General features: G+C 67.6%; 199 protein-coding genes and 3 pseudogenes (2 of these 202 cut by a window edge). 97 read left to right on the top strand and 105 right to left on the bottom strand.

Going from position 1 to position 227,320, the window contains the following annotated elements; all coding sequences use genetic code 11:
* The 4 genes in view from aliA to badH are tightly spaced (at most 49 nt apart) and all read right to left on the bottom strand, a layout consistent with a single transcriptional unit that may run on beyond the window.
* A protein-coding gene (gene aliA / locus ACAD63_RS25535; RefSeq protein ID WP_133094413.1) for a cyclohexanecarboxylate-CoA ligase crosses the window boundary here: on the bottom strand, window positions 1-1,323 show its 5' portion. Its footprint begins 318 nt before the window's first position; only the first 1,323 of its 1,641 coding nucleotides appear in the window; the start codon lies at window positions 1,321-1,323; its stop codon lies beyond the left edge, outside the window.
* A gap of 49 nt (window positions 1,324-1,372) precedes the next feature.
* Window positions 1,373-2,524: a cyclohexanecarboxyl-CoA dehydrogenase gene (gene aliB, locus ACAD63_RS25530; protein ID WP_135702903.1), complete on the bottom strand. Its 1,152-nt coding sequence runs from the start codon at window positions 2,522-2,524 to the stop codon at window positions 1,373-1,375.
* A gap of 21 nt (window positions 2,525-2,545) precedes the next feature.
* A complete protein-coding gene (gene badI, locus ACAD63_RS25525; protein WP_133094411.1) occupies window positions 2,546-3,328 on the bottom strand; it encodes a 2-ketocyclohexanecarboxyl-CoA hydrolase in 783 nt (260 codons plus the stop codon).
* A 35-nt stretch (window positions 3,329-3,363) separates the two neighbouring features.
* Window positions 3,364-4,131, bottom strand: a complete 768-nt coding sequence (gene badH / locus ACAD63_RS25520; RefSeq protein WP_133094410.1) for a 2-hydroxycyclohexanecarboxyl-CoA dehydrogenase — start codon at window positions 4,129-4,131, stop codon at window positions 3,364-3,366.
* A 138-nt stretch (window positions 4,132-4,269) separates the two neighbouring features.
* Between badH and ACAD63_RS25515 the strand changes: the two genes are divergently transcribed.
* The 5 genes from ACAD63_RS25515 to ACAD63_RS25495 all read left to right on the top strand — a co-directional run bounded on the left by ACAD63_RS25515 (window position 4,270) and on the right by ACAD63_RS25495 (window position 9,183).
* A complete protein-coding gene (locus ACAD63_RS25515; protein ID WP_434034541.1) occupies window positions 4,270-4,791 on the top strand; it encodes a MarR family winged helix-turn-helix transcriptional regulator in 522 nt (173 codons plus the stop codon).
* A 239-nt stretch (window positions 4,792-5,030) separates the two neighbouring features.
* The gene (locus tag ACAD63_RS25510) at window positions 5,031-5,324 is read left to right on the top strand and encodes a GYD domain-containing protein (protein ID WP_133094408.1); all 294 of its coding nucleotides are present in this window, start codon (window positions 5,031-5,033) and stop codon (window positions 5,322-5,324) included.
* Window positions 5,325-5,499: 175 nt separating this feature from the next.
* Window positions 5,500-5,724: a DUF2188 domain-containing protein gene (locus tag ACAD63_RS25505; protein ID WP_133094407.1), complete on the top strand. Its 225-nt coding sequence runs from the start codon at window positions 5,500-5,502 to the stop codon at window positions 5,722-5,724.
* A 177-nt stretch (window positions 5,725-5,901) separates the two neighbouring features.
* Window positions 5,902-6,960, top strand: coding sequence for an AI-2E family transporter (locus ACAD63_RS25500; RefSeq protein WP_165971462.1), 1,059 nt, complete (start codon window positions 5,902-5,904; stop codon window positions 6,958-6,960).
* A 123-nt stretch (window positions 6,961-7,083) separates the two neighbouring features.
* On the top strand, window positions 7,084-9,183 hold the full coding sequence (locus tag ACAD63_RS25495; protein ID WP_434034540.1) for a TonB-dependent siderophore receptor: 2,100 nt from the start codon (window positions 7,084-7,086) through the stop codon (window positions 9,181-9,183).
* A gap of 55 nt (window positions 9,184-9,238) precedes the next feature.
* On the opposite strand, the gene fdhF is transcribed toward ACAD63_RS25495, so the two are convergent.
* From fdhF to ACAD63_RS25465, 6 genes are all read right to left on the bottom strand, one after another.
* Window positions 9,239-12,061, bottom strand: coding sequence for a formate dehydrogenase subunit alpha (gene fdhF, locus ACAD63_RS25490; protein ID WP_434034539.1), 2,823 nt, complete (start codon window positions 12,059-12,061; stop codon window positions 9,239-9,241).
* A gap of 9 nt (window positions 12,062-12,070) precedes the next feature.
* Window positions 12,071-13,780 (bottom strand): NADH-ubiquinone oxidoreductase-F iron-sulfur binding region domain-containing protein, encoded by a 1,710-nt coding sequence (locus ACAD63_RS25485; protein WP_135702907.1) that lies wholly within the window; start codon window positions 13,778-13,780, stop codon window positions 12,071-12,073.
* A 175-nt stretch (window positions 13,781-13,955) separates the two neighbouring features.
* On the bottom strand, window positions 13,956-15,275 hold the full coding sequence (gene oxlT / locus ACAD63_RS25480; protein WP_133094403.1) for an oxalate/formate MFS antiporter: 1,320 nt from the start codon (window positions 15,273-15,275) through the stop codon (window positions 13,956-13,958).
* A 697-nt stretch (window positions 15,276-15,972) separates the two neighbouring features.
* On the bottom strand, window positions 15,973-16,191 hold the full coding sequence (locus ACAD63_RS25475) for a hypothetical protein (RefSeq protein ID WP_133094402.1): 219 nt from the start codon (window positions 16,189-16,191) through the stop codon (window positions 15,973-15,975).
* Window positions 16,192-16,329: 138 nt separating this feature from the next.
* Window positions 16,330-17,262 carry a LysR family transcriptional regulator gene (locus ACAD63_RS25470; protein WP_195427867.1) on the bottom strand — a complete coding sequence of 311 codons (933 nt, stop codon included), beginning with the start codon at window positions 17,260-17,262 and terminating at the stop codon, window positions 16,330-16,332.
* Window positions 17,259-17,957, bottom strand: a complete 699-nt coding sequence (locus tag ACAD63_RS25465) for a hypothetical protein (protein ID WP_434034538.1) — start codon at window positions 17,955-17,957, stop codon at window positions 17,259-17,261. Before ACAD63_RS25465 ends, ACAD63_RS25470 begins: the two co-directional genes overlap by 4 nt.
* 212 nt (window positions 17,958-18,169) lie before the next feature.
* On the opposite strand from ACAD63_RS25465, the gene ACAD63_RS25460 reads away from it, so the two are divergent.
* Window positions 18,170-19,111 carry a LysR family transcriptional regulator gene (locus ACAD63_RS25460; RefSeq protein WP_135702910.1) on the top strand — a complete coding sequence of 314 codons (942 nt, stop codon included), beginning with the start codon at window positions 18,170-18,172 and terminating at the stop codon, window positions 19,109-19,111.
* A gap of 119 nt (window positions 19,112-19,230) precedes the next feature.
* Complete coding sequence (locus ACAD63_RS25455) at window positions 19,231-19,536, top strand: LysR family transcriptional regulator (protein WP_133094398.1); 306 nt, start codon at window positions 19,231-19,233, stop codon at window positions 19,534-19,536.
* A gap of 112 nt (window positions 19,537-19,648) precedes the next feature.
* Here the strand turns inward: ACAD63_RS25455 and ACAD63_RS25450 are convergent, their stop codons facing one another.
* The 3 genes from ACAD63_RS25450 to ACAD63_RS25440 form a co-directional block, all read right to left on the bottom strand.
* Window positions 19,649-19,825, bottom strand: coding sequence for a helix-turn-helix transcriptional regulator (locus tag ACAD63_RS25450; RefSeq protein WP_434034537.1), 177 nt, complete (start codon window positions 19,823-19,825; stop codon window positions 19,649-19,651).
* Window positions 19,826-19,836: 11 nt separating this feature from the next.
* Window positions 19,837-20,013 carry a type II toxin-antitoxin system RelE/ParE family toxin gene (locus ACAD63_RS25445; protein ID WP_434034536.1) on the bottom strand — a complete coding sequence of 59 codons (177 nt, stop codon included), beginning with the start codon at window positions 20,011-20,013 and terminating at the stop codon, window positions 19,837-19,839.
* A gap of 90 nt (window positions 20,014-20,103) precedes the next feature.
* Window positions 20,104-20,250: a hypothetical protein gene (locus tag ACAD63_RS25440; RefSeq protein WP_165971461.1), complete on the bottom strand. Its 147-nt coding sequence runs from the start codon at window positions 20,248-20,250 to the stop codon at window positions 20,104-20,106.
* Window positions 20,251-20,320: 70 nt separating this feature from the next.
* On the opposite strand from ACAD63_RS25440, the gene ACAD63_RS25435 reads away from it, so the two are divergent.
* Window positions 20,321-20,872, top strand: coding sequence for a hypothetical protein (locus ACAD63_RS25435; RefSeq protein ID WP_240745820.1), 552 nt, complete (start codon window positions 20,321-20,323; stop codon window positions 20,870-20,872).
* 171 nt (window positions 20,873-21,043) lie between these two features.
* Here ACAD63_RS25435 and ACAD63_RS25430 read toward each other — a convergent pair whose 3' ends face one another.
* The 9 genes from ACAD63_RS25430 to ACAD63_RS25390 form a co-directional block, all read right to left on the bottom strand.
* The gene (locus ACAD63_RS25430) at window positions 21,044-21,481 is read right to left on the bottom strand and encodes a PAS domain-containing protein (RefSeq protein WP_133094396.1); all 438 of its coding nucleotides are present in this window, start codon (window positions 21,479-21,481) and stop codon (window positions 21,044-21,046) included.
* Window positions 21,482-21,631: 150 nt separating this feature from the next.
* Window positions 21,632-22,882, bottom strand: a complete 1,251-nt coding sequence (frc, locus tag ACAD63_RS25425; protein WP_133094395.1) for a formyl-CoA transferase — start codon at window positions 22,880-22,882, stop codon at window positions 21,632-21,634.
* A 40-nt stretch (window positions 22,883-22,922) separates the two neighbouring features.
* On the bottom strand, window positions 22,923-24,662 hold the full coding sequence (gene oxc / locus ACAD63_RS25420) for an oxalyl-CoA decarboxylase (RefSeq protein ID WP_434034535.1): 1,740 nt from the start codon (window positions 24,660-24,662) through the stop codon (window positions 22,923-22,925).
* 686 nt (window positions 24,663-25,348) lie between these two features.
* The gene (locus tag ACAD63_RS25415; RefSeq protein WP_195427868.1) at window positions 25,349-26,746 is read right to left on the bottom strand and encodes an NAD(P)(+) transhydrogenase (Re/Si-specific) subunit beta; all 1,398 of its coding nucleotides are present in this window, start codon (window positions 26,744-26,746) and stop codon (window positions 25,349-25,351) included.
* A 25-nt stretch (window positions 26,747-26,771) separates the two neighbouring features.
* Window positions 26,772-28,334: a Re/Si-specific NAD(P)(+) transhydrogenase subunit alpha gene (locus ACAD63_RS25410; protein ID WP_434034534.1), complete on the bottom strand. Its 1,563-nt coding sequence runs from the start codon at window positions 28,332-28,334 to the stop codon at window positions 26,772-26,774.
* Window positions 28,335-28,370: 36 nt separating this feature from the next.
* Window positions 28,371-29,153, bottom strand: a complete 783-nt coding sequence (locus ACAD63_RS25405) for a fumarylacetoacetate hydrolase family protein (protein WP_135702914.1) — start codon at window positions 29,151-29,153, stop codon at window positions 28,371-28,373.
* A 231-nt stretch (window positions 29,154-29,384) separates the two neighbouring features.
* On the bottom strand, window positions 29,385-30,617 hold the full coding sequence (frc, locus tag ACAD63_RS25400) for a formyl-CoA transferase (RefSeq protein WP_135702915.1): 1,233 nt from the start codon (window positions 30,615-30,617) through the stop codon (window positions 29,385-29,387).
* Between the two features lie 281 nt (window positions 30,618-30,898).
* Window positions 30,899-31,618, bottom strand: coding sequence for a GntR family transcriptional regulator (locus ACAD63_RS25395; RefSeq protein WP_029047003.1), 720 nt, complete (start codon window positions 31,616-31,618; stop codon window positions 30,899-30,901).
* A 281-nt stretch (window positions 31,619-31,899) separates the two neighbouring features.
* Window positions 31,900-32,877: a 2-dehydropantoate 2-reductase gene (locus ACAD63_RS25390; protein WP_133094389.1), complete on the bottom strand. Its 978-nt coding sequence runs from the start codon at window positions 32,875-32,877 to the stop codon at window positions 31,900-31,902.
* 183 nt (window positions 32,878-33,060) lie between these two features.
* On the opposite strand from ACAD63_RS25390, the gene ACAD63_RS25385 reads away from it, so the two are divergent.
* From ACAD63_RS25385 to ACAD63_RS25375, 3 genes are all read left to right on the top strand, one after another.
* On the top strand, window positions 33,061-33,816 hold the full coding sequence (locus ACAD63_RS25385; RefSeq protein ID WP_133094388.1) for a TerC family protein: 756 nt from the start codon (window positions 33,061-33,063) through the stop codon (window positions 33,814-33,816).
* Between the two features lie 130 nt (window positions 33,817-33,946).
* Window positions 33,947-35,548 (top strand): glucan biosynthesis protein, encoded by a 1,602-nt coding sequence (locus tag ACAD63_RS25380; RefSeq protein ID WP_434034533.1) that lies wholly within the window; start codon window positions 33,947-33,949, stop codon window positions 35,546-35,548.
* A 151-nt stretch (window positions 35,549-35,699) separates the two neighbouring features.
* Entirely contained in the window at window positions 35,700-36,392 is a 693-nt protein-coding gene (locus tag ACAD63_RS25375; RefSeq protein ID WP_133094386.1) for a GntR family transcriptional regulator, read from the top strand.
* A 19-nt stretch (window positions 36,393-36,411) separates the two neighbouring features.
* On the opposite strand, the gene ACAD63_RS25370 is transcribed toward ACAD63_RS25375, so the two are convergent.
* Together ACAD63_RS25370 and ACAD63_RS25365 are read right to left on the bottom strand one after the other, a co-directional pair.
* On the bottom strand, window positions 36,412-37,299 hold the full coding sequence (locus ACAD63_RS25370) for an EamA family transporter (RefSeq protein ID WP_133094385.1): 888 nt from the start codon (window positions 37,297-37,299) through the stop codon (window positions 36,412-36,414).
* A gap of 233 nt (window positions 37,300-37,532) precedes the next feature.
* Window positions 37,533-37,718, bottom strand: a complete 186-nt coding sequence (locus ACAD63_RS25365; RefSeq protein WP_135702917.1) for a hypothetical protein — start codon at window positions 37,716-37,718, stop codon at window positions 37,533-37,535.
* Window positions 37,719-38,062: 344 nt separating this feature from the next.
* Here ACAD63_RS25365 and ACAD63_RS25360 point away from each other — a divergent pair, with 344 nt between their 5' ends.
* The 5 genes and pseudogenes from ACAD63_RS25360 to ACAD63_RS25340 all read left to right on the top strand — a co-directional run bounded on the left by ACAD63_RS25360 (window position 38,063) and on the right by ACAD63_RS25340 (window position 41,358).
* The gene (locus ACAD63_RS25360; RefSeq protein ID WP_135702918.1) at window positions 38,063-38,953 is read left to right on the top strand and encodes a GNAT family N-acetyltransferase; all 891 of its coding nucleotides are present in this window, start codon (window positions 38,063-38,065) and stop codon (window positions 38,951-38,953) included.
* Window positions 38,950-39,846, top strand: coding sequence for a polysaccharide deacetylase family protein (locus ACAD63_RS25355; RefSeq protein ID WP_434034532.1), 897 nt, complete (start codon window positions 38,950-38,952; stop codon window positions 39,844-39,846). The genes ACAD63_RS25360 and ACAD63_RS25355 overlap by 4 nt, the downstream gene beginning before the upstream one ends.
* A gap of 420 nt (window positions 39,847-40,266) precedes the next feature.
* Window positions 40,267-40,572: pseudogene (locus tag ACAD63_RS25350) on the top strand (3-hydroxyacyl-CoA dehydrogenase NAD-binding domain-containing protein); the annotation flags it as partial.
* A pseudogene (locus ACAD63_RS25345) lies at window positions 40,572-40,982 on the top strand (acetyl-CoA C-acyltransferase); the annotation flags it as partial. The pseudogenes ACAD63_RS25350 and ACAD63_RS25345, both read left to right, overlap by 1 nt.
* Window positions 40,983-41,091: 109 nt before the next feature.
* Window positions 41,092-41,358: an enoyl-CoA hydratase-related protein gene (locus ACAD63_RS25340; protein WP_431189863.1), complete on the top strand. Its 267-nt coding sequence runs from the start codon at window positions 41,092-41,094 to the stop codon at window positions 41,356-41,358.
* Between the two features lie 171 nt (window positions 41,359-41,529).
* Here the strand turns inward: ACAD63_RS25340 and fdhE are convergent, their stop codons facing one another.
* The 9 genes from fdhE to ACAD63_RS25295 all read right to left on the bottom strand — a co-directional run bounded on the left by fdhE (window position 41,530) and on the right by ACAD63_RS25295 (window position 52,021).
* Window positions 41,530-42,393: a formate dehydrogenase accessory protein FdhE gene (fdhE, locus tag ACAD63_RS25335; RefSeq protein ID WP_434034531.1), complete on the bottom strand. Its 864-nt coding sequence runs from the start codon at window positions 42,391-42,393 to the stop codon at window positions 41,530-41,532.
* Window positions 42,390-43,064 (bottom strand): formate dehydrogenase subunit gamma, encoded by a 675-nt coding sequence (locus ACAD63_RS25330; RefSeq protein WP_434034530.1) that lies wholly within the window; start codon window positions 43,062-43,064, stop codon window positions 42,390-42,392. The genes fdhE and ACAD63_RS25330 overlap by 4 nt, the downstream gene beginning before the upstream one ends.
* A gap of 13 nt (window positions 43,065-43,077) precedes the next feature.
* Entirely contained in the window at window positions 43,078-43,968 is an 891-nt protein-coding gene (gene fdxH, locus ACAD63_RS25325) for a formate dehydrogenase subunit beta (protein WP_135702923.1), read from the bottom strand.
* Window positions 43,965-47,054: a formate dehydrogenase-N subunit alpha gene (fdnG, locus tag ACAD63_RS25320; protein WP_434034529.1), complete on the bottom strand. Its 3,090-nt coding sequence runs from the start codon at window positions 47,052-47,054 to the stop codon at window positions 43,965-43,967. Before fdnG ends, fdxH begins: the two co-directional genes overlap by 4 nt.
* A 329-nt stretch (window positions 47,055-47,383) precedes the next feature.
* The gene (locus ACAD63_RS25315; RefSeq protein WP_434034528.1) at window positions 47,384-48,304 is read right to left on the bottom strand and encodes an SMP-30/gluconolactonase/LRE family protein; all 921 of its coding nucleotides are present in this window, start codon (window positions 48,302-48,304) and stop codon (window positions 47,384-47,386) included.
* Window positions 48,305-48,346: 42 nt separating this feature from the next.
* Window positions 48,347-49,327, bottom strand: coding sequence for a Bug family tripartite tricarboxylate transporter substrate binding protein (locus tag ACAD63_RS25310; RefSeq protein WP_434034527.1), 981 nt, complete (start codon window positions 49,325-49,327; stop codon window positions 48,347-48,349).
* Window positions 49,328-49,370: 43 nt separating this feature from the next.
* Window positions 49,371-50,315, bottom strand: coding sequence for an NAD(P)-dependent oxidoreductase (locus ACAD63_RS25305; RefSeq protein WP_135702927.1), 945 nt, complete (start codon window positions 50,313-50,315; stop codon window positions 49,371-49,373).
* A complete protein-coding gene (locus tag ACAD63_RS25300; RefSeq protein WP_135702928.1) occupies window positions 50,315-50,998 on the bottom strand; it encodes an RraA family protein in 684 nt (227 codons plus the stop codon). Before ACAD63_RS25300 ends, ACAD63_RS25305 begins: the two co-directional genes overlap by 1 nt.
* Window positions 50,999-51,043: 45 nt before the next feature.
* Complete coding sequence (locus ACAD63_RS25295; RefSeq protein ID WP_135702929.1) at window positions 51,044-52,021, bottom strand: Bug family tripartite tricarboxylate transporter substrate binding protein; 978 nt, start codon at window positions 52,019-52,021, stop codon at window positions 51,044-51,046.
* 108 nt (window positions 52,022-52,129) lie between these two features.
* Between ACAD63_RS25295 and ACAD63_RS25290 the strand changes: the two genes are divergently transcribed.
* Window positions 52,130-52,900 carry an IclR family transcriptional regulator gene (locus ACAD63_RS25290; protein ID WP_133094370.1) on the top strand — a complete coding sequence of 257 codons (771 nt, stop codon included), beginning with the start codon at window positions 52,130-52,132 and terminating at the stop codon, window positions 52,898-52,900.
* Window positions 52,901-53,066: 166 nt separating this feature from the next.
* On the opposite strand, the gene yddG is transcribed toward ACAD63_RS25290, so the two are convergent.
* From yddG to ACAD63_RS25255, 7 genes are all read right to left on the bottom strand, one after another.
* A complete protein-coding gene (gene yddG / locus ACAD63_RS25285) occupies window positions 53,067-54,011 on the bottom strand; it encodes an aromatic amino acid DMT transporter YddG (protein WP_135703955.1) in 945 nt (314 codons plus the stop codon).
* A gap of 389 nt (window positions 54,012-54,400) precedes the next feature.
* Window positions 54,401-55,402: a tripartite tricarboxylate transporter substrate binding protein gene (locus ACAD63_RS25280; RefSeq protein ID WP_434034526.1), complete on the bottom strand. Its 1,002-nt coding sequence runs from the start codon at window positions 55,400-55,402 to the stop codon at window positions 54,401-54,403.
* A 2-nt stretch (window positions 55,403-55,404) separates the two neighbouring features.
* A complete protein-coding gene (locus ACAD63_RS25275; RefSeq protein WP_135702932.1) occupies window positions 55,405-56,763 on the bottom strand; it encodes a DUF1254 domain-containing protein in 1,359 nt (452 codons plus the stop codon).
* A gap of 13 nt (window positions 56,764-56,776) precedes the next feature.
* A complete protein-coding gene (locus tag ACAD63_RS25270; RefSeq protein WP_195427108.1) occupies window positions 56,777-58,108 on the bottom strand; it encodes a DUF1254 domain-containing protein in 1,332 nt (443 codons plus the stop codon).
* A 47-nt stretch (window positions 58,109-58,155) separates the two neighbouring features.
* The gene (locus ACAD63_RS25265; RefSeq protein ID WP_434034525.1) at window positions 58,156-59,211 is read right to left on the bottom strand and encodes a Bug family tripartite tricarboxylate transporter substrate binding protein; all 1,056 of its coding nucleotides are present in this window, start codon (window positions 59,209-59,211) and stop codon (window positions 58,156-58,158) included.
* A 92-nt stretch (window positions 59,212-59,303) separates the two neighbouring features.
* Complete coding sequence (locus tag ACAD63_RS25260) at window positions 59,304-61,469, bottom strand: acetate--CoA ligase family protein (RefSeq protein WP_434034524.1); 2,166 nt, start codon at window positions 61,467-61,469, stop codon at window positions 59,304-59,306.
* A gap of 52 nt (window positions 61,470-61,521) precedes the next feature.
* On the bottom strand, window positions 61,522-62,328 hold the full coding sequence (locus ACAD63_RS25255; protein WP_133094364.1) for an IclR family transcriptional regulator: 807 nt from the start codon (window positions 62,326-62,328) through the stop codon (window positions 61,522-61,524).
* A 162-nt stretch (window positions 62,329-62,490) separates the two neighbouring features.
* Between ACAD63_RS25255 and ACAD63_RS25250 the strand changes: the two genes are divergently transcribed.
* Window positions 62,491-63,489, top strand: coding sequence for a Bug family tripartite tricarboxylate transporter substrate binding protein (locus tag ACAD63_RS25250; RefSeq protein ID WP_434034523.1), 999 nt, complete (start codon window positions 62,491-62,493; stop codon window positions 63,487-63,489).
* 217 nt (window positions 63,490-63,706) lie between these two features.
* Window positions 63,707-65,239: a sensor domain-containing diguanylate cyclase gene (locus ACAD63_RS25245; RefSeq protein ID WP_434034522.1), complete on the top strand. Its 1,533-nt coding sequence runs from the start codon at window positions 63,707-63,709 to the stop codon at window positions 65,237-65,239.
* Between the two features lie 49 nt (window positions 65,240-65,288).
* On the opposite strand, the gene ACAD63_RS25240 is transcribed toward ACAD63_RS25245, so the two are convergent.
* From ACAD63_RS25240 to ACAD63_RS25200, 9 genes are all read right to left on the bottom strand, one after another.
* Complete coding sequence (locus tag ACAD63_RS25240) at window positions 65,289-66,557, bottom strand: YihY/virulence factor BrkB family protein (RefSeq protein ID WP_133094361.1); 1,269 nt, start codon at window positions 66,555-66,557, stop codon at window positions 65,289-65,291.
* Between the two features lie 253 nt (window positions 66,558-66,810).
* Window positions 66,811-67,848, bottom strand: coding sequence for a LacI family DNA-binding transcriptional regulator (locus ACAD63_RS25235; RefSeq protein ID WP_133094360.1), 1,038 nt, complete (start codon window positions 67,846-67,848; stop codon window positions 66,811-66,813).
* A 602-nt stretch (window positions 67,849-68,450) separates the two neighbouring features.
* Entirely contained in the window at window positions 68,451-69,434 is a 984-nt protein-coding gene (locus ACAD63_RS25230; RefSeq protein WP_135702937.1) for a tripartite tricarboxylate transporter substrate binding protein, read from the bottom strand.
* A gap of 42 nt (window positions 69,435-69,476) precedes the next feature.
* Window positions 69,477-70,580, bottom strand: a complete 1,104-nt coding sequence (locus ACAD63_RS25225; RefSeq protein ID WP_133094358.1) for a porin — start codon at window positions 70,578-70,580, stop codon at window positions 69,477-69,479.
* Window positions 70,581-70,681: 101 nt separating this feature from the next.
* Window positions 70,682-71,023 (bottom strand): cupin domain-containing protein, encoded by a 342-nt coding sequence (locus ACAD63_RS25220; RefSeq protein WP_133094357.1) that lies wholly within the window; start codon window positions 71,021-71,023, stop codon window positions 70,682-70,684.
* Window positions 71,020-71,997 carry a quinone oxidoreductase family protein gene (locus tag ACAD63_RS25215; protein ID WP_195427095.1) on the bottom strand — a complete coding sequence of 326 codons (978 nt, stop codon included), beginning with the start codon at window positions 71,995-71,997 and terminating at the stop codon, window positions 71,020-71,022. The genes ACAD63_RS25220 and ACAD63_RS25215 overlap by 4 nt, the downstream gene beginning before the upstream one ends.
* A gap of 42 nt (window positions 71,998-72,039) precedes the next feature.
* Window positions 72,040-72,924: a 3-keto-5-aminohexanoate cleavage protein gene (locus ACAD63_RS25210; RefSeq protein ID WP_135702938.1), complete on the bottom strand. Its 885-nt coding sequence runs from the start codon at window positions 72,922-72,924 to the stop codon at window positions 72,040-72,042.
* A 48-nt stretch (window positions 72,925-72,972) separates the two neighbouring features.
* Window positions 72,973-73,722: an SDR family NAD(P)-dependent oxidoreductase gene (locus tag ACAD63_RS25205; protein WP_434034521.1), complete on the bottom strand. Its 750-nt coding sequence runs from the start codon at window positions 73,720-73,722 to the stop codon at window positions 72,973-72,975.
* A gap of 40 nt (window positions 73,723-73,762) precedes the next feature.
* Window positions 73,763-74,698, bottom strand: coding sequence for a dioxygenase (locus ACAD63_RS25200; protein WP_133094353.1), 936 nt, complete (start codon window positions 74,696-74,698; stop codon window positions 73,763-73,765).
* Window positions 74,699-75,156: 458 nt separating this feature from the next.
* On the opposite strand from ACAD63_RS25200, the gene cqsA reads away from it, so the two are divergent.
* Together cqsA and ACAD63_RS25190 are read left to right on the top strand one after the other, a co-directional pair.
* A complete protein-coding gene (cqsA, locus tag ACAD63_RS25195) occupies window positions 75,157-76,461 on the top strand; it encodes an alpha-hydroxyketone-type quorum-sensing autoinducer synthase (RefSeq protein WP_133094352.1) in 1,305 nt (434 codons plus the stop codon).
* 9 nt (window positions 76,462-76,470) lie between these two features.
* Window positions 76,471-77,793, top strand: coding sequence for a sensor histidine kinase (locus ACAD63_RS25190; RefSeq protein WP_133094351.1), 1,323 nt, complete (start codon window positions 76,471-76,473; stop codon window positions 77,791-77,793).
* Between the two features lie 17 nt (window positions 77,794-77,810).
* Here the strand turns inward: ACAD63_RS25190 and ACAD63_RS25185 are convergent, their stop codons facing one another.
* The 4 genes from ACAD63_RS25185 to ACAD63_RS25170 all read right to left on the bottom strand — a co-directional run bounded on the left by ACAD63_RS25185 (window position 77,811) and on the right by ACAD63_RS25170 (window position 81,202).
* A complete protein-coding gene (locus ACAD63_RS25185; RefSeq protein ID WP_135702940.1) occupies window positions 77,811-78,404 on the bottom strand; it encodes a uracil-DNA glycosylase family protein in 594 nt (197 codons plus the stop codon).
* 2 nt (window positions 78,405-78,406) lie between these two features.
* Entirely contained in the window at window positions 78,407-79,546 is a 1,140-nt protein-coding gene (locus ACAD63_RS25180; RefSeq protein WP_434034520.1) for a DSD1 family PLP-dependent enzyme, read from the bottom strand.
* 93 nt (window positions 79,547-79,639) lie between these two features.
* Complete coding sequence (locus tag ACAD63_RS25175; protein WP_135702941.1) at window positions 79,640-80,404, bottom strand: BON domain-containing protein; 765 nt, start codon at window positions 80,402-80,404, stop codon at window positions 79,640-79,642.
* Window positions 80,405-80,530: 126 nt separating this feature from the next.
* Complete coding sequence (locus ACAD63_RS25170; RefSeq protein ID WP_434034519.1) at window positions 80,531-81,202, bottom strand: alpha/beta hydrolase; 672 nt, start codon at window positions 81,200-81,202, stop codon at window positions 80,531-80,533.
* Between the two features lie 495 nt (window positions 81,203-81,697).
* Here ACAD63_RS25170 and ACAD63_RS25165 point away from each other — a divergent pair, with 495 nt between their 5' ends.
* The 3 genes from ACAD63_RS25165 (at window position 81,698) to ACAD63_RS25155 (ending at window position 85,357) form a co-directional block, all read left to right on the top strand.
* The gene (locus tag ACAD63_RS25165) at window positions 81,698-84,157 is read left to right on the top strand and encodes a DUF3772 domain-containing protein (protein WP_434034518.1); all 2,460 of its coding nucleotides are present in this window, start codon (window positions 81,698-81,700) and stop codon (window positions 84,155-84,157) included.
* Between the two features lie 262 nt (window positions 84,158-84,419).
* Window positions 84,420-84,770 (top strand): mechanosensitive ion channel protein MscS, encoded by a 351-nt coding sequence (locus tag ACAD63_RS25160; protein ID WP_133094345.1) that lies wholly within the window; start codon window positions 84,420-84,422, stop codon window positions 84,768-84,770.
* A gap of 2 nt (window positions 84,771-84,772) precedes the next feature.
* Window positions 84,773-85,357: a class I SAM-dependent methyltransferase gene (locus tag ACAD63_RS25155; protein ID WP_434034517.1), complete on the top strand. Its 585-nt coding sequence runs from the start codon at window positions 84,773-84,775 to the stop codon at window positions 85,355-85,357.
* Between the two features lie 829 nt (window positions 85,358-86,186).
* Here ACAD63_RS25155 and ACAD63_RS25150 read toward each other — a convergent pair.
* The 7 genes from ACAD63_RS25150 to ACAD63_RS25120 all read right to left on the bottom strand — a co-directional run bounded on the left by ACAD63_RS25150 (window position 86,187) and on the right by ACAD63_RS25120 (window position 96,369).
* Window positions 86,187-89,303, bottom strand: coding sequence for an efflux RND transporter permease subunit (locus ACAD63_RS25150; RefSeq protein ID WP_135702943.1), 3,117 nt, complete (start codon window positions 89,301-89,303; stop codon window positions 86,187-86,189).
* Window positions 89,304-89,309: 6 nt separating this feature from the next.
* Entirely contained in the window at window positions 89,310-90,470 is a 1,161-nt protein-coding gene (locus tag ACAD63_RS25145) for an efflux RND transporter periplasmic adaptor subunit (RefSeq protein ID WP_133094342.1), read from the bottom strand.
* A 2-nt stretch (window positions 90,471-90,472) separates the two neighbouring features.
* Entirely contained in the window at window positions 90,473-91,948 is a 1,476-nt protein-coding gene (locus ACAD63_RS25140) for a TolC family protein (RefSeq protein WP_135702944.1), read from the bottom strand.
* A 225-nt stretch (window positions 91,949-92,173) separates the two neighbouring features.
* Window positions 92,174-92,575: a cobalt-zinc-cadmium resistance protein gene (locus tag ACAD63_RS25135; protein WP_133094340.1), complete on the bottom strand. Its 402-nt coding sequence runs from the start codon at window positions 92,573-92,575 to the stop codon at window positions 92,174-92,176.
* Window positions 92,576-92,811: 236 nt separating this feature from the next.
* Complete coding sequence (locus ACAD63_RS25130; RefSeq protein ID WP_434034516.1) at window positions 92,812-94,440, bottom strand: rhodanese-related sulfurtransferase; 1,629 nt, start codon at window positions 94,438-94,440, stop codon at window positions 92,812-92,814.
* Window positions 94,437-95,054 carry a cysteine dioxygenase gene (locus ACAD63_RS25125; protein ID WP_195427085.1) on the bottom strand — a complete coding sequence of 206 codons (618 nt, stop codon included), beginning with the start codon at window positions 95,052-95,054 and terminating at the stop codon, window positions 94,437-94,439. The genes ACAD63_RS25130 and ACAD63_RS25125 overlap by 4 nt, the downstream gene beginning before the upstream one ends.
* A 103-nt stretch (window positions 95,055-95,157) precedes the next feature.
* Window positions 95,158-96,369, bottom strand: a complete 1,212-nt coding sequence (locus tag ACAD63_RS25120; protein WP_133094337.1) for an acyl-CoA dehydrogenase family protein — start codon at window positions 96,367-96,369, stop codon at window positions 95,158-95,160.
* Window positions 96,370-96,605: 236 nt separating this feature from the next.
* On the opposite strand from ACAD63_RS25120, the gene ACAD63_RS25115 reads away from it, so the two are divergent.
* From ACAD63_RS25115 to ACAD63_RS25090, 6 genes are all read left to right on the top strand, one after another.
* On the top strand, window positions 96,606-97,703 hold the full coding sequence (locus ACAD63_RS25115) for an LLM class flavin-dependent oxidoreductase (RefSeq protein WP_135702947.1): 1,098 nt from the start codon (window positions 96,606-96,608) through the stop codon (window positions 97,701-97,703).
* 31 nt (window positions 97,704-97,734) lie between these two features.
* Window positions 97,735-98,748, top strand: coding sequence for an ABC transporter substrate-binding protein (locus tag ACAD63_RS25110; RefSeq protein ID WP_434034515.1), 1,014 nt, complete (start codon window positions 97,735-97,737; stop codon window positions 98,746-98,748).
* A gap of 3 nt (window positions 98,749-98,751) precedes the next feature.
* Window positions 98,752-99,807: an ABC transporter permease gene (locus ACAD63_RS25105; RefSeq protein ID WP_434034514.1), complete on the top strand. Its 1,056-nt coding sequence runs from the start codon at window positions 98,752-98,754 to the stop codon at window positions 99,805-99,807.
* Window positions 99,801-100,679 (top strand): ABC transporter ATP-binding protein, encoded by an 879-nt coding sequence (locus ACAD63_RS25100; protein WP_205751617.1) that lies wholly within the window; start codon window positions 99,801-99,803, stop codon window positions 100,677-100,679. The genes ACAD63_RS25105 and ACAD63_RS25100 overlap by 7 nt, the downstream gene beginning before the upstream one ends.
* A 31-nt stretch (window positions 100,680-100,710) precedes the next feature.
* Window positions 100,711-101,886 (top strand): c-type cytochrome, encoded by a 1,176-nt coding sequence (locus ACAD63_RS25095; protein WP_434034513.1) that lies wholly within the window; start codon window positions 100,711-100,713, stop codon window positions 101,884-101,886.
* 131 nt (window positions 101,887-102,017) lie between these two features.
* The gene (locus tag ACAD63_RS25090; protein WP_135702951.1) at window positions 102,018-102,929 is read left to right on the top strand and encodes a DMT family transporter; all 912 of its coding nucleotides are present in this window, start codon (window positions 102,018-102,020) and stop codon (window positions 102,927-102,929) included.
* A gap of 84 nt (window positions 102,930-103,013) precedes the next feature.
* Here the strand turns inward: ACAD63_RS25090 and ACAD63_RS25085 are convergent.
* Window positions 103,014-103,859: pseudogene (locus ACAD63_RS25085) on the bottom strand (sugar phosphate isomerase/epimerase family protein); the annotation flags it as partial.
* A gap of 134 nt (window positions 103,860-103,993) precedes the next feature.
* On the opposite strand from ACAD63_RS25085, the gene ACAD63_RS25080 reads away from it, so the two are divergent.
* Entirely contained in the window at window positions 103,994-104,761 is a 768-nt protein-coding gene (locus tag ACAD63_RS25080) for an IclR family transcriptional regulator domain-containing protein (RefSeq protein ID WP_133094330.1), read from the top strand.
* Here the strand turns inward: ACAD63_RS25080 and ACAD63_RS25075 are convergent.
* A complete protein-coding gene (locus tag ACAD63_RS25075; RefSeq protein WP_133094329.1) occupies window positions 104,745-105,719 on the bottom strand; it encodes a LysR family transcriptional regulator in 975 nt (324 codons plus the stop codon). The genes ACAD63_RS25080 and ACAD63_RS25075 overlap by 17 nt on opposite strands.
* A 103-nt stretch (window positions 105,720-105,822) precedes the next feature.
* Here ACAD63_RS25075 and aroQ point away from each other — a divergent pair, with 103 nt between their 5' ends.
* Complete coding sequence (gene aroQ / locus ACAD63_RS25070; RefSeq protein ID WP_133094723.1) at window positions 105,823-106,296, top strand: type II 3-dehydroquinate dehydratase; 474 nt, start codon at window positions 105,823-105,825, stop codon at window positions 106,294-106,296.
* A 93-nt stretch (window positions 106,297-106,389) separates the two neighbouring features.
* Here the strand turns inward: aroQ and ACAD63_RS25065 are convergent, their stop codons facing one another.
* The 3 genes from ACAD63_RS25065 to ACAD63_RS25055 form a co-directional block, all read right to left on the bottom strand.
* On the bottom strand, window positions 106,390-107,454 hold the full coding sequence (locus ACAD63_RS25065; RefSeq protein WP_135702953.1) for a porin: 1,065 nt from the start codon (window positions 107,452-107,454) through the stop codon (window positions 106,390-106,392).
* 65 nt (window positions 107,455-107,519) lie between these two features.
* Entirely contained in the window at window positions 107,520-108,848 is a 1,329-nt protein-coding gene (locus ACAD63_RS25060; protein ID WP_135702954.1) for an MFS transporter, read from the bottom strand.
* Between the two features lie 108 nt (window positions 108,849-108,956).
* Window positions 108,957-109,790, bottom strand: a complete 834-nt coding sequence (locus ACAD63_RS25055; protein WP_135702955.1) for a shikimate dehydrogenase family protein — start codon at window positions 109,788-109,790, stop codon at window positions 108,957-108,959.
* 312 nt (window positions 109,791-110,102) lie between these two features.
* Between ACAD63_RS25055 and ACAD63_RS25050 the strand changes: the two genes are divergently transcribed.
* The 4 genes from ACAD63_RS25050 to ACAD63_RS25035 all read left to right on the top strand — a co-directional run bounded on the left by ACAD63_RS25050 (window position 110,103) and on the right by ACAD63_RS25035 (window position 115,248).
* Window positions 110,103-111,182: a 4-hydroxyphenylpyruvate dioxygenase family protein gene (locus ACAD63_RS25050; RefSeq protein ID WP_133094325.1), complete on the top strand. Its 1,080-nt coding sequence runs from the start codon at window positions 110,103-110,105 to the stop codon at window positions 111,180-111,182.
* 374 nt (window positions 111,183-111,556) lie between these two features.
* Entirely contained in the window at window positions 111,557-113,323 is a 1,767-nt protein-coding gene (gene xsc / locus ACAD63_RS25045) for a sulfoacetaldehyde acetyltransferase (RefSeq protein WP_133094722.1), read from the top strand.
* Between the two features lie 123 nt (window positions 113,324-113,446).
* Entirely contained in the window at window positions 113,447-114,481 is a 1,035-nt protein-coding gene (gene pta / locus ACAD63_RS25040) for a phosphate acetyltransferase (RefSeq protein WP_434034512.1), read from the top strand.
* Window positions 114,478-115,248: a sulfite exporter TauE/SafE family protein gene (locus ACAD63_RS25035; RefSeq protein WP_135702957.1), complete on the top strand. Its 771-nt coding sequence runs from the start codon at window positions 114,478-114,480 to the stop codon at window positions 115,246-115,248. Before pta ends, ACAD63_RS25035 begins: the two co-directional genes overlap by 4 nt.
* A 28-nt stretch (window positions 115,249-115,276) precedes the next feature.
* Here ACAD63_RS25035 and ACAD63_RS25030 read toward each other — a convergent pair whose 3' ends face one another.
* From ACAD63_RS25030 to ACAD63_RS24985, 10 genes are all read right to left on the bottom strand, one after another.
* Window positions 115,277-116,581 (bottom strand): MFS transporter, encoded by a 1,305-nt coding sequence (locus tag ACAD63_RS25030; protein ID WP_133094322.1) that lies wholly within the window; start codon window positions 116,579-116,581, stop codon window positions 115,277-115,279.
* A 56-nt stretch (window positions 116,582-116,637) separates the two neighbouring features.
* Window positions 116,638-118,131, bottom strand: a complete 1,494-nt coding sequence (locus tag ACAD63_RS25025) for an amidase (protein WP_195427065.1) — start codon at window positions 118,129-118,131, stop codon at window positions 116,638-116,640.
* Between the two features lie 248 nt (window positions 118,132-118,379).
* Complete coding sequence (locus tag ACAD63_RS25020; RefSeq protein ID WP_165971459.1) at window positions 118,380-118,556, bottom strand: hypothetical protein; 177 nt, start codon at window positions 118,554-118,556, stop codon at window positions 118,380-118,382.
* 172 nt (window positions 118,557-118,728) lie between these two features.
* Complete coding sequence (locus ACAD63_RS25015; RefSeq protein ID WP_135702959.1) at window positions 118,729-119,436, bottom strand: GntR family transcriptional regulator; 708 nt, start codon at window positions 119,434-119,436, stop codon at window positions 118,729-118,731.
* A gap of 70 nt (window positions 119,437-119,506) precedes the next feature.
* Window positions 119,507-120,508 (bottom strand): 2Fe-2S iron-sulfur cluster-binding protein, encoded by a 1,002-nt coding sequence (locus ACAD63_RS25010; RefSeq protein WP_133094319.1) that lies wholly within the window; start codon window positions 120,506-120,508, stop codon window positions 119,507-119,509.
* A 27-nt stretch (window positions 120,509-120,535) separates the two neighbouring features.
* A complete protein-coding gene (locus ACAD63_RS25005; protein ID WP_013953475.1) occupies window positions 120,536-121,015 on the bottom strand; it encodes a GlcG/HbpS family heme-binding protein in 480 nt (159 codons plus the stop codon).
* Window positions 121,016-121,042: 27 nt separating this feature from the next.
* Window positions 121,043-122,488: an aldehyde dehydrogenase family protein gene (locus tag ACAD63_RS25000; RefSeq protein ID WP_434034511.1), complete on the bottom strand. Its 1,446-nt coding sequence runs from the start codon at window positions 122,486-122,488 to the stop codon at window positions 121,043-121,045.
* Window positions 122,489-122,513: 25 nt separating this feature from the next.
* The gene (locus ACAD63_RS24995; RefSeq protein ID WP_133094317.1) at window positions 122,514-123,245 is read right to left on the bottom strand and encodes a TenA family transcriptional regulator; all 732 of its coding nucleotides are present in this window, start codon (window positions 123,243-123,245) and stop codon (window positions 122,514-122,516) included.
* A gap of 177 nt (window positions 123,246-123,422) precedes the next feature.
* Entirely contained in the window at window positions 123,423-124,355 is a 933-nt protein-coding gene (locus ACAD63_RS24990) for an ornithine cyclodeaminase family protein (RefSeq protein ID WP_133094316.1), read from the bottom strand.
* 60 nt (window positions 124,356-124,415) lie between these two features.
* Window positions 124,416-125,171, bottom strand: coding sequence for a sulfite exporter TauE/SafE family protein (locus ACAD63_RS24985; protein WP_371703797.1), 756 nt, complete (start codon window positions 125,169-125,171; stop codon window positions 124,416-124,418).
* A 372-nt stretch (window positions 125,172-125,543) separates the two neighbouring features.
* Here ACAD63_RS24985 and ACAD63_RS24980 point away from each other — a divergent pair, with 372 nt between their 5' ends.
* From ACAD63_RS24980 to ACAD63_RS24965, 4 genes are read left to right on the top strand one after another with little or no spacing between them, the layout of a single operon-like run.
* Window positions 125,544-127,082, top strand: coding sequence for a hypothetical protein (locus tag ACAD63_RS24980; protein ID WP_434034510.1), 1,539 nt, complete (start codon window positions 125,544-125,546; stop codon window positions 127,080-127,082).
* Window positions 127,083-127,135: 53 nt separating this feature from the next.
* Entirely contained in the window at window positions 127,136-127,471 is a 336-nt protein-coding gene (locus ACAD63_RS24975) for a 2Fe-2S iron-sulfur cluster-binding protein (protein ID WP_135702961.1), read from the top strand.
* Window position 127,472: 1 nt separating this feature from the next.
* Window positions 127,473-127,799 (top strand): ferredoxin, encoded by a 327-nt coding sequence (locus ACAD63_RS24970; RefSeq protein WP_195427061.1) that lies wholly within the window; start codon window positions 127,473-127,475, stop codon window positions 127,797-127,799.
* Window positions 127,800-127,832: 33 nt separating this feature from the next.
* Window positions 127,833-128,135: a 2Fe-2S iron-sulfur cluster-binding protein gene (locus tag ACAD63_RS24965; protein ID WP_133094312.1), complete on the top strand. Its 303-nt coding sequence runs from the start codon at window positions 127,833-127,835 to the stop codon at window positions 128,133-128,135.
* Between the two features lie 2 nt (window positions 128,136-128,137).
* Here the strand turns inward: ACAD63_RS24965 and ACAD63_RS24960 are convergent, their stop codons facing one another.
* From ACAD63_RS24960 to ACAD63_RS24950, 3 genes are read right to left on the bottom strand one after another with little or no spacing between them, the layout of a single operon-like run.
* Window positions 128,138-129,859 (bottom strand): cobaltochelatase CobT-related protein, encoded by a 1,722-nt coding sequence (locus ACAD63_RS24960; protein WP_434034509.1) that lies wholly within the window; start codon window positions 129,857-129,859, stop codon window positions 128,138-128,140.
* On the bottom strand, window positions 129,856-130,869 hold the full coding sequence (locus tag ACAD63_RS24955; RefSeq protein WP_434034508.1) for an AAA family ATPase: 1,014 nt from the start codon (window positions 130,867-130,869) through the stop codon (window positions 129,856-129,858). The genes ACAD63_RS24960 and ACAD63_RS24955 overlap by 4 nt, the downstream gene beginning before the upstream one ends.
* A 58-nt stretch (window positions 130,870-130,927) precedes the next feature.
* The gene (locus tag ACAD63_RS24950; protein WP_434034507.1) at window positions 130,928-131,776 is read right to left on the bottom strand and encodes an IclR family transcriptional regulator; all 849 of its coding nucleotides are present in this window, start codon (window positions 131,774-131,776) and stop codon (window positions 130,928-130,930) included.
* A gap of 334 nt (window positions 131,777-132,110) precedes the next feature.
* Between ACAD63_RS24950 and ACAD63_RS24945 the strand changes: the two genes are divergently transcribed.
* The 10 genes from ACAD63_RS24945 (at window position 132,111) to pdeM (ending at window position 145,905) form a co-directional block, all read left to right on the top strand.
* On the top strand, window positions 132,111-133,547 hold the full coding sequence (locus tag ACAD63_RS24945) for an amino acid permease (protein ID WP_135702966.1): 1,437 nt from the start codon (window positions 132,111-132,113) through the stop codon (window positions 133,545-133,547).
* 76 nt (window positions 133,548-133,623) lie between these two features.
* Window positions 133,624-135,195, top strand: coding sequence for a PLP-dependent aminotransferase family protein (locus tag ACAD63_RS24940; RefSeq protein WP_434034506.1), 1,572 nt, complete (start codon window positions 133,624-133,626; stop codon window positions 135,193-135,195).
* Between the two features lie 143 nt (window positions 135,196-135,338).
* Window positions 135,339-135,755, top strand: coding sequence for a nuclear transport factor 2 family protein (locus ACAD63_RS24935; protein WP_133094306.1), 417 nt, complete (start codon window positions 135,339-135,341; stop codon window positions 135,753-135,755).
* Between the two features lie 16 nt (window positions 135,756-135,771).
* Window positions 135,772-137,214, top strand: coding sequence for an NAD(P)/FAD-dependent oxidoreductase (locus tag ACAD63_RS24930; RefSeq protein WP_195427054.1), 1,443 nt, complete (start codon window positions 135,772-135,774; stop codon window positions 137,212-137,214).
* A gap of 600 nt (window positions 137,215-137,814) precedes the next feature.
* Window positions 137,815-138,378, top strand: coding sequence for a PAAR domain-containing protein (locus ACAD63_RS24925; protein ID WP_434034505.1), 564 nt, complete (start codon window positions 137,815-137,817; stop codon window positions 138,376-138,378).
* 3 nt (window positions 138,379-138,381) lie between these two features.
* Window positions 138,382-138,978 (top strand): hypothetical protein, encoded by a 597-nt coding sequence (locus ACAD63_RS24920; RefSeq protein ID WP_434034504.1) that lies wholly within the window; start codon window positions 138,382-138,384, stop codon window positions 138,976-138,978.
* 748 nt (window positions 138,979-139,726) lie between these two features.
* Window positions 139,727-140,869: a ligase-associated DNA damage response exonuclease gene (locus tag ACAD63_RS24915; protein WP_434034503.1), complete on the top strand. Its 1,143-nt coding sequence runs from the start codon at window positions 139,727-139,729 to the stop codon at window positions 140,867-140,869.
* Window positions 140,866-142,539, top strand: coding sequence for an ATP-dependent DNA ligase (locus ACAD63_RS24910; RefSeq protein ID WP_434034502.1), 1,674 nt, complete (start codon window positions 140,866-140,868; stop codon window positions 142,537-142,539). Before ACAD63_RS24915 ends, ACAD63_RS24910 begins: the two co-directional genes overlap by 4 nt.
* Window positions 142,529-145,213 (top strand): ligase-associated DNA damage response DEXH box helicase, encoded by a 2,685-nt coding sequence (locus ACAD63_RS24905; RefSeq protein WP_434034501.1) that lies wholly within the window; start codon window positions 142,529-142,531, stop codon window positions 145,211-145,213. Before ACAD63_RS24910 ends, ACAD63_RS24905 begins: the two co-directional genes overlap by 11 nt.
* Window positions 145,210-145,905, top strand: a complete 696-nt coding sequence (gene pdeM, locus ACAD63_RS24900) for a ligase-associated DNA damage response endonuclease PdeM (RefSeq protein WP_434034500.1) — start codon at window positions 145,210-145,212, stop codon at window positions 145,903-145,905. The genes ACAD63_RS24905 and pdeM overlap by 4 nt, the downstream gene beginning before the upstream one ends.
* Window positions 145,906-145,925: 20 nt before the next feature.
* Here the strand turns inward: pdeM and ACAD63_RS24895 are convergent, their stop codons facing one another.
* A complete protein-coding gene (locus ACAD63_RS24895; RefSeq protein ID WP_434034499.1) occupies window positions 145,926-146,696 on the bottom strand; it encodes an SDR family NAD(P)-dependent oxidoreductase in 771 nt (256 codons plus the stop codon).
* 299 nt (window positions 146,697-146,995) lie between these two features.
* Here ACAD63_RS24895 and tauA point away from each other — a divergent pair, with 299 nt between their 5' ends.
* The 12 genes from tauA to ACAD63_RS24835 all read left to right on the top strand — a co-directional run bounded on the left by tauA (window position 146,996) and on the right by ACAD63_RS24835 (window position 157,521).
* On the top strand, window positions 146,996-147,994 hold the full coding sequence (gene tauA / locus ACAD63_RS24890; protein ID WP_133094299.1) for a taurine ABC transporter substrate-binding protein: 999 nt from the start codon (window positions 146,996-146,998) through the stop codon (window positions 147,992-147,994).
* Window positions 147,995-148,035: 41 nt separating this feature from the next.
* Window positions 148,036-148,812, top strand: coding sequence for a taurine ABC transporter ATP-binding protein (locus ACAD63_RS24885; RefSeq protein WP_133094298.1), 777 nt, complete (start codon window positions 148,036-148,038; stop codon window positions 148,810-148,812).
* Between the two features lie 10 nt (window positions 148,813-148,822).
* Window positions 148,823-149,695, top strand: coding sequence for an ABC transporter permease subunit (locus ACAD63_RS24880; RefSeq protein WP_133094297.1), 873 nt, complete (start codon window positions 148,823-148,825; stop codon window positions 149,693-149,695).
* Between the two features lie 255 nt (window positions 149,696-149,950).
* Window positions 149,951-150,880, top strand: coding sequence for a LysR family transcriptional regulator (locus tag ACAD63_RS24875; RefSeq protein WP_135702975.1), 930 nt, complete (start codon window positions 149,951-149,953; stop codon window positions 150,878-150,880).
* A 174-nt stretch (window positions 150,881-151,054) separates the two neighbouring features.
* Window positions 151,055-151,408 (top strand): Zn-ribbon domain-containing OB-fold protein, encoded by a 354-nt coding sequence (locus tag ACAD63_RS24870; RefSeq protein WP_133094296.1) that lies wholly within the window; start codon window positions 151,055-151,057, stop codon window positions 151,406-151,408.
* A 36-nt stretch (window positions 151,409-151,444) separates the two neighbouring features.
* Window positions 151,445-152,590 (top strand): thiolase family protein, encoded by a 1,146-nt coding sequence (locus ACAD63_RS24865; RefSeq protein WP_195427036.1) that lies wholly within the window; start codon window positions 151,445-151,447, stop codon window positions 152,588-152,590.
* Window position 152,591: 1 nt separating this feature from the next.
* The gene (locus ACAD63_RS24860; protein WP_135702978.1) at window positions 152,592-153,356 is read left to right on the top strand and encodes an SDR family oxidoreductase; all 765 of its coding nucleotides are present in this window, start codon (window positions 152,592-152,594) and stop codon (window positions 153,354-153,356) included.
* Window positions 153,357-153,366: 10 nt separating this feature from the next.
* Entirely contained in the window at window positions 153,367-154,170 is an 804-nt protein-coding gene (locus tag ACAD63_RS24855; RefSeq protein WP_135702979.1) for an enoyl-CoA hydratase/isomerase family protein, read from the top strand.
* A gap of 34 nt (window positions 154,171-154,204) precedes the next feature.
* Window positions 154,205-155,188 (top strand): tripartite tricarboxylate transporter substrate binding protein, encoded by a 984-nt coding sequence (locus ACAD63_RS24850; protein WP_195427030.1) that lies wholly within the window; start codon window positions 154,205-154,207, stop codon window positions 155,186-155,188.
* 20 nt (window positions 155,189-155,208) lie between these two features.
* On the top strand, window positions 155,209-155,610 hold the full coding sequence (locus ACAD63_RS24845) for a PaaI family thioesterase (RefSeq protein WP_133094717.1): 402 nt from the start codon (window positions 155,209-155,211) through the stop codon (window positions 155,608-155,610).
* 1 nt (window position 155,611) lies between these two features.
* On the top strand, window positions 155,612-156,844 hold the full coding sequence (locus tag ACAD63_RS24840) for a CaiB/BaiF CoA transferase family protein (protein WP_434034498.1): 1,233 nt from the start codon (window positions 155,612-155,614) through the stop codon (window positions 156,842-156,844).
* Window positions 156,841-157,521 (top strand): nitroreductase, encoded by a 681-nt coding sequence (locus tag ACAD63_RS24835; RefSeq protein WP_133094290.1) that lies wholly within the window; start codon window positions 156,841-156,843, stop codon window positions 157,519-157,521. Before ACAD63_RS24840 ends, ACAD63_RS24835 begins: the two co-directional genes overlap by 4 nt.
* 15 nt (window positions 157,522-157,536) lie before the next feature.
* Here ACAD63_RS24835 and gcvA read toward each other — a convergent pair whose 3' ends face one another.
* On the bottom strand, window positions 157,537-158,433 hold the full coding sequence (gene gcvA, locus ACAD63_RS24830; RefSeq protein ID WP_135702982.1) for a transcriptional regulator GcvA: 897 nt from the start codon (window positions 158,431-158,433) through the stop codon (window positions 157,537-157,539).
* Between the two features lie 183 nt (window positions 158,434-158,616).
* On the opposite strand from gcvA, the gene ACAD63_RS24825 reads away from it, so the two are divergent.
* Both ACAD63_RS24825 and fusA read left to right on the top strand, forming a co-directional pair.
* Window positions 158,617-159,516 (top strand): oxidoreductase, encoded by a 900-nt coding sequence (locus ACAD63_RS24825; protein WP_135702983.1) that lies wholly within the window; start codon window positions 158,617-158,619, stop codon window positions 159,514-159,516.
* A gap of 213 nt (window positions 159,517-159,729) precedes the next feature.
* The gene (gene fusA / locus ACAD63_RS24820) at window positions 159,730-161,793 is read left to right on the top strand and encodes an elongation factor G (protein ID WP_133094287.1); all 2,064 of its coding nucleotides are present in this window, start codon (window positions 159,730-159,732) and stop codon (window positions 161,791-161,793) included.
* 23 nt (window positions 161,794-161,816) lie between these two features.
* On the opposite strand, the gene ACAD63_RS24815 is transcribed toward fusA, so the two are convergent.
* The 9 genes from ACAD63_RS24815 to paaA all read right to left on the bottom strand — a co-directional run bounded on the left by ACAD63_RS24815 (window position 161,817) and on the right by paaA (window position 170,817).
* Window positions 161,817-163,481 carry a cation acetate symporter gene (locus ACAD63_RS24815; RefSeq protein ID WP_434034497.1) on the bottom strand — a complete coding sequence of 555 codons (1,665 nt, stop codon included), beginning with the start codon at window positions 163,479-163,481 and terminating at the stop codon, window positions 161,817-161,819.
* A complete protein-coding gene (locus ACAD63_RS24810; protein ID WP_195427018.1) occupies window positions 163,478-163,786 on the bottom strand; it encodes a DUF485 domain-containing protein in 309 nt (102 codons plus the stop codon). The genes ACAD63_RS24815 and ACAD63_RS24810 overlap by 4 nt, the downstream gene beginning before the upstream one ends.
* 157 nt (window positions 163,787-163,943) lie before the next feature.
* Window positions 163,944-165,293, bottom strand: a complete 1,350-nt coding sequence (gene paaK / locus ACAD63_RS24805) for a phenylacetate--CoA ligase PaaK (RefSeq protein WP_195427016.1) — start codon at window positions 165,291-165,293, stop codon at window positions 163,944-163,946.
* A 73-nt stretch (window positions 165,294-165,366) separates the two neighbouring features.
* Window positions 165,367-167,031 (bottom strand): phenylacetic acid degradation protein PaaN, encoded by a 1,665-nt coding sequence (paaN, locus tag ACAD63_RS24800; RefSeq protein ID WP_434034496.1) that lies wholly within the window; start codon window positions 167,029-167,031, stop codon window positions 165,367-165,369.
* A gap of 55 nt (window positions 167,032-167,086) precedes the next feature.
* Window positions 167,087-168,163: a 1,2-phenylacetyl-CoA epoxidase subunit PaaE gene (gene paaE, locus ACAD63_RS24795; RefSeq protein ID WP_133094282.1), complete on the bottom strand. Its 1,077-nt coding sequence runs from the start codon at window positions 168,161-168,163 to the stop codon at window positions 167,087-167,089.
* Window positions 168,164-168,180: 17 nt separating this feature from the next.
* On the bottom strand, window positions 168,181-168,696 hold the full coding sequence (paaD, locus tag ACAD63_RS24790; RefSeq protein WP_133094281.1) for a 1,2-phenylacetyl-CoA epoxidase subunit PaaD: 516 nt from the start codon (window positions 168,694-168,696) through the stop codon (window positions 168,181-168,183).
* 5 nt (window positions 168,697-168,701) lie between these two features.
* On the bottom strand, window positions 168,702-169,454 hold the full coding sequence (gene paaC, locus ACAD63_RS24785) for a 1,2-phenylacetyl-CoA epoxidase subunit PaaC (protein WP_434034495.1): 753 nt from the start codon (window positions 169,452-169,454) through the stop codon (window positions 168,702-168,704).
* Between the two features lie 13 nt (window positions 169,455-169,467).
* Window positions 169,468-169,749 carry a 1,2-phenylacetyl-CoA epoxidase subunit PaaB gene (paaB, locus tag ACAD63_RS24780; RefSeq protein ID WP_434034494.1) on the bottom strand — a complete coding sequence of 94 codons (282 nt, stop codon included), beginning with the start codon at window positions 169,747-169,749 and terminating at the stop codon, window positions 169,468-169,470.
* A gap of 69 nt (window positions 169,750-169,818) precedes the next feature.
* Window positions 169,819-170,817 carry a 1,2-phenylacetyl-CoA epoxidase subunit PaaA gene (paaA, locus tag ACAD63_RS24775; RefSeq protein ID WP_135702990.1) on the bottom strand — a complete coding sequence of 333 codons (999 nt, stop codon included), beginning with the start codon at window positions 170,815-170,817 and terminating at the stop codon, window positions 169,819-169,821.
* 139 nt (window positions 170,818-170,956) lie between these two features.
* Between paaA and paaX the strand changes: the two genes are divergently transcribed.
* Window positions 170,957-171,880, top strand: coding sequence for a phenylacetic acid degradation operon negative regulatory protein PaaX (gene paaX, locus ACAD63_RS24770; RefSeq protein WP_434034493.1), 924 nt, complete (start codon window positions 170,957-170,959; stop codon window positions 171,878-171,880).
* Window positions 171,881-171,971: 91 nt separating this feature from the next.
* On the opposite strand, the gene boxA is transcribed toward paaX, so the two are convergent.
* The 4 genes from boxA to ACAD63_RS24750 form a co-directional block, all read right to left on the bottom strand.
* Window positions 171,972-173,252 carry a benzoyl-CoA 2,3-epoxidase subunit BoxA gene (gene boxA / locus ACAD63_RS24765; protein ID WP_434034492.1) on the bottom strand — a complete coding sequence of 427 codons (1,281 nt, stop codon included), beginning with the start codon at window positions 173,250-173,252 and terminating at the stop codon, window positions 171,972-171,974.
* Between the two features lie 128 nt (window positions 173,253-173,380).
* Window positions 173,381-174,808, bottom strand: coding sequence for a benzoyl-CoA 2,3-epoxidase subunit BoxB (gene boxB / locus ACAD63_RS24760; protein WP_195427006.1), 1,428 nt, complete (start codon window positions 174,806-174,808; stop codon window positions 173,381-173,383).
* 56 nt (window positions 174,809-174,864) lie between these two features.
* Window positions 174,865-176,523, bottom strand: coding sequence for a 2,3-epoxybenzoyl-CoA dihydrolase (boxC, locus tag ACAD63_RS24755; protein WP_135702993.1), 1,659 nt, complete (start codon window positions 176,521-176,523; stop codon window positions 174,865-174,867).
* A gap of 212 nt (window positions 176,524-176,735) precedes the next feature.
* Window positions 176,736-177,698, bottom strand: coding sequence for a helix-turn-helix transcriptional regulator (locus tag ACAD63_RS24750; protein WP_135702994.1), 963 nt, complete (start codon window positions 177,696-177,698; stop codon window positions 176,736-176,738).
* An 87-nt stretch (window positions 177,699-177,785) separates the two neighbouring features.
* On the opposite strand from ACAD63_RS24750, the gene ACAD63_RS24745 reads away from it, so the two are divergent.
* The 4 genes from ACAD63_RS24745 to ACAD63_RS24730 all read left to right on the top strand — a co-directional run bounded on the left by ACAD63_RS24745 (window position 177,786) and on the right by ACAD63_RS24730 (window position 182,921).
* Window positions 177,786-178,277, top strand: coding sequence for a DUF4863 family protein (locus ACAD63_RS24745; protein ID WP_135702995.1), 492 nt, complete (start codon window positions 177,786-177,788; stop codon window positions 178,275-178,277).
* Between the two features lie 8 nt (window positions 178,278-178,285).
* The gene (locus ACAD63_RS24740) at window positions 178,286-179,833 is read left to right on the top strand and encodes a 3,4-dehydroadipyl-CoA semialdehyde dehydrogenase (protein ID WP_195427000.1); all 1,548 of its coding nucleotides are present in this window, start codon (window positions 178,286-178,288) and stop codon (window positions 179,831-179,833) included.
* Between the two features lie 92 nt (window positions 179,834-179,925).
* Window positions 179,926-181,530 carry a benzoate-CoA ligase family protein gene (locus tag ACAD63_RS24735; RefSeq protein WP_135702997.1) on the top strand — a complete coding sequence of 535 codons (1,605 nt, stop codon included), beginning with the start codon at window positions 179,926-179,928 and terminating at the stop codon, window positions 181,528-181,530.
* Window positions 181,531-181,562: 32 nt separating this feature from the next.
* The gene (locus ACAD63_RS24730; RefSeq protein WP_135702998.1) at window positions 181,563-182,921 is read left to right on the top strand and encodes an MFS transporter; all 1,359 of its coding nucleotides are present in this window, start codon (window positions 181,563-181,565) and stop codon (window positions 182,919-182,921) included.
* Between the two features lie 126 nt (window positions 182,922-183,047).
* Here the strand turns inward: ACAD63_RS24730 and ycaC are convergent, their stop codons facing one another.
* Entirely contained in the window at window positions 183,048-183,674 is a 627-nt protein-coding gene (ycaC, locus tag ACAD63_RS24725) for an isochorismate family cysteine hydrolase YcaC (protein ID WP_135702999.1), read from the bottom strand.
* Window positions 183,675-183,759: 85 nt separating this feature from the next.
* On the bottom strand, window positions 183,760-184,437 hold the full coding sequence (locus ACAD63_RS24720) for an isochorismatase family protein (RefSeq protein ID WP_434034491.1): 678 nt from the start codon (window positions 184,435-184,437) through the stop codon (window positions 183,760-183,762).
* A 157-nt stretch (window positions 184,438-184,594) separates the two neighbouring features.
* Here ACAD63_RS24720 and ACAD63_RS24715 point away from each other — a divergent pair, with 157 nt between their 5' ends.
* The 4 genes from ACAD63_RS24715 to ACAD63_RS24700 all read left to right on the top strand — a co-directional run bounded on the left by ACAD63_RS24715 (window position 184,595) and on the right by ACAD63_RS24700 (window position 186,811).
* Window positions 184,595-185,503 (top strand): LysR family transcriptional regulator, encoded by a 909-nt coding sequence (locus tag ACAD63_RS24715; RefSeq protein WP_135703001.1) that lies wholly within the window; start codon window positions 184,595-184,597, stop codon window positions 185,501-185,503.
* Window positions 185,504-185,920: 417 nt separating this feature from the next.
* On the top strand, window positions 185,921-186,181 hold the full coding sequence (locus ACAD63_RS24710) for an isochorismatase (protein ID WP_135703002.1): 261 nt from the start codon (window positions 185,921-185,923) through the stop codon (window positions 186,179-186,181).
* A 73-nt stretch (window positions 186,182-186,254) separates the two neighbouring features.
* Window positions 186,255-186,476, top strand: coding sequence for a translation initiation factor IF-1 (infA, locus tag ACAD63_RS24705; protein WP_133094266.1), 222 nt, complete (start codon window positions 186,255-186,257; stop codon window positions 186,474-186,476).
* An 80-nt stretch (window positions 186,477-186,556) separates the two neighbouring features.
* Entirely contained in the window at window positions 186,557-186,811 is a 255-nt protein-coding gene (locus tag ACAD63_RS24700) for a translation initiation factor 1 (protein WP_135703003.1), read from the top strand.
* 62 nt (window positions 186,812-186,873) lie between these two features.
* On the opposite strand, the gene ACAD63_RS24695 is transcribed toward ACAD63_RS24700, so the two are convergent.
* The 3 genes from ACAD63_RS24695 to ACAD63_RS24685 all read right to left on the bottom strand — a co-directional run bounded on the left by ACAD63_RS24695 (window position 186,874) and on the right by ACAD63_RS24685 (window position 188,001).
* On the bottom strand, window positions 186,874-187,248 hold the full coding sequence (locus tag ACAD63_RS24695; protein WP_434034490.1) for a hypothetical protein: 375 nt from the start codon (window positions 187,246-187,248) through the stop codon (window positions 186,874-186,876).
* Window positions 187,249-187,332: 84 nt separating this feature from the next.
* Complete coding sequence (locus ACAD63_RS24690; protein ID WP_133094263.1) at window positions 187,333-187,620, bottom strand: hypothetical protein; 288 nt, start codon at window positions 187,618-187,620, stop codon at window positions 187,333-187,335.
* 177 nt (window positions 187,621-187,797) lie between these two features.
* Complete coding sequence (locus tag ACAD63_RS24685) at window positions 187,798-188,001, bottom strand: cold-shock protein (protein ID WP_135703005.1); 204 nt, start codon at window positions 187,999-188,001, stop codon at window positions 187,798-187,800.
* Window positions 188,002-188,282: 281 nt separating this feature from the next.
* On the opposite strand from ACAD63_RS24685, the gene ACAD63_RS24680 reads away from it, so the two are divergent.
* Window positions 188,283-188,501: a hypothetical protein gene (locus ACAD63_RS24680; RefSeq protein WP_133094262.1), complete on the top strand. Its 219-nt coding sequence runs from the start codon at window positions 188,283-188,285 to the stop codon at window positions 188,499-188,501.
* Window positions 188,502-188,585: 84 nt separating this feature from the next.
* Here ACAD63_RS24680 and ACAD63_RS24675 read toward each other — a convergent pair whose 3' ends face one another.
* A complete protein-coding gene (locus ACAD63_RS24675; protein ID WP_434034489.1) occupies window positions 188,586-190,823 on the bottom strand; it encodes an NADP-dependent isocitrate dehydrogenase in 2,238 nt (745 codons plus the stop codon).
* Window positions 190,824-191,170: 347 nt separating this feature from the next.
* Here ACAD63_RS24675 and ACAD63_RS24670 point away from each other — a divergent pair, with 347 nt between their 5' ends.
* Window positions 191,171-192,541 carry an esterase-like activity of phytase family protein gene (locus tag ACAD63_RS24670; protein ID WP_434034488.1) on the top strand — a complete coding sequence of 457 codons (1,371 nt, stop codon included), beginning with the start codon at window positions 191,171-191,173 and terminating at the stop codon, window positions 192,539-192,541.
* An 81-nt stretch (window positions 192,542-192,622) separates the two neighbouring features.
* Here ACAD63_RS24670 and ACAD63_RS24665 read toward each other — a convergent pair whose 3' ends face one another.
* Window positions 192,623-194,164, bottom strand: coding sequence for a methyl-accepting chemotaxis protein (locus ACAD63_RS24665; protein WP_133094259.1), 1,542 nt, complete (start codon window positions 194,162-194,164; stop codon window positions 192,623-192,625).
* A 277-nt stretch (window positions 194,165-194,441) separates the two neighbouring features.
* Between ACAD63_RS24665 and ACAD63_RS24660 the strand changes: the two genes are divergently transcribed.
* Window positions 194,442-194,873: a phasin family protein gene (locus ACAD63_RS24660; protein ID WP_133094258.1), complete on the top strand. Its 432-nt coding sequence runs from the start codon at window positions 194,442-194,444 to the stop codon at window positions 194,871-194,873.
* A 105-nt stretch (window positions 194,874-194,978) separates the two neighbouring features.
* Here ACAD63_RS24660 and gdhA read toward each other — a convergent pair whose 3' ends face one another.
* The 5 genes from gdhA to ACAD63_RS24635 all read right to left on the bottom strand — a co-directional run bounded on the left by gdhA (window position 194,979) and on the right by ACAD63_RS24635 (window position 201,102).
* Window positions 194,979-196,322, bottom strand: a complete 1,344-nt coding sequence (gene gdhA, locus ACAD63_RS24655) for an NADP-specific glutamate dehydrogenase (protein ID WP_135703009.1) — start codon at window positions 196,320-196,322, stop codon at window positions 194,979-194,981.
* Between the two features lie 289 nt (window positions 196,323-196,611).
* Entirely contained in the window at window positions 196,612-197,367 is a 756-nt protein-coding gene (locus ACAD63_RS24650) for a DeoR/GlpR family DNA-binding transcription regulator (protein WP_434034487.1), read from the bottom strand.
* Between the two features lie 145 nt (window positions 197,368-197,512).
* Window positions 197,513-198,976, bottom strand: coding sequence for a phosphonoacetaldehyde dehydrogenase (gene phnY / locus ACAD63_RS24645; RefSeq protein WP_135703010.1), 1,464 nt, complete (start codon window positions 198,974-198,976; stop codon window positions 197,513-197,515).
* 90 nt (window positions 198,977-199,066) lie between these two features.
* Window positions 199,067-200,335, bottom strand: coding sequence for a phosphonoacetate hydrolase (phnA, locus tag ACAD63_RS24640; protein WP_135703011.1), 1,269 nt, complete (start codon window positions 200,333-200,335; stop codon window positions 199,067-199,069).
* A gap of 47 nt (window positions 200,336-200,382) precedes the next feature.
* On the bottom strand, window positions 200,383-201,102 hold the full coding sequence (locus tag ACAD63_RS24635) for a phosphonate utilization associated transcriptional regulator (protein WP_135703012.1): 720 nt from the start codon (window positions 201,100-201,102) through the stop codon (window positions 200,383-200,385).
* Between the two features lie 268 nt (window positions 201,103-201,370).
* On the opposite strand from ACAD63_RS24635, the gene ACAD63_RS24630 reads away from it, so the two are divergent.
* From ACAD63_RS24630 to ACAD63_RS24530, 21 genes are all read left to right on the top strand, one after another.
* Window positions 201,371-202,402 (top strand): putative 2-aminoethylphosphonate ABC transporter substrate-binding protein, encoded by a 1,032-nt coding sequence (locus ACAD63_RS24630; RefSeq protein WP_135703013.1) that lies wholly within the window; start codon window positions 201,371-201,373, stop codon window positions 202,400-202,402.
* Between the two features lie 72 nt (window positions 202,403-202,474).
* Window positions 202,475-203,587 (top strand): putative 2-aminoethylphosphonate ABC transporter ATP-binding protein, encoded by a 1,113-nt coding sequence (locus tag ACAD63_RS24625; RefSeq protein ID WP_135703014.1) that lies wholly within the window; start codon window positions 202,475-202,477, stop codon window positions 203,585-203,587.
* Entirely contained in the window at window positions 203,578-205,386 is a 1,809-nt protein-coding gene (locus ACAD63_RS24620) for a putative 2-aminoethylphosphonate ABC transporter permease subunit (RefSeq protein WP_135703015.1), read from the top strand. Before ACAD63_RS24625 ends, ACAD63_RS24620 begins: the two co-directional genes overlap by 10 nt.
* A 57-nt stretch (window positions 205,387-205,443) precedes the next feature.
* Window positions 205,444-206,577, top strand: a complete 1,134-nt coding sequence (locus tag ACAD63_RS24615) for a 2-aminoethylphosphonate--pyruvate transaminase (RefSeq protein ID WP_434034486.1) — start codon at window positions 205,444-205,446, stop codon at window positions 206,575-206,577.
* 111 nt (window positions 206,578-206,688) lie between these two features.
* Window positions 206,689-207,540 carry an EamA family transporter gene (locus ACAD63_RS24610; protein ID WP_135703017.1) on the top strand — a complete coding sequence of 284 codons (852 nt, stop codon included), beginning with the start codon at window positions 206,689-206,691 and terminating at the stop codon, window positions 207,538-207,540.
* A 280-nt stretch (window positions 207,541-207,820) separates the two neighbouring features.
* On the top strand, window positions 207,821-208,066 hold the full coding sequence (locus tag ACAD63_RS24605) for a hypothetical protein (protein WP_135703018.1): 246 nt from the start codon (window positions 207,821-207,823) through the stop codon (window positions 208,064-208,066).
* Window positions 208,067-208,069: 3 nt separating this feature from the next.
* Window positions 208,070-208,708: a DUF4255 domain-containing protein gene (locus ACAD63_RS24600; RefSeq protein WP_133095679.1), complete on the top strand. Its 639-nt coding sequence runs from the start codon at window positions 208,070-208,072 to the stop codon at window positions 208,706-208,708.
* On the top strand, window positions 208,705-209,886 hold the full coding sequence (locus tag ACAD63_RS24595) for a hypothetical protein (RefSeq protein WP_135703019.1): 1,182 nt from the start codon (window positions 208,705-208,707) through the stop codon (window positions 209,884-209,886). The genes ACAD63_RS24600 and ACAD63_RS24595 overlap by 4 nt, the downstream gene beginning before the upstream one ends.
* 54 nt (window positions 209,887-209,940) lie before the next feature.
* Complete coding sequence (locus ACAD63_RS24590; RefSeq protein WP_434034485.1) at window positions 209,941-213,741, top strand: phage tail sheath C-terminal domain-containing protein; 3,801 nt, start codon at window positions 209,941-209,943, stop codon at window positions 213,739-213,741.
* A 33-nt stretch (window positions 213,742-213,774) separates the two neighbouring features.
* Window positions 213,775-214,233 carry a phage tail protein gene (locus ACAD63_RS24585; protein ID WP_133095682.1) on the top strand — a complete coding sequence of 153 codons (459 nt, stop codon included), beginning with the start codon at window positions 213,775-213,777 and terminating at the stop codon, window positions 214,231-214,233.
* A 32-nt stretch (window positions 214,234-214,265) separates the two neighbouring features.
* A complete protein-coding gene (locus ACAD63_RS24580; protein ID WP_434034484.1) occupies window positions 214,266-216,344 on the top strand; it encodes a phage tail sheath family protein in 2,079 nt (692 codons plus the stop codon).
* A complete protein-coding gene (locus ACAD63_RS24575; RefSeq protein ID WP_133095684.1) occupies window positions 216,341-216,895 on the top strand; it encodes a phage tail protein in 555 nt (184 codons plus the stop codon). Before ACAD63_RS24580 ends, ACAD63_RS24575 begins: the two co-directional genes overlap by 4 nt.
* Window positions 216,892-217,122 carry a hypothetical protein gene (locus tag ACAD63_RS24570; protein ID WP_133095685.1) on the top strand — a complete coding sequence of 77 codons (231 nt, stop codon included), beginning with the start codon at window positions 216,892-216,894 and terminating at the stop codon, window positions 217,120-217,122. The genes ACAD63_RS24575 and ACAD63_RS24570 overlap by 4 nt, the downstream gene beginning before the upstream one ends.
* The gene (locus ACAD63_RS24565; RefSeq protein ID WP_434034483.1) at window positions 217,119-217,823 is read left to right on the top strand and encodes a LysM peptidoglycan-binding domain-containing protein; all 705 of its coding nucleotides are present in this window, start codon (window positions 217,119-217,121) and stop codon (window positions 217,821-217,823) included. Before ACAD63_RS24570 ends, ACAD63_RS24565 begins: the two co-directional genes overlap by 4 nt.
* A gap of 10 nt (window positions 217,824-217,833) precedes the next feature.
* The gene (locus tag ACAD63_RS24560) at window positions 217,834-219,081 is read left to right on the top strand and encodes a phage late control D family protein (protein ID WP_135703023.1); all 1,248 of its coding nucleotides are present in this window, start codon (window positions 217,834-217,836) and stop codon (window positions 219,079-219,081) included.
* Complete coding sequence (locus ACAD63_RS24555; RefSeq protein ID WP_135703024.1) at window positions 219,078-219,590, top strand: phage baseplate assembly protein V; 513 nt, start codon at window positions 219,078-219,080, stop codon at window positions 219,588-219,590. The genes ACAD63_RS24560 and ACAD63_RS24555 overlap by 4 nt, the downstream gene beginning before the upstream one ends.
* Window positions 219,591-219,643: 53 nt before the next feature.
* Window positions 219,644-220,408 carry a hypothetical protein gene (locus tag ACAD63_RS24550; RefSeq protein WP_135703025.1) on the top strand — a complete coding sequence of 255 codons (765 nt, stop codon included), beginning with the start codon at window positions 219,644-219,646 and terminating at the stop codon, window positions 220,406-220,408.
* 1 nt (window position 220,409) lies between these two features.
* Entirely contained in the window at window positions 220,410-220,808 is a 399-nt protein-coding gene (locus tag ACAD63_RS24545; protein ID WP_434034482.1) for a GPW/gp25 family protein, read from the top strand.
* Between the two features lie 10 nt (window positions 220,809-220,818).
* Window positions 220,819-222,813: a putative baseplate assembly protein gene (locus ACAD63_RS24540; RefSeq protein ID WP_195426975.1), complete on the top strand. Its 1,995-nt coding sequence runs from the start codon at window positions 220,819-220,821 to the stop codon at window positions 222,811-222,813.
* Window positions 222,810-225,194, top strand: a complete 2,385-nt coding sequence (locus ACAD63_RS24535) for a hypothetical protein (RefSeq protein WP_434034481.1) — start codon at window positions 222,810-222,812, stop codon at window positions 225,192-225,194. The genes ACAD63_RS24540 and ACAD63_RS24535 overlap by 4 nt, the downstream gene beginning before the upstream one ends.
* 74 nt (window positions 225,195-225,268) lie before the next feature.
* Window positions 225,269-227,320: the 5' portion of a hypothetical protein gene (locus ACAD63_RS24530; protein WP_434034480.1), read on the top strand. The gene runs 435 nt beyond the window's last position; 2,052 of the gene's 2,487 nt are visible here — the first part of the coding sequence; the start codon lies at window positions 225,269-225,271; its stop codon lies beyond the right edge, outside the window.

Genomic DNA, 227,320 nt, shown 5'->3' with positions numbered 1-227,320 from the left:
GCTGCGGCCGGCGATGCGCAGGTACCCCTCGGCATCGAGCCGGGCCAGGTCGCCGGTGTCGAACCAGCCATCGCCATCGGTGCCGTTCAGCTGCGGGCGCTTCAGGTAGCCGCCGAAATTGGAGCAGGCGCGCACCAGCAGCCGGCCGGTCTCGCCGACAGGCACGTCCGTGTCGGTGCCATCGACCACCCGGATCGCCACGCCGGGCAGCGGGCGGCCGTCGGTGGTGGACGCGCGTTCGTCGCTGTCCTCCGGCAGCGTCGTGGTGACCGCGCCGTTCTCGGTCATGCCCCATGCCGATACGATCTTCGCGCCCAGCGCCTGCCGTGCCTGCTCGACCAGCGCACCCGGAATCGGCGCGCCCGCGCACAGGAAGATGCGCAGGCTCGGCACCGGCGCGCCGGACTCGGCCACCACGCGCGCCAGGTCCGTGAGGAAAGGCGTGGAGCCCATGGTGAAGGTCACGCCCTCGTCGCGGATCAGCGCGGCGGCGCGGGCCGGGTCCCAGATGTCCTGCAGCACCGCATGCGCGCCCAGCACCACCGGCATCATCAGGCCGTACATGAAGCCGGTCTGGTGTGCCATCGGCGACGCCATCAGCACCACGTCGTCGCCGGTGAGATGCAGCCGGCCGGCATAGGCGACGATGTTGGAGAACAGCGTGTTCGCGGTATGCATCACGCCCTTGGGCTCGCCGGTGGTGCCGGAGGTGTAGATCAGCTGCGTGACGTCGTCCGGGCCCGGGCGGCTGCACTGCAGGATGGTGGCGGCATCGGCTGCGTCTTCCCAGGACGGGCCGCTCAGCAGCGCCTCGAAGCTGTCGTCGCCGTCGCCATCCACTACGACGATATGGCGCAGCGCAGGCAACCCTTCACGCAAACCCCGCAGCATCTGCGCATGGTCGAAGCCGCGGAACAACTTCGGCACCACCACCACCTTGCTCCGGGCGTGCGCCAGCATGAACGACAGCTCGCGCTCGCGGAAGATCGGCATGACCGGGTTGAGCACCGCGCCCAGGCGCGCGCAGGCCAGGTACAGCACGCTCAGGTGCCAGCCGTTGGGCAGCTGGCATGAGACCACGTCGCCGGCCACGATGCCGAGGCGGGAAAGGCCCACCGCCACGCGGTCGGCCATGCGCTCCAGCTGCTGCCAGGTGAAGCGCGTCACGTGTTGACGATCGATGCTGAGCGCGGTCAACGCGGGGGCGTCGGGCCGCTCACGTACGCACTCGGCAAGATAGTCGTTGATGGTACGGTCCTGCCAGTGCCCGGCGGCAATGCTGGCGGCACGGCGCGGCGCGATCAGTACGGCGTCGAAATCCATGGCGGTCTCCTCGTTGTTGTGTGCTGCCAGTCGTTGCGTCGGGCGCGCGTCAGGCCGGTACCGCTTCGCGCCCCGCGCGTGTGCGCGCGATGATGGTCTTCATGATCTGCGCGGTGCCGTCGCCGATCTGGAAGCCGAGCACGTCGCGCAGGCGCTGCTCCATCACGCCGCGGTCATAGCCGCCGTGGCCGAACGACAGCAGGCACTGGTGCACCACGTCGTACGCCAGCTTGGGCGCCCACCACTTGCACATGGCGGCTTCGGCGGTATGCGGCAGGCCGCGGTCCTTCAGCCACAGCGTCTGCAAACACAGCAGGCGCGCGCCCTGCACCTGGGTCTCGAAGTCTGCCAGCGGGTGCGACACGCCCTGGAACGCCGACAGCGGCTTGCCGAAGGCCTGGCGCTCGGCCACGTAGGCCCAGGTCTCGTCCAGCGCCGCCTGCGCCACGGCCAGCACCTGCAGGCCGATCAGCGCGCGCGAGAAATCGAAGCCCTGCATCACCTGCACAAAGCCTTCGCCCTCCTTGCCGAGCAGATGGCTCGCCGGCACGCGCACGTTCTCGAAGAAGATCGAGCCGCGCCCGATGGCGCGCTGGCCGTGGCAGTCGAAGCGGTTGCGCGTGATGCCCGGGAGGTCCATCGGCACCAGCAGCGCCGACACGCCGCGCGCGCCCGCCTCGACCGAACCGCTGCGTGCGAACACCACCGCGGCATCGGCCTGGTCGGCGGCGGAGATCGAGGTCTTCTCGCCGTTGAGCACATAGTGGTCGCCATCGCGTTCCATGCGCAGCCGCAGGCTGGCCGCGTCCGAGCCGCCGCGCGGCTCGGTCAGCGCGATCGCCAGCAGCGCTTCGCCGCGCGTCAGGCGCTGCAGCCATGGGCCGGCGATCTCTGGCCGCGCGTGATGCGCCAGGATCTGCCCGTTCAGCGAGGCCAGCAGGTTGATATACGACAGGCTCAGGTCGGCGCGCGCCACCGCTTCGTGGATCACACCGGCCGCGAGCGAGCCCATGCCCTGCCCGCCGTATTGTTCCGGCAGCTCGGGCGCGATAAAGCCCATCTCGCCCATCTCTCGCATCAGCGCGCGGTCGAGCACGCGGGTGCGGTCGCGCTCCAGGTAGCCGGGCGCGACGCGGGCGTCGGCAAAGCGGCGGGCATGTTCGGCCAGCGCCGACAGGTCTTCGTCAAGGTAGGGATTCATGGCTGTCTCCGCTGGCTCCATTCACTTCGCGTACTTGCGGAAGTCAGGCTTGCGCTTTTCCTGGAAGGCGCGCACGCCCTCGCGCGATTCCTCGGTGTCGTAGTAGAGCTTGAGCGCGTACATGCCCATGCCGGCGATGCCGCCCTGGTGCGCGGTGTCCATATTGAACGAGCGCTTGGCGATGGCGATCGCGGTCGGGCTCTTTTCCAGGATCTCGTCGCACCACTTCTGCACTTCGGCGTCGAGCTGCTCGTGCGGCACCACGGCATTGACCAGCCCCATCGCCAGCGCCTCGGCGGCGGGATAGCGGCGGCACAGGTACCAGATCTCGCGCGCCTTCTTCTCGCCGACCACGCGAGCCAGGAACGCAGTGCCATAGCCGGGATCGACCGAGCCGACACGCGGGCCAACCTGCCCGAACACCGCCTTGTCCGAGGCGATGGTGAAATCGCAGATCGTGCACAGCACGTTGCCGCCGCCGATGGCATAGCCCTGCACGCGCGCGATCACCGGCTTGGGCACGTCGCGGATGGCGTTGTGCAGCTCTTCCATCGGCAGGCCGATGGTGCCGCGGCCGTCGTACTGGCCTTCATGCGCGGACTGGTCGCCGCCGGTGCAGAAGGCCTTCTCGCCGGCGCCTGCCAGCACGATGGCGCCGATCTCGCGGTCATAGCCGGCGCGGTTGATGGCGTGGATCAGTTCGTCGCAGGTGCGGCCGCGGAAGGCGTTCATCTTTTCCGGGCGGTTGATGATGATCCAGGCCGCGCCGTTGCGCACTTCATAGCGGATGTCTTCGTATTGCATGGTGGTCTCCGTTGTCAGTTCGGGATGGGTTGCGCTCAGCCGTTCATGGTCAGGCCGCCCGACACGCTCAGCACCTGTCCGGTGATGAACGACGCGTCGTCGCCGGCAAAGAACAGCACCGCGCCGGGCAGGTCGTCGGGCTGGCCGATGCGGCCCAGCGGGATCGAGCGGGTGAAGGCTTCCACCAGCTTTTCGGGGTTGCCCGCGCCCTGCTTGTAGTCTTCGAACAGCGCGGTCTCGGTCGGCCCCGGGCACACCACGTTCACGGTGATGCCGTGGCGCGCATGCTCGCGCGCGATAGTCTTGGAGAACGACACCAGCCCGCCCTTGCACGCGGCATACACCGCTTCGCCGGAAGACCCCACGCGCGCGGCATCGGAGGCGATATTGACGATGCGTCCGCGCTTGCGCGCCACCATGCCGGGCAGCACTGCGTGGTGCATATGCAGCGCGCCGGTCAGGTTGATGGCGATCAGCCGCTCCCACTGCGCCGGCTCGGTCTTGACGAACGGGCGGAACACGTCCCAGCCGGCGTTGTTGACCAGCACGTCGATCGGGCCCAGCTCCTGCTCCACCGCAGCCACCGCGGCGTCGACGCTGGCGCGATCGGTAATGTCGCAGCGCACGGACAATGCGCGGCCGCCGGCATCGCGGATCTGCGCCGCCACGCGTTCGCCTGCCTCCGGGTTCAGGTCGAGCACGCCGACCGCCGCCCCGGCGCGCGCGAAGCGCAAACAGGTTGCGCCGCCGATACCGCCACCACCGCCGGTCACGATGACCGTCTTGCCTTCGAGTCCTTGCACAGCCGTTCTCCTTTCAGGGTTCCGGTGCTATCGTGCCGGCGATGCGCCGCCACCTGCCCCGTCAATTACGTAAATATATTGACGTATAATAGGAGCGGTCGACGGCTGGCGCAAGGCATCAATACTATGGAAATGACTATGGTTAACCCCGACAAAAATGGCGCACTCCCTGCCAGCGCCCGCGCGGAACTGGCCAACCGGCTGTTCTTTCGCCTATACCAATGCGCAAATATGTTGCATAAAACCGGGTCGCGAGCGGTCGAAGCCGAAGGCCTGACGACGCAGCAGTGGGCGGTGCTGGGCGCGCTGTCGCGTCCGGAAGCCGCCGATGGCATGAGCGTCGGCGACCTGGCGCGCTACCTGATGGTGAGCCGCCAGAATCTGTCGGGCCTGGTCAGCCGGATGGAACGGGACGGCCACGTGACGCTGGCGCCGGACGGGCGCGACCGCCGCTCGCGGCTGGTGCGGATGAGCGAGCCGGGCCGCGAGGTGTGGCTGCACCAGGCGCAGCCGAAGATCCGGCAGTACTACGAGCAGGCGCTGGACGGGTTCTCGACCAACGACCTGACGCATACGCTGCACTACCTGCTGAAGCTGCTGGACAACATGCGCGCGCTGGATACGCCGGACGGCGGCGATAGCGGCCCGGCGCAGGACTGAGGCGGGCCGCTGTATCAGGGCTGATACACATCGCGCCGCCACGCGGCGGCCGGCCCTGCGGCATCTCCCGCTACGCGGCGCGCCACGGCCGCTGGCGCGCGATATGCATCGGCATGGGGTTGCTCAGGCACCCCGGTGCTGCGCCGGGGAGTCCTGAACCACTGCCCCGGCTTGCGGCGATGGCTTGCGTGCGCGCAGCCGGGACGGCGTTCGATCGATCCTTTACCGGAGGTCCCGCCATGACCCGCTACATCGTGCTAGCCAGCTTCACCGACCAGGGCATCCGCGCCGTCAAGGACACCACCAAGCGCGCCGCCGCGGTGCGCGAGATGGGCGCGCGTTTCGGGGTGCAGATGAAAGACATCTTCTGGACACTGGGCAAATACGACATCGTGCTGACCGTCGAGGCCCAGGATGATGCCAGCATGACCGCCTTCGGCCTGGCGGTCGGCGCGCTGGGCAACGTGCGCACGCAGACGCTGCGGGCATTCAATGTCGACGAAATGCAGGCGATCCTCGGCAAGATGAGTTGAGCCCGCCTTCGCACTGTCCCCGTCATGAAGCACGCCCGCCATGGTGCCTGGCGGGCGTTGTCGCTTCTGGCTTGTGTTGTTCCTCCTGATATCCGACGGCCTTGTCAGACGACGCCCGATACCTGGGAGGCGAGACAGAGCAGACACTCATACTGCCAATTTCCGGGAGAGCGCCATGCCAGGCAAGAATATCCACGTCGTGCCTACCCATAACGGCTGGGCGGTCGAAGCGGAAGGACGCTCCGGCAACCAGCAGCGATTCACTTCGATGGATCATGCGATCGCTACCGGCATGGAGAAAGCCAGGCGCGCAAAGGTTGAGTTGCTGATCCACGGCAGGGATCACCGGATCATGGAGCGAAGCTCATTTGGAAACGCTCCTGGCGACCTCGACGGGTAGTTGCAGGGCACCATCGGCATCGTGCTTCTGCGACCCTGAATCCGGGCGCTGCCTCCGTGGCCCCTCCAGACCGCGCACGGATCTGCTCCGGATAGCGACCGGCATGGCATACCCCACGTCAGGCCGCACACGTACACCAATGCGCTTCGACTACCGCAATGTACGCAGGCCGGACTCATGGACAATCCGATGCGCAACTTGAAAGGCTTTTACATCCTTCTGGTCGCCGTCACCATTGCGTTCATCTGGATACTGCTGCCCTTCTTCAGCGCGATCCTCTGGGGCACGATACTGGCGATCCTGTTTCATCCAATGCAACGCAAGCTGACGGTGCGATTTGGCAACCGGGAAAATCTCGCAGCGCTGACGACGCTGCTTGTTTGCGTGCTATTGGCCATTGTTCCCGTCTTCCTGATGATTGCCACACTCGCACAGGAAGTGGCGCATGCCTACAACCAGATCAAGACTGGCCAGTGGGACTTCGGGCAGTATTTTCGGACTGCCGTACAGGCCCTGCCCGCTTCCGTCGAGAACTGGCTGAACGAAATCGGATTAGCCGACATAGCGGGGTTGCAATCGAAACTGACCGAAGGTGCCGCGCGGATCAGCCAGTTCATGGCGGCCCAGGCTGTCACCATTGGCCAGAACACCCTGCAGTTCGCCGTCGGCATCGGCATCATGCTGTATCTGGTGTTTTTCCTGCTGCGTGATGGTACGGTCATTTCCCATCGCATCCGCGAGGCGATACCGCTGAACGACGCGCACACACGCCGGCTGGTCGGCCGATTCACCACCGTAGTCCGCGCCACGGTCAAGGGTAACGTCGTAGTGGCCGCGGTCCAGGGAATCCTGGGCGGCGTGGCTTTTCTGCTGCTGGGCATCAACGGGGTGTTGCTGTGGGGGACGCTGATGGCGTTTCTGTCCCTGCTACCGGCCATCGGGGCCGCGCTGGTCTGGGGTCCGGCCGCGGTTTATTTCTTGCTGGCGGGCCCTGCCTGGAAAGGAATCGCGCTCATTGCCATCGGTACCCTTGTCATTGGCGCCGTGGACAACTTGCTCCGTCCTGTCCTGGTCGGCAAGGACACCAAGTTGCCAGACTGGGTGGTCCTGATATCAACATTGGGCGGCATGTCTGTATTTGGCATCAACGGCTTTGTGATAGGTCCTCTGATTGCTGCGCTGTTTATTTCCTGCTGGGATATTTCGGTGATCGAGGATCGCGACGACACGATGTGAACGGCCGTCGCCGCCACTCCGGCATCCTGATGCCGCAATTGGCAATAAGCCGATCAAATCCCTAGAAATACGAATTATTCTCATTTATTATTCGGCCTTTCGTTGCTTTCGCCCTGGGCCGTCATGCTTTTCCGCCGTCTTGCCATACCCGCCGCTGCCAGTTCCCTGCTCCTGCCTCCCGTTGTCTCCCACGCCGCCGACGAACTCACCACGCTGCCATCCGTGACGGTCAGCGCCGCCAGTGACGGGCAAACCGACGTCGGTTTCGCCACGCGGCGGGCGGCCGGCGTGACCAAGTCGGGCGAATCGGCGGCCGACGCCGCGCAATCGATCACCGTCATCACGCGCGACCTGCTCGACAGCCAGCAGGCACAGAACCTCAGCGACGCGCTGCAGAATTCAGCCGGCGTGGTCACCAACGCCTATGGCAGGCGCGGCTGGGACGACTTCATCATCCGCGGCCAGCGTGCATCGGAATCGATCTTTGCCGACGGCCTGCTCGTCGACAGCAACAACCGCGTGGCGCAGGAACTGTTCGGCGTGGAACGCGTGGAAGTGCTCAAGGGACCGGCCTCGATACTGTTCGGCGCGGTGCAGCCCGGCGGCCTGGTCAACATGGTCAGCAAGCGTCCGCGCGCGGAACTGTTCGGCGAACTGGGGCTTACCGTCGGCAACTATGGCTTCCGGCAGATGACGGTCGACGTGGGTACGCCGCTGGCCAGGGACAGCAAGGCTGCGTTCCGCCTGAACGCGCTGATGATGAACAGCGACGATCCGACCGACTACGTCTGGTATCGCAACCGCTGGATCGCGCCGTCCCTGACGCTCGACCTTGGCACGCGCACGGACTTCACGATCCTGGCCAGCCACAACCAGCGCAACTACGTGCGCCAGCAGGGCCTGCCCGTGAACGGCACCCTGGTGCCGAACCGCAATGGCGTGGTGCCGAGCAACCGCTTCATCGGCGAACCGAATGCCCCGTCTTATGACGGCGAGCAGAACCGCATCGGCTACGCGCTGACGCACCGCTTCGACTCCGGCTGGACGCTGAACCAGAACCTGCGCTACCAGGCATCGTCGCTGACCGGCACGCTGGTATCGGCCGGCACGATGGCGGTCAACAGCCAGTCGATGAACCGCAGTGGCACGCAGCAGAGCTTTTCGGGGAATTCGTTCGGCGTTGACACCAACGTGCAGCGGACCTTTGCGTTTGCGGGGCATGCCCATAGCGTGACCTTCGGCGTCGACTACCGGCATACGAAGGAAGACCGCCTGCAGAAGACGTGCCGCGTGGCCGCGCTGAACGTCTACAACCCGGTCTATGGCGCCAGCATCAACTGTCCGTCCGCCTATAGCCTCGACGCGACCGATACGCTGGATGCGGTCGGCCTCTATCTGCGCGACCAGATCCGTCTTGCAGAGCGCTGGACCTTGACTGGCGGCGTGCGCTACGAATCGGCGCGGACGAGCACGTCGGACCGGCTGGCGTCGTCGCGTTCCGTGAATGACAACAATGCCGTCACCGGCAGCGCGGGCGTGATGTACGAGCTGACGAACTGGGCACGGCCGTACGCGAGCTTCGCCACGTCGTTCCTGCCGAACGCCGGCACCGATGTCAGCGGCGCCACATTCCAGCCAGAAAAGGGGCGCCAGTACGAAGTGGGCATCAAGTTCGACATGCCCGCCAAAACCGGCCTGCTGACGCTGGCCGCGTTCGACCTGACACGCACCAATGTGCTCAGCAGCGATCCGGTCAATACGGGTTTCAGCATGGCCGTCGGCGAACAGCGCTCGCGCGGGCTGGAAGTGGAACTGACGCAGGATCTCGGCAATGGCCTTAGCGTGTCGGCGGCCTATGCCTACATCGCAAGCGAAGTCACCGAGGACACCACGGCCGCCAACGTCGGAAAGCCGCTGAACAGCGTGCCCCGGCACAGCTTCTCGGTCTGGAGCCAGTATCGCTTGCGTGGGGCGCTGGCCGGCTGGTACATCGGTGCCGGCCTGCGCGGCGAGAGCGCCAAGCGCGGCTACAGCTTCAACTACACCGTGCCGGGCTACACGGTGGCCGATCTTGCCGTCGGGTACGTGGCATCGCACTGGCGCGCGGCATTCAACGTCAAGAACGTGTTCGACAAGATGTACTACGCGGGAGGCCTGAACAACAACGTGTTGCCCGTGGGCAATCCGCGGGTAGCCATGCTCAACGTGACGATGAACTATTGAGCCCGGGAACGGGGTGGTGTCTCGCCTGCCATGCGAAACACCACCATCCTTCCGGTCAGACGGATGCTGGCTCCAATATCTGCCCGCCCCCATAGCTCGACTGCACCGGCACCTGCCCGCCCACCGTCATCCTGATCGCGCAATACTTGAACTCGGGAATCTTGCCGAACGGGTCCAGCGCCGCGTTGGTCAGCTTGTTGATCGCCGCTTCGTAGTAGCAGAACGGCACGAACACGGCGCCGCGCGGCGTGCCGGCATCGGCGCGCGCATACAGCGTGACTTCGCCGCGGCGCGACGACAGCGTGACCACATCCCCGGGCTTGCCGCCCAGTGCATCGAGATCCAGCGGATGCACCAGCGCCACCGGGTCCGGCTCGATCGCATCGAGCACGCCGGCGCGACGCGTCATGCTGCCGGTATGCCAGTGCTCCAGCTGGCGCCCGGTGATCAGCACCATCGGGTAGTCCGCATCAGGGCGCTCCGCCGCCGGAATGATGTCCGCGGGCACGAAACGGCCACGGCCGCTTTCGGTCGGGAAGCTGTCCGTGAAAATCACGGGCTCGCCCGGATCGCCCTCTTCCTTGCACGGATACGTCACCGCATGTTCGCGCTCCAGCCGCTCCCAGGTCACGCCGCCGATGCTCGGCATTGCCTGCCGCATCTCGTTGAACACGTCCACCACGCTGTCATAGTGCCAGTCCAGCCCGAGCTGTGCCGCCATCTGCCGGATGATCCACAGGTCCTGCCGCGCCTGCCCCGGCGGGTCGAGCGCCTGCCGCCCGAGCTGCACGGTGCGGTCGGTGTTGGTGAAGGTGCCGGTCTTCTCCGGGAACGCCGATGCCGGCAGCACCACGTCCGCCAGGTACGCCGTCTCGGTCAGGAAGATGTCCTGCACCACCAGGTGGTCGAGCGATGCCAGCGCCTCGCGCGCATGCTCGGCGTCGGGGTCGGACATCGCCGGGTTTTCGCCCATGATGTACATGCCGCGCACTTCGCCGCGCTCGATCGCCTGCATCACCTCCACCACGGTCAGGCCCGGCTGGCGGTCCAGCGGCATGCCCCATAGCGCTTCGAAGCTGGCGATCGCCGCCGGATCGTCGACGCGCCGGTAGTCGGGATACATCATCGGGATCAGCCCCGCGTCGGAGGCGCCTTGCACGTTGTTCTGCCCGCGCAGCGGATGCAGCCCGGTGCCGGGCCGTCCGATCTGGCCGGTCATCAGCGCCAGGGCGATCAGGCAGCGGGCGTTGTCGGTGCCGTGCACGTGCTGCGAAACTCCCATGCCCCAAAGAATCATCGAGCTCTTCGAGGTCGCATAGAGCCGGGCGACTTCGCGGATGGTTTCGGCGTCGATGCCGCAGATCGGCGCCATCAGCTCCGGACTGTACGCGGCAACGTTGCGCTGCAGTTCGTCGAAGCCGATGGTGCGGCTGTCGATGAAATCGCGGTCCACCAGGCCCTCGTTGACGATCACATGCATCATCGCGTTGAGCAGCGCCACGTCGGCATCGGGCTTGAACTGCAGGAAGCGCCAGGCGAAGCGCGCCAGGTCGGAGCGGCGCGGATCGGCCACGATCAGCCTGGTGCCGTTTTTCACGGCGTTCTTGATCCAGCTTGCCGCGACCGGATGGTTCACGGTCGGGTTGGCGCCGATCACGATCACGACCTCGGCCTTGTCGACATCCATCACCGGATTCGACACCGCGCCCGAGCCGATGCCTTCCAGCAGCGCCGCCACCGACGAGGCATGGCACAGCCGCGTGCAATGGTCGACGTTGTTACTGCCAAAGCCGGTGCGCACCAGCTTCTGGAACAGGTAGGCTTCTTCGTTGCTGCCCTTGGCCGAGCCGAAGCCCGCCAGCGCGCGCTTGCCATGCGTGTCGCGGATCTGCGCGAGCCTGCCGCCGGCGAGCGCCAGCGCCTCTTCCCAGCTGGCTTCGCGGAACACGTCCATCACATGGTCGGGATCCATGACGAAATCACCGCGCTTGGGCACGCCTTCGCGGCGCACCAGCGGCACGGTCAGCCGTTGCGGATGCTGCACGTAGTCGAAGCCGTAGCGGCCCTTCACGCACAGCCGCTGGTGGTTGGCGGGGCCGTCGCGGCCTTCCACGAACAGGATGCGGTTGTCCTTGACGTTGTAGGTCAGCTGGCAGCCCACGCCGCAGTACGGGCACACCGATTCGACCTGCTTGTCGGGCACGGCCAGGGCCACGTCGCGCGCCGGCATCAGCGCGCCGGTCGGGCAGGCCTGCACGCATTCGCCGCAGGCGACGCAGGTGGAGGCGCCCATGGGGTCATCCATGTCGAACACGATGCGGGCCTGATCGCCACGCAAGGCCAGTCCGATCACGTCGTTGACCTGCTCGTCGCGGCAGGCGCGCACGCAGCGGGTGCACTGGATGCAGGCATCGAGGTTGACGGCGATGGCCGGATGCGACAGGTCAGCCGCCACGCGCTCGCGCGGCGCAAAGCGCGGCTTGCCTACCTCCAGTTTCGCTGCCCACTGGTCGAGTTCGTTGTGGCGCGTGTATTCCGCTTCCGGCATGTCCGACTGCAGCAGCTCCAGCACGGTGCGCTGGGCGCGGCGGGCGCGTTCTGATTCGGTCTGGACCTGCATGCCCTCGGCGGGATAGCGGCAGCAGGACGGGGCCAGCACGCGCTCGCCCTGGATCTCGACCATGCAGGCGCGGCAGTTGCCCGCGGCTTCGAGGCCGTCCTTGTAGCACAGGTGCGGGACGTCGAAGCCCTCGCGCTGCGCCACCCTGAGCAGGCTTTCGCCGGGTTGCGCGGTGACTTCACGGCCGTTGAGCGTGAAGGTGACGGCCGGCTCGGCGGATTCGACAAGCGCGCGTTCGGCGCGGGTCAGTGCATTCATGTCAGTCTCTCACGCGAGTTCGTGCGGGAAGTACTTGATCACGCAGTCGACGGGATTGGGCGCGGCCTGCCCCAGCCCGCAGATCGATGCATCGCGCATCACCGCGGACAGGTCGTCCAGCGCGGCGAGGTCCCACTTCGGCTGGTGGATCAGGTCGAGGGCCTTGGCTGTGCCGGTGCGGCACGGCGTGCATTGCCCGCACGACTCATGCTTGAAGAAGTGCATCAGGTTGCGCGCCGCCTGCGTGGCGCTGTCGTGGTCCGACAGGATCACCACCGCGGCCGAGCCGATAAAGCAGCCGTACGGCTGCAGCGTGTCGAAATCGAGCGGGATATTGCCCAGCGACGCGGGCAGGATGCCGCCCGACGCGCCGCCCGGCAGGTAGGCGTAGAAGGCATGGCCGTCGAGCATGCCGCCGCAGTATTCGTCGATCAGCTCGCGCACGGAGATGCCCGCGGGCGCCAGGTGAACGCCCGGCTTCTTCACGCGTCCGGATACCGAGAACGAGCGCAAGCCCTTGCGCCCGTTGCGTCCCTGCGCGGCGAACCACTCCGCGCCCTTCTCGATGATGTCGCGCACCCAGTACAGGGTCTCGAAGTTGTGCTCGAGCGTGGGCCGGCCGAACAGGCCCACCTGCGCCACATATGGCGGGCGCAGCCGCGGCATGCCGCGCTTGCCTTCGATCGACTCGATCATCGCCGACTCTTCGCCGCAGATATACGCGCCTGCACCGCGGCGCAGCTCGATCGCGGGCAGGCCGGGAATGGGCGGGTCGTCGCGCAGCTGCTGCAGTGCCTCGGCCAGCAACGCACGGCAGCCGGCGTATTCGTCGCGCAGGTAGATATAGATCGCCGACACGTTCACGACCGTCGCCGCGATCAGCATGCCTTCCAGGAAGCGGTGCGGATCGCGCTCCAGATAGACGCGGTCCTTGAAGGTGCCAGGCTCGCCTTCATCGATGTTCACGGCCATCAGGCGCGGTGCGGCTTCCTTCTGCACGATGCGCCATTTGCGGCCGGTGGGGAAGCCCGCGCCGCCCAGGCCGCGCAGGCCGGAATCTTCCATCGTGCAGAGCACGGCGGCGGGATCGAGGGTGCCGTCGGCCAGCGACTGCAGCAACCCATAGCCGCCGGCTGCACGGTACGCGCCGTAGCCGATATGGGGCTCGGGCTCGTGACGCACGGCCCCGGCCTGCACCGCGGCGGCCACCGTGTCGGCGGTGGCACCGTCCACGGGATTCTGTCCGACCAGTGCCGCGGGCGCCTTCTCGCAACGGCCGATGCAGGGGGCTGCGATCACGCGCACGTCGGTGCCGAGCAAGGCGGGCAGCTTGTCGATCAGCGCGCGGGCACCGGCCAGTTCGCAGGCGATGCCCTCGCAAACGCGCACCGTCAGCGCGGGCGGGGCCGCGATCTGTCCGTCCGCATCCTCGCGCACCACGTCGAAATGGTGGTAGAAGGTGGCGACCTCGTACACCTCGGTCATCGATAGCCTCAGCTCGCTCGCGAGCGCGACCAGGTGGGGCATCGCAAGCTGGCCATAGCGGTCGTTGATGCAATGCAGGTGTTCGATCAGCAGGTCGCGGCGGCGCGGCATGTCGCCCAGCGCCACGCGCACTTCGGCCAGCGCGGCCGCGTCGACCTGGCGGCCCTTGGGCTGGCGGCGCTTGCGCTGCCGGCCGAGCCCGGTCGCCTCAAGGGGGATGACAACCTGGTTCATGGCGGTGCCTGGATCTTTTGTGGATGTCGGAAGGCCGATCAGGAAGGTGCCTCGCGGGCCACCCTCCTGTCGTGCTTCATTTTTCTCGTATTGTGCTACCGGGGCGGGTGCCCGTGCAGGCGTCCGCCCGCCCCGGCTACTACCGGCGCCCGCAGGCGCCGCAAGGCTCTCTTCATCAGGTCAGGTCTTCCGGCACGGTACGGTAGCCCATCGGTGCCGAGGTATTGGCGTGGACATACTTGCGGGCATGGGCTTCGCGCATTGGCTTGAGCACGAACAGCGCCATGATCGCAGTCAATGCCGCCATGCCCGAGGCCACCATGAAGACCGCATGCCAGCTGCCCGTGGCGGCCGTGATCACGCTGGAGAACGGCACCAGCAGCGCGGCCGTGCCCTTGGCGGTGTACAGCAGGCCGGCGTTGGTCGCGGCAAACTTCGGCCCGAAGGTGTCGCCGCAGGTGGCCGGGAACAGGCTGTAGATCTCACCCCAGGCGAAGAACACCACGCCGGTCAGGATCACGAAGGCAACCGGATGGTGGCCGTACTTCGACAGCAGCAGGATACCGACGGCCTCGACCCCGAAGGCAAAGAACATGGTGCGTTCGCGGCCGATATGGTCGGAGATCCAGCCGAAGAACGGTCGCGTCAGGCCGTTGAGCACGCGGTCGATGGTCAGTGCGAAGGTCAGCGCGGGCAAGGTCAGGCCAAGGATCGAGATCGGCGCCTCGTGCAGGCCGAAGTCCTTGGCGATCGGACCGAGCTGGGCGGTGGCCATCAGGCCGCCGGCGGCCATCATCACGAACATCGCGTACATGACCCAGAAGATCGGCGACTTCAGCACCTCGCGCGGCGAAGCGTTGTAGGTGGCGGCAGCCTTCAGCGTGGTCTTGACCTCGCTCAGGATCTTGGCCGACGGCGGGAACAGGGCCATGCCCAGGATGAACACGACCAGGCCCTGGCCAAGACCGAACCACAGGAACGCGGCTTCATAGCCCGACGTCTTGATCATGTTGGCGATGGGCACCACGGTCAGCGCGGAGCCCGCGCCAAACCCGGCCGCCGTGATCCCTGCCGCCAGCCCACGGCGATTGGGGAACCACTTCAGCGCGTTACCCACGCAAGTGCCATACACAGCGCCAGCACCCAGGCCGCCGATTGCCGCCGCGACGTACAGCATCGGCAGCGAGGATGCCACCGAGTTCAGCGCCCAGGCAACGGCGCAGAGCAGGCCACCGCCCACCACTACCGGGCGCGGGCCGTACTTGTCAACGAGGTAGCCCTCGATCGGTACCAGCCAGGTTTCCGTCACGACGAAGATGGTGAATGCCACCTGGATCGCGGTGCGGCCCCAGTGGTATTTATCGTCGATCGGGTTGACGAACAGCGTCCAGCCGTACTGCATGTTGGCGATCATCGCCATGCAGATTACGCCGAAGACCAATTGCACCCACGGCGACGCAAAGCGCGACGTGGACTCCCTTTGCTGCAGTTCCATGATGTCTCCTTATAGCGGCATGCCGCCAAGGTGGAAGATTGGGCGCCTGAAGACGCCTCTGCGTGACTCTCGGTCTCGAACAGCTTAGCCGTTCTAGTGCTATACGGTATGTGATATATCAACCAAGTCAAGCGTATTTGTTGCGGCTCTGCAGCAAACTCTGTCCGCAACCTGCGCCGGGCTGCTCGATGCTGCCGCGCCACTATTGCGCGCGTTGCATCAAAGGCCGTGCCTCTGGTACCGGGAATCCTTGGAAATCAAGCAGTTGTCCTGAGCCGGCGCATCAATCGGCGCGCCGGTGGGCAACCATCAGCATGCCGGGGATTGGCGACCGGGGAAACCGGGGAAAACGGTCGGGTGGGGAAAGTCCCTAGTTTGATACATTCAGACCAACGTGACTCTCGCTTCGCATGCCGGAGCGGAATGCGGGTACGGTTCAGCCGAAAGTCAGGGAAGATGGGAACGCAAGCGCCGGTGATAAGAGCCTGGCGGGAGGTTCGCGATGGGGCGGGGAAGCAGGACAGCGCGCAGGACAACAGCGCACCGAAGGGCGGAAAGATGGCGGCCGCAGGATCTTCAAGCCAGGCTTGAGACGACAGGGTCTACGACAAGGTGCCGGCCGCTACATCCTTGTCAAACGCGCTCAGGGCCCCGCCTGCCATGCGCAGAACGCACGGACGGGCCGGCCCGGCACGGATCAGGCGTACGCCAGTTCGCCGGCAGCAGGCACGACACGCGTCTGGCGTGCGCGGCCCACTCCGTCGCTTTCCTGGCTCGATCCCAGCCCGGCAAAGCGGCCATGTTCCTGCGCGGTCACCAGCACGTCCATCGGCAGGCGGGTAGCCAGCAGGACGGTCATGGCGACACCGCCGGCAAGCGCGGCCAGGCCAAGGACGAAGAGCAGTGCGACTTCCATTTCAAAAACTCCAGTTGCGTTGTGGTCAGGAGTTTTCATTATATGCTGCGCCGCACTATGTGTAAATATCCTGTATGTAATATATCAGTAGAGAGTTTACTCCAATACACCAGCGGTTGGACGGCGATCCCGCATGCGTCACACGGTGGTGGTATCGCGGCGCGCAGCGGTCGCTGTGGCCGGGGGTTCGTACTCCAGGCCGCGCAAAGCGTCCCAGATCGCGGCTGCGTTGGGCTTCAGCGACCGGCTCTTGCGCCGCACCAGCATGACTGTCGAAGTCACCTGCGGCCGCAATGGCCGCATCACGGCGGCCGGGTTCAGCCCGCCCGCCTGCGCGCGCGACGGCACGACGCCGATGCCCAGCCCCAGCGCCACCATGCCGAACACCGCGGCAAAGTGCCCGAGCAGCTGCAGCGAGCTGGTCCGCACGTGGTAGCTGCTGAGCGCCTTCTCCACCGCCGGCTGCACGCCGCACTGCTGGTCCAGCGTCAGCACGCTGGCATCGCTGAGCTCGCCCCACCCTACCGAGTCGCGCGCGGCCAGCGGATGCTGCGCGGGCAGCACCGCGTGATAGGGATCGATGCACAGCGGCTCGCAATACAGGTCATCGGCGGCAATCGGATCGGTGGCGATGCCGAAGTCGACCTCGCCGCTGCGCACGCTCTGCAGCACAGATTCCTGCGAACGGTCCTTCAGGTGGATCGCGATCGCGGGCCACGCCTGCCGGCAGCCCGCCAGCCAAGCCGGCAACGACATCGAGCTGAGCACCGGGTCCGACGCGATCTGCACCAGCCCCTGGCACGGGCGGCTCGCGCTCTGGCTGTCGCGCAGCGTCTGCTCGACCTCTTCGATCAGGTGGCAGATGCGCTGCGACAGGTGCAGGCCCGCGTCGGTCAGTTCCACCTGGCGGGTAGTGCGGTCGAACAGGCGCTGGTCGATTTCTTCTTCCAGCTCGCGCACGCTGCGGCTTACCGCGGACTGCGTCAGGCCGAGTTCGGCGGCCGCGCGCGTAAAGTTCTTGTGCCGCGCCACCGCGGCGAAGGCCTTCAATTGGGGCAGCGAGATATTCATGGCCGCCCTCCCTGACACGCCACGGCGCGGCTCGGGCGCAACCCGAGGTCGGGCGCGGCGGGATGTCGCGGTGCGGGCACCGATGCATGCGGTCCGGTCATGGCAGTCTCCTTGGATGGGGCGTGGCTGTGTGCAGCCATCGTTGCTGTGGGTATGGATTTGCTGGTGTCGCGCGGTCGTTGGCCTGATGTCATGGCAACGGCCCGCACGCAGGCAGGCCGTTCTTCCGGGGAACTTAGTCTCCTTCTCTCTGGATTCGTGGCAGATAGGCGGCATCCGCGACCTGCAGGCCTTCGGCCTGCCCGGTGATGAATCGCCTGCGCATTGGCGCCAGCAATACCTTGGCCGAGATTCCCGCTCTCGCGGCCGAACTTGTCCGACAGGAACCCGCACAGCGGCCGCGTGAAGCCGTTGCACAGGTTGTCGATCGACAAGGTCATCGTCAGCAGCGGCAACGTGAGCCCCAGCAGCGTCACCGGCATCGACGCAAACCCGTAATCCTTCGCGATCGGGCCCAGTGCTCCCCAGTGATGCCTGGCGTCCATCGGGGATACAAACAGGGTCCAGCCATACTGCAGGTTGGCCACCAGCCCCATGCATACCACGCCGATTGCGAGCTGGATCCAACGATTCTGCAGGCCCCGGCCGTTCACATTTCCGTGAGCGGGCGTGGCCGCCGCTTCATATTGCGCCATCTGTTCTTGTCTCCTGGTGCTTGCCAGCTGCGTCCCGGATGGGACACCCTCCCGGGCCTCTTCGGTGTGGGCCCTTGGTCGCGATGAGATCGGCGCCTGACATTGCGGCATGCAAATCCGGGATTGATGCTACTTGAATCTAAGATCAGGACTGCATAAAGTTTTTTATCGTTTGTATTGATGACCGTTTATATATTGCACGGAACGATTGAATGAGGAACGCCACGCTGCGGCAACTGAAGGTCTTTGAAACCGTCGCCCGCCATATGAGCTTTTCACGCGCCGCCGAGGAGCTGCACCTGACGCAGCCGGCCGTGTCAACCCAGGTCCGGCAGCTGGAGCACCATGTCGGCCTGCCGCTGTTCGAGCAACTCGGCAAGAAGATCTACCTGACGCCGGCAGGGCACGAAATGCTGCATTACAGCCGCAGCATCATCCAGCAGTTCCGCGAAGCCGAAGACGCCATGTCGCAACTCAAGGGCATTTCCGGCGGGCGCCTCAACGTGGCGGTGATCAGCGCCGGCGACTATTTCTTTCCGCGGCTGCTGGCGGAGTTCATGGAGCGCCATGAAGGCGTGACGCTGAACCTTGCCGTGCACAACCGCGAGGAATTGCTGCACCAGCTGGCCGGCAACCTGACTGACCTTGCGGTGATGGTGCGTCCACCCGAAGGCATGGACACCATCAACGAAGTCTTCGCGCCCCACCCTTACGTCATCGTCGCGGCGCCCAGCCATCCGCTGGTCGGCAAGCGCAACATCCCGCTGGCGGCATTGGCGGACGAGGCCTTCGTTTCGCGCGAAAAAGGCTCTGATACGTGGAATTCGATGCAGGAAGGCTTTGCCGGGCGGCTGTCCAACCTTCGCATTGCCATGGAGATCAAGAGTACGGAGACCATCAAGCAGGCGGTGATTGCCAACATGGGCATCGCCTTCCTGTCGGCGCATACGGTCGGGCTCGAGTTGCAGGCGGGGAAGCTGGCCGTGCTCGATATCGAGGGCTTTCCGGTGATGCTCAACTGGTACGTTGTGCATCGCAAGAACAAGCGGCTGCCGCCGGTGGCGCTTGCGTTCAAGCAGTTCCTGATGGAGGAAGGCGCCGGACTGATCCAGCGGATTACAGGCGTGGAGGGACTGATTCGACTGGAAGCCTAGGCCGCCAATCCATAAACAATGGATTATGGTTTGGCAGTGAAACTTTAATTATCGTAAATCTTTCGCCGTCCCTATGCTTGTCTCAACCCCACCGCTACGGCGTATCGAGGAGACAAGCCATGAACCAGGTCCAGACTGACAGCCGCCCCGCCGCCATCACGGTCGGCACCGACAACCGGCCCATCCCGCGCGAGACGCAGCTCGCGGCCTATAACGCCGCCTTCATCGAGCTGGGCCTGCGTTTCCGCTGGGACGCCGAGATGTATGAATGGCTGTGCGGCATCGAATGCGAAAAGGCCCGCGTCGCCCGCTACATTGAAGAGCACCACGCCCACCTGCTCGCCGCTTATGATGCGGCCTTCCTCAGCGGGCTGATCTTCGAGAAAAAGAACGAGTACCTGCGCGCGGTCGGCCATCTCAACTGAGCAGTCCGATCGGTTACAGGCGAGGCGCTTTGGCGGCCTCGCCTTTTTATTGCGGTGAGAACTGCCGACTCGACATTGGCATCGACATTGGCTTTGGCGTTCGCGGCGGCGCTCACGCAGCGGCATCTTCCACTGTCCGCCGGATCAGCCGCCCGTTGAGGATACGCGAAAGCGTTGCCCGCGTTACGCCGATATGCGCGGCAAACGCCGTGATGGTCATGTCGTCCACGCCTTCAAGCCAGTCGCCCAGCACGGTTCCGGGGTGCGGCGGGTTGTGCATGCGATTCATGATGCGGTCCTTCAGTGGTAGTCCTGGTAGTCCACGACGATGGCATCTCTTCCCTCGAACCTGAATGTCAGCCGCCAGTGGCCATTGACAACGACGGACCAATGGCCAGCCAGGTCGCCACATAGCGGATGCAAGCGCCCAGCCAGGAACAGCCATGTCTTCAGGCCGGATGGCCTGATCCAATGCACCGAGTTGCCTGCGCAGCCGATCCGCGTGATGCGGTTGAAGCAGCGCCTTATCGCATAGGCACCGAGCGCTCGTGACCATAGCCCGCTGGGCTACGCCCTGCAATGAGATTGCTTCGCTTGCCGCGCCGGACCAGGGTTGACCACCACATCGACACCGGTCATCACCGGCACCCGATCCGCGGCGGCCGTCATGCGCGCGCAGCCCACTTTGGTGACGGCATGAAATTCGCTTGCCATGACGGTGTCGCCGCCATACGGGCGCTTCCGCAGCGGCCAGCGCAGGCATGTGCCGCACCGCTGCCACCACATGGAACCTACTCGCCACCACTTCCGCACAGACATGCCGGCCGGTGAAGCCGCCGGCACCGGGCAGCACTTCCCGGCGGATGCGTCGACCATCCTGCGCCGCGCGGCGATTTCCGGGACCTGCGCCAGCCTGGTCTCCACCGGCATGCTCGCCCGTGGCGGCACCGTCGATTGCGGCAGTGCGTTCGCGCCGGTCAATGCGGTCAGCCACTGGATCTGGGGCGAACGCGCCATGCATGCCAACCGGCCGTCGGTCCGGCATACCATGCTGGGCTACGTCATCCATCATGCGATGTCGGTGTTCTGGGCCGTGTTCTATGAAACCGCGGTGGCACGGCATCATGCGCGCGGCGCCGCGGGCACCCTGGCGCTTGGCGGTCTTGGCGTGGCAGCCCTTGCCTGCCTGGTGGACCTGACGTGTACGCCGCACCGCCTGACGCCTGGCTTCGAGCGGCGCCTGTCGCCGCGCATGCTGACGCTGGTCTACCTGGCTTTCGGGCTGGCCCTGCCGCTGGGATCGCTGCTGGTGCGGCACACGGCGCGCAAAGGGTGAGCCCGCAGCGCGCGCAAAGCGCGCGGCGGAGACGATGCGGGGTATGCCGGGGGAAGTCAGTCGACGAAAGTCAGCGGTTTCGACAACGCGCAATGGCATTGCCGACGCCAAGGCGGTACGGAGCGAAATGCGGGAAGCGGCCGGCAAGCCGGCCGCCGGGATGCAGCGATATCAGGCCTGTTCCTTGACCTGAGTTTCCAGTTCGACCAGCCGCTTCTTCAGCGCCCGCTCTTCCTGGAAGCGCACGGTTTCATCGCGGATTATGGCGACGATGCCGGTGATGGCCCCCGCGTCATCCTTGAGCAGCGCCACGGTAAAGGCGATCGACAGAGACTTGCCGTCCTTGTCGACCGCGGGCACCTTGAGCAGGTCATGGCCGTAGCGCGTGATGCCGGTGGCCATGGTCTTGTCATAGCCCTCCCAATGGCGCCCGCGCAGCCGCTCGGGAATGATCAGGTCGAGCGACTGGCCCATGGCCTCGGCCTGGGTGTAGCCGAACATGCGCTCGGCGGCGGGGTTCCACAGCGTGATGGCGCCCTTGGCGTCCGAGATGATGATGGCGTCGCCGATGGCGGACACCAGCTGCGCGTAGTCGATGGGTTCTGGCATGGGAACTCCCTCTCTGTCGGTCATTGCCGGTTGGGGTATGTAGCCATCAAGGTAGCGCGGCACGGGGCAGCGCTGCAAGCGAAAACGCCGGGGCGGCGCAGTTGGCGCGGCCCCGGCGTACGCCCCGGCACATGCGCCGGGCGGGCGGCGTCAGATCACCTGGGACTCGCGCAGGCGCTTGATGTCGTCCGCACCGTAGCCCAGGCCGGCCAGCACTTCTTCGCTATGCTCGCCCAGCAGCGGCGAACCCGTGATTTCCGGCTTGAGGTCGGAGAACTTGATCGGGCTGCCCACCGTCAGGTAAGTGCCGCGCTCCTTGTGCGGCACCTCGGTGATGCTGCCGCTGGCGCGCAGCGACGGATCGGCGGCGATCTCCTTCATCGACAGCACCGGCGAGCACGGGATGTCATGCTTGCGCAGGATGTCAACCGCCTCGTACTTGGTCTTGTCGGCGAGCCAGTCCTCGATGGTCTTGAAGATATCGAAGATATGCGGCTGGCGTGCCTTGGCGGTGCTGTAGTTGGGATCGTCGATCCATTCCGGCTTGCCCAGCGCCTTGCAGATCGGCTCCCAGGCGTGGCCCTGGATGGTGAAGTAGATATAGGCGTTGGGGTCGGTCTCCCAGCCCTTGCACTTCAGCACCCAGCCCGGCTGGCCGCCACCGCCCGCGTTGCCGCCGCGCGGCACCACGTCGCTGAACGAGCCGTGCGGATACTGCGGGTACTCTTCCAGGTAGCCCAGGCGGTCCAGGCGCTGCTGGTCGCGCAGCTTGACGCGGCACAGGTTCAGCACGGCGTCCTGCATCGACACGGCCACCTTCTGGCCCTTGCCGGTCTTGTCGCGGCCGATCAGCGCGGTCAGGATGCCGATGGCCAGGTGCATGCCGGTGTTGGAATCGCCCAGCGCCGCGGCGGACACCGTCGGCGGGCCGTCCCAGAAGCCGGTGGTCGAGGCCGCGCCGCCCGCGCACTGCGCCACGTTCTCATAGACCTTCAGGTCTTCATAGTGGTGGCCGTCGCTGAAGCCCTTGACCGAAGCCACGATCATCTTCGGGTTCAGCTCGTTGATGCGCTCCCACGAGAAACCCATGCGATCCAGCGCGCCCGGGCCAAAGTTCTCGACCAGCACGTCCGACTCGCGGATCAGCTGTTCCAGGATCTTCTTGCCTTCCGGCTTCTTCGTATCCAGCGTGAGCGAACGCTTGTTGCTGTTGAGCATGGTGAAGTACAGCGCGTCGACATCGGGGATGTCGCGCAGCTGCGTGCGCGTAACATCGCCGGAACCGGGGCGTTCCACCTTGATGACGTCTGCGCCGAACCACGCCAGCAGCTGCGTGCACGCGGGACCGGCCTGGACGTGCGTGAAGTCGATGATCTTGATGCCGTTGAGTGGGAGGTTCACTTTCGTCTCCTATTGGATTAGGGGGTGAAATTCGGATCGATTACTTCTTGGCCGAGCTTTGCGGATTCAGGTTGGTCAGGCGACCGCTTTCGGTGCCGGCAGCGGGGTCGATGACGGCGTTGACCAGCGTGGGCTTGCCCGACCGCAGCGCTTCGTTCACCGCGGCTTCGAGTTCCGCCGGCGTGGTAACGTTGGCGCCGACGCCACCGAACGCTTCCATCATCTTGTCGTAGCGCGCACCCGGCACGAAGGTCGTGACCGCCGGGTCCTTGCCGCCGGTCGGATTCTTGTCGATGCCCTTGTAGACGCCGTTGTTGTTGAAGATGACGATGCAAACCGGCAGGTTGTAGCGGCAGATCGTCTCGACTTCCATGCCCGAGAAACCGAACGCACTGTCACCGCACAGCGCCAGCACCGGCTTGCTGGTCTCGACCGCCGCGGCGACCGCGTAGCCCATGCCCACGCCCATCACGCCCCAGGTACCCACGTCCAGGCGCTTGCGCGGCTCGTACATGTCGATCACGGCACGGGCGTAGTCCAGCGTGTTGGCGCCTTCGTTGACGAACGAGATGCCCGGGTTCGCCTTGACCACATCCTTCAGCACGCTCAGCGCGCCGTGGAAATTCATCGGCGCGGCATCCCTGGACTTGGCCAGGGTCTCGGCCATCTTCGCCAGGTTCTTGTCCTTGCGCTCATCCACCGCGTTCAGCCACTCGGCGGGCGGCCTCGCGAAGTCGTTGCCGACCTTGCCGAGGATCGCCGACACGCACGAACCGATGTCACCCACCACCGGCGCGGCGATGGCGACGTTGCTGTCCATCTCGGTCGGCGCGATGTCGATCTGGATGAATTGCTTCGGGCCACCCCAGGTCTTGCCCTTCCCGTGCGACAGCAGCCAGTTCAGGCGGGCGCCGACCAGCATCACCACGTCGGCTTCAGCCAGCACGTACGAGCGCGCGGCCGAGGCCGATTGCGGGTGCGTATCGGGCAGCAGGCCCTTGGCCATCGACATCGGCAGGTACGGAATGCCGGTCTTCTCGACCAGCGCACGGATATCCGCATCGGCGCGTGCGTACGCGGCACCCTTGCCCAGCAGGATCAGCGGGCGCTTGGCGCCCTTCAGCAGCGCGACGGCACGGTCGACCGAGTCCGGCGCAGGCAGTTGGCGCGGGGCCGGATCCACCACCTTGATCAGCGACTTGCGGCCCTTCTCGGCTTCCATCGACTGGCCCAGCAGCCTGGCCGGCAGGTCCAGGTACACACCGCCCGGACGGCCCGACACGGCGGCACGAATGGCACGCGCGACACCGACACCGATGTCCTCGGCGTGCAGCACGCGGAAGGCGGCCTTGGCGTGCGGACGGGCGATGGCCAGCTGGTCCATCTCTTCGTAGTCGCCCTGCTGCAAATCGACGATCTCGCGCTCGCTCGAGCCGCTGATCAGGATCATCGGGAAGCAGTTGGTGGTCGCATGCGCCAGTGCCGTCAGCCCGTTCAGGAAGCCCGGCGCAGACACGGTCAGGCAAACGCCCGGCTTCTGGGTGAGAAAGCCGGCAATCGCTGCCGCGTTGCCTGCATTCTGCTCGTGACGGAAGCTGATGACGCGCATGCCGTTGGCCTGCGCCAGCCGAGCCAGATCGGTCACCGGAATGCCGGGCAGGCCGTAGATGTTTTCAATGCCGTTCAGCTTGAGCGCGTCGATGACCAGATGAAAACCATCGGTCTGTGCCTGATGTTCTTCCGCGGCGTGACGCTGCAGCTCGTTTCCAACTTCTGCCATGGTTGCTTCCTTCTATACGAATTGACTGGGGTTGGATTTCTTCTACTTCAGGGGGTCTGCCGCGGTGGTGTCTCGGCCCGCTTCGCTACGACTTCGGACATGCTTGGTCTCCTCGTTGAACTCGTGTTCGTGGTGCGCGGGGACTATCCCCTTGCTTCAACCTCTGCCGGTTCGTTCAACCGGTCTTGATGACATACGGTATGTGATATATCAGATAACGGCAAGCTCTTTTCCTACTCTCCGACGAACTTTCGTCAGTGCACCGCAGCAAACCAGCTTCTATCTGCGCTCAAATCGGCACAACTCTTAATCTGTGGGAATCATTCTCCCTTTTTGCACAGATGCAGGAGTTCAATTCGCTAGCGATTAGCCTGCGACTTCCAGCCAATAGATATATTACATACAACGTTTTGAGGTGCTTTAAGGCCTTCTGCAATGCCTTGCGGGATCCTCAACTTCTCATGCCTGCCCCTGCTCCCGGAACAGGAACGTCAGGCCCACAGCGGCGCCTGGCCTTGTTGCAGCATGAATCTGTGGATTGATGCTAACTGAGGCTTAATTAGTCTTGGCTTAAAGTTTTTTATCGTACCTATTCATGACTGTTTATATATCGCGGAAATGGCATGAATTTGGGTGCAGGGATGGCATCGAGGACCACCGGTGGCATCCCCGCCCGTGGAAAACCCCTACGCCGGCGTTTCCTCCAGCTGTCGCAGCAGCGCATCGACACTGCCCTTGGCGTCGCCAAACCACATCCGCGTGTTGTCCTTGTAGAACAACGGGTTGTCGACCCCCGCGTAGCCCGCTGCCATGCTGCGCTTGGACACCACCACGGTCTTGGCCTTCCACACCTCTAGCACCGGCATGCCGGCAATCGGACTGGCAGGGTCCTCCAGCGCACCCGGGTTAACGATGTCGTTGGCGCCGACCACCAGCACCACGTCGGCTTTCTCGAAGTCGTCGTTGATCTCTTCCATTTCCAGCACGATGTCGTACGGCACGCGCGCCTCGGCCAGCAGGACGTTCATGTGCCCCGGCAAGCGGCCGGCCACCGGGTGGATGCCGAAGCGGACGTTGACGCCCTGCGCACGCAACCGCCGCGCGATCTCGCTGATGGTGCCCTGCGCCTGCGCCACCGCCATGCCGTAGCCGGGCACGATGATGACCTCGTTGGCATCCTTGAGCAGGCTGCTGACTTCCTCGCTCGATACCGGCAGCACCTCGCCCTGCTCCGCCGCCGCGCCCTGCGCCTGCACCGCGCCGAAGCCGCCCAGGATCACCGACAGGAACTTGCGGTTCATGGCCTTGCACATGATGTAGCTGAGGATGGCGCCGCTCGACCCCACCAGCGCGCCGGTGATGATCAGCAGGTCGTTGCCCAGCATGAAGCCGGTCGCCGCGGCCGCCCAGCCGGAGTAGCTGTTCAGCATCGACACCACTACCGGCATGTCGGCGCCGCCGATGGCCAGCACCAGGTGCGCGCCGACCAGCAGCGCGATCACCGTCATCGCTGCCAGCGGCACCAGCCCCTGCTGCACATCCGGCGCGCTGAGGAAGGCATAGCCCAGCCACACGCACACCGCCAGCGCCCCGGCATTGAGTACGTGGCGGCCCGGCAGCAGCATCGGCTTGCCGCCCATGGTGCCTTGCAGCTTGAGGAAGGCGATGATCGAGCCGGTAAAGGTGACCGCGCCGATCAGGATGCCGAGGTAGGTCTCGACCTCATGGATCGCCTTCTCCGCGCCGGCCAGCGTGGTCGGCTCCAGGTAGTTGGCGTAGCCGACCAGCACCGCGGCCAGCCCGACGAAGCTGTGCAGCACCGCCACCAGCTGCGGCATCTGCGTCATCTCCACGCGTTTGGCCAGCACCGCGCCGGCGATGCCGCCCGCCAGCATCGCGCCGATGATGATGGGAACGCCGTCGGGCGTGCCGGCCAGCACGGTGGTCACCACCGCGATCACCATGCCGGCGATGCCGAGCAGGTTGCCGCGTTTGGCGGTGGCAGGATGGCTCAGCCCGCTCAGGCTGAGGATGAACAGCGCGCTGGCGCCAAGGTAAGCGATATTGCTGATGCCGGAAGGCATGGCTCGGTCTCCTTTGCCTTTGTATTCAGTCGCGCTGGAACATCTTCAGCATGCGCTGCGTGACCAGGAAGCCGCCGGCGATGTTGATGGTCGCAACCAGCACCGCGCAGCCCGCGATCACCGCCGTCAGCAGCGACGGCTTGCCCAGCTGCACCAGCGCCCCCACCACGATGATCCCGCTGATGGCATTGGTCACGCTCATCAGCGGCGTGTGCAGCGCGGCGGTGACGTTCCACACCACCTGGTAGCCGACGAAGATCGCCAGCACGAACACGGTGAAGTGCGCCATGAACGCGGGCGGCGCCACTGCCCCGAGGGCGAGCAGGGCAATCGCCGCCAGCCCCAGCGCGACCAGCGTCACTCCGGTGCGGTTGCGCGGCAGGGGGGCTTCCGCCTCCACCGGCGGCGACGCGGCCGGCGCCTGCTGCTGCGGTATCGCCACCGTCAGCGGCGGCGGCGGCCAGGTCACCGCGCCCTGGTGCTGCACCGTGGCGCCGCGGATCATCTCGTCGTCCATGTTGACCACGAGCTGGCCGTCCTTGCCCGGCGTCAGCTCGGTCAGCAGGTGGCGGATATTGGTGGCGTAGAGCTGGCTCGACTGCGCCGCCAGCCGGCTCGGCAGGTCGGTATAGCCGATGATGGTCACGCCACCGCGGCGCACGCTTTCGCCCGCCACGGTGAGTACGCAGTTGCCGCCCTGCTCGGCGGCCAGGTCAACCACCACGCTGCCGGCACGCATGAGCCCGACCGTCCCGGCTTCCAGCAGCTTCGGCGCCGGCTTGCCGGGGATCAGCGCGGTGGTGACGATGATGTCGACTTCGCGCGCCTGCTCGGCAAAGAGGCGCATCTCCGCCTCGATGAAGGCGGGGCTCATCTCCTTGGCGTAGCCGCCGCTGCCGCTGCCGTCTTCTTCGATCTCGACGGTCAGGAATTCGGCGCCCAGGCTCTCGATCTGCTGGCGCACCACCGGGCGCGTGTCGAAGGCGCGCACCACCGCGCCCAGGCTGCGCGCCGCGCCGATCGCCGCCAGCCCCGCCACGCCCGCGCCGATCACCAGCACGCGCGCCGGCGGGATCTTGCCCGCGGCGGTGATCTGCCCGGCAAAGGGCCGGCCGAAGGCATGCGCGGCCTCGATCACCGCGCGGTAGCCCGCCATATTGGCCATGGAGCTGAGCGCATCCAGCTTCTGCGCGCGAGAGATGCGCGGCACGCAATCCATCGCCAGCACCGTGGCGCCGCGCTGCGCCAGCCGCTCCAGCATCGGCATCTGCTGCGCCGGCCAGACAAAGCCGATCAGCGTGGCATGCTTCTTCAGCAGCGCCGCCTCTTCCACGCCCAGGCTGGGGTGGACCTGCGGCGGGCGCACCTTGACCACCACGTCGACCGACGCCCACAGGCTTGCCGCATCGACGATGGCGGCGCCGGCGGCGCGGTAGTCGTCGTCCGAGAACGAAGCCTCCTGGCCCGCGCCGGTCTCTACCGCGACCTGGTAGCCGAGCTTGAGCAGTTCCTTGACCGAGTCCGGGGTGGCGGCAACGCGCCGCTCGCCCGGGTGGACCTCGCGGGGCACACCGATCGTCATTGGCATGGCATTCACCGTATCGAGTTTTGGGTTGGGTCGCGCTCAGCCGCGCACGTGGTTGACCAGCGAGCCGATGCCCGCGATCGACACCTCCACCACGGCGCCGTCTTTCATCGAACCCACGCCCAGCGAGGTGCCGACGGCAATCACGTCACCGGGCATCAGCGTCAGGTCTTGCGAAATGCGGCTGACCTGCTCTTCCGGCGAGAAGATCATGTCCGACAGCGGATAGTTCTGCCGCTCTACGCCGTCGAGCCGCGTGACTACGCTGGCGGCGCGCCAGTCAAAGCCGGTGACGATGGCCGGGCCGACGCAGCCGAAGGTGTCGAAACCCTTGGCGCGCGTCCATTGCGGGAAATTGGGATCGGCGGCGATCAGCTCGGCCGCGGTCACGTCGTTGACGATGGTGTAGCCGAAGATATGGTCGCCGGCCTCCGACACCGGCACATTGCGCGCCTTCTTGCCGATGACGATGCCAAGCTCGCCCTCGTAGACGATCTTGCCGTCGTAGCTCTTGGGGCGCTGCACGGCGTCGTTAGGGCCGGCCAGCGACGATGCCGGCTTGATCAGGAACAGCGGGTGCGTCGGCACCGGCTTTTCCAGCTTGCGGGCGAGCGCGTGGAAGTTGTTCCACAGCGCCACCACCTTGCCGGGCTGGCATGGCGCGACCAGCGTCAGCGCGGCGCGCTCGTGCACGGCGCCGGTGGGCGCGGGATGGTTGAAACCGTCGCTATCGTATTCGACCACGCGATTCTGGTCAGGGCCATCGAGACGGCCATGGCCGATGCTGCCGTCGGCGCGGCGAAAGCGTATCCAGGTTTGCACGGCAATGCTCCTTGCGCAGGCAAAGGCGGGCCTGCCTGCGCCGATATCGGTTGCAGGATCTTGTAAAGGGAATGGGAATGAGATCAGGGCTGGCGCGTCCGCCCGTCGTTCCCGCGCAGGCGGGAACCCAGTGACTTCAAGAGACGTCGCTGGATTCCCGCCCACGTGCCCCGGGGGGTATGCGCGGGAATGACATCGGTACGCTCACACACCCGCTCCCGGGCTACCGCCTCATACCGCCCCGGCCAGCTTCATCGCCGCGATCTGCGCGGGCGTGCGGCCCAGCCATTCGAGGATCTCGTCGGTATGCTCGCCCAGCAGCGGCGAGCGCTCCACCTCCACCGGCGATGCCGACATCGTGATCGGGCAGCCCAGCTGCACGTAGTTGCCGCGCTGAGGATGCTCCAGCTCGACCAGGTAGCCGCGCTGGTACAGCGACTGGTCCTCGATCAGGTCCTTCATCGACAGGATCGGTCCGCACGGCACATCCACCTCGTTGAGCGCGGCCATCACGTCGAACTTGCTGACCTTGCTGGTCCATTTCTCGATCACGGCGAAGCAGTCGGCCAGGTGCTTGAGGCGCGCTTCGGGCGTGGCGTAGTCCGGGTTGGTGATCAGGTCCTCGCGGCCGCACAGGCGCATCAGCGGTTCCCAGCCCTGCGGCTGGATGATGACGTAGACGTAGTCATTGGGGCCGCCCGGTGCGCAGCGCAGCGCCGCGCCCGGCTGGCCGCCGCCCGAGGCATTGCCGGCGCGCGGCACGTGGTCGCCGAACTCCTGGTTCGGGTACTCGCGCAGCGGGCCGTTGTCCAGGCGCTGCTGGTCGCGCAGCTTGACGCGGCACAGGTTCAACACCGCATCCTGCATCGCCACCTCCACGCGCTGCCCGCGGCCGGTATGCTCGCGCTGCAGCAGCGCGGCCAGGATGCCGACCACGCAATGGATGCCGGTGCCCGAGTCGCCGATCTGCGCGCCGGTCACGGTCGGCACGCCTTCGGCATCGCCGGTGGTCGAGGCCGAGCCGCCCATGCACTGCGCCACGTTTTCATACGCCTTGCAGTCGGCGTACGGCCCCGGGCCGAAGCCCTTGATCGACGCATAGACCAGCCGCGGATTCAGGTCCTGCAGGTGCTCCCAGTCGAAGCCGGCGCGCGCCAGCACGCCGGGCCCGAAGTTTTCGATCAGCACGTCGCTGCGCTGTACCAGGTCTTCGAGCAGCGCCTTGCCTTCGGGCGTCTTCATGTTCAGCGTCAGGCTGCGCTTGTTGGAGTTGAGCATGGTGAAGTACAGGCTGTCGGCGTTGGGCACGTCGCGCAGCTGGCTGCGGGTAATGTCGCCGCGGCCGGGCATCTCCACCTTGATCACGTCCGCGCCCAGCCACGCCATCAGCTGCGTGGCCGACGGGCCTGCCTGGACGTGGGTCATGTCCAGGATGCGAACACCTTGCAGTGCCTTGGTTTCCATTGCGAAAGTCTCCTTTTAACCGCTGATTTTGTAGCTCTTGATGACATACGGTATGTGATATATCAGAAGAGAGCAAGAGGAGATTGGCAGTCGCAGCAGAAATATCGACGATGCGCCGCAGCATAAGCAGAAAAAGAGACGCTTAGTGCGGGCGATGCCGCAGACATCGGCACTGGATTCTCACATTGATATATCACATACCATCTGGCGAAATGCATCGATGCCTGCACAAAACAAAAACGGCGGACCGAAGTCCGCCGTTTTGCCCTGCCCTGCTCGCCTCAGTCGAGGAAGTCGCAGTGCTTCTCCACGTAGTCCGCCAGGTCCAGCGAATGCTGCCGCACCAGCCGCTCGGCCAGTTCGGTATCGCGCTTCTCCAGCGCCTCGATGATGCGCAGGTGATCCACGATCGACCTGGCCGCCCGGTCGCTCTGCGAGATCGTCATCTTCCGGATCGCGCGCACATGGATAAAGATATTGCGGATCGTGTCCATGATGATCTGCGACCTGGACAGCTGCACGATTGCCTGGTGGAACGCGATATTGGCGTCGGAATACTCCTCGATATGTTCCGCCGGCGTCGAATCGCGGAAGCTGTCGAACATGCGTCGCAGCTGGGCGATTTCCTGGTCGGTGGCATTCTGCGTGGCAAGGCGCGCCGCCATGCTCTCCAGCGCCGCCCACATCTGGATCATCTCGACGATCTCGCGCTTGGTCTTGCGCATGATGTAGATGCCCCGGCGCGGCACGGTGCGCAGGAAGCCTTCCTGCTCCAGCAGTGTCATGGCTTCGCGGATCGGCGTGCGGCTGACGCCCATGGCTTCGCTCAGCACTCGTTCGTCGAGCCGGATCTCGTCGTGCGACTGGTAGATATCGGCGTCGGCAATGGCCTGCCGCAACATGGCATAGGCCTGGTCGCGCAGGCTCGCGCCGGCGTTGATCGGTTGCACTGACAAGGTCAGCCCGTTGGGCTGGACGATGGATTGTGGTTGCGCAGACATGGAATATGCTCGTGTGAGACCGGTGGCGCGGCGGCCGGAATGGCTGCCCGCCGCATTTCCGCACAGCTTAGCAAAACGCCCGACTCATTACGAAAATGCATCAAGCAATACGTTGCGGTCATGCATCGGCACCGTCAGCGTGCGCGGTCTGTCGTATATGGTATATCACAATCGTCTTGCCATTTCTTGCCCAAAAGCGGGCCAGGCGCAACATGGGCGCCGCCCGCTCGGGCGGGAGGGCCAGACCCATAGCCGCTCCCGTCACCAGCCAACGCCAGCGGTTACGCCGCGAGCTTGGCCATCGAGTCGCGCTGCTTGATCAAACCCAGCACGGCGTCGCACATCGGCGTCGGCTGCCCGACCAGCCGGCCCATTTCCTGCACCACCGTGAGCAGCGGATCGATTTCCATGGCGCGCCCCGCCTCCAGGTCCTGCAGCATCGAGGTCTTGTGCGCCCCAACCGCTCCCGCCCCGTCGATGCGCCGCTCCACGTCGACGCGGAACTTGACCCCGAAGCGCTCGGCAATGCCCTGCGCCTCCACCATCATCTGGCGCGACAGCGCGCGCGTGGCCGGGTCCGAGGTAATGACATCGAGCGTGGCATGGGTCAGCGCGCTGATCGGGTTGAAGCAAAGGTTGCCCCACAGCTTCAGCCAGATCTCGTCGCGGATGTTGTCGCGCACCGGCGCCTCCAGGTCGGCCGCCATCATCATTTCGCTGAGCCGGGTCACGCGGGCCGAACGGCTGCCATCCGGCTCGCCCAGCGGGAATTTCTTGCCATACACATGCTTGATCACGCCGGGCGCGATGATTTCGGCAGCCGGATAGACCACGCAGCCGATCGCGCGCTCCGGCCCGAAGCCGCGCCATTGCCGGCCGCCCGGGTCGACACTTTCCAGCGTCGATCCCGCCAGCTCGCCGCCGTGCTTGTAGAAATACCAGTAAGGAATGCCATTGACGCCGGTCACGATCGCGGTTTCCGGACCCAGCAGCGGCTGGATCAGGTCTACCACGCCCGGCACCGAATGCGCCTTAAGCGTAATGAAGACGTAGTCCTGCGGCCCCAGTTCGCGCGGATCGCTGGTGCAGCGCACTCGCGCCGCGCGCTCCTCGCCGTCGATCAGCAGCCGCACGCCGTGTTCCTGCATCGCCGCCAGGTGCGGGCCGCGCGCGACGAAGCTGACATCGGCCCCCGCGCGCGCAAGCTGCGCCCCGACATAGCCGCCGATGGCGCCCGCGCCGTAGATACACACTTTCATTTGCTGTCTCCTTGATGGCTCGATTGGATTTTTTGATATATCACATACTATATTCCACTAAGCCGCAAAACAACCTTTATCTTTGCGGACACATTTAGGCAAGCGGCGCTGCGCTAACATGAAGCTTCGTGCGCCTGGAACGATGCCCGGGCGCCGGTTGCTTACCAACACCGGAGCCCACTGATGGAATCGTCGCTGGCTTTGCTTCAGGACCCCGCCGCCTGGGCGGCTCTGGCCACGCTGGTGGCCATGGAAATCGTGCTGGGGATCGATAACCTGATCTTCATTTCGATCCTGACCAACAAGCTGCCCGCAGAGATGCGCGAGAAGGCGCGCAAGGTCGGCATCAGCCTGGCGCTGCTGATGCGCCTTGGCTTGCTGGCCACCATCGCCGTCATCGTCAAGCTGACCGAACCGGTCTTCACGATCCTTGGCCAGGGGCTGTCGTGGCGCGACATGATCCTCATCGCCGGCGGCGCCTTCCTGGTATGGAAGGCCACCCGAGAGATCCATCACCACGTCACCGCCGGCGAGGAAGGCGAACACAATGGCACCGGCAAGGTGGCGCACAGCTTTGCCGCCGCGATTGGCCAGATCCTGGTGCTCGACCTGGTGTTCTCGATCGACAGCATCATCACCGCGGTTGGCATGACCGAGCATGTCCAGATCATGTTCGTAGCGGTGATCGCCGCTGTGATGGCGATGCTGTTCGCCGCCACGCCGCTGGCCAACTTTATCAACCGCAACCCGACCATTGTGATGCTGGCGCTGGCCTTCCTGATGATGATCGGCATGACGCTGATCGCCGAAGGGCTCGGCACGCATGTGCCGAAGGGCTACATCTATACGGCGATGGCGTTCTCGGCCGCGGTGGAAGGGCTGAACATGCTGGCGCGGCAGCGGCGCCACGCGCGGCGCGCGCGCGGCGAAGCCCACTGAGCGTCAGGCGGCACAATGTGAATCTTGTGCCGCAGCAGGCTGTAACAGACGGTGTCCGAACTTTTCCCGGGAAACGCCGTCTTTTAGAGTTCTGCTCAACCCTCGGACAAGAAAAGGACGCTTTCGCCACATGATGAACCGCCGAACCCTGCTGGTCTCCGCCACCGCCTCAGCCGCCCTGGCCGCGCTGGGCATTACCCCACCGGTGCTGGCGGCCAGCCGGATCAAGCTCGGCGAGGCGCAGCCGTTCGGCTTCGACGCCCTGATCGAGCGGGCGCGCGCGCTGGCTGCCAAGCCCTATGCGCCCCCGCCCTCGCCGCCTGCGGACGTGCTGTCGCGCATCGACTACGATGCCCACGGCAAGATCCGGTTCCGCACCGACGATGCGCTGTTTGCCAACGGCCCGGGCCAGTTCCCCGTCACCTTCTTCCACCTCGGCACCTACTTCCGCACCCCGGTGCGCATGCATGTGATCGAGCGCGCCAAGGGCGGCGGCGGGCGCGCGCGCGAGATCGTCTATGACGATGCCTACTTCGACATGCCGGCCGACAGCCCCGCGCACAAGCTGCCGCCCGGCAGCGGCTTCGCGGGCTTCCGTTTCCAGGAAAGCCGCCTCGGCGACCAGAAGACGCGCGACTGGCGCAAGAACGACTGGGTCGCCTTCCTGGGCGCCTCCTACTTCCGCGCCATCGGCGACCTGTACCAGTACGGGCTGTCGGCGCGCGGCATCGCCATCGACGTGGCCGAGGCCGGGAAGCCCGAGGAATTCCCCGCCTTCACCCATTTCTGGTTCGAGACCCCGGAAGGCAACGGCGATACCGTCACGGTCTACGCCCTGCTCGACGGCCCCAGCATCTCCGGCGCCTACCGCTTCGTGATGCAGCGCGCCAAGGCCGTGATCATGGACGTGGAATGCGCGCTGTTCCTGCGCAAGGACGTCGCGCGGCTGGGACTGGCACCGCTGACCTCGATGTACTGGTTCTCGGAAAGCATCAAGGGCATCACCGACTGGCGCCCGGAAGTCCACGACTCCGACGGCCTGGCCATCTGGAACGGCGCCGGCGAGCATATCTGGCGCCCGCTCAACAACCCGCCCCAGACCACGGCATCGGCATTCTCCGACGACAACCCCAAGGGTTTCGGCCTGCTGCAGCGCGACCGCCTGTTCGACCACTACCAGGACGGCGTCAACTACGAACGCCGCCCGAGTCTGTGGGTCGAGCCGCGCGACGGCTGGGGTGCGGGTGCCGTGCAACTGGTCGAGCTGCGCACCGACGACGAGATCCACGACAACATCGTCGCCATGTGGGTGCCCAAGGCGCCCGCCAAGGCCGGCGCCACCTACCGCCTGCGCTACCGCCTGCACTGGCAGGCCGACGAACCGAACCCGTCGCCGCTGGCGCGCTGCGTGGCCACGCGCCTGGGCAACGGCGGCCAGCCCGGCCAGCCGAGGCCCAAGGGAGTGCGCAAGTTCATGGTCGAGTTCAAGGGCGCGCCGCTGGAAAAGCTGCCGTTCGGCGTCAAGCCCGAAGCCGTGCTGACCGCTTCGCGCGGCACCTTCTCCTATGTCTTCACCGAAGCCGTGCCCAACAACGTGCCCGGCCACTGGCGCGCCCAGTTCGACCTGACCACCGATGGCAAGGGGCCGGTCGACATCCGCCTGTTCCTGCGCCTGGACGGCAAGCCGCTGTCCGAGACATGGCTGTACCAGTACCACCCGCCCCAGGCGTAAGCCTCCGTCGTAAGCCCCAGTCAAAAGCCCGCCCCCGGCGCAGCCGCCAGCCGGCGCCGCTTTGCAGGATATTGCGGCGCCGTGATGTCAGGCGCGCTTGAGCGGGTATGATGGCTGGCTACGACAGTCAAACCGCACCAGCCAGCCTCACATGATTTCTCAAGAGTTTGCCGGTGCCGCCGAAGGCGGCCAGGCTGCATCGCTCCCGCGCTCGGAGCGTGCCTACCAGCAACTGCGCGCCGCCATCCAGGCGGGGCAGCTATCTCCCGGCACCCGGCTGCGCGAAGTGGAACTGGCGGAATCGCTGGGCTTGTCGCGCACCCCGGTGCGCGAAGCGCTGTCGCGGCTGGAATCGGAAGGCCTGGTGGTCAACGAGCCCAACCGGGGCATGATGGTGACGCAGCTCGACGCCAGCATGGTCAGCGAGCTGTACGTGATGCGCGAGGTGCTGGAAGGCACCGCCGCGGCGCTGGCCGCACGCCATGCCACCGATGTGGAGATTTCGCTGCTGCGCGATATCGTCGAGCGCGACCTCGCGTTCGCCGACGATCCGGACCGGCTCGCGCAGAACAACCGGCTGTTCCACGAAACCCTGCACCGCTGCGCCCACAACCGCTACCTGCTGAAGAACCTGCGCTCGCTGCACGAATCGATGGCGCTGCTGGGGCGCACCACGCTGGCGGTGCCCGGCCGCGCGCGCAGCTCCTATGAAGAGCACACCGCCCTGGTCGAAGCGCTGGAAAAGCGTGATCCGGCGCAGGCCGAGCAGATTGCCCGGCGCCATATCCAGCAGGCCTACAAGGTGAGGCTGTCGCTTTGGATCCAGGAGCAGTCCGGCAGCTGAGCTTGCGGGCCAGGGCGCTTCAGGCAGCCGCCTGCGCCCGCGCCGTGCGCAGTGTGCCGACGCTCAGCACCGCCAGGGCAAGCAGGATCAGCACCACCGCGTACAGCGTCTGCGGCGCGATCACCTCGCCGCCCAGCCAGGCGCCCATCGCTAGCGCCACCGGCGGATTGACGTAGACATAGCTCGTCGACAGCGTCTGGCCGACCGTCGCCACCAGGTACATATAGGCAGAGAACGCCACCAGCGAGCCCGCCACCACCAGGTAGACCCAGGCCCAGCCGGCCTGCGCGCTGATCGACCCCAGCGACACCGGCCATGGCTCCTGCCGCAGCGCCGACAGCACCATCAGCACCACCCCGCCGATCAGCATCTCCGCGGCAAAGGCCGCCGCGCCCTGCGGCAGTTCGAGCCGGCGCACCAGCTGCGAGCCGAACGACCAGCTCGCCACCGCCAGCATCAGCGCCACCACGCCACCCGCGCTGACGCGGAATTCCGCCCCCGCGGTCAGCACCACGATGCCCGCGCTGCCGATCGCAATCGCCACATACTCGTACCACTTGGGGCGCTGGCCGAAGCAGGCCGCCCAGATCAGCGCAAAGATCGGCATCGAGCCGATCATTACCGTGGTCGCGCCCGACGAGATGGTCTGCTCGGCCATCGCGGTCAATCCCATGCCGCCTACCAGCAGGAACAGCGCCGGCACCGCGCAGTTGCGCAGCTGCCGCCACGACGGCATCGGCGTGCCGCGCCACGCCAGCCAGGCGGCCAGCAGCAGGCCCGCGCATAGAAAGCGCGTACCCGTCATGAACAGCGGCGGAAAGCTCTCCAGCGTAAAGCGGATCGCCAGATAGGTCGTACCCCAGACCACGTAAGTGATCAGCAGGCACATAAGGACAAGCGGGGGCATGGTCGCGGACGGTTCTGCAAAGGCATCCAAGATAGCCTTTGGCCGCGCCACGACAAAACGAAAAGGTCTGGCAAGCCTTGTCAGAGTTGCTCACAAGGCACGTCGACCTGCCTTGCGTAAAGCGAGCAGGCAAAACAAAACCGGCCGCGTCTTGCCCGTGGCGGGCGCGCGTCTGGCCGGTTCTACAACGCAGCCACCAGGGCCGCGGGTACTGCGATACCGCTGGAAACTGCTTAGCCGTTGGCGTAGACGACCTTGGCCTTGCGGGCTTGCGACTGCAGGCGCGCGATGACTTCCTGCACCGCGGCGATGGCGCGCTTGGCGTCATGCACGAAGCCCAGGCTTTGCTTGCCGAGCTCGCGCTCGATGAGGTCGCGTTCCAGTTGATCGGTCAGCTTGATATCGGATTGGGTGTTCATGGCTTCCTTCCTTGCTTGTTGCTGCGGGATTACCCTCATGGGGTTTTCCCGAATTGTAGCAAAGGAATTGTCGCAACGCAGCATTAGGTAATAGTGCGTATGCGGGAAAGCAACGGCATAACGGAGGCGGCCGCCCGCAGGCGGCCTTTTGGACACACTGGGCTAGCCAAGTCACCAAAAAGACTGGCGCATGCTTTACCGGTCACCCATCGACCGAGGGACTGCCACCCGTTGCTCCCACAGCGGAGAACGCGCCTTATCATCCAGACACATAGACCTGAAGTGACGAGGTGCGACTGCCGCGGCAACGGCAGTCCGCGACTCGGCCAACGGAGCAGATTGCGATGTCAGGCGACCTGGTGATTCGGAACATGACGCGCGCCGAGCTTGATCAACTGATCGGCTGGGCGGCTACCGAGGGGTGGAACCCCGGCCTTCACGACGCGGCGCTGTTCTGGGCCACGGACCCGGATGCTTTCATCGCAGCCGAGCTGGATGGGGAGCTGATCGGCGGCGGCGCGATCACGTCCTACGGCGGCGCGTTCGGCTTTATGGGTTTCTTTATCGTCCGTCCGGCCTTTCGCGGCCGGGGACTGGGCAACGCGCTGTGGCATGCGCGCCGAGACCGGCTGATTGCCCGCCTGCGGCCCGGAGCCACCATCGGGCTGGATGGCGTTTTCGCGATGCAGGATTACTACGCCAGGGGTGGCTTCGTTTTCTCCCATCGCAATCTGCGCTTTCGTGCCGAGGTACCGGATAGCCCGCCCCAATCGCCCCTCTCGCCGGACGCGTCGCGCCCGGATGACGTGATCGTCCCGCTGGAAGCGGTGCCCTTCGACGACGTGCTGGCATACGACCGCACGTGCTTTCCCGCCGCGCGCGAGACCTTCCTGCGCGGATGGATCCGGCAGGAGGATGGGCTTGCGCTCGGTTGTCTGCGACAGGGACGGCTGGGCGGATTCGGCGTGGTGCGCCGGTGCGGGGAAGGCTGCAAGATCGGGCCGCTGTTTGCCGACGACGCCGAAGCGGCCGAAGCGCTTTACGAACGCCTGGCCGCCTTTGCGTCGGGTGGCCCGTTGTTCCTCGATGTCCCGGAAAACCACCCCGCGGCCATGGCGCTGGCCCATCGGCACGGCATGGCGGAAGTCTTCGGCTGCGCGCGCATGTATCTGGGGCCTGCGCCGGGCCTGGTGCACAAGCGCATCTTCGGCATTACTACCTTCGAGCTGGGATGATGCAGGCACGCGACCTCGCCGGCTACGGCGGCTCCCCGCCCCATCCACGCTGGCCCGGCGGCTCGCGCGTGGCGGTGCAGTTCGTGCTGAACATCGAGGAAGGCGCGGAATCGTGCATCCTCAACGGCGATATGCGCTCCGAAGCGTACCTGCACGAACTGCCCGGACGGCCGCCGCGTGAGGCCGGGCGCGACTGGAGCGTCGAAAGCATGTACGAGTATGGAGCGCGTGCCGGCGTCTGGCGGTTGCTGGATCTGTTCGCCGAGCGCGGCCTGCCGCTGACCGCGTTCGCGGCCGGTCGCGCGCTGGAGCTCAATCCGCGGATCGGACAGGCACTGAGTGCGGCAGGACACGAGGTTGCAGGGCATGGCTATCGCTGGATCGATTATCGGGACGTCCCGGAAGATGAGGAGCGGCGCCATATCCGCCTGACCATCGCGGCAATCGAACGCACCTGCGGCAGGCGGCCGGTAGGCTGGTACACCGGGCGGGTCAGCGCCAACACGCGGCGCCTGGTCAATGAGGAAGGCGGGTTCCTTTACAGCTCGGATGCCTACAACGATGACCTGCCGTACTGGCTCTGCAGCGCCCCACCGCTGCTGGCAATCCCGTATACGCTGGTCAACAACGACGCGCGCTATCTGCTGCCTGACGGCTTTGCCTCGGGGCAAGATTTCTACCGCTCGCTGCGGGATGCATTTGACCAGTTGTGGCACGAGGGGGCGCGCGCGCCGAAGATGATGAGCGTCGGTCTGCATCCCCGCATCAGCGGCCATCCGGCGCGCGCCATGGCGCTGGCACGCTTCCTTGACGACGTACGCGGCCATGACGCCGTGTGGATCTGCCGCCGGGAAGACATCGCCAGGCACTGGCTGACCGAGCATCCGGCGTAGCGTGGCTCCTGGTCGGGCGGGCTACCGACGCGCCCTGGCAAGTGCCTGCCCCTGATCGGCTGACAAAACTGAAGGCAGACGTCCGGCTGCCTCAGTTGCAATCGGCTTCGCATTGCGGGAAAAGCGGCAGAAATTGTCAATGAATGGGCAGGTTCGGGTAGTGTCGAACGCTCCCCGCGGCGCTACGATCACCAGACATAGCGACCGCCGGCGGCCTACGTCAGCTTATTCCGTGCCGCCCTCCATCGGCTTCGACGTCCGCGACGGCGTCCTGCATGCAATCTGTGCGTGCCATCCAGGCAGCGCCCGATCCGGTGACTGCGATCGCACGCTATGTTGACAGGCTGGGCTGTGCCCGCAGCTCCATGGCCTCAACTCCACCAGACACTTCAAAACTCTCAAACCCTAAGGCGTTAAGACATGGCAATCAAGACAGTAGGCATCGTCGGTGCCGGCACCATGGGCAATGGCATCGCCCAGGCCTGCGCAGTGGCCGGCCTGAACGTGGTGATGGTCGACATCAGCGACGCCGCGGTGCAGAAGGGCGTGGCCACCGTGGCGGGCAGCCTGGACCGGCTGATCAAGAAGGAAAAGCTGACCGAGGCGCAGAAGGCCGATGCGCTGGCGCGCATCCAGGGCAGCACGTCGTATGACGACCTCAAGGCCACCGACATCGTGATCGAGGCCGCCACCGAGAACTACGACCTGAAGGTCAAGATCCTCAGGTGATGATGGAGCGCGCCGAGGCCGAGCGCCGCGGCCTGAAGCCGCTGGCGCGCCTGGTCTCGTACGGCCATGCCGGCGTCGATCCGAAGACCATGGGCATCGGCCCGGTGCCGGCGACGAAGATCGCGCTGGAACGCGCCGGCCTGCAGGTGTCGGACCTGGACGTGATCGAAGCCAACGAGGCCTTCGCCGCGCAGGCTTGCGCCGTGACCAAGGCGCTGGGCCTGGACCCGGCCAAGGTCAACCCGAATGGCTCGGGCATCTCGCTGGGCCACCCGATCGGCGCCACCGGCGCGCTGATCACGGTCAAGGCGCTGTACGAGCTGCAACGCGTGCAAGGCCGCTACGCGCTGGTGACGATGTGCATCGGCGGCGGGCAGGGCATTGCCGCGATCTTCGAACGCGTCTGAGGTTCGACTTGCGCCTGGATTGCCGATCAAGATGTCAAGGCGATCCAGGTCCTTTGGCAGGTCTGCAGCTTGATTCAGGGTGCGCGGCAACGCGTCCGCGCACGCGGCCGTGATCGTCGATATCGGCGCTCACGTCGAGCGGTACTTCAAGCCTCTTGTCATGAAGCTGCAAAGCCTGCCAGTCCCGAGCGTTGCGGCTGTCAACGGCCTGGCTGCGGGTGGCGGCGCGTCGCTCGCGCTGGCCTGCGATGTCGTGGTTGCGGCGAAGTCGGCCTACTTCCTGCAGGCGTTCTCGAAGATCGCCATCGATGGCTTCGAGGACGCCGGCATGGCAACGGCTGCAGCCGTACTGGCGGAGTGCGCCCGCTTCAGGTAATCAGATCCAGCGCCCGCGTCGTACCCACCAGCCGTGGCAGCCGTTGCGTCCCCCCATAGCCCGGGATCAATGGCGGCATGGCCGATGTGCACCTTGACGGCGCCGAGGGCGACGCCACCGCGGACACCGACGCCGCACAAGCCCGCTAAAAAAGCGGGCAGCATCCCGTCCTCATGCCGGCAGTGCGAAGGGATTGAACCCGGTGCGCTGATAGCCCTCCGCCGTTACGGCATGGTCCAGGGCCAGCGTGGCAAGATCATCGGCGACGGCCTCGGCTTGCCGGTCGCGTTCCAGTGAGATGACTTTCAGGTATCCGTGACACACGCCGCAGCATTCGGCGCGCACCGTGGCTTCGGCGGTGTCGAAGCTGAGGTAGTCAAGGTCCGCAGCGGCACCACAGTTGGTGCATTTCGCCCGCACCATGTGCCAGGCGCTCTCGCAGAGCGCGCAATGCAGATAGCGCAAGCCCTGGCGATCGCCGGTCAGGATCAGGCTTGCTACAGGCGCACTGCCGCAGGCCGGGCAAGACGCGTGCTCGGCAGGGCCACAGCCGGGCACGGGCGCGGCGCGCACGGCGCTGGCGCGTTGCAGCGAGAGCGCGGCCCAAAGGAAGGGCGCGATCGCCGCCGGGACGGCGTCGAAGCGACCCAGGGTCAGCGCCTGGGCCGCGCCGAGGCGCTCCTCGTCCGGAAGGCCGCGCAGCACCGCTAGATGCGTGGCGACCGGGGCGGGGACATCGGGCGCAAGCCGCTCAATCAACCGGTCAAGCAGAAAACCTAGATGCCCCTGCTGCAGAATGGCCCTGGCGCCTGCCGGTCCGGATCCGCCGGCTTCGGGCACAAGCGATGCCTGCACCTCGGCCACGCGGGCGGCCAAGCGCAGGTAATCGGCGTGATCGTGGCCTTCGGCCAGCGTGCGCAGGCGCGCGGCGCGGCGGCCGTAAAGACCGGCAAGGTCTGGCTGGATCTGCGGCGCGAAATTCCGGGATGCCTCGCCCGATGGCAGCCCGCCTGGCGGCATCGGATGCGGGCTCATGACCGACGGCCCTTCGCTTCCACCTCTTTCGCCTCTTTCGCCTCTTTCGCCTTCACCTCGCCATACCAGCGGTCATGGTGCTGCCTGGCCCAGGCCCGTGAAACATAGCCCGTCACCATACCAGTGATCGAACCGCGGACCCAGAGGGCCAGATAGATGTGCCCCACAATCAGCAGGATCAGGCCGATCCCTGCGACGGAATGGGCCAGGATCGCCAGGCGGAGCACGGGAATCGGGAAATACTCGGCGAAATAGGCGCGCCACATGATCAGCCCGGTGATCAGAAGGGCCAGTATCGAAGCCATGATGAGCCAGAACAAGACCTTCTGGCCGGCGTTGTACTTGCCTATCCGCAGCGGTTCGCCACCATGCCGGTTCAGGAGCACGTCCCGGACGCGGCGGAACCAGATCGCGTCGGTGCGCGCGGGCATGTTGTAGCCCACAAAGCGCACGAACATGTAGCAAAGGCCAACGAAAACCGCGATGCCGAGGAACGGGTGGAGCAGCCGCGCCATCTGCGGCGTGCCAAGGAATCCGCTCATCCAGCTCACCATCGGGAAGAACCACGAGATACCCGAAACCGCAGCGAGGAAGAAGCAGAACACAATCGCCCAGTGGCACAGCCGTTCGGCGAACTTCGTGCGCAAGATCCTATCGTTGTTGGTCGCCATCTCCGCTCTCCGCCTATGCTGCGCCATCATCCGGGCCATGGTGCCCATCCGATTCGGTGGTGTTGGGGCCGACCGCCATGAAATGCGCCGCCATGCCCACGACCGCCGCCGCGCCAACGACGGCCGCGCCAGGTTGCAGGCCATCCTTCCAGCCCGAAACGACCGTGCTGATCTTCGGGTCCTTCGGCAAGCCCGCGTAGCGCTTGGGGTCATCGGCATGCTGCAGCACGTACATCACGTGGGTGCCGCCGACCCCCGCCGGGTCATACAGTCCCGCCTTGGCAAAGCCGCGCTCGTTCAATTCGGCCACGCGCTCGGCCGCGAGGGACTGCATCTCTGCCTTCGAGCCGAAGCTGATGGCGCCGGTCGGGCAGGTCTTGACGCACGCAGGCTCCTGCCCGACCGAGACGCGGTCCGAGCACAGCGTGCACTTGTAGGCCTTGTTGTCCTTCTTGGAAATGCGCGGCACGTCGAAGGGGCAGCCGGCCACGCAATAGCCGCAGCCGATGCACAGGTCGGACTGGAAGTCGACGATGCCGTTCGCATACTGCACGATGGCGCCGGGCACCGGGCAGGCCTTCAGGCAGCCGGGGTCCTCGCAATGCATGCAGCCGTCCTTGCGGATCAGCCATTCCAGCTTCCCCGCCTGGTCCTCATGCTCGGTAAAGCGCATCAGGGTCCAGGTGTCGGGCGACAGATCGCGCGGGTTGTCGTAGACGCCGACATTCTCCTGCACCTCGCCGCGCAGGTCGTTCCATTCGCTGCAGGCGACCTGGCACGCCTTGCAGCCGATGCAGGTCGATACGTCGATCAGCTTGGCCACTTGCATCTGATGGTCACGGATCCGAGGGGCCGGTGTCAGCTCCGACGAGGCCGAGCGACGGATGATGTTCTGCGAGTTCATGCCTGTGCTCCCGCCATCTTTTCAATGTTTACGAGGAATGCCTTGAATTCCGGAGTCTGTGAATTGGCATCGCCAACGCCAGGCGCAAGCGTGTTGGCGAGATAGCCCTTGCGCGTCGCTCCCTCGAAGCCCCAATGGCACGGGATGCCGATCTGCTCGACCGCCTGCCCGGCCACCTGGAGCGTGCGCATGCGCTTGGTCACCACCGCCTTGGCAGTGATGTAGCCGCGTTTGGTCGTAATCTTCACCGTGTCGCCATGGGCGATGCCCTTGTCCGCGGCCAGCTTCTCGCCGATCTCGACGAACTGCTCGGGCTGGAGCATGGCGTTCAGATGCGAGTGCTTGGTCCAGTGGCGGAACAATTCCGTGATCGAATAGGTCGTGGCGACATAGGGAAACTCGGTGCGGTTGCCCATGCGCTGCGCATCGTTCTGGAAGATGCGTGCGGTCGGATTGTGGGTGACCTTTGCGTGCAGCGGGTTCTTCCCGATCGGGCTCTCGACCGGCTCGTAATGCTCGGGGAAAGGGCCGTCGATCATGCCTCCGGCCGAGAACAGGCGCCCCACGCCTTCGGGCAGCATGATGAAAGGTCCGATCGGTGAGCCGGGTGCCGCGGTGAGCGGAAAGTCGGGCACGTCGGCACCCACCCATGTCTCGCCGTTCCAATGCAGGATCTGGCGCTTGGGGTCCCAGGGGTTCCCCATCTCGTCCATCGAGGCGCGGTTGTAGAGAATGCGGCGGTTCGCGGGCCAGGACCAGGCCCAGCCCGGCGTGTTGCCGAGACCGGTGTCGGTGTTGTCGCGCCTGGCCATCTGGTTGCCGGCCTCGGTCCAGGAGCCGGTGAAGATCCAGCAGTAGCTCGAGGTGGTGCCGTCGTCGCGCAGTTGCGCGAACGAATCCAGCAACTGGCCCTTGCGCAGGATCTTTTTCCCGGTCTCGTCGAATACATCCGCCAGCGCGTAGCCGTTGGCTTCCTTGGCCATTTCCTCGGGATGGGGGCTGCAGGGATCGTGATAGGTCTCCTCGTCCCAGGTCATGTGCAACACCTGTTCGGGGCAGGCGCCGCCCTCTTTTTCGTAAAGCCGCCGCAGCTCCATCATGATGCCGCCAAGGATGGCCGGATCATGCCGCGCCTCGCCCGGCGGCTGCTGGCCCGCGTAGTGCCATTGCAGCCAGCGGCCCGAATTCACGACGGTCCCGTCTTCCTCGGCAAAGCAGCTCGACGGCAGCCTGAAGACCTCGGTCATGATCTCCTCGGTCCTGACGTCGTTGAACTTGCCTTCGTTGCGCCAGAAGTTGGAGGTCTCGGTCACCAGCGGGTCGATGACCACCAGGAACTTCAGCTTCGACAGCGCGGCCGAGGACTTGTTCTTGTCAGGCATTGCCGCCAGCGGATTGAACCCCTGGACCACGTAGCCGTTGACCTTGCCCTCGTACATCAGGTCGAAATAGGCCAGCATGTCGTAGCTGCGGTCCCATTTCGGCAGCAGGTCAAAGGCCCAGTCGTTTGCCGCCGTGGCATGTTTGCCGAACAGGTTTTTCTGCAGCGAGACGAAAAACTTCGGCAGGTTTTTCCAGTAGTTCACCTGGTCGGGCAACATCGCTTTCGGCGTGGCATCGGCCAGGAACTGCCTGAGCGTCTGCTGCCTGTCGGCGGGCAGGTCCATGTAGCCCGGCAGCCGCAGCGACAGCAGGCCCAGGTCGGTATAGCCCTGGATGTTGGAATGGCCGCGCAGCGCATTCACGCCGCCGCCGGACATGCCGACATTGCCCAGCAGCAGCTGGATCATCGCCGCGCCGCGGATGATCTGCGCGCCGCCGGTGTGGTGCGTCCAGCCGAGCGCGTAAAGCCAGGTGAGCGTCTTGTCCTTCGCCGAGCACGAGCCGACGATCTCGGCGATCTGCAGGAAATCGGCCTTCCTGACGCCGGTAATCTCCTCGACCTTCTCCGGCGTGTAGCGTGAGACGTGCCGCTTCAGCAGGTTCAGCACACAGCGCGGATGGCGCATCGAGGGATCGCGTTTCGCGTTTCCCCGTGCGTCGAGCTCATAGGTCCAGGAGGCTTTGTCGTAGACGAGCTTTTCGGGATTGAAGCCCGAGAACAGCCCTTCGTCGAAGCCGAAATCCTCGCGCACGATCAGCGGCGCGTTGGTGTAGGCGCGCACGTAGTCATGCTGGATCTTGTCGTTCTGCAGAAGCCAGTTGACCATGCCCATCAGGAAGGCCGTGTCCGACCCCGCCCGGATCGGCGAGAAGATATCGGCAACCGAGGCCGTGCGGTTGAAGCGCGGATCGATGACGATGACCTTGGCCTTGTTTTTGATCTTGGCCTCGATCACCCATTTGAAGCCGACCGGGTGGGCCTCGGCCGGGTTGCCGCCCATGACCATGACGACATTGGCATTCTTGATGTCCACCCAGTGGTTCGTCATCGCGCCGCGGCCGAAGGACGGCCCCAGCGCCGAAACCGTTGGCCCGTGGCACAGGCGCGCCTGGCAGTCCAGCGCCAGCATGCCGAGTGAGCGGGCGAACTTGAAGTCGAGCACCCCCGTTTCGTTGGAGGCCGCCGACGAGGCGAGCATGCCCGAGCTCAGCCAGCGGTTCACCAGCTGGCCCTTCTCGTTGCGCGCGATGAAGTTCTTGTCGCGGTCGTCCTTCAGCAGCCGGGCGATGCGCCTGGTCGCTTCGTCCCAGCTGATGCGCACCCACTCCTTCGACCCCGGCGCGCGGTATTCCGGATACAGCAGCCGGTTCTTTGAATGGACAATGTCCAGCAGCCCCGCGCCCTTGGGGCAGAGCGAGCCACGGCTGACCGGATGATCGGGATCCCCCTCGATGTGGAAGATGCGGGGTTTCGCATTCTTTGCGCCGTCACCGAGCGAATACATCAGCAGGCCGCACCCGACCGAGCAATAGGTGCAATTGTTGCGTGTCTCCTTCGCACGCAGCAGCTTGTAGGGGCGCACGCCGGCGGGGGCCTGCGCCCAGGCCGTACACATGCCCAGGGCCGAGGCCGTGACGGCAACGGGGCCTGCGCCGAGAATCTTGAGGAACCGCCGGCGTCCGATACTGGTGGTGCTTGTCATGTCTCCTCGCCTTGCCGGGCTTGCTGACGTGTCCGCCGAAGCCTCTGTGCTTATTGTTCCGCGGCTGATGCAAGAGACATCTTGAGCTGACTCGTCGCCTTGGCCGCAATGCTGATCGCAAGGCAGTGGGCATGCGCACAGCGACCCGGAGAATCGTGCGGCAGGACCAACGCCTTTCGCCCAAAGATATCCGTCCGCTCACTTAAGGTAAATTCAGCGATTCTTTGCCGGTCTATAAGAGATTGCTTAAGTAGCGCGGCGGCTACCTCATCAACCCGGCGCGTGCCAGGCCGGTCGACCGTGACGCCGCGGTCCGCTCGCTCAGGTGCTCACCCGGCCAGGTGCCGGTGCCTCACGCCGGGAACCGACATGCCAATCTGCAGAATCTCGCCGGCAGTTGAATCGGTCACGTAAAGCGTGCTTGCATCGGGTCCGCCGAAGGCGACGTTGGTCAGCGAATGGCCAGCAGTGCCACGGATCACCTCGACCGGCTCGGCACGATGATTGAGCACCCAGACATAGGCAAGGCCGGGATTGGCAACAAGGAGGCGGCCATCGACATCCATGGCGAGGCCGTCCGGCCCGCTGGGACCATATGACGTAAAGAACTGCCCGGCCTTGGATACGCTGCCGTCCTCCTGCAAGGGCATGCGCCAGACGCAGTTGCCCCGTGTGACGGCAACGAACAGGAAGCGCTCGTCCGGTGACAGCACGATGCCGTTCGGACTCGGCACGTTGGAAAGCAGCAGTTCGAGGCGCCCTTCGCCAGTCAGCCGATACACGCGGCCGCTAGGGTCATGCAGCCCCGTTTGCCCCTGGTCCGTGAAATAGATGTTTCCCTGAGAGTCCAGCGTCAAGTCGTTGACGCCCTTGAAGCTTTCGGTATTCCGGCGCGGCAGGTACGGCCGGACGGTACCCGTTCGCACGTCAACCTCCATCAGCCCGTTGCGGTAGTCCGTGACAAGCAAGGACCCGGCATTCAGGAATTTCATCCCGTTGGGCTCGCCGTCCCATTCGGCAACCAGGTCCCAATCGCCCTTCTGGTCGATCCTGAAGATCCGGCCATTGGGAATATCGGTGACGTACAGGTTGCCGGCATAGTCGAAGACGGGGCCTTCTAGGAAGGAATCGCTTTCGCGCCCTCCCTGGTTCGCCCTGGACCATTCGGTTCGCCGCGGGTGGCGATAGCGGGCAGGCAGGCTGGAGAACGACGACGCTTCACGTATGACCGGCGAATTCAGTAGAAACATGTCTCGACACCTGTTGATCGTCCTGTTGCAGCGGCGCGCCCATTACTGCTTCTGAAACCCCGTCCCGCGTGCAACCTTCCCCCAGAAGGCGGTCCTGCTGGCCACTTCGGTCCTGAACGTGCCGGCATCCCAATAGCCCGGCTCGGCACCGATACTCTCAGCATAGGCCTGCATGTCCGCCGTTGCCATCGCCTTGGACACCTCGTTCTGGATTCGCTCCAGCACGTCGGCGGGCGTGCCCTTGGGCGCCCACAAGCCGGTGAAATTGGTGACACCGTAGCCCTTGACACCGGCCTCGGCAAAGGTGGGCACGCTGGCCAGCGCGGGCAGGCGTTTCGTGCCGCTGACGGCCAGCACCGCCAGCTTGTTACCCTTGACCTGTCCGATCACGCCCGGAATAGAAGCCATCTGGAAGTCGACGGTACCGCTCAGCAACGCGATGGTTGCTTCGCCGGCGCCTTTGAATGGCACATGCATGAAGTGCGTTCCCGCGGCGAGGCCCAAGGCTTCGCTGGCGAAATGCGGAGTCGAGCCCGGCCCGCCCGACCCGTAGGAAACCTTGTCGTCGGACTTCGCCGCGGCAATCAGGTCGGCCAGCGTCTTGTACTTGCCGTCAGCCTTGACCACCACGCCCATCGGGGCGAACACGTATGCCGCGACAGGTTGCAGGTCCTTTGCGGCATCGAAAGGAAGCGACTTGAAGATGTGAGGCAACAGCGCGTAGGTCGTATCGTTGGCGAGCAGCGTGTAGCCATCCGGCGCGGCGCGCGCAACCTGGGCCGAGCCGATCGTTCCGGTCGCGCCTGCCTTGTTTTCGACATAGAAGCTCTGGCCCGTCTGCTCGGTGAGCCGCTGTGCCATCTTGCGGGTGACGGCGTCCACGGCGCCGCCAGGCGGGTAAGGAACGACGATCTTGACCGGCTTGGCTGGCCACCCCTGGGCTTGCGCCGCCGTCGACATGGCGGCAAGCGCGGCAAGTGCCAGCGCCCGGAGCAGCGCAGCTCCGATGTTCATCTGTTTCATGCTGTCTCCATCTTGCGAACGTTCTTGTCAGGGAGTACTGCGACTAGTGCGGTCCAAGCGCCGGCTCGGCCAGCCTGCGCAGGACCGCCAGGGTATTGTTCGCCGCTGCGACACCCATATTGACGTAGGCCGCGCTGGTCACGCCACCGATATGCGGACTGAGCACGAAGCCCGGCTCTCCCTGGAAGGCATGCGGCACCTGCATCGGCTCGCGCGCAAAGCTGTCCAGGCCGGCAGCGGCGACGTGGCCCGAGCGGACGGCTTCGAGCAGCGCCGCTTCGTCGATCAACCCGCCGCGCGCAGTGTTGATCAGGATCACGCCACGCTTGCACTGTGCCAGTGTGCCGGCATTGACCATTTCCCTGTTCTCGGCCGTCAACGGGCATTGCAGCGAGATGACATCCGATCGTCTCCAGATCTCTTCCAGCAGCACGGCTTCGATATGGTCCGGCAAGTCCGTGGCAAACGGGTCGAAGCCGATCACGCGCATGCCGATGGCGTCGCACATTCTGGCGAACCGCCGCCCGATCGCGCCCAGGCCAATCAGGCCGATGGTCAGGCCATTCAGCTCCAGGCTCTTGTGCGTGGCTTTGTCCCAGTGGCCGGCATGCATGCGCGCGTCCAGTTGCACCACCGACTTGGCGCACGCAAGCATCAGCGCCAGCGCGTGTTCTGCAACGGCCGCGGCATTGGCCCCGGCAGCGGCGGTCACCTTGATGCCGCGCGCCTCGGCAGCGGCCTTGTCGATGGTGTCGGTTCCGGTGCCGTGCTTCGAGATCACCCGCAAGGCGGGGGCCGCGTCCATGACTTCGGCCGTCACGGCGCCATAGCGCACGATGATGCCGACAGGATTGTGCTTCGTTGCCAGCGCGACGAGGTCGGCGGTCTGGGGTGTCCTGCCGGCGAAAACGACCTGATAGTCGCCCAGCAGCGCCAGGGCTTCCGGTGCCAGGTCCGCACCCGTGACGATAATGACTGGCCGGTTCATCACAATGCTTCTCCCTCTTTCAGGACGCCGGCGGTCACCAGCGATGCCAGCAGCCACGGCGCGGTGGTATTGCCCTCCTTTATCTGTTCGATGCGCCTGGCCTCCGCCTCTTCCTTCTTCGCCGCGGCGTCGAGCAGGGCCTCGATCTTCTCGCGCTCCACCACGACCAGGCCATCGGCATCGCCGCAGATATAGTCGCCCGGGTTCACCGTCACGCCCCCGACGGAAATCGGGTGTCCGATGCGGCCGCCGACTTCCTTGGTCGGACCATTGGGATTCGTGCCCACCGAGAAGACCGGGAACTGCATGTCGTCCAGCTCGAGGCTGTCCCGCACGGCGCCATCGAGGACCACACCCGCCAGGCCGCGCTGGCGGGCGGCATGCATCATGATGGTTCCCATCAGCGCCGAGGTCTGGTCGCCCTTGCCGTCCACAACCAGCACGTCGCCGGGCTGCGCAAGCGCCAGGGCTGCGTGGATCATCAGGTTGTCGCCCGGACGGACTTCGACAGTGAATGCCGGACCGGCGACTTTCATGGTCGGGCGCAGGGCCTTGATCCGGCCGTGCAGGGCGCCGCGGCGTCCGCCGACATCCGACAGGATTGCGGGCTGGAACCTGGCGGCGCGCGCGATGATGTCAGCGGGTACGCGATCGAACGATTTGATGATGTTGGGCAAAGCCATGACGAACTCCAGCGAAATTTGAGAAATGGTTGGATACGGTGCCGCTCAATCCAGCTTTGTGCCGGAGGCTTTGATGACCGCCGCCCAGCGTCCGATGTCCTGCTTGATCAGCGCGGTGAATGCTTCGGGTGTGCCGCCGAGCACCGATGCCCCTTGTTCGTTCAGCTTGCTGGCGAGTGCCGGGGATTTGAGCGCCTTGTTGAACTCGGTATTCAGGCGCATCACGATTTCCTTCGGTGTCGCGGCAGGCGCGACGAAGCCGAACCAGGTCGCCGTCTCGAAGCCGGGATAGCCCGACTCGGCAACGGTCGGCACCTGGGGCAGGTCTTGCAGGCGCTTCGATGAGGTCACCGCGAGCGGCCGCAGCTTGTTGTTCTTGATATGCCCGAGCAGCGTCGGCACGGACGCCATGTACAGGTCGACTTGCCCGCCCATCAGGTCATTGACCGCCTGTGCCGCGCCCTTGTACGGCACATGGGTGAACTTCACTTTCGCGGTGCCTTGCAGTTGCTCGCCACCGAGGTGCGCCACCGTGCCATTGCCCGGCGAAGCAAAATTCAGCGACCCGGGCTTTGCCCTGGCGGACTGGATTGCGTCCTTCATCGTCTTGTACGGCGAGTTGACGTGCGTCACCAGCACCAGCGGCGCGGACGCGACCAGGCTGATCGGCGCAAGGTCCTTCAGCGGGTCGTACGGCAGCCGCTCGTACAGCGAGGGATTGATGGCAAGGTTGCTGGTCTGCCCCAGGGCAATGGTGTAGCCATCGGCAGGCGCCTTGGCTGCCGCGTCCACGCCGAGGTTGCCGCCGGACCCCGGCTTGTTCTCCACGACAAAGACCCAGCCGGTCGACCTGGCGACGGTAGTGGTCACTTCCCGCGCGATGATGTCGGTGCCGCCGCCGGCGGGAAACGGGACGATGACCCTGATGGGCTTGCTCGGATACTGCGGCGCGGCATGAGCCGTGGCGGATGCCAACAGGATGCCTGCAATGGCCAGGAGGCCGCGACGGGATATTGCCTTCATTGGTGTCTCCGAATCTGGTTTCGTTGTGAGGCTTCGTTGTGATTGGATTGTGGTCGACCGTTTCACGTCATACAATGCCGTTTCATACCGTGCACCGCATTTCGCGTCATGAACCGGAAAAGTGATACACAGGTCGCCTCAACCGGCGATGAGGGGCCGAGCGCCGTGATTGCGGTGACGCGCGCGTTACGCGTGCTGGAAGCCTTCGGGGTCAATGACCCGCACCTGTCGCTGGCCGAACTGAGCCGGCGCACCGGCATCCACAAGACCACCGTGCTGCGGCTGGCCCGGACGCTGGCGGCGGACAACTACCTGGTGCAGAAGGAAGACGGCAACTGGCGGCTGGGGCGCGCCGCGGGATGGCTGGGCGCGTGCTACCAGGCAACGTTCAATGTGCAGGAAGTGGTGGAGCCGGTCCTGCGGGAACTGACGATCCGGACCGGCGAAAGCGCTTCGTTCTACATCCGCGAGGGTCAGCAGCGCACCTGCCTGCTCCGGGTCGAAGGGCCGCAGGCCATCCGCCATCACGTCAGGATCGGCGCGGCACTGCCGCTGGACAGCGGCTCGCCCGGCCGGGTCATATTGGCGTTCTCGGGAGAGCCGGGCGAGCCCTATGAAATGATCCGGCGCCGCGGATTCCACCTGTCGCTCGGCGAGCGCGAACCCGAGGTCTCCAGCGTCTCCGCGCCGGTGTTCGGATTGCACTGGCGCCTGCTGGGCTCGATGTGCATTTCGGGACCGACTTCCCGGCTCAGCGAAGCGCGGTTGCTCGAGCTGGCGCAGACCGTGGTCGACGCCGCGAACAAGCTGTCGTATGCGATGGCAGGCAGCCAGCGGCCCGCCATGCAGCTGGAAAAGCCGTCGACCTGGCATCCCTGACGCGCAGGACCCGACGGATTACCGGCTCAGAAGAAGTGCCGGATCCCGGTGCGCAGCAGCAGCTGGTTCCGGTTCGAGGAGACCCCGTACAAGGTCACCGAGCCCTGCGCGAATGCCGGCGCCTCAACACGCACAACAATATTCTTGTCCTGTTATTGAATGGATTTCACTGCCCGTGGGCGCGCTCGTGCGCTGCGCCCGGTTCCGGCGAAGCCGGTGCCCTGGCACGTTGCCCGCGCGTAGCGAGCCAACACAGGATGGAGCCGGCGCAGACCATGGATGCGCCCTTCCAGAATGCGATCGACAGCGGCGTGCGCAACAGCATGGCCGCCAGCGCGGCGGAAAGGACCGGGATGAAATAGGAGGCGCCGGCAAGTACCGTGACATTGCCGTGCAGGATGCCGACGTTCCAGGCAGCGTAGCCAAACCCCATCGCGGAGGCTGCCAGCGCCAGGTACAGGATGGCCTCATAGCTGAACACCATTGCCCCGCCGTCGCCGGTGAAGTACTTGATCCACAGCGCCAGCGCCGTCAGCATGAAGAACAGCGTGACGCCATTCTTGCCGCCGGCGATGCGGCTGGTCACGGTGCAATAGGCCGCCCAGATCATGGCGCCCGCAAAGGCCAGCCCGTAGCTGAGCGGGTTGTCCTGGATATTTGCCGCCATCCCGGCGAAGTCCAGTCCCTGGTCGCCGCCAAGCACCCGGCAAATGCCAAGGACGGCAATCGCAAATCCGGGAACGACCAGCAGGTTCGATTTCTGGCCGTTGAATGCAATGGCGCACAACATGGTAAAGCTCGGCCACAGGTAGTTGACCATGCCGACCTCGATGGCCTGCCTGCCGCTGTTGGCATAGCCAATGGACAGGGACAGGCACAGCTCATAGGAAACGAACAGGAGGCTTCCCCAGATGAGGTAGCGCCGGGGAAATTCACCTGGCTTGACGAAGCCGACAGTCAGCCAGAGCAAGGCCGAGGCAACGGAATACATCATGGCCGCGCCGCCGGTTGCGCCAAGGCTTTCGCTGACGCCACGAATCAGGCCGACGATCGAACTCCATAACAGGATCGCGATCAGCCCGATGAGTGTTGCCTGACGCTTGCTTCGGATGACACCTGCTTGCATTGAACGGATGACCTCATGAGGGACGATGGGAGGAAAAAATGCGGGAGCGGACTCCGGCGAGTCGCGCATGATACGTGTGTTGCGGCGCGACCGGGCATCGCGCGAGCGCCATGCCCGGTCCCGGACGGGACCCGGGGCATGGCTCGCCATGTCACTCAGCTGTGGCCCGACCGGTCCGATACGTCGATCCAGATGGGGCCAGCGCGATGGCTTCGTCCACGCTCTGGAAAGTCGTGACCGAAAGGACCGAAATGGGCTTCGCTGACCAGCGCACCGATCCGATGGTCCGGATCGGGGCGATTACCCATCTTCCACTCGCGCATCTGGACGCAACAGGCTCGCCACATGCACGCCCGCATGTGGCGTGCATGCCGCTACTCCAGCACCACGCCATTGGCCTTGATCACCGCGGCCCACTTGCGCACTTCCGCATCGATGAACCGCGCAAATCCGGCACTGTCGCCCGGCTCGGGCTGCAATCCCAGCGCCGCCAGCTTGCTGCGCATATCCGCGTCGGACAGCACCGCGCTGGCATCCTGGTTGAGCTGGCGCACGATCGCCGCGGGCGTCCCGGCTGGCGCCATCAGGCCGAACCAGCCGTAGCCGGTCACGCCGGGACAGCCCTGCTCGACTAACGTGGGCGCATCGGGATAGACCGGCGTGCGCTGCTCCGACGCAACCGCCAGCACCCGCAGCTTGCCCGCCTTGATAAACGGCAGCGCCGTCGTGATGGCGGTCAGCGTGGCATCCACCCGGCCGGCCAGCAGCTCGGTGTAGGCGGTGGCATCGCCGCGGTAGTGCACGTTCAGCACCTTGAACTTCGCCTGTGCGCCGAACAGTTCCGCCGTCAGGTGCGGCCCCGACCCGGCGCCGGGCGAGGCAAAGGTCACGCCGTCCGCTTTCGCGCGCGCCAGCTTGACGAAATCCGCGACCGAGCGCGCCGGCGAATCCGCCTTGACGATCAGGAACACCGGGCCGAGCACGCGCGGCCCGACCGCGACGAAATCCTTGTGGATGTCGTATTGCTGCGGCAGCCCGGCCGCCGTATTGATGGCAAACGGCGCGGCGGCCCACAGCAGCGTGTAGCCGTCGGGGGCGGCGCGCGCCAGCGTTTCGTTGGCGACCCGGGTGCCGGCGCCCGGCTTGTTCTCGACCACGAACTGCTGGCCATACTTGCGGCTCAGCGCTTCGGCCAGCAGCCGCGCCGAGGTGTCATTGGACCCGCCGGGGCCATACGGCGAGATCAGCCGCACGGTGCCCGCCGGATACGCCTGCGCCAGCGCGGACAGCGGCGCCAGCGCGGGCGCCGCGCCCAGCAGCATCACGTCGCGCATGCGTGCCAGCAGGTCCCTGCGCGATATCTTGTCAGCAGTCATCGTCATGCCTCCACGGCCTGGATCCCCGGATACGAAAAGGTCTTGCCAAGGTGCGCCGCGCCCGGCACGTACAGCCGCAGCGCCACGTAGAAGGGCCCTGCCGGCGCCGGCAGCCAGTTGCCGTGGCGCGCCGCGTCGCGTGGGGCCGCGGCGCCCAGGTGCAGGCGCAGGCTGCCGTCCGGCTCGTAGCGCAGGCTCGGCGAGCGGTCGCCCAGCGAATAGCGGGCGATCGGGTTCTCCACCAGCATGCAGTCGCCCTTGTCGTACATGGTCAGCGACCAGAACGCGCCCACCTGCGGCAGCTGGCCGGCGGGGAACGCCAGCTCGTGCGGCTCGTTCCCGTCGAGCGGGCGGCCGTGCGCATCGCAATCGGCGATGATGTACATGGCCTCTTCCATGCCGAGCGCGCCGATGTAGTTGCGCGCCACCTGCGCGCGCTCGGCATAGCGCGTGCCGAACGACGCGCCGATCTCGACCGGCAGGTTCCAGCCGCCGCCCAGCGCGGAAGGCATCGGCCGGGCCAGTTCGGCCAGCACCTGCTCCATGGCAGCGGCCAGCAGCGCCACCTGCGTTTCCTTCAGCGGCACGCCCTCGCTCGCGGCACCGAGGCCGAGCGCGGCGAAGGCCTGCACTGTCGCCGCCTCGTCTGCTGGCGGCGGGTTCTCGCGCAGCGCGCGGTTCACCACGTCGGCATAGCGCCGCACCTGCTGCGGCGACGCGCCGAGGTGTTCGTTGGGCTGCATGCCGACATCGTACGCGCGCACCGCGTCGCCGCCGTCCGGCAGCGTCAGCCGGAAGCGGTCCTGCAGCGCATGCACCGCGGGCAGGTCGTCCGGGCCGTCCACCAGCAGCCGGCCCAGCAGCCACACCGCATCGGTCGGACAGGCGATGGCGGTGGCGCCAGCCGGGGCTTCGCCCTGCCAGCCGGGACCGTGCAGCAGGAAGCGCCCGGCCTGCGTGCCGGTGGTGCGACTGCCGATGTAGGCGAACGGGTTGGTATAGAAATCGAGCAGCCCTAGCACGTAGTAGCGGCCGGCGCTGTCCGGCACCTCCAGCAGCAGCGGTCCCTGCGACAGGTCGAGCCAGGCGTTGCTGTACAGCGTGTCGTTGTTGGGCGTGACCACCTGCCGGTGCTGCGGCCCGAGCAGCTGGCGCGTGTGGAAGAACTGGTTGACCCAGCGCAGCGTGCCGTCGGGGCGCGCGTCGGCAAAGGCGCCTTCACGGCGGCGGCGCGGGCAGGTGGCGGCGCGCATGCGCGCCATTTCGTAGAGCGGCAGCGTGTACAGCACTGCCTCGCGGGCCAGCGCGGGCAGTCGGGAACCGGCGAAAGAATCGGCGGATGAATCGGCGGATTTTGTCATGGAATCTCGCTCCTCAGGCAACCCGGCGCACCGGCGGAATGCGGTACTCGCCCGCGATAAAGGCCGGCGCGGGATGGTACAGGCGCAGGATCAGGTAGAACGGGCCCGCGGGAGCGGGCAGCCAGTTGTCGGCCTGTTCGGCCTGTTCCGGCCGCCGGTGCGAGATCGGGATGACCAGGCTGCCGTCGGGCTCCATGCGCAAGCCGGGCGTGCGGTCTCCCACGGCGTAGCGGCCGATCTCGTTGGCGCTGAAGAAGCGGTCCTCACCGTACAGCGAGACCGACCAGAACGCCTGCGCCGGCGGCAGCATGCCGGGCGGGAAGCTCAGTTCGTATGCCTGCGCCCCATGCAGGGGCTCGCTGTCGGCATCGAAATCGGCCATCGCGTAGATGGCTTCGTCGGCGCGCAACGCGCCCAGGCCCTTCATCGCGGTGCAGGCGCGCTGCAGCCAGTCGTCGCCATAGACGCCGAGCTTCAGGCTGTAGCCCCAGCTCTTGCGGCCCTGGCTGCGCGTATGCGCCTCGATCAGCTGCATGGCCTGGCGATACGCGTTCTCCAGGCCGGCGCGGACTTCCGCGCGCAATGCCGTGACGTCGACCTCGCCCTCCAGCTTCAGGCCGGCCTTGCGCAGCAGCGTGAACGCGCCCAGCTCGCGCTCGGCGGGCGGGTACTCGCGCAACGCATTGAACAGGTTCTGGAAGAAATCGAGCGCCTCGTTGCCGGTATCGCGCCAGTCGCGCACGCATTGCGGCATGGGCTTGCCCGGCGCCTCGAGCGCGAAGCCGCTTTCGAATGCATGGGCCGCGGCCAGGTCGTCAGGACCCTGCACCAGCACGCGCCCCAGCAGCCATACCAGCGAGGTCGGACAGGCCACGACATGCTCGCCTTCAGCGTGCTGGCCGGGGCCGACCAGCGTCACCGTGCCGCCTTCGGCCGGCACGGTGCGCGGGCCCAGGTTCTCGAAGTTGTTGGTCCAGGCATCGAGCAGCTCCACCACGTAGTAGCGGTCGCGCTGTTGGTCGCACTTCGGCAGCGGCGGCACGCGCAGCGTGACCGCCCCGTCGGCCAGGTTGGCCCAGCCGCAGAAATACAGCAGGTCATTGGCGGGCGTGACGACGTCGCGGTCTTCATGCGTCCACTGGCGCTCGCTCGCCGACAGCGTGTTGACCGGGGCGCGGCCATAGCCGGTGGCCTCGCTGACTGCGGTCTGCAGCTTGCAGGTACGGATCGTTTCGACCAGCGGATAGCCGTAGATCGCCAGCGGTATGGCGGCGGCGGCGACCAGCGCTTCCTGGCTGGAGCTGTAGACGGGTGCGGAGAAGAACTGTGGCGCGGGATGGTTCATGCAGGGCTCCGGGAAAAATAGGCGGAAATTGTGGGAACGCGTGCGGCTCATTCCTGTGCCGCGCCGCTCGACTTGACCAGCGCGGCCCAGGCTGGCACATCGCTGCGCATCTGCGCGGCAAAGGCGCTGCGCGGCTGGGGGCTGTAGCGCATGCCGAACGCGTCGGCCTGCGCCTTGATGGCGGGATCGCGCATGACGGCGACGGTGGCGCGCTCAAGCTTGTCGACGATCTCGGCCGGCGTGCGCGCGGGGGCGAACAGCGCGAACCAGCTGTCCACGCCGAACGCCACGCCGGCCTCGGTAAAGGTCGGCACGTCGGGCAGCGCCGGCGAACGCTCGGAGCCGGTAACCGCCAGCGCCCTCACCTTGCCGCTGCGGATCAGCGGCAGCGTGCCGGCAAGGTCGGACATGGCCACGGGCAGCGTGCCGCCCATCACGTCGGTCAGCATCGGGCTGACGCCCTTATAGGGAATGTGGCGCAGGCGGATGCCGCCCAGCACGTTGAGGCTTTCGCCGGCGAGATGGCCGCCGGAGCCGTTGCCCCACGAGCCGTAGGTCAGGTCGGCACCGGGGCGCCTGGCCGCGGCGATCAGCGCGGGCAGGTCGCGGCCGGTAAAGCCGGGGCCGGCGATCAGCACGTTGCCGCCGTAGAAGAGCCGGCTGACGGGCACGAAGTCGCGCAGCGGGTTGTAGGGCAGTTTCGGGAAAATGGCTGGTGCGATCGCATGCGTGGCGGAGATGCCAAGCACCAGCGTGTAGCCGTCCGGCGCGGCGCGCGCGACCTGTGCGGAGCCGATGGTGCCGGTGGCGCCGGCTACGTTCTCCACCACCACGGTCTTGCCGAGTTCCTTCGACAGGCCCGCCGCCAGCAGCCGGCCGACCACATCGGTGCCGCCGCCCGGCGGGAACGGCACTACCAGCCGGATCGGCTTGTCGGGATAGGTGCCGGGATTGGGGCCGGGATTGGGGCCGGGATTGGGGCCGGGATTGGGGCCGGCGTGCGCGGGGGATACCACCCCGCAGAGCGCCACGGCGAGCGCGCCGAGTGCGCCCAGCGCGCGCAGCGCGATGCGCCGCGCCGGCAAGTGCTTGTGCCTTTGCATGCTTGTCTCCAGTCTTGATTGAGGTACTGCGTCTGGCCGCGGGGCGGCGCCCGTCTGTGCGGGCATCCTGTCCACCGCGTTGCGCGCCGTCGCTATGAATCAGTACGACGGTCCGGGCGAAGCGTGACCACCGCGTCGGCGGCGACCAGCCCCTGCGCGGTGACGATGAACGGATTGATCTCGAGCGTGTCCAGGCGCTCGCCCAGACCGGCTGCCAGTTGCGACACCGTGGCCAGCACCTGCGCGGCGGCATCGAGATCCACGTCGGGGTTGCCGCGATGTCCTTCGCACAGCGCGGCGGCACGGCTGGCGCGCAGCATCGCGCGCGCCTGTGCGCGCGACAGCGGCGCCAGCCCGCAGGCGGTCTGGCGGAAGATCTCGACCGCGGTGCCGCCGATGCCGGCCAGCGCCACCAGCCCGAACACCGGGTCGCGCCGCACGCCGACCATCACCTCGCCCCAGCCGCGCACCATGCGCGCCACCAGCACGCCTTCGAACGGCACCGGCGCGCCGCTCCCGGTGCGCGCCAGGGCGACCGCTTGCGCCATTCGGGCGAAGGCTTCGCGCACCGCCTGCGCATCGGCCAGGCCGAGGGCCACGCCGCCGACATCGCTCTTGTGCAGGATCTCGCGCGAGCACAGCTTGACCACCACGGGATAGCCGAGGCCCTCGGCAATGCACACCGCCTCGTCCGCATCGCGCGCAAGCCCGTGCGGGGCCACCGGCACGCCAGCGTCGGCGAGCAAAGCCATGGCCTCGTACTCGGACAGCGCCGTGGTTTCGGGCGGCAGGCCGCGCAGTCGCGCTTCGCGCCGCGGCCCGGTCCCGGACAAGGTATCCCGTGCGGATTCCAGCGCCGCCGCCTGCGCCAGCGTGGCGACGGCTTCCACTGCATGACCCGGCTCGCGGAACACCAGGCACCCGCGCGCTTCCAGCCATGCGCGCTTGTCGTCGTCGACAATGCCGGCCAGCAGCAGCGGAGCGGCATTTGTGTCTTCGCTCAACGCACCGATGGTCTGCTGCAGCTCCGGCCACAGCCGCGGCGCATTGGCACCGCCGGCCAGGAAGGCCGCCACGCAGCCATAGGCGCCGCTGCGCGCGACGCCCGCGAGGGCATCCATGAACACGCGCGGCTGCGCCACCACCTGCCCCGTGACGTCGATGGGGTTCGCAGTGCTGGCGAACGGGATCGCGGTGCGCAGCGCCTCGGCCGCAAGGTCCGGCATCGGCGGCAGCGGCAAACCCAGCTGCTCGGCGCGATCGGCCATCATGATGCCGACGCCGCCCGACACGGTGACGATCGCCAGCGGCGTGGCGGCAGCGGCGCCGCTCCCTTCCGGGCGTTGCCAGGTCGCCGGCCGCCGGCCGCGCGACAGCACATAGCCGAGCCGGAAGAATTCTTCCAGCGTATGGGCCCGGTGCACGCCGTAGGCATCGAACACCGCCTGGTACACCGCATCCTCGCCGGTCAGGCTGGCCGTGTGCGACTGCGCCGAGCGCGCGCCGGCCGCCGTGGTGCCGACCTTGGTAACCACCACCGGCTTGCCCGCCGCGCGCGCCGCGGCCAGCGCCTGGCGCAGGCGCGCGCCGTCGCGGCAGCCTTCGATGTAGGCGAGGATCACGCGGGTGTTGGGGTCGTTGGCAAGCCATGCGATCACGTCCGCCACCTGCAGCCCGGCCTCGTTGCCGGTGGTGACCCAGTGGCTCAGGCCCAGCCCCGCCTCGCGCGCCAGCGCATAGGCGTAGGCACCGAAGGCACCGCTCTGGCTGACCAGCCCGACTTCGCCGACCGGCGGCACGCCGCTGAGCGGGATCGGCGAGAAGGTGGCGAACATGCGCTCGCGCAGGTTCATCGCGCCCAGGCAGTTGGGGCCCAGCAGCGTCACGCCCGCATCGCGCGCGCTGCGGGCCAGCAGGTCCTGCATGCGCACGCCGCCCTCGCCGGCTTCGGCGAAGCCGGAAGTGAAGACCACCGCCGCGCGCGTGCCGTTGCCGGCCAGCTGCGCCATCACGTCCTGGCTGGCGCTGGCCGGCACCGCCACGATCGCCAGGTCGACCGGCTCGCCGATGTCCGCCAGCGAGCCATAGGCGCGCAGGCCCTGCACTTCGGCGGCGGACGGGTTGACCGGATAGACGCGCCCCCCATAGCCCAGTTCGCGCAGCAGCCGGATCGGCATGCCGCCCACCTTGTCCGGCTGGGTGGAAGCACCGACCACCGCGATCGAACGCGGGTACAGCAGGGAATTCAGGTCAACCATGTGGCAGTCTCCGGGTCTTGTTTTATGGATGGTTTCAGTCGGGCCTGGCCGGCTACTGCCGCAGGCCGGTGGCGGCCTCGATGGAGCGGACCATCTCCATCAACAGCGGCGCCACCTTCTTTTCCATCATCCCGCGCTTCACCTGCGAGCCGGGCACGGCGCAGTTGAACAGCAGCGGGCGGTTCAGGTATCGGATGCGCGAATAGACGCCCACGCCGTACACGCCGATGCCGGCATCGCCCTCGTTGAGCGCGAAGCCGCGCTTGGGGTAGTGCGCCACGTTGTGGCACAGCGTGTCGTAGAACGCCGCGTATTCCTCGGGCCGCTCCTCGCGGGCGGCCACCATCAGGCTTTCGAACTCCGCCTTCGACAAGGTGCACAGGTAAGCCCGGCCCATGGCCGTGCTCAGCACCGAGCGCACGGCGCCGGTTCCCGGCCGCGCCGGGGTGCCCTCGTTGTGGGTACAGGACTGCAGGTAGGTAACGTCGAGCCGGTGCGCCACGCCCATCGACGCAGCGCCCTCGATGCGGTCGGCCAGCGCCTGCATCAGCGGACGGGCCACGTGGCGCACCTGCAGCCCGGCCAGGTACGGATAGCCCAGCGCCAGCACCTGGGCGCTGACGAAGTACTTGTCGAGCTTGGGATCCCAGTCGAGGTAGCCCAGCTCGAACAGCGTGCGGCAGATGCGCGAGACGGTGGCGCGCGGCAGCTGCAGCCGCTGCGCCAGCTCGCCGTTGCCGAGCGGGCGCGGCTCGTCGATAAAGCAACGCAGCAGGGCAAAGCCCTTGGCCAGCAGGCCGCCGAAGGACGGGTCCTCGCGGCGGCGTTCGGCAATGAATTGTTCGACCGGCAGGTTCATGGCGTTTTCCTCTTTACCCAGTCTGGGACAGCGCGTGATCGAGTGTCAAAAAGCGGAATCAATTTCCACATATTGGAAATATAGGCCATCGTGTTGACCCCTCCGGCGTGCCGCCCATAAGGTTCTCCGGCATCGGACACAGATTCGAAAAGGAGACAAGACATGAAAAACCGCACCTTTTCACGCCGCCGGCGTGTCGTGCTGATCACCGCCGCGGCCTTGTGCCTGCTGCCGTCTGGCGCAGGCGCCGAAGATGCTTACCCGACCAAGCCCGTGCGGCTGGTGGTGGCGTACCCGGCAGGCGGCCTGACCGACACGCTGGCGCGCGCGCTGGCCGATGGTCTCGGCAAGCGGCTCGGCCAGACCATCGTGGTCGAGAACAAGGGCGGCGCGGGCGGCATTATCGGCACCGACCAGGCGGCCAAGGCGGCGCCCGACGGCTACACCCTGCTGCTGACCATTCCCAGCCCGATCACCGCCAACCTGGCGCTGTACAAGAAACTGCCCTACGACCCGCGCACCGACCTGCGCCCGATTTCCGACATCGCCACCGCGCGCACCGTGCTGGCGGTCAATGCCACCGTGCCCGTCAAGACCGTGGCCGAACTGATCGACTTTGCAAAGAAGGAGCCCGGCAAGCTGCGCATGGGTTCGTGGGGACCGGGCACCCAGCCGCATACCATCCAGACCTACATGGCCAGGAAGTATGGTGTCGACATCCTGCACGTGCCCTACCGCGGCGAGGGACCGATGGTGACCGACCTGCTGGCGGGCCAGGTCAACGTCACGGTGGGCTCGGTCACCGCGCTGCAGCAGCACTTTGCCGGCGGCAAGCTGCGGCCGATCGCCGTGACCGGACCGCGCCGCGCCAGGTCGCTGCCCGACGTGCCCACCTTTGCCGAGGCCGGCTATCCCGACGACGCCTACCGGCTGACCGGGCCGATCACGCTGATGGCCCCGGCCAAAACACCCCAGCCCATCATCGACCGCCTGGGGCGCGAGGTCAGCGCGCTGGTGAAAAGCCCGGCGTTTTCGAAGCGGATCGAGGACATGGGCGCCGAGCCCATCGGCAACACGCCGTCCGAGGCGGCCAGCGCCTACACCGCCTACCTGCCGGTGGTGCTGAAGCTGACCGCCGACACCGGGGTCACGCTGGACTGACGCCGCCCCCGGAGCGCCAGCCATGCGCCTTAGCCAGATCCAGGACTTCATCGCGGTGGCGGAAGGCGGCAGCACTTGTAACTTGAAACCGGTTCGGCACGCCTCGAAGCGATTTGCAGGCCGCTAAACTCAGGTGTGACATTTTTTCCCACGGCGCGGCCGAGGTACCCGCGGGCACTACAATGCTGCAAAAATTGCACCGGCAGCGCCCGCCTCCATGATCGACCTTGCAAGACGACGCCTGCGCGTACGCCTGAACCCCGCCGCGATGATCGTCCCGGCGACCATCGCCCTGGCGGTTGCCATCGCCGGACTGGGCGCCGCGGCACTGGCCCAGATGCGCAGCGACGCGCTGGCCGGCGCCAGCGAAGCCTCGGCCAATCTGGCGCTCACGCTGGAGCGCAGCATCTCGCGCAACCTGCATATCTACCAGTTCGCCATCGCCGGGGTCGCCGATGCCATGCAGGACCCGGAAGTGATGCAGCTGCCGACCGCCTTGCGCCAGCGCGTGCTGTTCGACCGCTCCATCAACGCCGAGGACATGGGCTCGCTGCTGGCCACCGATGCCAGCGGCAACCTGCTGCTCGATTCGCACCAATGGCCGCCGCGCGCCGTGAACCTTGCCGACCGCGACTATTTTCAGGCCCACGTGCACGACGCCAACGCCGGCATCTTCCTCAGCCAGCCGTTCCAGCCGCGGCTCACCGCGCAGAACAAGTCCATCGGACTGAGCCGGCGGGTGTCGGGGCCCGATGGCGCGTTCCGCGGCATCGTCGTCGGCACGCTGCGCCTGAACTACTTTCGCAAGCTGTTCGATGGCGTCAGCCTCGGCGGCGGCGGTACGCTGACGCTGCTGCGCACGGACGGGACCATCATCATGCGCCGCCCCTACGACGATGCGTCGGTGGGCCGCAATATCTCAGCCAGCCCTTCCTTTGCACCGCTGCTGCGGGGCACCGAAGGCAGCTTTATCGGCATCGCCGCGGTCGACGGCGTGCGGCGGCTGTACAGCTACCGGCGCCTGCCCGACTTCCCGCTCATGGTGGTGGTCGGGCTCTCGGTCCACGACGTGCTGGCCCCCTGGTACAAGCGCGCATGGTGGTTTGCCGGGCTGATTGCCGTGGTCGATGCGCTGATCGTGGCGCTGGCGGTGCTGCTGTCGCGCCAGTGGCGCCGCCGCCTCGACATGGAGGCGCACCTGCGCCTGATGGTGAATACCGATGGCCTGACCGGCCTGGGCAGCCGGCGCGCGCTGGATGACGCCGCCGACAAGGAATGGCGGCGGGCATGGCGCGACGGCCAGCCGCTGTCGCTGCTGATGGTCGATGTCGACCACTTCAAGCAGTTCAACGACCGCTACGGCCACGTTGCCGGCGACGATGCGCTGGCCGCGGTCGGCGACAGCATCCAGAAGCAGATCCGCCGGTCGGGCGACTATGCCGGCCGCTACGGCGGCGAGGAATTCGCGATCCTGCTGCCCGGCACGCCGGCCGCCGGCGCCGCGAGGATCGCCGAGGCCATCCGGCATGCGGTGCAGGCACTGGAGATCCCGAACGCGACCAGCCCGCTCGGCACGCTGACGGTCAGCATCGGCGTTGCCACCAGTTCGGCCGGCGGCGGGGATGCCGGGCCGTTCGCGGACCTGCGCGCCTTCCTGCATGGCGGCGACCAGGCGCTCTACCTGGCCAAGCGCGACGGCCGCAACCGCGTGGTGATATTGGGCGAGGCCACGCCGGCGCTGGCCGTCTGATGCGCTCGCCTGTCCGGCGATGCAGCGCGCTGCAGCACGATGCAGCGCCTCAGTGCGTCCGGTGCAGGTACGCTTCGACGTAGCTCACGCCGAACTGGATCAGGTCGCGGGTATCGCCGGAATGGTGCCCCGCCTCGGCAGACACCACCAGCGCCTGCGCCAGTTCGCGCAGGCGGTTGCGCAAGGCCTGCTTGTCCGATCCCGCTGCGCTCCTGAAGTGGGCAACGGCCTTCTCGGCGGCGTCCGCGATGGCGACCGCGGTCGCCTGGCCTTGCTCTCCCGCCTTGACGGCAGCGTTCACGATCTCGTCGACATAAAGCGCCACGATGGGCGTCACGCCGTCGATGCCGGTCCTTACCGGATGGCGGGTCGCTTCGCCCCGGGCCTGCTCGTCCACGACCACCTGCGCCCGCCCGCGTAGCGGCGCGATCGGCGGCGCTGGCTGGCCGCTGTGCCGCATCGAGCCAAAGCGCTGGGCAAAATGCCAGGTAAATTCGGCACCCAGCAGGAAAATCTGCGCGGCGTAGTACACCCATAGCAGCAACACCACCAGCGAACCCGCGGCGCCATACCCGCTGGCCACGCCGCTCTTGCCGATGTACAGGCCGATCAGCAACTTGCCCAGCGTGAACAGCAGCGCCGTGACGACGGCGCCAAGCCAGACGTCGAACCAGCGGATCTTGGTGCGCGGCATGATCTTGTAGATCATCGCGAACACCACGGTCGTCAGCACCAGGCTGATGGCAGTGTCCAGCGCATGCCCGACCGCCTCGTCGATGCCTAGCAGCGGTCCCCATTCACGCCCCATCGCCGAAATGCCGGCACTGAGCAGCAGCGACACGACCAGCAGGAAGCCGATGCCCAGGATCATGCCGAACGACAGCAGCCGCGCGCGCAGCAGCGAAAACAGGCCCGAACTCTTCTGGCGCTGCGGGACCCGCCAGATGCGGTCGAGCGCCGACTGCAACTCGGCGAACACCGTGGTCGCGCCGATCAGCAGGGCCACCACCCCGATGATGGCGGAGACCGTGCTGGCGGCCGGCTCGCTGACCGCAACCAGCATGTCTTCGACCACCTCCGCGCCTTCGGTGCCGATCAGCCCGCTCAGCTCGCTGACGACCTCGCCGCGCGCCGCTTCCGCGCCGAATATCACGCCCGCCACGGTGATGACGATCATCAGCAGCGGGGCAATGGAGAAGACGGTGTAGTACGCCAGCGCCGCGCCCATGCTCGGGGCATAGTCGTCGATCCAGGAGTTGATGCTCTCGCGGATCAGCTCGAAGGCGGCGCGCGGCGACACGGGGCCAAGGGATAGCATGCGAGGTCCTGTCGCGACGTGTCCTGCATGGCAATAGCAAATCCCGTTCCAGAGCAACGGCGCCCGCAATGCGGCGCCTGGGGAGGCACGCTGGCCGGTCCATCATGCAACGGGCGCTTCCAGAATTACCAGGCGCGCGCGCTCGGCTATGCCGCATGTGCCTGCCAGAATACGCGGCGGGTGGTCCGGCGCGAATAAACCGGGGCGTGCTGTCGCAGGCCTTCATGGCCGCAGTGGCGGCGGCACGGCCCGCCTATGACGTGCCGTCGCGCGGCGCGGCGGTAGACCCGCGCACGATCAGCTGCGGCGTCAGCTGCACGGTGACGGCATCGGATCCCGGCTTGTCGATCTGCCGCAGCAGCAGCCGTGCAGCCTCCTCGCCCATCTCATGGACGGCGATGCGCACCGTGGTCAGCGGCGGCGTCAGCGCGTCGGCAAAGGGCATGTCGTTGTGGCCCACTACCGAGATGTCGGCGGGGCAATGCAGCCCGCGCTCGCGCAGCAGGTCATAACAGCCCATCGCCACCAGGTCATTGCCGGCGGCGATCGCGGTGACCGCCGGAAAGGCTTCCAGCAGTTGCGCGCACGCCAGCTTGCCGGCCTCGCGCGAATAGCTGGCGGCCTCGATCACGTGCCAGGCGTCGCGGCGCAGGCGGTGCCGCCTGACCGCCTGGACAAAGCCCTCGCGCCGCAGGAAGCCGGTGGACAGCGCGGCCGGGCCGGCGATATGGCCGATATGGCGATGGCCCAGGCCGGCCAGGTGGTCTACCGTCAGCCGCATCGCCAGCAGGTTGTCGCTGACCACGCACGAGACCCGGCCCGTCTCTTCGCCGCGATTGACCGTGACCACCGGGATATGCTGCCGGATGCAGTAGTCGAGCACCGCGTCCTCGCGCTCCGCCGTCGCCAGCACCAGCCCTTCGACCTGCCGGCCGATCATCTGGTCGATGATGAAGCGCTGCCGGCTCTTGTCGGTGCCGGCGTTGACGACGATGGGCACGTAGCCCTGCTGCGCCAGCACCGACTCGATCCCCGCCAGGATCGGCGGGAACACCGGGTTGGCGATGTCGGGCAGCACCACGCCTACCAGCCCGGAGCGCTGCGTGCGCAAGCCGGCGGCGATGCGGTTGGGGCGGAAGCCGCGCGCCTCGGCCACCTCCAGGATGCGCGCCGCCACGTCCTGCGCCACCAGGTGCCGCGTGGCCGGGTTCATGACCCGCGAGACCGTCGAGTAATGCACGTCGATCTCGGCGGCCAGGTCTTTCAGGGTGAGGCGCTTGCGCTCGGACATGACGGCTGGTTGTTGGGCGGCGGGCCGGGAATGGGAGATGCGATATTTTAAGGCGCATTGCTGATGGGGGGTGGGGACGAGGGCCTGAATGAAGTCTTGGGCTTCACTTCGCCGTCATCCTTCACGTGGCTGTGGCTGGACATCTGGCGGATATTTGATATGCCCTGGTTTCGCCCCTGAAGGGGCGAGTCACTTTTGCCCGAGCGGCAAAAGTAACCAAAAGCGCGTTTTCTGCCCTGGGCGGGCGGCCACTCTTATCGTAGCGTGCCGGGGCTTTCGTACGGGGCTGCGCTTCGTTGCAAAGCAGGACTGCCTGACGCCGTGGTGCGCCACCATGGCTCGGCATTGACGCGGTGATTGAACGAGCCCAGAGCTGTGGGCGGCCCCTGCTGCTGGCGGCAACGCAGGAACGCCTGCGGCTGCGCTGCGCGCCTGCAGTATCGCAGGTCAGGGGCTCGGGCACGTAACGCGTCGCTGCGCTCGCTTGGCGCCGTCGCGGCGCTGCCCGCAATCCATTCTATCCGGCTTGTTTGCTCCCCTCTCCCGCAAGCGGGAGAGGGGAGCAAACAATCGGCAAGCCTGGCCATCGCGATGCCCTGCCCTTACTCCCCAGCCCTGACCCCTGACTGCCGCACCACCGGCGCCAGCTTGCCGATTTCCGCCTGGATATACGCGGCAAACTCCTGCGGCGATGAACGCCGCGGCTCGGCGCCCTGCGCCGCCAGGCGCTCGCGCACGTCGGGGGATGACAGCGCCTTGCCGATCTCGGCGTTGAGGGCATCGACGATCTCGCGCGGCGTGCCGGCCGGGGCGAGGATGCCGAACCACGAATCGAAGGCATAGGCCGGCAAGCCCGACTCCGCTACGGTCGGGATATCCGGCAGCGCGCTGGCCCGCCTGGCCGTGGTCACCGCCAGCGCGCGCAGCTTGCCTTGCCTGACGAACGGCATCGCCGAGACGGAGGGCGCGAACATCATGTCGCCGCGGCCGGCCATGACGTCGGTAAGCGCTTCGCCGGTGCCCTTGTACGGGATATGCGTGATGTCGATGCCGGCCTGCATCTTGAACATCTCGCCGCTCAGGTGCGTGGAGCTGCCGGAGCCAGCCGAGTCAAAGTTCAGCGCGCCCGGCGTGGCCTTGGCCGCCGCCACCACGTCGCGCACCGACTTGTACTTGCTGGCCGCATTGACCACCAGCACGTTGGGCACGCTGGCCACCAGCGAGACCGGCGCGAAGTCCTTCACCGTGTCATAGCCGAGCCTGGGATACAGCGTGGCGTTGATCGCATGCCCGACCGACACCAGGATCAGCGTGTAGCCGTCCGGCGCCGCCTTGGCCACGCCGGTCGCGCCGACAGTCCCGCCCGCGCCGGGCCGGTTGTCGACGATCACCTGGTAGCTGCCGCCCTCGGCCATCTTGCTGCCGAGGATGCGCGCCAGGATATCGGTGGCGCTGCCGGCCGAGAACGGCACCACCAGCCGGATCGGCTTGCTGGGGTACTGGGGCTGTGCACTGGCGGCGGGGGCGGCCGCCAGCATCAGCGTCGAAGTCAGCGCCAGCACGGCGCCCTGGATGGATCGAATCATTCCTTGTCTCCTCACTGCTAGTCGGGACGCGTGTGCCGCGCCTCAGAAGAAATGCCGCATGCCGAGCGCGACGGTCTGCGGGTCGGCGCCCGCGCTTACGCCCAGCTCGTTGATGGCAAAGTCATAGATCGCGTTGCGCTTGTTGTTGATGCGACTGTAGTACGCAAACAGCGCCGTGCGCTTGGACAACGGATAGTCGTAGCCCACCGTGACCTGCGTCGCGCCCGTCTCCGCGCCGCTGCGGAAGAAGCCGACGGTCTCGGTGGCGTTGCCGGCGCCGTTGCTGGCCAGGCCAAAGCCGACCCGCACGCTGCCCGGCCCCAGCTTCTGCACCACCGACGCGTAGTAGCCGTTGCGCGTGAGGTCGCCGGTGGCGGTGCGGTAGTGCAGCCGTTCATAGAGCAGCGCGACGGTGGTCGTCGGGAACTTGTAGGAAACGCCCGCCTTCATCGCATCGTCGTTGCGGCCCGCGGTCTGGTAATGCTGGTGGATTTCATAGGCCAGCACCACGTTGAGGGGGCCGTTGTCGTAGGCGGCGGAGAACGAGTACAGCCCCGGGTTGCGCGGCACCGTGGTCTTTTCCTCGTTGATGCCCCACGCGGCGGCGCCGCTGAAGCCCGCCAGCGACGGCGACTTGTAGACGATGATGTTTTTCTGCCGTCGGTCGAACGCGCTGGTGTCCTGCACGTTGTCCGAGCTCGACGTGGAGCCGTTGCCGATCAGCGCCATATACCCCGCCGTGGTTGGGTAATACGGATCGTAGGTCGAGGTCGCCTCGGTATAAGGCGTCTGCCAGTGCCCCATGAACAGCGTGCCGGCGCTGCCCTGCAGCCCGATGCGCGAATTGCGCCCCGCGATCTGGCCCTGGCCGGTGTCGAGCGAGACGTTGCTCTCGATCTGCCAGATTGCCTTGAGGCTGCCGCCCAGCCCTTCCTCGCCGCGCATGCCGAACACGGAGCGGTTGTTGGTCAGCCGGCCGACGCCGCCAAGGCGCGTGCCGTCGGTCGCCGTATTGGCGTAGGAATACTCCAGCGCGGTGTTGAGGCGCCCGTACAGCGTCACGGACGACTGCGCGCCGGCGTGGCCGGTGCAGGCCGCGCCCATGGCCAGCAGCAGCAAGCGGCACCGCTTGGGAACGGATGTCATTGGTCTACCCCTTTGGTTGTGGTCATTCTTTTTGTAATCACCTTTTTGGTCAGCGCCGTTTATTTCGGGGCTGCAATCGTTTGCATCACGGCACAAGAAAATCAGGCCTTCGGATACGGCATCGCCAGCAGCAGCAAGGCGGGCCGGTTGCCGGGATTGGAGACCTGCCGCGCCTCGCCCGGCGCCAGGCGCACCGAGTCGTACTGTCCCAGCGTGACGGCCTCGTCCGGCGTGCGCACGCAGACTTCGCCCTCGAGCACGACGTAGTGCTTTTCCACCGGCGAGGCATCCAGCGCGGTATGGCCGCCTGGCAGCAGTACCGAGACGCCGAGCCACAGTGCCTCGGACGGGCCGGCCTCGTGTCCCTGCAGCCGCAGGCAATGCATGCCGTCGTGGTTGGGCGGGAAATACGCCGGCGCCCGGGCAAAGCGGGTCGTGTTCATGGCTTGAGCACCACGCGCTCGGTCGCGCCTTGCAGGACCGCGCGGTATGCGTCCTTGGCATTGGCCAGCGCATAGGTGTAATCGGACAGCACCGGGAACGGCCGCAGCGCGCCCGCGGCGAACATTGGCGCAAGCTGGTCCAGGATCTGCGCGCACGCGCCGCTGTCCAGGGCCAGCGTATCGACGCCAACGTATGTATGCTGGCCGCGGTAGAAGGCGAAGATGTCGAACGGCACCGGCTTCTCGATGGTCGAGATGAAGATCTGCGCTGCGCCGATGGCCATCGCCTGGTTGGCTTGCTCGAAGTACGGGCTGCCGACGGTGTTGTAGACGATGTCGGCGCCATGGCCGCCGGTCTCGTCGCGCACCACTTCTGCGATCGCTTCGCGGCTGGCGTCGATCATGCGCACTGCGCCGCTGGCATGGCCGCGGTAAGGCTCGGCCGTACGCTCGACGGCAAAGACGCGCGCGCCCAGCGCCGTGGCGATCTGGATGGTGGCCTGCCCCACCTTGCCGTTGCCGCCACAGACCAGCACGGTGCTGCCGGCCTGGGGCATGCCGGCGCGGCGCAAGCCTTCGTAGGCAGTGATGAACGGCACGCCCACGGCGCCGGCCTCCAGCAGCGACACCGACGCCGGCTTGGCGCGCACCGCACTGGCCTGGATGCGCAGGTACTTGCCATGGGTACCGTCGCGGCGGATGCCGAGCTCGCCGCCGCTGCCCCACACCTGCAGGCCCAGCAGCGCGGCCGGCCCGTCGACCACCAGGCCGGCATAGTCGCGGCCGGGCGTGCGCGGCCACACCGCATGCGGCATCAGGCCCAGCGTCGCCTTCACGTCGCTGGGATTGACCCCGGCACTGGCGACTTCGATGATGCATTGGTCCGCCGCGGCATCGGGGCGCGGCACGCCGAGCAGTTCGAGCTGCAGCGCCTCGATATCGGCGGCTTTCTGGTTCACGCGGATCGTGTTCATAAGTTCTTTCCTTTCAGGAATCGGCAATTCGGTTGGCAAGGCTCAGGCTTCGCGCAGCCCCAGCGTGCGGCGCGCCTCGGCGGGCGACGCGATCTCGCCGCCGAGCGAGCGCACGATGTCGCGGGCCTTGGCGACCAGCGCGGCGTTGCTGGGGGCCAGCACGCCCTTCTCCAGGTAGATGTTGTCTTCCAGGCCGACACGCACATGGCCGCCGGCCAGCCATGCCTGCGCCACGATCGGGAATTCGGCGCGGCCGATGCCGAAGGCGGACCAGTGCGCGCCGGCGGGCAGCATGTTGCGCGCATAGAAAATCGTTTCGGGCGTGGGCGCGAAGCCGTATTTGACGCCCAGCACGAAGGTCCACAGGCCAGGCCCGTCGAGCACGCCGTCGCGGATGAAGTCGAGCGCCATGTTGAGGTCGCCCGAGTCGAAGATCTCCAGCTCCGGCATGACGCCGGCGGCGCGGATCGCGGCGGCCATCTTGCGCACGTTGGCGGGCGTGTTGATGACCACGTCGCCCCCGGAATTCATGGTGTTGAGGTCGAGCGAACACACATCGGGGCGCAACGCGGTGATGTGCTCGACGCGCTTGCCCGGAGGCAGCAGCGTGGTGCCCGGCGCGGCCACGCGCGGCTCGTCCTCGCTCGGCACGAAGCGGCCGCCGGGTCCGGTGGTGAGGTTGATGATCAGCGTGCGGTTGCGCGCGCGGATGCGGTCGATGACGTCGGCGTAGTATTCGAGCGCCATCGACGGGCGGCCCGTTTCGGGATCGCGCACGTGGATATGGGCCGCGGCAGCGCCGGCTTCGGCGGCTTCGAGCGCGGCGTCGGCGATCTGCGCCGGCGTGACCGGCAGGCCGGGATGCTGCTCGGGGGTGACGATATTGCCGGTCACCGCGCAGGTGATGATGGTCTTGCGTGCGTGCATGAGCGAACGTTGGTGAAGAACAAGAGAAAAACGGAGCGTGGCGCCGGGCTAGCCGAGTTGCCTGCCGCCGTCGACGACGATGGTGGTGCCAGTGGCAAAGCGCAGCGAGGTAGCGCACGCGGCAATGGCATCGGCCACGTCCTGCGCCTGGCCGATGCGCTGCAGCGGCGTCGTCCTGGCGGCGCGCTCGTTGAAGCTGCTGTCGCGGCCGGGCACGAAGGCGCTGTCGACCACGCCGGGCGAGACGTTCAGCACGCGGATCTGCGGCGCCAGTGCGCGCCCCAGCGACATCGCCATGGCGTCGAGCCCGGCCTTGGCCGCGCAGTACGCCACGTTGCTGCCCTGCCCGTTGCGCCCCGCGATGGAGCCGACGTTGACCACCAGCCCGTCGCCGCTGGCGCGCAGGTGCGGCGCAAAGGCGCGGATCGCGGCGAACTGGCCGCGCCAGTTGATGGCAAAGAGTTCGTCGATCAGCGCGTCGTCGAGCGCGTCGAGGTCGGCGTGCGGGATTGCCCGCGTAAAGCCGGCGGTATTGACCAGCATGTCGGCGCGGCAGTAATGGCAGATGACTTCGTCGGCCAGCGCGCGCAGCGAGGCGCTGTCGGCAACTTCCGCGACGGCGGCAAGATGGTTGCCGGCCGGCAGCGCGGCCGCCGCGCTGGCCGCCTTGTCGGCGTCGCGGCCGGTCAGGACGATGCTCGCGCCGAGGCGGGCCAGCGTTTCACCGGCGGCAAAGCCGATGCTGCCGGTGCCGCCGAGGATCACGGCAACCTTGCCGGAAAGGGGGGATGCGCTCATGTTCGGAGTTGAATTTGCGTGAAAGGAAATCGGCCGGCGTTCAGTCGATCGGCGGCTTGGGAAAGGTCTGCTGCCCCGGCTCCAGCGTGAAGTCGAAGTCCAGCGTGTAGAACGGCGCCGGCACGTCGCCCCACGGGCTGCTGCCCTGGTCGTGCAGCTGCAGCGTGCCGACCAGTTGCCGGTGCACGCCGAAGGTGACATCCGAGGCCAGCTTGTCGGCCTCGTCGGCAAACACCTGCGTCACCAGCGTCCGGTATCCCGGCGCGGCGACGATGAAGTGGATATGCGCCGGCCGGTACGGATGGCGCTGTTGCGCGGCCAGCAGCGCGCCGACCGGGCCATCGGTCGGCACCGGATAGCCGGCCGGACGCACCGTGCGGAAGCGGTAGCCGCCGTCGGCATCGGCATGGAAGCAGCCGCGCAGGTTGCGGTCGGGCTGGGTCGGGTCCTGGTTGTCGTACAGGCCGACCGGCGAGGCCTGCCATATCTCGACCAGCGCGCCCGCCAGCGGCGTGCCGTCGGTGCCGCGCACGGTGCCGCTGACCAGCAGCGGCAGGCCGGGCGCGTCGTCCTGCACCACGCAGTCGCCGCAGGCATAGCGCGGCGCGTTGGCGCGGTAGAACGGTCCCAGCAAGGCGCCGGGCGTGCGGCCGTCGCGGGTGCTGTTGTTCATCACCGTCACCAGGGTCGACAAACCCAGGACGTCGGCCGCGAGCACGACCTCGTTGTGCGTGGCATGCGTCGCATGGCCAAGGCTGGCGAGCCAGCCAAGCGCGAACTCGAACTCTTCGTCGGTCAGGCGCGCCTCGCGCAGGAAGCCATGCAGATGGCGGACCAGCGCATCCATGACGAAGCGCAGGCGTGGGCTGGCGGTGTCCGCCATCGCGGCCTGGACGATGCCGGTGACCGAATGTTCGTCGTCTATCAGCGTGGGGCGCGGGGCCGGCGATACCTGCCGCGCGATCGATGTTTCCATGTCACTCCTCCTTTGCAAACGTTTGCATTATTATCGGCGGCCAGCACCGGAGGTCAAGGCGAAAGTTCGGGCCGGCGGGGCCCCGCCCCCTTTCGCGCCGCCGGAAATCACAATCAAAACAAGCCGCTACGCCTCGTCTTCAGGACAAACCCTAGGCGGTCCCCGCTCGCGCGGAGGGTGGCATTTGTGGGTACACCTGCCTATATATGCCTTACCAGGCACTAACCGGCGATATACCGACATGCCAGCGAGCGCTGGTCGCGCCACAATGCAACGGCAGCGTGGCCCCTCCCGTTCATACAAGCGTTGGACTGGTGGAAGCCCGGTCACAATCGTTGCCGAGGACTTGGCACAGTAATCGCTGACGTGCAGAAAGCCCGACGTGCCTGCGATGCCCGGGTTCTGGCCATGCCGCCAGCGATCTCCTTCGATCCCTCCTACCTACCAGAGGAAAACCGATGTTCTCCGCCGTCCAGCGTCCGCAACCGACGCACCCCGTTCCCTGCCCCCCCCGCAGCGTGACCACGCCGCCGCTGCCGCAGTGGATCGCAGCACGCATGTCAGAGCATTTCGATGCCAGGCTGGGCAAGCTCTGGGGTGGCGACCACCTGCTGCACGGGCGCAAGCCGGGGCCCGACGCGCTGCACCTGAGCAGCAACGACTACCTCTGCCTGCTGGGCGAGCGGCCGTTGCTGGAGGCGCAGGCGCGCGCGCTGCTGAACGAGCAGCCCGAGCTGCTGATGTCGTCCGTGTTCCAGTACGGCGAGACGCCGCAACGGCACGTCGAGCGCAAGCTGGCCAACCTGATGCAGGCCGAGGACGGGCTGATCGCGCAGTCCGGCTGGGCCGCCAACGTCGGCCTGGTGCAATGCATCGCCGGGCCGGGCGTGCCGGTCTATATCGACATGAACGGCCACGCCTCGCTGTGGGAAGGCATCACCGCCGCCGGCGCGCAGGCCGTGCCGATCCGCCACAACGACGTGGGCCATGCGCGCCGCCAGGCCGAACGCTTCGGGCCCGGCGTGATCATGGTCGACGCGGTGTACTCCACCACCGGCAGCGTGGCGCCGCTGGAGGAATACGTCGCGGTGGCGGAGGCGACGGGTTCGGTGCTGGTGGTCGATGAATCGCACTCGCTCGGCACTCATGGGCCATCGGGCGGCGGGCTGGTACCGGCGCTGGGGTTGTCGGAGCGGGTGCATTTCCGCACCGCGTCGCTGGCCAAGGCCTTCGCCGGGCGCGCGGGCTTCGTCACCTGCTCCAGCACGTTCAAGGACTTCTTCGCGGTCGAGTCGCGGCCGGCCATTTTCAGTTCGGGGCTACTGCGCCACGAGGTTGCGTGGTTCGACGCCGCCATCGACTTCATCGCCGCGGCGGACCAGCGGCGCGAACAGCTGCATGCGATCACCCGCACCACCCGCGAAGCGATCGGTGCGCTGGGGTACAACATCAGCGACGGCTCCGAGCAGATCATCGGGCTGGAGGCCGGCACCGAGCCGCAGGTGATGGTCCTGCGCAACGCGCTGCAGCAGCGCGGCATCTTCGGCGCGGTATTCTGTTCGCCGGCAACCCCCAAGAATCGGGCATTGATGCGACTTACCCTGCATGCGAAACTTAGCGCCGGTGAAATCGACCGGCTGGTCAGCGTTCTCGCCAGTATCCGCGACGAGGTGCGCCTGGAAGAATGGTCATCGACGCGCCGCAGCCGGCGCAAATCCCCCAATCCCAAAGAGGAGCTCGCCGCAAGCTCCCGCGAGGAGTAGCCGTTGGAGATGGAAGCAGAGTTGGCCGACTCGGGCGGCCGCAAGCGCCGTTCCGGTCTGCCGGGACTTGCCAGCCTTGCCCGCCGGGCCTGGCAGGCGGTGTTCGATACCGCGGCGCGGGCCATCCTGCTCGACGAGGAAAGCGTCATCCGGCTGCGGCGCATCCAGATGGTGGGCGCGCTGGGGGTCATCGGTCACCCGCTCTATTACCTGATCTGGTCGTACGTGTTCCCGCAGCCCTACGAGAACCTGTGGCTGCGCCTGGTCTGCACCGCGCTGTTCGTGCCGCTGCTGTTTGCCAGGGCGTTCTCGCACCGCCGCTGGCTGCCGCCCTATGCGCTGTTTGCGATCACGGTGGGCATGCCGTTCGCCTTCATCTTCCTGTACCTGGAAAACGGCGGCTCGATGGCCTGGGCCGAGTCGGTCATCATCGCCGTGGTGATCCTCTATCACTTCAATACGGCGTTCGCGACCATCTCGCTGCTGTCCGGCGCGGCCGCCGCGGTGGCGCTGTTCGTGCTGGCCGGCAATTCCATGGGCGGGATTCCATGGGAGCCGGTGCTGCTGCAGCTGCCGATCATCGGCTTCGTGATCTCGGTGCTGGTGGTGATCAAGCTCGACCGCCAGCTGCTGATCGAGCAGAAGCGGCGCGGCATGGCCGCGGCGCTGGCCACCGTCGCGCATGAGCTACGTACGCCGCTGACCAGCCTGAGCGTCAGCGCGAGCGGCCTCAAGGCGCGGCTGCCGGCGGCGCTGGACCAGGATGCGCCACGCCGCGAGGGGCTGATGCAGGCGGTGGCGCGCATGGAGTCCGACATCGCGCATATCAGCAACAGCATCGAGCTGCTGGTGTCCAACTCCAAGAACCCGGAACAGGCCACGCGCGAGTTGTTCGAGCTGGGCGGCGTGATCCGCGATGCCATCGCCCGGTTTCCGTTCGACGAGCCGGGCCGCGACATCGTCGCGTTCGACCTGCCCGGCCCGGTGCGCGTGCTCGGCAACGCGCAGCTGTTCGGGCTGGTCGTGACCAACCTGCTGAAGAACGCGCTCGAAGCGATCAAGCGCGCCGGCAAGGGCGATATCCGGATCTGCTGCGAGGTGCGGCCGGACGGGGTGCACGTCACCTTCCGCGACACCGCGACCGGGGTGCCGCCGCAGGTGCTGGCGCGCATGTTCCAGCCGTTCTTCTCCTACCCGGCGCACCGCGGCACCGGCATCGGGCTGGCCTTCTGCCAGAACGTGCTGACCAGCTGGGGCGCGGGCATCAGCTGCCGTTCCGTCGAGCACGAGTTCACGGAGTTCAACATCCGCTTCCCGCATAGGGATCACTGAGGGACCACTGAGCGGCATCAGCCGGACAGCGCCAGCGCCACCTGCCGCCGCAGCCGCGGCAGCACGTCTGTGTCGAACCACGGATGGCGTTGCAGCCAGAAGCGGTTGCGCGGGCTGGGGTGCGGCAGCGGGAAGAATGCTGGCAGGTAGTCGGCGCAGGCGGCGACGGTATCGGCCAGCGTCGCCCCGGCCCGGCTGCCGAGGTAGTAAGCCTGTGCGTGGCGGCCGACCAGCAGCGTCAGCCGGATTTCCGGCATGGACGCCAGCAGCGGCGCATGCCACAGCGGCGCGCATTCGCGCCGCGGCGGCAGGTCGCCGCTGGCGCCCTTGCCCGGATAGCACAGCCCCATCGGCACGATCGCCACCTTGCCGGCGTCATAGAACTGCTCGGGCGTCAGTTGCAGCCAGGTGCGCAGCAGGTCGCCGGAAGGATCGTTCCAGGGGATGCCGGTTTCATGCACGCGGCGCCCGGGCGCCTGGCCGACGATCAGCAGGCGCGCATGGGCGCCGGCCTGCACCACCGGCCTGGGCTCGTGCGGCAAGGCACAGGCGTGGCAGCCGGCAATGTCGGCGAGGAGCCGGTCAAGCCTGGTGGATCGGGTACGAGGCAAAATCAGCGGCTGAGCCCGCGCCCCTCGATGGCCCAAACCGCTTCCACGCGCTCGCCGCGCACGCAGGCATAGGCATCGTGCAGGTTGGCGGTGGGATCGCAATGGCCCGGCACCAGCCACAGCCGCTCGCCCAGCAGGTCGCGGCTGTCGGCGCCGGTCACCGTCAGCACACCGTGCTCGTCGTTGGCGGCAACGTACTCCAGCGCGCCATCGGCATCGCGCGGCCACACGTGCGGCAATCCGGAATCGACCGCGACCGACTTCAGCCCCACATCGCACACCGCCACGCCGGCGCGCGCCGCGCTCATCACGGTGGCTGCCACGAACAGGGAATGCAGCGGCCGCAGCGCGCCCTCCCATTCGAGCGAGCCGTAATGGCCGTCGAGAAACAGGTACGAGCCCGGCTGGATCTCGGTGTAGACGCCGCTCTCCAGGTCGAATTCGGCGGTGCCGGTGCCGCCGCCGGTCACCACCGGGCAGCGCAGCCCGCGCCGCTCCAGCGCGCGCAGGTAGCCGGCGGTGGCTTCGGCCGCGCGCTGCGCGGCTTCGCGCCGCTGCGCCCAGGCCTCGATATGCTGGATGCCGCCGTGATAGCCCTGCAGGCCGCCGAAATCCAGTGCGGCTTCGGCGCCGATCGCATCGACCAGCGCCAGCAAGGCCTCGTCGCTGTCCACGCCGCAGCGGCCCTGCCCCACGTCCACCTCCGGCAACACCGAAATGCGCACGCCGGCGCGCGCCGCGGCGGCGCCGACCTGGCTGACCTGGCGCGCATCGTCCACGCAGATCGACAAGCGCGTGTGGCGCGCCAGTTCGGCGGCCATTGCGGCCTTGTCGGCGCCGACGAATTCATTGCTCAGGTGGATGCTGCCGATGCCGGCGGCGGCAAAGGGATACGCCTCGGACAGCTTCTGGCAGCAGATGCCGACCGCGCCCGCATCGACCTGCCGCTGCGCGATCGCCACGGACTTGTGCGCCTTGGCATGCGGGCGCAGCGCTACGCCGGCGCGTTCGGCAAGTTCCGCCATGCGCGCCAGGTTGGCTTCAAAGGCATCGAGTTCGATCAGCAGCGCAGGCGTGGGCAACGCTGACAACGATTGGCCGACCGCCGCGTGCGGCGGCCGGAGAACGCTGGCTTCATGCATGGTATGGGGCCCGGTTGCGGCAGTGCTTGCCGTGGGCCCCTCACGATAACACCGGCGTGCCCCTTGCGCACAGGCTTGCGCGCGCAAAACGCGCTAGCGGCGCGTGGCCAGCAGGCGATAGCCGCGTCCGCAGTGTTCCGCGGCAGCGGCGCGGGCCACATCGGCATCATCGAACAGGCCGGCCTGCGCGATCGACCTCACCATCACCGCCTCGCCGCGCTCGTTAGCGAGGAAACGACCGTCCCAGCCTTGCACGATGTACAGCACGTCGCCGGCCGGGGAACCGACCTGCCGGCGCTGGCCGGTGGACTGGCCGACCCGCTGCTGACCCTGACCCTGATCCTGATCCTCGCCACGCGCTGCGCGGCCGGCACGCTCGCCGATTTCGCCATTGCCGCCGCTACCGCCGCTGCTGCCGGGCCGCACCATCTGGATGTTATTGCGCACTTCACTGACGCCGAGCACATCCTCGGCCATTTGCTCGATGCGGAACTTGGCGTCGCGGTCCCGGACGGTGCCGGCCAGCGTGACGATGCCCGAGCCGACGTCGACGGTGACATCCGAGACATCGTCATCGGCGTGCGCGAGCCGTTCGCACAGGTCATCGCGAATGCGGGCGTCGGTGCGCTGGTAGCCCTTGGGCATGCGGCGCGACCCCGCTTGCGCGGCCCAGCGCGAAGGGCGCGTGGGGCGCTCGTCATCTTCATCCTCGAGGCCATAGCGGGCCTCGCCATAGCCATACGGCGAGCCGCCAGTGTCGCCGCTGCGCCAGTGGCGTGCCTGGCGGGTATCGTCGGGCTCATCGTAGCCGCGGTGGCGCCAGGTTCCCCGGATTTCCGACGGTGGATAGTCTTTCATGGATTGCCTCCGATCTGACGTCCTAGCCTGATATCGGTAGCACAAAACATGCCCTTGCGCCGGTGCTGGCCGCGTGGCGCTCCGGCAGCGCCGCGGGACGCAGTTTTTACACGATGCGCAACAACGTCATGCGCTTCGTCCATCCCCGGCGGGCCGGTCGAGGTACTGGCCGACGATGCGCACCAGCAACGGCAGCTTGCCGGTAAAGAAATGATCGGCGCCCGGCACCACCACCACCGGCAGCGCCTGCGGTCGGCCCCAGTCGAACAGCGCCGACAATTCCGCGCGCTCGTCGCGCTCGCCATGCACCACCAGGCAATCGGCCGGCACTGCCGGCGTGTCATAGCTGCGATGGGCCTTGACCGTGCCATACGGCAGGCCGGCCAGCACGAGGTGACGGACCGGCACGCCCTGCGCTGCCAGCGTGGCGGCCACCTGCGCCATCACGAACGCCCCGAAAGAAAAGCCCGCCAGCGCCAGCGGCAGGCCGGGGTGGTCGTCGCGCAACTGCGCCACCACGGCCAGCATGTCGCCGGTCTCGCCGTGGCCCTGGTCGTGCTCGCCGCCCGAGCCCGCCACGCCGCGGAAGTTGGGCCGCACGGTCAGGAAGCCGCGCGCCAGCAGCGCCTTGGCCAACTGGTGCGGCACCTTATGCGTGGCCGCGCCGCCCAGCAGCGGGTGCGGATGCGACACCACCGCGATCCCACGCGGCGTGCCGGCGGGACGGTCGACCAGCATCTCGATCGGCCCGGCGGCGCCAGCCAGGTGCGCCGTTTCCGTGGCAGACGGTACTCCCATGAATGCTCCTTGCAATGTCGGGCGAGCCGATTGCCGGCCCGCGAAAGCCGTGATGGTAATGCGATTGTGGCGAACATGCCGCCCGCGCTGTTTCCTCGCACGGCCACGCACGGCCGCGCACGGCACCGATGCGCAAAATTCTGCCCGCCGGTGCCCCATGCGCCGCCTGTGCGGGACGTGTGACCTGAACGCTTTCGTATAATGCCCCGAGCCGTGGCGGCTCCGAAAATGGTCCCGCCGCGATCGGTCAGCACGACCCGTGCCACGCATTGCCCGCTTGCGGCTTCGCCCGCAGGCCTTTCTCGTGGCTGACCCAAATTCGCCGAAGCGGATGGACTGTACGCAGCCATCCCTTCCCGTGTTCATCGCCGGTGTCCCGGCCGTTCCGCAGCGGAATCGCGATGCAGCGCCATGTGGCCCTGCCCGCACCGTGCCTTGCCATTTCCATCCGCCGCCGGAGCGCCGCAAGCCGTCACCATCCGACGAGAATCCGCCATGAGCAAAGCTTCACGGCTCGCACTGGGCCTTGCGCTCGCTGCGCTATGCCACCTGATGCCGGTCACCCTGCCCGCCGTCCATGCCGCAGGGACCGCATCGGAAGCCGAGGCCGCCGCACAAGCGCCCGCGCTGACCCACGCCGAAGCCAACGCCGAACTCAAGCGCCTGCAGACCGAGCAGGACAGCGTCAAGCAGCAGGCCTCCGACCCCGACGGCAATACCAAGCTGCATGACCTGCAAGAGACGCTGCGGCGGCTGGATGCCGACGCCGACAAGCTCGGCGCCGCCCTGAAGCCGCAGCGCGAACAGTTGCAGGCACAGCTCGACGTGCTCGGTCCGCCACCGGTCGACGGCACCACCAGGGAAGCTCCCGCGGTGATGAAGCAGCGCGCCGAGCTGAACACGCGCCGCGCGCAGCTCGACGCGCATCTCAAGCAGGCTGCCGAGAGCAAGGAGAACATCGCCAACCTGAGCGAGCAACTGGCCCGGCTGGAGCGCGGCCACCTGAAAGACCAGCTCGCGCTGCGCTCGGAAAGCATCCTCAACCCGCAGTTCTGGCAGCCGCTGTTCAGCCCGCCGCCGGAAGACCAGGCGCGGCTGGACGGCTTCCGCGACCAGGTGGAGCCGATGCTGCAGCTGGCGTGGCAGCCGTCGCAACGCGCGGCCACGGTGGCCCTGCTGCTGCTCGCGCTGGCGGTATGGACGCTGGGGCGGCGCCTTGCCGAGCGCGCGCTGGCGTGGTTCTGCCTGACCCGGCTGCCCGAGACGCGCCTGCGCCGCAGCGCGCTGGCGCTGGCGACCACGCTGGCAACGGTCTGCACCACAGGTCTCGCGGTGCAGCTGGTCTACCACGCCTTCGCGCGCAACTATGAATTGCCGCCCGACGTGATGGCGCTCTACGCGCAGCTGGTCAAGCTGACGATGACCAGCGCGCTGATCGTCGGGCTGGGGCGCGCGCTGCTGTGCACGCGCCACCCCAGCTGGCGCCTGCCTGCGCTGGCCGATCCGGTCGCGCTGGCGATGAAGCCCTTCCCCGCCGTGCTGGCTGGCCTGTTGCTGCTGGCCGGCACGCTCGAGCAGATCAACCGCATCGCCGACACCAGCCTGCAGGTCACGCTGCTGGGCCGCGGGCTGGTGTCGCTGGTGGTGGTGCTGACCATCGGCGCGGCGCTGCTGCGCGCCAACCGCGTGCGCAACGAACTCGCCGCCGCGGGCGAACGCCCGGAGGCGCGCGCCACGCTGGCCGGCATGATCCACGCCGCCGTGACCGTGCTGGTGATCGTGTCGATGGTCGCGCTGCTGGCCGGCTATATCAGCTTCGCGCGCTTCCTGACCTATGAGCTGGTCTGGTTCGACATCGTGCTGTGCAGCCTGTACCTGCTGACGCAGGTCACGCGCGATGTCTGCGAGGCCGTGCTGTCGACCAACCACGCCAGCGGCCGCGTCATCAAGCAGCTGTTCGGCGTGGACGATTCGCATCTGGAGCAGGCCTCGACCGTCCTGTCGGGCATCGGCGCCAGCGTGCTGCTGCTGGTGGCAGTGGTGGCGCTGCTGACCGGCGGCTTCGGCACCACGCCGGCGGACCTGCTCAACAGCCTGCTGATGGTGCTGGGCGGCGAGAAGCTGCGCAGCCTGAACATCATGCCGGAGCGAATCCTGAATGCGGTGCTGGCGCTCGGCGTGGGCATCTGGCTGCTGCGTTCGGTGCGGCGCTGGCTCGATGCGGAACTGCTGCCCAAGGTGTGCAGCGAGCCGGGGCTGCGCGCATCGCTGATCACGCTGTTCAGCAATGTCGGCTATGTGCTGCTGGTGCTGCTGACGCTGTCGCTGCTGGGCGTGCGCTGGGACAACCTGGCGTGGATCGTCAGCGCGCTGTCGGTGGGCATCGGCTTTGGCCTGCAGGAGATCGTGAAAAACTTTGTCTCGGGCCTGATCCTGCTGACCGAGCGCCCGGTCAAGGTAGGCGACATGGTCAGCCTGGCCGGCGTGGAGGGCGACATCCGCCGCATCAATGTGCGCGCGACCGAGATCCAGCTGGGCGACCGCTCGACTGTGATCGTGCCCAACTCGCAGCTGATCTCGCAGAACGTGCGCAACGTGACCATGAGCAACAGCACGCAGGGCGTGGCATCGCTGCAGCTGACATTCCCGCTCAATACCGATCCGGAACAGCTGCGCGACCTGCTGCTCGATGTCTACAAGGAAAACGAGTCCATCCTGGACGTGCCGGCGCCGTCGGTCATGTTCAGCCAGCTCGCTTCCAACGGCATCACGCTGTCGGTGACGGGCTACGTCGGCAGCCCGCGCATCGCCGCGGCCACGCGCAGCGACCTGTTGTTCGAGATCCTCAAGCGGCTGCGCGCCGAGGACATCGCACTGACCGAACCGCAATCGCTGCGGCTGGAAAACCTGCCGCCGTTCGGCGAAGCATCGCAACGCGCATACGCGGCGGGGTAAGTCCGCCGACCGCTCCGCCCGGTGGTCCGCGCTCAAGACATCGGTACGCCCGCCCTGCGCGAGCCCGGGCGGACTGGCCCAAATCCCCGGGGTGGATTCCGGACAGGGTGGGTGACAGGGGCCGTATTACGGCCTGTTAAAAACCGGTCCCTGAAAAAAGCCCCGTTACAAAGCTAACAAGTCGGCCTCCGCGGCGAAACACCTTGCCGGGCAGTTTGCATCCATCATTCAGGAACACAAGCTGCATCACAAGGAGTCCGACATGCGCCCCTCCACCCGAATCGTCGCCGCGGCCGCCCTGGCCGTGGCGCTGGTAGCCGCCGGCCCCGCGTCCGCGCACGGCCGCCACCATGGCGGCGGGTCGAATGCCGGCGCGGTCCTTGCCGTCGGCGCGCTGGTCGGCCTGGCGTTCGGCGCGGCGCTGGCCTCGGCGCCGGTAGTGGCCGCACCGGTGGCGGTGGCGCCGCCGGTCACCTATGCCCCCGCGCCGGTCTCGTACGCGGCGCCGGCGGTGCCACCGGGCTATTGCTACAGCGACTACGACCGCGCGTACGTGCCGTGCGGCCCGCAGCCGTCCGGCTACTACCGGCAACAGCCTTACTACGGCTACTGATCATGCCGGTCGATCGCGAATACTTCAGCCGGCTGTACGGCCGGCAGGACGACCCCTGGGGCATCGGCACGCGCTGGTACGAGGCACGCAAGCGCGCGCTGCTGATGGCCACGCTGCCGCGCGAACGCTTCGCACGCGTGTTCGAGCCCGGCTGCGGCGGCGGGCATCTTACCGTCGAACTGGCGCCGCGCTGCGATGCGCTGGTGGCAATGGAGCTTGCCGACAGCGCTGCCGGGCAGGCGCGGCAACGCGTGGCGGAGTTTGCCCACGTACAGGTGCTGACGGGTGAGCTGCCGCAGCATTGGCCCGAGGGATCGTTTGACCTGATCGTGTTTTCAGAATTGGGGTACTACTTCCCGAAGTCCGACTGGCACGAGGTCGCGGCGCTGGCGGCGGGTGCGTTGAGCGATGACGGCGTCATTGTCGCCTGCCATTTCCGGCATTTGTTCGCCGAGCAGCAGATCACGGCGCAGGCGGTGCATGATGCGATTGGTGCGCAGCACGGGCTGTATCGGCATATTCATCACCAGGAGCCGGATTTCACGATAGATTTGTGGTCCAGGCAGTTGGAGATGAGGTTGGCTTGAGGGGGATGGGGTTGGGTTTTTAGGGGCAGGCGTCTGGTGGTTTTTGTTGTGCGTGGCGGCTGGCATCTGGTGGGATTTGATATGCCCTGGTTTCGCCCCTAAAGGGGCGAGTCACTTTTGCCCGAGCGGCAAAAGTAACCAAAAACGCGTTTACGGCCCTGCGGGCGGCCACTCTTATCGTAGTATGCGTGGGATTTCGTACGGGGCTGGGCTTCGATGCAGGGCAGGACTGCCTGACGCCTTGGTGCGCCACGGTGGCTCGGGATTGACGCGGTGATTGAACGAGCCCAGAGCTGTGATTGGCCCCTACTGCTGGCGTCAACGCGGGGACGCCTGCGGCTGCGCTGCGCGCCGGCAGTATCGTAGGTCAGGGGCCTGGGCTCGGGGGCCTGTCAGAAATTTTGTGTTTAGGGCATAACATATCGCCAAGCCCAGCAAACCAACTAGGACTCGCGCGCAGCGCAGCCGCAGGCGTTCCTACCACGCCGCCCGCAGCAGGGGCCACTCAACAGCTCTGGGCTCGTTCAACAACCGAGTCAATCCCAAACCACCGTGGCGCACCAAGGCGTCAGGCAGTCCTGCCCTGCAACGAAGCCCAGCCCCGTACGAAAGCCCCAGCCCACTACGATAAGAGTGGCCGCCCGCAGGGCCGTAAACGCGCTTTCTGGTGACTCTTTGTCGCTCGGACAAAGAGTTACCCGCCCTTTAGGGCGGAACAGGGCATATCAAGCACCGCCAGATGCCAGCCGCAGCATAACCAAAAAAAACGCCCCACACGCAACCAGCGCACAGGGCGTCCCACTACCTAAACCTAAACACAAACAAAACCTTAAACCGGCACATCCCTAGTAGGATCCGGCTTCCGATCATCAAACCACCGATACAAAGTCGGCACCATCACCAGCGTCAGCAACGTCGACGTAATCAACCCGCCGATCACCACCACCGCCAGCGGCCGCTGCACTTCCGAGCCAGGCCCGGTAGAGAACAAGAACGGCACCAACCCCAGCATCGCAATGGTCGCAGTCATCATCACCGGTCGGAACCGCTGCGTCGCCCCCTGCACCACCGCCTCATCAAGCGACAAGCCCGAATCGCGCAGCGAACGGATATACGACACCAGCACCACCCCGTTCAGCACGGCCATGCCCCACAGCGCGATAAAGCCCACCGACGCCGGCACCGACAGGTATTCCCCGGTGACGAACAGCCCGATGATGCCGCCGATCGATGCGAACGGCAGCACCGTGATGATCAGCGTGGCAAAGCGCAGCGAGTTGAACAGCAGGAACAGCAGGAAGAAGATCGCAGCGATGGTCACCGGCACGATGATCTTCAGGTGGCCCATGGCGCGTTCCATGTTCTGGAACTGGCCGCCCCACTCCAGGTAGTAGCCCTCCGGCAGCTTGACCTTGGACGCAGTGGCCTGCTGCAGTTCGGCAACGAAGCCACCGAGATCGCGATCCTTCACGTTGATCATCACCACGACGCGGCGCTTGGCCATTTCGCGGCTGATCTGCGCCGGGCCGTCGTTGACTTCGATCCTGGCCACGCTCTGCAGCGGCACCTGCGTGCCGTCCGGCGCGTTCACCAGCAGCTGCCGGATCGACTGCACGTTGTTGCGGAAGTCATCCGGCAGGCGCACGGCGGCGGCAAAGCGGCGTTCGCCTTCGAAGATGTCCGTGGCGCGCTTGCCGCCGATCGAGATCTCGATCACGTCATGGATGTCCGACACGTTCAGCCCGTAGCGCGCAATCGCCTGACGGTCGATCTCGATCGACAGGTACTGCTGCCCCGAGACGCGCTCGATACGGATATCCTGCGAGCCCTGGATGCCCCCTGCCACGCGCGAGATCTCACCCGCGAGTTCACGCAGCTTGTCGAGGTCGTCGCCGAACACCTTCACCGCCACGTCCGAACGCACGCCGCTGACCATTTCGTCGACGCGGTCCGAGATCGGCTGCGCCATCACGATCTGTACGCCGGGGATGGCCTTGAGCTTCTCGCGAATGGCGTTGGCGATATCGTCCTGGGTCCACCCGTCGGGCCACTGGTCGCGATCCTTCAGGCTGGCGATCGGGGTCGATTCGTTCTGGCCCTGCGGGTCGGCCGGGCTTTCGCCGCGGCCCACGCCGGACACCACCGACTTGACGCCGGGCACGCCCAGCACCAGCCTGTTGGCTTCCTTTTCCAGCTTGATCGACTCTTCCAGCGAGATGTTCGGCACGCGGTCGATCGCGGGAACGATCGAGCCTTCCTTCATCTCCGGAATGAACGACGTACCGAGCAGCGGCACGATCAGCAGCGTCGCGACGAACGCGCCCACTGCGCTGAGCACGGTCTTGCGGCTGTTGCCCAGCGCCCAGTGCAGCATGCGCAGGTAGTGGCGCTTCATGAATGCAATCACGCGCGTGTCATGCTCGGCGCCGCCCTTGAGCAGGTACGACGACAGCACCGGCGACAGCGTCAGCGACAGGATCAGCGAGATCGCCAGCGCGATCGAGATGGTGAACGCCAGCGGCGCAAACATCTTGCCTTCCATGCCGGACAGGGTCATCAGCGGCAGGAACACCAGGATGATGATGCCCACGCCGACGATCACCGGCGTGGCCACTTCCTGCACGGCCTTGACCAGGATCTCGGTCTTGGTGAGGCCCGGCTCCTTGTGCCCCAATCGCTCGAACGCGTTCTCGACCACCACCACCGAGCCGTCGACCATCAGGCCGATGGCAATTGCCAGGCCCCCTAATGACATCAGGTTGGCCGACAGCCCCACGTGGTTCATCACCATGAACGTCAGCAATGGCGTCAGCACCAGCGTGGCCAGCACGATCACCGACGAACGCACGTCGCCCAGGAACAGGAACAGCACGATCACCACCAGCACCACGCCTTCGAGCAGCACCTTGGTCACCGTCCACAGCGCGGCGTCGACCAGTTCGCTGCGGTCGTAGTACGGCACGATCTGCAGCTTGCCGGGCAGCATGCCGCGTTCATTGATCTCCGCTACGCGTGCCTTCACGCGGCTGACCACTTCCTTGGCATTGCCGCCGCGCATCATCATGACGATGCCGCCGACGGCCTCGGTCTGGCCGTTCTTGACCAGCGCGCCCTGCCGCACCTCATGGCCGATGGAGACGTTGGCCACGTCGCGCAGGTAGACCGGCGTACCGTTGACTTCCTTCAGCACGATGCTGCCGAGGTCCTCCACGCCCTTGGCCAGGCCGACGCCGCGGATCAGGTACTGCTCGGCGTAGTGCGGCAGCACGCCGCCGCCGGAGTTGGCGTTGTTGCGCGCCAGCGCCTGGTAGACCTGCTGGATCGACACGTCGTAATGGCGCATGCGCTCCGGGTTGACCAGCGCCTGGTACTGCCGCACGTAGCCGCCCTGCGAGTTGATCTCGGCCACGCCGGGGATCGAGCGCAGCAGCGGGCGCACCACCCAGTCCTGGGCAATGCGGCGCTCGGCCAGCTCTTCCTGCGTCAGCTCGCCGTTGCCGTCGTCGGCGCGGTCCAGCGTGTACTGGTAGACCTCGCCCAGGCCGGTCGAGACCGGGCCCAGCACCGGCGACACGCCTTCCGGCATGCGCCCGCCCACTTCGATCAGGCGCTCCATCACCAGCTGGCGTGCAAAGTACACGTCGGTGGCGTCGGTAAACACCAGCGTGATCAGCGACAGGCCCGCCTTGTTCAGCGAGCGCATCTCTTCCAGGCCGGGCAGGCCCGTCATCGCCATTTCCACCGGCACGGTGACAAAGCGCTCGACTTCCTCGGGCGAGCGGCCCGCGGCTTCGGTCGCGATCTGCACCTGCACGTTGGTCACATCGGGGAAGGCGTCCACCGACAGCTTGGTGGCAGCGCGCAGGCCGAAGAAGAACAGCACCACGGCCAGCACGCAAACCACCAGCCGCTGCTTGATGGCGGCTTCGACTAGGGATTTCATCATGTCCGATTACCCTTGCTCGATGCGCTTGCGCTCGTTGTCCAGGTGGAACGCGCCATCGACCACGATGCGGTCGCCGGCCTTCACGCCGTTCTGCACCACGCGCATGCCGTCGCTCTCGGCGCCCAGCTTGACCTTGGTCAGGCGGAACTTGTTGCCCGGCATCTCGACATAGACCAGCTCGTCGTTGCCGTCACGCACCACCGAGGCCGCGGGAATCACCAGCTGGTCCTGCGGCTTGCCGGCGATCAGCATGCTGGCGAGCATGGCGGGCTTAAGGCGCCCTTCGCGGTTCTCGAGCTCGGTGCGGACCAGCACCGTGCGCGACTGCGGGTTGACCGTGCGGCCCACGTAGATCAGCTTGCCGGTGATGGTGTTGCCGCCCTTGCCGTTGGCCAGCGACGGCACCTCGATCTCAACGCTCTGCCCTTCGGCTACCTGCGCGGCCTGTTGCTCGGGCACCTCGGCCACGACCCACACGCGCGACAGGTCGGCCACGGTGTAGAGCGCGTCGGCCGGCTGCACCACCTGGCCCTGCGCCACGTTGCGCTCGACCACGGTGCCGCTGATGCTCGAATACACCGGCGAATGCGAGTTGATGCTGCCGTTCCTGGCCAGCTCTGCGATCGAGCCTTGCGACATGCCCAGCACGCGCAGCTGGTCGCGGTAGGCGCGCATCTCGGCGGAGGCGATCGCCAGCTCGCTCTCGCGGCGCTGCAGCTCGCCGCGGCCGATCACGTCGGCGGCAAACAGCTGGCGCGCGCGCTCGGCGTTGCGCACCTGCAGCTCGTGCTGCGCCTCGCTCTTCAGGAACGACATCTGCGCCGCGCCCAGCTCGCTGCTGTGCAGGCGCGCCAGCACCTGGCCGGCCTTCACTTCCTGGCCCAGCGTGGCATACAGGTCGGTGACGCGGCCGGTCACGCTGGCGCCGATGCGCGATACGCGCTGCTCGTCGAAGTCGATGCGGCCGGCCACGCGCAGCATCTCGCTGAACGGGGAGGTGCTCACCGGCGCCACTTTCAGCGACTGCTGCAGGTTGCCTTCCGGCTGGATCACGCCGGGCGGCAGCTTGGGCGCCTCGGCAACGGGTTCAGGCTTGTCGGAACAGGCCGCCAGGCTGAACGTCAGGACGGCGGCGGCCGTCAGCGAAAGCAGGAAATTGGGACGCATGGTTATTTCTGTTCGATGGTGGAGGTCGGCGGCAGGCCCGGCGCGGCGGTGGCGCCGGGGGCGGTCGACAAGAGCTTTTCGATCTGGATGGCGGCCAGCTGCTGCTCGTACTGGGCGGCGATCAGCTCGTTGCGCGCGCTGCGCAGCACGCGCTGGGCATCGATGAAGTCCAGGATGCCGCGCTCGCCGAAGCGATAGGCGGACTCGGCCACGCCCAGCGCCGACTCGGCCTCGCGCACGATGCCGGACTCCAGCGCGGTCACCTGCGCCTGCGTGATCTCGTACTGGCGGTAGGCCGATTCCAGTTCCTGCGTCAGCTCGAACTCGCGCATTTCCAGCGCGCTCTGCGCCTGCGTCGCCTGCGCGGTGGCCTCGCCCACGGGACCGCGGCGGCGGTCCCACAGCGGGATGGTCATGACCAGGCCGATCTGCGAGACGTTGTTGTCGGGCTGGCGGTCGGTGCTGGCGCGCACCGCCACTTCCGGCCAGCGCAGCGAGCGCTGGTAGTCGACGCCCAGGCGGGCGCGCTCCAGCTCCGTGCGGCGCTGGACCAGCTCGGCATTGCTCGCGGCCATGGTGTCGCGCAGCACCGGCAGCGGCGGCACGTCCGGCGACTGTCCCAGCGTGCCGTCCAGCGAGAACTGGCCCGGCATGGCGCCGCCGACCTGCTGGCGCAGCGCGGCCTTGGCCTGGTTCACGCGCAGCTCGGCGGTCTGCTGGCTCTTCTGCGAGGCCAGCAGCTCGGTCTCGGCCTTGATCAGTTCATAGCGCGGCGCTTCGCCAACCTCCACGCGCAGGCGTGCGCGCGAATGGATCTGCCGCATCATCGCCAGGTCTTCTTCCGCGGCATGCAGCTCGCTTTCGCGGCGCAGCACGTCGTAGTAAGAGGTCTTGACGCGCGCGGCGAGGTCGGCGCGGAAACCCTGGCGGGCCGCCTGCGACGACTCCAGGCCGCGCGAGGCCATGGCCTCGCGCAAGCTGCGCTGGTGCGGGTAGTCCAGCTTCTGCACCACGGCGTAGCTGGGCGCATTGCCGCTGGTCACGCCGGGCTGCTTGCCGGACAGCCGGCCGTACATCACCTCGACCTGCGGATTGGGATAGGCGCGCGCGCTGCTGATGGCGGCGCTGGCAGCATCGACATTGGCCTCGGCCGCGGCGACGCCCTTGTTGGTCGACTGCGCCATGTCGAGCAGCTGCGGCAGCGAGAAAGCGGGTCCGGCCGCGGTACCCGCGGGGCGTGCGGATGCCGCCTTGGGCACGGCCGTGGACGCAAGCAGCTCGGCGCCGGGAGTGAGTGCCGGGGCGGCGGAAATCTTCGCGGAAGGCTTGGAGAGCGGTGCGGCCGGGGCGGCGGGCGTGGTGCCCGCTGCCCCCGCGGCCTTCGCCGGGGCGGCGCCCTGCTCACCGGCATGGGCCTGGGCAGCGGCGAACGCGAGCAGCGAAAGCGACGCGATCAGGGTCAGCTTAGTTGTTGTCATGAGTCCGGAATGCAAGCAATACGACGCCTGCGCCATGCCGCCGCGCGCCCCGGCGCGAATCACGGCTGGGAATCACGGCGGGACGGACCACGGCAGCGGCTTACCCGCGCGCGGTAGCGGCGGGCAGGCTGGCGTTATCAGGCAAGGGGGCGCGGCCCGCGGCACGGCAGCTGCGGAGGCAGCGCGTGCGCGCGGGGGAGCGGCAAGGCGTGGAACGCCCGGCGCTCAGGAGCGGGTTATTGGCGGCCGGAAGAAGGCCGAAGGCGGCGGTTCGGCGCGGCCTGGGGGATATTGCGCGACATCCCCGGCGGGCAGCAGCAGCTTCACCGGGGGCAAGGCAATGAGGGCACTGGATTCTTCGATTTCGTCCAGCAGGTCCAGCGGGTCGAGCAGGTCGGCCGACCAGATATTGCAATACCCGGGCGGCGGGTCCTCGCAGATGTCGTCGTCATGCAGCCCATCGTCGCCGGGCACGATGACGCGACCCATGTCGTCCACCGACTGCAGCGCGGCCAGTTCGGTACTGGCCTGGACCTGCGGCTGCACCGACGTGCGCGCGTCCGCCACCGCTCCAAAGGAGAGCAGTGACAGGCACATGGCAGTCAGCAGCAGGAACAACAATCGCATGGGTCGGGGGCTTGGAGCACGGGGCGGAAGCGCCCTTTCGGACGGGCACCGGCCGTGCTGCGGGACAGCATTGTAACGTAACGATTACGATTGACAGAGAATCGTTACGTTCGTTCCGCAATGCAGCGAAAAGATGCATATCAATAGCGCGATTTTACCAGCAGATCGCTGAAAAGCCCGGGATAACCCTGAGCCAGGGTTTCGGACAGCCGCGGGTCTCAGAAGACCGGGCGGCCCTACACCACCCTGAACCCGTGGGTCCCGTCGCGCTCCAGTTGCGCGATCAGCCCGAACTCCCAGTCCAGGTAGCCCTGCATCGCCTCGCGCGGATTGTCGGTGCCTTCATACGGCCGGCGATAGCGGTCGGTGCGCTCTGACGCCAGGTGCGTCTCGCCGGACTCCAGCGGCAGCCCGGCCGCGATCCACGCCTGCGTGCCGCCTTCCAGCACCACCACTTCCGCATCGGTCAGCCGCTGCAGGTCGGCGGCGGCAAAGCGCGCGAGCAGGCTGGAGCCGCAAGTCAGCACATAGCGCCGCGCCTGCGGGATGCGCGCCAGCGCATCGGCCAGCTGAGCGCGGATGACGAAGTACGCGCCGGGGATATGGCGCTTGACGTAGTTGGCGCTGGCGGTGAAGTCGAGCACCACGGTGCTGCCGTCCGCGTCCTCGTCTAGCCACGCGGCCAGTTCGGCGGGTGCGACCGCCGGCACCGCTGGCGGCACCGGCACGTCTGCCGCCACCGCGCCGCTCTCGCCGCGCTCGGCCGCATCGGCCGGCTCCACCACCCAGACCTCCCAGCCCATCTGCGCCAGCCATGAACCGGTCATGCCGGCGCGCACGTCGTCGTCATCGGCCAGCACGATGCGCGCGCCGCGGACGGGGGCGTTGTGGTCGGTCTCCTGCACCAGCTGTCCGCCGGGCGCATTGACGAAGCCAGGCAGGTGGCCGTCGGCGAATTCCTCCGGCGTGCGTACGTCGAAGCGGTACACGGTGCGGCCAGGCTCCTCCAGCGATGCCAACGCCCCCAGCGCGATGCGGCGCACGCCGGCGCGGTCGGCGATCTCGCGCGCGCCGCTGCGGGCGCTGTCGCGGTTGCCGCTGCTCACTTCGGCGGGCGCACGGCGGCTGGCGCCGTGGTCGAGCTGCTGGCCCGCCAGCGTCCAGCCGATGGTGCCGTTGCGCAGCGCCGCAACCGGGTTGGGAATGCCGGCGTTGACCAGCGACTGCGTGCCGATGATGCTGCGCGTGCGGCCGGCGCAGTTGACGATCACCCGCGTGCGCGGATCGGGCGCCAGCTCGCGCACGCGCAGCACCAGTTCGGCGCCGGGCACGCTGGTGGCGGTGGGAATGCTCATGGTCTGGTACTCGTCGAAGCGGCGCGCGTCGACGATCACCGCGTCGGACTTGCTGTCGATCAGAGCCTGCACTTCCTCGGCGGACAGGGAGGGCGTATGGCGTTCTGCCTCGACCACTTCGCCGAACGACTTGCTCGGCACGTTGACGTCGCGGAACACCTCACCGCCCTCGGCGATCCAGGCGGCCAGGCCGCCTTCAAGCCGGTGCACGTTGGTATAGCCCAGCGTTTGCAGCACCGCCGCGGCGCGCGGCGCCAGGTCGTCCCCGGCGTGCTCGCCGTAGACCACGATCAGCGTATCGCGGCGCGGGATGCGCGGCCACGCTTCCAGCTCAAGCTTCGACAGCGGGAAGTTGGCGGCCCACAGCGGATGCGCCTGCGCGAAGGGGTCTTCCTCGCGCACGTCGATCAGTGCGATCTCGGCGCCGGCCAGCAGGGCCTGGCGCACCTGCGCGCGAGTGAAGGTGGGGATCGCCGTGGCGGCGGCTTGCGTGGCGTGCTGGATGGTCATGACTTCCGGTCTTCGCGGGAACGGTCCCACAGGTTAGGCAGGGTCCGGTTGGAATACCCGGAGATAAAGGGCTTGCGCGTGCCGTCCTCGGCGTAGACCGAGCGGCGCACCGCGCCGATATTGGCGCCGTACACATGGATGCTGACCGAGACGCGGTCGTCATGCACGTTGTTGACGCAATGGATGTCGCCCACGGCCGGCGACACGGCTTCTACCTGTCCGGGCAGCAGCCGCACCGGCTCGCCATGCGGCACGGGGCGGCCTTCGGCGTCGAGCACGAAGGGCTGCGAGTCCTCCGCGCCGCGCAGCATGCCGATCAGGCCCCATACGGTGTGGTCGTGGATGGGCGTGCGCTGCCCCGGGCCCCAGACAAAGCTGACGATCGAGAAGCGCTCGCCGGAATCGCAATGCAGCAGGTGCTGCTGGTAGTACTCGGGGTGCGGCTCGGCCCACGCCTCGGGCAGCCAGTCGTCGCGTGCCACCAGCCGCGCCAGCAGCGCCCCGCCCTCGCGCAGGATGCGCGGCTCGTCGGGATGCTGGTCCAGCAGCGCGGCCAGGCCGGTGATGAAATCGCGCAGCGGTGCGAGCCCGCTGGCTTCGGGGGAACTGCTCATGGAATGCCTCCGGGGTGGTTCTGTGTTCGGGCCCTCTGCGGGGCGCTGCCGCTGCAAACATAACACGGCGCGGCGCCCGCGTTCATGCCAGCACTGCATGCCCCTACAGCCCCAGCTGGTGCTTGCCGGCAGCGACCAGGATCGAATCGTTCTGCGGCGTATGGATGCGGCTGCACAGCACGTCGCGATAGTGCCGCTCGAGCGGATTGTTGCGGCTCAGGCCGTGGTTGCCGGCAAGCTGCAGCGCCAGTTCCACCGCGCGAATCGCATTGCCGGTCACGGTGAACTTGAGCAGGCCGCTGTCGGCGGTGGCAGGTGGCGCATTGCCGTCGGCGCGCGCGGCGGCATCGTCGAGCAGCACCTGGTTGGTCCGCAGCAGCGCGGCGATCTCGCCGATGGATTCCTGCACGCGCGGCAGCGTCGCCAGCGGCGCGCCCAGGCTGCCGGGTGCGCGCTCGCGCACGAAGCCGCGCACCCACGACCCGGCGGCGCGCGCCACGGCGTCATAGAGGCTGCCGAGCAGCACGGTCATCCACGCCTGCTGGTCGGCATTGGCGTCGATGTCGGCCTGGCTCGCACCCGCCGGCGCCCACGCGGCGGGCGGGCGGATATCGACGGCGTGGTCGGGCGGGATCCAGATATTGTCGAGCACGGTCTCGTGGCTGCCCGAGGCGCGCAAACCCAGGTGGTTCCAGTTCTCCACGATGCGCACCCCGGCCACGCCCGCGGCCGGCCCCGGCACCAGGAACACGCCCACGCGCGGCTGCGGCTCGTCGGTGCGTGCCCATACCGCCAGCCAGCGCAGCGCGGGGATGCCGGTGCTGTACAGCTTGCGGCCGCTCAGGCGCCAGCCATCGCCGACCTGCGTGGCGATGGTGGCGGGCAGGCCGCCGCGCGCAGGGGAGCCGAGCTCGGGCTCGACCCGCAGCGCGTTGATCAGCGCCCCGTCCTGCACCGCATCGGCAAAGACCTGCGCGCGCACCACATGCGGCCAGTGCGAATCGGGGCGAGCGATGGCGCGATGCTGCAAGTAGGTCATGGTCAGCACCAGCGCCGTGGCCGGGTCGCCACCGGCGACGGCCGCGATGATGCGGCGCGCCTGCGCCAGCCCTGCCCCGCCGCCGCCGTAGTCGCGCGGCACCACCTGCGCGATCAGGCCTTGCGCGTGCAGCTGCGCGAAATTGTCATGCGGAAAGCTGGCGGCGGCGTCGTGCGCGGCGGCGCCGGCGGCGAAGCGCGCGGACAGTTCGGCCAGCACTTCGCCAAGGCGCGCGGCGCTGGCAGGCAGGCGGCGCAGGGAAGACGTCGAAGACATGGAACGGAACTCCGGGAGGGATGGCTGGCAATGCGGGCAACTTGCTGATGCTTGAGCCGATTGCCGCGAATGCCGCATAGCGTAGCGCCGCACCCGCGTTCCGGAAACGACGCTTATTGAATATGGTCCGTCGTTTTTATTCGTTAGTCGCCGCGCGCCGCTGGCGTACTTTGTTCCCCAGTCCATACAAGGCCCGGGCGGCAAGCCGCCGCCATCACCGAATCAGGAGCGTACGAATGAGCGTCGATTTCATCGGCATGATCCAGAGCCAGAAGCAGTCCGAGATCCATCCCCCTGCGGGCCCCGCGATCGACCGCGACTATGTGCGTGCCTTTGCGCAGGCGCACGAGCAGGCCGGCTTCGACCGCATCCTGGTGCCGCACCATTCGACCGGGCCGTCGGCCACGCTGACCATTGCCTATGCCGCGAGCGTGACCGAACGGATCCATTTCATGCTGGCGCACCGGCCCGGCTTTACCGCGCCGACGCTGGCGGCGCGCCAGATCGCCACGCTCGACCAGTTCAGCGGCGGGCGCCTGGGCGTGCATTTCATCTCCGGCGGCTCCGACAGCGAACAGCAGCGCGACGGCGATTTCCTCGACCATGACCAGCGCTACGCGCGCACCGACGAGTACCTGCATATCCTGCGCCGCATCTGGACCGAGCCGCAGCCGTTCGACCATGCTGGCGAGTTCTACCGTTTCACGCAGGGCTTTTCCGAGGTCAAGCCGTCGCAGCATCCGCATGTGCCGGTCTATTTTGGCGGCGCATCGGCAGCGGCCTTGCAAGTTGCCGGCAAGCACGCCGACGTCTATGCGCTGTGGGGCGAATCGCTCGACCAGGTGCGCGAGCTGACCACCCGCGTGCGTGCGGAGGCGGCAAGGCATGGCCGCACGGTGCGCTTCTCGGTCTCGTTCCGGCCGGTGCTGGCCGAGACCGAAGAGCAGGCGTGGGCCCGCGCCGACAGCATCCTGGAACGCACCCGCGCGCTGCGCGTGCAGGCCGGCTACAGCCGTGGCGGCCCGCAGCAGAGCGAAGGCGCGCGCCGGCTGCTGGCCGCCGCCGACAAGGGCGACCGTGTCGACCAGCGCCTGTGGACCGCGATCGCGCGCGAGACCGGCGGGCGCTCCAACTCGACCGGACTGGTCGGCACGCCCGAGCAGGTGGCGCAGGCACTGCTGGCCTATTACGAACTGGGCGTGACCACCTTCCTGATCCGCGGCTTCGATCCGCTGGAAGACGCCATCGACTATGGCCGCGAGCTGATCCCGCGCGTGCGCGAGCTGGTGGCGCAGCACGATGCCGCGCACCACGCGGAGCGCCGCGCCGCCTGAACACCCACAACAAGAATCGGGGAGTCTCACCATGAGCCAGAAGCACAACGACACCGACCCGCGCCGCCGCAGCGTGCTGCGCCTTGCCAGCGCCGCAGCCATCGCGGCGCCGGCGCTGATCCTCGGCCGCCAGGCCTGGTCCGCGCCGCGCAAGCTGACCTTCGCCTGGAACCAGAACTCGTTCTGCCTGACGCCGATCGTGGTGGCGCAGGAGAAAGGCTTCTTCGAGAAGAACGGGCTGCAGGTCGACCTGATCAACTACAGCGGCTCGACCGACCAGCTGCTGGAGTCGATCGCCACCGGCAAGGCCGATGCCGCGGTGGGCATGATCCACCGCTGGCTCAAGCCGCTGGAGGCAGGTTTCGACGTCAAGATCATCGGCAGCTCGCACGGTGGCTGCGTGCGGCTGGTGGGTTCGAAGGCCGCGGGCGTGACCGGCCTGCAGCACCTGAAGGGCAAGACCGTGGGCGTCAGCGACCTGGCCGCGCCCGGCAAACACTTCTTCACCATCCTGCTGGCCAAGAACGGCATCAACCCGGACAAGGACATCACATGGCGCCAGTATCCGGCCGACCTGCTCGGCGTGGCGGTCGACAAGGGCGAGATCCAGGCCATCGCCGACGGCGATCCCAACCTGTACCTGCTGGAGAAGCGCACCAACGGCGCCTACGTGGAACTGGCCACCAACCTGACCGGCGAATATGCGCGCAAGGTGTGCTGCGTGGTCGGCGCGCGCGGCGAACTGGTGCGCAATGACCGCCCCGCCGCCGCGTCGCTGGCACGCGCCATCGTGCAGGCCACCGACTACGTCAACGAGAACCCCAACGAGGCCGCCAGGGTGTTCGCCAAATACTCGCCGAAGATCAATCCGGAAGACCTGCGCAAGCTGTACGCGACGCTGACCTACAACCACCATCCGACCGGCTCCGACCTGCGCGACGAGATAGCGTTCTACGCCGACGATTTCCGCCGCATCGGCGTGCTGAAAAAGACCACCGATGCCAATCGCCTGGCGCAGCATGTCTACGCCAACGTCCTGGGATAAGCGATGACGACAAGCCAACCTGCATTCGATGCGCGGCTGGCGCGCCAGCCGGCCGCCGCGGCTTCCGAAGTGCCCGCGCAGGATGCTGCCCCGGCACGCATCTGGCCCGTGGGGCTGCTCGCGGCGCTGGCATGGGCCGCCTTCGGCGCGCTGACGTGGCGCTGGCCCAACCACGTAGTGGGCTTCAGCGACTGGGCCTATACCGAGGAGCTCGGCCTGGCCGCGCTGGCGGCGGCCGCGCTGCTGGCGCTGCTCGCCTTGGGCGGCCAGCACGTGCGCGCGCTGCAACGGCCGCTGGCTGCGCTGCGGACCGCAGGCCCGTGGCTGGTGGCGGTGCCGGCGGTGCTGTCCGCATGGGAGATCCTGACCGCCAAGACCGCGATCCTGCCGACGCCCTTCTTCGCGCCGCCGCAGGCGCTGATCGAGGTCTACGCCGATGACTGGCGCCGGCTCGGCGACAGCGTGCTCAACACGCTCAAGCTGCTGGGGCTGGGCGTGGCGTACGGCGGGCTGGTGGGCTTCCTGGTGGGCGTGTCGATCGGCTGGTCGCGGCGCATCGGCTACTGGGTGCATCCGGTGCTGCGCGTGGTGGGGCCGCTGCCTTCGACCGCGCTGCTGCCGCTGACGTTTTACTTCTTCCCGTCGAGCTATTCGGCGGCCGTGTTCCTGATCGCGCTGGCGACCGCCTTCCCGGTGGCCGTGCTGACGTGGTCGGGCGTCGCCGGCGTCAACAAGAGCTACTACGACGTGGCGCGCACGCTGGGCGCGTCCGGCTGGTTCCTGGTGCTGCGCGTGGCGATTCCGGCGGCGCTGCCGCAGGTGTTTGTCGGGCTGTTCATGGGACTGGGCGCGTCGTTTTCGGTGCTGGTGACGGCCGAGATGATGGGCGTGAAATCGGGGCTGGGGTGGTACCTGACCTGGGCGCAGGGCTGGGCCTCGTACGTGAATATGTATGCGGCGCTGATCGTGATGGCGTTGCTGTTTTCGGGCGTGATTACGTTGTTGTTCGTGGCGCGGGACCGGGTGTTGTCGTGGCAGAAGGGGACGGTGAAATGGTGAGCGTGGTCGAGCGGTTGAAAGCATCGAGATCTCACGTACGCCCGCAGAAGGCTCTCCTCTCCCGCGAGCGGGAGAGGGGAGTTAACGCGGCGGCGGGTGATGACTCGAACGTACTGACTGGGGCTCGCATCGATATCCGGCAGGTCAGCCACTGGTTCGGCCACGGCAACGAGCGCCTGCAGGTCCTCGACGACGTCGGCCTCAACGTCGCGCCCGGCGAGTTCGTCGCGCTGCTCGGCCCCAGCGGCTGCGGCAAGTCCACGCTGCTGCGCCTGGTCGCCGGCCTGGACCAGCCCACGTCGGGCGAGATTCTGCAGGACGGCACGCCCATCACCGAGCCGGACCCGTCGCGCATCGTGGTGTTCCAGGACCCCACGCTGTACCCGTGGCGCCGTGTCTGGGACAACGTCGCGCTCGGCTTGCAGGCGCAGGGCATCCTCGCGCAGCAGCGCCATCGCGTCGACGACGCGCTGCGCCGCGTCGGGCTGGAGTCGTTCGCGCGGGCCTTTCCGCACCAGCTCTCCGGCGGCATGGCGCAGCGCGTGGCGCTGGCGCGTGCGCTGGTCAACGATCCGCGCCTGCTGGTGCTGGACGAGCCGCTGGGCAAGCTCGATTCGCTGACGCGGCTGGCGATGCAGAGCGACCTGGTCGAACTGTGGCAGCGCTCGCGCTTCTCGGCGCTGCTGGTCACGCACGACGTGGAAGAGGCGCTGTTCCTGGCGCAGCGCGTGATCGTGTTCAGCCAGCGGCCAGCGCGCATCGCGGCGGAGCTGAAGGTCGACCTGCCCTACCCGCGCCATCGCGGCGACCCGCGCCTGACCGAACTGCGGCACGAAGCGCTGCGCCACCTGGGACTGGACGCGAGCTGGTAATGGCCCTTCGCAGCACCGGGCGAGCCGCGCCATGAGCCACCCGCCGCCCCAGGCGTGGCTGAACGCACTGCTTGTCCTGATCGAGAAATGCCAGCTGGGCCTGTTGTGGCTGTGGCATGCGCTGGGCCTGACCGGCACCAGCCATGGCCAGCCGGCCTGGCCGTGGGCGCGGCGGATTGCCGGCGAAACGCTGCTGATCGACCTTGCCCTGGCACGGCAGGTCGGCTTCAGCCTGTGCGCGCTCGCCTTTGCGCTGCTGGCCGTCGCCGTCGCCAGCGCCTGGCGCCGGGGCCGCCCCATGCTGCTCGCGGCAGCGCTGCTGGCCCTGCTGCTGGCGCCGTGGCCGCGGGCCGCGCTGCTGCTCGGCCCGGCCAGCCCCACCAGCTTCCACGCCAGCCCTACCGGTTTTGCGGTCGACGCCATCGTGCTGGGGCAACGCGTCTACGCACAGCATTGCGCCGCGTGCCACGGCAATGACGGCCGCGGCGAAGGACCGCTGGCCGCCGGCCTGCCGCAATGGCCGCCGACGCTGGTCAGTCCCCTGCTCGCGCGCCGCGCCGATGGCGAGCTGTTCTGGCATGTGCTGTCCGGCATGCGCGACCGCCGCGGCCAGCCGACCATGCCGGGCTTCCGCAGCCAGCTTGCCGAGCGCGAGGCCTGGGCCGTGATCGACTACATGAAGGCGTTGTCGGCAGCCAACAGTACCGAAGGGAACTGGCCGGTGCCGCTGCGGTTGCCGGAGATGGCCATCCGCTGCGGCGACGCCGCGCCGGTGGCGCTGTCGCATTGGCGCGGCGAGCAGCGCGTGCGGCTGGTGGCGGTGGACGGGATCGCCGCTACCCTGCCCTATGAAGACCCGCGCTTCCTGACCGTGCTCGTCACACCGGACGGCCGCGTGCCGGCGCAGGTGCCGCGCTTCCGCGCCGGCTGCACGGCAGCTTCCGCCCAGGCCTGGCAGGCACTGGCGGCGATTGCCGGCCTGCCGCCGGCACGGCTGGCCGGCACCCAGCTGCTCGCCGACGGCGCGGGATGGCTGCGCGCGCGCGGCACGCCGGGCAGCACGTGGTCCGATGCCGACCTCGTCTGCGTGTCCGGGCCGGCTGCCGCGACGCGGCCCCTGCCCGCCGGGATCGATGGCCTGACGGCGCTGTTGCTTCGCATGGACGCCGAGCCGGTTCGCTTCGTCAAGGGCGGTTTCATCCATTGAGCAGGGATTGTTCGCTGGCAGCGAATTCTGACTTTCCAGCCGCCGCCGCCATCGACCGCGCCCGGGACAGTACCCTCGGCTTCATGAAGGACAGCCTGGAACGCTGACATGTTGCGGTCAAGGATGGCGCCATGAGCGCCACGGGAAGTTCGCGGCCCCTGCAGGGCATCGCGCTGATGGTTGCCGCGGTGGCATGCTTCGCCGCGCTCGATACGATGACCAAGATCACCGGCGCCGCCGTGCCGGTGGTGATGGCGCTGTGGGTGCGCTACCTTGCGCAGGCGGCGCTGACCGGCGCGGTGCTGCTGCCGGCGCGCGGCCGCATCCTGCTGCGCACGCGCCGTCCATGGCTGCAGGCTACGCGCGCGGTGACGATGCTGCTGTCCAGCGCCTGCGCGTTCTTCAGCCTGCAGGTACTGCCGGTGGGCGAGTTCACCGCGGTGGTCAGCCTGACGCCGCTGGCGATCGCGCTGGCGGCCGCGACGCTGTTCGGCGAGCGCATGTCGGCGCTGCGCTGGCTCTGCCTGCTGGCCGGATTTGCCGGCGCGCTGGTGGTGATCCGGCCCGGCGCCGACGTGGAGCCGGCCATGCTGCTGCCGCTCGCGGCGGTCTGCCTCAATGCCGCCTACCAGTTGCTGACCAGCGTGCTGACCCGGACCGACGGCGCCGGCACCACGCATTTCTATACCGGCTGCATTGCCGCGGCACTGTTGTCGGCGGCGCTGCCGCTGGCGTGGACCTGGCACGTCGACGCGCTGCACTGGTGGCTGCTGGCGGGCATGGCGCTCGCCGGCTGCGCCGGGCACATGTTCCTGGTGCTGGCCTATGCGCGCGCCCCGGTCGGCGTGCTGACGCCGTATCTCTACCTGCAGATCGCCTTTGCCATGCTGGGTGGCTGGCTGGTATTTGGCTGGCTGCCCGATGCCTGGTCGCTGCTGGGCGTGGCGATGATCGCCGCCAGCGGCGTGGCCGGCACCGCGGTGGCGGCCCGCGAGCGCGCCTTGCCGGCACGGCCGGCGGCGCGGCAAGCGAGCGCGGCATAGGGTAGGGTCGCGGTATAGCGTCGCGGTATAGCGTCGCGGTATAGCGTTTTAGCGTGCCGCGAGAGCCGGGCCACCGGCGCGCTCTGCGGCCACGGGCACCCCGTTCGTCACCGCTTCCAGCCATTCCAGCGAGCGCAGCCCGTCCTGCGCAACCGGCAACGGGGGCGCCGCGCGGAAGCCATCGTTGAACACCTCCAGCGAAAGCGGGCCGCGATAGCCGGCCCGCAGCACGGCACGCGTGAAACCGACCACGGGCAGGTCGCCCTGGCCAGGGAAATTGCGGTGGTGGCGGCTCCAGGTGCGCACGTCCAGCGGCATGCGCGGCGCGTCGGCAAGCTGGACAAAGAAGATCCGTCCGGCCGGCACCGCATCGAGGCCATGCAGCGTGTCGCCGAGCGCCAGCGTATGGAAGCTGTCCAGCATCAGTCCCAGCGCGGGATGCCCGGCGCGCTGCACGATGTCCCACGCCTGCCGCCAGCGGCGCACATGGCGGCCCCAGGCCAGCGCCTCGTAGCCCAGCCGCAGGCCGCGGCGGGCCGCGGCTTCGGCCAGCGCGTGCAGGTCGGTGGCGGCGCGCGCGGCATCGTCGAGCGCCGCATCCTGCACGTTGCTGCAGACCAGCGCCAGGTGCACCCCGAGTTGCTCCATCGCATCGAACTTCCGCTCGGCGCGCGCCAGCTCCGCGGCGGACAGGCCGCCCGGCATGGCCTCGAAATCGCGCAGCGGCTGGTAGAGCAGGATCTGCAGGCCGAGGTCGGCGGCCATGCGCCGGACCTCGGCGGGCGTGCCGGGGAACTGCAGCAGGTCGTCCTCGAAGATCTCCACGCCGTCGAAACCGGCGTCGGCAGCGGCTTGCAGCTTCTGCGGCAGCGATCCCGACAAGGTGACGGTAGCGATCGATTTGCGCAGCGGAACAGGAAACAGGGTCATGGCGATCAGTCGAGGTAGCGGCTTGGATTTCCCAAGGTTATGAGCCATCATTGCCCGCAACAACCGTCATTCGCGCGCACGCGTGCGACAATCGCTCCAATGCAATCATCTATCGCGCGAAGCAAGGGTTAACCATGGAAAACGAACCGCTGAACCGGCGCGACTGGATCGCCGGGCTGGAGAAGGGCCTGGCCATCCTGGAGGCCTTCGACAACGACCATCCGCGCCTGACGCCCACGCAGGCAGCCGAGCGCACCGGCCTGACGCGCACTGCCGCGCGCCGCTACCTGCTGACGCTGGAGCACCTGGGCTACACCACCAGCGACGGCACGCTGTTCAGCCTGACGCCGCGCGTGCTCAAGGTGGGCTGGTCGTATTTCGATTCGGCGCGGCTGCCGCGCACGGTGCAGCCGTTCCTGCAGCAGATCACCGCGCAGCTTGGCGAGGCCGCCTACCTGAGCGTGCTCGATGGCTGGGAGCTGGTGTTCATCGCCCGCACCAGCACCAACCGCGTGATGAGCACGGGCTTCGTGCTGGGCGCGCGGGTGCCGGCACCGCTGGGGTCGGCGGGCGTGATGATGCTGGCGTCACGGCCGCAGGAACAGGTCAGGACCTGGCTGGAAAACGTGGTGCTGGCGCCCTACACGCCCTACACGATCCTGCAGCACGACCGGCTGCTGGAAGAAATCCGCAAGGCCGGCGCGCAGGGCTATGCGATGCTCGAGCAGCAGCTGCAGACCGGCGTGCGCGGCGTGGCGGTGCCGCTGCGCGATCGCCACGGCAAGGTGATCGCCGCGCTGTCGGTCAACATGCCGATCGGCGACGAGACCCCGCAACAGGCGCTGGACCGCGTGCTGCAGGTGCTGCAGGACACGGCGCTCCTGATCATGCGCGTGCTGTAGCGGCCTGGCCTTCCAGCGACGTCGCCAGCGCGTGCGGCCCTTGTGTCAGTTGCGCCTTCAGGAAGGCCAGGCACACGCGCATGCGCGCCGAGGCCGACGCCCGCGCGCTGGTCACGGCCCAGATGTCGGACGGATGCCGCCAGCCGGGCAGCACGCGCACCAGGTCGCCCGCCCGCACGGCGGCGGCCACGTCCCAGACCGACGCCATGATGATGCCGTAGCCCTCCAGGGCCCACTCGTGCGTCACGTCGGCAACATTCGATGCCATTGGGCCGGTGACTTTCGTGGTCTCCCAGCCGCCGTCCTGCCCCTGCAGCCGCCACACGCCGAAGGCCTGGTCGCGCTCGCGCAACAGCAGGCAGTCGTGGCGCGGCAGGTCTGACGGATGCTCCGGCATGCCGCGCCGCGCCAGGTAGGCCGGCGCCGCGCACAGCACGCGGCTGCCGGTGGCGATGCGGCTGGCGATCAGGTGCGGCTCCTGCACGTCGCCCACGCGGATATCGAGGTCGAACTGCTCGCCGATCAGGTCGACGCGGCGGTCGAGCAGTTCCAGCCATACCTCCAGCCCCGGATGCTGCTGCCGCAGCAGCGACAGCACCGGCGCCACGTGCCGCCGCCCCAGCCGCAGGCTGGTGGCGATGCGCAACTGCCCGCGCGCCTCGCCGCCGGCACCGCCGACGGCTTCCAGCATGCCATCCACGTCTTCCAGGATCTTCTGCGCCCACGCAAACGCGCTCTCGCCCTCGGCCGTGACGCTGACGCGGCGCGTGGTGCGGTGGAACAGCCTGGCGCCGAGCATGGCCTCCAGCATGGCGATGCGCTTGCTCACATGGGCCGGCGAAATGCCCGTCTCCTGGGCCGCGGCGATAAAGCTGGCGCGCCGCGCCACCGTGCAGAACAGACGCAGGTCGCGCAGGAACGGGTCATTGTTCGCGCTGGGCGCATGCTGAATTTCCATGGCAGTCGATGATGAGACGAGGGCTAAACGATAGGCTATCGGCCGTGGCCGCGCCAGCATCGCGGCCGACAGCAGACGTTACAGCAGACATGAAGGAGACATGATGAAGACCGTACTGGTGCTCAACGGACCCAACCTCAACCTGCTCGGCACGCGCGAGCCGGCCGTCTATGGCAGCGAGACGCTGGCCGATGTGGAACGCATCTGCCAGCAGGCCGCAGAACGGCTCGGGCTGCGGGCCGAGTGCCGGCAGACCAATCACGAAGGGCAGCTGATCGACTGGATCCACGAGGCGGGCAAGCTGTGCGCGAGCGGCGAGATGGCCGGCGTGGTGTTGAACGCGGGCGCGCTCACGCATACGTCGATCGCGCTGCATGATGCGATCAAGGGCGCGGCGGTGCCGGTGGTCGAGTACCACGTCTCCAACGTGCATGCGCGCGAGGCGTTCCGGCACAAGTCGTGGATTTCGCCGGTGGCGGTGGCGGTGATGGCGGGGCTGGGGGTGAAGGGGTATGGGCTGGCGGTGGCGGCGGTGGCGCAGGTGACGGGGGTGGTTGCGGAATCCGCTTCCGCCTGACCGCTGCAGGCGGCGCACGCCGCGTGTTTGCTCCCCTCTCCCGCAAGCGGGAGAGGGGAGCAAACCGGCACGGGTGGAGAAGGCCGAAAGCGATCAGAACTTATGCCTGACCCCCGCCATCACCCCCAGCCGCGTCTTGTTCCCGTACGTATTCCCGCTGTTCACAAACGCCGCCCCGCTGTTCAGCACAATCCATTGCCCCTGCAGGTGGGTGTAGTCCACCTCCACATACACATCGGTACGCTTGCTGAAGTTGTAGTCCAGCATGCCCGCCGTGGTCAGCCGTTTGCCGCCCTGCCCCGCGTGCCGCAGCCAGTCGTACTGGAACGTGCCGATAAACGCCAGCGCCTCCGTCAGGCTGAAGCGCGTGCCGACATAGCCTACGTTGTTGCGATAGTCCGCCACGTCGAGCCGGTTGTTGGTATAGCCCAGGTAGTATTGCGACCGCGCCGCCTTCCACGTCCCGCCCAGGCCCCATACCGTCTGCTTGCTCGCCTGCGCCGCCGGCACCGCGCCGAAATAGGCCGAGGTGACGTTCTGCGTCTGCTGGTAGACCGCGCCGATTTCCAGCGGTCCCGAGCTGTACACCAGCGACCCGGCCGCGGCCGAATTGGTCTTCATGCTGCCCGGCACCTCGCCGAAGGTGTAGGCCGCCGCCACCTGCAGGCCGTTGAAGCTCTTGATGTACTTGAGCGTGTTGTCGTAGCGCAGCCCCGTGTAGTTGCCGCCCTGGTAACCGACGATGGAGTTGTTGGCAAAGGCCATGGCCTCATACGACGACAGCACTTCATGCGCCAGCGTGTATTGGCGGCCGAGCGCGAGCTTGCCATAAGGACCGTCGAATCCGACGACCGCGGTACGCCCGAACAGCCGCCCCCCCTGCTGGCTGGTCCCCGTGTCGGGCGAGAAGCCCGACTCCAGGATGAACCACGCCTTGTTGCCGCCGCCGATATCCTCCGCGCCGCGGATGCCCCAGCGGCTGCCGGTCAGCACGCCGTCGGTCATCTGCGTGCGGCTGTGGCCGGCCGCGTCTTCGTTGGTGCTGTAGCGGATGGTGGTATCGAGCAGCCCGTAGAGCGTGACGCCACCGGAAGTCTGGGCGACAGCGGGCACGCTGCCCGCGCCCAGCGCGAGCAGCGCAATGAATCGTTTATGCATCGGAGTGTTGTCCCGGTCTTTGTTGTCGTACTCGCGGCACCAGCAGTGCCGGCGAGGAATTGTCGTCAGGCGGCCTCAGGCACCTTGCGCGGGGCGAGGAAGAACAGCCACGTCAGCGCGATGAAGTAGGCGCACGGGATCATCGTGAACAGCACCGCGTAGTTGTTGTTGGTTACGGTCAGCACGTAGCCCACCAGCTGCGTCATGAACATGCCGCCGATCGCGCCGATCATTCCGCCGAAGCCGAACACCGAGCTGACCACGTGCTTGGGCGTGTAGTCCATCACCATGCTCCAGATATTGGCGGTCCATGCCTGGTGCGCACCGATCGCCACCGAGATCGCGGCCACGGCCATCCACAGGCTGCTGGCGCCGGCGGCCATCACCACCGAAACGATGCACACGGCAAAGACCAGCATCGACAGCAGCCGCGCCCGCACCGCCGGCATGCCGCGCGCGATCAGCCACGACGACAGCGCGCCGCCGCCCACGCTGCCCACGTCGGCGCACAGGTAGATCACGATCAGCGGAATGCCCATCTGCGTCACGCTGATGCCGAGCTGGTATTGCTGGTTGAGGAACGGCGGCAGCCAGTACAGGTAGAACCAGAACACCGGCGCGGTGATGGCGTAGGCCAGCGCAAAGGCCCAGGTGCCGCGCATGCGCAGGATCTGCGTGTAGCGGATGCGCTGGGGCGGCGGATCGATGTCGCGGGTGACGTGCGCCAGTTCCGCGGCGGTGACGGTCGGGTGCTGCTCGGGGTTGTGGTAGCGCGTGAACCAGAACGCCAGCCAGACCGCGCCCAGCGAGGCGATCACCAGGAACGCGGCCTGCCAGCCCCATGCCTGCAGGATCAGCGGTAGCATGATCGGCGTCAGCATCGCGCCGACGTTGGTGCCGGCATTGAAGATGCCGGTGGCGATGGCGCGCTCGCTGGCCGGGAACCAGATGCGCGTGGTCTTGACGCACGCCGGGTAATTGGCCGCTTCAGACAAGCCGAGGAAGAAGCGGCAGATCATGAAGCCGACCGCCGACGCCGCGAACGCATGCGCGCCGCAGGCAATGCTCCACAGCAGCACCGCCAGCGCAAAGGCGCGCTTGACGCCGACCAGGTCGATAAAGCGGCCCTGCAGCGCAAAGCCGATGGCATAGCCCACCTGGAACCAGAAGTTGATATTGGCGTAGTCCTGCGCGGTCCAGGCCATGGCCTTGGCCAGCACCGGCTGCAGCACGCCCAGCGCGGCGCGGTCCACATAGTTCAGCGTGGTCGCGAAGAACACCAGCGCCAGCATGCCCCAGCGCACCTTGCCGAAGGCAAAGGCGGCGCGCACCTTGTCGCCGAGCGAGTTGCCGAACGCGGAAGCCGCTGGCAGCTCCTTGTGAGTCGTTGTCATGTTGTCTGTCTCCACCAATGGATAGAAGTCTTGCTTGCCGGCGTGCCTTTGTGTGCTGGCCTGCGCGCGGCTTCGGGGCAAGGGCTTGCGCCCCGGCCCGTCGATGCGTCAGTAGCGGATCTGCGCCACCTCGCGCAGCGCGTCGGGCGTGGCCGTGCCGTAGCCGAAGAACTCCAGGTAGGCCGGGATCATCTCGAACAGCATGTCCGTGCCCACCTGCACCTTGCAGCCGCGGGCGAGCGCGGCCTGCAGCAGCGGCGTGTATTCCTGCTTCATCACCACCTCGCCGACCATGGCGCCGGGGGCGATGCGCGCCACGTCGAACGGCAGCGGATCGCCGGGCTGCATGCCCAGCGGCGTGGCATTGACCACCACGTCATATCCGTCCGGGTCGGCCGAGCCGGTGCTGACGCGCAACGCCGGGTAGTGTTCGGCGAGGCGATGCGCCAGGGCGCGCGCCGCCGTCTCGCGGGCGTCGAACAGCGCCAGCTCGGCCACGCCGGCCGCCGCCAGCGAGGCGGCGATCGCGCTGCCCACCCCGCCGCTGCCCGACACAATGGCGCGCGCGCCTTCCAGCCGGCAGCCCTTGCGCAGGATGCCGCGCACAAAGCCCTCGCCGTCGAACTGGCCGCCGACCAGCGTGCCGTCGTCACGTCGCAGCACGGCGTTGCAGGCGCCGGCGATGCGCGCGGCGGGCGTGAGTTCGTCGACCAGCTCGACGGTGGCGACCTTGTGCGGCATGGTCACCAGCGCGCCGCGGATATTGGTCATGCGGAACAGCGCGGGGAACACCGTCGCGTAGTCGTCCGGCTTGACCCCCATCGGGATTACGGCGGCATCGATGCCCTGCCGGTCGAACCAGGGGTTGTAGATCATCGGCGCCTTGAACGACTCCGTCGGATAGCCGATGTGGGGGATTAGCGTGGTCTTGCCGTGGATCATGTGTGCCTGGGTTCCGGTAATTCGCGCTACCCGGACTCCGGCATGCATGGCCTTCTGAGTTGGCCTTGGCGGAGGGACGGGGGCGCGTCGTTGACCGGAGATTAGTGGTCGCCAGGCGCTCCGCCAACTGTCTTATTCGGCACTTTGGGCGATTAATGAACGCCTATGCGCGATCAAGGCATCGAATGCGGGTTTCTACGAGGCCGCTGCGACAGGCGCCAATGCACGGCGAGCCGCGGCGCCGTTGCTACTATCGGTCGTCGCCGCAAGGCCCGGCACCGCCCCCGCAATACCCAGACAGGAGCCAAGACTATGAGCGCCGCACCCGCCTCTTCCTCACACGCCCCGCGCGCAGGGGATGCACAACCATGGGACAACCCGCTCGGCATCCGGGGCTACGAGTTCATCGAGTTCGCATCGCCAGATCCTGCCGCGCTTGGCCGGACGCTGGAACGCCTCGGCTTCGCCGCCATCGCGCGGCATCGCCACAAGGCGGTGAAGCTGTACCGGCAGGGCGAGATGAATTTCATCGTCGATGCCGAGCCGGATTCGTTCGCCACGCGCTATGCGGCGCGTTATGGATTGTCGATCTGTGCGATCGGGATTCGGGTCGACGATGCGGCGGTGGCGTTCGCGCGGGCGCTGGAGGCTGGCGCCTGGCCGTTCGAGGGCGGCACGGTGGGACCGATGGAGCTCAATATTCCCGCCATCCAGGGGATCGGGCAGTCGGTCCTCTATTTCATCGACCGCTGGCGCGGGAAAGAGGGTCGGCCGGGCGATGTCGGCGACATCTCGATCTACGACGTGGATTTCCGGCCGCTGCCGCCGGCCGGCGACATGTCCGACGCCGGCCTTCTGCGCGTCGACCACCTGACCCAGGCAGTCGATCCCGGCCACCTGGAAGAATGGCTGGAGTTCTACCGCAAGGTGCTGGGGTTCCGGAAACTGCGCAGCGCCGGCGAGTCACACGCGCTGGTTTCGCCATGCGGCAGCATCCGCATCCCCCTATACGAGAAGGGAACGCCGCGGCACGACCAGATGCGGCATTACCTGTCGGATCAGCACGGCGAAGGCATCCAGCACATTGCCCTGGCCAGCGAGGACATTCTTGCCAGCGCCGCGGCACTGGCCAGCCGTGGCGTGCAGTTCGTGCAGCCGCCGCCGGCTTACTACGATTCGGTCCCTGCCCGCGTGCCAGGCCATGGGCTGGACCTTGCCGGCCTGCAACGCTACGGCATCCTGGTTGATGGCAGTGGCCCTCGCGAGTGCTTCCAGCAAGCCTTCCTGAAACGCGAGGCGGGCGAGTTCTTCTTCGAGATCGTCCAGCGTGACGGTCATCAGGGCTTCGGCGAGGGCAACCTGCCGGTGCTCGAAGCGCTGTCGACACGCTGACGCGCTGCGCCGCCACGTAGGCGCGGCGCCCTCTCTCCTGCCTTCCCCCCTGCGCCGGCTCCCATGCCGGCGCTGTCTTGCTTTCCGCTCCTCCAAGGCAAACGCTCAAGTTCCTCATCAGGCACTCATAACCGCTTTTTGTCTCATTTTTTCGCTAGATTCATTCCATAAACCAAAACTTCTTATTGACGCCGCCCGATCTTCCACCTACATTTCGACCAACGCATCAATTTTCCGGAACGGACTGTTCCACTTTATAACACCCCAACCAGGAGACACCCGCCATGCGCGACCTCGAAACCACCAAGCAGCCCGCCGTTTCCGGTGGCTCGGCCGCAGCGAAAGACAGCCAGGTTCCGGCTGGCCCGCAGACCATGACCCCGTCCGAAGCCTTCGTCGAAACGATGGTCGCCAACGGTGTGACCGATATGTTCGGCATCATGGGCTCGGCCTTCATGGACGCGATGGACATCTTCGCCCCCGCCGGCATCCGCCTGATCCCGGTGGTGCACGAGCAAGGCGCCGGCCACATGGCCGACGGCTATGCCCGTGTGTCGGGCCGCCACGGCGTGGTCATCGGCCAGAACGGTCCCGGCATCTCCAACTGCGTGACTTCGATCGCCGCCGCCTACTGGGCCCACAGCCCCGTGGTGATCGTCACTCCCGAAGCCGGCACCATGGGCATCGGCCTGGGCGGCTTCCAGGAAGCCAACCAGCTGCCGATGTTCCAGGAGTTCACCAAGTACCAGGGCCACGTCACCAACCCGGCGCGCATGGCCGAGTTCACCGCGCGCTGTTTTGACCGCGCCAAGGCCGAGATGGGGCCGACGCAGCTGAACATCCCGCGCGACCACTTCTACGGCAAGATCACCGCCGAGATTCCGAAGCCGCAGAACCTCGATCGCGGCCCCGGCGGCGAGCAGAGCCTGAATGAAGCGGCCGAACTGCTGGCCAATGCCAGGTTCCCGGTGATCATCTCGGGCGGCGGCGTGGTGATGGCCGATGCAATCGAGGAATGCAAGGCACTGGCCGAGCGCCTGGGCGCGCCGGTGGTCAACAGCTACCTGCACAACGACTCGTTCCCCGCCAGCCACCCGCTGTGGTGCGGCCCGCTGGGCTACCAGGGGTCGAAGGCCGCGATGAAGCTGATCTCGCGCGCCGACGTGGTGATCGCGCTGGGCTCGCGCCTGGGGCCGTTCGGCACGCTGCCGCAGCACGGCATGGACTACTGGCCGAAGAACGCCAAGATCATCCAGATCGATGCCGACCACAAGATGCTGGGCCTGGTGAAGAAGATCTCGGTGGGCATCTGCGGCGACGCCAAGGCTGCCGCCATCGCGCTGACCCAGCGCCTGGCCGGCCGCACGCTGGCCTGCGACGCCACCCGCGACGCACGCGCCACCGATATCTCCAACGAGAAGGCCGCGTGGGAGAAGGAGCTGGACGACTGGACGCATGAGCGCGACCCGTACAGCCTGGACATGATCGAAGAGCAGAAGCAGGAACGCACGCCCAACGGCGGCCACTACCTGCATCCGCGCCAGGTGCTGCGCGAGCTGGAAAAGGCCATGCCGGAAGATGTGATGGTGTCCACCGACATCGGCAACATCAACTCGGTGGCCAACAGCTACCTGCGCTTCGAGAAGCCGCGCAGCTTCTTTGCGGCGATGAGCTGGGGCAACTGCGGCTACGCCTTCCCGACCATCATCGGCGCCAAGGTCGCGGCGCCGCACCGCCCGGCCGTGTCGTACGCCGGTGACGGCGCCTGGGGCATGAGCCTGATGGAAACCATGACCTGCGTGCGCCACAACATCCCTGTGACCGCGGTGGTGTTCCACAACCGCCAGTGGGGCGCGGAGAAGAAGAACCAGGTGGACTTCTACAACCGCCGCTTCGTCGCGGGCGAGCTCGACAACCAGAGCTTCGCCGAAATCGCCAAGGCGATGGGCGCGGAAGGCATCGTGGTGGATCGCCTGGAAGACGTGGGCCCGGCACTGAAGCGCGCCATCGACCTGCAGATGAATCATGGCAAGACCACGATCATCGAGATCATGTGCACGCGTGAACTGGGCGACCCGTTCCGCCGCGATGCGCTGTCGAAGCCGGTGCGTTACCTGGACAAGTACAAGGACTACGTTTGATCCAAGCAGCACCCCTTTCTCTCGCGATGGGGTGCTCCCTCTCCCGCAAGCGGGAGAGGGGAGAACACCAAGGGCACAGCGCGCGGCGCTGGCCCTTTTTTCAGTTTCACCGAGCCAACCACCATGAAACCCATCCTCCGCATCATCGACCGCGCCCGCGCCGCCCCCCGCCGCATCGTGCTGTGCGAGGCCGAAGACCCGCGCATCCTGCAGGCCGCGCAGCGTGCCACGCAGGAAGGCATCGCCCGCATCGTGCTGGTCGGCAACCCGCGCCAGATCAACGCCGCCGCGGCCATCCACGGCATCGCGCTGGACGGCATCACGCTGGTCGATCCGGCCACCTCCGCGCTGACGCCCTCGTTCGCGCAACAGCTCTACGCCTTGCGCCAGAAGAAAGGCATGACGCTGGACGAAGCCAGGCGCGCGGTGCTGGACCCGCTGTGCTTCGCCAACCTGATGGTGCGCCTCGGCCATGCGGACGGGTCGGTCGCGGGGGCGGAACACACCACCGCCGACGTGGTGCGCAACGCGATCCAGCTGATCGGCCTGGCGCCCGGTTTCCGGCTGGTGTCGAGCTTTTTCCTGATGATGCTGTGCGAGCCCTTCCACACGCTCAAGGGCGGGCTGATCTTCTCTGACTGCGGGCTGGTGGTGAATCCCGATGCGGAAGAGCTGTCGGAGATCGCCATGGCCGCGGCCGACAGCGCGTGCGCACTGCTGAACGACGAGCCGCGCGTGGCGATGCTGTCGTTCTCCACCAGCGGCAGCGCGCACCACGCCGCCGTGGACAAGGTGGTGGCCGCGACCGAGCGCGTGCGCGCGCAGCGCCCCGGCCTGGCCATCGATGGCGACGTGCAGCTCGATGCCGCCATCGTCGCCGAGATCGCCGCGCGCAAGGTCGCGCACTCGCAGGTCAACGGCCGCGCCAACGTGCTGGTGTTCCCCAACCTGGAGTCCGGCAATATCGGCTACAAGCTGGCCGAGCGCGTCGGCGGCGCCAAGGCGATCGGGCCGATGCTGCAGGGACTGAACAAGCCGGCCAACGACCTGTCGCGCGGGTGCGGCGCGGACGATGTGTTCCATGTCATCGCCGTCACCGTGGTCCAGGCGCAGGCCACCGCGGCACAGGCCGGCAAAGGCGAACAGGCGGCGGCATGAAGGCGGAATTGTTGTTGCCGCTGCTGGGGCTGCAAGCCCTGCTCGGCGCGGGTACCTACTTCCAGACGGTGACCGGCTTCGGCCTGGGCATGATCGTGATGGGCGCCACCAGCGGGCTGGGGCTCGCGCCGGTGGCCACCGTCGCGGCCGTGGTCAGCCTGGTGACGCTGGCCAACAGCGCCTGCGCGCTGCCCGGCAAGCTGGAGCATATCGACTGGCGCGCCGTGGGCGCTGCCGCCATCGGCATCCTGCCGTCGGTGCTGGTGGGCGTGCTGGTACTGGAGTACCTGAGTTCCAGCGCCGCCACGCTGCTGCAACTGCTGCTGGGCGCGGTGATCCTGTACGGCGGCCTGAGCGCCGCGTTCAAGCCCGAACCGCTGCCGCAACGCTCAGGCGATGGCAGCTTCTTCGTCAGCGGCGTGTTCGGCGGGCTGCTGAGCGGCATGTTCGGCGTGTCCGGGCCGCCGCTGATCTTCCAGTTCTACCGGCAGCCGATGAAGCCGGTGGAGATCCGCTGCGCGCTGATCCTGGTATTTACCGTCACGTCCAGCGTGCGCACGTTGTTCTCGGCTTGGCAGGGCCAGCTCGATGGCGCGATCTGGCTGCAGGCGGCGCTGGGCGTGCCGGTGGTGGTAATCGCCACGCTGCTGGGGCGGCGCTTTCCGCCGCCGTTCTCGCCGACCACGACGCGGCGGGTTGCGTTTGGGGTGCTGATCGGGATCGGCGTCAGCCTGATGCTGCCTGCGATCTCGGCGTGGGTTCGATGAGGGCGCGGGCAGCGCCCTCCCGGCGCGTTCAGGCGACCGTGCCTGCGGGCTGCGCCAGCGGCGCGGCGTCTTCTTTCTCGCCGCTGCCGCCGGCCTGCCCGAGATCCATACCGGTCGTTTCCGGCAGCAACACGGCGGCAACCACTACCATCGCATAGCCAACCCCGGCGACAATCGCGATCGCGATCGGCAGCGAGGTGTGCCCCGAACTCAGCCACCCGACCGATAGCGGGAACAGCGAGCCGATCACACGGCCGGCGTTGTACGAGACGCCATATCCCGTCGCGCGGATATCGTTGGGATAGGACTCGGAGATGGTCGCGCCGATGCCGGCGAACACGCCCTGCATCAGCACCCCCAGCGGGAAGCCCAGGAACAGCATCGACGTGTTCGACACCGGGATCACCATGTAGACCAGCGCGGCCACGAACGCCCCCGCCGCAAACACGATGTAGGTCAGCCGCCGGCCCCAGCGGTCCGTGGCATAGGCTCCCGCCACGTATCCGACCAGTGAGCCGATGATGGTGACCGTCAGGTAGCTACTGGTGCCGAACACCGACAGCCCGCGCTCGGTCTTGAGGAAGGTCGGCAGCCACGTGGCAATGGCGTAGTACGCCCCCAGCATGCCGCCCGAAAGCAGGCTGCACAGCAGCGTCTTCGACAGCAGCGGCCCGCGGAACAGGCGGCCGAGCCCGGCCAGCGCGGAGCCTTGCCTGCCCGCCGCGCGGCTCTTCAGGAATATCTCCGGCTCCTCCAGGTTGCGGCGCAGGTAGATCACCACCAGTGCCGGCAGGATGCCGAGGAAGAAGCAGACGCGCCATGCCGTCTCCGCCGGCAGCACGCTGAAGGTGATCGCATACACGATCGCCGCCGCGCCCCAGCCGAAGGAATAGCTGCTCGCGGTAAAGCCCGAGTATTTGCCGCGGTGCGCGGGGTTGCGGATCATCTCCGTCACCAGCACCATGCACAGCGATGACTCGCCGCCGAAGCCCAGCCCCTGGATCATGCGGAACAGCATCAGTTGCTCCGGCGACTGCGCCAGCCCGCACAGGAAGCACGCGCCCGCGAACACGATGATGGTCCAGCGCAGCACGCGCACCCGCCCGTAGCGGTCGGCCAGGATGCCGGCGCCGATCGCGCCGACCAGCGACGACACCAGTGTCCACGTGACGATCGCGCCCGCCGTGGACTTGCTCATGCCCCACTGCCCCAGCAGCGTGGAGATGAGGAAGGAATAGATCATGAAGTCGAACACGTCGACGGCATGCCCCAGGAACGCGCCATAGAATCCCTTGCGCTCCATGCGCGACAAATCACGGAACCAATCGAACATGATTCCCTCCCCTGTGGTGGTGTGATGTGGTGTGGTTGGTGGTGGTGGTCCGCCGGTCAGGCCGCTGGCCGCGGCGGCGGCCGGCAGGCATGGCCCGCTTCCTCCAGCAGGCTGGCAAAACGCAAGGCGGTGAGATCCTGGTAGCGGCCGGCGACGATCTGCACGCCGACCGGCAGGCCGCTGGCGCCTGGCCCCATTGGTGCGATCGGTGTGATCGGCGCAACGGCCGAAGGCAGGCCGCACAGCCCGGAATGGCCGGCCCAGAACAGTTGCGTGGTCATCGGCTGCGGGCGGCCGTTGACGCTGATGGTCCGCTGCCAGGGCTCTCCGGCCTCGTCGATGGGAAATGCCGTGGTGGCCGCGGCCGGGCATAGCAGCACGTCGTAGCCGGTAAAGAAGCGGCGCCAGGCGGCGGCAAAGCGCTCGCGCGCGACCTGCAGGCGCAACCAGTCGCGGTGGCCCAGCGTCGCGCCGGTGTACTGCAGGGTTGCATAGCCATGGTCGCCCGCCGCGGCGGTGGCGCTGCGCGCCAGCGCATCGGCAAACGCGGCGTCGTCCATGTGCACAGAGGTGGTGGCGCGCAACAGCGTCACGTAGACATGCCAGAGCTCGCCGGCGTCGAAGTCCGGCCGCACATGCCAGTCGACGCGGGCGCCCTTGCCGGACAGCCAGTGACCCAGCTGTTCGATCTGCGTTGCAACCTCGGTGTCGGCTTCCGCCTGGGCATGGGTGGGCAGGACGGCAACGCGGAAATCCGCGAGCGTGCAGTGCGGGCATTCCGGCAACTGCAAGCGGTATGGCAATGCCTCGTCACCGGCCGGTCCGGCGATCGCGCGCAGCACCAGTTCCAGGTCGCGAGCGCTGCGGGCCAGCGGGCCGGCGACATTGATGTCCTGCTCGCCGAAACGCGCCGCGCCGGTGCCGTGGCCTGCCAGTGGCACCAGCCCGTGACTAGGCTTGAGCGAGAAGATGCCGCAGTAGTGCGCCGGGTTGCGCAGCGAGGAACCGATGTCGGAACCCACATCGAAGAACGACAAACCCGCGCACACCGCCGCCGCGCTACCGCCGGACGAGCCGCCCGGCGTGCGCGACGGATCGTGCGGATTGCGGGTCGTGCCATAGATGGCGTTGTAGCTCTGCCAGTCGCGCAGCCCGAGCGGGACGTTGGTCTTGCCGAGCAGGACCGCGCCGGCATCGCGCAGCCGTTGCACCACCACGGCATCCCGCTGGGCGACGTGCCCGCGCAAGGCGGGATTGCCGCAGGTGGTCGGCCAGCCGGCGACGTCGAACGATTCCTTGACCGAGAACGGCACGCCGTCGAGGACGCCGCGCGCCTGCCCGGCGCGGCGGCGCCGGTCGCTGTCGCGTGCCGCGGCGCGCGCGGCGCTGAAATCCGGCAGCACCAGCGCATTGATGACGCCGTGCCATCGCTGCCAGGCCGCCTCGCAGGCGTCGACAAGTTCCTCCGATGTAACCGTGCCGCCGGCGAGCCGTTGTGCCACCTCCCATAGCGGCGGAAAGCCGCCGGTCGTCCAGTCGGGCAGGTTCACATCGGCTCCTTGTCGTGATCCGCGCGGCTCGGCACGGGTGGGGGCATTATCAGGGGCTCAGGGACTGCTTGCGTTGGTATACTATATTCCGTTTTGCGCGCAGTGCAAGGCGAATGTGCGCGCGGGCACCACGGATGGCAAGCGCCAGGGGATGGACTATCGGGGGAAGTGCGGCACGCAGAACCCGTGCCAGAAGGGAAGCGACGGCCACGAGCGGCGCGATGCGCCGCCCGCTCACTCAGGCTGGATCAGCAATGGCCGCGCCGGGGCGCGCGGCCGCCCAGCGCCTGCAGGAAGCGGCCGATATCGCGCAGGCGCAGCGGCACCAGCGGCGAGGCATGGCGCACGGCGTCGCGCGCGGCAAGGTGGTGCAGCAGTTGCTGACCTACGGGTTGCGACAGATAGCGTTGCTCGGGCGACTGCATGGTAAATCCCAATTGACCTTGAATGACTACAGTATACACATTCTTGGTGCAGTGCGTCATGCGCGGGCATGCAACGCCTTGTTGCGGGGCATGCAACGGAAATAGCAATCGCCACTCGGATTGGGAAGATACCGGCCGGCAGCGGACGACAGCCAGGGGCCGCAGCCTTCGCTCAGGCCGCCTGCGCCGCGCCCTGCCCGCCCACCGGCAGGTCGGCCGCCTTGGCGGCGCTGTAGACATGGCGCGCGGCCAGCAGCGCGGCAAGGTCGGCGTCGCCGGCGATCACGGCCTGCAGGATCTGGGCGTGCTCGTCCCAGTTCTGGCGCGCGCGCACCACGTTGGCGGGGCCGAACAGCACGGCGGTGCGCTCGCGCAGCGAGCGCATCATTTCCTGCAGCACGCTGTTCGCGGCGATGGTGCCGAGCACCTCATGAAAGCGGGTATTGAGCGCCAGCAGTTCATCCGCGCGGCCCTGCGCGGCGGCCTCCATGCCCTGGCGCAGCACCGTTTCCAGTTCCGCCACCAGCGCCGGGTCGCGCCGCTGCGCGGCGAGCTTGGCGTTGAGGCCTTCCAGCGTGGCGCGCACCTCCACCATCTCGCGCGCGATCACCGGCGACAGGCTCGCCACCGTGGCGCCGCGGCGCGGCTCGATCAGCACCAGGCCCTCGCTGGCCAGCGCGCGCAGCGCCTCGCGCACGGGAATGCGCGATACGCCCAGTTCCGCCGACAGCTTGTTTTCCACCAGCCGCTCGCCCGGCGCGTACTTGCCGTTCAGGATGCCTTCGCGCACCTTGTCGGTGACAAGGGCAAACAGCGGCGAGTGGCTGGCACCGAGGCTCAGCGGCTCGGCGGGCGCGGCGGGAGACGGAGTGAGGGACATGGGTCGGCAGAGGCGTAGGCGGAAAGGCTGGCGTCATTGTATACCAGCCATCCTTGCATACCGTCATGTCTTAACAAAGGTGCTGGAAGGTAAAGCTGTCCGCATAGAGGTGGTCAGGACTGGCTCCGTGCGCCAGGAAAGCGGCACGGGCGTCACGGATCATGTCGGGCGAGCCGCACAGGTAGATGGCGTGCTCGCTCAGGTCGCCCAGGTCGGCCAGCGCCGCGTCGTGCACATAGCCGCGCCTGCCCTGCCAGTCCGTCCCGGCGCGCGACAGCACCGGGACGTACTGGAAGTCATAGAGCCGTTCGCCCCACGCGGGGATGGCGTCGTGCAGGTACAGGTCGTGCGGCTGGCGCATGCCCCAGTACAGCGACACCGGCGGGCAGTCGGGATCGCCCATCAGCGATTCCAGGATCGCCTTGATCGGCGCCAGCCCGGTGCCGGTGGCCACCATCAGCAGCGGCCGGTAGTCGCGGGACCGGTAGAAGAAGTTGCCGAGCGGCAGTTCGACGTCGATTGCATCGCCAGCCCGCATGCGCGGCAGGATGCCGTCGGTAAAGGCGCCGCCCGGAATGCGCCGCACGTGCAGGTCGACCCGCCCGTCCCGCGGCACCGACGCCATCGAAAAGCTGCGCGCGAGCCCGTCGGTACTCACCAGCTTCAGGTATTGGCCGGGGCGATAGTCCAGCGTGCCCGCGTCCGGCACCTCCAGTTCGACGTGCATGACGTCCGCCGACAGCGGGCGCACCGCCTGCACCACCGCGCGGTGCCGCGCGGGCTCGGCGCAGGCCTCGCCCTCACGTGCGGTGCCGATGACGAGGTCGGCCAGCGGCTGTGCCTGGCAAGCGAGCGCGTAACCGGCGGCAGCCTCGTCCGGCGCGAGGCCGAACGGCTCCTCGTCGTAGCGCACCTGCCCGTCGAACAGGCGGATGCGGCAGGTGCCGCAGCCGCCCAGCTGGCAGTCGTGCGGCAAGGCGATGCTGGCGCGCTGCGCGGCCTGCAGCAGCGTCTCGCCGCGCTCGACGAAAAAGACCTGCTGCGTATCGGCGATCTGGATGCGGTACGACATGGAACCTCCGCTAAGACGAACTTGTACTTACTTCTTGATATCGGCCTGCACCAGCACCTTCAGGTCCTGCGGCGCAAGCAGTTCGGCCAGCGCCTGCAGCGCGGCCAGCCCGGCCTGCGTGTCCTGCTCGCCGTTGCCGCCCGACAGGCCGATGCCGCCGATCACCTCGTCGTTGACCACGATCGGGAAGCCGCCGACGAACGCCGCGAACTTGCCTTCGAAGCTCCACTGGATGCCGAAGGCCTCGTTGCCAGGCAGCGCCGGCCCGTTCGGCGGCGTGGTGAACAGGTGGGTGGAGCGCTTGTGGCCCGCGGCGGTGAACGCCTTGTTCCACGCGATCTGCGGCCCGGTGATGCGGGCGCCGTCCATGCGTTCGAGCGCGAGCGGGTAGCCGCCCTCGTCGACCACGCAGATCGACTCCAGCACGCCGATTTCCTCCGAGCGCCGGATCGCGGCGGCAACCATGTGGCGCGCTTCGCGCAGTTCCAGCTTGATGGCTTTCTTCATCGGTAAGACTCCTTGCGACGGCCGGGCTCAGGCGCCCCGGTAGACCGTCTTGACCTGCGTATAGAATTCCAGCCCGGTGCGGCCCGACTCGCGGAAGGTCGAGGTGCTAGACCTCTTGACCCCGCCGAACGGCGCGTTGACCAGGTTGCCCGTGGTGGTGCGGTTGATCTTGACCGTGCCCGCCTCGATGTCGGTGGCGAAGTGGTGGATGTAGCGCGGGTTGCTGGTGACGATGGCCGCGGCCAGCCCGTACTCGGTATCGTTGGCCTTGGCGATGGCGTCGGCGTAGCCGGTAAATCCGATGATGGCGATCACAGGCCCGAAGATCTCCTCGCGCGCGATCCGCATCTGCTGCGTCACGTCGGTGAACACCGTCGGCGCGACGTAATAGCCCTTGTCGAGATCGCCGCCGGTCAGCCGCGTGCCGCCGCACAGCAGCGTCGCCTCGGACTTGCCGATGTCGATATAGCGCAGCACGGTCTCCAGTTGCCTGGCCGAGGCCAGCGGCCCGAGATCCATGCCCGGCGTCATGCCGCTGCCGACCTTGAGCGTTGCGACTTTCGCCAGCAGGCGCTCGGTGTATGCCGCCTTCACGGATTCGGCCACCAGCACGCGGCTGGTGCCGGTGCAGGCTTGCCCCGACAGCGAGAAGCCGCCCTTGATGGTCAGGTCGACGGCGCGATCCAGGTCGGCGTCTTCCATCACGATCAGCGGGTTCTTGCCGCCGAGTTCCATCTGCGTGCGCGTGGTCAGCGGCGCCGCGCGGTGGATCTGCTCGCCGGCGCGCGACGACCCGGTGAACGAGATCGCGCGCACCGCAGGCGCTTCGGTGATGGTTGCGCCGATCTCGGCGGCGCTGCCGGTGATGAAGTTCAGCACGCCCTTGGGCAGCCCGGCCTTGACCAGCGCCTCGGCCAGCCGGTAGCCCGACAGCGGCGCCTCGGACGACGGCTTGAACACCACCGTGTTGCCGGTCACCAGCGCCGGCGCGAGCTTGCGCGCGGGAATCGATACCGGGAAATTCCACGGCGCGATCACCGTCACCACGCCCAGCGGCTCGCGCTGGCTGTAGACGAGTTGGTCAGCGTCGTCGTTGGGAAACACCTCGCCGGTGAAGGTCTGCGCTTCCACGGCATAGAAGCGCAGTGTCTGGGCCGAGCGCAGCACCTCGTCGCGCGCCAGCGCCAGCGCCTTGCCTTCCTCGCGGGTCAGCTCGGCGGCGATGCTGTCGGCGTTGGCTTCAAGGTGCTCCGCCGCGCGGTTGAGGATGGCGGCGCGCTTGCCGACCGGGGTCTTTCTCCAGCCGGCAAAGGCTGCCGCCGCGGCCGCCACGGCCGCCTGCGCGTCGACCGCGGACGACGCCTGGAAGCGGCCCACGAGGTCGGCGGTGTCGGCCGGGTTGACGTTGTCGAAGGTGCGGCCCGACTGGCAGGCCGTCCATTCGCCGTCGATATGGTTCAGGAATACGGTCATCGTCGATCCCGTTGCGTGGCGGCGCTCAGGCTGCCATGTCGAGTTCGGGCAGCGGCAGTTCTTTCTCGACGTAGTCGTGATAGAGCGCGGTGGTGTACAGCAGCCGCATCTGCGCGCCGATCTCGCAGATCTTCAGGCAGCGCTGCTGCAGCTCCGGCGTGTTGGCGTGCTCCAGCACGATCTGGTAGCCGCGCTCGCCGTGGATCTCGTCCGAGACGATATGCAGGTCGAAGAACTCGACCTCTTCGTCGGTGAACTGGTACTTGTCGCGCAGCGTCGGGGTCTGCTTGCGGTAGATCGACGGCACCTGCGATTCCAGCCCCACCACCAGGCCGGCCACCGCCACGATCGGGTCTTCGCGCATGGCCACCGCATAGCACCAGCTCTGCAGGCCGCGCGTGGTGGGCGACATGTTGTCCGGGTCGGTCACGCGCTCGCGCGTGGTGCCGCAGGCTTCGGCAAAGCGGATCAGCAGGTCGGTGTGGCGGTCGCCGCCGATCTCTTCCTCGTACATGTTCGCGAGCAGGAAATCCTTGGCTTCGGTATAGCGGTCCGGCGTGCGGGCGTAGATGTAGCCCAGGTAGTCCGCGAACGGGCCGACGTAGTGGTAGTGGTTCTCGGCCCAGCGCGCGAGATGGGCGCGGGTCAGCTTGCCGCTGGCCCAGGCCACGCTGAACGGCGCCTTGTTGGCGCTCTTGCCTTTGATGGCTTCTTCGAGGGCGGCACGGAAATCTTCGCGGTTCATCAGTTCGGCCATGACGGGGGCTCCTGGTTGGCGATACGGGGCGATTCGGTGGGTTGGATGCCGGGGCCGGCTCGCATGGCGGATCGGCCTCGGCATGTTTGTATACTATATACAGTCAATCGGAGACGACAAGGGCTCTGTTGACTAATCACGTCGGTGTTTACCCGGCGCTGGAGCGAGCGACGGCGCTCAGGCGGCGCGGCGCTCTGCCCCGCCCGCGATGCGCGACCAGGCGAAACCAGCCAGCGCCACGTCTTCCAGCCCCACGCCGACCGACTTGTAGATCACGATGTCGTCGTCGCGCTGCCTTGGCGACGCCTTGCCGAGCACGACGTCCGCCAGTTCCACGATCTTGTCCGCCGGCAGCGCTTGCGGATCGGCCAGCACGATATCGCCGGCCTCGCGGGTCGATTGCGGCCGCCACTCCACCACGACCGCGGCGGCGCGGCGCAGCGCGGCGTCGTCCAGTTCGCGCGTATGCGGCAGGCTGGAGCCGATGGCGGCCACGAAGGCGCCCGGCCGGATCGACGTGCCGGCGAACAGCGGCGTGGTCGCGCGCGAGGCCGTGACAATGATGTCGGCCTCGGCCACCGCCGCATCGGGCTCGGCCAGCGCCACCGGGATGCCGCACAGCGCCGACAGGCGCTCGGGCATGCCGGCGTCCGCATGCGGATCGGACACCAGGATGCGTTCCAGCCCCAGCGTGGCGCCGAGCTGGCGCGCGTGCTGGGCGCCCTGCGTGCCGGCGCCGAACAAGGCCAGCGTGCGCGCGCCGGGACGGGCCAGCCGCTGCGCCGCCAGCGTGGTGCACGCCGCGGTGCGCAGGCGCGTGATGGCGCCGGCGTCGAACGAAGCCAGCGGCCGGCCGTCTTCGGTCGAGAAGATCAGGATGACAAAGGAAAACTGGCCGTTGATGGTGGTGTAGACCTTGGCCCCGGCCACGCCCTGCTGCGGAATCACCGCCCCCAGCGTGGACAGCTTGACGCCGCCGGCCTCGGTGCGGATGCGCTCCTGCATCGCGGCGTCGCCGCGCCCGAAGCTGGAAAACGCCGCCTCCATGACCTGCCGGGCATCTTCCGGGGTGACGTGGGCATCGATCATCGCGTCTGTGATGTGCTGCATGGAAACTCCGCTGGTTAGGTTGAGCTGGAAAAATTCGGAAGCGCCGCGGGCCCGGCGGCATCAGGCAAATGCCGCGCGGCCGAGCACGCCCAGCGCGCCGGCCGCGCACAGGCCCAGCAGCAGGCGGCGCACCGCAGTGGGAGACACCCGCCCGCGCAGCCGGTTGGACAGCGCGAAACCGGCCAGCAGGAACGGCGCCAGCACCAGCGCCAGCACCAGTTGCGGCAGGCCGAAGCGCCCGGCCAGCGCCAGCATGGCGAGCGACAGCACCGCCCCGCCGGACAGGATGCAGCCCATGGTCGCGCGCAACGGCGCGGGCGCCATGTGCTGCATGACGAGCGCGAACGGCGGCGCGCCGGCCGAGGTGATCGTCCCCATGAAGCCAGACAAGGTGCCCGCCACGACCACGTTGCGGGTGCTAGGCAGCAGGCGCCAGCCGAGCAGGCTCAGCGCCACGGCGGCGAGGATCGACAGCGAGAACAGCAGCGCCAGCGGACCCGGGGCCAGCCACGCGATGGTCAGCACCGCCGCGGCGCCGCCCAGCGCACGGCCGGCCAGTGCAAGGCCGGCGATGTTCCAGACGATGGCCTCGCGCTCGCGCAGGGCGCCCATCAGCGACAGGCAGCAGCCCATCGCCAGCAGCGGCCCCGGCACGAGGTCAGGGAAGAAGATCGCGCCCAGCGGCGCCGACAGCATGGCAAAGCCGATCCCGCCCACACCCTGCAGGCAGGCCCCCGCCAGGATGAGCAGTCCCATCGACAGGTAGGCCGGGACGGACAGGCCGGCGGGCAGCATCGCGAGCAACGGATCGGGCATGGCGGAAACGGTAGTGGCGGGAATAGCCGGACGGCCAGGCTGAGTGGGCGGATTGCCCGGGAACGGGCATGCGTCCTGCTCATCTGGCTCGATTGTCCCGCCGAAATCGATACATAACGGTATACAGTCTACATATTGAGGATGCGCCGGGCAACCGGCCCGCCGATGGGATGCACCAATGGGAGGACCTTGAAAGCGGGCGAATTCCCAATAAATGTGCGCCTTAGAGCGATCCGCACCATTCTCGCGTAAGCGTAAGTCCGGATGCGAAATCGCTTGGCGCGAAGACATTATGGAATATAGTATACCGAAACGGGTGCAGCGCAGCCCAGTGCATCCGCCCCACAAACCCTCCGCCCCCAGGGAGTCTTCATGTCACAACAAGTCGTGATCGGTGCCGCGCACTGGATCTATCTGTCAGGGGTAGCAGTCATCGTGCTGACGATGATCCTGCGCGCCAATGTTGTTGTCCCGTCGATCGTCGGCACCGCCCTGGTCGTCTTTGCGCTGACCGGCAGCCCGGTGTCGGCACTGGGCGGGGTGTTTTCCGCGAGCCTGGTTGCCGCCAAGGAGCTGTTCAATATCTTCCTGGTGATTGCATTCATGACGGCGCTGCTCAATGCGCTCAAGACGCTGCGCTCCGACATCCGCATGGTCGAGCCCTTCCGCGTGGTGATGAAGAACGGGCATTCGGCGTTCTTTATCCTGGCGGGCATCACCTACGTCATCTCGCTGTTCTTCTGGCCGACGCCGGCCGTGCCGCTGGTCTCGGCCATCCTGCTGCCCGCCGCGATCGCGGCGGGGCTGCCGCCGCTGGCGGGCGCGATGGCGATCGCCATTGCCGGTCAGGGCATGGCGTTGTCGTCGGACTATGTGATCGGCGTCGCGCCGGGCATCAGCGCCAAGGCCGCCGGTGCGGCGGTCAGCGCCGCGGTGGTGGCCGACCGCGCGCTGGCCCTGTCGATCATCACCGGCTGCATCGCGCTGTGCCTGGCGTACCTGTCGATGCGCAAGCACATCGTGCCGGCTTGCGGCACCCTGCTCGACCGCTGGCAGGCGCAGGCGGGCGGCACCGCCGAAGCGATCGACGGCGGCATCACCTTCGACAAGGCCGAGATCGCCAGGGGCACCGCCCACACCGAACCGCTTGCCACCGACAGCAATATCGAGGCAAGCCTGTCGATGGTGGCAAGGCGCCGGGTGAAGTGGTCGAAATGCTTTGCCATCGTGACGCCGGTTGCCTTCCTCGCGGTGGTCGCCGTGATGGTGCTGCCCAAGCTCGGCACCGGCGTGCAGGATCTGAAGGGCGGCGACGCGGCCGCGCTGATCGGCGGCGTCGCGGCGGTACTGATGATGCTGGCGACGCTGGCGGCCGAAGGCCCGCGCCGCATGCTCGACGTCTGCCCGGAGCACATCACCGACGGCTTCGTCTTCGCCTTCAAGGCGATGGGCTCGGTGCTGCCGATCGCCGGCTTCTTCTTCGTCGGCGCCGGCGAGACCGCCGCGCAGATCCTCGGCCTGCCGCCGGGCAAGGCGCCGAGCCTGCTGTTCGAGCTGATCCAGGCCTACCAGCACATGATCCCGGACAACCACGTGCTGGTCGCCTTCGGCGTGCTGCTGGTCGGCATGATCACCGGCATCGACGGCTCAGGTTTCGCGGGCCTGCCGCTGACCGGCACGCTGGCCGGCGCGCTGGGGCCGGTGGTCGGCTTCGACCCGGCCACGCTGGCGGCCGTGGGCCAGATGGGCGCGGTCTGGACCGGCGGCGGCACGCTGGTGGCGTGGTCGTCGCTGATCGCGGTGGCAGGCTTCGCCCGGGTGCCGGTGCTGGAAGCGGTGCGCGCGCTGCTGATCCCGGTGCTGATCGGGCTGGGCTGCTCCACCGTGGCGGCGATGGTGTTGTGGTCGTAGGCGCCCGCAAGCATCGCTACCGCTGTTTTTCCTGACTTTTCCCAGACCTGACGATGCCCAAAGTCACCTTCCACAAGCTCGGCGAGACCTTTGTCGACGAGGTCAAGCCCCAGACCAACCTGGTTGTCCGCGCCGGCATCCGGCAGTTCCCCTACCCCAACCTGCGCTACGAGTGCGGCATGGGCAAATGCTCCAAGTGCGCCTGCCGCGTGCTCGCCGGGGCCGAGCACCTGCCGCCGCCCAACTGGAAGGAAAAGAAGCAGCTCGGCGAACGGCTCGAGCAGGGTTACCGGCTAGCGTGCCAGCTCTGGATCGAGCATGACATCGAGCTGGCCCAGGACGACCTGCCGGCCCCCGCCGCCCTCGCCACGGCAAGCGCGGGAGCCTGACATGTTCGTGCTGCTCACCAGCCGCCCCGGCCAGTTCCGCACCGAGCCCACCGACGGCATGACCGCCGTCGAGGCATACGACTACGTGTTCTATGGCAAGCGCACTGCACGCTTCGTCATCGCCGAGCTGGCGGCCGATACAGCCGAAAGCAAGGTACGAGTGCAGGAGGAAGCCCCACCCGGCATCGTCAACCTGATATCGACCAAGTTCCTCGACAAGTACGCCACGCTGGAGGCCGCCCGCGCCGCGCTGCGCGAGCTGGCCAGCTTCGGCAGCATGGACATCGCCCTCGTGCCCACGCCGGTCGCCGTGGGCGGCCAGTCCTGAAGCCTCCCACACGCACGCTACGCATTCATCGCCATGATCCAGATCACCTTCCTCACCAACCACGGCAAGACGGTCAGCGCGCCGGTGAACAGCAACCTGCTGCGTGTGTCGCTGCGCGAGCGGGGCGGCATCCCGTTCAAGTGCGGCGGCGGCCTGTGCGGCACCTGCAAGTGCCGCATCGACAAAGGCCGCGAGCATACCGACGCGGTCAAGCCGAAGGAAAAGAAACTGCTGACGGAAGAAGAACTCGCAGGGGGCTTCCGGCTGGCTTGCCAGACGTTCATCGAGGGCGATATCGCGGTGTCGTGGCAGCCCAGGGAGGCAGTGCGCGCCTGAGTTCAGCGCCGCCGCGCGGCGATCAACCCCGCCACCTCGTCCAACATCGCCATGTCCACCGGCTGCGTCAGGTCCAGCGCCAGCGTGTGCCGGTAATACGGGCTGAGATCCAGCCCAACCCCCAGCCCCAGCACCTCCACATCACGCAACGCCTCATGCCGCGCCACGACGGCCTTGAGGTGGTTGTCGAGATAACACGCATCGTTGGCCAGCCCTGTGGCGGTGTCCATCGGGCTACCGTCGGACACCACCAGCAGGATGCGGCGCGCCTTGCCGGTGGCGTGCAGCCGGGCGCAGGCCCACTCCACCGCCTCGCCGTCCATGCCTTCGCGGAACAGGTCGGCCTTGAGCAAGGCGGTCATGTCGGTGCGCGCACGGCGCCAGCTGCGCGCGGCATCCTTGAACACCATGTGACAGGTTTCGTTGAGCCGGCCGGGGTGCGCCGGCCGGCCGCGCGCGAGCCAGTCGGCGCGGGCGCGCCCGCCGTTCCAGGCGTTGGTGGTGAAGCCCAGCACCTCCGTGGCCACGCCGGCCTGGTCGAGGGCACGCGCCAGCAGGTCGAGCAGCAAAGTCAGCGGCTCCGCCCGCGCCTTCATCGATCCCGAGCAATCCACCAGGAAGCCCACCACGCAATCGGCGTGCGCCTTGTGCGCTTCGCGGCGGAACAGGCGCCGTTCGGCGGGCGAGCTGACCAGTTGCGCCAGCCGGCGTCCGTCGATGCGGCCGCTTTCCTCGCCGAAGGACCAGCCATCAACGCGCGGCTGCGCCAGCGCGGCGCGCAGCTTGCGCGCGAGCCGCGCCACGTTGACGCCCGCGCGGGCGATGCGTGCGTCCAGACGCGTGCGGTACTCATCGAGCAAGGCGCGCCGCACCAGCGTGGCGGCGCGCACTTCGCGGTCGTAGCGCGTGGTGAAGATACGGTAGCCATCGGCTGCGTCGGCCAGCACGCGGCTGTGGCCGCTGTCGGCAAGCGCGAAGGCTTCAGCGGGCGGTTCGTCGAAATCGAGCCACAGCGCAAAGCCCGCGCGTGCCGATGAAACGGCGTTGTCGTCGTCCTCGCCGGCACGCGGCGCTTCGCTGCGGACCATGTCCCCGACGGCACGCGCCAGCGCCAGCGCATGTACGGCAAACGCGGACTGGTCGTGGCGCTGCGCGCGCAGGCCGGCCAGCGCCGTGCCCAGCACGGGAACGATGGCGGCGCGCGTGGCCTCGATCAGGTCTTCGGTCTCTTCCAGCACCGGCTCGCCGCTCAGGCGCGACCACGCCACCTGCGCCACCGTGTAGAGCAGGATGCCGAGATGGCCCTCGGTCAACCCCGAGCGATGGAACGCGCGCGACCACGCCATGAAGCCGTGCCGCAGGTTGGCTGCCACGCCGGCCATGCCGCGCGGCAGGTGGGTCTCGCAGCGCAGCTGCTCGAGCAGCTCGAAGAGCAGGCGCTCCACCGGATCGGCGGGGCAGAGGCTGCGGTGCAGCGCGGCATCGGAATGCGCCTGCCGCAGTGCCGCGCCGTCGGCGGCGCCGCGCAGGCAGGCAGCCGTGTCAGTGCCCGGATCGGTGCGCAGGTGCGGCGCATGCTGCGGCACCGGCCGCATCGCGCGCCAGAGCTGGCCGTCGCGGAAATGCAGCGCCGCATCGCCGGTCAGCGCGCGCACGGCGGCGCCGGAGAGTTCGTCCTGCCGCTGGCGCCGGCGCAGCTGCTGCGCTGCCGACGCCGTGGTCATCGCGCGGACTCCGACGCTGCCGCAACCGCGGCGGGCTCCCCGGGCAGTTGCCCGAAGCAGCGCTGGTAATACTCCGCCACCACCGGCCGCTCGGCCTCGTCGCACTTGTTCAGGAAGGTCAGCCGGAACGCCAGGCCCGGATCGCGGAAGATCTGGCAGTTCTCGGCCCAGCTGATCACGGTGCGCGGCGACATCAGCGCCGACAGGTCACCCGCCGCAAACCCGCGCCGCGTCAGCCCCGCCATGGCCACCATGGCGTCGACCAGCGCGCGGCCGGCATCGTTGTCCAGCTCGGGCACGCGCGCGAGCACGATGCCCGCCTCTTCCTCGTGCGGCAGGTAGTCCAGCGTGGCGACCACGTTCCAGCGGTCGATCTGCGCGTGGTTGAGCAGCTGGGTGCCGTGATAGAGCCCGTTGACGTTGCCGAGCCCCACGGTATTGGAGGTGGCGAACAGCCGGAACGACGGATGCGGCCGGATCACGCGGTTCTGGTCGAGCAGCGTGAATTTGCCATCGCGTTCCAGGATGCGCTGGATCACGAACATCACGTCGGGACGGCCCGCGTCGTATTCATCGAAGATCAGCGCCACCGGCCGCTGCAGCGCCCACGGCACGATGCCTTCCTGGAACTCGGTCACCTGGCGCCCCTCGCGCACGACGATGGCGTCCTTGCCGACCAGGTCGAGCCGGCTGATATGCCCGTCCAGGTTGACGCGCACGCACGGCCAGTTGAGCCGCGCCGCCACCTGCTCGATATGGGTGGACTTGCCGCTCCCATGCAGCCCCTGCACCATCACGCGCCGGTCGCGCATGAAGCCGGCCAGGATTGCCAGCGTCACCTCCGGGTGGAAGCGGTAGGCCGGGTCGATCTCCGGTACGTGGTCGTCGCGCAGGCTGAAGGCCGGCACCATCAGGCCGGAATCGATGCCGAACACCTCGCGCACCGGAATCATCCGGTCCGGCTTGCCATACTGCTCTTGCGTCACCTCATGCTCCTCATTGGTCGCCATGCCTGCTTTCACATCGGCACCGCGACCAGCGGAGCAACCCCGCGTGACGCCGTGCGCGCTATTCGTCCTCTTCGGCGCTTTCCGCGCCCTCCGCGCCGCCCTGCCAGCTGGTGGCGCTTTCAGCCTCGATTGCCGCCAGCGCGCTGGCCGCGCGCTGCAGCGCCGGCAGCAGCTGCACCACCTTGTCGCGCGCCACGCGCATCACCGGGGCCTGCAGCGCGAGCCCGAGGTTCGACTTGCCGCCGTCCACGGCCGGCACCAGCACGCCGATGCAGATAAGGCCGGGCAGGAACTCCTCGTCATCCAGCGCGTAGCCGTCGCGCTTCACGCGCTCCAGTTCCGCTTCCAGCTTTGCGTGGTCGGTCAGCGTGTTCTGCGTGTACCGCTCCAGCTCCGCATGCGCCAGCAGCCGCTGCCGCTGCGCCGGCGCCAGCTGCGCCAGGAACAGCTTGCCGGTGGCGGAGCAGTGCGCCGGCACGCGCGAACCCGGATGCAGGTAGAAGCGCAGCGGCGCCGCGGTTTCCACGCGGTCCAGGTACAGCACCTCGCCGCCCGAGAACGCGGTCAGGTTGCAGCTCTCGCCCACCTCTTCCACCAGCCGCCGCAGCACCATGTGGCGCGCGCCGTGCGAGGTGCTGTTGAGCAACAGGTTCTCCGCCAGCCGGCGCAGCCGCAGGCCGGTGCCGTATTGCCGCCCGTCGCCGTTGCGCTGGATCAGCCCCGCCGCCTCGAGCTGCTGCAGCATGCGGTGCAGCGTGGGCTTGGGCAGGCCGGTTTCTTCCACCAGCGCCTGCAGGTTGAAGGACTGGTCCTTCTCCGCGATGACTTCGAGCAGGCCGAACAAACGCAGTGCCGGCGTGTCTCCGTCGGGCCTGGCGTCACTTTTGGCGAGGCGCATATCGTTCATGCCTGGCTCCATCATAGGTAAGTTTCATTTTCAGAGTCAAATCATATCAATTATCGAAACTTCTGGTTGACCTTCCGCCGAGGAGGGCCTACATTCCGGTGAAACAATAAGTTTTCGGAACAACTGGTTCCGGATTTTTAAGTAGACACCGGAGACTAGTCGACATGGACGGATAAGCATCCCGTACCCGGGATTGCAAACACTGAACCGACCACGGCCCCGGCTGGCGTTTCCCGCGCCGCCACCTATACAGAAGAGAAGCCGTGGCGCCTGCCAAAAACGCTGGTCTGGCTGCAAGTAGCACCGGCAGCACGCGCAGCACAGGAGACACACCATGATCCAACAACCCGAGTCCGGCAACGGACTATCCCACGGCCTCAAGCAACGCCACATGACCATGATCGCGCTTGGCGGCGTGATCGGCGCCGGCCTTTTTGTCGGCAGCGGCGTCGTCATCAAGTCGGCCGGCCCCGGCGCGGTCCTTTCCTTCCTGATCACCGGCCTGCTGGTCGTGCTGGTCATGCGCATGCTGGGCGAGATGGCGTGCGCGCTGCCCGGCACCGGCGGCTTCTACGAGTATGCGCGCGAAGCCTGGCGCGACCGCCCCAGGGTGGGCAACCTTGCCGGCTTCCTGACCGGCTGGATGTACTGGTATTTCTGGGTCATTGTGGTGGCGCTCGAAGCCGTCGCCGGCGCCGACCTGGTGCGCTACTGGCTGCCGGACGTGCCCAACTGGATCATCAGCCTGGTGCTGCTGGTGATGCTGACGCTGACCAACCTGGTGTCGGTCAAGTCGTTCGGCGAGTTCGAATTCTGGTTCGCCTCGATCAAGGTCGCGGCAATCATCGTGTTCCTGTTCGTCGCCGGCGTGTACGTGCTGGGTCTCGCTCCCGGCGCCCACGGCATGCAGGTGGCCAACCTGACCGCCAACGGCGGCTTCATGCCGAACGGCATCGTGCCGGTGCTGACCGGCGCGGTCGCGGCCACCGGCTTCTACTTCGGCGCCGAGATCGTCACCATCGCCGCCGCCGAGACCGCCGAGCCGCAGAAGGCCGTGGCCAAGGCCACCAGCTCGGTGATCACGCGCGTGCTGGTGTTCTATGTCGGCTCGATCCTGCTAGTGGTATGCCTGGTGCCGTGGAACTCCAACAGCATCGCCACGCCGTACGTCAGCGCGCTGAACGTGATGGGCGTTCCCGCCGCCGCGCAGATCATGAACGCGATCGTGCTGACCGCGGTGCTGTCGGCGCTCAACTCCGGCCTGTACGCTTCGTCGCGCATGCTGTTCGCGCTGACCCGCCGCGGCGATGCGCCGCAGTCGCTGGCCCGCGTCAGCCGCAACGGCGTGCCGGTGCGCGCCATCCTGGTGGCCACGCTGTTCGGCTACGGCGCGGTGGTGATGTCCTATGTCTCGCCCGATACGGTGTTCGCCTTCCTGGTCAACTCGTACGGCACCGTCGCCATCTTCGTCTACATCCTGATCGCGATCTCGCAGCTGCGCCTGCGCTCGCGGCTGGAACGCGAGGCGCCGGGCCTGCTGCGCGTGCGCATGTGGTGCTTCCCGTATCTCACCTATGTCGCGATCCTGGGCATGCTGGGCATCGTGATCGCCATGGCCTTTATCCCCGACCAGCGCACGCCGCTTGCGCTGGGGGTCATCAGCCTGCTGATCCTGCTGATTGCCTACGGTGCGCGGCAACTGTTTCGCCGTGGCGCGGAGCCGGTAGTCCCGCTGGCCGAGATGCCAAGGCCCGATCTTCACAAGTATTGATGTGCCACGCGGCGCGCCAGTGCAGTAAGCTGGCGCGCTGTGTCGTTTGCAGTGTCGTTGTTATTGCCCCCGCACCATGAGCCTCAAGTCTCCCGCCACCATGTGGTTCCAGCTGTTCCAGCAGCACGCCCTGTCCGGACTGAGCCTGCAGGGCAAGATCCGCCAGATGCTGGTGTCGGCGATCCTCGACGAGCAGCTGCCGCAGGGCGAACCGCTGCCGAGCAGCCGCGAGCTGTCCGCGCAGCTGCGCGTGGCGCGCAACACCGTGGTGCTGGCGTACCAGCAGCTGGTCGATGAAGGCTACCTGGTGGCGCGCGAACGCAGCGGCTATTTCGTCAATCCCGGGATCCTTGGCACGCGCGTCAGCGGCGTAGCCTCGCTGCGCGGCGAGCCGGTGCCGGCGCGCGGCGGCGAACCCGACTGGGAGCGGCGCTTCGTGTTCCGCCCCACGCAGCAGCGCAATATCGTCAAGCGCGCCAACTGGCGCGACTACCCGTACCCGTTCATCTACGGCCAGTACGACCCCACGCTGTTCCCCACTGCCGACTGGCGCGAATGCTGCCTGAAGGCGCTCAGCGTGCTCGACATCCACGACTGGGCCCAGGACATGATCCTGCGCGACGACGAGTCGCTGGTGCAGCAGATCCGCACCCGCGTGCTGCCGCGCCGCGGCGTCTGGGCCGGCGCCGACGAGATCGTGGTCACCGTGGGCGCGCAGCAGGCGCTGTACCTGCTGGCCGACCTGCTGGTCAGCCCCGATACGCCGGTCGGCATCGAAGATCCCGGCTATCCGGATGCGCGCAATATCTTCGGCTCGCATACCTCGCACCTGGTACCGCTGGCGGTCGATGGCGACGGACTGGTGCTGTCCGACGCGCAGCGCGCGTGTGACTACGTCTATGTCACGCCCAGCCACCAGTGCCCCACCACCGTGACCATGCCGCTGGCGCGCCGGCAGGCGCTGCTGCGCCAGGCCGAGGAAGCGGACTTCGTGCTGATCGAGGACGACTACGAAAGCGAGAGCCGCTTCGAGGGCGACCCCACGCCCACGCTCAAGAGCCTGGACCGCAGCAACCGCGTGATCTACGTCGGCAGCCTGTCCAAGAGCCTGGCGCCGGGGCTGCGCATCGGCTATGTGGTCGGGCCAGCGCCGCTGATCGCCGAGCTGCGCGCCGCGCGGCGGTTGATGCTGCGGCACCCTTCGGCGTATATCCAGCGCGCGTTCTCGCTGTTCCTGTCGCTGGGCCACTACGACGCGCACCTGCGGCGCCTGTCGGCGGCGCACCGCGAGCGCGCCGAGGCGGTGCTGGCGGCGCTGGCCACGCATATGCCCGATTTCCGTCCGGTGCCGATCGCCGGCGGCGCGTCCTGCTGGATCGAAGGGCCGCCCTGGCTCGACGCCAACGCGCTCGCGCGCCTTGCCGAGCTGCAGGGCGTGCTGATCGAGCCCGGCAGCGTCTTCTTCATGGAGGAGCCGGCGCCTCGCAACGTGTTCCGGCTGGGCTACTCCTCGATCTCGCTGGACCGGATCGAGCCCGGCATCCGCGTGCTGGCGGGTGTCGCGCGTGAACTGCAGGCCACCCCCGGCGCGGCAGGTGCGGCTGTAGCGGACGCCGCCGCCACTTCCCGCGCCCGCCCGGCCGCCTGAACGGGCGCGCGAAAGGCTGGCCCAAGCGATTGTCGCGAACTGGCGCTACAGCGCCGCGGCCGGCTTCCCTATCCTCGAGTCATGGCCGGTTACCGCAGCGCCTTCTTGCGCGGACCGGTGGACAACACTCAGGAGACCAAGACATGTCCGATCGCAACACCGCCGCCGGCATCGAACTGCTGCAAGCCTTCAATGACGCCTGGAACCGCCATGACCTCGACGCCCTGATGGGCTTCATGGCCGATGACTGCGCCTTCCACGGCGTGGCCGGCAGCGAACTGCTCGGCCGCAGCTTTATCGGCCGCGACGCCGTGCGCGAAGGCTTCCAGCTCGCCTGGCAGACCTTCCCCGACGCGCAATGGGTCGATGGCGATCACTTTGTCGTGGGCGACCGCGGCGTCAGCGAATCCACCTTCAAAGGCACCCGCGCCGACGGCGCCCGCATCGAGGCGCGCATGGTCGACGTCTTCACCTTCCGCGACGGCAAGATCGCCGTGAAGAACGCCTACCGCAAGGACCGCCCGCCCGTGGTTGCGCCCGTAGTGGCAGCGCAAGCCTGAACGCAGGAGACGCGCCATGGAAGCCGTAGTCCCCCGCAGTTCCCTGGGCGGCGAGCACACGACCGCGCCGTCGCGTCCGTACGACCCCGCCTACGACCCGCTGCATACCCCCACCCCCGGACAGGGCCGCGAGTACGCGCCCACCTACTGGATCGGCACCGCCGGCACGCCGCCCGCCGACGACGGCCCGATCACCCATGACATCGACGTCGACGTGGCCATCATCGGCTCGGGCTTCACCGGCCTGACCTGCGCGATCTTCCTGGCGCAGCAGTACGGCATCAAGGCCACCGTGCTCGAAGCCAACCGCGTCAGCTGGGGCTGCAGCACGCGCAACGGCGGCCAGGCGCAATGCGCGTCGGGGCGCCTCAAGCGTTCGCAGTGGATCCAGCGCTATGGGCTGGACACCGCGCTGCGCCTGCATGAAGAGGTCTGCGACGGCATGGAGACCTTCAAGGGGCTGATCAAGGACATCGACTGCGATCCGCAGCCGGGCGGCCACCTGTATATCGCGCACCGCGACAAGGTGATGCCCGGGCTGGAAAAGGAAGCAAAAATCCTGCGGGAAGTCTTCAACTACGACGCGCGCATCCTCGATGCCAGCACCGTGCGGCGCGAATACGTCGACGACAAGGAAGCCGCGGGCGCCATGCACGAGCCCGAGGGCATCGGCATCCACGCCGGCAAGCTGGCTTTCGGCTACCTGCGCCGCGCGCGCGAGCTGGGCGCCAAGGTGCATCCGTCCAGCCCCGTGACCGGCTGGGAAACGCGCAACGGCGTCCACTACCTGCGCACTCCCGGCGGCATCGTGCGCGCCCGCGCCGTGGGCGTGGCCACTGGCGGCTACACCTCGCAGTCGCTGCACCGCCAGCTCAAGAACCGGCTGTTTCCGATCCTGTCAAACTCGATCGTCACGCGCCCGCTGACCCCCGACGAAATTGCCGCGTGTAACTTCCGCACCACGCAGGTCATCACCGACACGCGCATCCTGCGCCACTACTACCGGCTGATGCCCGACGGCCGGCTGCAGATCGGCAGCCGCAGCGCCATCACCGGCAACGACGCGCCGCAGGACCAGTACAAGCAGAAGCTGATCGCCGACATGTACCGCAAGTTCCCGGCGCTGCGCGGCATCCAGATCGACTACTCGTGGTGGGGCTGGGTCGATGTCAGCCACGACATGATGCCGCGTATCACGCAGCCGGACCCGTCGCAATCGATCTACTACGCGATGGGGTATGGCGGCAATGGCGTGATGTACTCCGCGCAGGCGGGCAAGCGGCTGGCGACGCTGATCGCCGGCAAGGAGTCGTCGCTGCCGCAGCTGCCGATCTTCCGCTCGCCGCTGCCGTTCCCGAACGTGCTCGAGATGGCGGAGTCGCGGATGTTCGCGCCGTTCCGCCGGATGGGGCAGCGGGCGCTGTATCACTGGTATCACTGGAAGGATGATGTGTTTTGAAGCGGCCACAGCACCGATGATGCCGGTTGCTTCCATCCAAAGGGACCGCTGCTAACTCATTCCTTTCTTGCAGGGATCAGGTCAAGACCATGTTCTTGAGCCGCTTGGACGTGCCTGGTCCCTCATTCATACCGCCGAAGAGTCTCCGGCCCGCTTCCCGGTTGGGCATCTCACTCCGAGACCCCCACTCGCGCGAGGCATACGCAACCAGCGCAGCAGGCATCACATTCTCGCGTTCACTAGCACCGGCGATGCGATGTCCTTGTGATCGTATTTCTAAGGCGCTGAAGCAAGCACTAATCGTACGGTACAAACTTCCCACACGAGCCGGACTGGCATACCCCTCGCAGGGATAACTCGTAGCGTGCGTTGCATCGCGCACGACCCATTGCCACGCGCAACACACAATCTAGCAGTACGACAGAAGGCGCCATAGCGTGCTGCCGAGTCTGCGGCTTTTTTAGATGTCGCTGCAAATTCTGATTTTTCCGATTGAGTTCCGTTGCCAATCCGGATTCATTAGTTACTCAGCAAAAAAACCGACTCAAGGAGCAACGATGCGCTCCCGCTTATTACCCTGTTCGCATACAAGGGGCAGTTATGGTCGACAATCGCTGCGCGCTCCGAAACGGAGACAAGACCAGTACGAACGGCGTGCTTATCGCGACAGGCCGCAGTGTATTCCACCGTGACGCAATCGTAGGTGTAGAAGGCGATCACGCAACATGCCCCGCCTGCAAGGCTGGCGGGCCGGTCATGAACGGCTGCTACCCGGCCTTCGATATTGATGGCAAGCAGGTATTAGTAACAGGAGCGCGTGTCCACTGCAAATGCGCTATCAACCCGATCGTCACTCACTCACGCAGCGATTTCGTCATCGAAGTAAACCGGAGTGGTCGGCAGGCATTACTTCGGCCAGAGGCCTCGCCACTGGCCTCGTCAAAACCGGCTCAGCCTGCCTCGGCCGATTATGACGAACAAGTGCACCTGGTAGATGAAATTACACAGAAACCCTTGGCTGGCGTCGCTTATGTCATTGATGTGTCGGACGGGACCAGCTACAGCGGCCACACCGACGAAGACGGTTTCTGCCAACGCATCATGACAGCAAAGGCTGAAACGCTGACGATTTATACTGGTGACGATGCCGAGCCACGGATGTAACGTATGACCCATACTGCCAAAACCAATACCAAAAAGGGCTCCGTTCATGCGCTAGCCCGCAAGGTACGTCTTTTGTTGTGGGGCGGGGCCTATGCAACAAGTGACAACCATACATTCGAAAGAGCCAAGCGCGAAGTGACAAAGGATTACAAGCAATCCGATAACAATACACTGGAAATCATTGATGTGCAAATCGATTCCGCACAGGAATTCATTGCGACGATAAACAAGCAAAAGGTCAACAGCATTCGATCACTGGACGTATTTACGCATGGCGGCCCGGATCACCTCTATATGGTATCCGTGCGCGAGGAAAATAATGGAGGTTTTAACAATTTTCGCTGGTACCGCTACGCTGTCCACAATGCATCTCTTTCGCGCCCCGATCTTTCGAAAATTCAATTTTCAAATTTCACCAACGAGGCGAAAATCGAGTTCCAGGGATGCCAGACGTCCGCCAATCCAAAAGACGAAGACAATATTGCAGCAGATTTCTCGAGACGACTGAAAGAGGCGGGAAAGATCAAGTCGTCCGTAATCGGCCACACGACGAACGCCGTCCCCGGAATTGACGCTGACGACAAACCAAGACAGGACTAAAGGCACGGCAGCCGAGCGATTTTCAAGGGCGGCCGACTAATAAAACTAACAAAACAAAAAGGTGCAATAGACGAAAAATGGTTGACACAATGAAAATCCCAAAAATAAAAATGCTTCGGTTTTTTTGCGCAATGGCCTGTATCGCGGGCGGTGCATGCGCGATATCAATCTATCCCTTCCCCTTATCTGAGCCGAACATAATTATAGAAACCCGCCACATGTCTTATGCTTGCGGAGAATGTTATGTACAAGAACGAGTTACCCGGGTCCTTGACAAGGATAGCGGAAATTTCATTGACAAACATGATTACGAATCAGAAAGCAATACGCCATTTCGCTACCTCGGATGGGACGTCGTCGTAAATTACAAGAGAAATACCGATGGATTACTGAATTCCCTCGACACCATATCAAGGAACGGCCCATATTGCGCATGGCCAGATTTTAGATTGAGAGGTCAATTCAAGCGCCGCATAATTTATTCGCATTATTTCAGGGGCGATCATTATGATGGGATCTATTTCGATACAGACGACGCGACGGCAATCTATTCATCAAACATGAACTGCCCAGAGGTGAAGCTCCCATAGGGTGCCAACTCCCCGCCGCCACCGCATCAGTTGGCGATCAATCTTGCACGCCTTGTCGGACCACCACCGACACCCAAACCGGACCCCGCCGCCTCCTCACCCCGCATGCCGCCGCAGTATGATGCCCAAGTCTCCCGCCCCGGGAGCATCGCAGCCGCATGGCGGCCGCAGTGCATCAGGAGGCACGCTTGGACCAGCCCCGGCCGTTTCCGTCCGAACCCGCGCGCCCCGGCGACCTGGTCGTCGCCCGGCCCGAAGGGTTGTATTGCCCGCCCGGCGATTTCCATATCGATCCGTGGCGCCCGGTCGAGCGCGCCGTCATTACCCACGCCCACTCCGACCACGCCCGCTTCGGGCATGCGCACTACCTCTGTTCAGAACCAGGCCGCGGCGTGCTGCTGGCGCGCCTGCCCGGCATCCACCTGAACACCCTGCCCTACGGCGAACGCATCACCCACCACGGCGTCACGCTGAGCCTGCATCCGGCCGGGCACGTGCTCGGCTCGGCGCAAGTGCGGCTGGAATATGGCGGCCAGGTCTGGGTGGCCTCCGGCGACTACAAGCTGGAGGCCGACGGCACCTGCGATCCGTTCGAGCCGGTGCCGTGCGATACCTTCATCACCGAAAGCACCTTCGGCCTGCCGATCTACCGCTGGCCGTCGCAGGCAACGCTGATGGCGGAGATCTTCCGCTGGTGGTACACCAGTGCGCAGGCTGGCCGCGCCAGCATCGTCTACGCCTACAGCTTCGGCAAGGCGCAGCGCATCCTGCATGGGCTGCTGCACCATGCCGGCGTCGATGGCCTGCCCGGGCCGGTGATCGTGCACGGCGCGCTGACCACGCTCAACGCGGCCTATGCCGACGCCGGCGTGGCGCTGCCGCCGATGGCGCTGGCGTCCGAACTGCCGCCGCGCAGCCCGCTGCTGCGGCAGGCGCTGGTGGTGGCGCCGCCGTCGGCGCAGCGCTCGCCCTGGCTGCGGCGCTTCGGCGATGCGTCCGATGCCTTTGCCAGCGGCTGGATGCAGCTGCGCGGCACGCGCCGGCGCCGCGGCGTCGATCGCGGCTTTGCGCTGTCCGACCACGCCGACTGGCCGGGGCTGCTGCAGGCGATCAGCGCCACCGGCGCGGGCCGCATCATCGTGACCCACGGCAATGTGCCGGTGATGGTGCGCTACCTGAATGAACGCGGCTGGCAGGCGCAGGCGTTCGAGACCGAGTACGGCGACGACGATGAAGCGGTGCGCGTGGAGGCGCAGGCCGAAGCCGTGAGCGAAGCCAGCAACGAAGAAGCCGCCCCATGAAGGCCTTCGCCGACCTCTACGCCGCGCTCGACGGCACCACCTCCACCAAGGCCCGGCTCGCAGCATTGGTCGACTACCTGCGCGCCGCCCCGCCGCAGGACGCGGCGTGGGCGGTGTACTTCCTGGCCGGCGGCAAGCCGCGGCAGATCGTACCGGTGTCGGTGCTGCGCGAACTCGCGCGCGAGGCCGCCCGCCTGCCCGACTGGCTGTTCGAGGAGAGCTACCAGGCCGTCGGCGACCTTGCCGAAACCATCGCCCTGCTGCTGCCCGAACCCATGGATGCCGACCACGCCGGCCTGGCCGAATGGGTCGAACAGCGCCTGCTGCCGCTGCGCGGCCTGCCGCCGGAAGACCTGATGCCGCGGCTCGATGCGCTGTGGCGGCCGCTGGACGCGCAAGGCCGGCTGGTGCTGTTCAAGCTGATCACCGGCGCCTTCCGGGTCGGCGTGTCGCGCCTGCTGGTCACGCGCGCGCTGGGCGAGGTGGCGGGCATCGAGCCCAAGCGCGTGGCCGAGCGCATGGTCGGCTACACCGACCTGTCGGCGCGCCCCGATGCCGCGCGCTTCCTCGCCCTGCTGGCGCCGGAGAGCGATGACGACCGCCAGTTGCGCGCCGGCGGCCAGCCCTACCCGTTCTTCCTCGCGCATCCGCTGCAGGCGCCCGTCGAGCAGTTCGGCGACGTGCTCGGCGCGCCTGGCGGCTGGCTGGTCGAGTGGAAATGGGACGGCATCCGCGCGCAATTGGTGTGCCGCGACGGGCAGACCTGGCTGTGGTCGCGCGGCGAGGACCTGATCACCGAGCGCTTCCCGGAGATCATCGACGCCGCGGCGGCGCTGCCCGACGGCACCGTGCTCGACGGCGAGATCGTGATCTGGCAGGACGGCCGCGTGCAGCCGTTCGCGCTGCTGCAGCAGCGCATCGGCCGCAAGACGCTGGGCGCGAAGCTGCTGCGCGATGCGCCGGCGATCCTGATGGCGTACGACCTGCTCGAATGGCAGGGCGAGGACTGGCGCGCGCGGCCGCAGGCGGAACGCCGCGCGCGGCTGGAGCAGGTGGTGGCCCGCCACATCCACCCCGCGCTGGAACTGAGCCCGCTGGTCGACGCCGGCAGCTGGGAGCACTACGCGCGGCTGCGCGATGCCTCGCGCGACCTGGGCGTGGAAGGCTTCATGCTGAAGGCGGCCGATGCGGCCTATGGCGCCGGCCGCACCAAGGACGTGGGGGTCTGGTGGAAATGGAAGATCGATCCCTATTCGGTCGATGCGGTGCTGATCTACGCGCAGCGCGGGCACGGCCGCCGCGCCAGCCTCTACACCGACTTCACCTTCGCGGTGTGGAACGCGCCGCCGGGAACGCCGGGCCGCGCGCTGGTGCCGTTCGCCAAGGCCTATTCCGGGCTGACCGACCAGGAGATGCGCGCGGTCGACGCCATCATCCGCCGCACCACGGTCGAGAAATTCGGCCCCGTGCGCAGCGTCGAGCCGACGCAGGTGTTCGAACTCGGCTTCGAAGGCATTGCCCGCAGCGGCCGCCACAAGAGCGGCATCGCAGTGCGCTTCCCGCGCATGCTGCGCTGGCGCACCGACAAGCCCATCGAGGAAGCCGACACGCTGGCCACGCTGGAAGCCATGCTGCCTGGCGCTGCCACGCCGCGGGAGGATGCGGCATGACCCCGCCGCGCGCAAGCCGGCGGAGGACGCCACCGAGCCGCTGACCGTCGCGCAGGGCCTGCAGGCACTGTTCGATGCGCGCGGCTGGCAGCCGTTCGCGTTCCAGCGCGAAGTCTGGACCGCGATCGCGCGCGGCCAGAGCGGCCTGCTGCACGCCACCACCGGCACCGGCAAGACCTATGCGGCATGGCTGGGCGCGCTGATGGCATTCGGCACGCCGCGCGCCGCGCTGTCGCACGACAAGCCCGCGCCGCCGCTGACGGTGCTGTGGCTGACACCGATGCGCGCGCTCGCCGCCGACACCACGCGCGCGCTGCAGGCGCCGCTGGCGGAACTCGATCTCGACTGGACCGTGGCGCTGCGCACCGGCGACACCGGCAGCGCCGAGCGTGCCGCGCAGCAACGCCGCCTGCCGACCGCGCTGGTGACCACGCCCGAAAGCCTGACGCTGATGCTGACCCGCGCCGACGCGCACGAAACCCTGCGGCGCGTGCGCATGGTGGTGGTCGACGAATGGCACGAACTGATCGGCAACAAGCGCGGCGTGCAGGCGCAGCTGGCGCTTGCGCGGCTGCGGCAATGGCAGCCGGCGCTGATGGTGTGGGGGCTGTCGGCCACGCTCGGCAACCTGCCGCATGCCGCCGACGTGCTGCTGTGCGGCGTGCCGGAAGACCTGCGCGTGCTGGTGCACGGCCACACCCCCAAGCCCCTCGTCATCGACACGCTGCTGCCCGGCAATGCCAGCCGCTTCCCGTTTGCCGGCCACCTGGGCCTGTCGATGCTGCCGCACGTGGTCGAGGAGCTCGGGCACAGCGGCACCACGCTGGTCTTCCTCAACACCCGCTCGCAGGCCGAGCTGTGGTACCAGGCGCTGCTCGATGCGCGCCCCGACTGGGCAGGACAGATCGCGCTGCACCATGGCTCGCTCGACCGCGCGGTGCGCGAGTGGGTGGAACTGAGCCTTAAGAACGGCGAGCTGCGCGCGGTGGTCTGCACATCGAGCCTGGACCTCGGCGTCGACTTCCTGCCGGTGGAGCGCGTGCTGCAGGTCGGCTCGCCCAAGGGCGTGGCGCGGCTGCTGCAGCGCGCCGGGCGCTCCGGCCACGCGCCGGGCCGCGCGTCGCGCGTGACGGTGGTGCCCACGCACAGCCTGGAACTGGTGGAAGCCGTGGCCGCGCGGCATGCGGTGCAGGCGGGCCGGATCGAGGCGCGCGAGTCGCCCGACAAGCCGCTCGACGTGCTGGTGCAGCACCTGGTGACGGTGGCGCTGGGCGGCGGCTTCCGGCCCGAGGCGCTGCTGGCCGAGGTGCGCGGCGCCTGGGCCTACCGCGGCCTGACCGATGCCGAATGGCAGTGGTGCCTGGACTTCGTGCGCCAGGGCGGCGCCACGCTGTCCGCCTATCCCGATTTCCGCCGCGCGGTGCCCGACGATGAAGGCGTCTGGCGCGTGCCCGACCTCGGGCTGGCGCGGCGCCACCGCATGAGCGTGGGCACCATCGTCAGCGACGCCACCATGCAGGTGCGCTACTGGAGCCGCGCCGGCAGCGGCGGCGCCTCGCTGGGATCGGTGGAGGAAGGCTTTATCGCCCGGCTGGCGCCAGGCGACTGCTTCCTGTTCGGCGGCCGCCTGCTGGAGCTGGTGCGCGTGCAGGAGATGACCGCCTACGTGCGCCGCGCCACCGGCAGGCGCCCGGTGGTGCCGCGCTGGAACGGCGGCAAGATGCCGATGTCGACCGAGCTGGCCGAAGCGGTGATCGACACGCTCGAAGCCGCCGCCGCGGGGCGGCTCGATCCGCGCACCACGCCCGAGCTGCCGCTGATCCAGCCGCTGGTAGACCTGCAGGCGCAGTGGTCGGCGCTGCCCACGCGCCAGACGCTGCTGGCCGAGTCGCTGCACTCGCGCGAGGGCTGGCACCTGTTCCTCTACCCCTTCGCCGGCCGCTCGGTGCACCTCGGGCTGGGCAGCCTGCTGGCATGGCGGCTCGGGCAGAAGGTGCCGGCGACGTTCTCGGTCGCGGTCAACGACTACGGGCTCGAATTGCTCGCCTCAGCGCCGATGGACTGGGGCCACTGGCTGCCGCAGGTGCTGGCCGAGGAGCGCCGGCGCGACCTGGCCGCCGACGTGCTCGGCAGCCTCAATGCGGGCGAGCTGTCGCTGCGGCGCTTTCGCGAGATCGCGCGCGTCGCCGGGCTGATCTTCCAGGGCTATCCGGGCGCGCCCAAGAGCGCGCGGCAGCTGCAGGCGTCGTCGAGCCTGTTCTACGAGGTCTTCCGCAAGCACGATCCCGGCAACCTGCTGCTTGGCCAGGCCGAGCGCGAAGTGCTGATGCAGGAACTGGACGCACACCGGCTCGCTGAAACCCTCGAACGGCTGGCAACGCTCAGGCTAGACCTGCACGCCCTGAAGCGCCCCACGCCGCTGTCGTTCCCGCTGGTGGTGGAATTCCTGCGCGAGAAGCTCAGCACCGAGAAGCTGGCCGACCGCATCGCGCGCATGCTCGCCGAGCTGGAACTGGCCGCTGGCGCCGAGCCCGGCGAAGCCGCCGGCATGCAGGCCGACGCCGTGGCAGAAGCGGCGCGCTTCGGCATGGCCGACCACGCCGGTCCGTCCGGCCGCACGCCGCGCAAGCCGCGTCGCGCGCGCAAGCCCTCCAGACCCTTGCCGCTGCTATGACACCGGATGCCGGCACCCTGCAGGCCAACGGCGCCTGCCCCATTCAGGTGGCGGGAGAAACGCTGTGGCTGCTGCCCGAGCATGCGGCGTGGTGGCCGGCGGCAGGCATGCTGATGGTGGCCGACGTGCACTTCGGCAAGGCCGCGGCATTCCGCGCGCTCGGACAACCCGTGCCGCACGGCACCACCGGCGACAACCTCGGCCTGCTGACGCAGCTGACGCGGCAGTTGCCCGTCGAGGAGCTGGTCTTCCTCGGCGACTTCCTGCACGCCCGCGCCGCGCGCACGCCGGCGGTGCTGGCGGCGCTGGACGGCTGGCGCCGCAGCCTGCCTCCGCCGGTGCGCTGCACGCTGGTGCGAGGCAACCATGATGCGCGCGCGGGAGACCCGCCCGCTTCGCTGCAGATCCGCGTAGTGACGGAGCCGGCCGCGGCGGGCCCGTTCGCGCTGTGCCACATGCCCGGGGCATCGCCGCTGGGCTACGTGCTGGCCGGCCACCTGCACCCGGCGTGCCGGCTGCGCGGTGCCGGCGCCGACAGCCTGCGCCTGCCGTGCTTCCTGTTCGGCCCGTGCGGCGCCATCCTGCCCGCCTTCGGCGCCTTCACCGGCCACGCCACGGTGCGGCCGCAGCCGGACGAACGCGTCTACGTGGTCGGCGGCGGCCGTGTCTGGCCGGTTGGCCGCGCGCCTTAGTACAGCGCTCAGAGCAGGCCTCAGAACAGCGTGTAGCCGCCGTCGATGACGAAGGTGTCGCCGGTGTGGTAGGCCGACGCGTGGCTCATCAGGTAGACCGCAATGCCCGCGAAATCGCTGCCCTCGCCCCAGCGGCGCATCGGCACGCGCTTGTGCACCATCTCCTGGAAGGCATCGTTGGCCTGCGCGGCGCCAGTCATCTCGGTCTTGATCCAGCCGGGCAGGATCGAATGCGCGCGGATGCCCTTGCGTGCATATTCGACGGCCAGGCCGCGCATCATCGAGATCACGCCGCCCTTGGTGGCGGCGTAGTGCTCGGTGCGCGGCGCGCCTTCGATGGCCGCGACCGACGCGGTGCTGCACAGCACGCCGCCCTCGCCCTGCACCAGCATCTGCCGCACCGCGGCGCGCAGCGTGAAGAAGGCGCCATCCAGGTTGACGCGCATGGTCTTGCGCCATACCTCGGCCGTCATCGCATCGAACGGCCCCTTGTTGCCGCCGATGCCGGCGTTGGCAAAGCAGCCATCGATCCGCCCCAGCGCCGCTACCGTGCGCTGCATGGCGGCATCGACCGCCTGCTCGTCGCCCACGTCGCACACCTCGGTGTGCACGCGTCGGCCATGCTGCGCCAGCCGGACGGCGGCGGCGGCGTTCTTGTCCGCGTTGGTGCCCCAGATCGCGATGTCCGCGCCGGCCGCGGCCAGGCCCTCGGCGATGCCCAGCCCGATGCCGCCGTTGCCGCCGGTCACCAGGGCCACTTTTCCTGCCAGGTCGAAGGGGTGCTTGCTCATGTCTGTCTCCTCGGATGGTGGGTCGCTGCCTCGACCGGACATTCATTGTTGACCCGTCACGCCACAAAGCTCGTCGTCGGAACCGATGAGTTTGGATGCGCGCCGGCGCACTTCCGGGCCGCTAAGGATTTCCATGATTGACGCTGGCCCGGGCCACCGCTCCGCCCGGCCTGTCGCCATTTCCGGCGCCGCGGCGAGGCTGGCCCCAGCGAATCCGGCCAACTGGTCCTATAGCGCTGGATCGGCGCTCACCTATAAAGCCGAGACCTTCAACCCCTTTCCTTTCGAGGAGCAGAACCATGCGGTGGATCAAGCGACTTGCGACGTATTTCGCCCTGGCAGCAGCACTGGTGCCAGCCGCCCACGCGCAAAGCAAGGATGTAGTCATTGCTTACCAGGACATGGTGGTGCCCTGGCGTTATGCGCAAGACATGAAGGAGCTGGAGAAGCAGACCGGCTACAAGGTCTCGTTCCGCCAGTTCGGCGGCGGCGGCGACGTGATCCGCGCGATGGCGTCGGGCCAGATCGCCATCGGCGAGGCGGGCACTTCCCCAATCGCCTCGGCGCTGTCGCAAGGGCTGGACGTGGAGCTGTTCTGGATCCTGGATGACATCAACGCGGCCGAGGCCATGGTCGCGCGCAACGGCAGCAAGATCGCCAGCATCGGCGACCTGAAGGGCAAGCGCGTGGGCGTGCCGTTCGTGTCGACCACGCACTACCACACGCTGGTCGCGCTGGAGCGCGCCAGGGTCAATCCCAAGGACGTGCGCATCGTCAACATGCGCCCGCCCGAGGTCGCGGCTGCGTGGGAGCGCGGCGACATCGACGCGACCTTTATCTGGGATCCGGTGCTGGCCAAGCTCAAGCAGTCGGGAACGGTGCTGACGACCTCCGGGCAGATCGCCGCCGATACCGGCAAGGCGACCTTCGACGGGATGATCGCCAACAAGAAGTTCGCGCGGGAAAACCCGGAGTTCATGGTCAAGCTGGTGCGCGTGCTGGCCGCCGCGGACGACAACTACCGCAAGAACAAGGCGTCATGGACCGCCGATTCGCCGATGGTCAAGGCGGTGGCCAAGGTCTCGGGCGCCAAGGCCGAGACGGTGCCGGCCAGCATGGCGCTGTATGCCTTCCCGACGCTGGAAGAGCAGGTCTCGGAGCGCTGGCTCGGTGGCGGCGCGGCGCGTGCGCTGCAGTCGGCGGCGCAGTTCCTGAAGGAGCAAGGGACCATCCAGACAGTGCTGCCGGACTACAGCAAGGGCGTCAATGCGGAATGGGCCAAACGAGCGCTGCGGTAACGCGCGCGGTGTGTGGAACGGCAACAGCAGCGGAAATCGTCATGAACAAACTTGAAATCGATAACCTCAGCGTGAACTACGGCGCCGCCGGCGGCGCCCGCACGCTGGCCCTGTCGCAGGTCAATCTCACCATGGAGCGCGGCGATTTCGTCGTCGCGCTGGGCGCCTCGGGCTGCGGCAAGACCACGCTGCTGTCGTGCATCGCCGGCTTCATGGAGCCGTCGGAAGGCGAGATCCGGCTGAACGGCAAGGCCGTGCGCGGACCCGGTGCCGAGCGCGGCGTGGTGTTCCAGAAGCATGCGCTGATGCCGTGGCTGAGCGTGGCCGACAACGTGGCGCTGGGCCTGCGCCTGCGCGGCGTGCCGCGCGCCGAACGCCTGCGCATCGCCCGCGAAAAACTGGCCGCGGTGGGACTGGATGCGGCGGCCGCCAAGCCGGTCTACCAGCTCTCCGGCGGCATGCAGCAGCGCGTGGGGATCGCGCGCGCGCTGGCCTGCGACCCGGCCGTGATGCTGATGGACGAGCCGCTGGGCGCGCTCGACGCCCTGACGCGCGAATCGATCCAGGCGCTGATCCTCAGGCTGTGGGCGAAGGAGCAGAAGATCGTGTTCTTCATCACCCACAGCGTGGAAGAGGCGCTGTTCCTGGCGACGCGGCTGATCGTGATGACGCCGTCGCCGGGCCGCATCGCGCATACCTATGAACTGCCCTTCGCGCGCCGCTTCATCGAGTGCGGCGATGCCCGCCAGGTCAAGTCCGACCCGGAATTTATCCGCTACCGCGAAGAGATCGTTGACCTGATCCATGCCACCGCCTGAGGAATTCAAGATGCCCGCTTCCGCCCAACGCATCGAACCCGCGCCGCGCGCAGCACCTGCGGCCGTGCCTTCCAGCAAGCCGATGAAAGCCGTGTCGGGCTACCGCCTGCCCGGCGAAGGCTCCAGCTCGCGCATCTCCACCGTAACCGTTGCGAGCCTGCTCGTCCTGTGGTGGGTCGCCAGCCACCTGCGCTGGCTGCCGCCGTTGTTCCTGCCCACGCCGGAATCGATCGTCACCGCCTTCATCGACGCCTGGCAGGGCAACCTGCAAGGCGGCCAGCCGCTGACCGAGCATTTCACCGCGAGCATGGTGCGCGTATTTGGCGCGTTCGGGCTGGCGGTGGTCACGGCGGTGCCGATCGGCGTGCTGATGGGCGTGTCGCGCATCGCGCGCGGCATCTTCGATCCGCCCATCGAGTTCTACCGCCCGCTGCCGCCGCTGGCGTACCTGCCGCTGATCGTGATCTGGTTCGGCATCGACGAGACCTCGAAGGTGCTGCTGATCTTCCTGGCGTGCTTCGCGCCGCTGGCGATGTCGGCGCAGGCGGGGGTGCGGTCGGTGACCATCGAGCAGATCAATGCCGCCTACTCCATGGGCGCCACGCCGTGGCAGGTGGTGCGGCACGTGGTGCTGCCCGCCGCGCTGCCGGACATCCTGACAGGCATGCGGATTGCGATCGGCTTCGGGTGGACCACGCTGGTGGCGGCCGAGATGGTGGCCGCCACCGCCGGGCTCGGGCAGATGGTGCTGAACGCGTCCAACTTCCTGCGTACCGACGTTGTGATCATGGGGATCGTGCTGATCGGGTTGATTGCTTATGTGTTTGATCTGCTGATGAGGAAGATGGCGAAGTGGTTGGTGCCCTGGAAGGGGAGGATGTAAGGGGGGTGGGCATTTTGCTGGCCGCCGGGATTCTGTTCCTGGCGGCTGGCATCTGGCGGTGATTGATACGCCCGGTTCCGCCCGATCAGCCGCTTGCCGAAATGCAGCGCGCCCTGCTCCCCCGCGGCGCGCGTGTGCCCTCAATGCTACGCAACGCCGCCCGGTCCCGTCACTTGTACGAAAGCCCGCCTTTTCGAGCCAGCAAGGCCGGTTACGCACTATCATCGGCACATTCCCAACCGCCAGTTGCCAATCATGGACAAAGCCCGCGTCCTCACCCTCTTCATCGGCGTGGTACGCGCCGGCAGTTTCCAGCGCGCCGCGGTAGAAGCCGGCGTGACCCCGCAGGCCGTCAGCAAGGCGGTGCGCACGCTGGAAGACGACCTCGGCGTGCGCCTGCTGCACCGGACCACGCGCAAGCTCAGCCTCACCACCGAAGGCGCGCGGCTGTTCGAGCTGGCCGCGCCGGGCATGCGCCAGCTGGATGAGGCGCTGGACCAGGTGCGCAGCAGCAAGAGCGACGACGACGGGCTGATCCGGCTGACCGCGCCGCCGTCGGTCGGCAGCCGCGTTCTGGTGCCGCTGGTGCGCGCCTTCCGCGGGCTGCATCCGGGCATCACCTTCGACGTGGTGCTGAGCGACCTCTTCACCGACCTGGTCGAGTCCCGCATCGATATCGGCTTCCGCGCCGGCACCAGTCCCGGCCAGAACCTGGTGGCGCGCCGGCTGTGCGACCTGCCGCTGGTCATCTGCGCCGCTCCCGATTACCTCGCACGGCACGGCGAGCCGGCCACGCTGGACGAACTGCTGCAGCACCAGTGCACCGGCTTCCGCCGCCCGGCCACCGGGCGCATGGTGCCGTGGGAGCTGCAGGTCGACGGCGCGCTGGTCTACCAGGAGGTGCCCGCCGTCGCCAGCTTCAACGACGTGGAAACCGAGGTCGAGGCGGTGCGCGCCGGTATTGGCATCGGCCAGCTGTCCGCCTACATGATCCACGCCGACCTCGTCAGCGGCCGGCTCAAGGCGATCCTGACGGAATTCAGCAGCAGCAATGTCGGGCTGTACATGTACTACCCGCACCGCAGCCAGATGCCGGTGCGGGTACGGCGCTTCATCGATTTCGTAGTGGAAGCGGGGCGCGGCGCGGAGCAATCGCTGTCGCGGCTGGTGGGCCTGGTGCCCTGAGCCTTCCGGCGCGAAGCAGCCCCACCCACACTTCCTTCCAACACCCTTCTCCTGACGCCCTGCGCCGGCCCTTCGTTTGATTTTTTCTCAAGCGAACGCGCCGGAAATGTCGTTTGTCGCACGCGCCGCCAGCGACAACCATTACGCCAAGGCCCACCAACACAGGAGACTGCCGTGTCAGACCAAGCCTATCCGCTCTGGAGTGCGGACCCCCTTCCCCACCTGATCGCCTCGCGCCACCGCGCCACCGGCGAATGGATCTTCCCGGCAGTGCCGGCCGATTCGCCGCTCGCCGCCGAGCATGACCCCGTCGCCATCCGCGGCTCCGGCGTGGTCTACAGCTTCACCGTGATCCATCCCGCGCCCAAGAGCGGCCAGCCGCCGTACGCGCTGGGCTATGTCGATTTCGTCGGCCCGGTGCGCATCTTCGGGCGCCTGCAGGGCAAGGCGCGCCCGGCGATCGGCGACCGCTATGAAGCGCGCCCGGACGCCGAGTTCGGCTATGTCTTCGAGGCCGTCACGGCCTGACCGATCGAAAGAATGCAGAAGGAAAGGGAAAGCAACATGCAGGACATCTACATCCACGGCGGCGCGATGACGCCGTTCGGCCGCCACCCCGGCGTGCTGGCGCCGGAACTGGCGCAACAGGCCATCCTCAAGGCGCTGGCCGACGCCGACGTGCCGCTCGGCCGCATCCAGGCGGTGTATTGCGCCAATGTGCTGGGCGGCATGATCCTGGGCCAGCTGATCGTGCGCGACCTGGGGCTGAAGGGTATCCCGGTCTACAACGTCGAGAACGCCTGCGCCAGCGGCGCCACCGGCGCGCACCTGGCGCGGCACGCGCTGCTGGCCGGGCAATACGACACCGTGCTGGTGTTCGGCATCGAGCAACTGACCGCGCTGGGTGGCGGCACCATCCCGCTGCAGCGCAACGACCACAAGACGGACCTCTATGCCAAGGCCGGCATGGTGCTGCCCGCGGTGTATGCGATGCGCGGCACGCGCTTCCTGCACGAGCGCGACGCATCGCCCGCCGACCTGGCGGAAGTGGCGGTCAAGAACCGCTACAACGGCTCGCTCAACCCGTATGCGCAGCAGCGCAAGGCCACCACGGTGGAAGAAGTGCTCGGCTCGCGCATGATCGCCGACCCGCTGACGCTGCTGCAGTGCTGCCCGTCGCAGGTCGACGGCGCCGCCGCGGTGGTGCTGAGCACGCGCCGTCCGGCGCAGGCGCGTCCGGTCAAGGTGCTGTCGTCGGTGGTGGTCTCCGGCCTGCGCGAAGAGGCCGACGACGACATCCTAGATGCCGAGATCACCGCGCGTGCCGCGCGCCAGGCGTACGAGCAGGCGGGGCTGGGGCCGCAGGATGTCGACGTGGTCGAGCTGCACGACGCATTCACCATCGCCGAACTGCTTTACTACGAAGCGCTGGGCCTGGCCGAGCCAGGCGAAGCGGTGCCGCTGCTGAAGTCCGGCGCAACCCGCTTGGGCGGCCGCGTGCCGGTCAACCCCAGCGGCGGCCTGCTGGCCAAGGGTCATCCGCTGGGCGCCACCGGCGTGGCACAGATGGTCGAAATCCTTTGGCACCTGCAAGGGCGTGCCGGCGAGCGCCAGGTCGAGAACGCGCGCGTCGGGCTGACGCAATGCACCGGCGGCGGCATCGCGGGTGTCGACCACGCCGCCTCTTCCGTCCACCTGCTGGGAGTCTGACATGGGTACGCAACGATTCGATCCCACGCATGTGGCCGTGGTCACGGGCGCCGCGCGCGGCATCGGCCTGGGCATCGCCACGCAACTGGCGCGGCAGGGGCTGACCGTGGCGCTGCTGGACCGCGATGGCGGTGCGCTGGACGAGGCCGTCGGCACGCTGGCCGCCGCAGGGCTCAATGCCTTCGGCGCCACCGCCGACCTGACCGATTCCACCGCGGTCAACGACGCCTTTGCGCAAGTCGCGGCCCGCGCCGGCCGCGTCGACTACCTGGTCAACAACGCGGGGGCAGTGCGCGACATGCGCTTCCTGAAGATGACCGACGACGACTGGGACCTGGTCATCGATACCAACCTGCGCTCGCAGTTCCTGTGCTGCCGCGCGGCGCTGCCCGGCATGGTCGAGCGCGGCTACGGGCGCGTGGTCAATATCTCGTCGCGGGCCTGGCTGGGCGGCTTCGGGCAGGCCAACTACTCGGCGGCCAAGGGCGGCGTGGTCAGCCTGACGCGCTCGCTGGCGATCGAGTTCGCCGGCAAGGGCATCACCGTCAACGCGGTCGCGCCCGGCATCGTCGATACGCCGCTGTTCCGTGGCTTTGCGCCGGAGGTACAGGCGCGGCTGCAGAAGTCGGTGCCGGTGCAGCGCATCGGCACCGCCGACGATATCGCCAATGCGGTCAGCTTCTTCCTCGATCCGCAATCGTCGTACGTAACCGGCCAGACGCTCTACGTCTGCGGCGGGCGCAGCCTGTCGTCGCCCAGCGTGTAAGGAAGCCATCATGACCATCCAACGCCACATCGAAGGCGCGGTCGCGGTGCTGACCATCGACCGGCCCGACGCGCTCAATGCGCTCGACGTAACCACGCTGCGCGAACTGCGCGCGCACCTGGCCGAGGTGCGCGACCGCGACGACCTGCGCGTCGCGGTGCTGACCGGCGCCGGCACGCGCGCCTTCTGCGCCGGCGCGGACCTCAAGGGCACGCGCACCTCCGCCGCCACCTACCCCGAGGCGCTGTTCCGCGCGCCGGAGCATGCTGCTGACCTTGGGCTCTATATCCGGCTGATGGATCTGACCGACCTCGGCCTCGGCAAGCCGCTGGTCGCGGCGGTCAACGGGCACTGCCTCGGCGCGGGGCTGGAGCTCGCGCTGCAGTGCGACTTGCGGATCGCGTCGACGCAGGCGACCTTCGGCCTGCCCGAAGTCGCGGTCGGCTCGATCCCGGCGGTGTCCGGCCTGCACCGGCTGCTCAAGGCGGTGCCCGCGGCGCATGCGATGCAGATGGTGCTGACCGGCGAACGCATCGATGCCGCGCACGCCGCGCGCATCGGCCTGGTCACCGAGACGATGGCGCCCGATGCCCTGCCCGACCGTGCGCTGGCGCTGGCCGCGCGCATCGCCGCCAACGCGCCGCTGGCCGTGCAGGCGGTCAAGAAGCTGTCGCGCCAGACCAGCCACCTCAGCGAGACCGACGCGCAGCAACTCACCGAACTCTACTGGGGCGTGCTGCGCGATACCGCCGACCGCGCCGAAGGCCGCCAGGCCTTCGCCGAAAAGCGGCAGCCCCACTACACGGGACGCTGAGCGGACCGACAAGAACCACGCAGGAGACACAACCATGGCAGGTATTTCCCGAATCATGCGCGCGGCAATGGCCGGCGTGCTGGCAGTCACGGCGCTGAGCACAGCGGCACAGGCACCCTACCCCACGCAGAAGCCGATCACGCTGGTGGTGCCGTTCGCCCCGGGCGGCGGCAATGACATCCTGGCACGCGCCATCGCACCCAAGATGAGCCAGCTGCTGGGCCAGACCATCGTGATCGAGAACAAACCCGGCGCCGGCGGCAACCTGGGCGCCGACTACGTCGCGCACGCCGCGCCGGACGGCTACACGCTGGTGATCGCGTCGAGCCAGATCACGATGAACCCGTTCCTCGGCATGAAGGTCCCGTTCCAGGTCGAGCGCGACTTCGAGCCGGTCGGGCGCATCGCGTCGGTGCCGATCATGCTGGTCGCCAATCCCGACCAGCCGTTCCGCACGCTGCAGGAGTTCATCCAGTACACCCGCGCCAACCCGGGCAAGCTCAGCTACAGCAGCCCGGGGCCCGGCACGCCGCAGCACCTGGCGGGCGAGGTCTTCGCCAAGCTAAACAAGACCGAGCTGCTGCACGTGCCCTACCGCGGCACCGGCCCGTCGATCAGCGACCTGATGGGCGGCCAGGTGCAGATCTCGTTCGCCACCTTTGCCTCGTCGATCCAGTTCGTGCGCGCCGGCAAGCTGCGTGCGCTCGGCATCGCCGGCAAGAAGCGCAGCGCGCTGATGCCAGACCTGCCGACCTTTGCCGAGGCCGGCATCGTCGGCTACGACGCGGAGCTGTGGTACAGCCTGCTGGCGCCGGCACGCACGCCGAAGACCGTGGTCGACAAGGTCAATGCCGCGCTGGTGGCCGCGCTGAAGTCGCCCGACGTTGCCGGGCAACTGGAAAAGCAGGGCTTCGAGCCGCAGGCCTCCACGCCGGCCGAGCTGAAGGCGCATATCGGCAAGGAAATGTCGCGCTGGCAGCGCGTGATCCAGGACAACAACATCAAGGTGGCGCTGTGAACGCGCCGATTGAACACCCCATGGTGCCGCCCACCGACAACCCGCTGCTGGACTACCTTGGCATCCGCCTGGCCAGCGTCGGCGACGGCCGCTGCGCCTTCGAGCTCGACATCGAGCCGCGCCACCTGAACCGGCAGGGCAGCGTGCAGGGCGGCGTGATCGCCACGCTGCTCGACGCCGCCTGCGGCTACGCCGGCCTGCCGACGGGCCCCGACGGCGCCCTCGGCCACGCGGTGACGGTAATGCTGGCCATCAGCTACCTCAGCAAGGCCAGCGCGGGCCGGCTGCGCGCCACCGCCACGGTGAGCCGCGCCGGCAAGAGCCTGTACTTTGCCACGGCCGAACTGGCCACCGATGCCGGCGTGCTGGTCGCCACCGCGCAGGGCACGTTCAAACGATCCCGCATCCTTCCGGAGACATGACATGCTGCGCGATGCACTAGACGGCCTGACCGTCATCGACTTCACGCAGATCGGCGCCGGGCCGACCTGCACCATGCTGCTGGCCGACATGGGCGCCAGGGTCATCAAGGTCGAGCCGCCCGGCGGCGAACTGGGACGCGGGCTCGGCCCCGGCTGGCTGGGCGACGACAGCGCGCTGTTCCACGGCTTCAACCGCAACAAGCTCGGCGTGGCGCTGGACCTGAAATCCCCCGAAGGTCTCGCCGTGGCGCGCCGGATGGCGGCAGAAGCCGACATCGTGGTGGAAAGCATGCGCCCGGGCGTGATGGATCGCCTCGGGCTGGGCCATGCCGAGCTATCGGCGCTGAACCCGGCGCTGGTCTACTGCTCGATCTCCGCCTATGGCCAGTACGGCCCGTATGCCGGCCGTGCCGGCGTCGACGGCATCATCCAGGCCGATTCGGGGCTGATGAGCCTGATCGGCCTGCCCGACGGCGAGCCGTGCAAGGTGCAGGCGCCGGTGGTCGACGTGATGACCGGCTACGTCGCCTGCGTCGGTATCCTGGGCAAGCTGGCGCAGCGGGCACGCGACGGCCAGGGCGGGCATCTCGACGTCAGCCTGCTCAACGCCGCGCTGGCGCTGCAGCAATCGTCGCTCACCAGCTATTGCGCCGACGGGCGGCTGCCGGAACGGGCGGGCAGTGCCGCGCCCTATTCGGCGCCCAACCAGGCCTTCCGCACCGCCGACGGCTGGATCATGATCGCCGCTTACATGCCCGAGCGCTGGCGCCGGCTGTGCGACGTGCTGGGCCTGCCGGCGCTCGCCGACGACCCGCGCTTCGCCACCTCGCCGCTGCGCGTCGCCAACCGGGCGGCAATGGTCGAGGCGCTGACCAGCGTGTTGGTGACGCGGCCGACCGACGCGTGGCTGGCCGTGCTGCAGGACGCCGACATCCTGTGCGCGCGCGTGGCCACCTATGAAGACCTGATGGCGCACCCGCAGGTGGCGGCCAACCGCATGGTGCAGCGCATCCCGCACGAGACGCTGGGCGAGGTCCGCATGCCAGGCTTCCCGATCAATAGCGTCCAGGAAAACGCGCTGCCCGCGCGGCCGGCGCCGGCGTGCGGACAACATACGCAAACGGTGCTCGCCGGGCTTGGCTTTAGCGCGGCACAGATCGCCGCCTTGCAGGCGCGCGGCGCGGTCCATTGTGCCGATACCATCGAGGCACCGCTCACGGCAACGGCATCATGAACCGCGCCGACATCATCGCCGCGCTCCACGCCCGCCGCAGCGTGCGCGGCTTTCTCGATACGCCGGTACCGCGCGAGACCGTGGCGGCAATCCTGGCCGACGCGGCGCGCAGCCCGAGCGCGTCGAACACCCAGCCATGGCGGGTCTACGCCTGCGCCGGTGCCGTGCGCGACCGGCTCAGCGATGCCCTGCTGGCGCTGCACGACAGCGATGGCGGCGGCCATCGCGAGGAATACGTCTACTACCCGCCGGCGTGGCGCGAGCCCTACCTGGCGCGCCGCCGCACACTGGGCAAGGCGCTGTACGGCCTGCTTGGCATCCCGCGCGGCGACGCCGCCGGCATGGCGCGGCAGTATGCCCGCAACTACGCGTTCTTCGGCGCGCCGGTGGGGTTGTTCTTCACCATCGAGCGCGGGCAGGGACAGGCGGCGTGGCTGGACCTCGGCATGTTCCTGCATGCGGTGATGTTAGCGGCGCTGGGGCACGGCCTGGAAACCTGCGCGCAGCAGGCGTTCGCGCGCTACCACCGGGTCATCCGCGCGCAGCTTGCCATTCCCGACCATGAAATCCTGGTGTGCGGCATGTCGCTCGGACACGCCGATCCCGCCGAGCCGGCCAACCGGCTGCGTACTGCGCGCGAGCCAGTGGAGGGATTTGCCTGCTTCGCCGGCTGGTGACCGGCGAGCGCCGCGCTAGCTTTGCGTCTCGCACTGCGCCAGCAGCCACTCGCGGAACACCGCCATGCTGGCGCTTTCCTTGCGGTCCGCCGGCGTCAGCAGGTAGTAGGTGAAGTCGCCCATGTCGACGCTCTGGCGGAACGGCGCGACCAGCCGCCCGGCCTCCAGGTCTCCCGCGACCAGGAAGCGCTGGGCGATGGCGAAACCCTGCCCTTCCACTGCCGCCGCATAAGCCATGGCGGAACTCTGGAACGTCATGCCACTGCGCGCGTCGACCTGCGCGTCGGCGCGCGCCGCCTTCAGCCAGTGCGCCCAGTCGTCCGGACGCGCAATCGAATGCAGCAGCGTCTGGTGCTGCAGGTCGGCAGGCTTTTTCACCTTCGGGTTGCCGGCCGCAACGCTGGGGCTGCAGACCGGCACCAGGATGTTGGACACCAGCCGGTAGGTATTCACGCCGCTCCACTTGCCGTCGCCTAGGCGGATCGCGCCATCAATGTCTTCCTTGCGGAAATCGACCGGGTCCAGCGAGGCGGTCAGCAGCACCTCGATGCCGGGATTGGCCGCATGGAAGCTCGACAGCCGCGGGATCAGCCAGCGCATGGCGAAAGTAGTGTAGGCGCGCACCTTGAGCTGCTTGCGCCTGGCCCGCTTGCCGAGCCGCCGCGTGGCCTCGCGCAGGTCGTCCATGGCCCGGGTCACGGCGCGGTAGTAGTCCTCGCCGGTGCGGGTCAGCGAAATCTGCCGGTGGCCGCGATGCAGCAGCTGCACGCCCAGGCCTTCTTCCAGCGAGCGGATCTGGCGGCTGACGGCGCCCGGCGTCACGTGCAGCTCTTCCGCAGCGGTGGTGATGCTCAGGTGCCGGGCCGCCGCTTCAAAGGCGCGCAGGGCGTTCAGGGGAGGCAGTTTGTCCATGCCGGCGAGTCTGCCATACGGTTGAGAATTGCTCAATCGACATCGCTCGCATTTATTGACAACTTCTAGTTGTCTTTGAAACGGAATTACACCGCCTAGTGTTGCTGACCGAGCGCGCCTAAATTTGTCTCCGTGGCCCCCGCCATCAGACACCGAAGTCAAACCGAGCAAAGGAGATTCACCATGTCCGCCAACACCACCATCGCTGCCAACACCGCCACCAACGCCACCAACGTCACCAACGCCGCCGGCAAGGTCTGGTTCATCACCGGCGCCTCGCGCGGCTTCGGCCTGGAACTGACCCGCGCCGCGCTGGCCCGCGGCGACCGTGTCGTCGCCACCGCGCGCCGCCCCGAAACGATCACCGGCGCCGTGGGCGCGCATGACAACCTGCTGCCGGTGGCGCTCGACGTCACTAGCGAAGCGCAGGCCATCGCCGCGGCCGAGGCCGCCGTGGCCCGCTTCGGCCGCATCGACGTGCTGGTCAACAATGCCGGCTACGGCCTGCTGGGCGCGGTGGAGGAAGCGTCGGCGCGCGAAGTCGAGCAGCAGTTCGCCACCAACGTCTTCGGCGTGCTCAACGTGACGCGCGCGGTGCTGCCGCAGATGCGCCGCCAGCGCAGTGGGCATGTCGTCAATATCTCGTCGATCGGTGGCTATGCCGCCTATCCCGGCTGGGGCGTCTACGGCGCCACCAAGTTCGCGGTGGAAGGGCTGACCGAAGCGCTCGACGCCGAGCTGGCGCCGCTGGGCGTGCGCGCCACCGTGGTCGAGCCGGGCTTCTTCCGCACCGACTTCCTCGATGCCAGCTCGCTGGTCCGCGTCGGCACCGAGATCGCCGAATACGCCGAAACCGTCGGCGCGATGCGCGGCCACATGGCGTCGGCCAACCACCAGCAGCCCGGCGATCCCGCCAAGCTGGCTGTGGCGCTGCTCGCCCTTGCCGACAGCGACAACCCGCCGGTGCGGCTGCCGCTGGGCTCCGATACGGTGGCCCGCATCGCGGAAAAGAACCGCAAGGTGGAAAGCGAACTGGCGGCATGGCATGCCGTGGCGGTCTCGACCGACCACGCCAGTGCCTGATCTGTTGCGGCGCAGCAGTCTTATTGAATCCTGGATTGCTGCGCTGCAGCCATGCGCGAGGCGCGGGTTGCCGGCCGGACCCAAGCGCCGCATGCACCACTTCACACCCTTGCGCCTATCAGGCTTTGTCCCGATGCCGACACTGGCATATGTCGTTTCCGGCGAATTTCGCCAATAATGCCCTGACAGCCATTGCCGGACGAGAGAGCCACCATGCACGACAGTCCCGATGCCATCCGCACCGTTGCCCTGCTCGGGCATGCGGGGAGCGGCAAGACCTCGCTGGTCGAAGCACTGCTGCACAAGGGGGGTGCGCTGCACACCCCGGGCAGCGTGGAGCGCGGCTCGACCGTCAGCGACAGCGATCCGCTGGAGCGCAAGTACAAGCGCTCGCTCAGTTCCGCCATCACCCACGTCGACTTCCGCGACACTCGCATCTACCTGCTCGACACGCCGGGCTACCCGGATTTCTCCGGCCTGGCGATCAGTGCGCTGGCGGCGGTCGAGACGGCGGCCATCGTCATCAACGCGCAGACCGGGATCGAAATGACCACGCGCCGCGCCATGGCCTGGGCGCAGGCGCGGCAACTGTGCCGGATGATCGTTATCAACGGCATCGACGGCGAGAAGGTCGACCTGCCGGGGCTGCTGGCCGAGATCCAGGAGGCGTTCGGCAAGGAGTGCCTGCCCATCAACCTGCCGGCCGGAAACGGCGGCAAGGTGGTGGACTGCTTCTTCAATCCGGCCGGAGAGTCGGATTTTTTATCGGTGGCGTCGGCGCATGAAGCGCTGATCGACCAGGTGATCGAGATCGATCCGGAGCTGATGGAGGTGTACCTGGAGCAAGGCGAGGCCATCACGCCGGAGCAACTGCACGCGCCGTTCGAGCGTGCGCTGCGCGAAGGCCACCTGGTGCCGATCTGCTTTACCTCGGCCGCCACCGGCGCCGGTATCGCGGAACTGCTCGATGTCTTCGTGCGGCTGCTGCCCAATCCCACCGAAGGCAACCCGCCGCTGTTCTACCGCTCGACCGGCACTGCCGAGGATGGTACCGAGAAACGCAAGGCGGTGCGCGCCGAGCCGGTGCCGGACAAGCACGTGCTGGCGCATGTGTTCAAGGTGGTAGTCGATCCCTATGTCGGCAAGCTGGCGGTGTTCCGCATCCACCAGGGCACGGTCACGCGCGACAGCCAGCTCTATATCGGCGAGGGCCGCCAGCCGTTCAAGGTGGCGCACCTGCTGTTGCTGCAGGGCAAGGAGACGCAGGAAGTGCAGCGCGCCGGCCCGGGCAATATCTGCGCGGTGGCCAAGGTGGATGAACTCGGCTTCGACGCGGTGCTGCACGACGCCACCGAGGATGGCGACATCCACCTGACGCCGCTGGAGTTTCCCACGCCGATCTACGGCCTGGCGATCGAGCCGGCGCGGCGCGGCAACGAGCAGCGGCTGGCCGAGGTGCTGCACAAGCTCAGCGCCGAAGATCCCTGCCTGCGCATCGAGCATCCGGCCGGCACCAACGAGACCGTGGTGTTCGGACTGGGCGAGTTCCATTTGCGCTGCGCGCTGGAGCGTTTGACCGAGCAGTACAAGCTGGAAGTCGCCACGCGGCCGCCGAAGATCGCGTATCGCGAGACCATTGCCGGCAAGGCGGAGGGCCACCACCGCCACAAGAAGCAGACCGGCGGTGCCGGCCAGTTCGGCGAAGTGATGCTGCGCGTGGAGCCGCTGCCGCGCGGCGAAGGCTTCGAGTTCATCGATGCGGTCAAGGGCGGCGCGATTCCCGGCCAGTTCATCCCCGCAGTGGAGAAAGGCATCCGCCAGGTGCTGGAAAGCGGTCCACTGGCCGGTTTTGCGATGCAGGACGTGCGCGTGACCGTGTACGACGGCAAGAGCCACCCGGTCGATTCCAAGGAAGTGGCGTTCGCCACGGCCGGACGCAAGGCGTTTATCGACGCGGTGATGAAGGCGCGCCCCAGCGTGCTGGAGCCGATCGTCGAGATCGAGGTCACGGTGCCGGGCACGGCGATGGGCGATGTCATCGGCGACCTGTCCGCCAAGCGCGGCCAGGTGCATGGCACCCGCACCGGCGCCGCCAACAGCGTGATCGTTGCCGGGCAGGTGCCGCTGTCGGAGCTGAACGACTACCAGTCACGGCTGAACAGCATGACCGGCGGCCACGGCAGCTACACCATCCAGTTCAGCCATTACGACAACGTGCCGCCGGGACAGCAGGAGAAGATGGCGTCCCGCCACAAGGCGCAGCAGGACACCGACTGACCAGCCCGGTGCTGGCCTGGTTTTCAGTGCTGGCTGGCACCGGCCGCGCCGATGCCGGTCATGGCGCGCACGAACTGCGCGCCGTAGCGCTGGCGTTCGGCGCTCCCCCGCGCCGAGCGGTCCAGCACCGACACCAGCCAGGCGGCGGCAAAGGCCAGCGTCATCGAGAACAGCGCCGGGTTGGCATATGGGAAGATCGCCTGCTGGTGCTTGAGGATCCCCACCCATACGGTCGGGCCCAGCACCAGCAGCAGCACCGCCGACACCAGCCCCGCCAGGCTGCCGGCCACCGCACCGCGCGTGGTCAGCCCCTTCCAGAACATCGACAGGAACAGCACCGGGAAATTGACCGACGCGGCGATCGCCAGCACCAGCCCGGACAGGAAGGCGATGTTCTGCTTCTCGAACATCACGCCCAGCACCATCGCCAGCAGGCCGATCACCAGCGTGGCGAGCTTCGACACGCGGATCTCGTCTTTCTCGCTGGCCTGCCCGCGGCGGAACACGTTGGCGTAGAGATCGTGCGACACCGCCGACGCGCCCGACAGCGCCAGCCCGGCCACCACCGCCAGGATGGTCGCGAACGCCACCGCCGAGATGAAGCCGAGGAACAGGTCGCCGCCGATCACGTGCGACAGGTGCACGGCCACCATGTTGCTGCCGCCGATCAGCTTGCCGGCCGCGTCCCGATAGGCCGGGTCCGCGCCCACCATCACGATCGCGCCGAAGCCCACCACCAGGATCAGCACGTAGAAGTAGCCGATGAAGCCCGTGGCGTAGAGCACGGACTTGCGCGCTTCCTTCGCATCCGCCACGGTGAAGAAGCGCATCAGGATGTGCGGCAGACCCGCGGTGCCGAACATCATGCCGACGCCGAGCGAGATCGCATCGATCGGGTTGGACACCAGCCCGCCCGGCGACAAGATCGCCGTGCCCTTGTCATGCACCCTGGCCGCGCTGGCGAACATGGCTTCGGGGCTGAAGCCGAAATAGGCCAGTACCATCACCGCCATGAAGGTCACGCCGCCGAGCAGCAGCAGCGCCTTGATGATCTGCACCCAGGTGGTGGCGAGCATGCCGCCGAACATCACGTACAGCACCATCAGCGCGCCGACGATGACCACCGCCGATTCATAGCTGGTGCCGAACAGCAGCTCGATCAGCTTGCCGGCGCCGACCATCTGCGCGACCAGGTACATGATGACCACGGTCAGCGTGCCGCACGCTGCGGTGATGCGCACCGGCTTCTGCGCCAGCCGGTACGAGACCACGTCGGCAAAGGTGTAGCGGCCCAGGTTGCGCAGCCGTTCGGCGACGATGAACAGGATGATCGGCCAGCCCGCCACCACGCCGAGCGCGTAGATCAGGCCGTCGTAGCCCTTGTCGAACATCATGGCCGAGATGCCAAGGAAGGACGCGGCCGACACCATGTCGCCGGCAATAGCCAGGCCGTTCTGGAAGCCGGTGAGGCCGCCGCCGGCCGCATAGAAGTCCGACGCCGAACGCGTGCGCCGCGCGGCCCAGCGGGTGATGCCGAGCGTGAACAGCACGAACAGCATAAACATGACGATGGCGCTCCAGTTCAGCGGCCGCTGCGTGGCCTCGCCCTGGATCGCGGGGGCTGCAGTGGCGGCGCTGGCTGCCAGACCGCACAGGGCGGCGCCGAGGGAAAGGTGTACCGGCTTCATGCTTCGCACTCCTTGCGCACGCGTTCGTTGAGCGGATCCAGGTCGCGGTTGGCGCGGTGGACGTAGATGGCGGTCAGCAGCACGGCGGCAACGATCACTGCAACGCCTACGGGGATGCCCACCGTCATGACGCCCCCGGCGACCGGCGTGCCGAGCGTGGCGGGCGAAAAGGCCAGCAGCAGGATGAAGCCGAAGTAGACCGCCAGCATGACCAGCGTCAGCGACCAGCCCAGGCGCGTGCGGCCGTGGATCAGGCGGATAAAGTCGGGGTGGTTCTGGATGGCTTCCAGTTGTCGCGCGTCCATGGTGTCTCCTTTGGCGCAGGGGGGTGGTGTGGCGGCTCTGGTGGCTGCCATCAGTTTGGTTCTTGGTTGGGGGCGTCGATCTACCGACGGTTTGCTCCCCTCTCCCGCTTGCGGGAGAGAGGAGCCTATGCCAGCGGTGTGGGTGAAAAGCAGCGCCTCAGATCGCGCCAACCGGCTGCTCGTGTGTAACCTTCGGCCGCATGTCCACCACGCGCCTTGCCTTGCCGACCGTGGTGCGCTCGATCCCTGCAGCCGCCACCACCTGCACCCGCGTGGTCACGCCGACATAGGTCTTGATCTGGTCCTTTAGATCCCGCTCCAGCGCCGCCCGGTCATCCGCCGACAGCGACGCGGAGCGCTCGGGCCGCGCCTCGACCCGCACCTCCAGCTTGTCGAGGTGCCCGTCGCGCGTCACCACCAGCTGGTACTGCGGCGCCAGCGCCGGCGCCTTCAGGATCAGTTCCTCGATCTGCGACGGGAACACGTTGACGCCGCGGATGATCAGCATGTCATCCGAGCGCCCCGTGATCTTGCCGATGCGGCGCATCGAGCGCGACGTCGGCGGCAGCAGGCGCGTCAGGTCGCGCGTGCGGTAGCGGATCACCGGCAGTGCTTCCTTGGTCAGGGAGGTGAACACCAGCTCGCCCTCGGAGCCATCCGGCAACACCTCGCCGGTCACCGGGTCGATGATCTCGGCATAGAAATGGTCTTCCCAGATCACCGGGCCGTCCTTGCTCTCGATGCATTCGCAAGCCACGCCCGGCCCCATCACCTCGGACAGGCCGTAGATGTCCACCGCGTCGATGCCGGCACGCGCCTCGATCTCCGCGCGCATCGCGTCGGTCCAGGGCTCGGCGCCGAAGATGCCGACCTTCAGCGAGCTTTCCGAAGGATCCATGCCCTGGCGCTCCATCTCCTCGATCAGGTTCAGCATGTACGACGGCGTCACCATGATGATGTTGGGCTGGAACTCGCGGATCAGCTGTACCTGTTTCTCGGTCTGTCCGCCCGACATCGGGATCACCGTGCAGCCCGCCTTCTCCGCGCCGTAGTGCGCGCCCAGCCCGCCGGTGAACAGCCCGTAACCATAGCTGACATGGACCAGGTCGCCGGCGCGGCCCCCCGCGGCGCGAATCGAGCGCGCCACCACGCTTGCCCATGTGTCGATGTCCTTCGCGGTATAGCCGACCACGGTCGGCTTGCCGGTGGTGCCGCTCGACGCATGCACGCGCGCCACCTGCTCGCGCGGCACCGCGAACATGCCGAACGGATAGTTGTCGCGCAGGTCCTGCTTGGTCAGGAACGGGAACTTCGACAGGTCGGACAGCGACTTCAAATCGTCCGGGTGCACCCCGGCCGCCTGGAACGCCTTGCGGTAATGCGGCACGTTGTCATAGGCATGGCGCACGCTCCATTTGAGCCGTTGCAGCTGCAGCGCCTGCAGTTCGTCGCGGCTGGCGCGCTCGATCGGCTCCAGCTCATTGGGGTTGGGGTTGCGTTGCACCATTGTCTACTCCATCTCGTTATGATGGCGCCGCGTACGAAGGGGGGCCGGCGCCGGGGTACTGCAGGCCTTGCGATCAGATATGCGAGCGGCTCTGGACCACGCGGAAGCGGTTTGCGACGAAGGCCGCATCCGACAGCGATGCATTGGCCGCGGGGTTGGCGCCGGTAGCGTGGAAATCGCTGAACGCGGCCGACTGGTTGACGAACACGCCGCCGGTCAGGTTAAGCGACAGCGCCACGCCAGCGTCTTCCGCGGCATCGCGGATGGTTTCGGTCACGCCCGCGTCGGTGGTGTATGCGGACAGCGTCAGCGCGCCGTGTGTCTTCGCGCCGCGGTGCGCCAGTTCAATGCTGTGCGCCGTGTTGTCGGTCGCCACGACGAAGGAGATGGGGCCGAACAGTTCCTGCATGATCTTCGCCTCGTCGCTGGCATCGACCTTCAGCACCAGCGGCGTGCGGATGCGCGCGCCCGGAAACTCGGGATGTTCGAGCACACGGCTGTCGGCAACGATCTCGCCCAGCGCGCGCGACGCTTCGATCCGTTCCGCCACGCCGTCGTTCTGGATCGCACCGATCAGTTCGACCGCCTTGGCCGGATCGCTGGTCAGCTTGCCAACGGCCTCGCCGATCGCCGAGGCAACCTGGTCGAAGCTGATGCGCCCTTCCGGCGTGTCGATGCCGTCCTTCGGCACGTAGATGTTCTGCGGCGCCGTGCACATCTGGCCCGAGTACAGCGACAGCGAGAAAGCGATATTGCGCACCATGCCCTTGAAGTCGGCGGTGGAGTCGATCACGATCTGGTTGACGCCTGCCTTCTCGGTGTACACCTGCGCCTGGTGCGCGTTGCGCTCCAGCCAGTCGCCGTTGGCGGTGCTGCCGGTGAAGTCGATCAGGCGCACTTCCGGGCGCAACGCCAGCTTCGACGCCATGCGCTCGCTCGGGTCGTTGGCCACCAGCGTGACGATGTTCGGGTCGAAGCCGGCTTCTTCCAGCACTTCACGCGCCACCTCGACGGTGATCGCCAGCGGCAGGACCGCGCCCGGGTGCGGCTTGACCACCACCGCATTGCCGGTCGCCAGGCTGGCGAACAGGCCGGGATAGCCGTTCCAGGTCGGGAAGGTGCAGCAGCCGATCACCAGGCCCACGCCGCGCGGCACCACGGTGTAGCGCTTTTCCATGCGCAGCGGCTCGTTCTTGCCCTGCGGCTTCTCCCACGTGGCGAGCTTCGGGATGCGGCGCAGTTCGTCCCAGGCGTAGGCCACGGCTTCCAGGCCGCGGTCCTGCGCGTGCGGGCCGCCGGCCTGGAAGGCCATCATGAAGGCCTGGCCGGTGGTGTGCATGACCGCGTAGGCAATCTCGAAACTGCGGCGGTTCAGGCGCTGCAGGATTTCCAGCGATACGCCCACCCATGCCTCCGGTCCGGCCTTGCGCCATGCGGGCATGCCCCTGGCCACGCCGGCAAAGAGCTGATCGAGATCAGGCCGAGGATAAGTGATGCCCAGTTCCGGGCCATACGGCGAGACTTCCTTGCCGGCCTGGCCGGCGGTGCCGGGCTGCGACAACGCGAACGGCTGGTCCAGGCGGGCCTCAAAGGCGGCCTTGCCATCGGCATTGGCGGTCTCGCCATAGACCTTGGGGCTCGGCATTTCAGCGAACGGGCTCCAGTAGCCGCGCGTGGCAATGGCTTGGGTGGCTTGTTCCAGCAGCGCCTGGTGGCGTTCGAAAAACGGGTGGGACACGGCTTGCTCCGGGGGCGAGATTGAATCTGGGTATTGGGAATGGCAGGAAAACGCTTCAGGTTTCCTGGTCGAAATCGATCACCAGCTTGTCGCTGACGGCGTAGCTCTGGCAGCTCAGGATGAAGCCGCGCGCGACTTCGTAGTCTTCCAGCGCGAAGTTGACGTCCATGTCGACCTCGCCTTCGATGCGCTTGCAGCGGCAGGTCGAGCAGACGCCGCCCTTGCAGGAGTACGGCAGCTCGATGCCCTGCGCCAGCGCGGCGTCGAGCACGGTTTCCTTGTTCTTTTCCAGCGTGAAGGAACGGGTGCGGCCGTCCTGGATCACCGTCACCTCGCACTGCTGCTGGCCGACCTGCTTGTGCGCATGCGCGGCGGGCCGCGCCGCGGGGATGCTGGTGGCGAACAGCTCGCGCTTGATGCGGGCCTTGTCGACGCCGTTGTCGAGCAGCGCCTGCGAGACTTCTTCCATCATCGACTGCGGGCCGCAGATAAAGGCGACGTCGATGTCCTGCGGCCTGACCCAGTGCTTGAGCAGCGCGTTGACCTTGCCGCCGTCGATGCGGCCGTTGAACAGGTCGATGTCGAGCTGCTCGCGGCTGAGCACGAACACCAGGTTGAAGCGCTGCAGGTAGGTGTCCTTCAGGTCTTCCAGCTCTTCCTTGAACAGCACCGACGACGAGGCGCGGTTGCCGTAGAACAGCGTGAAGCGGCTGTCCGGCTCCGCCTGCAGCGTGGTCTTGATGATCGACAGCATCGGCGTGATGCCGCTGCCGGCGGCAAAGGCGACGTAGTGCTTCGCGTGCGTGGCGGACAGCGGCACGTGGAAATGGCCGGACGGCGGCATCACTTCCAGCTTCATGCCCGGCTGCAACTGCTCGTTGGCCCAGTTGGAGAACAGCCCGCCGTCGACACGCTTGATCGCCACGCGCAGCTGCGCATCCTGCACCGCCGAGCAGATCGAGTACGAGCGGCGCACGTCCTCGCCGTCGATACCGGTGCGCAGCGTCAGGTGCTGGCCCTGCACGTAGCGGTAGGCGTCGGCCAGTTCGTCCGGCACGGCGAAGGTCACGGCCACCGCGTCACGGGTTTCGCGCGTGACCGAGGCCACCGTCAGTTCATGGAATTTGCTCATCTCCCCACCTTTCCTTCTCAGTGAGCCTTGAAGTAGTCGAACGGCTCTTTGCAGTCGCCGCAGCGGTACAGCGCCTTGCACGCGGTCGAGCCAAACTGGCTGACCAGCCGCGTATGGCGCGAGCCGCAGTGCGGGCAGGCCACCACCAGGGCCGGCGCCGCTTTCCGGCTGATGCCGCTGATATCGATCACCTGCTGCGCCGGCGGCGCGATGCCATAGCCGGTGAGGCTGGCCTTGCCACGCGGCGTCATCCAGTCGGTGGTCCACGCCGGCGCCAGTTGCGTCCGCACGCGCACCTTGTCCACGCCCTGCGCGGCGAGCGCGCTTTCGATGCCTTCGCGGATCACGGTCATGGCCGGGCAGCCTGAATACGTCGGCGTGATGGTGACGACGCAGGCATCGCCTTCCCACGCCACGTCGCGCACGATGCCGAGATCCACCACGGAAATCACTGGAATCTCAGGGTCCGGCACCGCGTCGAGCCAGGTCCAGACCTGCTCCACGGCGGGACGCGCCAGCGCTTGCGCGGTCATGATGCTCACCACTGCGCGCCGGGATAGGCGCGCTGCAGGAACTGCATCTCGGCCAGCAGGTAGCCGAGGTGTTCGGTATGGCGGCCGTGGCGGCCGCCGCTCTGCGCCCACTGGCTCGCAGGCACGCGCAGCGTGGCTTCCTCCAGCACCTCGCCGACATGACGCTGCCAGGGCTCGGCCAGCGTGGCGGGATCGGGGATCACGCCTGCGCGCGCCAGAGCGGCCTCGGCCGCATCGGCTTCGAACAGTTCGCCGGTGAACATCCACAGGTCGCCGAACGCATCCTGCATGCGGCGGTGGCTTTCTTCGCTGCCATCGCCCAGGCGCACCACGAGGTCGGCGCTGCGGCGCACGTGGTAGGTCACTTCCTTGAGCGACTTCGCGGCGATTTCGGCAATGCGCGCATCGGTTGATCGCTGCAGCGCTTCGAGCTGGAAGTAGTGCCACGTATCGAACAGGAACTGGCGCGCCAGCGTATCGGCATAGCTGCCGTTGGGCTGTTCCGCCAGCAGCAGGTTGCGGAACTGGTGCGCGTCGCGCAGGAAGGCCAGCTGGTCGGCGCTGCGGCCGGCGCCCTCCACTTCGGCGGCATAGCCCAGCCACAGGCGGGTCTGGCCGATCAGGTCGAGCGCGACGTTGGTCAGCGCGATGTCCTCTTCCAGCGCCGGGCCGCGGCCGCACCATTCCGACAGGCGCTGGCCGAGCACCAGCGTGGAATCGCCGAGGCGCAGCAAATATTCGAGCTTGTGGTTCGTCATGGTCCGGGCCGCCTCAGATGTGCTTGACCGCTTCCGGCATCGGGAAGAACGTGGGGTGGCGGTAGACCTTGCTGTTGGCGGGCTCGAACAGCGGGCCCTTGTCGCTGGGGCTGCTGGCCATCACGTCGCTGGCCTTGACCACCCAGACGCTGACGCCCTCGTTGCGGCGCGTGTAGACGTCGCGGGCGTTGTTGATCGCCATTTCGCCGTCCGGCGCGTGCAGGCTGCCCACGTGCTTGTGGGCCAGGCCGTGCTGGCTGCGGATAAAGATCTCCCAAAGCGGCCACTCTTTCATGGCAACCTCCTGTGTAAAGCGATTCGATGTGGGGAGCGGCGCGCTGCGCCGCGTGCGATCAGGCGGAAATCAGGCGGCGGCTTGCTGCGCCTGCTTGCCGGCCTGCTTGTCCGCGTGGGCCACCAGCGCGTTGCGGAACCATGCGCCGTCGTCCCAGGCCTTGACGCGGGTGCGCAGGCGCTCGCGGTTGCACGGGCCGTTGCCCTGGATCACGTTGTAGAACTCGGACCAGTCGATCTCGCCGAAGTCATAGTGGCCGCGTTCTTCGTTCCACTTCAGCTTCGGGTCAGGGATGGTCAGGCCCAGGTATTCGGCCTGCGGCACGGTCTGGTCGACCATCTTCTGGCGCAGTTCGTCGTTGGAGAACAGCTTGATGCGCCATTGCATCGATTGCGCGCTGTTGGGCGAATCGCCGTCGGACGGGCCGAACATCATCAGCGCGGGCCACCACCAGCGGTTGAGCGCATCCTGCGCCATCCGCTTCTGCTCGGGCGTGCCGTTGCACAGCTTCAGCAGGATGTCGTAGCCCTGGCGCTGGTGGAACGACTCTTCCTTGCACACGCGCACCATGGCGCGCGCATACGGGCCATACGAGCAGCGGCACAGCGGCACCTGGTTGATGATGGCCGAGCCGTCGACCAGCCAGCCGATCATGCCGATGTCGGCCCAGGACAGCGTGGGGTAGTTGAAGATGCTGGAATACTTGGCCTTGCCCGAATGCAGGTCGCCCAGCATCTGGTCGCGCGACACGCCCAGCGTCTCGGCGGCGCTGTACAGGTACAGGCCGTGACCGGCTTCATCCTGGATCTTGGCCAGCAACACCGCCTTGCGCTCCAGCGTGGGGGCACGGGTCACCCAGTTGCCCTCCGGCAGCTGGCCGACGATTTCCGAGTGCGCGTGCTGGGAGATCTGGCGGACCAGGGTCTTGCGATAGGCCTCGGGCATCCAGTCCTTGGCCTCGATCTTGATGCCGTCATCCACGCGGGACTGGAACGCGCGCTCCTGCGGGTCCATCTCTTCCATCGCGCGGAGCCTTGTTGCTCCTGTCTCCACCAGCTGTGCGTACATGCCTGCTCCGCTTTTGTAAGGGCCTTGTCTGAAGCTTGACGGGCGCTTGATTTGCGTCAAGCTCGTCAGTTGCAATGGATGGTAGTGATACAATTTGATTCAAGCAATCGACGAATGTGTATCACTTTCGAGGACCATCATGGCGCTTTCCCCGGCTCCGGAACTGCCCTCCCCGCGCATTGCCCGGCTGGCACGCGGCCTGAAGCTCGGGGCCAATGCCATGCTGTCGACGCTGTTCGGCGACGTGGTGGCGCCGCGGCCACAGGCGATCTCGCTGGGCAGCCTGATCCGCCTCGCGGCGCCGTTCGGCATCAATGACAGGCTGGTGCGCACGGCCACTTTCCGCCTTGCGGCGGACGACTGGCTGGCCGCGACCCGGATCGGGCGGCGCAGCTACTACGGGCTGTCGGAGGCCGGCCTGCAGCGCATGCTGCACGCCGGCAAGCGCATTTATGCCGGCGAGGCGCCTGCCTGGGACGGCCGCTGGACCATGGTGCTGGTGCGCGGTGACGTACGCGCCACCATCCGGCAGAAGCTGAAGCGCGAATTGCTGTGGGAAGGCTTCGGCGCCATCGCGCCGGGCGTGCTGGCGCACCCCAACGCGGACCTGGCCTCGCTGCGCGAGATCGTCCAGGCGGCGCGCGCGCAGGAGTATGTGGCAGTGATGGAGGCGAGCAGCCTGGAGGCGTTCTCGCTGCGCCCGCTGCAGGCGCTGATGCACCAGACCTTCAAGCTGGGCGATGTGGCGCACGCGTGGCAGGCGCTGCTGCGGCGGTTTTCACCGCTGGCGGACGAAGCGGCAGACTTGCCGCCGGTGGATGCCTTCTTTGTCCGGACGCTGCTGGTCCATGAATACCGGCGCGTGCTGCTGCGCGACCCGAACCTGCCGGAGGCGCTGCTGCCGCAGGACTGGCCGGGGCGGACGGCGCGGGGGATGTGTAGTGGGATGTATGGGGCGTTGCTGGAGGCGAGCGAGAAGTACCTGCATGAGGTGGTGGAGGTGGCGGAGGGCGGGTTGGCCGATGCGTCCAACGAATTGCGCAAGCGGTTCAAGCATGCCTGACATCCCGGCGACGGCCGCCGGTTTGCTCCCCCGCAAGCGGGCGAGGGGAGCCTGTGCGAGCGGCGATGGCGCTATCTGCGACGCCTCGCCTTCAGTACGTCTCCAGATGCAACCGCCCTTCTCGCTTCAGCCCTTCAGCCAGCGATTCCCAATGCAGGCCCGCCTGCTGCGCCACATCGCGCAAGGCCAGCACCACGCCCTCCTCCATGCTCTTCAGCCCGCAGACATAGAAGTACGTATCCGCTGAAGCCAGCAGCGCCACGAGGTCGGCCGCGCGTTCGCGCATCAGGTCCTGCACATAGCGCTTGGGCTGCCCCGGCGTGCGCGAGAACGCCAGGTTGATGTCGATGAAATCCTTCGGCAGGTTCTGCAGCGGCCCGAAGTACGGCAGCTCTTCCTTGCTGCGCGCGCCGAAGAACAGCATCAGCTTGCCGCCGTCGAACTTGCCGGCCTTGCGCAGCCGCCGGCGCCATTCGGTCATCGCCCGCATCGGCGCGCTGCCGGTGCCCGTGCAGATCATCACGATATTCGAGCGCGGATGGTTGGGCATCAGGAAGCTGGCGCCGAACGGCCCGATCACTTCCACCTTGTCGCCCACCTTCAGGTCGCACATGTAGTTCGAGCCGACGCCGCGCACGGCGTTGCCGTCGTGGTCCTGCAGCACGCGCTTGATTGTCAGCGACAGGTTGTTGTAGCCCGGCCGCTCGCCGTTGCGCGCGCTGGCGATGGAGTACTGGCGCGCGTGGTGCGGGCGGCCGCCGGCGTCGGTGCCCGGGGGCACGATGCCGATCGACTGCCCTTCGAGCACCGGGAACGGCGTCGCGCCGAAATCCAGCACGATGTGGTGCGTGTCGTATTCACGGCCGACTTCGGTCACGCGCACGTTGCCGGTCACCGTGGCGGTGATGGTCTTGTGCGCAGACTTGGCGCCATAGAGGTTGGTGTAGGCATGCGCGGCGGACCAGGGTGGCACGGTGGCGCCGTAGCGCGCGCTGTTGAAGGTATCTTCGCCGGTGCCGGCGAGCGGCGACGTGGCGGGAATCTCCGGAGCGGCGGTCTGCGTTCCGGCGCCGGGGGCCAGGTCGGCCAGTTGCTCGGGCGAAAGCTCTGCGGGCAGCGTGTCCCAGGTCAGCTGTTCTTCGATGCTGTAGGCGCGCAGTTTCGGCATGTCGCGCCAGTTGTCGATCGAGCCGGTCGGACACGGGGCAATGCAGGCCATGCACAGGTTGCACTTGTCGGCGTCGACCACGTAGTTGCGCGAGTCATGGGTGATCGCGCCCACCGGGCAGGTGGCTTCGCAGGTGTTGCAGCGGATGCAGATCTCGGGATCGATCAGGTGCTGCTTGATGACTTGAATTTCTGCCATGTCCATGGCGGTCTCCAGAATCAGAGTGCTTCGCGGGCACTGCGCTTGAGCTTGCCGAGGCCCGCCGCGGACGCTCCCCTCTCCCGCGCAGTGGGAGAGGGGAGCAAACCGAACGCGGTTGATGACGCCGTGGCTCAGTTAAACCGCACGTACTCGAAATCCACCGGCTGGCGGTTGATGCCCATGACCGGCGGCGCGATCCAGTTGGCGAACTTGCCGGGCTCGACCACGCGGCCCATCAGGCTGGCGACGAAAGCGCGGTCGCCTTCGGTGGGCAGCCACTGGTCGCGGAAATCGCGCCATTCGGCGTCGGAGACCACGCGGCCGTCGGGCGATACCTTCACACCGGCGAGCGCGCCGATATTGCGGTGGAAGGCCTTGTGCGGCACCTTCAGGCGGAACGGGATGCCGGCCTTCTCGATCACCTTGTTCCAGCGCTCGACGCCGGCCATGCTGTCCTTGATGTAGTCGTCGCGCAGCACCTCGTTGAGCGCGTTCAGCATCGGCACTTCCTTCTCGGTCAGCTGGCCGTTCTGCGCCTGCAGGATGCGGTAGGTCTGGCCCTTGAGCACGTGGTCGTCCATGCGCTTGCCTTCTTCGTAGCGGCCCTTCAGGCCGGTGCTGTAGAAGGTGGCGGCGTTGCTCGACTCATCGGCGCCGAACAGGTCGATGGTGACGCTGTAGTGGAAGTTCAGGTAGCGCTGGATGGTCGGCAGGTCGATCACGCCGGCGGCGCGCAGCTTTGCCGGGTCGTCGGTCTTCAGCTCGTTCATCACCTGGCAGGTGCGCTGGATCACGCGCGACACGCCGCTCTCGCCGACGAACATGTGGTGCGCTTCCTCGGTCAGCATGAACCTGGTGGTCCGTGCCAGCGGGTCGAAGGCGCTCTCGGCCAGCGCGCACAGCTGGAACTTGCCGTCGCGGTCGGTGAAGTAGGTGAACATGAAGAACGACAGCCAGTCGGGCGTCTGTTCGTTGAACGCCTGCAGGATGCGCGGGTTGTCCTGCTGGCCGCTGCGGCGCTCCAGTAGCGCTTCGCCTTCTTCGCGGCCGTCGCGGCCGAAGTACTTGTGCAGCAGGTAGACCATGGCCCACAGGTGGCGGCCCTCTTCCACGTTCACCTGGAACAGGTTGCGCAGGTCGTACATGCTGGGGGCGGTCAGGCCCAGGTGGCGCTGCTGCTCCACCGATGCCGGCTCGGTATCGCCTTGCGTCACGATGATGCGGCGCAGGTTGGCGCGATATTCCCCGGGAATGTCCTGCCACGCGTCTTCGCCCTTGTGATCGCCGAAGTGGATCTTGCGGTTGGCCTCGGCCGGGTTCAGGAAGATGCCCCAGCGATAGTCCGGCATCTTGACGTGGCCGAAGTGGGCCCAGCCCTGCGGATCGACGCTGATCGCGGTGCGCAGGTAGATGTCATGGGTGTGCGACCCTTCCGGGCCCATGTCGTTCCACCAGCTCAGGTAGTTGGGCTGCCACTGCTCGAGCGCGCGCTGCAGGGTGCGGTCTTCGCTCAGGTTGACGTTGTTGGGGATCTTGTCGCTGTAGTTGATGCCGGACATGGTGGTCTCCTGGGGAGGACGATTCGGTTGTCGTTGGGTTCGCGGTGGGTGCGGGATCAGACGCGGTTCCAGTCGAAGGCGGCCTTGTCGCCCTTGCCGTAGACCTTGAGCGCCCCCTTGTCGCCGACGGCGTTGGGGCGCTGGAAGATCCAGTTCTGCCACGCGGTCAGGCGGCCGAAGATGCGGGTGAACATGTTTTCCTGGCCGTTGAAGCGCAGGTTGGCCTCCATGCCGGTGAGCGCGTCGGGCGACATCGCCACGCGCTCTTCCAGCGCGATGCGGACTTCGTCGGTCCAGTCGATATCGTCGGGGTTGGCGGTGACCAGTCCCAGCGCCCAGGCGGCGTCGGCATCGAGCGGCTGGCCGGCCTTTGCGCGCACGGCATCGAGCGCGGGCTGTTCGTCGTAGAAGCGCCGTCCCAGTCGGCTCTGGCCGGTGGCCATCGGGTACAGGCCGAAATTGACTTCGGCCACGGTAATCTTCGGCGCGCGCGCCTCGTCGTCGGGCAGCGCCAGGTGGTAGCTGCGGTCGCAGGCCAGCGCCAGTTCCAGGAAGGTGCCGGCAAAGCAGGAGCCCGGCTCGATCAGCGCGAACAGGCTGCGCGACGACACGTCCAGGCGGCTCAGCGTGCGGCGCAGCAGGCCGATGGTCTCGCGCACGAACCAGTGGTCCTTGTGCGCCAGCAGCGTGGCGTCGGTGGCCAGCACCGCGGCGGCATCGCCGCTGGTCTTGATCAGCCAGGTGCCGATGTCCAGCTCATTGGTGCGCATCGACAGGATCGCGTCTTCCAGTTCGCGCGCCAGTTGCAGCGGGTACCAGCTGGCGCCGGCGGCGACAATCGCTTCAATATCCTGCGGCTGCGCACCGGTGGGCGCCTTCACCGTGAAGGTGGCGGTGCGGCCGGCGCGGTCGATCTCGACCGTCACATGCGTGTAGCGCAGCGCATCGGCTTCGATGCTCCGCTCGATCGGCGCGAGCGCGACGCCCTGCGCATCGGCCGGGCGGTCGCTCTGCGCTGCCAGCGCCAGCGCGCGCTCCTGCACCTTCTGCGCGAACACCGCCGGCTTGGCGATATCGTCGACCAGCCGCCAGTCCTTGGCGCGCTGGCCGCGCACGCCTTCGGTGGTGGTGCAGAAGATATCGGCGAGGTCGTGGCGCACGTGGCGCTTGTCGGTCACGCGGGTCAGGCCGCCGGTGCCCGGCAGCACGCCCAGCAGCGGCACTTCCGGCAGGCTCACCGCGGACGAGCGGTCGTCCACCAGCAGGATCTCGTCGCAGGCGAGCGCCAGTTCATAGCCGCCGCCGGCGCAGGCGCCGTTGACCGCGGCCAGGAACTTCAGGCCGCTGTATTGCGACGAGTCTTCGATGCCGTTGCGGGTCTCGTTGGTGAACTTGCAGAAGTTGACCTTCCACGCATGGCTGCTGACGCCGAGCATGAAGATATTGGCGCCCGAGCAGAACACCTTGTCCTTGCCGCTGGTGACGACCACGGTGCGCACTTCGGGGTGTTCGAAGCGGATGCGGTTGAGCGCATCGTTCAGCTCGATATCGACGCCGAGGTCGTAGCTGTTCAGCTTGAGCTTGTAGCCCGGACGCAGGCCGGCGTTCTCGTCGATATCCACCGCCAGCGTGGCGACAGGGCCTTCGAACTTCAGCTTCAGGTGCTTGTACTGGGCGGGGGTGGTCTGGTACTCGACGCGGGGGGCGGTGGTCACGGCGGTGTCTCCTCGGTGGAACTGCACCATAGTGCATGAACTGGAATCTGGTGAGGAGAACTATAGTTCATCGTTCAGATTTTATGCAAGCACTATTGTGCAGATTTTTAGGAGGGACGGAAAACGCACCCGACCGGCTTGCTCCCCGCAGGCGGGAGAGGGGCACGCAGTCGGAAATTGCGGGGATTACACCCCGGGTGACGGGCGAACCCTCAGCCCGGCATCTGCAACGCCGAGCGCACCAGCTCGCGCAGCGCCGCGAAGGTTGGCTCCAGCGGCTGCGCGCTGGTATTCAGCGAGAACTCCGCCTTGGAATAGAACGCGGCGCGGCCGGCCAGGATGTGGCGCAGGTCTTCCATCGCCTCCCTGCTCGCGGCCATCGGGCGGAAGTCGCCCTGCGCCCGCACCCGCTCCATATGGTCTTCCGCGTCGGCCTGCAGCCAGACCGTGGTGCAGTGGGCCAGCAGCAGGTTGAAGGTGGCCGGGTCGGACACCAGGCCGCCCGGCGTGGCGATGACGGCTTCGGGATAGATCTGGATGGCCTCTTCCACCGCCCGGCGCTCGTAGCGGCGGTAGGCGTTCATGCCGTACAGCCCCTGGATCTCGGCAATGCTGCAGCCGGCGAACTTCTCGATTTCGCGGCTCAGTTCGACGAACGGGAAATCCAGGTCCTCGGCCAGCATGCCGCCCAGCGTGGTCTTGCCGGCGCCGCGCAGGCCGATCAGCGCCACGCGCGGGCTGCGCGCCGCCTGCGCGGCATTCTCGCCGCCGGTGCCGAGCATCTCGCCCACGGCGATGCGCACGCGCCGCAGCGTGGCTTCGTCGCGGTGCTCCAGCAACTCGCGCAGCAGGATCCATTCCGGCGAGGACGTGGTGACGTCGCCCAGCAGCCCGGCCAGCGAGCACTGCAGCGCGTCGGCAATGTGCTGCAGCACCAGGATCGACGCGTTGCCGCTGCCATATTCCAGGTTGGCCAGGTGCCGCTCCGACACCCCGGCCGCCTGCGCCGCCGCCTTGCGCGTCAGGCCGCGGCGCGCGCGCAGGTCGCGCACGCGCTCGCCCAGCGCCACCAGGAAGGGGTTTTTCTCGGCGCCGTTGGCGGCCGCCGCGCCTGAATCATCTTGCAGGCGTTCATCCCGGGTTAACCCAGATTCATGCAATATAGTGCTTGACATGATTTCTCGGTGGTCCTATTTTTCATACATGCACAATAATGCATGAAGCCTTCGATAGCAATGGCTGAATCAGACGGAGCCCCCTGGATGTCCCTCACCCTCTCTCCAAAGCATTTCCGCGAGCAGATTGCGCAACTTACCGCGCAGCTTGCCGGCCGGCCGCTCGATACCGCGCTGGACGCGTGGCTCAATGCCGAGCACGGCGCCGGCAGCGCTACCTACCAACAACTGAAGGCGAGCTGCGAGGCCGGCGTGGCCGAAGGCTGGTTGTGCGACCGCGAAGGCGGCGGCATCCGTTACGGCCGCATCTTCAAGCCCGCCGACGACCTGCACGGATTTTCAGTCGATGTGGTCGACATGCAGGACATTGCCGGTCCGCACCATACGCATCCCAATGGCGAGATCGACCTGATCATGCCGCTGGACGGCAGCAATGCGCAATTCGACGGCCGCCCCGCCGGCTGGCTGGTATGCCCGGCGGGCAGCGCGCACCGCCCCACTGTCAGCAACGGCCGCGCGCTGGTGCTCTACCTGCTGCCGGAAGGCCTGATCGACTTCACCCGCGACTCCACCCGCTAAGGACCGCCATGACCGAACTGCTTTCCAACTACCTCGGCGGCAAGTGGCAGGCCGGCAGCGGTGCCGGCACGCCGCTGTTCGATCCCGTGCTGGGCGATGAACTGGTGCGGGTCGATGCGGCCGGCCTGGATCTCGCCGCCGGCTTTGCCTTCGCGCGCGAACAGGGCGGTGCCGCGCTGCGCGCGCTGACCTACCGACAGCGCGCCGCGCTGCTGGCCGACATCGTCAAGGTGCTGCAGGCCAACCGCGATGCCTATTACGAGATTGCCACCGCGAACAGCGGCACCGTGAAGAACGACTCCGCGGTCGATATCGATGGCGGCATCTTTACGCTGGGCACCTATGCCAAGCTGGGCGATGCGCTCGGCGACCGCCGCTTCCTGCCCGACGGCGAGGCCGCGCGACTGGGCAAGGATCCGCTGTTCCAGTCGCAGCACGTGCTGGTGCCGACGCGCGGCGTGGCGCTGTTTATCAATGCCTTCAACTTCCCGGGCTGGGGACTGTGGGAGAAGGCTGCGCCCGCGCTGCTGGCCGGCGTGCCGGTCATCGCCAAGCCCGCCACCGCCACGGCCTGGCTGACGCAGCGCATGGTGCGCGACGTGGTCGAGGCCGGCGTGCTGCCGGCGGGCGCGCTGTCGGTCGTCTGCGGCAGCTCGGCGGGATTGCTGGACCAGTTGCAGCCGTTCGACGTGGTGTCGTTCACCGGCTCGGCCGATACCGCGGCGGTGATCCGCTCGCATCCGGCCATCGCGCAACGCTCGGTGCGCGTGAATATCGAGGCGGACAGCATCAACAGCGCGGTGCTGCTGCCGCAGGCGGGGCCGGACACCGCCGCGTTCGAGCTGCTGGTGAAAGAAGTGGTGCGCGAGATGACGGTCAAGTCCGGGCAGAAGTGCACTGCGATCCGCCGCGTGTTCGTGCCCGAGGCGCTCTACGGGCAGGCCGCCGAAGCGATCGGCGCGCGGCTTTCGAAAGTCATCGTCGGCAATCCACGCAACGACTCGGTGCGCATGGGCGCGCTGGTCAGCCGCGCGCAGTTCGATGCGGTCACCGCGGCGCTGGCGGCATTGCGCCGGCACGCGCAGGTGCTGCACGACGGCACGCGGCAGCCGCTGGTCGACGCCGATCCGGCCGTGGCCTGCTGCCTCGGGCCGACGCTGCTCGGCGCCAGCGATGCCGATGCGGCCGCGGCGGTGCATGACACCGAAGTATTTGGCCCGGTCGCCACGCTTCTGCCCTATCGCGATACCCCGCATGCGCTCGCACTGGTGCGCCGCGGCCAGGGTTCGCTGGTGGCCTCGCTCTATGGCAGCGATGCCGCTGCGCTCGGCGCCGCCGCGGTCGAACTGGCCGACAGCCACGGCCGCGTGCATGTGATCTCTCCCGACGTCGCGCAGCTGCACACCGGCCACGGCAACGTGATGCCGCAATCGCTGCATGGCGGCCCCGGCCGCGCCGGCGGCGGCGAGGAGCTGGGCGGCCTGCGCGCGCTGCATTTCTACCATCGCCGCAGCGCGATCCAGGCCAGCACCGAGGTACTTGGCACGCTGGCCTGAGCGCCGGTTCCACACGCCTTCATCCTCCTTCACCGCGCCGTCCTCGCATGGCGGCGCGCAGCACACCGTACACCAGTAACGGGGAGACAAGCATGACCGCCACCACCGCAGACGTCCCGGTGCAGCCGCCGGGCGCGTCCTTCAACTTTGCCGCGCACCTGCTGGCGTGCAATGCCGGGCGCCCGGACAAGACCGCTTATATCGATGACGATGGCCGGCTTACCTACGGCGAGCTGGCGCAGCAGGCGCGGCGCCTGGCCGCCGCGCTGCTCGGCGCCGGCGTGCGCCGCGAGGAACGCGTGCTGCTGCTGATGCACGACTGCACCGACTGGCCCGTGAGCTTTTTGGGTGCGATGTACGCCGGTGTCGTGCCGGTGGCGGTCAACACGCTGCTGACCGCGGATGACTACGTCTACATGCTGCAGCACAGCCGCGCGCAGGCGGTACTGGTGTCGGCGGCGCTGCTGCCGGTGCTGCGGGACGCGCTGGCGGTGCCCGGGCATGAGGTGGGCAAGGTGTTCGTGTCGCGCGCGCAAGGGCAGTTGCCCGAGGGCATGGTGCCGCTCGACACGGTGCTCGCCGCGCAAACCCCGCTCGCCGCGCCCGCCGCGACCAGTTGCGACGATCCGGGCTTCTGGCTGTATTCGTCAGGCTCGACCGGACAGCCCAAGGGCGTGGTGCACAGCCACGGCAACCCGTACTGGACCGCCGCGCTCTATGCCGGCCCGGTGCTGGGCCTGCGCGAGGACGACATCTGCTTCTCCGCGGCCAAGCTGTATTTCGCCTACGGCCTCGGCAATGGCCTGAGCTTTCCGTTGAGCGTTGGCGCAACGGTGGTGCTGATGGCCGAGCGGCCCACGCCCGAGGCCACCTTCCGCCGCTGGCTGGAACACAAACCCACGGTGTTCTTCGGCGCGCCCACCGGCTACGCCGGCATGCTGGCCAACCCCGCGCTGCCCGCGCGCGCCGACGTGGCGCTGCGGCTGTGCTCGTCGGCCGGCGAAGCGTTGCCCGCCGAGATCGGCCAGCGCTTCACCGCGCATTTCGGCTGCGAGATCATCGACGGCATCGGCTCCACCGAGATGCTGCATATCTTTCTTTCCAACCGCCCCGGTCAGGTGCGCTACGGCACCACGGGCTGGCCGGTGACGGGCTACGCCATCGAGCTGCGCGACGAATGCGGCCAGCCCGTTGCCGACGGCGAGATCGGCGATCTCTATATCCAGGGCCCCAGCGCCGCGATGATGTACTGGGCCGACCGCGAGAAATCGCGCGAGACCTTCCGCGGCGGCTGGACCAAGAGCGGCGACAAGTACGTGCGCAACGCGGACGGCAGCTACAGCTACGCCGGCCGCAGCGACGACATGCTCAAGGTCAGCGGCATCTACGTCTCGCCGTTTGAGGTCGAGGCCACGCTGGTGCAGCATCCCGCCGTGCTGGAGGCCGCGGTGATCGGCGTGCCGGACCAGGAAGGGCTGGTCAAGACCAAGGCCTTCGTGGTGCTGAAGGCCGGCGCGCAGCTGGGCGACGGCGAGCTGAAGGCCTTCGTCAAGGAGCGGCTGGCCGCGTACAAATACCCGCGTGCGATCGAATTCGTCGACACGCTGCCCAAGACCGCCACGGGCAAGATCCAGCGCTTCGTGCTGCGCGAGCGCGAACTGAAGGCCGCCGCAGAGCGCGCCATAGCAGTGGCGTAAGCACGCGCCATCCCACCCTACCGGAGACAACCATGCGTCAGATCGATGTCCACCAGCTGGCCGACGAGGCCCGCTTCAACCGCTTCCATGCGCAAATCCTGTTCTGGTGCGCGCTCATCATCATCTTCGACGGCTATGACCTGGCCGTCGCCGGCATCGCGCTGCCGTCGATCATGAAGGAGATGGGCGTCACCGCGACCAGCGCGGGCTTCATGGTCAGTTCCGCGCTGTTCGGCATGATGTTCGGCGCGATCTTCCTCGGTACCATTGCCGACCGTATCGGCCGCCGGCGCGCCATCGCCATCTGCATCGGGCTGTTCAGCGTGTTCACCGCGGCCGCGGGCCTTGCCAGCGATCCGGTCGCGTTCAGCGTCACGCGCTTCCTGGCGGGGCTGGGTATCGGCGGCGTGATGCCCAACGTGGTGGCGCAGATGACCGAGTACTCGCCGCGCAAGCTGCGCGGCACGCTGGTGACGCTGATGTTCAGCGGCTATTCGGTCGGCGGCATGCTGGCCGCGCTGCTGGGCAAGGGGCTGATCGAAAGCTATGGCTGGCAGTCGGTGTTCCTGGCCGCGGGGCTGCCGGTGCTGCTGGTTCCGCTGGTGCTGCGCGCGCTGCCGGAGTCGATGCCCTACCTGATCCGCACCAGGCAGACCGCCACGCTGCAGGGCGTGGTAGCACGGCTGGTGCCATCGCACCGCCCGCAGGCCGGCGACGTCTTCACGCTGCCCGCCGACGACAAGTCAGGCAGCGCGCCGATCCGCCGCCTGTTCCAGGACGGCCGCGGCTTCAGCACGGCCATGTTCTGGGTGGCGTTCTTCATGTGCCTGTTCATGGTGTATGCGCTCAGCTCGTGGCTGACCAAGCTGATGGCCGCCGCCGGCTACAGCCTGGGCTCCGCGCTGACCTTCGTGCTGGTGCTGAACTTCGGAGCGATGATCGGCGCCGTGGGCGGCGGCTGGCTGGCCGACCGCCTGCCGATCAAGCATGTGCTGATCGGCATGTACGCGCTGGCAGCGATCTCGATCACGCTGCTGGGCTACCCGATGCCGACCGCCGCGCTGTTCGTGGTGGTGGGACTGGCCGGTGCCTCGACCATCGGCACGCAGATCGTCACCTATGCCTATGCCGGCCAGTTCTACCCGATGGCGGTGCGCGGCACGGGCATCGGCTGGGCCTCGGGCGTGGGCCGCAGCGGCGCGATCCTGGCGCCGATCGTGATCGGCGTGCTGGTGGGGATGTCGCTGCCGCTGCAGCAGAACTTCATGGCGATCGCGATCCCGGCGGTGATCGCGGTGCTGGCGGTGTCGCTGATCGACCACCGCCGGTCGGCCTCGGCGCAGGGCGAGGTCGAGCGGGAGCCAGTGGGGGGCGCGGTGAAGCAGGCTTGAGTGTTATCTCGCCCGTCGGCACATCCACGGGCATACCCACGGCCTGCCCTCTCCCCCTGCCCCTCTCCCCTGCCCTCTCCCGCAAGCGGGAGGGGAGCAAACCGGCAGTCCTGCAGGCAATGCGGATTATTTCCCGCCCTTCACCGTCGTATATGCCGTGATCAGGTTGCGGTAATCGGGGATATGGTTCGAGAACAGCGTGCCCAGTCCCTCGATATCGTTGCGCCAGTCGCGGTGCAGCTCGCAGGCCACGCCGAACCACGTCATCAGCTGCGCGCCGGCCTCCGACATGCGGCGCCACGCGGAATCGCGCGTGATTTCGTTGAAGGTGCCGGAGGCATCGGTCACGACAAAGACGTCGAAGCCTTCCTCGATCGCCGAGAGCGCCGGGAATGCCACGCACACCTCCGTGACCACGCCCGCGATCAGCAGCTGCTTCTTGCCGGTGGCGCGCACCGCCGCGACAAAGTCTTCGTTGTCCCAGGCATTGATCTGGCCCGGCCGCGGGATGAACGGCGCGTCGGGGAACATCTGCTTCAGCTCGGGCACCAGCGGACCGTTGGGGCCGTCTTCGAAGCTGGTGGTCAGGATGGTCGGCAGCTTGAAATACTTGGCCAGGTCGGCCAATGCCAGCACGTTGTTCTTGAATTTGTCGGGTTCGATATCCCGGACCAGCGACAGCAGGCCGGCCTGGTGGTCGACCATCAGGACAGCTGCCTGGCTCTTGTCCAGGCGCTTGTAGGTCTTGCTCATGGCGTGCTCCTGTGAAAACGGGCACGGCCGGAGGATTTCTCACCGGCCGCTTCCGTGGGTAAAAGCCTTGCCTGTGCGAACAATGTCAGCGTTGGGAGTCCAGCACCTCGTGCTTCTTCTCGACGTCCTGCGCCTTCATGTAGCTCTCGATCAGCAACTGGTAGGCGGGGAAGATCTTAGTATAGACCTCGGCCCATTGCTGCGCGTCCGGGCGGTTCCAGCTCTGCTGCAACTCGGAGGCGACCGCGGCGGTATCCATCGGCACCACGCCGGCCTGGACGATGCGCGCCAGCGTGATTTCCTGCGCCATCTTGGAATAGGTGCCGGAGGCATCGACCACGGCGAACACCCTGTAGCCGTCGGCGACCGCGCTGATCGACGGGAACGCCATGCAAACGCTGGTGATGGTGCCGGCGATGATCAGCGTCTTCTTGCCGGTTTCCTTCACCGCGGCAACGAAGTCGGGGTTGTCCCACGCGTTGATCTCGCCCTTGCGCGCGACATACCGGGCATGCGGGGCGTTCTCGTGGATCTCGGGAATCAGCGGGCCGTTGGGGCCTTGCGGCACCGTGGCCGTGGTGATGACGGGCAGCTTGCACAGCGTTGCCATCCTGGCCAGCGCGGCGGCGCGCAGGCGCAGCTCGGGCATCGGCATGTCGCCCACGGTCTGGAACAGGCCGCTCTGGTGGTCGATCAGCAGCATGGCCGTATCGGCGGGATCGATTGCGGGGCGCTTGCCATTGAAATTGGCGGGGGTGGTCATCTCGCTTTCTCCTTGCACAGTGGACTGGGATACGGTGGCCGTGGCGCCGACGCCGTGGAACCGACCGTGTGGCAAGAGCATAGGTCTTGGCAGATTGCCCCGGTACGCTTGAAAATCCGCCCTCAGCGTCCTACTGGCAGGACGACAGGAGCCGCCGTTGCATCCGGACCTCAACGACCTGTATTACTTTGCGCAGGTAGTCGACCACCAGGGCTTTGCTCCGGCGGGGCGCGAGCTAGGGATCCCCAAGTCCAAGCTGAGCCGGCGCGTGGCCATGCTGGAAGAGCGGCTGGGCGTGCGCCTGATCCAGCGCTCCACGCGCCGCTTTTCCGTGACCGAACTGGGGCAGACCTACTACGCGCATTGCAAGGCGATGCTGGTCGAGGCGGAGGCCGCCGAGAGTGTGATCGAGCGCACTCGCGCCGAACCCAGCGGCCTGGTGCGCATGACTTGCCCGGTGGCGCTGCTGCATACCCGCGTGGGCGAAATGATTGCGGATTTCATGGCCGCCAACCCTAAGGTCACGGTGCACCTGGAGGCCACCAACCGCCGCGTGGACGTGGTCGCCGAAGGCGTGGACCTGGCTATCCGCGTGCGCGTGCCGCCGCTGGACGACAGCGACCTGGTCATGCGGGTGCTGGCCGAGCGTGCCTGGTGCATCCTCGCCAGCCCCAGGCTGGTGGAGGGCCGGCCCCCGCTGCTGACGCCGGCCGACCTGAACCCGCTGTCGACGCTGGACCTGGGTCCGCCGCGCCCCACGCATGTGTGGGCGCTGCACGGCCCCGACGGCGCCAGCGCCGAACTGCACCACAAGCCCCGGCTGGTCACCGACGACATGATCATGCTGCGCACCGCCGCGGTGGCCGGCGCCGGGCTGGTGCAACTGCCGGTGATGATGGTCAGCGACGAACTGCGCGAGGGCCGCCTGGTCCGGGTGCTGCCCGGCTGGTCGATCAAGGGCGGCGTGATCCACGCGGTGTTCCCGTCGCGGCGGGGGCTGCTTCCCTCAGTGCGCGAGCTGATCGATTTCCTGTCGCAGCGGTTCGCGCAGATCAGCGAAACCTGAGCGTCTGGCAGGGCGCGCGCCACGTGCGCTGTCCGGCATGCGGGAACGGCCCGCGCCAGAAGTGGTATCATTCGGTTTCGTTCGCACGGATCGGCAACGCCCGACGCCAGTGCGCCCGCCGCAGGACCATCCCACAAAAAGTACATCGGCGGTGGCCGGGCCCGATCCCGGCATTCCCAGGGCGGCAACGCCCCTCACCCTATCCGACCGGCGGCACGCCCGCTCCGCAACCACCGCGCCCCTCGCAGCGCACCGGTTGCGCAGGCATGGTCCACTCCCGCCAGACTCCCTGCCTGCGCCGCGCGCGGGCCCCGACGCTGGCCTACAGCAACGGCGAACGGTCGCCAATCCTGCGCCGCCTGCATCGGACCGATGCACCGCGCCGCGCGCGGCCGCGCCTCTTGAACGGACAACACATTGAAGCCACACAACCACCACCACAACCAACGCCTCGACAACCGACTCAGCCAGGACCCGTACACCGTTTCGGTTTATCCGATCCAGCAGGAACCCGGCCTCTGGTTCGCGACCTACATGATTGCCGAATACCGCAACGGCGCCGAGCGCATCGTCGCCAACGTGGCCATGCGCCACGACACGCACCGCACCGAAGCCCGTGCGTGCCTGGCCGCGCGGCGTGCCGGGGAACGCGCCGCGGCGCGGCTGCGCCTGCGGTAACCACCGATCTTCCGGCCTACGGGCCGTCACAACGGCGTGCGCCATCCCGGCGCCGCTCTCGCAAGGAGCCTCTTTGGCAAAAGAAGAACTGGTGGAATTTGGCGGCAAGGTATCCGAGGTGCTGCCGGACAATCGCTTCCGCGTCGTGCTGGAAAACGGGTTCGAGGTCTGGGCCTATTCGTCCGGCCGCCTGAAGAAGAACCGCATCCGCGTGCTGGCCGGCGACCGCGTCACGCTGGAAATGTCGCCGTACGACCTGACCAAGGGACGCATCAACTATCGACACAAGTCGTAGGCCGCGTTTTCCGCCATGGCATGTGCCGCACCGGCGCATGCCACCCCAACACGTCATTTCATCGCATAGGAGAACCGACCATGTCGACCATCGAAGAATGGGAAGCCCTGCACCTGACGCCGGAAGGCTGGCAGGCAGGCACCTACCGGCACTCACCGTGGCAGGAGGTACAGATCGCGCCGCCGGCCGCCGGCGTACTGACGGTCAGGCGCCACGTGACCGCGACCTATTGCGGCCCGTCGCGCGCGGTGGAAGACCGCACGCCCGAAATCGCCGACATGGCGCTGATCGAAGCGCTGCTGGAGCGCCACGGCGCCCCGGTGTTCAAGATCTGACAGGAATCGCGCCGTGTTGCCGCGTGCCGGCACGAGCGGCCTGAGCGCCCCTGAGCGTCGCCTCAGCCCACTACGCGCACATGCGGCCGTCCGGCCCGGACGCCGCTGCCGACCGGCCTCAGTTCGCCGTCCCACGGCGCAGCGCTGAGGTCCAGCACATAGTCGCCTTCCCGCGCCTTGTCATGCAGCTGGTCGCGTACCACCTGGCCGATGGCCAGCCGGCACAGCGCTTCGCCGCTGGCGCCAAGCTGGTCCGGCAATGCATCGGCTTCGGCCAGCACGGCGAATGCGCGCCGCCCGACCCCGACAAAGCTGGTGAAAAGCACACCGGTGGGCCGCTGCGCATCGATGAAGCAGACCGCAACGTGGTAGGTGATGCCCTTGCCCTCGCCGGGCAACGTGCACAGAAAACCGGATGATCCCGAACGTATGTCCATGTACGAATTCCCTGCTGGCTGACGGATGCTGCCGCGCACGCTGGCGCCGGCGGCATCGTGCCGCGTTGATGCGGAGGAGTATTCTTATTGCGCCATGACCAGCGACACCCCAGGCACCGTGCCGTTGATGATGTCCTCGGCATAGCGCAGTGCACCGCGGCGCGCGCCGCCCACGTTGTCCCAGGGGGCGGCATCCAGGCGGAACGTGCGTGCCTGCGCGCTTTCAGGCGATTCGCCGGCGAGGCAGATAACCACCGCGGCATCGAAGGAGCGGTCGGGCCTGGGCTCCGGCCACACCCGCGCGACGGCATGCTTGTACACCAGGGGATAGACGTCGTATCCCTTGTAAGTCGCAGCTGGATAAACATCCATGTCGGCCTCCGGCGGTTGGTGGTGTTCCCCTCACTCTACGCCTGTTGCAACGTCAAGAGTGGCTTTATTTCATGCCGGTACAAGATAGCGCCACACAAAACAAAAAAGCTCCGCGCTGGCGGAGCTTCTTGACTGAACCGGCGCCGAGGCGCTCAGTGCAATGGCAGTCGTTCAGACTCAGATCGGCTCGATCTTGGTCGCGGCCGGGCCCTTCTGGCCAACGCCGGCGACGTAGCGAACCTTCTGGCCTTCTTGCAGCGACTTGAAACCGCTGCCCTGGATTTCGGAGAAGTGCGCGAACAGGTCGTTGCCGCCTGCTTCAGGCGTAATGAAGCCAAAACCCTTCGAATCGTTGAACCACTTAACGGTACCGGTTTCCATGCTGGATTCCTCAAAAAGTATTTCCTGCCTGGCAAAAGCGCCGGCAAGGCATGACGATCAAGGAAGTAACTTGGAGAGAAAGTGGCGCCGTGTGGGCAAGCACCTGGACTTCGAGATTGCTGCTTGAAAGACCTGCATCCACCCTTATACAGGTGCCGCTACCCAGGGTCAATGCACTTCGGCAGATCGGCAGGAAATTGCGGCAATAAGCGCCGCATGCGCTGGCTGCGGGCCGCGCTGTCCGTGCATGCTACAGTGCCGCATCGAACGGACAAGAACGGATGACACTCTGCACTGCCTGCCAGGCCATCGAACGCCACCGCCGCGGCGCCCCCGGGCACGCCGCGCTGCGCATTACCGATACCCAGCGCATCAAGCCGCCCGGGTCAGCCGCGATCACCATCAGCACCTTTGTGTGCCAGGACTGCGGCGCGCGCTGGACTTACCGCGACCAGAAAAAGGGCACGGAACAAGGCTGGGAAGTGCAGCCGGACACTTAGCCCGGCCCGGAAAAGAAACAACCCCGGGGACCTCGTCCCCGGGGTTGCGGCGCTGCTCCGGCCCGTCATGCGGGCCGGCATCCATCAGGCCGTGACCGACGCCAGCGCGGCGTTCAGCGTCTGGCTCGGGCGCATCGCTGCGCTGAGCTTGGCTGCGTCCGGCTGGTAGTAGCCACCGATGTCGACCGGCTTGCCTTGCACCGCGGCCAGCTCGGCCACGATGTTCTGCTCGTTGTCGGTCAGCGTCTTGGCCAGCGGCGCGAACTTGGCGGCCAGTTCCGCGTCGTCCGACTGGGCGGCCAGTTCCTGGGCCCAGTACATCGCCAGGTAGAACTGGCTGCCGCGGTTGTCCAGCTGGCCAGTCTTGGGCGACGGGCTCTTGTTATTGTCGAGCAGCTTGCCGGTGGCGGCATCCAGCGTCTTCGCCAGGATCTTGGCGCGGGCATTGCCGGTCTTGATGCCGACGTCTTCCAGCGACACCGCCAGCGCCAGGAACTCGCCCAGCGAATCCCAGCGCAGGTGGTTCTCTTCCACCAGTTGCTTGACGTGCTTCGGAGCCGAGCCGCCGGCGCCGGTTTCATACATGCCGCCGCCGGCCATCAGCGGAACGATCGACAGCATCTTGGCGCTGGTGCCCAGTTCCATGATCGGGAACAGGTCGGTCAGGTAGTCGCGCAGGATGTTGCCGGTCACCGAGATGGTGTCCAGGCCGCGGATCACGCGCTCCAGCGTGTAGCGCATGGCGCGCACCTGCGACATGATCTGGATGTCCAGGCCGTTGGTGTCGTAGTCCTTCAGGTAGGCCTCGACCTTCTTGATCAGCTCGGCCTCGTGCGGACGGTACGGGTCCAGCCAGAACACGGCCGGCATGCCCGAGTTGCGCGCGCGCGTGACGGCCAGCTTGACCCAGTCGCGGATCGGCGCGTCCTTGACCTGGCACATGCGCCAGATGTCGCCCTGCTCGACGTTCTGCGTCAGCAGCACTTCATTGGTGGCCAGGTCGACGATATTGGCAACGCCGTCTTCGGTGATCTCGAAGGTCTTGTCGTGCGAGCCGTATTCCTCGGCCTTCTGCGCCATCAGGCCGACGTTCGGCACCGTGCCCATGGTGGTCGGGTCGAAGTTGCCGTTGGTCTTGCAGAAGTTGATGATCTCCTGATAGATCCGGGCAAAGGTGCTTTCCGGGATCACGGCCTTGGTGTCCTTCGGACGGCCGTCGGCACCCCACATCTTGCCGCCGATGCGGATCATGGCCGGCATCGAGGCATCGACGATCACGTCGTTCGGCGCGTGCAGGTTCGAGATGCCCTTGGCCGAATCCACCATCGCCAGTTCCGGGCGATGCTCGTGGCAGGCGTGCAGGTCGCGGATGATCTCTTCGCGCTTGGAGCTGGGCAGCGACTCGATCTTCTCGTACAGGTTGACCAGGCCGTTGTTGACGTTCACGCCCAGTTCGTCGAACAGCGCGCCATGCTTGGCGAAGGCTTCCTTGTAGAAGATCTTGACGGCGTGGCCGAACACGATCGGGTGCGACACCTTCATCATGGTCGCCTTGACGTGCAGCGACAGCATCACGCCGGTGGCGCGGGCGTCTTCGAACTGCTCTTCATAGAAGGCGCACAGGGCCTTCTTGCTCATGAACATGCTGTCGATGATCTCGCCGTCCTGCAGCGAGACCTTGGGCTTGAGCACGATGGTCTTGCCGCTCTTGGTGATCAGCTCCATCTTGACGTCGCGGGCCTTGTCCAGCGTCAGCGACTTTTCGCCATGGTAGAAGTCGCCGTGCTTCATGTGGGCCACGTGCGTGCGCGAGGCCATGCTCCACTCGCCCATGCTGTGCGGGTGCTTGCGCGCGTAGTTCTTGACCGCGGCCGGGGCGCGGCGGTCGGAGTTGCCTTCGCGCAGGACCGGGTTCACGGCCGAGCCCAGGCACTTGGAATAGCGCTTCTGGATGGCCTTCTCTTCGTCGGTCTTCGGGTCTTCCGGATAGTCCGGCACCTTGTAGCCCTTGCCCTGCAGCTCGCGGATGGCGCTGACCAGCTGGTGCACCGAGGCGCTGATGTTGGGCAGCTTGATGATGTTGGTGTCCGGCTGCTGCGTCAGCTTGCCCAGCTCGGCCAGGTTGTCCGGCACGCGCTGTGCTTCGGTCAGGAATTCGGGGAACTCGCCCAGGATACGGGCGGCCACCGAGATGTCGCTGGTGGTGACGTTGATGCCGGCCGGCTTGGTGAAGGTCTGGATAATCGGGAGGAACGCACTGGTCGCCAGCAGCGGAGCTTCGTCGGTCAGCGTGTAGATGATGGTGGGTTGCTGGGTACTCATTGCTTCTCTCAGATCCTCTATCGGTGGGTGGGACTTCTGCCTGCCGGGTCACGGCCAGGGCGACAAACTAGGCGAAAGATGGAATTTTGCCTCAGTTTGCTTTCAGTAGTCTGAAAACCAGCGCATTTTGCGCGGCAATCGGGCAGAAAATCAGGCCGGCGCCGGTCCGGTGGCGCCTGGTTTCGCCCGTTGCACCCGAACGGTGCCAGCCCGGCGCCCGAATTGACATTTCGGGACAAGCTGGGGTCAGGCCACCGATGCCCCAGGTGCGCCCGACGGATCACAGAGTTGTCAAACTTGACGCCGACAATGTCGTCTTTTGTCCTCTCAACGCCAAGGAACCGATCATGTCCCGACCTTTGCCTGTCCTGCCGCTGGCCCGGCTCGCCGTGGCCGCAGCGCTGCTGGGCGCCCTGCCGGCGTGGGCCGATGCGCCCGAAGCCTTCCCCGCCACGCTCGCCGGCCATGCGGTGCTGCCCGCGCAAACCCTGCTGGCGGCGCCCAAGGACGCCCCGGCGGATTTGCAGGTCAGCGGCAAGTTCACCACCGCGCAGCGCACCGAGGCGCCGGGCACGATCGAAGGCAAGTCCAACGGCCGGCCGACCGGCGTCTCGCTGCCGTTCCGCGGCCAGCCGGCCCAGGGGCACTCCGGCATCAAGCGCATGGCCGACGGCAGCTTCTGGCTGCTGACCGACAACGGCGCGGGCGCCAAGGCCAACTCGCCTGACTTCATGCTGTACCTGAACCAGTACAAGGTGGATTTCGGCACCGGCCAGTTCCGGCGGCTGAAGACGATCTTCCTGCACGATCCGGACAAGAAGGTGCCATTCCGCATCGTCCACGAGGGCACGAAGCAGCGCTACCTGACCGGCTCGGACTTCGACACCGAGAGCTTCCAGTTCGCGGGCGGCGCCATCTGGATCGGCGACGAGTTCGGTCCGTTCCTGATCAAGGCCGACATGAGCGGCAAGGTGCTGGCGGTGTTCGAAACCATGGCCGGCGGCAAGCTGGTGCGCTCGCCCGACCATCCGGCGGTGACCACGCCCGGCGCGCCGGACGCCGGCATCAAGTTCCAGGTAAAGCGCTCGAAGGGCTTCGAGGGCATGGCATCGTCGCCCGACGGCAGCAAGCTGTATGCGCTGCTGGAAGGCGCCCTGTGGAACGAGGACGCCAGGGCCTATGAGAGCGAGGGCGGCAAGCCGTACCTGCGCGTGCTGGAATTCGACGTGAAGCAGCAGGCCTGGACCGGCCGCCACTGGAAGTACGTGCTGGAAGGCGCCAGCCACGCCATCGGTGACTTCAACATGATCGACGCCAGCCACGGCCTGATCATCGAGCGCGACAACGGCGAGGGCACGCCGGACAAGGCCTGCCCGGCGGGGCAGAAGCGGCCGGATTGCTTCGACGATGTGGCGAAGTTCAAGCGGGTCTACAAGGTCGAGCTGACCGACGCCAATGCCGGCGGACCGGTGCGCAAGGTCGGCTACATCGACATGCTGCGCATTGCCGATCCGCGCAAGCTGGCGCGCAAGCCGCTGACCGATGGCGTGCTGGCGTTCCCGTTCTTTACCATCGAGAACGTCGAGTTGGTCGATGCCACGCATATCGTGGTCGGCAACGACAACAACCTGCCCTTCAGCAGCAGCCGCGAACCGAATCGCGCGGATGACAATGAGCTGGTGTTGCTGGAGGTGGGGGAGTTTTTGAAGGCGCGGTAAGGCCAGCGCCGGGGGGGGGAGTGCTCCCCTCTCCCCCGCCCCTCTCCCAGGGGGAGAGGGGAGAAAACCAGCGGATCACCGTCAGGCCACCAGCCTGAACGTCGCCACCGCCTCCTTCAACCGCTGCGCCTGTTCCTCCAGCGAACCCGCCGCCGCAGCCGCCTCTTCCACCAGCGCCGCGTTCTGCTGCGTCACCGTGTCCATCTGCGTCACGGCCTGGTTCACCTGTTCGATCCCCGAACTCTGCTCGGCCGACGCCGCGCTGATCTCGCCCATGATGTCGGTCACGCGCTTGACCGCCGCGACGATCTCTTCCATGGTCTGGCCCGACTGCGTCACCAGCATGGAGCCCTTCTCGACGCGATCCACCGAATCCCCGATCAGCGCCTTGATCTCCTTGGCCGCGGTCGCGCTGCGCTGCGCCAGGCTGCGCACTTCGCCCGCCACCACGGCAAAGCCGCGGCCCTGCTCCCCGGCACGCGCCGCTTCCACCGCCGCGTTCAGCGCCAGGATATTGGTCTGGAAGGCAATGCCTTCGATCACGGCGATGATGTCGACCACCTTCTTCGACGCGCCGTTGATCTCTTCCATGGTCTCGGCCACCTTGCCCGCGACTGCGCCGCCCTTCTCGGCGATATCCGAGGCATTGACCGCCAGCGTGCTCGCCTGGCGCGCATTGTCCGCGTTCTGGCGCACAATGCTGGTCAGTTCTTCCATGCTGGCCGCGGTCTGCTGCAGCGACGAAGCCTGCTCCTCGGTGCGCTGCGACAGGTCGGTGTTGCCGGCCGCGATCTGGCTGGTGCCCGACACGATCGACTCGGTGCCCGCGCGCACCTGGCGCACGATGCGCAGGATATTGGCGTTCATGTCGGCCAATGCCTGCAGCAGCTGGCCGGTCTCGTCGCGGCTGTCGACGTCGATGCGGCTGGTGAGGTCGCCGGAAGCCACGGTGCGGGCCACCGCCACGGCGCGGTGCAGCGGGCGCGTGATGCCGCTGGTCAGCCACACCGAGAATGCGATGCCGATCGCCAGCACCACCACGCCCAGCCCGATCAGGCTGTTGCGCGCGTTGACGTAGATATCGTTGATCTCGCGCGCGGTGGCGTCGATGCTGGTGCGCTGGATGTCGAGCAGCTTCTGGATCTCGGCCAGGTAGGCGTCGCCGGCGGGGACGAATTCCTTCTCCAGCACCTGGTTGGCCTCTTCGGTCAGGCCTTCCTGCTTGAGTTTGGTGATCTTGTCGCGGCCGTTGTTATACGGGTCGCGCACGCTCAGGATCTTCTGGAACGCTGCCTTTTCCTGCTCGGAGCTGAGCATCGGCTGCAGCTTGTCGCGCAGCTGCGCGATGCCTTCGATCGACGCCTTGGTCTCGGCGGCAAAGAACTGGCCCAGCGAAGGGTCGGCGCTGCGCGCCACCGCGGTGGTGCGGCGCACGCTGGTGTGCATGAGCCGGTACCAGTCGCTGACCAGCCGCTCCTTGGTCAGCGGCTGCTGCATCATCGCGTGGGTGCGCTCTGCCACCTGCTGCAGGCGCATCATGCCGAATACCGTCATGAGCGCCGACAGCAGCAATACCACCCCAAAACCGATGCCGAGGCGGACCCCGATTCCTAGATTTTTCATGTCTTCTACCTGATTAGGACTGGTTACGGCGAAGTGCCGGCGCCCGGTGGGCGCTGCGTTCTCCGCTCTTGTCGTCCGCGGGCGGGCCCGACGGGCCGGCGCAGGCGCGGGCTATGGATGCCAACGGCATGGGGGACCGAAACTTTAACTTTAGGGTCTTCCTCGATTGACGGCTAGAAGTGTGCGGATTCCGGCTATAGTGGAGTGAAATCCGGCGCAGGGCCGTCCCGCGGCCCGCTCCACCCCTGCTCACACTTCCCCCACCAGGAGATCCAGCATGGCCACGCCTCCCAATCCTTTTGCCGATTTCACCAAGCTGATGGAACAGTTCCGCGTGCCGGGCCTCGACATGAACGCCGTGATCGAGGCGCGCCGCAAGGATATCGAGGCCCTGACCGAGGCCAACAAGCTGGCCTACGAGGGCATGCAGGCCGTGATGCAAAAGCAGCAGGAAATCTTCATGCAGACCATGCAGCAACTGCAGGCCGCGGCGCAGCAGTACGGCACCACGGGCAATCCGGCCGAGGCCATGGCCAAGCATGGCGAGCTGGTGCAGCAGGCGCTGCAGCGGGCGTTCGAAAACATGCGCGAGCTGGCCGAGACCGCGCAGAAGGCGCAGGCCGAGGCGCTGACCGTGATCGGCAAGCGCGCCGAGCAGAACGTCAAGGAGGCCGGCGCACTGTTCCAGCAGCCCGGGAAAAAGGGCTAGCGGCCGGCCCTGGTATCGGACGGCCCACTATCCCGGAGCCTGGCTCCGGTGGGCCTCCGTCGTGCCGACGGCCGGCATTGCACCGGCCGCGTCCGGGTCAGATCGTCAGATCACCCCTTGCGCCAGCATGGCATCCGCCACCTTGACGAAGCCGGCAATGTTCGCCCCTTCCACGTAGTTGATATACCCACCCGCCTTCTGCCCGTGGTGGATGCAGTTCTGGTGGATGTCCTTCATGATCGCGTGCAGCTTCTCGTCGACCTCGGCGTGGTGCCACGACAGGCGCATCGCGTTCTGCGACATCTCCAGGCCGGAGGTCGCCACGCCGCCGGCGTTGCTGGCCTTGCCCGGCGCGTAGAGGATCTTCGCGTCGACGAAGCGGTCCACCGCTTCCAGCGTCGACGGCATGTTGGCGCCTTCGGCCACGCAGATCACGCCGTTGCCGAGCAGGGTTTCGGCATCGTTGCCGTCGAGCTCGTTCTGCGTTGCGCACGGCAGCGCGACGTCGGCGGGCACGTGCCACGGGGTGCGGCCGGCTTCGAAGCGCATGCCGTGGCGGTCGGCAAAGTCGAGCAGGCGGCCGCGCTCTTCGTTCTTGAAGGCCATGACTTCGGCCAGCTGCGCCGTGGTCATGCCTTGCGGGTAGTGCAGCACACCGCCGGAGTCTGACAGGGTCAGCACCTTGGCGCCCAGCTCGATCGCCTTCTCGGCAGCGTATTGCGCCACGTTGCCCGAGCCGGAGATCAGCACGCGCAGGCCGTCGAACTCGCGGCCGCGGCGGTGCAGCATCTCCTGGGCGAAGTAGACGGTGCCGTAGCCGGTCGCTTCCGGGCGCATCAGGCTGCCGCCGTAGGCCAGGCCCTTGCCGGTAAAGACGCAGGCGGACTGGTTCGACAGCTTCTTCATCATGCCGGCCATGAAGCCGACTTCACGCGCGCCCACGCCGATGTCGCCGGCCGGGATATCGGTGTCGGGGCCGAGGTGGCGGTACAGCTCGGTCACCAGCGCCTGGCAGAAGCGCATCACTTCGCCGTCGGACTTGCCCTTGGGATCGAAGTCCGAGCCGCCCTTGCCGCCGCCCATGGGCAGCGTGGTGAGCGCGTTCTTGAAGGTCTGCTCGAAGCCCAGGAACTTCAGCACCGACAGGTTCACGGTCGGGTGGAAGCGCATGCCGCCCTTGTACGGGCCGATCGCCGAGCTGTGCTGGACGCGGAAGGCGCGGTTGACCTGCACCTGGTTGCGGTCATCGGTCCAGGCCACGCGGAACTGGATCACGCGCTCGGGCTCGACCAGGCGCTCGAGCAGGGCCTGGTCGGCGTAGCGCGGATTGCGCTCGACGAACGGCCAGAGCGTCATCATCACTTCCTTCACGGCCTGGAGGAATTCAGGTTGATTGGGGTCGCGGCGGGCGACCCCCGCCAGGAATGCGTCGAGGGAAGGAACGTTCACGATGTCTCTGCTGTGCTGGTGCTGTGTCTGGTCTGACGGCCCTGCCGGCTGGTGCCGGTCTCTGGAGCCGTTTGGCGTTGCGCCGGGGGGAAGGTGGGTGGCCTCCAATTGTCCGGACATTGACGGCATGCCGTGCCTGTCTGGCAACCCGAAACTGTAGCACCAGCATGGGGCATGTGGCAGTCAAAACACCTGTGACTGCCACGTGAAGGCTACATTTTGGTGCGAACAGCGGGGCTTTTCGTTCGATCAGCGCACAGATGCGATCGAAAAACGACTTGCCGCGCGGCTAGGCAATCAGCAGCTTGGCGCCGCGCTCCTTCAGCGCCGCCCCGATTTCCGGCTCGGGCGCCATGTCCGTGATCAGCCAGGCAGCCAGGTTGAAGTGCTTGATCGTCACGCCGGTGTTGCGGCCGAACTTGGTGTAGTCGGCTACCACGCATGGGGTGTCGGCAGCCATCAGCATGCGGCTGCGCAGTTCGGCCGCGGCGCGCGAGAAGTCGCAGATCTCGCCGCGGGGCGTGACGCCGCCGATGCCGATAAAGGCAAAGTCGGTGTGGTAGCGCGACAGCTGCTCGATGGTGTCCCAGCCGTGGGTCGCGTCTTCATTGTCCTGCAGCTCGCCACCAAGCACGATCACGCGGTTGCCGTTGCGCCGGCCCAGCAGCTGGGCGATGGCAAGGTCGTTGGTGTAGACCAGCAGGTTGTGGTGGCCGTGCAGCGCCTGCGCCACCGCATGGGTGGTGGTGCCATAGTCCAGGATCAGCGATGCACCGTCGCGCACCAGTTCCGCGGCGCGCACGCCGATGGCGCGCTTGCCTTCGGCATTGACCGCGGCGCGGGCCTGGGTGTCGGGCTCGGTGCGGTCCGAGGCCAGCGCGCCGCCGTGGGTCAGCACCAGCAGGCCGCGGCCGGCGAGCGTGTTCAGGTCGCGCCGGATGGTCTCGCGCGAGACGTCGAGCTCGGCCACCAGCTCGCTGATGGCCAGGGCGCCGGTGGCGGAGAGCTGGTCGAGGATGTATTTCTGCCGTTGTTCGGCGAGCACGGGGACTCCGGGAGCGTGTTTAGCTGAGCGGTGATTCTAGCGCGGGTGTGATTGGCATGGTGGCAGCCAATTACCGCGGACCTGCTCGCTCTCCCGCTTGCGTGAGAGCGAGCAGACCGGCGGTCGAATCAACGCGCTTGATACTTCACGCCCACGGCAACGTCACCGTCTTTAAATTGGTAAAGCTCTTGGCCGCTTCCTGCACGCCTTCCTTGTAGCCCAGCCCCGAATCCTTGATGCCGCCGAAAGGCGTCAGCTCGATGCGGTAGCCCGGCACTTCCCACAGGTTCACCGTGCCGACATGCAGCGAGTTGGCGATCTTCGTGAACGCCTCGATATCGTTGGTGCAGACCCCCGACGACAGGCCGAACGCCGTGCCGTTGGAAATCCGGATCGCATCATTGATATCGCGGAAGGTGATGATGGGCGATACCGGCCCGAAGGTTTCCTCGCGCACCACCGTCATCGCCGGGTCGACGCGGTCGATCACCGTCGGCGCGTAGCTGGCGCCGATGCGCTGGTTGCCGGCCAGCAGCCGCGCGCCCTGCGCCACCGCCTCGTTGACGCGCGCCTCGAACAGCATGGCGGCCTCTTCGTCGATCACCGTGCCCATGTCGACGCCACGGTCCATCGGGTTGCCATACGTCCACGCGCGGGTCTTCTCCACCACCATTTCGGTGAAGCGCGCCGCGACCGCCTGGTGCACCAGCATGCGCTTGACCGCGGTGCAGCGCTGGCCCGAGTTCTTGTACGAGCCCTGCACCGCGAGGTCGGAGGCGCGCTCGAGGTCGGCGTCGGCCAGCACGATCAGCGGATCGTTGCCGCCCAGCTCCAGCACCACGCGCTTGTAGCCGGCCTTGCTGGCGATGTACTTGCCGATGGCCACGCCGCCGGTGAAAGTGACGAGGTCGACGGCCGGATGGGTGATCAGCTCATCGGCGATCTCGCGCGGGTCGCCGGTGACCACCTGCAGCATCTGCGGCGGCAGCCCGGCCTCGTACAGCAGGTCGGCAAGGTAGTACGCCGACAGCGGCACCTTTTCCGACGGCTTCAGCACCATGCGGTTGTTGGTCGCAATCGACGGCGCCACCTTGTGCGCCACCTGGTTCATCGGGTGGTTGAACGGCGTGATGGCGCAGATCACGCCGAGCAGCGGCTCGCGCTGGGTCAGCACGCGGCGCTTCTTGCCGTGCGGGGTCAGGTCGCAGGAGAACAGCTGGCCGTCGTCGCGCAGCGCCTCGGTGGCGGCGAAGCCGAGCACGTCGGCCACGCGGCCGATCTCGTACAGCGAGTCCTTCTTGGACAGGCCGGACTCCAGCGTGATCAGGTCCGACGCTTCCTCGGTGCGCTCGCGCAGCAGCGCGGCGGCGCGGTTCAGGATGGCGGCGCGCTCGTAGCGGGTCAGCTTGGAACGGTACGCCTGCGCCACGCCGAAGGCGCGGCGCACGTCGTCGAGCGTGGCCTTGGGCACGGTGCCCACCAGCGTGCCGTCATACGGGTTGCGCACCTCGATCACGCGCTCGCGCACGATCTTCTGGCCATCGATGCGCAGCGCCTCCGCGCGGAAGTGCGGGCTGACGGTGCCTGCAGGGAAATGGGGGGCATTCATGGGATTTCTCCGGTCAGTACGGGAGCAACGGCCCGCTGCGGGCCGCGGTGCAGCTCTCAGTGCAGCTCTCGGTGCAGGTTCAGTGCAGGTTCAGTGCAGGTGATTGAGCGCCACGTCGAAGATGTCGAAATTGCGCATCACGGTCTTGCCCGGGATGCCGGCCGTCGGACGGTTGAACACCAGCGGCACGGTCTGCTCCGAGACGCCGCCGTGCGAGCGCAGCGGCGCATCGAGCCCGGACAGGTCGTGGCGGCTGCGGCTGGTGCCCAGCACCACGTGCTTGTCGCTAGTCACCACCAGGTCGCCCACGCGGTCGGACGGCAACTCGAAGCGCGCGCAGGCTTCGGTGTTGTCGAGCACGCTTTCCACGCCCGGCAGGTCGGACAGCCGGGCCTTGAGCGCGTCGCGGTCGGCGCCTTCGGGCAGGTAGACGGTGGCGTACGAGCCGAGCGCGCCGTGGTGGACCACATAGGGATCCGTGATCGGCAGGATCACGCGCGCCCCGCCCTCGTCAACGCCGCGGCCAAGCCATGCATCCAGATGGTCCTGCAGGTAGATCACGTTGGGCGCCTTGGTGGCATCGTCGTGCTTGGCGTTCATGCCGTGGTCGGCCGTCAGCGCCACCACGCAGCCGAGTTCATCCAGGCGCGCGAGGTACTTGTCCATCATCGCGTAGAAGGCGTTGGCGCCGTCCGAGCCGGGTGCGAACTTGTGCTGGATGTAGTCGGTGGTGGACAGGTACATCAGGTCGGGGCGGCGCGTTTCCATCAGCCGCACGCCGGCGGCAAAGACAAACTCGGACAGCTCGGCGCTGTAGACATCGGGCACCGGCATGCCGACCAGTTCCAGCACGCCGTCGATGCCGTTCTCCGCCACCGTGGCCTGGTCGGCCTTCTCGGACGAAAAGCAGATGCCGCGCATGCCGTGGCCGAGCAGGCGGCGCAGCTTGTCCTTGGCGGTCACCACCGCGACGCTGGCGCCGGCGCCGGCAAACGCGGCCAGGATGGTGCCCGCGCGCAGGTACTTGGGGTCGTTCATCATCACTTCCTCGCCGCGGCCGTCATTGGCGCTGCGGTCGAAGAAATAGTTGCCGCAGATGCCGTGCACCGCGGGCGGCGCGCCGGTGACGATGGAAAGGTTGTTCGGGTTGGTGAAGGTGGGCACCACGCAAGCGCCGCGGAACGACGAGCCGCTGGCGAGCAGTTGCTTGACGTAAGGCGCGCTGCCGCTGGCGGCTGCGGCCTCAAGGTAGTCGAACTCGCAGCCGTCGACGCAGACCACCACGACGGGCTGCTGCATCCAGCGGTAGCAGCGCTGGTTGACGGTAATGGTGCGGGCGGGAACGTTGGTATCGGGCATGGTGGCGGTCCGGTGTGCGAGTGTTTGGGAATCGATGGTTGTGGTCGTCAGTCGGCCGCACCGGTGCCGGCGGTACCGGCGGTATCGGGATCGACAGCGGCATGCATGCGCGCGCGTCCGCGCTCGACGTGCTCGCGCATCAGCCGCGCCGCCAGCTCGCCGTCGCGCGCGGCGATGGCCGAGACGATGGCGCGGTGCTCGCGGGTGGAATCGGGCATGGCCGCGTTGCTGCCCGACAGCGCCTCGCGCCGGAACAGCGTCAGCTCCTTGACCAGGCGCCGGTAGGTGTCGAGCAGCTTGCCGTTGCCGGCCAGCTCGACCATGCGGTCGTGGAAGGCAAAGTTCAGGCGCGCGTATTCGTCCAGGTCGCGGGCAGCGCTGGCGGCGCCCAGCGCCTCGACCAGCGCGCGCAGTTCGCGCAAGCCTTCCGCCGTGATGCGGGCCGCCAGTTGCCGGCCGACGAATTCATCGAGCACCGCGCGAAGTTCATAGATCTCGTCGGCTTCCCGCACCGAGATGGCACGCACGAACACGCCGCGGTTCTTTTCGGTGCGCAGCAGGCCGGCCTGCTCCAGCGCGCGGAACGCTTCACGCACCGGGCCGCGCGAAACGTTGAGCTGGCCCGCGACTTCGACCTCGTTGAGCTTGGCTCCCGGCGGCAGTTCGCCGGACATGATCCGCAGCTCCAGTTCGCGCTGGACCAGCGTGGTCAGCGACTGGCTCTGCAGGATGGTGATTTCGCTCGCCAGCGGGACTTGGCGTGACATGAAAAACTCCCGTTTGTGACGGATTCAGCAATATCGAAAATCCTTGTTGCGATTAAAGCAAGCGGTTTGTATATTGTCAACAATCAAGACATCGGTGGCACCAACAGGGTGACGCAAAAGCTGGAAATAGCTGGGCACATGTCTTGCGAGTGTTGTAGAACAAGGGTTTCAAGGTGATACATGGCTGTGCAACGCCGCGCCACACGTTGCAACATATTCACCAAAATGACACATATCTCCACCTACAATGCCGGAAAACGGAGGCCTCATGAAACTGTCCATCAAGTCCGCCCTGCACACCGCCGCCGCCCTGCTCGCACTGGGCGCCGCCAGCACCGCGCTGGCGCAGAAAACCACCCTGACCGTCTACACCGCGTGGGAAATCGAAACGCTGAAGCCATACGCCGAAGGCTTCGCCAAGGTCGCGCCCGACATCGAGCTGAAGTACGTGCGCGACTCCACCGGCGTCATCACTGCCAAGGCACTCGCTGAAAAGGCCAATCCGCAAGCGGACGTGATCGCCGGCCTGGCCGCATCCAGCCTGGAGCTACTCAAGCAGGAAGGCATGCTGATGCCCTACGCCCCCAAGGGCTTCGAAAAACTGACGCGCCATTACAGCGACCAGGCCACGCCGCCGTCGTGGGTGGGCCTCGATGTGTGGGGCGCGACGGTCTGCTTCAACACGATCGAAGCCAGGAAGCGCAACCTGCCCCGCCCGGAAAGCTGGAAGGACCTGGCCAAGCCGGTCTACAAGGGCGCCATCGTGATGCCCAGCCCGGCGTCGTCCGGCACCGGCTTCCTCGACGTGACCGCATGGCTGCAGCTGTTCGGCGAGCAGGAGGGATGGAAGTACATGGACGCGCTGCACGAGAACATCGCCCAGTACACGCACAGCGGCTCCAAGCCGTGCAAGCAGGCGGGCGCGGGCGAGTTCCCGATCGGCATCTCGTTCGAGCTGCGCGCGCACAAGACGCTGGCCTCGGGCGCGCCGATCGAGATGATCTTCCCGAAGGAAGGGCTGGGCTATGACATCGAGGCCGCCGGCATCGTCAAGGGGACCAAGAAGCAGGAGGCCGCGCAGCGCTACCTGGACTGGCTGGCGAGCAAGGAAGCGGCGCAGCTGTTCGCCAGGGACTGGGCCATCGTGACCTACCCGGGTGTGGCCCGGAAGGTCGAGACCATCCCTGCGAACTACGAGCAGATGCTGGTCAAGAATGATTTCAGCTACATCGCCAAGAACCGCGAGCGCGTGCTGAACGAATGGCAGAAGCGGTACGCCGGCAAGTCGGAAAAGCAGTAATCCGGGAACGCCTGGGCCCGGCGCGCGAGCGCCGGACTACTGCCACGACAACATCGCCGAGGATCCCACGCCATGCATTCCCCAACCTCCACGGCTGAGACCTATCTCAGCCTGAAAGGCATCCACAAGCGCTTCGGCAGCGGCGCCAGCCCTTTTGTCGCGCTGCATCACATCGACCTGGACGTGCGCCAGGGCGAGCTGCTGTGCTTCCTCGGCCCGTCCGGCTGCGGCAAGACCACGCTGCTGCGCATCATCGCCGGACTGGAATCGCAGAACGCCGGCACCATCCACCAGGGCGGGCGCGACATCTCCACGCTGCCGCCGATGGAGCGCGACTACGGCATCGTGTTCCAGTCGTATGCGCTGTTTCCCAACCTGACCGTGGCGGACAACGTCGCCTACGGCCTGGTCAACCGGCGCATGCCGCGCGACCAGCGCCGCGCGCGCGTCGATGAACTGCTGACGCTGGTGAGCCTGCCCGACCGCGGCAGCCAGTACCCCGCGCAGCTCTCCGGCGGCCAGCAGCAGCGCGTGGCGATCGCGCGTGCGCTCGCCACCTCGCCCGGCCTGCTGCTGCTGGACGAACCCCTGTCCGCGCTCGACGCACGCGTGCGCGTGCGGCTGCGCAGCGAGATCCGCGCGCTGCAGCAGCGCCTGAACATCACCACCATCCTGGTCACGCACGACCAGGAAGAGGCGCTGTCGATGGCGGACCGCATCGTGGTCATGAACCAGGGCGTGATCGAGCAGGTCGGCACGCCGGCGCAGGTCTACCAGCGACCGGCCACGCCCTTTGCGGCGGACTTCGTCGGCAAGACCAACATGCTGGGCGCGCGCGTGGGCAGCGACGGCGCGCTGCATCTTGGCGGCGTGCGCATGCACTGCCACGCACCGGCCGGCTGCGGCGCGGAGGAAGCGGTGCAGGTGTTCTTCCGGCCGGAAGACGTCTGCGTACGCGGCGTCGAGCAGCACGGGCCCAATGTGCTGGAGGCCACCGTAGACAAGATCGAGTTCCTGGGCGCGTTCTCGCGCCTGACGCTGCGACTGCCCGATGCCGCGTCGGGCACGCTGTGCGCCGACCTCTCGCTGAATGACCTGCACGAACTGCGCCCGAATACCGGCGACCGCCTGCGCCTGGCCATCCCCGCCGACCGCCTTCGTATCTTCCGCCACGCATGCGCCTGAGCCTCTCGACGGCGCCGGCCACTGCGCCGGCTACCGATACCGCCCCGGGCGCCGTGCCGGCCGGGATTTCCAGTCCCGGCACGAGGCCTTCCCTGCCGGCGCCACCCGCGTTCGTTGCCACCTCGGTGCGTGCGCACTGGAGCGACCGGCTCGCGCACCTGCTGCTGGCACTGGCCGCAGTCGCCCTGCTCTGCTTCGTGCTGGCTCCGATCGCGATGATCCTGGCCAAGAGCGTGCAGAACCGCGACGGCTCGCTGGCGGGGATCGCACATTTCCGCGCCTACTTCGAATCGCCGGCGCTGCTGCGCTCGGTGTGGAACAGCCTGTGGGTCTCGGCGCTGGCCACCTGCATCACCGTGCCGCTGGCCTTTACCTTTGCCTACGCGCTGACGCGCAGCCGCATTGCCTGCAAGGGGCTGCTGCGCAACCTGGCGCTGATCCCGCTGCTGGCACCGTCGCTGCTGGCAGCCATTTCCTTTATCTTCTGGTTCGGCAACCAGGGGTTGCTCAAGCCGTGGATGGGCAGCACGCAGATCTACGGGCCGCTGGGGATCGTCGCCTCGCTGGTGTTCGCCACGTTTCCGCATGCGCTGATGATCCTGGTCACGGCGCTGTCGCTGACCGACGCGCGGCTGTACGAGGCGGCCGACGCGCTGGGCACCTCGACCGTGCGCAAGTTCTTCACCATCACCGTGCCGGGCGCGCGCTATGGGCTGGTCAGCGCGGCGATGGTGGTGTTCACCTATGCGATCTCCGACTTCGGCATCCCCAAGGTGATCGGCGGCAACTTCCATATGCTGGCCACCGATATCTACAAGCTGGTGATCGGCATGCAGGACTTCTCGCAGGGCGCGGTGGTGTCGCTGATGCTGCTGGTGCCGGTGGCGGTCACCTACTGCGTCGACGCGCGCGTGCAGAAGCGCCAGATGGCGCTGATGTCGGCCCGCTCGGTGCCCTACGTGCCGCGCCGCAGCCGCCGCTTCGACCTCGCCATGGCATCGTTCTGCTGGCTGATGGCGGCGCTGATGGTGGCGGTGATGGGCATGGCGATCTATGCGTCCTTCGTCAAGCTGTGGCCGTACAACTTCTCGCTGTCGCTGAACCACTACCGCGTCGGGCTGGTCGAGGGCGGCGTGGTCGATTCCTACCTGAACAGCGTGCGCATGGCCGCGCTGGCCGCGGTGATCGGCCCGGTGTTTATCTTCGCCACCGCCTACCTGCTGGAGAAGACGCGCGGGCTGGACTGGCTGCGCGGCTTCGTGCGGCTGATGGCGGTGCTGCCGATGGGCGTGCCGGGACTGGTGCTGGGGCTGGGCTACATCTTCTTCTTCGTGCCGCAGGCCAACCCGCTGCATGGCCTGTACCAGACGCTGGGCATCCTGGTGCTGGTGACGATCGTGCACTACTACGCGTCGTGCCACCTGACCGCGGTGACCGCGCTCAAGCAGCTCGACAGCGAGTTCGAGGCCGTGTCCGCATCGCTGAAGGTGCCCTTCTACAAGACCTTCTTCAAAGTCACTGTGCCGGCCTGCCTGCCCGCCATCCTGGAGATCTCGCGCTACCTGTTCATCAACGCCATGACCACGGTGTCGGCGGTGGTGTTCCTCTACGGCGCCGACACCAAGCTGGCCTCGGTCGAGATCGTCAACCTGGACGAGTCCGGCGACATCGGCCCGGCGGCGGCCATGGCCACGCTGGTGGTGGTGACCTCCGCGCTGGCCTGCCTGCTCTATTACCTGCTGCAACGCGTGCTCGACCGCAAGACCCAGGCATGGCGCCAGGGCCAGGCAAGCGACTGAACTCTTCCAATACGCAATTTCTCCTTCCCCAATCTCCTTCACAACGAGGAGTTCCCAATGATCCGCGGCAACGACCCGATCCTTCTGACCCCCGGCCCACTCACCACCTCGCTCGCGACCAGGCAGGCCATGCTGCGCGACTGGGGATCGTGGGATGCCAGCTTCAACAGCATCACGCGCAGCCTGTGCGATGACCTCGTGCGCATCGTCCACGGCGAAGGCACCCATGTGTGCGTGCCGATGCAGGGCAGCGGCACCTTTTCCGTGGAAGCCGCCATTGCCAACGTGGTGCCCCGCGACGGCAAGGTACTGGTGCCGCAGAACGGGGCGTACTGCCAGCGCATCCTGAAGATCTGCAAGGTGCTGGGCCGCGCCGGCGTGGAACTGCCGCTCCCCGAAGACCAGCCGGCCACGGCCGCGCTGATCGAGCAGGCGCTCGCACGCGACCCGTCGATCACGCACGTGGCGCAGGTGCATTGCGAGACCGGCGCCGGCGTGCTGAACCCGCTGCCGGAGATTGCAGCGCTGTGCCAGCGGCTTGGCAAGGGACTGATCGTCGATGCGATGAGTTCGTTCGGCGCGATCGAGATCGACGCGCGCACCATGCCGTTCGATGCGCTGGTGGCTGCCACCGGCAAGTGCATCGAGGGCGTGCCGGGCATGGGGTTCGTGCTGGTGCGCAAGGATGTGCTGGAAGCCAGCCAGGGCAACAGCCATTCGCTGGCGCTCGATCTGTACGACCAGTACGTCTACATGCAGAAGACCACGCAGTGGCGCTTCACGCCGCCCACGCACGTGGTGGCGGCGTTCCGCGCGGCGCTGGACCAGTTCCTGGAAGAAGGCGGGCAGCCAGTGCGCGGGGCGCGCTATCGCAAGAATTGCGATGCGTTGATCCGAGGCATGGGCGAGCTCGGCTTCCGGCCGTTCCTGCCTGCGGCGGTGCAGGCGCCGATCATCGTCACCTTCCATGCGCCGGCGGATGCGCGCTATGACTTCAAGACGTTCTATGGCAAGGTGCGCGAGCGCGGGTACATCCTGTATCCGGGCAAGCTGACGCAGGTGGAGACGTTCCGGGTTGGCTGCATTGGCGCGATCGACGACAACGAAATGCGCAATGTGGTGACGGCGGTTGGCGAGGTGCTGCGAGAAATGGGGATTGACATGCAGGCACCGCTGGCGCAGGCGGCATGATCGGCTTTACCTCCCAACGCTAGCAGCAGGCTCCCCTCTCCCGGCCCCTCTCCCGCGCGCGGGAGAGGGGCCGGGAGAGGGGAGCAAACCCCGGGTCCAGACACACTTCCGATGCCCCTCCCCACCGACTTCCACGGCGTCGCCTTTGCCGCCGTGATGCTGTCCGCGCTGATGCACGCGTCCTGGAACGCCATCGTCAAGATCGGCGGCGACCGCCTGTCGTCGATGGCGCTGATCGACACCTTCTGCCTGCTGGTGGCGATTCCCTTCCTGTTCCTCGTACCCATGCCAGCGCCGCAGGCCTGGCCCTTCCTGCTGGCCACGGTGGCGCTGGAAGTGGTATACAAGCTGGCGCTGGTGGCCGCCTACAACCGTGGCGACTTCAGCCAGGCCTATCCGCTGATGCGCGGCTCGGCGCCGATGATGGTGGCGGTCCTGTTGTTGCTGACCGGCACCGAGCGGCTCGGCCCCGGCGGCTATGCCGGCATCGCCCTGATTTGCTGCGGCCTGGTCAGCCTGGTGCGCTGGCGCCGGCAGTCGCCGGACCTGCTCGGCTTTGCGCTGCTGGCCGGCGCGTGCCTGGCCGGTGGGACCGTGATCGACGGCACGGCGGTCAAGCGCTACGGCGAAGTCTTCACCTACATCGTCTGGCTGCAGGCGATGTCGCACATCTTCATGCCCGCCTACGCGCTGAACCGGCGCGGCAGCGCACTACTGACGCTGCTGCGCGCGGAATGGAAGCGCGCCTGGATCGGCGGCATCAACCGCGTGGGCTCGTACGCGCTGATGCTGTGGGCGATGACGCTGGCGCCGGTGACCAAGCTGGCGGCGCTGCGTGAATCGAGCGTGATCTTTGCCGCGCTACTGGGTCATTTCCTGCTGCGCGAACCGTTCGATCGCCGGCGGCTGATCGCGACCGGGCTGGTGCTGGCCGGCATCCTGACGCTGCAGCTGGCACGCTAGACGCCACACGCGGGCGGGGTGGGCGCCCCGCGCCGCGCCCGGGCCATTCGCACCCCACCCCGCCTTCGGCGCAACCCGCTGTTTTTCCACGAAAGCCGCCGCGTCCGCCGGGTCCGCGGCGCCCCACCCCCGCTCCCTCCTCCCCCGCCGTGCCGCCGGTTGCAAGGCCTGGCCGGCCTGGCCCGCTTGTTGCACATTGGGTTGGCCAACCCGCCCCACCCGCGACAGCCACGATATGGTCGACAGCTCGGTCTCAGGCCTTGACCCCAGTGCAGCCGCCGTGGCGCTGCAGGTGGTCCGGTATGTGCGCCGCAATCCGCGGGCCGCCGATACCTGCAACGGCATTGCCCGCTGGTGGCTGCCGGCCGGCGCGCAGGCCGACCCTGCGGTGGTACTGCGGGCGCTGGAGGCGCTTGTGCGGGACGGGATGCTGCAGGCGAGGCGCTTGCCCTCGGGAGACTTCCTCTACAGCGCCGCCGCCGCTTTCGGCAACGGCAACGACAGCGCGCCGCGCAACGGGAACTGAGCGATGAAGACAGCGATACGCGATGCCTGCCAGAGCCTGCGCCGCCATATCGAGCAGGCGCTGCGCGACGACCCGGACTTGTCGCCGTACTTCGATCCGGCCGACCCGATGCCGGACGCGATCGGCACCATGATCGTCTCGCTGGACACGCCGCAAGAGCTGGAAGAGCGCGATCGCGAAGGCCTGTCGCTGTGGCTCTACCTGGTCCAGCGCGAGGAATTCACGCTCAACCGCCCGCCCCGGCGCAGCGCCGCCGACCGCATCGAACATCGCCCGCTGCCGCTGCGCCTGCATTTCCTGGTCACGCCCCAGGTCGCGGATGAGCGCGAAGACGCCACCGACCTCGAGCACCTGATCCTGGGCAAGATCCTGCAGCTTTTCCACGACGACGCCAGCCTGAGCGGCGCGCGCCTGGCCGGCACGCTGGCCGGCTCCGGGCTGGAGTTCTTCGTGCGGCTGGAGCCGCTGTCGCTGGAGGAGATCACGCGCGTCTGGGACGCGCTCGACAAGCCCTACCAGCTTTGCGTGTCGTTCGAGATGAGCATCGTGCCGATCGCCTCGGGCCACGATCCGGAGCGGGTCACGCCGGTGGACTCGGTGCTGTCCGAACACGGCATCGCCAGCGTGCAGGAGCCGGCATGATGGACTGCCGCCCGGAAACCATCGGCGCCGCCACCTGGCACCTTTGCCCCGACCCGCTGCAGCCGGCGGGCGCAAGATTGCGCGCACTGGTACAGGCGCGGCTGATCGATGAGATCACGCAGCGGCCGGTGCAGGCCAGCCGGGTCGGCACGACCGACCGGCGCCTGGCCTTGCACGTGGCCCAGCGCATCACGCGCGATGGCCTGGCGGGTCTCGCCGGCTGGCCGGCCAGCGTCTTCCCGGCCCTGGCATCTGGCGCTGCCGCGATACCAATGCGGATCGAAGCCCACGGCTACCTGCCACTCGACCTCGACGGCACGCTCGGCCCGTTCCCCGCCTTCCCCGGCGACTTCACGGCGCTGGACCACGGCGATGTCTTCCTGCACCGGACCGGGGTCGCCTGCAAAGGCCGCGTCGTGCGGCGCGACACGGCGGCCAACTTGCCCCTGCCCGGCGCGACGGTGGAGATCGACGGCGTATGGCCGACCTATCCGCCCGCTGGCGTGATGCCTGCCGCGGTGATGGAACCGGCCAACCTGGTAGCGCTGTCGCCTGGGCTTTACCGCAGCCATGCGGTGGCCGCACTGGCGCGCTGCGACCTGGTCGAAGACCTGCCGCAGGCCAAGCGCCTGCTCCAGCCCGCCGCGCCGGGCGCGCGCCGGCTGCGGCTGGACAACCGCGACACACTGGCGCCCGGCATGCCGCTGGTGATCGACGCCGGCGATGCCGAACGCCGGGAAGTGATCGGCATCCATGCGGTCGATACCAGCCTGTCCGCCGACCAGCCGGCCTGGGTTGAACTCGACTACCCGCTCAGGCACCTGCACCGGCGCCAGGCGCAGGCAGTGCCCGCCAGCATCCCCGCCACGCACGACCCGCGCAACCTGTCGCGCGCGGCGCAGGCGGGCGACCCGTGCGCCTTCCTGGCGGCGGCCGCGCCGTGGCCGGCGTTGTCGCTGGTGCAGGTCGACGACGGCGCCAACCCGCCCGAATACCAGCGCATCGAGCACTACGCCACCGCCGCCGACGCCGACGGCTATTTCCGCCTGCCGCGCATCTCGCGGCTGGCCCTGTTCCGGCTGCGCGCCACGCACCCCGCGCCGCCGCAACCGCTGCTGCTGACCATCGAGCCCGACTACGGGCTGGCCGAGCAGGTCCTGCCGGTGGCTTTCGAATGACGCGAATGAACTACGCCCTCCTGTTCCGTCCCGCAACCGCATAGGGGAACCAATATGCCCGAATATCTCGCACCCGGCGTCTACGTCGAGGAAACCCAGGCGAGCAACAAGCCGATCGAGGGGGTCAGCACCAGCACCACCGGGCTGGTCGGCGTGACCGAGCGCGGCCCGCTGAACGTGCCGCAGCTGGTCACCAGCTTCGGCGAGTTCCAGCGGCTGTTCGGCGGCATGCTGCCAGCGGACGAGTTCACCGGGCCGGGCGCACGCGTGCACAGCTACCTGCCGCATGCGGTCGAGGGCTTTTTCCTCAACGGCGGCAAGCGCGCCTGGGTCACGCGCGTGCTGCCGGAGCAGGCCGAGCGCGCGCGGCGCGACATGTTCCACCTCGACCTGGCCAATGCGGCCATCGGCGGCAGCGTACTGCTGCGCCCGGCACTGCAGGACACCGGCACGGCCATCAACCTGCCGCGGCTGTACGTGCTCGATCCCGGCAACTTCGGCGTCGGCGACTGGGTGCGCGTAGGCGACGGCAGCCGCGCCGACTACCGCCAGGTGCAGGCGCTGGGTGCGGCGCCGGCCCATACCGCGCTGACGCTGCCGCTGTATTTCTCGCACGCGGCCGGCGCGCCGACGCGCGATATCGCCGTCACCGTGAACGCCACGCTCAGCCCCTTCACGCTGCGCGACGACACCCGCGCCGGCGCCACCGAAGTGGTGCTCAGCGGCACCGCCGCGCTGATCACCACACTGCTGCCGCTGACGCACCAGCTGCTGCAGGTCGATGGTGCCGAGTACGTGTTTGCCGCCGCGGTGGTCGGGCTAAGTACGACCGAGGCCCGCGTGCTGCTGGAAACCCCGCTGCGGCTGCCGCATGCGCGCGGCGCGCAGGTCGACGGCCTCGACATCCCGGCCGGCGCCAGCGTCAACCTGGACGTGGCGGCCAGCGCCGGCGGCCTGCTGCTGTTCGGGCCCGGCTTCAGCACCGCGGGCAACCTGGTGGTGGTCGGCGTGGGCAGCGCGCAGGAAGAAGTGCAGCGCGTCGGCACGCTGGCGCAGCTGCCGCTGGACGTGCCCGCCTACGCGCCTTACCCGGCCGGCACCATCGGCCAGCTGGTCACGCTGGACGACGACGCGCGCACGGTCGTGGACCTGCCGACCAATGTGGTGGTGCCGCTCGATACCGTGGCCGGCATGAGCGCCGGCATGACCTTCACCTTCGGCGCCAACAACCAGGTGGTGGCGGCGGTCAACCCGGCCCTAGGCCTGGTGCGCCTGGCCGCGCCGCTGCCAGGCCCGGCGCTGACCGCCGGCGATGCCGTGCAGGTGGGCGCGATAGCGGCCAGCGTGGTGGCCTATCCGACCGAACGCGTGGTGCCGCTCGACAGCGTCAACGGCGTCGAGACCGGCATGACCTTCGACAATGCCGGCGATACCGCGCTGGTTGCGACCGTGCTGCCCGACCTGCGCGCGGTGGTGCTGGCGACCGCGCTGGCGGCAGCGCCTGCCGCCGGCACCGCGGTCACGGTCGGCGGCAATGCCAATACGGCGCAGTCCCTGCTGCGCCCCGACGTGATCCCGCTGGACGATGTCGACGGCTTGGCGCCCGGCATGTCGATCACCATCGGCGCCGATACCGGCACCATCAGCGCCGTCAACACCACAGTGGGCGCGGTCGCGCTTCAGGCCCCGCTGCCCGCGGCGCCCGCCGCAGGCGCCACCGCCAGCTTCGCGCTGCGCCACACCACCCAGGCCGCCGGCGCCGGCGCCGCGACGCTGGCGCTGGACAACCGCCTCGGCCTCGATGCCGGCGACGTGCTGCGCATCGGTGCATCTCCGGACGAGGAATACGTGACCATCGCGCGCATGCTGGGCGAGCGCGGCGTCTCGCCCGACGCCGGCGTGGTCCAGCTGGCGCACCCGCTGAGCGGGGGCCATGCCAGCGGCGTCGAGGTCGCGCGCCAGGACGTGGTGGTCGACACCACGCGCCAGCCGGCCACGCTGGTGCTGTCGCCCGCCGACGGCAGCGATCAATTGCTGGTTGGCGACGGCACCACCTATGGTGCGGTGCTGCCGGAAGTGGTCCGCTTCACCACCGCGGACGGCATTGCCTACTTCCACCGCCTCGACGGCGCCGCGGCCAATGCCAGCCCGCTGGAGATCGAACTGGACGACCGCCTCGACTTCAGCCACGCCGCGGGCGCGGTGGTGGCCGAGCGCAACCGGCTGTTCGCGGTGCAGGCGCTGGACGCCGGCGGCTGGGGCGACCGGCTGATGGTCGCCGCGGCGGACGAGGCCAGCAGCCTCGCGGCCAACGCCAATGTGCTGGCCGCCAACCCGCCGCCGGGGCCGGGCATGTTCTCGTCGCTGCAGCTGGCCACGCTGACCGGCATCGAGCCCGGCACCATCCTGGAGCTGCTCGCACCCGACGGCGCGCCGGTGGCCGGCGCCCCGCTGCTGAAGGCGCGCGCGGTAGACCGCGCCAGCCGGCTGGTGCTGCTGGACCCGCCCGGGCTGCAGGCAGCACATATGAACGCCGTCAACAACGCGCTGATGGCCGGCCTCAACGCCCGTGTGCGCTCGCGCGAGTGGAGCCTGACGGTGCTGCTGCGCCAGCGCCCCGACCCCGCCGTACCCACGCGCAACGACAACCTGCTGGACCAGGAGAGCTTCCGCCAGCTGTCGATGGACCCGCGCCACAGCCGCTATTTCGAGCGCGTGATCGGCGCCACCTTCACGCCGGGAGCGCCCGCCGACGACGCCGGCAACCCGCTGCGGCGCTGGGACCGGCGCTCCGAAGGGGCGTCGCAATATATTCGCGTGCTGGACCTGGAGCCGGTGATCGCCAACCGCACCGCGATCCGGCTCGGGCCGGAGGCCTTGCTGGACGTGCTGCCTTCCGGCCTGGTGCGCCCCGCGCGCCTGCCGCTGTCCGGCGGCAGCGATGCCGTGCCGCTGATGGGTGATCCCATGTACGCCGGCACCGACAACAACGAGCCCGACCTGCGCACCGGCCTGCAGGCACTGAAAAACCCGCAGAACATCTCGCTGGTCGCGATTCCCGGCCAGACCACCGCGGCCCTGCAGCAGGCGCTGATCGACCAGTGCGAGGCGATGCGCTACCGCTTCGCCGTGCTCGACGGCCCGCCGCCCGACAACGACACGCTGGCCGACGTGCAGGACCTGCGCAGCCGCTACGACTCGCGCTATGCCGCGGTCTACCACCCGTGGCTGACCATTCCCGACCCGTTCCCGCAGAGCCTGGCCAACCTGCGGCAGGTGCCGATTCCCCCGTCCGGACACATGCTCGGCATCTATGCCCGCGTGGACAACGAGCGCGGGGTGCACAAGGCGCCGGCCAATGAAGTCGTGCGCGGCATCAGCGGGCTGACGCGCTACTTCAGCAAGGGCGAGCAGGACATCCTCAACCCGTATCCGGCCAATATCAACGTGGTGCGCGACTTCCGGCCCAACAACCGCGGCCTGCGCGTGTGGGGCGCGCGCTGCATCACCTCCGAGAGCGAGTTCAAGTACCTGAACGTGCGCCGCCTGCTGATCTTCCTGGAAGACTCGATCGACCGCGGCATGCAGTGGGTGGTGTTCGAGCCCAACGCCGAAGAGCTGTGGGCGCGCGTGCGGCGCAGCATCACCAACTTCCTGACCACGGTGTGGCGCAACGGCGCGCTGGAAGGCACCACGCCCGAGCAAGGCTTCTTCGTCAAGTGCGACCGCACCACCATGACCCGCGACGACATCGACAACGGGCGCCTGATCGTGGTGATCGGGGTGGCGCCGGTCAAGCCGGCCGAGTACGTGATCATCCGCATCGGACTGTGGACGGCCGACGCGGAGCAATAAGCGAACAATGAGCGAAAGCCGAGGAGCAAGGCCATGGCTGCCACCGACATCCGCATCGATCCCTTCCCGGTCTTCAACTTCCGCGTCGAGCTGGACGGACTGATCGTGGCCTCGTTCAGCGAGGTCAGCGGCCTGACCGCCGACGGCGACGCGATCGACTACCGCGAGGGCAAGGACCCCACCAACAACGTGCGCAAGCTGCAGGGGCTGCGCAAGTACACGCCGCTGATGTTCAAGCGCGGCTACGTGCAGGACGACACGCTGTGGCAGTGGTACCGCCATATCGCCGACGGCGCCAACGAGCGCCGCAACGGCAGCGTGATCCTGATGAACGAGGCCCACCGCGACGTGCTGAGCTGGAATTTCGTCAACGCGTGGATCAACAAGATCGAGGGGCCCAGCCTGACCGCCACCGGCAACCAGGTGGCCGTGGAAAGCATGGAGCTGCACCACGAGGGCCTGACCATCGAGATCATCAGCACCGCGCCCTGAACGGAACCGCAACCCCAGCACCGGAGACCGCCATGCGCCACGGCATGCCCGCCGTCAGCATCGAACGGACCGACGCCGCCAGCGACGGGCCGGTGGTGCTGCGCACCGACATCGCCGCGTTTATCGGGCTGGCCGAGCGCGGCCCGCTCGATACGCCGGTGGCAGTGGAATCGTGGCGGCAGTTCCAGGCGCACTTCGGGCGCCCGTTCGGCAGCGCCTACCTGGCGTGGGCGGTGCGCGGCTTCTTCGACAACGACGGCCTGCGCTGCTGGGTCGTGCGCGTGGCCGCGCGGCAGTTTGGCGACGATGGCAACGAGGCCGCGCCGGGCGGCGGCGCACGCAGCGCCGGCGTGCTGCTGGCGGACACCGCGGGCGTGCCGCGCTGGCGGCTGTCGGCCACCTCTCCCGGCAGCTGGGGCAACGAACTCAGCATAGCGTGGCGCCGCGAGCGGCCGCTGACGCAGCGCGCCTTGTCGGCCGACAGCACCAGTGCACGGCTGGCCGCCGTGGCCGGCTTTGCGCCCGGTGAGCTGGTGCGGCTGGCGCAGCCGGCGGCGAGCGCGCATCGCGTGCTGGTGCATGTCGACGCAGCGGCGGGCAAGCTCTACTGGGTCCATCCCGATCCGCGCCAGCGCGGCGCCGACCAGCTCGCCTGGAGCGCGCTGGACCCTGCCCAGCCGCTCATGGTGGAGCGTGTCGCCTACACGCTCGACGTCTGGCGGCGCGACGCCTTTGCCGCGCAATACCGCGACCTGCACCCGTCGCCGCGGCACCCGCGCTACTTCGGCACCGTGCTGGCGCCGGCATATGGCAGCGGGGCCGAACGGCTGCGCCTGCCGCCGGTGAATCCCGGCGCCCTGCCCGTGCCGCCCGGACTGGTCGAGATTGCTGGCCTTGCCCCCGCGCTGCCGCCCCTGCCCCTGGCGGCGGCGTCCGGCGAGCGGCTGCCGCTTGCGTCCGGCGCCGACGGCCTGGCCGCGCTGACCGCCAGCGACTTCCTCGGAGAGCCGTACTCGCCGCGCGACAGCGACTTCGCCCGACTACGCAAGGCGCGCGGCCTGCAGGCGCTGGCGGAGATCGACGAAATCTCGCTGGTGGCCGCGCCCGACATCCTGATCCGGCCGCAGCCGGACCCCGACTACGAGCCGCTGCCGCCTGATGCCGCCAATCCCTGCCTCGCCTGCCCGCCGCCCGCGCCGCCGCGCCGCGTGCACCAGCCGCGCGCCGTCGCCGAGCTGCCGCCGGTCTTTGCCGAGCCCGACATCCTGCGCGTGCAGACCGCGCTGATCGCCGACTGCGACGCGCGTGGCGACCGCTTTGCCGTGCTGTCCGCGCCGTTCGAGCGCGCCACCAGCCGCGCCCGCGGCATCCGCGCGCTGGCCGAATGGCGCCGCATGCTGGTCGAGCAGCAGCCCGCCCGCGCCGCCGCGCTGTACGCGCCGTGGCTGGCGGTGGCCGAGAACGACGGCGCCGCGCCACCCGTTGCCGGCAGCGTCGCCGGCGTCAGGATCGTGCCTGCCTGCGGCCACGTTGCCGGTGCCATCGCCAGTACCGACCTGGCGCTCGGCGTGATGCGCGCGCCGGCCAATGTGCCGGTGCAGCGCGTGGTCGACGTGCACAGCGCGGTCAACGATGCCCAGCATGGCGAACTCAACGATGCCGGCGTCAACGTGCTGCGCGCCGAATTCGGCCGCGCGCCGATGCTGCTGGGCGCGCGCACCGTCAGCGACGAACCGGAATGGCGCTATGTCAGCACCGTGCGCATGCTGATCGCGCTCAGGCGGGCCTGCGACATCGCGCTGCGCTGGGCCGTGTTCGAGCCCAACGACGCGCCCACGCGCGCCGCCGTGGCCACCACGCTGATCGCCATCCTGACGCTGTTCTGGCAGCGCGGCGCCTTTGCCGGCGCCACCGCGGCGGAATCGTTCTTCGTGCGCTGCCAGGAGGATCCCACCGAAGACACCACCAACGCCGACGCGCGCGAGCACGGCCAGCTGATCGCGCTGGTCGGCATCGCGCCGGTGGCGCCGGCCGAGTTCATCGTGCTGCGCGTGGGCAGGCAGGACAACCTGCCGGTGTTTTCGCTGTTCGAACGCAAGGAGTTCGCATGAGCCTCGCCACCCGCCGCGACCCGCTGCTCGGCTTCAACTTCCTGGTCACGCTGTATGACTCGACCGCTTCCACCGGTTCGGCGGTGACACGGATCGCCCTGTCGCCGCTGATGCCCGCGCCGGTGGCCGGCTTCAGCGAATGCAGCGGACTGGAGATGACGATGGAAACCGACGACTACATGGAGGGCGGTCTCAACGGCACCGTGCTCAAGTTCCCAAAGCGCATCCGCAACACCGAGATCGTGCTGCGCCACGGCGTGACCAGGAGCACCGAGCTGTTCGACTGGTTCTACGCCTTCACGGCGGGCGCCGGCAAGCGCAAGGACGGCCTGATCACGCTGTGCGACGCGCGCCACAAGCCGCACACGGTATGGGGCTTCCGCCGCGGCCTGCCGACCAGGTACAGCGGGCCGCAACTCAATGCCCAGCAGAGCGCGGTGGCGGTCGAAGCCGTCACCATCACCCACGAAGGCCTCTACCAGCTGGGCGGCGCGGCCGCGCTGGCCGGCGCCATCGGCGAGGCCGCCGGAGCCATCGGGAGCCTGTTTTGAGCGACGTCATCATCGAAAGCGTGGTCAGCCGCGTGCGCATCGTCGACGGTGCCGGCGGGTTGTCCGAGCAGACCGTGCGCAGCATCGTCGCGGCGATCCTGCCCGCGGTACAGCAGATGCTGGCGCATCAGCGCCAGGTGTCCAGCGAGACTTCGACCGGCAATGGATACCTCGACTGGATGGAAGGCGAGACCGGTTCCGGCGGACCTGACGGAGCAACGCCATGACGATACCGGCCAAGGGCAAGTTCAAGGTGCGGGTGGGGCCCAAGCCTTCCGACACCATCAGCTACCCGGTGCAGTTCAACCCCACCGAGCTGCAGTTCGACAAGCAGGTGCAGATGGCGGAGATCGGCATTCCCGGGCTGGATGCGCCATTGCAGCAGTTCGTGCGCGGCAATGCCGAGAAGCTGACGCTGGAGCTGTTCTGCGACAGCACCGACAAGGGCATGGGCATCGGCGCGCAGTCGGTGACGAAAGAAGCCGACAAGTACTACCAGCTGGTCAAGATGATCCCGGCGCTGCATGCGCCGCCGGTGGTCACCTTCATCTGGAACGACCAGTTTCCCGGCAACGAGGTCGGCAAGGCCTGGGGCGGCAGCCAGCGGCGCACCAGCTTCACCGGCGTGGCCGAGAGCGTGCGCAGCCGCTTCACGTTGTTCAGCCCCGAAGGCATCCCGCTGCGCGCCACGGTCAACCTGGTGTTGCGCGAGTGGCGCCCGATCGAGCAGCAGCTCGGCAAGCAGAACCCGAGCTCGCCCGACCGCAGCCACGCCCACGTGCTGCGCCGTGGCGACACCCTCAGCGCGGTCGCGGGCGACTACTACGAGCGCGCCGGCGAGTGGCGCGCCATTGCCGACGAGAACGGCATCGAGGACCCGCGCCGGCTGGCGGCGGGATTGCGGCTGACGGTGCCGTCGATCCGCTAGGGGCGATGCCATGGGCGCGAGCGAATACCTGACCCTTGCCGGCGAATCCGCCCGCAGCGAAATGGGTGGCCTGCGCGTGCCGCGCTTCGAGCTGACCATCGACGGCGTGCGGCCGGAGAACAGCGTGCTGCGCGACATCGTCGACATCACCTACCGCGACAACATCGACCAGATCGACGGCTTCGAGCTGACCGTCGGCAACTGGGATCCGGCGCGGCGCCGCTACAAGTACATCGGCTCGGAAGACAGCAAGAGCGCGGCCGATGCCACGCTGCATGAGCTGGAGACGCTGTTCGAGCCCTGCTCCAAGGTGGTCCGCATCAGGATGGGCTACGCCAGCGAACTGGTGGAGATGCTGACCGGCAACTTCACCACCATGGAGCCGACCTTCTCCACCGGCGGCCCGCACACGCTGGCGGTGCGCGGCCTGAACCGGCTGCACCGGCTGCGGCGCAAGCGCTATGACGGCAACTGGCACGACACCACCGACAGCGCCATCGCCCGCAGCTTCGACGGCCTGACGGACCCCGACTGGCGCAACAGCGGCCAGGACGCACGCCGCATCCCGATGCCGATCCGCACCGACCCCGACAACGAACCGCCGCTGGTCTTCGTCGGCCAGAAGAATGAATACGACATCGATTTCCTGTGGCGGCGCGCGCGGCTGCGCGGCTACGTGGTAACGATCGAGCAGGACCCTGCCGACGGCAGCGACAGGCTCTACTTTGGCCCGTCCACCAAGGGCGGGCCCAGGCCCTACCGGCTCGACTGGGGTGCCGGCCTGGTGGACCTGAAGGCCACCCTGACCACCGCCAACCAGGTCAAGAAGGTGACTGTGCGCGGCTGGGACCGCGCCGGCCAGCGCGCCATCGAGGAAACCGCCGACCTGGAAGACCCGCGCTTCCTGCGGCGCAACCCGCGCCTGCTGGAGATCGTCAGGCAGTGCGACCCGCGCGAGGAACGCGTGGTCACGCGCCCGGTATCGACCCGCAACGAGGCCCGGCGGCTCGCGCTCGACATCCTCACCGGCCACGCGCAGGAACTGGTGAAGGTGCAGGCCAGCGTGGTCGGCCTGCCGCGGCTGCGCGCCGGCTCGCACGTCAGCATCCAGGGCATCGGCGCGCGGCTCTCGGGCGAGTTCTTCGTCACCGAGACCACGCACACGATCAACACCAGCGGCTATGTCACCCGCTTCACCGCGCGCCGGGAAGACCCGGACACCGGGTTGCAACTCGCCCCCGGAGGAGGCACACCATGAACCGCAGCGAACGCAGTGCAGGCATCGTCATCGGCAAGGTGATCGCGGTACGCGACCCGGAGCGCCTGGGCCGCATCCAGGTCAACTACCCGTGGCTGTCCGGACCGGAGCAGCGCTGGGTGCCGGTGGCCGCGCCGATGGCCGGCGGCGACCGCGGCGCGTTCTTCATGCCTGAGGTGGACGACGAGGTGATCCTCGCCTTCGACCAGGGCATGTGGGACCACCCCTATGTGATCGGCTTCCTGTGGAACCCGCGGCAGCGGCCGCCGTCCTCCGACGAGCGCCAGCGCATGATCCGCTCGCGCAACGGGCATGCGCTGCGCATGGTCGACTCCACGCCGGTGGCCGGCAACAAGGGCGCGCTGATCATCGAGGACGCGCACGGCAATACCGTGGTGATGACCAACACGCATATCAGCATCAACACGCGCGGCGCGCTGGCGATCAACGCGGTCGGCAGCATCACCATCAACGACCGGCTGGTGCGGCCCGCCGGCGGGCCGATCTGAAGGCTGGCCCTGCCGGCTGGCCCTACCGACGCAGACCACACCGCGAGGCAAGCATGGACGTCCCGATCGAGGTACCGCTGCCCGAATCCCTGCAGAAGGCGCTGCAGAAGCCGGTCTGCATCCCGCTGCCCAAGCCCGGCAGCGCGCAGATCCAGCTGCCCACCGGCGGCACGCTCAAGGGAATCGTCGATATCACCAAGGGCATTCCGGACGACTGCTCGCTCAACTTCTCGCTGGTGCTGCAACTGGCGCCGGTGATGGCGAGCATCGAATGCCTGGTCAAGGTGCTCAAGCTGATCAAGCCGCTGATCGACGTGGTCAAGGCGCTGGGCCCGCCCGACCCGCCCACGCTGATCAAGGTGGTGCCGGAGTTCCTGCAGGCGGCCGAGGCGGTGCTGCCCTGCCTGGCGGTGCCAACGCCCGTGGTGATGATCCCGTTCGTGCGCGACGTGCTGCTGCTCATCATCAAGCTGCTCAGGTGCATCATCGGCCAGCTCAAGAGCGTCCTGGCGCTGATGGGCGGTCTGGCGCTGCAGATCTCGTCGGCGCAGGCCGAGGGCAACAGCGAGCTGATGGCCGCGCTGGAATGCGCGCAGGCCAACGCCAATGCCTCGGCCCAGCACATGATGTCGGCAATCGACCCGGTGCTGGTGCTGCTGTCGCTGGCCGAGCCCTTCATGGGCATTGCCGGGGTCGATCCTATCAAGACGCCGACCATCGGCGCGGCCGAGGACATCGAGAGCCTGCAGAACGTGGTCACCACGCTCGACGAGCTGACCAAGGCGCTGCAGCTCGTCGCCGACGCGCTGGGAGGCTGAGATGGCACAGGACTTCCTCGGCACCGGCTTTGCCTTCCCGCTCTCGGTCACGCCGCGCGGCAAGCTGGCGCTGGCGCGCGCCGGGCAGCGCATCGAAGAATCGATCTACCTGATCCTGGGCACGCGGCTGGGCGAGCGCCTGATGATGCCGGCGTTCGGCTGCGCCATCCACGACCTGCTGTTCGCGCCCAACGACCCCATCACGCGCACCGAGGCGGTCGACGCGGTGCGCGAGGCGCTGGCGCTGTGGGAGGCGCGCATCGACGTGCTGGCCGTGACGGCCGACTTCGACCCCGCGCAGCCCAGCCTGCTGCTGATCCGCGTCGACTACCGCATCCGCGCCAACAACGCGCTGGCCAACCTGGTGTACCCGTTCTACATCAACGAATCCTACGTCTAGGGCCAGGATCATGCCGCTCAGGAACGAATACCCGGTGATCGACGACAGGCGCTACGCCGACCTGGTGGCCGAGGCGCGGGCGCGCATCCCGCGCTACACGTCGGAGTGGGACGACGTCAACGACAACGAGCCCGGCATGGCGGTGGTGCAGCTGATGGCCTGGATGAGCGACCTGCTGCTGGCGCGGCTGGGACGCGTGCCCAAGCTGAACTACCTGAAGTTCCTGGAGCTGCTCGGCATCGAGCTGCTGCCGGCGCGGCCGGCGCGCGCCGAGCTGAGCTTCCCGGTGCAGGCGACCTACGCCGAGCCGACGCTGATCGTGCCGCTGCACACGCAGGTCGCTGCCGAGGTGCCGGGCGAAGACCGGCCCGTGGTGTTCGAGACCGAGAAGGCACTGGTCGCGCTCAGCGCCCGGCTCGATGCGGTGCAGGTCGACCTCGGCCTGCAGACCACCGACGTCAGCGCCGCCAACGCGGAGGTCCAGGCCGGCTTCCTCGCCTTCGGGCCGGCGGTACGGACAGGCAATGCGCTGATGCTGGGATTCGACTCCCCGCTGGACTTCCCCAGCGTGCCGATCGACCTGGCGGTGTGGATCGCCCGGCGCGATGCGCGCGCGCCCTTCTATGTCGACAGCCCGCTGGCCACCGCGCCGCCGGCGACGCTCGCGTGGGAATACTGGAACGGCAAGGACTGGTACCCGCTCGACACGCTGCGCGACGACACCGCCGCCTTCACCCGCAGCGGCCATGTGCTGCTCGGCGCCGCGCCCCGCAACGGCCCGCAGCGCGCGGTGCTGGGCAAGGTGGCCGCGCCGCGCTACTGGCTGCGCGCGCGGCTGGCCGGCGGCGCCTACCAGCGCCCGCCGCGGCTGCTGGCGGTGCGCACCAACACGGTCCCGGCGATCGCCGCGCAATCGGTCGATGCCGAGATCGCCGGGCGCAGCACCGGCATGCCCGACCAGGTGTTCCAGCTCGCCCAGCACCCGGTGCTGGCCGGCAGCCTGGCGCTTGAAGTCGACGAAGGCGACGGCTTGCAGCCGTGGCAGGAGGTGGCGGACTTCCTGGCATCCGGGCCGGACGACGCGCACTACGTGCTCAACCGCACCACCGGCGAGATCCGCTTCCACGGCATCGGCGGCCGCATCCCGGTGGCCAACCCGAACCGCCCCGCCAATATCGTCGCGCGGCGCTACCGCGTGGGCGGCGGCGCGCACGGCAATGTCGGTGCCGGGCTGATCGCCACGCTGCGCGGCAGCCTGCCGGGCATCGACACCGAGGGCGTCGGCAACCTGTTCCCGGCCTTCGGCGGTGCCGATGAAGAGACGCTGGAGGCCGCGCGCGAACGTGCCGCGGCCACGCTGAAGAGCCACGAGCGCGCCGTCACCCGCGACGACTTCGAGCTGCATGCGCGGCAGGTCGGCGGCGTAGCGCGCGCGCGGGCGCTGCCGCTGTTCCATCCGTCCTTCCCCAATGTGGAAGTGCCCGGCGTGGTCAGCGTGGTGGTCGTGCCCGAGGCCAGCAACCCGCAGCAGCCGCTGGACGACCCCGCGCCGCAGCCCACCGAAGGCCTGCTGCGCGAGGTCTGCGCGCAGCTGGACCAGCGCCGCCTGGCCACCACCGAACTCTATGTGCTGGCACCGGCCTACCGGCTGCTCCGGCTCTCCGCCACGCTCACCGTGGCCGGCGCTGCCGACCTGGCCGCGGTCAAGCAGGCCGCGCTGCTGGCGCTGCGGCGCTACTTCCATCCGCTGGTCGGCGGCGAAGACAGCAAGCCGGATGCCGACGGCAGCGGCTGGCCGTTCGGCGGCGACATCAACTACTCGCGCGTGGTGCAGCGGCTGCTGCTGGCCGGCGTGATCAGCGTGGACGACCTGCTGTTCCGGCTCGACGACACCGACTACCCGGCCTGCACCAATGTCCCGGTCGGCGGCGGCGCGCTGTTGCGGCTGGCCGACGACTCCCTGGCGCTCAGCGTCCGCTACGAGGCCAGCGAGGTGGATGCATGACCCAGCCCTGCACCTTGCCCGCCGCCACGGCACCGGCGGGGCCAGCCTCGCACGCGCCCTACCTGCCACCGGTACCGCGCCCGCCGCACGATCCCCTGACGCTGGTGCTCAACGGACAACTCGGCTGGCAGGCGCTGCCCGGCAAGCCGCCGGCCGTGCCGGCCGCCACCATCGGCCCGCTGGGTCAATGCGGCGCGCTGACGCTGCTGCCGCTGCCGGGTTCCGGCCGCACGCTGCCGGAAGCCAGCGGCAGCTTTGGCGGGCTGGTGCTGCCACGGCATATGGCGCTGGCCACGCTCGGGCCTTGCCAGCAGGCGCTGTTGCTGTTCGATGCCACGGGCCGGCGCCTGCTGCGCTTCGACCCATGCGCCTGCGTGTTCACCGACGCCTTCTGCCTGCGCCCGCAGGATCCTCGGCTGCCCTCGGGCCCGGCCACTCTGGCCGCGAGCTGCGGGCGTCTCTACCTGGCCGATCCTGCCACGCGCCGCGTGGTCGTGCTCAACGCAGCCACCGGCGCGGCACGCGGCGTGTGGCGCGCACCGCTGGCCACGCCACCGTGCGATGCCGGCAGCCGGCTCGACGACTGGCAGCCCGCGGCGCTGGCGGTGGCGCCCAACGGCGATATCTGGGTCGGCGACCGCATGCACGGCCTGCTGCTGCGCTTTGCCGCGTCCGGCTGCGTACTGGAGCGCCATAACGGCTTCGGCGCCGTCGCCGCGCTGGCCGCCACCTGCGACGGCAGCCTGCTGGTCGCCACGGATGGCGCCGAGGCGGTGGTGTTCTACGATCCCGCCACGCGCAGGCGTCTCGATCCGCCGCTGCGCCCGGCCGACCTCGCCGGCGCCTTCGCGCCGCTGCCGCTGACGGTGCATGCCGACGGCTCGGTCGACCTGTCCGCGCTATGCAGCCCGCCATGCGCCGCGCCGTGCGTGTTCGACCCGTCCGGCACGCTGCTGGACGCGCCGCCCGACGATCCACCCGATGCCTGGCCCTCCACCGGCACGTGGCACTCGCAGGCGCTCGACAGCGGCATCTCGGAGTGCATGTGGGACCGCATCGTCCTTGGCGCCACGCTGCCCGCGCATACCCGGCTTGCCATCGACGTGCTCACCGCCGAAACCGCGCTGCAAGCGTCAGACCTGTTCGAGAGCGGCGACTGGCAGCCCGCGCTGGCGCTGCATCCCGAGCCTGAAGGCGCCACCGCCTTCGACGGCATCGACTACATGCTGCGGGCCCGCCCCGGCCGCTTCCTGTGGCTGCGTTTGCGGCTGGATGGCAACGGCGCGGCGACGCCGTCGCTGGCCTGCGTGGCGATCGATTTCCCGCGCATCAGCTGGCGCCGCTACCTGCCGGCGATCTTCGGCGCCGAGCCGGTCAGCGCCGAATTCACGGACCGCTGGCTGGCGCTGTTCGACCGCCAGTTCCGCGACATCGAACGGCAGATCGACACACAGGCGCGCTTGTTCGACCCGAATTCGGCGCCTGCCGGCGGGCACCAGGATTTCCTCGGCTTCCTGGCCGGCTGGCTCGGCCTGGGCAGCGGCCTGTCGGCGCTGCCGCTGGCCCGGCAGCGCGCGTTCATCAAGCATGCGGCGCGGGCATTTGCCTGGCGCGGCACGCCGCGCGGGCTGACGCACACGCTCTACCTCTTTCTCGGCCTGCAGCGCTGGTGCGGATACAGCGCCGGCGCGGCGCCCTGCGTACCGTGCGCCAGCGACATTCCCGAACGCTTCCGCTGGCGCCCACCGCGGCTGCTGCTGGAGCACTACATCCTGCGGCGCTGGCTGTTCCTGGGATTCGGCCGGCTGTCCGACAACGCGCGCCTGTGGGGCGAGCGCATCGTCAACCGCAGCCGGCTGGGCGCGGGCGCGCCGCCGGCGGCGATGCCAGGCTGCCCGCTGCCGGGCCGTGCCGGCAGCGAAGGCGGCGATGACTGCGAGCCGTGCGTCGGTGCCGTCCATGCCGGCCGGCACGGCGCCGCCAGCCCGGACGAAAGCGCGCGTCTCGGCGTCACCCAGCTCAAGACCGCGCAGGACCCGTGGCGCGATCCCTTCCATGTCTATGCGCACAAGCTGTCGGTGTTTGTGCCCGCGGCGTGCGTGCGCGATCCGGCGCTGGCACGCGCGCTGGCACAACTGCTCAAGGCCGAGGTGCCGGCCCACGTGCAAGCCACGCTGGTGCCGGTGGAGCCGCGCTTCCGCATCGGCGTGCAGGCCATGCTGGGGCTGGATGCCGTGATCGGCTACCGCGCCGCGCCGGCCGCGCTGGATGCGATGCGGCTGGGACGCGGCACCGTGCTGGGCGGCGCCGACCGCGACGGCGGCGCGCGCGCCTTGCGTGTGGGCACGCGGCGCGTGGGGATGGACACCACCATGCAGTAATGGCTGTAGCTGGCCACCAGAGCGGATCAACGACAGCTGCCAAACGACGAGAGGTCTGAATTATGGGCAACGCAATGCATACCCCGACTGGCTGCTGCGACGCACCCTGCCCCGGCTGCGAGGTGCAGACCCCGCTGCGCAACCACTACTTCTTCGGCAAGCTGATGGACGTGCCGGACTTCGACGTGGAACAGGCCTACGTGGTGGAGAAATTCCGCCGCCACCATGCACGGTTGCACGGCACCGGCGTGATCTGCGGACTGGAAGTGGCAGCACACCCGAACCCTGCCTGCCGCGACCGCTACGTGGTGGTCAGGCCCGGCGCGGCGCTCGACTGCTGCGGCAACGAGATCCTGGTGATCGACGAGGAAACGCTGGACATCACCTGCTTCCCGGCGGTCCGTGCGCTGACCGAGCAGCCCGACAACGCGGACCACCTGTTGCTGCTATGCATCCGCTACCGCGAATGCCCCACCGAGGAAGTGCCTGTGCTGTACGACGAATGCGGCTGCGACGACTCCCGCTGCGCGCCGAATCGCATCCTGGAAAGCTACGAGTTTGACGTGCTGGTTGACCCGGAGCTGCCGGCGGTACCGCCCGCGCAGCCGCAGCCGCCCACGCTGACGTGGCAGGCCAGCGTCACGCTGGCCGGCGCGCGCGCGGTGGCGCTGCATGAGGCGAGCCAGCGCGCCTATCTTGCGGCGGACTTGTCGGGCGGCGGTGGCACGGTGCAGCAGTTGTGGCTGTCGAACCAGGCGTATATCGCCACCCACAATTTCACCACCGCCGTGTCCGGCATCGCCGTGAGCGGCGACGGCACGCTGCTGGTGGCGCTGGTCGCCGGCGCCACCGCGGCGGACCCGGCACGGCTGGCGCTGCTGGATACCACATCCGCCGGCGATTTCGCCGGTGCCGAAGACGCAACGCTCGACCTGCCGGGCACGGCTGGTGCCACGCAGGCCTGGGTAACGGCGATCGGTCCCAACCGCGTGGCCGCGCTCGTGGTCGGCGGCGGCGACAGCCTGCTATTCACGGTCGATCTCGCGCCGGGCACGCTGACGGCCGTGCTCGACGCCACGCTGAGCGGCTTTGCCGCCACCGCCTGGGTGCTTGGCAGCGACGGCAAGACGCTGTACCTGGCGCAGGCCAATGGCGCGATGCAATCGGTCGACCTGGCCGCGGCAGCACTGACGCCGGCCGCGCTTGGCCTGTCCGGCACCAGCGTCAGTGCGCTGGCCACGGTCAAGACCGATGCCCTCGACCTGCTCGCCTGGACCGACCAGGCCGGCCAGCGCATCGCATTGTCCAAGCCGGACGGCACGCTGCTGCACCAGGATCCGCTGCCCGCGCCTCCCGTGGCGCTGGTCGCCGAAGCGGCCGGCCGCTTCGGCTATGTGCTGATGCAGCCCGCCACCGGCAACAGCCGCATCGTCGCGGTAGACCTGCGCCGCATGCAGCAGGGCCAGCCGGCGCTGCTGTCCAACGCACTGGAAATCGGCCCGGGCGGCGACGCGCTGGCGCTCGCCGGCGAGCGGCTGTGGGCAGTGTATGACGACGGCGCCGCGATCGCCGCCATCGAAGCTACCCATTGCGAGGACTTCCTGGATCCGCATCCCTGCCCGGCCTGCCCCGCGCCGGACTGCGTGACGCTGGCCACGATCGCCCGATACCGCCCGTCGCGCAAGCTCGAAGACCCGACCGTGCCGCCCAGCGACCCGCTCGCCGACACGGCGGCCAATATCGCCCGCCTCGACATGCTGACGTGGCGCGCGGACGTGCCCAGCGTGGCCGACCTGGCGCTGGCGGTGCGCTGCATGCTGGAGCACTGCTGCGGCGGCACCAGCGCCAAGGGCGAGCAGGGCGACCCTGGCCTGCCCGGACAACAGGGTGAGAAAGGCGAAAAGGGGGATAAGGGCGACAAGGGCGACCCCGGCGATCAGGGCGAGCCAGGCAAGCCCGGCGACGGCCTGGACTGGGCCCTGCCCCACATCTGCGACATCAACTGGAAGCATGCCGAGCGAATCCCCTTCGACGCCATCGCCAGGGGACTGGTGGTGGCGTTCGACACGCCGGTGATGGCCGGGGACCTGCATGCCGACTCGATTCACCTGCAGGTGCAGCACGAG

Origin of the sequence: Cupriavidus sp. a3 (assembly GCF_051015765.1) — a bacterium.
Lineage (GTDB): Bacteria > Pseudomonadota > Gammaproteobacteria > Burkholderiales > Burkholderiaceae > Cupriavidus > Cupriavidus oxalaticus_A.
Note: the sequence above shows the minus strand (reverse complement) of the source record. Positions and strands in the feature narration are given on the sequence as shown.

Bases quoted from the DNA above. Each gene is read 5' to 3' on its own strand.
- aliB (WP_135702903.1), bottom strand. From the start codon at position 2,524: ATGAATCCCTACCTTGACGAAGACCTGTCGGCGCTGGCCGAACATGCC.
- badI (WP_133094411.1), bottom strand. From the start codon at position 3,328: ATGCAATACGAAGACATCCGCTATGAAGTGCGCAACGGCGCGGCCTGG.
- ACAD63_RS25515 (WP_434034541.1), top strand. From the start codon at position 4,270: ATGGTTAACCCCGACAAAAATGGCGCACTCCCTGCCAGCGCCCGCGCG.
- ACAD63_RS25510 (WP_133094408.1), top strand. From the start codon at position 5,031: ATGACCCGCTACATCGTGCTAGCCAGCTTCACCGACCAGGGCATCCGC.
- ACAD63_RS25505 (WP_133094407.1), top strand. From the start codon at position 5,500: ATGCCAGGCAAGAATATCCACGTCGTGCCTACCCATAACGGCTGGGCG.
- ACAD63_RS25500 (WP_165971462.1), top strand. From the start codon at position 5,902: ATGGACAATCCGATGCGCAACTTGAAAGGCTTTTACATCCTTCTGGTC.
- ACAD63_RS25495 (WP_434034540.1), top strand. From the start codon at position 7,084: ATGCTTTTCCGCCGTCTTGCCATACCCGCCGCTGCCAGTTCCCTGCTC.
- fdhF (WP_434034539.1), bottom strand. From the start codon at position 12,061: ATGAATGCACTGACCCGCGCCGAACGCGCGCTTGTCGAATCCGCCGAG.
- ACAD63_RS25485 (WP_135702907.1), bottom strand. From the start codon at position 13,780: ATGAACCAGGTTGTCATCCCCCTTGAGGCGACCGGGCTCGGCCGGCAG.
- oxlT (WP_133094403.1), bottom strand. From the start codon at position 15,275: ATGGAACTGCAGCAAAGGGAGTCCACGTCGCGCTTTGCGTCGCCGTGG.
- ACAD63_RS25475 (WP_133094402.1), bottom strand. From the start codon at position 16,191: ATGGAAGTCGCACTGCTCTTCGTCCTTGGCCTGGCCGCGCTTGCCGGC.
- ACAD63_RS25470 (WP_195427867.1), bottom strand. From the start codon at position 17,262: ATGAATATCTCGCTGCCCCAATTGAAGGCCTTCGCCGCGGTGGCGCGG.
- ACAD63_RS25465 (WP_434034538.1), bottom strand. From the start codon at position 17,957: ATGGCGCAATATGAAGCGGCGGCCACGCCCGCTCACGGAAATGTGAAC.
- ACAD63_RS25460 (WP_135702910.1), top strand. From the start codon at position 18,170: ATGAGGAACGCCACGCTGCGGCAACTGAAGGTCTTTGAAACCGTCGCC.
- ACAD63_RS25455 (WP_133094398.1), top strand. From the start codon at position 19,231: ATGAACCAGGTCCAGACTGACAGCCGCCCCGCCGCCATCACGGTCGGC.
- ACAD63_RS25450 (WP_434034537.1), bottom strand. From the start codon at position 19,825: ATGAATCGCATGCACAACCCGCCGCACCCCGGAACCGTGCTGGGCGAC.
- ACAD63_RS25440 (WP_165971461.1), bottom strand. From the start codon at position 20,250: ATGGCAAGCGAATTTCATGCCGTCACCAAAGTGGGCTGCGCGCGCATG.
- ACAD63_RS25435 (WP_240745820.1), top strand. From the start codon at position 20,321: ATGGAACCTACTCGCCACCACTTCCGCACAGACATGCCGGCCGGTGAA.
- ACAD63_RS25430 (WP_133094396.1), bottom strand. From the start codon at position 21,481: ATGCCAGAACCCATCGACTACGCGCAGCTGGTGTCCGCCATCGGCGAC.
- oxc (WP_434034535.1), bottom strand. From the start codon at position 24,662: ATGGCAGAAGTTGGAAACGAGCTGCAGCGTCACGCCGCGGAAGAACAT.
- ACAD63_RS25415 (WP_195427868.1), bottom strand. From the start codon at position 26,746: ATGCCTTCCGGCATCAGCAATATCGCTTACCTTGGCGCCAGCGCGCTG.
- ACAD63_RS25410 (WP_434034534.1), bottom strand. From the start codon at position 28,334: ATGCCAATGACGATCGGTGTGCCCCGCGAGGTCCACCCGGGCGAGCGG.
- frc (WP_135702915.1), bottom strand. From the start codon at position 30,617: ATGGAAACCAAGGCACTGCAAGGTGTTCGCATCCTGGACATGACCCAC.
- ACAD63_RS25395 (WP_029047003.1), bottom strand. From the start codon at position 31,618: ATGTCTGCGCAACCACAATCCATCGTCCAGCCCAACGGGCTGACCTTG.
- ACAD63_RS25390 (WP_133094389.1), bottom strand. From the start codon at position 32,877: ATGAAAGTGTGTATCTACGGCGCGGGCGCCATCGGCGGCTATGTCGGG.
- ACAD63_RS25385 (WP_133094388.1), top strand. From the start codon at position 33,061: ATGGAATCGTCGCTGGCTTTGCTTCAGGACCCCGCCGCCTGGGCGGCT.
- ACAD63_RS25380 (WP_434034533.1), top strand. From the start codon at position 33,947: ATGATGAACCGCCGAACCCTGCTGGTCTCCGCCACCGCCTCAGCCGCC.
- ACAD63_RS25375 (WP_133094386.1), top strand. From the start codon at position 35,700: ATGATTTCTCAAGAGTTTGCCGGTGCCGCCGAAGGCGGCCAGGCTGCA.
- ACAD63_RS25370 (WP_133094385.1), bottom strand. From the start codon at position 37,299: ATGCCCCCGCTTGTCCTTATGTGCCTGCTGATCACTTACGTGGTCTGG.
- ACAD63_RS25365 (WP_135702917.1), bottom strand. From the start codon at position 37,718: ATGAACACCCAATCCGATATCAAGCTGACCGATCAACTGGAACGCGAC.
- ACAD63_RS25360 (WP_135702918.1), top strand. From the start codon at position 38,063: ATGTCAGGCGACCTGGTGATTCGGAACATGACGCGCGCCGAGCTTGAT.
- ACAD63_RS25355 (WP_434034532.1), top strand. From the start codon at position 38,950: ATGATGCAGGCACGCGACCTCGCCGGCTACGGCGGCTCCCCGCCCCAT.
- fdhE (WP_434034531.1), bottom strand. From the start codon at position 42,393: ATGAGCCCGCATCCGATGCCGCCAGGCGGGCTGCCATCGGGCGAGGCA.
- ACAD63_RS25330 (WP_434034530.1), bottom strand. From the start codon at position 43,064: ATGGCGACCAACAACGATAGGATCTTGCGCACGAAGTTCGCCGAACGG.
- fdxH (WP_135702923.1), bottom strand. From the start codon at position 43,968: ATGAACTCGCAGAACATCATCCGTCGCTCGGCCTCGTCGGAGCTGACA.
- fdnG (WP_434034529.1), bottom strand. From the start codon at position 47,054: ATGACAAGCACCACCAGTATCGGACGCCGGCGGTTCCTCAAGATTCTC.
- ACAD63_RS25315 (WP_434034528.1), bottom strand. From the start codon at position 48,304: ATGTTTCTACTGAATTCGCCGGTCATACGTGAAGCGTCGTCGTTCTCC.
- ACAD63_RS25310 (WP_434034527.1), bottom strand. From the start codon at position 49,327: ATGAAACAGATGAACATCGGAGCTGCGCTGCTCCGGGCGCTGGCACTT.
- ACAD63_RS25305 (WP_135702927.1), bottom strand. From the start codon at position 50,315: ATGAACCGGCCAGTCATTATCGTCACGGGTGCGGACCTGGCACCGGAA.
- ACAD63_RS25300 (WP_135702928.1), bottom strand. From the start codon at position 50,998: ATGGCTTTGCCCAACATCATCAAATCGTTCGATCGCGTACCCGCTGAC.
- ACAD63_RS25295 (WP_135702929.1), bottom strand. From the start codon at position 52,021: ATGAAGGCAATATCCCGTCGCGGCCTCCTGGCCATTGCAGGCATCCTG.
- ACAD63_RS25290 (WP_133094370.1), top strand. From the start codon at position 52,130: ATGAACCGGAAAAGTGATACACAGGTCGCCTCAACCGGCGATGAGGGG.
- ACAD63_RS25280 (WP_434034526.1), bottom strand. From the start codon at position 55,402: ATGACTGCTGACAAGATATCGCGCAGGGACCTGCTGGCACGCATGCGC.
- ACAD63_RS25275 (WP_135702932.1), bottom strand. From the start codon at position 56,763: ATGACAAAATCCGCCGATTCATCCGCCGATTCTTTCGCCGGTTCCCGA.
- ACAD63_RS25270 (WP_195427108.1), bottom strand. From the start codon at position 58,108: ATGAACCATCCCGCGCCACAGTTCTTCTCCGCACCCGTCTACAGCTCC.
- ACAD63_RS25265 (WP_434034525.1), bottom strand. From the start codon at position 59,211: ATGCAAAGGCACAAGCACTTGCCGGCGCGGCGCATCGCGCTGCGCGCG.
- ACAD63_RS25260 (WP_434034524.1), bottom strand. From the start codon at position 61,469: ATGGTTGACCTGAATTCCCTGCTGTACCCGCGTTCGATCGCGGTGGTC.
- ACAD63_RS25255 (WP_133094364.1), bottom strand. From the start codon at position 62,328: ATGAACCTGCCGGTCGAACAATTCATTGCCGAACGCCGCCGCGAGGAC.
- ACAD63_RS25250 (WP_434034523.1), top strand. From the start codon at position 62,491: ATGAAAAACCGCACCTTTTCACGCCGCCGGCGTGTCGTGCTGATCACC.
- ACAD63_RS25245 (WP_434034522.1), top strand. From the start codon at position 63,707: ATGATCGACCTTGCAAGACGACGCCTGCGCGTACGCCTGAACCCCGCC.
- ACAD63_RS25240 (WP_133094361.1), bottom strand. From the start codon at position 66,557: ATGCTATCCCTTGGCCCCGTGTCGCCGCGCGCCGCCTTCGAGCTGATC.
- ACAD63_RS25235 (WP_133094360.1), bottom strand. From the start codon at position 67,848: ATGTCCGAGCGCAAGCGCCTCACCCTGAAAGACCTGGCCGCCGAGATC.
- ACAD63_RS25230 (WP_135702937.1), bottom strand. From the start codon at position 69,434: ATGATTCGATCCATCCAGGGCGCCGTGCTGGCGCTGACTTCGACGCTG.
- ACAD63_RS25225 (WP_133094358.1), bottom strand. From the start codon at position 70,580: ATGACATCCGTTCCCAAGCGGTGCCGCTTGCTGCTGCTGGCCATGGGC.
- ACAD63_RS25220 (WP_133094357.1), bottom strand. From the start codon at position 71,023: ATGAACACGACCCGCTTTGCCCGGGCGCCGGCGTATTTCCCGCCCAAC.
- ACAD63_RS25215 (WP_195427095.1), bottom strand. From the start codon at position 71,997: ATGAACACGATCCGCGTGAACCAGAAAGCCGCCGATATCGAGGCGCTG.
- ACAD63_RS25210 (WP_135702938.1), bottom strand. From the start codon at position 72,924: ATGCACGCACGCAAGACCATCATCACCTGCGCGGTGACCGGCAATATC.
- ACAD63_RS25205 (WP_434034521.1), bottom strand. From the start codon at position 73,722: ATGAGCGCATCCCCCCTTTCCGGCAAGGTTGCCGTGATCCTCGGCGGC.
- ACAD63_RS25200 (WP_133094353.1), bottom strand. From the start codon at position 74,698: ATGGAAACATCGATCGCGCGGCAGGTATCGCCGGCCCCGCGCCCCACG.
- cqsA (WP_133094352.1), top strand. From the start codon at position 75,157: ATGTTCTCCGCCGTCCAGCGTCCGCAACCGACGCACCCCGTTCCCTGC.
- ACAD63_RS25190 (WP_133094351.1), top strand. From the start codon at position 76,471: ATGGAAGCAGAGTTGGCCGACTCGGGCGGCCGCAAGCGCCGTTCCGGT.
- ACAD63_RS25180 (WP_434034520.1), bottom strand. From the start codon at position 79,546: ATGCATGAAGCCAGCGTTCTCCGGCCGCCGCACGCGGCGGTCGGCCAA.
- ACAD63_RS25175 (WP_135702941.1), bottom strand. From the start codon at position 80,404: ATGAAAGACTATCCACCGTCGGAAATCCGGGGAACCTGGCGCCACCGC.
- ACAD63_RS25170 (WP_434034519.1), bottom strand. From the start codon at position 81,202: ATGGGAGTACCGTCTGCCACGGAAACGGCGCACCTGGCTGGCGCCGCC.
- ACAD63_RS25165 (WP_434034518.1), top strand. From the start codon at position 81,698: ATGAGCAAAGCTTCACGGCTCGCACTGGGCCTTGCGCTCGCTGCGCTA.
- ACAD63_RS25160 (WP_133094345.1), top strand. From the start codon at position 84,420: ATGCGCCCCTCCACCCGAATCGTCGCCGCGGCCGCCCTGGCCGTGGCG.
- ACAD63_RS25155 (WP_434034517.1), top strand. From the start codon at position 84,773: ATGCCGGTCGATCGCGAATACTTCAGCCGGCTGTACGGCCGGCAGGAC.
- ACAD63_RS25150 (WP_135702943.1), bottom strand. From the start codon at position 89,303: ATGATGAAATCCCTAGTCGAAGCCGCCATCAAGCAGCGGCTGGTGGTT.
- ACAD63_RS25145 (WP_133094342.1), bottom strand. From the start codon at position 90,470: ATGCGTCCCAATTTCCTGCTTTCGCTGACGGCCGCCGCCGTCCTGACG.
- ACAD63_RS25140 (WP_135702944.1), bottom strand. From the start codon at position 91,948: ATGACAACAACTAAGCTGACCCTGATCGCGTCGCTTTCGCTGCTCGCG.
- ACAD63_RS25135 (WP_133094340.1), bottom strand. From the start codon at position 92,575: ATGCGATTGTTGTTCCTGCTGCTGACTGCCATGTGCCTGTCACTGCTC.
- ACAD63_RS25130 (WP_434034516.1), bottom strand. From the start codon at position 94,440: ATGACCATCCAGCACGCCACGCAAGCCGCCGCCACGGCGATCCCCACC.
- ACAD63_RS25125 (WP_195427085.1), bottom strand. From the start codon at position 95,054: ATGAGCAGTTCCCCCGAAGCCAGCGGGCTCGCACCGCTGCGCGATTTC.
- ACAD63_RS25120 (WP_133094337.1), bottom strand. From the start codon at position 96,369: ATGTCTTCGACGTCTTCCCTGCGCCGCCTGCCTGCCAGCGCCGCGCGC.
- ACAD63_RS25115 (WP_135702947.1), top strand. From the start codon at position 96,606: ATGAGCGTCGATTTCATCGGCATGATCCAGAGCCAGAAGCAGTCCGAG.
- ACAD63_RS25110 (WP_434034515.1), top strand. From the start codon at position 97,735: ATGAGCCAGAAGCACAACGACACCGACCCGCGCCGCCGCAGCGTGCTG.
- ACAD63_RS25105 (WP_434034514.1), top strand. From the start codon at position 98,752: ATGACGACAAGCCAACCTGCATTCGATGCGCGGCTGGCGCGCCAGCCG.
- ACAD63_RS25100 (WP_205751617.1), top strand. From the start codon at position 99,801: ATGGTGAGCGTGGTCGAGCGGTTGAAAGCATCGAGATCTCACGTACGC.
- ACAD63_RS25095 (WP_434034513.1), top strand. From the start codon at position 100,711: ATGAGCCACCCGCCGCCCCAGGCGTGGCTGAACGCACTGCTTGTCCTG.
- ACAD63_RS25090 (WP_135702951.1), top strand. From the start codon at position 102,018: ATGAGCGCCACGGGAAGTTCGCGGCCCCTGCAGGGCATCGCGCTGATG.
- ACAD63_RS25080 (WP_133094330.1), top strand. From the start codon at position 103,994: ATGGAAAACGAACCGCTGAACCGGCGCGACTGGATCGCCGGGCTGGAG.
- ACAD63_RS25075 (WP_133094329.1), bottom strand. From the start codon at position 105,719: ATGGAAATTCAGCATGCGCCCAGCGCGAACAATGACCCGTTCCTGCGC.
- aroQ (WP_133094723.1), top strand. From the start codon at position 105,823: ATGAAGACCGTACTGGTGCTCAACGGACCCAACCTCAACCTGCTCGGC.
- ACAD63_RS25065 (WP_135702953.1), bottom strand. From the start codon at position 107,454: ATGCATAAACGATTCATTGCGCTGCTCGCGCTGGGCGCGGGCAGCGTG.
- ACAD63_RS25060 (WP_135702954.1), bottom strand. From the start codon at position 108,848: ATGACAACGACTCACAAGGAGCTGCCAGCGGCTTCCGCGTTCGGCAAC.
- ACAD63_RS25055 (WP_135702955.1), bottom strand. From the start codon at position 109,790: ATGATCCACGGCAAGACCACGCTAATCCCCCACATCGGCTATCCGACG.
- ACAD63_RS25050 (WP_133094325.1), top strand. From the start codon at position 110,103: ATGAGCGCCGCACCCGCCTCTTCCTCACACGCCCCGCGCGCAGGGGAT.
- xsc (WP_133094722.1), top strand. From the start codon at position 111,557: ATGACCCCGTCCGAAGCCTTCGTCGAAACGATGGTCGCCAACGGTGTG.
- pta (WP_434034512.1), top strand. From the start codon at position 113,447: ATGAAACCCATCCTCCGCATCATCGACCGCGCCCGCGCCGCCCCCCGC.
- ACAD63_RS25035 (WP_135702957.1), top strand. From the start codon at position 114,478: ATGAAGGCGGAATTGTTGTTGCCGCTGCTGGGGCTGCAAGCCCTGCTC.
- ACAD63_RS25030 (WP_133094322.1), bottom strand. From the start codon at position 116,581: ATGTTCGATTGGTTCCGTGATTTGTCGCGCATGGAGCGCAAGGGATTC.
- ACAD63_RS25020 (WP_165971459.1), bottom strand. From the start codon at position 118,556: ATGCAGTCGCCCGAGCAACGCTATCTGTCGCAACCCGTAGGTCAGCAA.
- ACAD63_RS25015 (WP_135702959.1), bottom strand. From the start codon at position 119,436: ATGTCCCTCACTCCGTCTCCCGCCGCGCCCGCCGAGCCGCTGAGCCTC.
- ACAD63_RS25010 (WP_133094319.1), bottom strand. From the start codon at position 120,508: ATGTCGTACCGCATCCAGATCGCCGATACGCAGCAGGTCTTTTTCGTC.
- ACAD63_RS25005 (WP_013953475.1), bottom strand. From the start codon at position 121,015: ATGAAGAAAGCCATCAAGCTGGAACTGCGCGAAGCGCGCCACATGGTT.
- ACAD63_RS25000 (WP_434034511.1), bottom strand. From the start codon at position 122,488: ATGACCGTATTCCTGAACCATATCGACGGCGAATGGACGGCCTGCCAG.
- ACAD63_RS24995 (WP_133094317.1), bottom strand. From the start codon at position 123,245: ATGGCCGAACTGATGAACCGCGAAGATTTCCGTGCCGCCCTCGAAGAA.
- ACAD63_RS24990 (WP_133094316.1), bottom strand. From the start codon at position 124,355: ATGCAGCACATCACAGACGCGATGATCGATGCCCACGTCACCCCGGAA.
- ACAD63_RS24985 (WP_371703797.1), bottom strand. From the start codon at position 125,171: ATGCCCGATCCGTTGCTCGCGATGCTGCCCGCCGGCCTGTCCGTCCCG.
- ACAD63_RS24980 (WP_434034510.1), top strand. From the start codon at position 125,544: ATGTCACAACAAGTCGTGATCGGTGCCGCGCACTGGATCTATCTGTCA.
- ACAD63_RS24975 (WP_135702961.1), top strand. From the start codon at position 127,136: ATGCCCAAAGTCACCTTCCACAAGCTCGGCGAGACCTTTGTCGACGAG.
- ACAD63_RS24970 (WP_195427061.1), top strand. From the start codon at position 127,473: ATGTTCGTGCTGCTCACCAGCCGCCCCGGCCAGTTCCGCACCGAGCCC.
- ACAD63_RS24965 (WP_133094312.1), top strand. From the start codon at position 127,833: ATGATCCAGATCACCTTCCTCACCAACCACGGCAAGACGGTCAGCGCG.
- ACAD63_RS24960 (WP_434034509.1), bottom strand. From the start codon at position 129,859: ATGACCACGGCGTCGGCAGCGCAGCAGCTGCGCCGGCGCCAGCGGCAG.
- ACAD63_RS24955 (WP_434034508.1), bottom strand. From the start codon at position 130,869: ATGGCGACCAATGAGGAGCATGAGGTGACGCAAGAGCAGTATGGCAAG.
- ACAD63_RS24950 (WP_434034507.1), bottom strand. From the start codon at position 131,776: ATGAACGATATGCGCCTCGCCAAAAGTGACGCCAGGCCCGACGGAGAC.
- ACAD63_RS24945 (WP_135702966.1), top strand. From the start codon at position 132,111: ATGATCCAACAACCCGAGTCCGGCAACGGACTATCCCACGGCCTCAAG.
- ACAD63_RS24940 (WP_434034506.1), top strand. From the start codon at position 133,624: ATGAGCCTCAAGTCTCCCGCCACCATGTGGTTCCAGCTGTTCCAGCAG.
- ACAD63_RS24935 (WP_133094306.1), top strand. From the start codon at position 135,339: ATGTCCGATCGCAACACCGCCGCCGGCATCGAACTGCTGCAAGCCTTC.
- ACAD63_RS24930 (WP_195427054.1), top strand. From the start codon at position 135,772: ATGGAAGCCGTAGTCCCCCGCAGTTCCCTGGGCGGCGAGCACACGACC.
- ACAD63_RS24925 (WP_434034505.1), top strand. From the start codon at position 137,815: ATGGTCGACAATCGCTGCGCGCTCCGAAACGGAGACAAGACCAGTACG.
- ACAD63_RS24920 (WP_434034504.1), top strand. From the start codon at position 138,382: ATGACCCATACTGCCAAAACCAATACCAAAAAGGGCTCCGTTCATGCG.
- ACAD63_RS24915 (WP_434034503.1), top strand. From the start codon at position 139,727: ATGGCGGCCGCAGTGCATCAGGAGGCACGCTTGGACCAGCCCCGGCCG.
- ACAD63_RS24910 (WP_434034502.1), top strand. From the start codon at position 140,866: ATGAAGGCCTTCGCCGACCTCTACGCCGCGCTCGACGGCACCACCTCC.
- ACAD63_RS24905 (WP_434034501.1), top strand. From the start codon at position 142,529: ATGCGGCATGACCCCGCCGCGCGCAAGCCGGCGGAGGACGCCACCGAG.
- pdeM (WP_434034500.1), top strand. From the start codon at position 145,210: ATGACACCGGATGCCGGCACCCTGCAGGCCAACGGCGCCTGCCCCATT.
- ACAD63_RS24895 (WP_434034499.1), bottom strand. From the start codon at position 146,696: ATGAGCAAGCACCCCTTCGACCTGGCAGGAAAAGTGGCCCTGGTGACC.
- tauA (WP_133094299.1), top strand. From the start codon at position 146,996: ATGCGGTGGATCAAGCGACTTGCGACGTATTTCGCCCTGGCAGCAGCA.
- ACAD63_RS24885 (WP_133094298.1), top strand. From the start codon at position 148,036: ATGAACAAACTTGAAATCGATAACCTCAGCGTGAACTACGGCGCCGCC.
- ACAD63_RS24880 (WP_133094297.1), top strand. From the start codon at position 148,823: ATGCCCGCTTCCGCCCAACGCATCGAACCCGCGCCGCGCGCAGCACCT.
- ACAD63_RS24875 (WP_135702975.1), top strand. From the start codon at position 149,951: ATGGACAAAGCCCGCGTCCTCACCCTCTTCATCGGCGTGGTACGCGCC.
- ACAD63_RS24865 (WP_195427036.1), top strand. From the start codon at position 151,445: ATGCAGGACATCTACATCCACGGCGGCGCGATGACGCCGTTCGGCCGC.
- ACAD63_RS24860 (WP_135702978.1), top strand. From the start codon at position 152,592: ATGGGTACGCAACGATTCGATCCCACGCATGTGGCCGTGGTCACGGGC.
- ACAD63_RS24855 (WP_135702979.1), top strand. From the start codon at position 153,367: ATGACCATCCAACGCCACATCGAAGGCGCGGTCGCGGTGCTGACCATC.
- ACAD63_RS24850 (WP_195427030.1), top strand. From the start codon at position 154,205: ATGGCAGGTATTTCCCGAATCATGCGCGCGGCAATGGCCGGCGTGCTG.
- ACAD63_RS24845 (WP_133094717.1), top strand. From the start codon at position 155,209: ATGGTGCCGCCCACCGACAACCCGCTGCTGGACTACCTTGGCATCCGC.
- ACAD63_RS24840 (WP_434034498.1), top strand. From the start codon at position 155,612: ATGCTGCGCGATGCACTAGACGGCCTGACCGTCATCGACTTCACGCAG.
- ACAD63_RS24835 (WP_133094290.1), top strand. From the start codon at position 156,841: ATGAACCGCGCCGACATCATCGCCGCGCTCCACGCCCGCCGCAGCGTG.
- gcvA (WP_135702982.1), bottom strand. From the start codon at position 158,433: ATGGACAAACTGCCTCCCCTGAACGCCCTGCGCGCCTTTGAAGCGGCG.
- ACAD63_RS24825 (WP_135702983.1), top strand. From the start codon at position 158,617: ATGTCCGCCAACACCACCATCGCTGCCAACACCGCCACCAACGCCACC.
- fusA (WP_133094287.1), top strand. From the start codon at position 159,730: ATGCACGACAGTCCCGATGCCATCCGCACCGTTGCCCTGCTCGGGCAT.
- ACAD63_RS24815 (WP_434034497.1), bottom strand. From the start codon at position 163,481: ATGAAGCCGGTACACCTTTCCCTCGGCGCCGCCCTGTGCGGTCTGGCA.
- ACAD63_RS24810 (WP_195427018.1), bottom strand. From the start codon at position 163,786: ATGGACGCGCGACAACTGGAAGCCATCCAGAACCACCCCGACTTTATC.
- paaK (WP_195427016.1), bottom strand. From the start codon at position 165,293: ATGGTGCAACGCAACCCCAACCCCAATGAGCTGGAGCCGATCGAGCGC.
- paaE (WP_133094282.1), bottom strand. From the start codon at position 168,163: ATGAGCAAATTCCATGAACTGACGGTGGCCTCGGTCACGCGCGAAACC.
- paaD (WP_133094281.1), bottom strand. From the start codon at position 168,696: ATGACCGCGCAAGCGCTGGCGCGTCCCGCCGTGGAGCAGGTCTGGACC.
- paaC (WP_434034495.1), bottom strand. From the start codon at position 169,454: ATGACGAACCACAAGCTCGAATATTTGCTGCGCCTCGGCGATTCCACG.
- paaB (WP_434034494.1), bottom strand. From the start codon at position 169,749: ATGAAAGAGTGGCCGCTTTGGGAGATCTTTATCCGCAGCCAGCACGGC.
- paaA (WP_135702990.1), bottom strand. From the start codon at position 170,817: ATGTACGCACAGCTGGTGGAGACAGGAGCAACAAGGCTCCGCGCGATG.
- paaX (WP_434034493.1), top strand. From the start codon at position 170,957: ATGGCGCTTTCCCCGGCTCCGGAACTGCCCTCCCCGCGCATTGCCCGG.
- boxA (WP_434034492.1), bottom strand. From the start codon at position 173,252: ATGGACATGGCAGAAATTCAAGTCATCAAGCAGCACCTGATCGATCCC.
- boxB (WP_195427006.1), bottom strand. From the start codon at position 174,808: ATGTCCGGCATCAACTACAGCGACAAGATCCCCAACAACGTCAACCTG.
- ACAD63_RS24750 (WP_135702994.1), bottom strand. From the start codon at position 177,698: ATGTCAAGCACTATATTGCATGAATCTGGGTTAACCCGGGATGAACGC.
- ACAD63_RS24745 (WP_135702995.1), top strand. From the start codon at position 177,786: ATGTCCCTCACCCTCTCTCCAAAGCATTTCCGCGAGCAGATTGCGCAA.
- ACAD63_RS24740 (WP_195427000.1), top strand. From the start codon at position 178,286: ATGACCGAACTGCTTTCCAACTACCTCGGCGGCAAGTGGCAGGCCGGC.
- ACAD63_RS24735 (WP_135702997.1), top strand. From the start codon at position 179,926: ATGACCGCCACCACCGCAGACGTCCCGGTGCAGCCGCCGGGCGCGTCC.
- ACAD63_RS24730 (WP_135702998.1), top strand. From the start codon at position 181,563: ATGCGTCAGATCGATGTCCACCAGCTGGCCGACGAGGCCCGCTTCAAC.
- ycaC (WP_135702999.1), bottom strand. From the start codon at position 183,674: ATGAGCAAGACCTACAAGCGCCTGGACAAGAGCCAGGCAGCTGTCCTG.
- ACAD63_RS24720 (WP_434034491.1), bottom strand. From the start codon at position 184,437: ATGACCACCCCCGCCAATTTCAATGGCAAGCGCCCCGCAATCGATCCC.
- ACAD63_RS24700 (WP_135703003.1), top strand. From the start codon at position 186,557: ATGTCGACCATCGAAGAATGGGAAGCCCTGCACCTGACGCCGGAAGGC.
- ACAD63_RS24695 (WP_434034490.1), bottom strand. From the start codon at position 187,248: ATGGACATACGTTCGGGATCATCCGGTTTTCTGTGCACGTTGCCCGGC.
- ACAD63_RS24690 (WP_133094263.1), bottom strand. From the start codon at position 187,620: ATGGATGTTTATCCAGCTGCGACTTACAAGGGATACGACGTCTATCCC.
- ACAD63_RS24685 (WP_135703005.1), bottom strand. From the start codon at position 188,001: ATGGAAACCGGTACCGTTAAGTGGTTCAACGATTCGAAGGGTTTTGGC.
- ACAD63_RS24680 (WP_133094262.1), top strand. From the start codon at position 188,283: ATGACACTCTGCACTGCCTGCCAGGCCATCGAACGCCACCGCCGCGGC.
- ACAD63_RS24675 (WP_434034489.1), bottom strand. From the start codon at position 190,823: ATGAGTACCCAGCAACCCACCATCATCTACACGCTGACCGACGAAGCT.
- ACAD63_RS24670 (WP_434034488.1), top strand. From the start codon at position 191,171: ATGTCCCGACCTTTGCCTGTCCTGCCGCTGGCCCGGCTCGCCGTGGCC.
- ACAD63_RS24665 (WP_133094259.1), bottom strand. From the start codon at position 194,164: ATGAAAAATCTAGGAATCGGGGTCCGCCTCGGCATCGGTTTTGGGGTG.
- ACAD63_RS24660 (WP_133094258.1), top strand. From the start codon at position 194,442: ATGGCCACGCCTCCCAATCCTTTTGCCGATTTCACCAAGCTGATGGAA.
- phnY (WP_135703010.1), bottom strand. From the start codon at position 198,976: ATGAATGCCCCCCATTTCCCTGCAGGCACCGTCAGCCCGCACTTCCGC.
- phnA (WP_135703011.1), bottom strand. From the start codon at position 200,335: ATGCCCGATACCAACGTTCCCGCCCGCACCATTACCGTCAACCAGCGC.
- ACAD63_RS24635 (WP_135703012.1), bottom strand. From the start codon at position 201,102: ATGTCACGCCAAGTCCCGCTGGCGAGCGAAATCACCATCCTGCAGAGC.
- ACAD63_RS24630 (WP_135703013.1), top strand. From the start codon at position 201,371: ATGAAACTGTCCATCAAGTCCGCCCTGCACACCGCCGCCGCCCTGCTC.
- ACAD63_RS24625 (WP_135703014.1), top strand. From the start codon at position 202,475: ATGCATTCCCCAACCTCCACGGCTGAGACCTATCTCAGCCTGAAAGGC.
- ACAD63_RS24620 (WP_135703015.1), top strand. From the start codon at position 203,578: ATGCGCCTGAGCCTCTCGACGGCGCCGGCCACTGCGCCGGCTACCGAT.
- ACAD63_RS24615 (WP_434034486.1), top strand. From the start codon at position 205,444: ATGATCCGCGGCAACGACCCGATCCTTCTGACCCCCGGCCCACTCACC.
- ACAD63_RS24610 (WP_135703017.1), top strand. From the start codon at position 206,689: ATGCCCCTCCCCACCGACTTCCACGGCGTCGCCTTTGCCGCCGTGATG.
- ACAD63_RS24600 (WP_133095679.1), top strand. From the start codon at position 208,070: ATGAAGACAGCGATACGCGATGCCTGCCAGAGCCTGCGCCGCCATATC.
- ACAD63_RS24595 (WP_135703019.1), top strand. From the start codon at position 208,705: ATGATGGACTGCCGCCCGGAAACCATCGGCGCCGCCACCTGGCACCTT.
- ACAD63_RS24590 (WP_434034485.1), top strand. From the start codon at position 209,941: ATGCCCGAATATCTCGCACCCGGCGTCTACGTCGAGGAAACCCAGGCG.
- ACAD63_RS24585 (WP_133095682.1), top strand. From the start codon at position 213,775: ATGGCTGCCACCGACATCCGCATCGATCCCTTCCCGGTCTTCAACTTC.
- ACAD63_RS24580 (WP_434034484.1), top strand. From the start codon at position 214,266: ATGCGCCACGGCATGCCCGCCGTCAGCATCGAACGGACCGACGCCGCC.
- ACAD63_RS24575 (WP_133095684.1), top strand. From the start codon at position 216,341: ATGAGCCTCGCCACCCGCCGCGACCCGCTGCTCGGCTTCAACTTCCTG.
- ACAD63_RS24565 (WP_434034483.1), top strand. From the start codon at position 217,119: ATGACGATACCGGCCAAGGGCAAGTTCAAGGTGCGGGTGGGGCCCAAG.
- ACAD63_RS24560 (WP_135703023.1), top strand. From the start codon at position 217,834: ATGGGCGCGAGCGAATACCTGACCCTTGCCGGCGAATCCGCCCGCAGC.
- ACAD63_RS24555 (WP_135703024.1), top strand. From the start codon at position 219,078: ATGAACCGCAGCGAACGCAGTGCAGGCATCGTCATCGGCAAGGTGATC.
- ACAD63_RS24550 (WP_135703025.1), top strand. From the start codon at position 219,644: ATGGACGTCCCGATCGAGGTACCGCTGCCCGAATCCCTGCAGAAGGCG.
- ACAD63_RS24545 (WP_434034482.1), top strand. From the start codon at position 220,410: ATGGCACAGGACTTCCTCGGCACCGGCTTTGCCTTCCCGCTCTCGGTC.
- ACAD63_RS24540 (WP_195426975.1), top strand. From the start codon at position 220,819: ATGCCGCTCAGGAACGAATACCCGGTGATCGACGACAGGCGCTACGCC.
- ACAD63_RS24535 (WP_434034481.1), top strand. From the start codon at position 222,810: ATGACCCAGCCCTGCACCTTGCCCGCCGCCACGGCACCGGCGGGGCCA.